This is a genomic window from Veillonella sp. oral taxon 158 (genome assembly GCF_018376515.1).
GTDB classification, from domain to species: Bacteria; Bacillota; Negativicutes; order Veillonellales; family Veillonellaceae; genus Veillonella; species Veillonella rogosae.
Window position 1 is genome coordinate 1 of the sequence record NZ_JAHABE010000001.1, and the last position, 230,686, is coordinate 230,686.

The following is a 230,686-nucleotide window of genomic DNA, read 5'->3' on the forward strand; positions in this document are numbered from 1 at the left end:
AAGCTGTTGAATTACAAAACGCCTCAAGAAGTCTTCATTGAAGAAGTTAATAAAGTTATGGATTTACAGAGTGTTCAATTTCATATTGCAATTTAAGAATAAATAAGAATGTTGAGTTAGATATAAATTTATGGCCATATATAATATATAGAAAAATATTATATATTGATTAGATTTATTTGTTACGCTAATATATAAGGTGGGATATAGTGAGTAAAGAAAAACATAAAAAGACTAACGCATTGCGTATCTTAGATACCCATAAGGTACCTTATAGCATTAGTGAGTATGAATGGTCTGAGGATCATGCCGCAGGACTTCATGTAGTAGAGGCACTAGGCCTCGAGGAAAAGGAAGTTTTTAAAACTCTAGTGGGTAAAGGTGATAAAACAGGTTACGTTGTATTCTGTATTCCAGTGGCCGCTGAACTAGATATGAAACAAGCTGCCCGAGTTAGTCATAATAAGTCGGTAGAGCTTGTTCCGGTTAAGGATTTGTTGGGAATTACAGGTTATTTGCGTGGTGGCTGTTCTCCTGTGGGTATGAAAAAAGCATTTCCTACGTACTTTGATGCTACTATGGAACCTCTAGAGTTTGTATATGTTAGTGCAGGCCTACGTGGTATGCAAATGAAAGTAAATCCAAAAGATTTAGCATCTGTTGTAAATGCTGAATTTATTGAACTTACAATGGATCATTAAGAGGTGTGTATGGCTAAAAAGTTTTATGCAGTTCGCAATGGTCGTGTGCCAGGTGTCTATATGACTTGGGCTGACTGTGAGAAGCAGGTAAAGGGCTTTGGTGGTGCTATCTACAAGTCTTTCCCTACGGAAGCAGAAGCTCTTGCTTTTGTGGAGGACTCAGGCTTATCCTTAAGCGATTTTATGAGTGCTAATAAGAGCGAACCTAAATCTTCTCAAGACGTGAAGCCTAAATCGATAAGCTCTAGACCGGTAAGTTTTAGCTCTAGGACTCAAAGTAAAGTAACAGCAAGTGTTGTGAATCCAGATTTTACTAAGCCAAACCATGTGGTTGCTTATATTGACGGTAGTTATAATAAAGGGGCAAATACCGTTGGAGCAGGTGGTGTTATCTTCTTGAATGGGAATAGGGAGACCTTTTCATTTCCATCTACTGATGAACGATATACATCATTTTGGAATGTAGCTGGTGAGTTATTAGCTGCTATGTATGTTATGAAATATGCTGTTGATCGCGGCGTTCCTGAATGTTCACTTTATTATGACTATATGGGCATTGAAATGTGGGCTACGAAGGGTTGGAAACGGAATAATGCGCTTACTCAACAGTACGCAGCATTTTATGACTCCATAAAAGACCGTGTGTGCGTACACTTTCACAAGGTAGCTGCTCATACGGGCGATACATATAATGAAATGGCCGATGCACTAGCTAAACAAGGTGCAGGTATTTAGAAATATAAGAAGGGAGGGTACTATGAATATATGTGTTACAGGTGGGGCCGGATTTATTGGCTCTCATCTTGTGGATCGATTAATTGAATTAGGGCACAATGTGCTTGTTATAGATAATTTATCTACTGGTATGCGTTCTTTTGTACATGAAGCAGCTCAATTTATTGAGATGGATGTACGAGATCCTAAACTAGTATCTATTTTTGAAGAGTTTAAGCCCTCTATCGTATTTCACGAGGCAGCGCAAACTATGGTTCAATCCTCTATGGAGAACCCTAGTTATGACTGTGATGTGAATCTATTGGGTCTTATTAATGTTTTAGATGCATGTCGGCAGGTGAAAGTTGAACAATTCTTAATGCCTTCGTCCGCCGCTGTTTATGGGGATTTAGCAGTATTGCCGTTAACTGAGGAATTAAGTGGCATGCCATCTTCCTTTTACGGACTAACAAAGCTTACTGCAGAAGGTTATTTGCGTATTTATCGTGAAGCCTTTGGATTAAATACAGTGTGCTTTAGATATGCCAATGTATATGGACCACGTCAAGGTGATGGTGGTGAAGGTGGCGTTATCAGTGTCTTTAACCGTTTAATCGTTGAAGGTCAGCCTTTAACCGTATACGGTGATGGCGAGCAAACTAGAGACTTCATTTATGTAGATGATGTGGTAGATGCTAATATTAAGGCTATGGGGAATAGTCAATGTACAGGTATTTATAATGTATCTACCAATAAGGGAACATCTGTTAATGAGTTGATTACGCGATTCCGTGCTATTAGTGGTGCTGACTTTATGGTGCACTATGAGGCTGAGCGGGTAGGGGATATCAAGCATTCTCGTTTGAGTAATACCAAGGCAGAACGCGATTTTGGCTTTGTTGCCACAACTACACTAGAGGACGGCTTACAAAAAACATTAGAATATTTTAAAGCTCATCATAAGTAAGGGATACAAGGTTTGGGGATATGAGTGATACACAATTTTGGGTAACTGTAGGTGTCTGGAATCTCATCGTATTTAGTATGTATGGATATGATAAATTATGTGCCATCAAGGGATATGGACGAATTTCAGAGTTTACTTTATTATTTTTAGCATTTGCCTTTGGTGGTGTAGGTGCTTTATTAGGCATGGTTCTGTGGCGCCATAAGACATTAAAGGTTAAATTTAAGCTGGCTATTCCTATTGCGTTGCTGTGGTCTGTCTATGCAGTAGGCTTCGGTTATGGTTTGTGGGTAAACTGATTGCATAAACTAATATTTTATTCATTCTTTTATGATATAATGGGTAAAATATTGTACATAAAATGTCAGTGAAGGAGATATTTGATGTTGCGATTACAATCGGGGTTCGAGTTAGATTACGCTAACATATATAATGAAAGTTGCATACAAGAGCGAGATGTAAATAATTTTGAACGAGCTATACAGAATGTGTGGCGTCATACAAATATTTTACGCTCTACAGGCTTCGAAGAAGGCCATGTTTCTAAAGATGGTTTACCTGAACCTGTATTGTTTTATCAGCTTCCATACATTTCGGAAGACGGTATCAATACACCAGATATGTTGAAACGTCTTTACGAGTTGCGTGACTATGCGCGTCACAATATTGATACAGTTGTGTCTGTAGGCATTGGCGGCTCCTACTTAGGGAGCAAGGTTATTTTTGATGTTCAATGTGGTGCATTTTGGAATAATTTAAGTACAGAAGAACGCAATGGATATCCACGGATGTACTTTGCTGGGTTTAATGTGGATGGCGACTATTTAGCAGGTCTTATTCGTACCTTAGAATATCAAGCTCAGAAAAAAGGTCCTGACTATAAGGTGATGCTCGTTATTACCTCCAAGTCTGGTTCTACAATCGAACCAATGGCTAACTTCATGATTTTGGAGAAGGCTTTACAAGATCGCAACATTAACTATGAAGTAGTAGCTGTTACAGATGTATCTGATGATGAACATCCTACAATTTTAAGGGCTATGGCGCTAGAAAATAATTGGAAGACATATAGTATTCCATATGGCGTTGGTGGCCGTTTCTCTGTATTTACAGAGGTAGGCTTTGTAACGGCTGCACTTGTGGGTTTTGATATTGAAGGCTTCTTAGCTGGTGCAGCGTCTATGGACGTAGCCTGCCAAGAAGAGGATATTTTCAAAAATCCTGCTTTATTAAGTGCTTTATTAAAATATATTGCATCTGAACGGTATGGTCGTATTATTGAAGTATTTATGCCATATAGTGACGCGCTTCACTCTTTATCCGACTGGTATGTGCAGCTTTTATCTGAATCGCTTGGTAAGATGAGTAATACATGTTTGCCATATGGTCGTACTCCAGTAGCTGCAGTAGGCACTATGGATATGCACGCTCAAGTGCAGGAACATCAAGAGGGGCGCCTTAATAAAGTCGTTCAATTTATTAAGGTTAAAGACTGGAAACATAATCTCATTGTGCCAGATACATATAGTGAATATGAACGTTTACACTCTCTATCTGATGTAGGGATTTGTGATATTTTAAATATTGCCTTAGATGCCAATAGAGAGGCCTTATCTAGTGACAATCGCTTTAACATGACTATAACTGTTCCAACGCTTAATGCATTCCATTTAGGGGAAATTATGTTTATGCATTGTTGGGCGGTTTATTTCGAGTCTATTTTTGCTGGTGTTGATGCCTTTGACCAACCAGGTGTTGAGGTCTATAAACGTCTCATCGGGCCTAAATTAGCTCGTGCAAAGGATACACATAATTCATAAGGGGGAACTATGAATATTTTAGTAACAGGTGGTGCTGGCTATATTGGGAGTCATACTGTACGTGCCTTACAACAAGCAGGTTATACACCAATCATTGTAGATAATTTATCTCGCGGACATGTAGAATCTATTCCTGAAGGGGTTACATTCTACAATATGGATATTGCAGATCCTAAGTTAGTCGATATTATGAAAGATAATAATATCATTGGTGTTATGCATTTTGCAGCCCACTCTCAAGTTGGGGAATCCATGGTAAATCCAGCTATTTATTATGAAAATAATGTGGTTGGTTCTTATCACCTTATTGAATCTGCTCGTGCAGCAGGTGTGAAGCATTTCGTATTCTCTAGTACGGCTGCAGTATATGGTGAGCCTGAGGTGGTACCAATTCGAGAGGATGCTCAATTGCAACCAACGAATGTATATGGTCGCACTAAATTGATGATTGAAGAAATGCTATCTGATTACAGTTCTATTTATGGTTCTACATACGTAGCATTGCGCTACTTTAATGCGGCAGGTGCCGATCCATCTGGTACGATTGGGGAAGACCATCATCCAGAGACTCATTTGATTCCACTCGTGCTCGATGCAGCTCGTGGTAAAAGAGAACATATAACTGTATTTGGTACTGATTACGATACAGCTGATGGTACATGTGTGCGCGACTATATTCATGTTAATGATTTAGCAGCTGCTCATGTATTAGCTATGGATTATTTACGTAAAGGTGGAGAATCCCAAGTATTTAATCTTGGTAGTGGTAATGGCTTCTCCGTAAAAGAAATCATCGAAACTGCAAAAGAGGTTACAGGCATCGATATTCCTGTTCAATATGGTGAACGTCGTGCTGGTGATCCAGGTACTTTGATTGCTTCTTCTGAAAAAATCAAAAACTTACTTGGTTGGGATCCTAAATTCAGCAATGTAGCTGATGTTATCAAAGATGCTTGGAAATGGCATACATCTCATCCAGATGGCTTTAACAGTAAATAAAATAAGAGCAAATCTTTTTGATTTGTCAATATAATGAATGACTCTATTAGTCACCTAGGTGACTGGTAGAGTCATTTTTTTGTAGGGATTTAGAAGGGGCTCCTAGAAATAGTTCGAAGGAGGTGAATTATGAACTTACAAGACTATATAGAACAGATCAAAGGCTGGATTGGTAGACAATGTTTTCTTGTACGACACTATCGAATTGCGATTTTTATATTCTTTATACTGGCTTTAGCAATGATAGTAGTTGGCATTTTTTACCCTCACGAAGAGGAACATATCAATATTATTTCAGCTCAATCAGAGGGGACTATTGATAATCAAAGGCAGGTAGATGACTCTATTGTTAAAGGACGCTTACTATATGATGTGAGTAGTGTAGAACGGCCTCATCCTTGGCGAGAGGTCTTTAAAGATATTTCTAGTACCGATTTATTAAGCCAAAGTGATAAGACGAAAGATATGGATAATGATTTAGATACTATTAGCGATGATGAAACATCACTTAGTGATAGCAAGAAAATAAGTAATAAAAGAACTTCACGGAAACATAGAAGTACGAAGAATCAAACTATAAAGACGGATAGAAAGAATAAAGATTGGAATAGCAATATGACCCATGATGATACCAATAACTATGGTAATGAAAGTGTTCACTCCAGAACAGGTATTAATTCTAACGCGTTGGCTCTAGAACAACGGATTGAACTTGTAGGAATTATTGAAGGAAATCAAAAGGTTGCTATTTTACGAAGAGGCTCAGAGGAGCAGATGGTTACAATTGGAAGTAGTTGGCAAGGGATATCAGTATCTGCTATTACTGAAAATAGCGTAGAAATCGTCGAAGGAGGTTCATCACGATGGCTAAAAATCGAGTGATCATAAAAATAGTTATACTAATAGCTATACTGACATATTTATTATTAGGAGGACCATTAGTTGTATTAGGAAATACTACAGAAGAAAAGGTAACAAATAATATAAGAAATAATATAACCAATAATATAACCAATAGTGTAACCAATAGCGTTGAGAGTAATAAAGATAAAGAACCAATTACAATATCTGTACGGAATGGATCATTAAAAGAGACTGTATTAGGCATTTGTCGAAGTTATGGTATATCAGTTATCGGTGTAGAGTCATTAAAGGGAAATATTACGGCAACCGTAAAAGGGGAGTCTCCAGAAGAGGTTATTAAAGAACTAGGGCGGATATATCATTTTTCTGTATCAAAGCAACATAATACATTACTTATTGAATCTGATGAGGCAACACTGGAGAACAGAGAACTCTATGTACTGTCCCCAGAACACTTACCAGCAGAATCTTTGAAAGCTGTAATGGGCACTGTAGTAAAGAATGATAAAATGGCCGTACTTTCAGAACAAAATGAGGTTATTATGCATTTAACGAGCGGAGAAAAAAGGCGGATAGAAACTTTAGTCCGTGCTATCGATAAGGAGCCTAAACAAGTACAATTAGAAGCTACGATTATTGCTATGGAGCAATCCTATGCAAAAGAACAAGGTTTTCGTTGGTCTTGGCTCAGTTTGACTGGTCATGGTGAAGATAAGACTAATTCGTATGGGGCTGTTACCTTTGGTAAAACACCAAGTGGAGAAGCTTATAAGTTTTTTGTGAAACCAGAACTAAGTCTTATGGAAAGTTCTGGAAAAGCTGTTCTAATAGCTAAACCATCTATTATGGCCCTCAATGGAGAGACTGCACACATATTAATAGGTGAACGTATCCCTGTTATAGAAGAGGCAGAGGTGAATGGAGAGCGCAAGCGATTTACCCGCTATGAAGAGGTGGGGATTAAGTTAAACTATACTCCTATTATTACTGCAGATGGCGGTGTAGACGCAAATATACATGCCGAGGTAAGTACACCGATTATGGTTTCGGAAATGAAAGCTTATAAAATTAGTACAAGGCAGGCTCATACTAGAGTGCGTCTACAACAAGGGGAAGTGCTTATCATAGGTGGACTCATGGATAATCGAGACCAGCAGCAAATACAAAAGGTACCCATATTAGGAGATATTCCGTTATTGGGCAAATTATTTCGTCATAGCAGAAAATCAAAAGATTCTGTAGAGATGTTGATGTTGGTCCGGGCAACTGTGGTATAATAAAGGGTAAATGATTAGGAGGTTGTGAATGGAACGCATTCGAATGATAGGCCTTGGAAAATCATTTGGGGTGCGCCAAGTATTTTCCAATGTTTCTTTTGAGATAAAAGAGGGCGATCGACTCGCCTTGGTAGGGCCCAATGGAGCCGGTAAATCTACCTTATTAAAATGCATATTAGGCTATGAGGAGCTTGATGAAGGCAATATAGTTAAGTCTCCTGTTGCAAGTATTGGCTACTTGCAACAAGATGTAAATCTTGGTGACGATAGTTTAGCTACTGAGATTGAAAAGGCCTGGGCTGATGTACATGCATTGGAAGATCAACTTAAAGAACTTACGAGTCGCTTAGAAACGGAAGAGGCTAGTGAAGCTGATTTACAACGCCTAGATTATTTACAAAATCGTCTAGAATGGCTTGGTGGGTATGACTATGAGCAAAAGACAAAGCGTATTGTTTATGGTTTAGGTTTTACTGATGAAGACCTAGACAAACCAGCTAATGCTTTTTCTGGTGGTCAAAAAACGCGTATTAACTTAGCAAAGGCTTTAGTTCGCCGTCCAGATTTTCTGTTCTTGGACGAACCGACAAACCATTTAGATATGGATATGCTCGAGTGGCTTGAGGGATACCTATCCGCCTATCCCGGTGGTATTCTTATCGTCAGTCATGACCGTTATTTCTTAGACCGCATCGTCACTGGCGTTGTGGAGCTAGATAATCATAAGGCTACAACGTATCGTGGTAACTATAGTCGCTATATCCAACAACGTGATGAACGTTTGAAGGCAGATATGGTGGCTTATGAGAAACAACAAGAGTATATCAAGAAAACCGAGGCTTATATAGATAAATACCGGGCAGGTATCAAGTCTAAAATGGCTCGTGGTCGTCAGTCCCAGCTCAACCGATTAGAACGTCTTGAGGCGCCTGTTACTTCACATCATTTACAATTTTCATTTCCTCCAGCGGCTATGAGTGCTGATAAGGTGCTAGTCTTAGATCACTTATCTGTTGGGTATGGTGAAAGTCGCATTATTGATGATATATCTCTCGTTGTTCGTCGCGGTGAGTCTGTAGCTCTTATCGGTCCTAATGGAGCAGGTAAATCGACTCTAGTAAAAACTATTGTAGGCGAACTATTCCCTGAATCTGGTCATGTAGATATTGGCAATCGCGTACAAGTGGGTTACTTCTCACAAGAGCACGAAGAGTTACATGATTCTTGGCAGGTAGTAGAAGAGATTATGAATCACTTTAACTACAGTGAAGATAAGGCTCGTAATGTACTTGGTGCATTTCTCTTTAAAGGGGATGATGTGTTTAAACTGGTCGGTGATTTATCCGGTGGTGAAAGAGCGCGTTTGGCATTGCTGAAATTATTCCTTCAAGGTGATAATTTCCTTATTTTAGACGAACCGACAAACCATTTAGATATTCCTACGCGAGAAATTGTGGAAGAAGCACTACAACAATTTGAAGGAACTTGTTTCATTATTTCTCACGATAGATATTTCTTGGATCAAGTTTCTACAAAAACAGTAGTACTAGATGATGGAAAAATCACTGAGTATCTCGGTAATTATTCATACTACAAGGAAAAGCTAAAGGAGCAAGAAGACTTATTAGCGATAGCTAATGAGCAGAACTTAGACGCTGATAAGGTTGAGAGCAAATCTGGTTCAGCTGATGAGCCAGCACTTTCAGCATCAGAATCTACAGAGGAAAATCAGAAGAAACCGAATGCCTATATGGTGGAAAAACAATTAGCAGAGGTGGAATCTGAAATCGCTCGCCTTGAGGCAACAATGAAGATGTACGAGGTGCAATTAGCAAATCCTGTAGTGCAACAAGATTTAGATGAAATGTCCAAAATCTCTATGCAAATTGAGGAAACTCAAAGTGAGTTAGATTCATTGTATGAGAAGTGGGAAAGATTATCTGAATAGCTTATTTAATGTATATATTATTGGGGAATTAAAATCATTATCTTTTAATTGACAAAGTATTTTAGATTCTCATAATATAGGAATAGATTTAAAGTTTTATGTTTTTAAGGAAGGGTGTAACATGAATAAATCCATGTTGAAAAAAGCAGCCATTTTTGGTCTTGCTGGTGTAATGGCAGTTGCTGCTGGTTGTGGTAGCAATAAAGATGCAGGAAATGCAAATAGCAATGAAGCTAAAATTGCATTATTGACAACAACAACTGGTGGTGCCGCAGCATATGGTGAATCCATTAAAGCTGGTGCAGAATTGGCTGTAAGCGAAATCAACGCTGATGCAAACGCTGTAAAAATTAATTTGTTAGTAGAAGATACTAAAGGTGATAAAAACGAAGCTATCAATGCGATGAACAAAGTAATTGCAAAAGATAAAGTTGTAGCAGTTATCGGTCCTATGCTATCTGGTGAAATGATGGCAGCTGGTCCTGTAGCAAATAAAAGCAAAGTAGTAGCGCTTGGTACATCTACAACTGCTGAAGGTATTACAGATATTGGGGATTATATCTTCCGTAATGCTGTACCAGAATCCTTGGCTGTAGACACAGCTATTAAAGAAGCTCATAAAACATTGGGCTTTAAAACAGCAGCTATTATGTATTCTAACAACAATGACCAAATGGTATCTGTAAACAATACAGCTCGTAAAGCATTGGAATCTGTAGGCGTACAAATCGTTGATACTGAAACATTTGCAGATAAAGATACTGACTTCTCTGCTCAATTGACTAAGATTCAACAAGCTAAACCAGATGTAATTATCGTTGCATCCCTTTACCAAGAAGGTGCCCTTATCATGAAAAAAATGCGTGAAATGGGTATGAATCAACCTGTAGTTGGATCCAATGGCTTCAACAGCCCACAATTCATTAAAATTGCTGGCGATGCGGCTAACGGCGTTATCGTTGGTACACCTTGGTTCCCTAATAAAGAAGACCAAAAGGTTAAAGACTTCCGTAAAGCTTATGTAGCTAAATATGGTAAAGAACCTGACCAATTCGCTGCACAAGCATACGATGCCGTATATCTTTATGAAGCAGCGTTGAAAAAAGCAGGCTCCACAACTGATCGCGAAAAATTCCGTGAAGCATTGAAAAACATTGCTGACTTCGTTGGTGTAACTGGTCAATTCAAGTTCAACGAAAAACGCGATCCTTCCATGGAAGTTCAAGTATTACAAATTAAAAACGGTCAATTTGACGCATTAACAAAATAAGTTGAGGTAGTATAGTGTTTTTACAACAATTAGTTAACGGGTTAACCCTCGGTAGCTTATATGCTGTACTCGCTATTGGCTTAACACTTGTGTTCGGTGTTTTGAATATTATCAACATGGCTCACGGAGGCATCTTCATGATAGGTGCCTTCGTTGGTCTTTTTATGGTAACAATTTTTAACGTTAACATTTTTGTAGCCCTTATCGTAGCTATGGCAGTAGGTGCTATCCTTGGTTATCTTCTAGAATTTGTGGCCCTTCGTCCACTACGCAAGAAAAAGGTGTCTCACTTGGCACCACTTATTAGTACCATTGGTGTTTCCATCTTTATTGAAAGCTTGGCATTATTGCTTTGGGGTCCTCAAACAAGATCTTTCCCACCAGATTATATTGGTGGTCTTATCGACTTTGGAGCTTTTAAAATTTCCATGGTACAAATCATTGGCTTAGGTGTTTCTATCGTTTTAATGCTCATTTTAAATATAGTTATTAAGAAAACTAAAATTGGTAAGGCTATTCGCGCCGTATCAATGAGTACTGAAACGGCTGCACTTCTAGGTATTAACCCTACGATGATTATTTCTGTTACAGTAATGATTGCCTCTGCACTAGGTGCAGCTGCAGGTGTATTAGTAGGCTTATCTTTCAATGCTATTGAACCTACTATGGGCGTTATCATCGGCTTTAAAGGTCTTGCCGTACTTATTTTAGGTGGTCTTGGCAATATTACAGGTGCTATGGTTGGGGGCTTCATTCTTGGTGTAGCAGAGGTATTCTCTGTTGCCTATGGTGCTTCTACATTCCGTGATGCCGTAGCCTTTGGTCTCATTATCCTATTATTGTTCTGGCGCCCACAAGGCTTGTTTGGTTCTAAAGATAAAGGGGGGAGACCATGATGGATTTATTAAACCCGTATTATCTACAGATCGTGATGTTCTTCATCATCAATGCCATCATGGGTATTTCTATTTACTTTACACTTGCCAGTGGTCAGCTCTCTCTTGGGGCAGCAGGCTTTATGAGTGTAGGTGCTTATGTAGGCGCTATGCTTTCTTTGAAAGCTGAATTGCCTATCGTTGTTGGCATTCTAGTAGGTGGCTTAGTTGCAAGTCTTGTAGCAGTTATCATTGGCTTACCAACAACAAGACTTAAAGGCTTGTATCTAGCTATTTCAACCCTTGGTTTTGGTGAAGTAGTACGCGTTATTTTCTTGAATTTAGATGTTACAAATGGTGCTTTAGGTTTATCTGGTATCCCTTCTATTCCTCAAGAATTGACAAACTATGCCTATGAATTTGATATGGATGGCCTAATGGGCCTTGATGCTGTGACATGGGGGAATTTGATAGCTATCATTATTTTGTTGGCTATTTTAGTTTTGATTATTGCTTTCTGTGTACGCATTAATAATAGTCGTGTTGGTCGAGCTTTTGCGGCAATCAAAGCGGATGATCATGCGGCAGAACTAATGGGGATTAACGTTGTATACTACAAAATGATGGCCTTTATTATTGGTGCATTTATTGCTGGCATCGGTGGCGGTTTGTATGCTCACATTACAAACTTTATCAATCCTACAGATTTCAGCTACCATAAAGTAGTACAAATCTTGTTATTCCCAGTATTTGGTGGCTCCAATGTGGTATGGGGTTCTGTACTCGGCTCCTTTATTCTTACATTATTGCCAGAAGTATTGCGTTTCTTGTCCGATTATCGAGATATCATTTATGGTGCTTTACTTGTTATCTTGATGGCTGTTCGTCCAGATGGTATTTTAACAGAATCTATGATGGACAAAATTAGCCGTAAGTTAGGCTTTAAAAAAGCTCCTTATATTCCAGAATCACAAGTATTAACAGAACGCTTTGAAGCGTACAAACGCAAACAACAAGAAGAAAAACAAGGATAGGAGGGAACTGAATGCTATTAGAATTAAATGAAGTAAGTAAAAGCTTTGGTGGCGTTGCAGCTCTCACTGGTGTATCCTTCGGTGTTAAACAAGGTGAAGTATTTGGTGTTATCGGTCCAAATGGTGCCGGCAAGACTACACTTTTTAACTTGATTACTGGTGTATTTCCAGCAAGCTCTGGTGAAATCGTTTTTGACGGCATGTCTGTAGTAGGTATTAAGCCACATAGAACTGTTGAAATGGGGATTGCTCGTACGTTCCAAAATATTCGTCTTTTTGGTAATATGACAGCTCTTGAAACTGTATTAACTGGTATGCATTGTCGTACTGGGTCTGGTTTCTTGTCTAGCTTCTTGAAAACAAAACGTCAACGCATCGAAGAAGAGCGTTGTCGTGGCATTGCTTACGAGTTCTTAAAGCTTGTAGGCCTAGAAGAAGATGCTGAAGAAGTTGCTACATCACTGCCATATGGTAAGCAACGTCGCCTTGAAATTGCTCGTGCTTTAGCAACACATCCACAATTGATCTTGCTCGATGAACCTGCAGCGGGTATGAATGATAGTGAAACTGAAGTTCTTCGCCAACTAATTGGTAAGATTCGTGACTTAGGTATTACTGTTGTAGTTATTGAACATGCCATGGAATTAATGATGAATATCTGTGATCGTATGGTAGTTCTTAATTTTGGTAAGAAAATTGCTGAAGGTACACCTCAAGAAATTCAAAATAACGAGGCTGTAATTGAAGCATACTTAGGTAAAGAGGAGGTGTAATATGTTAAAACTAGAAAATATTGTGGCTGGTTATGGACATATTACAGCCTTAAAAGATGTGAGTTTAGAAGTGCCACAAGGTTCTGTTGTATCTCTTATTGGTGCCAATGGTGCCGGTAAAACTACAACAATGAAAACAATTATGGGCCTTGTAAAACCAACTTCTGGTCGAGTGATCTTTGAAGGTCAGGATATTACTGGTCGTCAAACCCATCAGATTGTACATGCTGGTATTTCCTTAGTGCCTGAAGGGCGTCAAATTTTACAAGATATGAGCGTTTATGAAAACTTAGAAATGGGCGCTTATATTCGTAAAGATAAGGAAATCGAAGAGGATATCAAAAAGGTATTTAAACGATTCCCAATTCTTGACGAGCGTAGCTACCAATTAGGTGGTACGTTATCTGGTGGCCAACAACAAATGCTTGCCATTGGTCGTGCACTTATGGCTCGTCCAAAATTGTTATTGTTAGACGAACCATCTATGGGCCTTGCTCCATTGGTAGTTAATGAAATTTTTGAAACTATCAAAGAAATCAGTGCTGAAGGTACAACAGTTCTCTTAGTAGAACAAAATGTTCGTCAAGCATTAAAAATTGCTGATTACGCTTATGTATTAGAAACAGGTAAAATGGTCTTGTCTGGTCCAGCTGATGAAGTGCGTCATAATCCACGTGTTATGGAAGCTTACTTAGGTGGTCGAGTTGAGTAAATAATGACCATATTTATCTAAAATTTTAAATAAGGTGTATATACTAATTTTTTTAGTATATACACCTTATTTTTTTGTTTATCAATAAAAGTGATGAGTGAGCGGTGAAAATGTGAGCCAATAGTGAAATGACTTTACATATATTTAATTATTTTACTAAATTTTAAGAAAAAACGGAGTGAATTATCTATGAAATGAGTAAAAAATAACTCATGAAAATACCGTGAAAATACTATGTTTACTGCATTTGTTATTGAAGGTTTGATGAAGTTCACTCAGAATACCTTGGGTTTATAGAAGTACATTTAAAAAAATGATAAAATAGCTTAACCGATATTTTAGTATTAACAATACTAATAATCATGTGATGTATTGAACATGTTGAATGTAAAACAAAGAGGTAAAGTATGAATAAAAAACAGTATGTGATGATGGCTGCATTTTTATGTGCAACGACAACCACTATGGCAGCACCAGTAAGTGTAACTACTGAAGAGGGCTATAATACTAAAACTGTACAGTTGGAAGGTCATGCACCTTTGGAAACTAGTGCATCTGTAATTAGCTCTGACAAAGAATATCGCCTACGCCAAGGGGATGAATTAACGATTCAAGTCGTACAACAGGCCGATCTTGGAACTCGTAATGGTAATGACATTATGTATGCAGTTCGTCCAGATGGTTATGTATCTTTCCCTATGGTAGGTGCCGTAAAAGCAGACGGTTTAACTGTTGATGAGTTTACTGCTGCATTACAGCAAGGGTTATCTCGATACATTATTAATCCAGATATTACTGTAAATGTTACAAAACTTGGTGGTGTACGAGTATATGTATTTGGTGAAATTAATCGACCAGGTGCTTATACGCTAACGAAGTCTAGCACAGTTATTGATGCGATTGGCGCGGCAGGTAGCTTCAACTGGGATACAGCGAAGAAGAAAATTTATTTAATTCATCAAGATAATCCAGAAAAACCAATCCCAATTAATCTAAATCGTATCTTACAAACTGGGGATATGACTGAAAATTATATTATGAGAGAGGGCGATGTTCTTTACTTAACTAAAAACAGCCGTATTAACTTTGCTCGTGATATTGCTCCAATCTTAACTGGCGCTTATATGGTATCACGCATAGGTAAGGATTAAGGATAAGAATTATCTGTCATATAAGGGGGCGTTCTTTTGCGTTCATATTTATTACCAGCCATATTGTTTATTGCCGACATTGCAACTATTGTTATTGTTGCATTTGTCAGTTTATTTATTCGATTTGATGGCTATATAGAACCTCAATATATTAACCAAATGGTAGATGCTTTACCGCTACTACTAGTTTCCTATATGTTGATGTTCTTGCTTATGCATTTGTACACGCGTATTTGGCGTTATGCAGGGATGCGAGAGGTATTGGCAGTATCTGTCGCTACGACAGTAGGTACAGCAATCTTTTACTCCTCTATGTTTGTATTTGGTAAATCATTACCAAGATCAATCTATTTTATTACCTGGTTCCTTACAACTGGTGCAGTAGGTATGGGACGCATGTTGCTACATTATGTGGCGCTTCATTATAGCAGTGGGGATGATGGTGAAAGTGGTCAAGTGAATACGTTGATCATTGGTGCTGGCGATGCAGGGGCAACTATTGCTCGTGAAATAGAGCGATATCATAAGCGCTCTCGTCGAATCATTGGCTTTGTAGATGATGATATGTTCAAACATAACCGCCTTATGAATGGCTTTAGAATTTTAGGTAATCGTGAAGATATTCCTATGTTGGCAGCCAAATATAAGATTGAAGAAATCATCATTGCCATGCCGTCGGTTAAGCGCGATGTTATCCGCGAGATTATGGAAATTTGTTCTCCTCTTAAATGTAAGATTAATACCTTGCCAGGGGTGTACCAGTTACTTGATGACGAAGTCCTTGTATCTCATCTACATCCTGTTTCCATTGAAGACCTATTAGAACGTGATGAAATTCACCTCGATACTTCTAAGGTGGAACCATATCTTAAGGATAAAGTAGTTCTTGTTACAGGCGCTGGTGGCTCTATCGGCTCTGAAATTTGTCGCCAAGTACTACGTGTAAAACCTAAGAAATTATTATTACTTGGCCATGGTGAAAACAGTATTTATATTATTCACCAAGAATTGCGTAGTGTTGCACCAGAAGGTACTTTGGTACCTATCATTGCAGATATTCGAGATAAGAATCAATTAGAGCAAATCTTTAAAGCTTATAATCCTGAGGTAGTATTCCATGCTGCAGCTCATAAACATGTACCACTTATGGAAATTCAACCTATAGCAGCTGTGCTTAATAACATTTACGGTACCCGAAATGTAGCAGATGTGGCTGGTGCTCATGGGGTTGAGCGATTTGTTATGATTTCTACGGATAAAGCTGTTAACCCTACTAGCGTTATGGGGGCCACTAAACGGGTGGCAGAAAAGGTTGTACTAGGTATGAATCATAAATATGATACCAAGTTTATTACGGTCCGTTTTGGTAATGTACTTGGTAGCCGTGGTTCTGTTATTCCCTTATTCCGTAAACAAATTGAAGCAGGCGGTCCTGTAACTGTTACAGATCCAGAAATGACTCGTTATTTCATGACTATTCCAGAAGCAAGCCAACTAGTGCTACAAGCTGGTGCCATGGGTAAGGGCGGCGAAGTGTTCCTCTTAGATATGGGCGAACCAGTTAAGATTGTAGATTTAGCTAAAAATATGATTCGTCTTTCTGGTTTTGAACCAAATAAGGATATTCGTATTGAATTTACAGGTTTGCGCCCAGGGGAAAAATTATACGAAGAGTTATTAACTGCTGAAGAAGGCACGAATACAACTACGCATAAGAAAATCTTTGAAGCTGCGTTAGAAGATGTTAACCAAGAATGGTTAGGCCGTGAAATCGAGCGCTTTGAAACATGTAGAACTGATATGGATGTAATCAATGTGTTACAGGATATCGTTCCTACATACCATCCAAATCATAATATCTAAATTGTCACTATATTAGTTATTAATTCACGTATATTACTACATCGTTATATAGCTATTTTATATTTACTTACATTGTGCTTTGCTTGAGAGAGATAGACACAGTTCACAATCCTTAGAGGGAGAGACCCTGTTGTTTGTATACTTTCACAGAAAGGGGTATATGGGTGGAACAAATTATCGATTTAAAAGAGGTAGGTAAAGTCCTCGTTAAGAAGCGCCGTAAAATTATCAATATTACGGTAGCCTGCATGGTACTAGGTGGTGCCTATGGTTTTCTAGCGCCATCTACGTATCAATCTACATCTATGTTGCGCATTAAGCAGGCTCAAGGCTTAAGCAATTCTGTATTATCAAGTTCCAATGGCTATTCTGACGCTATGTCTCGTCAATTGATGAACACAGATGCAGAAATCTTAAAAAGCCGTAATGTAGTAGAACCAGTTATTGCTGCTATTGAAGATCCTGAAGGGACAGGAAATGCGCCGACATACGAAGAGTTTGTTAAAACGCGTATTGAAACAAAACCATACAAGGAAACTGAGTTGTTACAAGTGAGCGTAACAGGCAAAAGTCCTGAACAAGCTCAAGAAGCTAATAAATTGCTAATTGATAACTTCTTGAAGCGCCTTGCTGAAATTTCTCATGTTGAACAACGTGCTACTCGTGAATTTTTACAAAAACGTGTTGTAACTGCTAAAACTGAATTGGAACAAGCAGAAAAGAAATTACAACAATTCCAAGTTGACAACAAAGTTTACTCCACAGCCGATCAAATGAAAGGCTTAACAGATAAGATTACACTTATCGATCGTGAAAAAGCGCAAAATCAACTTGATTTAGAAACGGCACAAGCTGCATTAGGCAGTATCAATGAACAATTGGGTTCTGCTGGTAAAAGTATCGCTGATAGTGCTACAGTTCAAGCTTACAAAGGTCAATTAGCGGATCTTGAATCTCGTAAGGCTTCTTATGTTGGTAAATATACTGATGAACATCCTGCGATGAAAGAAATTAACCAACAAATTGAAGAAGCTAAGAGTGGTCTGAATGCAGAAATTAACGCTATTGCGTCTCAACAAGCACCTTCTAGCAACTCTGCACAACAAGGTTTGTTAGCTGATAAATTTAGAAATGAAGCCGCTCTTGCAGTAGCTCAAGGTAAACAATCTACATTAGCTGAACTTGATAAAGCAAACGAAGAAGCTATGAAAGGCTTGCCTGAAAAAGAACGTGGCTATATCCAAGCAAAACGCGATGTAGATGTGGCACAAGATATCTACCAAATGTTATCCACTCGCTTAGAAGAAGCAAAGGTAGCAGAGGTGATGGTGCCAAATGAAGTTCAAATCGTAGATGCTCCTACATTGCCAGAAAAAGCAATTGCTCCGCGTAAAGTTCTCATTCTATTAGGCTCTGCAATTTTAGGCCTCATCCTTGGTTGCCTCTACACATTGGGCCAATTCTTCTGCAATCGCAAAGTTCAATCTGTACAAGAAATCAATGATGTTCTTGGCATTGAAAACTTAGGTGTGATTCCAAATCACGAAGAGAAAGAATACGAAGAACCTAGTAATCGTATCGTAGCATTGTTGCGCAAAGTGAGAGGTTAATATGATCAGACTAATTTCTAATGAACGTGGTGATACAGCACTCGTAGAAGCATATCGTACATTGCGTAGCAATTTACAATATGTATGTAATCAACAAAAATGTAAGCTTATCTGTATTACAGCCGCTACTAGCGGTGAAGGCACTTCTGAAGTAGCCGCTAATACTGCATTAGCTTTGTCTAAAAACAATAATAAAGTATTACTGATTGACGGTAATTTACGCAATCCAGTACAACACTTAGCCTTTAATGTGCAAAATAAAGGTCTTACTAATGCAGTAATGATGGATGAAGACTTGACGATTCATCGTAATGTACAACCTCATTTAGATATATTGACAGCAGGTGAAGTGGTTCAGCATCCTTCTGAAGTAGTAGACTCAAGTAAATTGCCAACAATTTTAGATTATGTACGCGATGAATATGATGTGGTTATCATCGATACGCCACCAGTATTATCCGTTACTGATGCTATTGTATTAGCTGAAAAATCCGATGGTGTTATGCTCGTTGTTAGAAACGAAGTAGCAAGCCCAAAAGATTTGATAGAAGCAAAAAAACGCCTTACTCAAGTAGGCATTCCTCTATTAGGCTCTATCGTAATTGATGCTTAATAATCTTACTTAATTCGTACTCTAATCGATTCATCAAGCGTATCAATATGGTACAGAAAGCATTGAGGTGATGTATATGAAAATTAATTTTTCTCCTCCCGATATTACCGACTTAGAAATCAACGAAGTCATTGAAGCCTTAAAAAGTGGGTGGATTACAACTGGTCCTCGTACTAAAGAGCTAGAGAAAAAGATTGCCGAACAGTTAGGCACACCTAAATCTGTTTGCTTGAATTCTGCGACTGCAGCGCTTGAAATGTCTCTTCGTGTATTAGGTATTGGTCCTGGTGATGAAGTAATTACGAGTGCTTATTCCTATACAGCTAGTGCGAGTCCTGTAGTTCATGTAGGTGCTACCTTAGTGCTTGTAGATACACAAAAGGACTCTTATGAAATGGATTACGATGCAGTAGCTCGTGCCATTACTTCAAAGACAAAGGCTATTATTCCAGTAGATATTGCTGGTGTACCTTGTGATTATGAGCGCTTGCGCTCCATTGTAGAGGACAAGAAATCTCTCTTTACTCCAGCCAATGATATTCAAAAAGCATTAGGTCATATTCCTATCGTAGCGGACTGCGCTCATTCTTTTGGTGCAACCTATAAAGGTGTGCATACAGGCAATGTAGCGGACTTTAGTAGTTTCTCTTTCCATGCAGTAAAAAACTTTACTACTGCCGAAGGTGGCTGCGCTACATGGCGCCATATTGAGGGCTACGATGATGAAACTATTTATAAACAATTCCAATTGTTGTCTTTGCATGGGCAAGATAAGGATGCTCTTGCTAAAACTAAGGCTGGCGCATGGGAATACGATATTAAAGGCACATATTACAAATGTAATATGACGGATATTATGGCTGCTATTGGTTTGGCGCAATTTGAAAGATATCCAAAACTGTTAGCACGTCGTAAGGAAATTATCGAAGCTTATGATGCAGGTTTAAAAGATCTACCTGTTACAGTATTAAGTCACTATACTGATGATCATCAAAGTAGTGGTCACTTGTACTTAGTTCGCTTAGATGGACGTGATGCAGAATACCGTAACAAGGTAATTGAAGCTATGGCTGAAGCTGGAATTGCAACAAATGTACATTATAAACCAATTCCTATGCATACGGCTTACAAGAATTTAGGCTTTACTATTGATGATTATCCAAATGCTTATGATCAGTTTAAGAATGAGATTACATTGCCACTTCACACGTTGTTAACAGATGAAGAAGTGCAATATATCATTGAAACATTTAAAAGGATTATTACCGAATGCTAGTAAAAAACTTTCACGATCTACCCCAAGAGTTACAGTGTGAAGAGGTGCGTCCGTACTTTGAAATATTAAATCAAAGACGAACAAGTCTTTTATGTAAAAGCATTTTTGACCGTGTTATGGCGGCCGGCATGCTCATTACATTGAGTCCTGTATTTCTTGTATTAGCCATCATGATCAAACGAGATAGTGAAGGTGAGGTTTTCTTCCGCCAAACTCGGGTGACACAATATGGTCGCACCTTTGGTATCTATAAATTCCGTACTATGGTAAAAAATGCGGAATCTCTTGGTGCTCAAGTAACGTCACAAAATGATATGAGGGTTACTAAGGTGGGTAATATGCTGCGCAGTTGTCGTCTTGATGAACTGCCTCAGCTTATCAACATTCTCTTAGGAGATATGAGCTTTGTTGGCACAAGACCTGAGGTACCGCGATATGTGGCAGCCTATACGGATGAGATGAAAGCTACGCTGTTGTTACCTGCTGGTGTAACGAGTGTAGCCAGCATTGCCTATAAAGATGAAGATCAGCTTTTACAAAATGCTCAAAATGTAGATGAAGTTTACATCAATGAGGTGTTACCAGGCAAGATGGCTTGGAATTTGAAGAGTATTAAGGAATTTTCTTTTTTACAAGATATAAAAACGATGATAGATACAGTGTTAGCTGTATTACGTTAAGAGAGGTCCCTATGAGTACATCTATGACAAAGGAAATACAAGAGAAAGAGCTGACTATGTTGCTGTACTTTAAAGAATTCTGCGACAAACATAATTTGCGCTTTTATCTTTGTGGCGGTGGTCTCATTGGGGCTATACGTCATAATGGTTTTATCCCTTGGGATGATGACTTAGATCTCTTTATGCCTCGTCCTGACTATGAAAAACTAGCAGAGTTGTGGCCTAAATATGCTGATACAGAACGTTATACGTATTGTCGTACAGATCGTCATCATATTTATCACGATGCAGGCACTTCTATTCGAGATAACAACACGACTTTTATTAATCGTCACAGTATGCACGAAGATATTTGTCATGGTTTAGCCTTAGAGATTATGCCAATTGACGGCTGTGCACCTGGCAAAATCAGCCGTGCTTTGCAGTTGATGTGGGCTATGACATTTGCACTCTTTAACGCTCAACGATTACCGGATAATAAGGGGCCTATGTATCGTGCCTTAGCAGGCTGTATCTATAAGGTCTTTTCTAGTCAGTCCGTGCGCTATCATATTTGGCGTTTCGCAGAAAAGCAAATGACTAAATATGATTTCAATACAAGCAAGGAGTGTACTGAGTTAATCGGTAGTTTAAAAGGCATGAAGTTAAGACATCCGCAAGAGGATTTTGCTTCTGTCGTTTATAAAGACTTTGAAGGACATCAAATACCTGTTATGAAAGGGTATGAGAGATATTTACGTCTCATTTGGGGCGATTATATGCAATTACCACCTGTGGAGCAACGTGTAGCAAAACATGACGCCGCATTTGCTGATTTGCATACGCCTTACAAAGAATATAGAGGCATTTATTATGCCCAAAATAAAGCTCAACCATAAGGAGGGCCTATGAAACGAATAGCAGTAATCTTTGCGGGTGGCGTAGGCGCTCGTATGAAGAACAGCAAGACGCCGAAACAATTTTTAGAATGGAACGGTAGACCTATTTTAATTCAAACCTTGGATGTTTTTGAACAAACAGAGGCTATTGATGGTATTGTTCTAGCCTGCAAAGCAGAATGGATTGATCATACAAAGCAACTAATTGAAAAGGCGAAATTACAAAAGGTTTTGTCCATTGTACCCGGCGGTGAAAGTGCTCTCGGCTCCCAATATAATGGGCTAGTTGAGACTAAGCGTTTAATCCCGGATGAAGATGTGACTGTGTTGATTCATGATGGTGTTCGTCCACTTGTGGATAGTGCTACTATTGAACGAAACATTGAATCTGTTGAATCTAAGGGTTCTGCTATTACTGTTACTCCAGCTATCGAAACAATTATGGTTACTCAAGATGGTTCCATCAATCGAATTTTAAATCGTAATGAATGTCTTATGGCTAAGGCTCCACAGAGCTTTAGATTAGATGATATTTTATCTGTTCATGATCGAGCAAAAGACGATGGAATACATGATTTCATTGATTCTGCATCGATGATGATGCATTATGGTTACACTTTATACCCTGTACTAGGGGAAACTGAAAATATAAAAATTACAACACCATCCGATTATTATATGTTTACGGGGATTATTAAAAACCGTGAACTAGGAGGATTAGAAGATGAGTAATTCCGTTATCCAACGTGAGTTAACGGCTTTAGTACATGAAGAAAAGTACTTTGATTTCCTCCGTCATCAACGCGTTCTTGTAACGGGTGCAACAGGGCTTATTGGCTCTATGTTTATTAAACTACTCATACTTGCTAATGAAGCTTATGGCTTGGATTTAAAAGTGCTTGGTCATGTGCGAAGCCATGATAAAGCACAAACTATTTTTGGTGAGCATTTAGATAATGAATCATTTACTATTATTGATGGCTCATTAGAATCTATCGATACGCCATGTGACTATATCCTGCATGGTGCGGCACCAACACAATCTAAATTTTTTGTAGAACATCCTGTAGAGACAATTCGTACCTCTATCCATGGTACAGAGGCTATGCTTGAGCTAAGTCGTCATAAAAAGGTAAAAAAACTTGTTTACCTATCCAGCATGGAGCAATATGGCGTTCCCTATGAATCAGGTCAAGTGATGACTGAGGAACGCTTAGGTTATCTTGATCACCTAAATGTACGTAGTTCCTATTCTGAAAGTAAACGACTCTGCGAATGTTATTGTAAGTCTTATGCGGTCGAGTATGGCGTTCCCGTTGTTATCGCTCGACTAGCTCAAACCTTTGGACCAGGTGTTCCTGTATCTGATAATCGTGTATTCATGCAGTTCACTAAGAGTGCTCTCAAGCATGAAGATATTGTTCTTCACACAAAGGGCGACTCTATGTCTAATTACTGCTATATTACAGATGCTTTGACAGCTATCTTAACCCTTATGAAATCAGGGGAAGTAGGAGAAGCATACAATATATGTCATGATGAAGAGACTCGCTCTATTGCTAGCATTGCTCATTTAGTGGCAACACATGTAAGTGATGATAAGAGTAAAGTTATCTTTGATATTCCAGAAGATGTGCAAGGGCTCGGTTATGCTCCGACAGTTCACATGTTCTTAAGCTCTAAAAAGTTAAAATCTTTAGGCTGGCAGCCTAAGGTATCAATGGCACAAGCCTATGTAAGACTAGCAGAATATATCCAAGAGGAAGGCTTATGAAAAAGGAAATAATTATTGTCACCATCTCCCTTGGTAATGATGGGGCTGAACGAATTTTAACTGAGTTAGCTCGTCAATGGATACATGATGGTCACCATATTACGGTTATCCAAACAAGCCCTAATCGATATGGTAACGAATATGCTTTAGAGGAAGGTATTGAGCAAATCCAAATTCATACTACTAGCTCTAATAAAGTAATTCGTTTTATGCAAGAAATAAAAGAATTAATCAAGATCTTGAAGACTCGACCAAATGCTACATGTTTATCGTTCTTGTCTGCATCGAGTTTTATCTTGGCTATTAGTTCTTGGTTTGTAAATAATCGCATCGTTTTTTCTGAACGCAATAATCCGCGTAAGGTGCCTATCGGTTGGCATCAACAAGCGTTGCGTAATTTTGCATTCCGATTCGCCGATGCTCTAGTATTCCAAACAGAAGACGCTCGCTCTTATTTCCCTGAATCTGTCCAAAAGCGTGGTGTTATTATTCCAAATCCTATTAATGGTAAATTGCCACCACCTATTGAGGGAGAGCGTGAGAAGACAATCGTTACAGCCTGTCGATTACATCCTCAAAAAAACCTGCCTATGATGATCAATGCTTTTAGCATGTTAGCGGACGAGTTTCCAGAGTATAAACTTGTCATCTATGGTCAAGGTGTTTTAGAAGATGAATTACGAGGTCAAATTAAATCTCTTAATTTAGAGGATAGAATTTTATTACCAGGCTTTGCTAGTAATATTTTAGAAAAAGTAGCACCTTGTTCCATGTTTGTGTCCTCTTCTGACTTTGAAGGTATTTCAAACTCTATGCTAGAGGCCCTTGGCATGGGCTTGCCTGCAGTCGTTACAGACTGTCCTGTAGGCGGTGCTCGTATGGTAATTAAAAGTGGAGAGAATGGTATTCTTGTACCTGTAGGTGATACACAGGCTATGTATGAAGCTATGCGCAGTGTCTTGAAAGATCCTGAATTAGCCGCTAAGCTTTCACAAGAAGCCATCAAAGTACGCGATGAGTTCCCATTGTGGAAAATCGCAAAACGTTGGTTAGAAGTTTTATGAGTTGTAAGGAGGGGAACCATTGAAGTTAAATATAACGGCTCTTGCTGACCGCATGATATGGTTCATAACTCTAATCTTTTTAGTGTTGTCGTTGACCATTTCATTTGCCCTTGGCGAGGCGAACTATGGTGCCTATGTATTATTTGTATGCTTATTTGGGCTCATTATTTTTTATCTTATAAGAGAGCAGGGCGTTATTAAGCTACGGCTCAATTGGATGCATGGTTATATGCTGCTCTTTATAGGGGCTTGTTACCTTAGTACGATTAATGCCATAGATACGTCTGTAGCTATGAGTCGAAGTTTTGACATCGTCAAGATATTCTTTATGCTCATCATCTTGTACATGTGCTATCAAGATAAAAAATCGGTGGATACATTATTAAAGATTGGTATGTGGACAGGCTATATAGTTTGTTTTTACACTGTTTATTTCTATGGTTTAGATTATTTTATTACTGTCTTATCATCGTCGGCACGTATTGCCAATGATGCATTAAATGCGAATACAGTAGGTCTTTTGGGCGCTAATGCTATTGTAATGACCTTGTATTACATGTTATATGATCGCCCTCGATGGTGGCATATTATCGCATTACCTACATTAGGTATTCTTGCTGCTACAGGCAGTCGTAAGGCTCTTGTATTCGTTGTAGCAGGTACAGTATTACTTTTTGTTTTTAAAAGCTTACGCAGTGCCAATGTAGTCAATTCGATTGCTAAAATTATTGGTTCTTTACTAGGTCTCACTATCGTAGGTGTTGCTGTATTGCAATTACCGATGTTCGGTGAAGTATTAGATCGTATGTCTAGCATGGTAGAAGCTTTTGCCGGTACTGGCGGTGACTCATCTACTATCATTCGTATGGCTTTAGTGGATATTGGTTGGGATTTATTCTACCAATCTCCTATTACTGGGGTTGGTGTCAATAATCCATCTGTATATACATTCTTCCTATATGGTAAGGAGAATTACTACCTTCACAATAACTACATTGAGTTATTAGCCGGTACTGGTATTATCGGTTTATTGGCGTATTATTCTATGTATTTGTATGTGGCATATAACTTAATTCGCTATCGTGATTTCCACAGTAATGAATATGTAATGGTGCTCATTCTATTTCTTTCACAAATTGTAATGGATATGGGCATGGTGTCTTATGAAAGTAAGAGTACTTATTTTTATATGATGTTGTTTTATTTAGAGGTGCAAATGCTTCGGAAGGGACGTAAAAATGAAGCTCAGCAAATTGTGTAAAGTTGGCATGTCCTTTTTAACAAAACCTTACTATCGTACTCGAGTTCTGATTAAATCAGGCTATTATGATAACTTATCTGATGAAGATTTTCTAAAGAAGATATTTCCTAAATATATGGGGTATCCTTTAGATTTAGAGAATCCTAAAACTTTCAGTGAAAAATTACAATGGCTAAAAGTCAATTACCGGAATCCTATTCAAACTATTATGGTTGATAAGCATGAAGCAAAACAGTTTATTGCGGAACGTGTGGGAAATCAATATATTATTCCTACACTTGCTGTATGGGATTCCGTAGAGGATATCGATATCGATGTATTGCCAAATCAATTTGTGTTGAAGTCAACTCATGATAGTGGAGGCATCGTAATTTGTAAAGACAAATCATCTTTTGACTTCGAAGCAGCTAAAGCGAAGTTAAGTGCATCTCTAAAACGTGATTATTCTAAAATTGCTAGAGAATGGCCTTATCAGAATGTACCGCGTCGCATTATAGCAGAAGAATATATTTCAGAATTGGGCAGTGATGATTTATTGGACTATAAGATGTTTTCCTTCCATGGAGAACCAAAGCTAACTGTGGTATGTTCAGATCGCTTTTCAAAGACTGGAACGCGTATGAACTTCTATGATATCAATTGGGAGCCTATGGGGATTCATTTTGGTCATTATCCTCCATTACCTAATGAGTTTCCGAAGCCAGCTACTTATGAGGAGATGAAACGTCTCACAGCTGAGCTAAGTAAGGATTGTCCGTTCTTACGTGTTGATTTTTATGAAATAAAAGGGCGCCTATTTATTGGAGAGTTAACATTTTTCCCTGGTGCTGGATTAGAAACGTTTCGTCCTATGTCAAAAGATTATGAATTAGGGGAGTGGTTACATCTTGAAACTGTACATCGGAGCTGATTTCGTTCCTACGGATATCAATAAAAATTTGTTTGAAGAGGGCAAAGGGGAAGCATTAGTAGGTAAAGAGCTATATGAAATTCTTAAGCAATCTGATTTAAATGTTTTTAATTTAGAGGTGCCTTTAACAGATGCATCTACTCCGATTAATAAATTTGGTAATAATTTAAAGTCTCCTACAAAAACAATCTATGGTTATAAGGCTTTAGAACCTATATTTTTAACATTGGCGAATAATCACTCCTTAGATCATGGTGTAGAAGGATTAACTACTACACTGGAGTTATTAAAAAAGCATGCTATTAAAAATGCAGGTGCTGGTGCTAATGTAAAAGCAGCTAAAAAGCCATTTATCTTTGAAAAAGAAGGTATACGTATAGGCTTTTACCTATGTGCAGAACATGAGTTTACCGTTGCTTCTTGTCATACAATGGGGGCTAATCCATTTGATGTATTAGAGAGCTTTGATGATGTAGAAGCTTTAAAGAAAACTTGTGATTATGTTATCGTCCTATATCATGGGGGTAAGGAGTTTTATCGCTATCCATCGCCAATGTTACAAAGATATTGCAGAAAATTTGTTGATAAAGGGGCAGACCTTGTAATCTGTCAACATAGTCATTGTATAGGTTCTCGTGAGGACTATGGTAAGGGGACTATTATTTATGGCCAAGGTAACTTTATCTTTAATTCCGAATTCTATACACATCATAAGGAGTTTGTAAAAGATTCCTTATTAATCAGTGTAGAGGCTACAAAGGATACCTTTGTTGTATCTGAAGTGCCAATTCGTGGTACCGAAAGGGGCACCCGTTTGGCTACTGAATCAGAAGCCATTGAAACATTGACAGAATATAAAAAGCGAAGTGAAAACATTAGAGATGCTCATTTTGTTGCTCAAGCATATAAGGATTTTGCTGATACTCATGTAAAGCGATATTTGCGTGAATTTTTAGGTAGATCCTTTATTATCCGTGCAATAAATGGATTATTTGGACGAAAATTAATGCAACTTATTTTGGGGCCTACAAGTTATTTAGCAATACAAAACTATTTAGAGTGCGAAGCTCATCATGAATTATTCTTAAGAGGCATTAAGAATATTAATAAAAAATAATGGATACTAAAATTGTAGCTGCTGCTAAATGGTCTGTCATAACAGAGGTTTTAGCAAAGCTTATTACACCACTTACAAATATAATATTGGCCCATATGCTTGCACCGACGGCGTTTGGTATATTGGCAACAATTATGATGGTTATCTCTTTTGCAGAAATGCTTGCTGATGCGGGATTCCAAAAATTTCTTGTACAGCATGAGTTTGAAAGTGACCAAGAAAAGCAAGAGGCCACAGATGTGGCTTTTATTGCCAATCTAGTACTTTCTTTACTATTATGGGGCGCTATCATAATAGGCCGTGATGAATTGGCTGTACTAGTAGGTAATGATGGTTTAGGCATACCGTTGGCTGTGATGGGGGCAATGATACCTCTATCAGCCTTTAGCAGTGTGCAGATGGCCTTGTATAGACGGGACTTCAACTTTAAGTTTCTTCTAAATATTCGCCTTATAACTATTTTGACACCTATAGTGATATCTATTCCTATGGCGCTCATGGGGTACGATTACTGGTCTTTAATTGCTGGTATGTTAGGGGCTCAGCTATTTACAGCATTAGCCTTATTAAAGAGTAGACGAAATCAAATTCGCTTATTCTTTAGTGGTCGTGTTTTTATGAACATGTTTAGCTATAGTGCATGGTCATTGGCGGAAGCCTTTTCCATTTGGCTTACCGCATGGGTAGATACCTTTATTATCAGTCGATTTCTGGATGCGTACTATTTAGGTATTTATAAGATGCCGATGGCCATTGTAACAACTGTTATGGCTATGGCTACAGCATCATTAGCACCAGTGCTTTTTGCAGCCCTAAGTAGGGTACAACATGATCAACAGGCTTTTTCTAATACATTCTTTACATTCCAACGCTATATGGCCTTATTCTTAGTGCCTATAGGTGTAGGTTTATTTGTATTCCAAGACTTTGTTGTTCAGCTTTTACTTGGGCCTCAATGGAAATTGGCAGGTATCGTTTTAGGTTCTTGGGCATTGAGCTCAGCTATTATGACTGTTACAGCGAATCTAATTTCTGAGATATTTCGTGCTAAAGGCATGCCAAATCTATCGTTCTGGACTCAAGTGTTACATTTAGTTGTTTTAATACCAGTTATTTATATTTGTATTCAATATGATTTTACTACCTTTGTGTATGCTCGCTCTATAGTGCGAATGGAAATGCTCGCTGTAGCTATGTTGTTCTTGGCTCTATTCGTCAATATGAGTGCGTTCCGCATACTATCTAATATTAGTGTATATCTCATTACCGCATCGTTAGTTGGGGCGCTAGCGTATAGTATTTTACATCTATATGATACGGTGCTGTGGACGATAGCTTGTATGCTGTTATGCGTTCTATTGTATGTAGCTATTTTGTGTATCATTCCATCTGAGCGTACTATTATTACTTCTGGTATTAATAAAGTTTTAGGTAAAGTAAAACGCTCATAATTAACAGAACTATGAAAGGAGTACATATGCTTTCAAAAAATGTAGACTTAAACAACACGGTAATCCTTGTAACGGGAGCCGCTGGATTTGTAGGGGCTAATCTCGTTATGTCCCTCTTATCTGAAGCAGAAGGAACTCAAATTATCGGCATAGATTCTGTTAATGACTACTATGACGTAGCGTTAAAGGATTATCGATTACAACAAATCGATGCGATGAGCAAAGGCAATAAAAATACGTGGATTTTCAAAAAAGGCAATCTTGCTGATAAGGCTTTTATTGATGATATTTTTGCTACTTATAAACCACGCGTTGTTGTAAATTTAGCGGCTCAAGCCGGAGTTCGCTACTCTATTACAAACCCAGATGCTTATATCGAATCTAATATTATTGGTTTCTATAATATATTAGAGGCGTGTCGTCATTCTTATGACAATGGTGAAAGTGGCGTAGAACACTTAGTATATGCATCATCTTCTTCCGTATATGGGGCGAATAAACAAATCCCATACTCTACAGATCATAAGGTAGATAACCCAGTATCCTTATACGCAGCTACAAAAAAATCCAACGAATTGCTAGCTTATTCTTACGCTAAGCTTTATAACATTCCGAGCACTGGGCTTAGATTCTTTACAGTATACGGTCCGGCAGGTCGTCCAGATATGGCATACTTCGGATTCACCAATACTTTGCGCAATGGTGGCACTATTAAAATCTTTAACTACGGTAACTGCAAACGTGATTTTACCTATATCGATGATATTGTAGAAGGCGTTTCTAAGGTTATGTGTGCTGCACCAGAGCGTCGTAACGGGGCTGATGGATTGCCAGTACCACCATATGCTATTTATAACATTGGTAATAGCAATCCTGAAAATCTCCTCGATTTTGTACGCATTCTTTCAGAAGAATTAGTATCTGCTGGAGTACTACCAGAAGATTATAATTTTGAGGAACATAAAGAATTAGTCCCTATGCAACCAGGGGATGTACCTGTTACATATGCGGATACGAGCGCCTTAGAAGAAGATTTTGGCTTCAAACCAAATACAACGTTGCGAGAAGGTTTAAGACGTTTTGCTGTATGGTATAAAGATTTCTATATGACGGAGGGCAAATAAATGAAAATTGCAATTGCTGGTACAGGCTATGTAGGCCTTTCCAATGGTGTATTATTAGCACAACATAATGAAGTAGTAGCCCTCGATATTGTTCCTGAAAAAGTGGATATGTTAAATCGCAAGGAAGCACCTATTGTAGATGCGGAATTGCAGGAATATTTAGCCACTAAAGAATTAAACTTTAAAGCTACATTAGATCCTGTGGAAGCGTTTAAAGGTGCGGATTATGTAATTATTTCTACACCTACCAACTATGATCCACAAAAGAACTTCTTTGATACATCTTCTGTTGAGCAAGTCATTAAAACTGTTTTAGAAATTAATCCTGATGCGGTAATGATTATTAAATCAACTGTACCAGTAGGTTATACTGTACAAATGCGTGAAGAGTTTAAAACAGAGAATTTGATTTTCTCCCCAGAATTCTTGCGAGAAGGTAAAGCATTATACGATAACTTGTATCCATCTCGTATTGTTGTAGGTGAAGACTCTGATCGTGCTCGCCGCTTTGGTCAACTATTAGCTGATGGTGCTATTAAAGAAAATGTACCACAGTTATATACTGATTCCACAGAAGCAGAAGCTATTAAATTATTTGCTAATACGTATTTAGCATTGCGTGTGGCATACTTTAATGAGCTTGATTCCTATGCGGAGGTACGGGGCCTTAGCACAAGCCAAATCATTAATGGTGTATGTTTAGACCCTCGTATTGGGGACTTTTATAATAATCCATCCTTCGGCTATGGTGGGTATTGCTTGCCAAAGGATACAAAACAGTTATTAGCTAACTATAATGATGTACCACAAAATTTAATCTCTGCCATTGTTGATGCGAATAGAACACGTAAAGACCATGTGGCGGATGCTATTATTGCTAAAAATCCTAAAATTGTTGGTATCTATCGCTTGACGATGAAAATGAACTCTGATAACTTTAGAGCATCAGCCATTCAAGGTGTTATGAAGCGTATCAAGGCTAAAGGTATTGCTGTTGTAGTTTATGAACCAACTCTTGATGCCGAAGACTTCTTCAATTCACCAGTGATTCGTAACTTTGAAGATTTTAAACGCGTCAGCGATGTTATTGTAGCTAATCGTTGGGATCCATCTTTAGAAGATGTGAAAGAAAAGGTTTATACGAGAGATATTTTTGACCGCGATTAATTTAGCTATATGTATTGTGACGTTTAGGAGAGTACTATGAAACGTTGGATACTATATATCGTGTTGGGTTTAATTGTGTTTTTTATATGGGATAATTCATTACAAAACGGAGGCTCCTCTGATGGGTTTAGCCTTATTTTTGCTGAGAAGTTAGCTCCCATAGCACATAATCTAGGCTTTCACGGAAATATATGGGCTTTAAATAGGATTGTTCGGAAATTAGCACATCTCACGGAGTTTACAATCCTTGGTGGCGTTTTATATGCAATCTTACGTCGTTATATTGAGTATGGAACCGTATTTAAAACGATTGGTCTAGGGATGGCTATAGCTATTCTTGATGAATTTATACAAAGATTTTCACCAGGTCGGAGCTCTCAATTTTCCGATGTTGTCATTGATACAATAGGTGTTGTTATTGGTATACTCTTAGTAAAGTTAGTCTATAAAATAGGTCAGAAAAAAAGTATATATAAAAAATAAACTGTTGCTAATATACAGTATGAGTATAAAATACCTCATAATCACGAAGATTATGAGGCATTTTTAATGAAGTTTAGATGAAAATTTAAATAAAATATTAAATGAACATATCATAATTTATCTATTTTTATATAAAAACCACTATACAAGCGACTTTTACCCTGTTATAATCATGAATAGAAAATGAAAATTAAATGAGATAAAAATGAACTTTATAAAAGAGGACGATTTCTGTAAGGGGTTATCGTAAGTAGAAGGGAAAGATTATGAATCGCGTGGTTGATTTACATGGTTGCATTTTGCCAGCTGTGTTAGGTCCTCAAGGGCCACAAACAATGGCAGAATCAGTAAAAATGATTAAGTCCTTGTGTAATCAAGGCATTACAGATATTTTTAGTACTCCTGATGTGACAGTATCTATGGATAAGAAGACATGGAATACTATGGAGTCTTTAGTAAATGATGTGAAACTTGCTGTAGGAGAACAACAGGTAGATATAACTATTCATAGTGGTGCTCGTGTTTTGCTTTGTGACGAAATGGTTGAATATATTGCTGCTCATCACAATCAATATCTTTTGGGGAATAGCCATTTTATGTTAGTAGCATTACCTCAAAATAGCAAAGTTCATCATGTTAATGCATGGTTGTTAAGCTTACTTGATATGGGCATTGTGCCTATTATTAGTGAAGTAGAATCTTACAGACAATTATTCACTAAACCAGAACAACTATTAGAGTGGGTAGATAAAGGCATTTTGATTCAATGCAATATGGCATCTTTTAATCACAATAATGCTAATTACCAAAGAGCTATTGAATTGTATCGCAATGGTTTGATTCATTTCTTTGGTACTGGTTATAGTAGTGAACGTGATGTACAAGCACATCAAGGTTATGTAGAAGCAATTTCTAAATTGGATAGCACATATAAAAAAGATTTACTTCCAAATATTCATCTTAATGAGCGTGATCTTTTGGCTAATCGCACATTCTATCCAGCTGTTCCATCTAGTTGGGTAGGTCAAAGGTCCAATTTCTTGACACGTCTATTTGGCTTTGCATTATAAATTATATAGGTTCTTTTATCCATGCTATATTGGCATAGGTAAAAGAACCTATTTTTACTTTATATTGTATTTGGGGTTGAAAACAACCACCATATATAGTATACTGAGGGAGCAGTAGAAATAGAGAGTTTTCCAATAATTCTTTACATTTTTACATATAAATTTATAAAAAGTATGGTTTGCCATACTTTTTTCTATGTCTTAACATATTTTTCAGCGGTAACAAAATGGGGAGGTTGCCAATATGTTGCAGGTCATCAAACGGGATGGTACAAAGGTATCTTTCGACAAACACAAAATTGCTTTAGCTATTGAAAAGGCTGAGCATAGTAGTACAGGGTTGTACGAAGAGGGGTTAGCACAGCGTATTGCAGATGAAATAGAAGAATATGCTCAAAAGCTCCAAAAAGATATGACAATTTATGCTATTGAAGATCAAGTGTATTATAAGTTGATTGAGTATCATAATCCTGCAACGGCACGTGCCTATGAAGGTTACAAAGCTGTGCAAGCTTTTAAACGTCGTCAAAATACTACAGATGATGATGTAATTGGTTTGTTAGATCGCAGTAATGTTAGTGTTCTTGATGAAAATTCTAATAAGGACGCAGCGATTGTATCTACACAACGCGATTTAATTGCTGGTGAGGTATCTAAGGATATTGCGCGCCGTAAATTAATTCCTACGGATATTTTAGAGGCTCATGATAGTGGTGCCATTCATTTCCATGATATGGACTATATTATTCAGCCCATGTTTAACTGTTGCTTAATCAATTTGGAAGACATGCTTACAAATGGTACGGTAATCAATGGTAAGAAAATTGATACACCTAAATCGTTCCAAGTGGCATGTACAGTTACAACGCAAATCATTGCTCAAGTTGCATCTGGTCAATATGGTGGTCAAAGTATTAATGGCATTGACCGTATTTTGGCGCCATTTGTACGTAAGTCTTATGAGAAAATCCTTAACAATGTTATTGAAGAACAAGTTGAGATTTATGGCATGGAGCCTAATATGGAAAAGGCTCGTGAAATTGCTTGGAACCGTACGCGCAAAGAGGTTAAGGATGGGATTCAAACTATCCAGTATCAAATTAATACATTGATGACTACAAATGGTCAATCTCCATTTGTTACATTATTTATGTATTTCCAACCTGATTACGAATACGCTAAGGAAGCAGCTCTCATTACTGAAGAGATTTTACGTCAACGTATTAAAGGCGTAAAAAATGAAGCTGATATATATATTACACCAGCTTTCCCTAAGTTGATTTATGTTCTTGACGAACATAATGTAACACCAGATAGCCCATACTATTACTTAACTGAATTGGCTGCACAATGTACAGCTAAACGGATGTACCCAGATTATATTTCCGCTAAAAAAATGAAGGAAAACTATGAAGGTAATGTATTTAGTCCAATGGGTTGCCGTTCCTTCTTATCTCCTTGGAAGGATGAAAAAGGGAACTACAAATTTGATGGACGCTTTAATATGGGTGTTGTGAGCTTAAACTTGCCACAAATTGCTATTTTGGCTCGCGGTAGTGAAGAAAAATATTTTGAAATTTTAGATAAACGTCTTGAATTAGCAGAAAAAGCATTGTTATTACGCTACAATCTTTTGAAAGATGTAGTGAGTGATGTGTCTCCAATTCACTGGCAACATGGTGCCATTGCACGCCTTAAAAAAGGTGAAAAAATTGGTCGTTTCTTATCTGGCGGTTATGCAACGATTTCTCTTGGCTATATCGGTATCTATGAAGCTACTCGCTTGATTACAGGTGAGTCTAATACAGGCGAAAAAGGCCGTGTATTTGCAATGAAAATCATGGATCGTCTAAATGCCGCTATTGATTTATGGCATGATAAACATAACCTTGGTTTTGGCTTATATGGTACGCCTGCTGAAAGCTTAACAAATCGATTCTCTTCTTTAGACCGTGCCCGTTTTGGTATTATTGAAGATATTACAGATAAAGGGTATTACACTAATAGCTATCACGTAAATGTTCGAGAAGAAATTAATGTATTTGATAAATTTGCCTTTGAATCTGAGTTCCAAAAGAAATCTACAGGCGGCTGTATTTCCTATGCGGAAATTCCAAATATGACTAATAATATTCCAGCTATTTTGACCATGATTCAATATATTTACGATCACATTTCTTATGCTGAGTTTAATACGAAATCCGATTACTGTCATGAATGTGGTTTTGATGGAGAAATCAAGGTAAATGAACATAACGAATGGGAATGCCCGCGCTGTCACAATACGAATCGCGATAAATTAACTGTTATCCGTCGTACATGTGGCTACCTTGGGGAAAACTTCTGGAATGAAGGCCGTACTAAAGAAATCAAAGATCGTGTAATGCATATCTAATAATAGATAGCATCACTGTTTATTATTATAATTTTATACATGGTAAAAGCTGTGCCTTAGGCACAGCTTTTACTGTATTTGTGAGAAATAGAAATATATCTATATAGTGTTGATCATTTGATAGGCACTACTATGGAGGTTATGATGAGATATGGGCAAATAAGACAATATGATATTGCCAATGGAGAAGGAATTCGTACATCTATCTTTGTGACTGGATGTACGCATTGTTGTTATAATTGCTTTAACGAAGAATACCAAGATTTTAATGCCGGCAAAGTATGGACACAAGCTGAAACAGATCTAGTTGTGTCTTATGTTAAGAATCCTAACTGCTCAGGTTTAACTTTATTGGGTGGAGAGCCTTTCCAAAATGTACAAGGTTTATTACCTGTAGTAAGAGCTGTACGAGGGGCTGCACCGGAAAAGAAAATTTGGGCCTATTCAGGGTATGAAATAGATGATATTTTAGAGGATGAGTTGCGAAGTGCTTTATTACAGGAAATTGATATCCTCGTAGATGGTCGCTTTGTAGACGAACTTAGAGACCCGGCCTTACGTTTTAGAGGATCATGGAATCAACGCATTATAGATGTGAAAAAAACATTAGCGGCTGGAGAAATTGTATTAGCAATGGAGTAAGTATGGCTTTTGATAAACGAGTTATTGGGCTCATCATTATAGTTGGTTTTATAGCGGGGTTAATAGGTGCTTTTTATACGCATTTATTACATGGAATTCAACAGTTTGTATACAACTATTCTGCCGCTGACCACCTGAGTTTTGGTGCCGCTGTAGCGCGTGTTTCACCATTAGAGCGTTTGATTCCTTTAGTTATATGTGGTGTAGTAGGGGGTGTAGGTTGGTTCCTTATTCATCGCTATGGTAAAGGTGTTGTAGATATTAAGGCTGCTGTTTCGGGCAAAATGGATATGCATCCCATTACAACTTTACTTCATGCCACACTACAAATTATTACTGTTGGTATAGGCTCTCCATTAGGTCGAGAGGTTGCACCACGAGAGGCCAGCGCAGGGATTACGACTTTTTTAGTTGATCATTTTGATATAAAAAAAGAGGACCGTCAGCTCTTAATTGCCTGTGCCGCAGGAGCAGGTCTTGCCGCAGTCTATAATTCACCACTATCAGCGGCCATTTTCACCTTGGAAACATTGCTGCTTACTTGGAATGTTAGGGCTATGAGTGCTGCTTTAGTATGCTGTGGCTTAGCTACCTTTGTGACTCGACAAGCTGGTGTAGGGGATGTCATTCAATATACGATGGCTCAACCTAGCTTGGGCAGTCACTATGTAGAATTCTCAATCGCCTTGGGCGCTATTGTTGCTTTAGGTGTAGTTTTATTTAATATTACTCAAGGTAAGTTACCTTCTATTCATCGTAGCAGTCCTGTTATGATCCCTATATCAATCGTTGCATTTACGCTTGTCGGTGTAATGGCTATGTACTTTCCTGAAATTCTTGGGAATGGTAAAGCTGGTAATGAGTTGACCTTTACAAATGAAATTACATGGACGTATGCATTGGGATTATTTGGGGCTAAATGGGTTGCAGTATTACTCGCTTTGGCGGCAGGTGCTTACGGTGGTCGTATTACACCATCTATGATGTTAGGTAGTACATTAGCTATTGTATTTGGTACTATATGGTCCATTGCAGTTGCCCCTATATCTTTAGGGATGGCCGCATTCATAGGGGCTGTAGCGTTTTTAGGTCTCGCACAGAAGATGCCTATGACATCTTGTGTGTTTATGCTTGAGTTATCTCGCTTCTCCGTGGAAATGTTGTTCCCTATAGCGTTGACGATGGGTACAGCACTTATGGTAGAGCAGATCATTCAATCAAAATTAAAAAGCGATAAAAAACAATGAGCTATAAATAAAAATAAGTGGTAGGTACCAATTAATAGTAGTGAGGAACATTCATACTAAAAGCTATTTACATGCCTATAAACTAAAACATAAAGCGGATAGTTGTGTTAAGCAACTATCCGCTTTATGTTTGTGCATATTTTATTGTATATGTGATTATACGATTTTGGCGTTTTTATCGTACTCTTCGCCACCTGCATCAGGAAGCATACCGTATTCTACAGTCCACAAGTGTTTATATTTTAACGCTTGATTATGAATGCGTTCAATTTGAGTTTCGTCTGTACGAACAACACGAGCTGGAATGCCAACAACTAAGGAGTTAGGAGGGATTACAGTATTTTCTTTTAATACAGCACCAGCGGCGATGATGGAGCCAGAACCAATATGGCAACCACTTAATACGATAGCACCCATACCAACTAATACATTATCTTCAATTGTGCTAGCATGTACGATTGCGCCATGACCAATTGTAACGTAATCACCTAGGACACAAGCTTTATCATCATCTACGTGCAAAACAGAGTTGTCTTGTACATTAGAGTAACGACCTACAATAATTTTGTTTACATCCCCTCGAAGTGCGCAATTTTGCCAGATAGATGCGTATTCTTTTAATTCCACATCACCAGCAAGTTCTGCACCAGGCATGACACAACTTTTAGGATCTAATTTAGGATATTTTCCGTGAAATGATAACATGAGTACTCCTATTATATTAATTAAACGATTTCAATAAGGCGTTGAGCTTTACGAATAGACATAATAGCTTCATTCATTACAGATTGAACGATAGTATGAGCTGGCTCAAAAGCTGTAAGACGGTTTAAACCTTGGCCTACTTGCACAGCACCATTTACAACATCGCCATCAATAGCGGCACGTTTGTTAGTACCTTGAGACATTTTAGTACGTTCTTCCGGCGTAGTAACGCCATCAGTTTCAGCAGCTAGATAACGCGTAGTGAATTCATTTTTCAAGCTACGTACGCCACCGTGACCAGAGAGAAGACCTGTTACAACAGAGTCTGTATCTGTGGCGTTGATGATTGCTTCTTTCATATTTGGATGTGCTTGGCATTCTTCGGCTAACAAGAAACGAGAGCCCATTTGCACGCCTTCTGCACCCATCAATAATGCAGCTGCAAGGCCACGACCATCTACGATGGAACCAGCAACAACAACAGGGATAGAAATTTCAGGTAAAATATTTTCCATTAAAGACATTGTGGTTTGGCTACCGATATGACCGCCAGCTTCCATACCTTCAACTATCATTGCATCAGCACCAGCATCTTGGATGCGTTTTGCAAGTTTCAAAGATGGAACAACAGGAATAACTTTGATGCCTGCATCTTGAAATGGTTTAATATATGGAACAGGGTTGCCTGCTCCAAGTGTGACAAAAGCTGGCTTTTCTTCAATGATAATATCTACTAATTCATCTTTATTTGGAGCCATTAACATAAGGTTAACACCGAAAGGTTTATCGGTTAATTCTTTACAAGCACGAATCTCATTGCGAGTCCACTCTGCATCGCGGCCACCAAGGGCAATTACACCTGTAGCGCCAGCATTTGCAACAGCAGCGACTAATTTGTGTTCAGATACCCAAGCCATAGCGCCTTGGATAATAGGGTATTCGATTTGTAACAGTTGAGTTAAAGCTGTTCTCATACATCCTCCTATAATAACAATGTAATAAACGATTTCTTTATTAAGCTTTAGATAATGTGTTTAATTCTTATGTAAGAATTAGAGCTTTAATAAAGTAAAAGTATGTATAAGTATATACTTATACACTAATGTGATTAGGTGTATTTATTAGAAGCTATATAATGCTAAAATAATTTTATATAGGCATATAAGCTCTTCTTTATATAATAGTATAATATATAAATTATGTATACCTTAGATAGATTGATTACAGTTGTTAATTAAATAAAAAAGCTGTTACTTTTACTATTGAAATAATATAGCCTTAAACGTCAAAGAATATGAAAGAACATTAATGTTATATTTGAAAAATTTTAATTGATAATACATTTCAGTTCTCTGAGTAGGATAAATCCGCATAGTATATATGATTTTTAAATATTAGAAAAATTGAGAAAATAAGAAAATGAGTATTGAAAAGTTTCGATATCTTTGGTATACTACATTACAGATAGAGTATCTAATTTAATTAAAGATAAAATGTAAACAAAATTTTCAAGTGAAGGAGGAAATACACATGGAAAAATACGTATGCGTAGTATGTGGTTGGGTTTATGACGAAGCTGTTGAAGGCGTAAAATTCGAAGATCAACCAGCTGATTATGTTTGCCCACTTTGCGGTGTTGGTAAAGACCAATTCGAAAAAATGTAATTGACTTTCCAAAAAGGCTATCTTGAGTCCACTTAAGATAGTCTTTTTTATTTGACAAAGCACCATGTCATGTTTATAATATTATGAGTCGAGGTAAGATTATGAAACTGCAAGTAGAGCAAGCAAAAGAACATATAGGAAAGAAATTTCCTTATAGCTATACGATACCAACCTCTGAGCTTGGTGACGTAACTGCTTTTCCTTGGAGCCGTCATGATATAACCATTAATGGTGAGTTTTGGTTTGATGGTCAAAATTACATCGTTCAAGGTTCGATAGAGTCTAAAGGTGATTACGATTGTTCTCGTTGTTTAAATACAACAGAGCATAATCGTAAGGATTCCTTCGAGGAAATCTTTAGTGAACGTCGAGATGCTGCGGATGATGTGACTCCTTTCGATGGAGAGGAAATTGACTTAACCGAACTAATTAGGGATACATTAATCATCAATGAGCCCTCTCAAGTGTTATGTCAGGATGATTGCAAAGGATTGTGCGTTCATTGCGGAGCAAATTTAAATGTTTCACCTTGTTCTTGTGAATCCTTTGTGGTGGATCCTCGATTTGCAGAGTTACGTGCTTTGCTTGATGAGAAAGATGATAGATTGTCCTAATGATTGTACTAAGGAGGTGCAGATAATGGCAGTACCTAAACGTAGATTGTCTAAATGCCGTCGCGATCGCCGTCGTGCTAATTGGAAATTAGAAGCTCCTGGTTATGTAGCATGCCCACAATGCCACGAACCTAGGATGCCTCATCGTGTTTGCCCTACATGTGGTCACTATAAAGGTGAGCAAGTAGTAGCTAATGCTTAATATGTGAGCGGATGAAAAGACGCCTACTTCGGTAGGCGTCTTTTTTTTACACTTTTTTATTTTATATTTTTATATAGTTATAGTTTTTAGTTATATACTTATAACTTTATATGCCACTTAATTAGTAGTAAGTGTCACTATTTTATAGTAAGATTAATCTATAAGGTAGTGGCATTTTTTATACTTATATAAACTAAAAGATACTTAAATATAAAATTATAACTATATTTTGTATATGTCATCAAAATCTGTTACTATATGTATGAAAAGCCTTGCCAATAGGGGAATTATTGTATATACTTAGGATGTAATATTAATACTAGGTCATAAAAGGTGGTCCCATGAGTCGGTTAAAGAAGCAAGAGCGCCAAAAGCAGTTACAAGAAAAACTGAATATTACGCCATTTCTTACTGATGAAGAATTGGCAACGCACTTTGGTGTAAGTGTGCCAACAATTCGTCTCGATCGACTAGAATTGGGGATTCCTGAATTGCGTGAACGCATTCGCGTCATGGCTACAGGTCAATCACATGAAGCGGTAGAACATATACCGTATGAAGTGGTTGGGGAGCTAATCGATGTCACCGAAGGGCAACAAGCATTATCTATGCTACGCACTACGGCTGATATGGAAGATCGTTTCGGACATGTAGAGCCGCAGTATTTATATGCTCAAGCAAATTCCCTCGCAAAAGTAGTCATGGGTACTACTGTTTGTTCTGCGGAAGTTGGAAATATAAAATACAAGAACCCAGTAGGAGCTGGTACAAATTTGGTGGCAAAAGCAGAAATTGTTCGCCGCCGAGGTAATAAGTTCTTTATTTGGGTCATCATAAGAGATAAAATAAAAGAAGTATTTCGCGCAAAATTTATTATGGAATCCGTAGAGAATAGGGTGTAAATTATGAAAATTGCAATAGACGCCATGGGTGGCGACTTTGCTCCATTGGAGACTGTACTAGGATCCATTGAAGCCGTACGAGCAAATGAGCATATTAATGTGGTGCTCGTCGGCGATGAGCAGCAAATTTTTAACATATTAGAAGCTAATAATGAAGCTAAGAATCCACGCATTTCTGTACATCATGCTAGTGAAGTAATCGGCATGGATGAACATCCAGGTCAAGCGTTGCGCAAGAAAAAAGATGCATCTATCGTGGTGGCTACAGCGCTAGTTCGCGATAATCATTGTGATGCCGTTATTGCGCCTGGTAGTACGGGTGCTGCTGTTGCAGCAGCCTTGTTTGGTCTTGGTCGTATTAAAGGGGTAGATCGCCCAGTTATTGCAACACCAATGCCTACAGTTAGTGGTATTACTGTTATGCTAGATTCAGGTGCAAATTCAAACTGTAAACCAAAACATCTTGTACAAGGTGCATTGATGGGTTCTGAATATGCTAAGCTTTTATTAGGTAAAGAAAATCCTACTGTAGGATTACTAAATATCGGCGAAGAAGCCACAAAAGGGAACGATGTCGTTCTAGCCACGTATCCAATTTTGGAGCGTATGAAGATTATCAATTTTAAAGGCAATATTGAAGGTCGTGATATTCCAAAAGGGACTGTTGATGTCGTTGTATGTGATGGCTTTGTAGGTAATGTGGTATTGAAATTTGCGGAAGGCTTGGTAATAGGCCTAACACAATTAGTAAAGGATAGCATTATGGCGGGCAGTATTTTTGCCAAGATTGGTGCTATGTTAGTAAAGCCAGCTTTGAAAAAAATGGCAAAACGCTTAGATCACACTGAAAATGGTGGTGCTCCACTCTTAGGTGTTAATGGCTTATTTATGATTTCTCATGGCAGTTCTAAGGCCAAAGAGATTAAGAGTGCTATCGAAATTGCTGATGATCTAGTAGAGCGTAAAATTATTCAACACATTCGTGATACGATGGAAATTGAAGGAGCCTTAAAGTATGACTATGATGAATAAACCTGTAGGGATCATTGGTACTGGGAGCTTCCTTCCTGACAATGTAGTAACAAACTTTGATCTTGAAAAAATGGTTGACACTAACGACCAATGGATTAGAGAACGTACTGGTATAGAAGAACGACGCATTGCACCGGAAGGTATGAACACATCCTATATGGCAACAGAGGCAGCTAAGAAAGCATTGCAAATGGCTAAGGTCAATGCAGAAGACATCGATATGATTATCTTTGCTACCTTAACACCAGATATGATTATTCCTTCTGCAGCTTGTATTTTACAAGCTAACTTAGGAGCTAAAAAAGCAGCAGCTTACGATTTACAAGCGGCATGTTCTGGCTTTGTATATGGACTGATTACTGCAGCTAGTTATATTAGTTCTGGCATTTATAAGAAAGTACTCGTTGTAGGGGCAGAAATTCTTTCCCGTCGAGTAAATTGGAATGATCGTGGCACATGTATCCTCTTCGGTGATGGTGCAGGTGCTGCAGTAGTATCTGAAGTACCTGAAGGTTACGGTATTAAAGGTATTGATATGGGCGCCGACGGCACTGGTGGACCAGCACTTTGTATTCCAGCAGGTGGTACTGCTGTGGTTGCTAATGATCAACGCGTAGAAGAAGGTTTAACATTCATTCACATGGATGGCCCTGAAGTATATAAATTTGCTGTTAAAACGATGGGACGTACTGTTTTAAAATCTCTAGAACGTGCTGGTATGGAGCTCAATGAATTAGATTATTTCATCCCTCATCAAGCAAATATTCGGATTATTGATTCGGCTGCAAAACGATTACATCTGCCGATGGAAAAAGTTTTTGTTAATTTACATAAGTATGGTAATACATCTGCCGCGTCTGTAGCGATTGCTCTTGATGAAGCAAATCGTGAAGGACATTTCAAACGTGGAGATAATGTTGCGTTTGCAGGATTTGGTGCGGGCCTAACATGGGCAAGCCTAGTCTTGAAATGGTATTAAGGAGGACACATCAAGATGATTAAGACTGACATTTGTGATTTATTGCAGATTGAGTATCCAATTTTACAAGGTGGTATGGCTTGGCTCGGTACTGCAGAATTAGCAGCAGCCGTATCTGAAGCAGGTGGCCTTGGCCTTATTGGTGCTGGTCACATGCCTCCTGATATTTTCCGTAACGAAATCCATAAATTAAAAGAGCGTACTAACAAGCCTTTCGGCTGTAACATTATGCTTATGTCTCCATTCGTAAAAGAAGTTATGGAAGTAGTTGTGGAAGAACGCGTTCCTGTTATCACTACAGGTGCAGGTAACCCTGGCGTATATATTCCAGCTTTGAAAGAAATTGGCACTAAAGTTATTCCTGTTGTAGCATCCGTATTATTGGCAAAACGCTTATTGCGTGGTGGTATCGATGCGATTATTGCGGAAGGTACAGAATCTGGTGGTCACGTAGGTGACATTACAACTATGGCATTAATTCCACAAGTAGTTGATGCTGTAGATGTACCAGTAATTGCTGCTGGTGGTATTGCTGATGGTCGAGGTATGGCTGCGGCATTTGCATTAGGTGCTCAAGCAGTACAAATGGGTACGCGCTTCGTATTATCTGAAGAGTGTATTGCTCATGAAAATTATAAAAATGCTGTATTGAAAGCAAAAGATCGCGCTACAGTTATGACTGGTTTAACCACAGGTCACCCTGTACGTATTATCGATAATTCTTTAGCTCATAAATATAAAAACCTTGAATTTAGTGGTGGTTCTAAAGAAGAACTAGAAGCATTAGGTGCTGGTACACTTCGTAAAGCTGCTATTGACGGTGATGTAAAAGAAGGTTCTGTAATGATTGGTCAAATTTCTGGTATGTTAACAGATATTAAACCATGTGCAACTATCATTAACGATATTATGACTGAAACTGAAACTGTAATTAAGAATCTTCAAGGTCTGAATAAATAAGGAGGCCCTAATGAAAACGGCATTTGTTTTTCCTGGTCAAGGTTCCCAAAAAGTAGGCATGTTACAAGATTTGTACAATGCGTATCCTATTGTGAAACAACGTTTTGAAGAAGCTGACGAAGCTCTTGGTTACTCTATTACTAAGTTATGTTTCGAAGGTCCTGATACAGAGCTTGTTAAAACAGCTAATACACAACCTGCTATTTTGACTGCTTCCGTAGCTTGTTATGAAGTTCTTAAAGAGCAAGGCTTTACACCTGATATCGTAGGTGGTCATAGCCTTGGCGAGTATAGTGCTCTTGTAGCGGCTGGCGTATTGAACTTTAAAGATGCTGTATATGTAGTTCATAAACGTGGTCAATACATGCAAGAAGCTGTGCCATTGGGCAAAGGTGCTATGGCTGCTATCTTGGCATTACCTCGTGAGCAAGTTGTAGAAATTTGTGAAGAAGTAAGTGCATCTGTTGGCTCTGTACAAGCAGTTAACTTTAACTGCCCTGGTCAAATCGTTATTGCCGGTGAAACAGCAGCGGTGGAAGCAGCAGCTGAAAAAATGAAAGAAGCCGGTGCAAAACGTGCAGTTATGCTTCCTGTAAGTGCTCCATTCCACAGCCGTTTGATGGAACCAGCTGCTCTTCGTTTAAAAGAAGAGTTGGATAAAATCCAAGTAAACGATGCTCAAATTCCTGTAGTAGCAAACGTTACAGGTAAAATCTTAACTAATGCAAATGACATTAAAGAATCCTTAGTTACTCAAGCAGCTAACCCTGTATTATGGGAAGACTGCGTAGCTGAAATGGTAAACTTTGGTGTAACTAGCTTCGTTGAGGTAGGTCCTGGCAAAGTACTTACAGGCTTTACTAAGAAGATCAATAAAGATATGGAATTAGCTAATGTTGAAGACATTGCATCCTTAGAGAAAACGCTTGAATTTTTGAAAGGGGTTCGATAAAATGCATTTAGAGGGTAAAGTAGCCATTGTAACTGGTGCATCCCGTGGTATTGGTCGCGCTGTAGCTATCCATTTGGCAAAATCTGGTGCTGATGTTGTAGTTAACTATAGCGGTAGCGAAGGTGCAGCTCAAGAAACTGTTGAAGCTGTACAAGCATTAGGCCGTAAAGCCATTAAAATTAAAGCCAATGTAGCAAATGCTGATGAAGTTGCTGCTATGGTTGAAGAAGCTCATAAAGAGTTTGGTCACATTGACATTCTCGTAAATAATGCGGGTATTACGCGCGACGGTTTGTTAATGCGTATGAAAGATGAAGATTTTGATGCTGTTATCGATATCAACCTTAAAGGTGTATATTTGGTAACTAAAGCAGTATCTAAAATCATGATGAAACAACGTTCTGGTCATATTATCAACATGACATCTGTTGTAGGTGTTATGGGTAATGCTGGTCAAACTAACTACGCTGCTTCTAAAGCTGGCGTAATTGGTTTCACTAAGTCCTGTGCTAAAGAATTGGCTAGCCGTGGCATCACAGTTAATGCTATTGCACCAGGCTTTATCAACACAGATATGACTGATGTATTACCAGAAAAAGTTAAAGAAGCTATGGTTACTGAAATTCCATTGGGCCGCATGGCTGATGCTGAAGAAGTGGCAACTGTAGTAACATTCCTTGCTAGCGATTTTGCGAATTATATTACTGGCCAAGTTATCAATGTAGATGGCGGCATGGTAATGTAGTTGTAAAATTAGACTATATACAAATACACTTTGAAAGGAGGTGAACCACCAATGAACACTTTCGATAAAGTAAAAGCAATCGTTGTGGAACAATTAGGCGTTGATGAAGCTGAAGTTACCATTGATTCTACATTCATCGACGACTTAGGCGCTGACTCCTTAGATATCGTTGAATTGATCATGGCATTCGAAGAAGAATTCAATGTTGAAATCCCTGACGACGTTGCAGAAAAAATTAAAACCGTTAAGGATACAGTAGAATATATTGATTCTGCTAAATAAGCTGTAAAGCTGACAATTCAGCCGAACGGGAGGCCGGGTGGCCTCCCCACCGGTTTTATATACAGGAGGATTTGATAGTGAAGCTCCCTGAACTTCGCATTGGGAATCTAGTGGCCAAAGTACCTATCATTCAAGGTGGTATGGCGATTAGATTGTCTACAGCTCGCTTGGCAGCAGCCGTTGCAAATGAAGGTGGTATCGGCCTTATTGCGGCATCTGGTTTGCCTTTTGATGAATTACGATACGAAATACAATTAGCTAGAAAATTATCACCTACGGGTATTATTGGTATAAATGCGATGGTAGCGGCAACTCAATTTGCTGGTCTAGTAAAAACTGCCATCGAAGAGGGCATTGATCTTGTAGTAGCAGGTGCTGGTTTTTCAAGAGATATGTTCGCTATGGGCAAAGAGTCTGGTACTCCAATTGTACCAATCGTTTCGTCCGCAAAATTAGCTCGCATTTCTGAAGGTTTAGGTGCGGCAGCAGTTATCGTAGAAGGTTGCGAAGCTGGTGGTCACTTGGGTACGGATCGTTCCGCTCGAGACATAGTTCCAGAAGTTGTTGCAGCCGTTAAAAACATTCCAGTAATTGGTGCTGGTGGTGTTCTTGATGGCCGTGATATCGTAGAAATGTTGAAATTAGGTGCTAGTGGTGTTCAAATGGGTAGCCGTTTTGCGGCTTCTGATGAATGTAATGCATCTGATGAATTGAAAAAAATGTATGTACGGGCTACAAACCCCGAGGATATTGTATTAATTCAAAGTCCTGTAGGTTTGCCTGGTCAAGCAATTAAAAACAAATTTGCTGAATCTGTATTAGACGGTACTGTAGCACCTCCAACGGTGTGTGATAACTGTTTAAAACATTGTTCCCATAAATTCTGTATCATCCGTGCTCTTTCTCGTGCACAACAAGGTGATGTGGAAACTGGTTTGGTGTTCTCTGGCAATAATATGAGAAAAGTCGATAAGATTATGCCAGTTAAAGATATCTTTGCACAATTAAAACAGCAAGTAGCAGAGATAGATTAATTTAAAAGGGCTGTATAGCTATAAGAGGTGGAATAATTGGAAAAACGTGTAGTAATTACTGGCTTAGGGGCAGTGACTCCTGTAGGTATCGGTAAAGAGAACTTCTACAATGCGTTATTGGCAGGTCAATCTGGTATTGGGCCGATTACACGCTTTGACGCATCTGAGTATGCAACACGCATTGCAGGCGAAGTAAAAGATTTTGATATTACAAACTATGGCGTAGACAAAAAAGAAGCTCGTCGTATGGACCGATCTGTAGAATTTGCTATCGGTGCGGCTGTTCTTGCCTGTGAAGATGCTAATCTTGACTTGGACAAAGCAAATTTAGACCGTTGTGGTACTGTAGTTGGTACTGGTATCGGCGGTATTGACTCTATCCATGAAGTATATGAAACATTATTCGATAAAGGTCCTGGCCGTGTAAGTCCGTTTGCAGTACCTATGATGATTGCAAACATGACATCTGCTCGCGTATCCATTCGCCTTGGTCTTAAAGGTCCTGTTATTACAGACGTAACAGCTTGTACTTCTGGTACAAATGCTATTGGCGATGCATTCCGTATCATTCAACGTGGTGATGCTGATGTAATGTTCGCTGGTGGTACTGAAGCTGCTGTATCCCCAGCTGCTGTAGCTGGTTTCGCAGCTATGAAAGCTATGTCTACACGCAATGACGAACCAACAAAAGCATCCCGTCCATTTGACCGCGATCGCGATGGTTTCGTAATGGGTGAAGGCTCAGGTATCGTAGTTCTTGAAGAATTAGAACATGCTAAAGCTCGTGGTGCTCATATCTACGCTGAAGTAGTAGGTTATGGTACTAATGGTGATGCTTACCACATCACTGCACCAGCTCCAGGTGGTGTTCAAGCTCGTAAATGTATGGAATTAGCAATTAAAGATGCAGGTATCGATCCTACTGACGTTAACTACATCAATGCTCATGGTACATCTACTGGCCTTAATGACCAAAATGAAACATTGGCTATTAAAGAATTGTTCGGCGATCATGCTAAAAATATCGCTGTTAACTCTACAAAATCCATGACAGGTCACTTGTTAGGTGCTGCTGGTGCTATCGAAACTATCGTTATGGCGATGGCTATCGAAACTGGTAAAGTTCACCCTACTATTAACTGTGACAATCCTGATGAAGGTTTGGATCTAGACTATGTTCGTGAAGGCGCACGTGACCTAGAAGTTAAATGTGCACTTTCCAACTCTTTCGGTTTTGGTGGTCATAACGGTACACTTTGCATTCGCCGTTATGAAGCTTAATGGTTGCTATCGAAGCGCATAAGAGTAAGATGACACAAGCTCGTGAAGAATCCCTTCATGAGCTTGTTGCTCGTTTAGACATACCTGTGTCAGATATATCCATTATAGATTGTGCTTTTACACATACATCTTATGCGAATGAACATAAATCAAAGCATATCCATCACAATCAACGATTAGAGTTTTTAGGCGATGCTGTACTGGATCTCATCATTGGTGAGTACTTATTTAAGAATTATCCAGACATGGCTGAAGGTAATTTGACGAAGATTAAGGCTGCTACAGTATGTGAGGATTCCCTAGCATCCGTAAGTCGTTCTTTACAATTGGGGCAATATTTATTGCTTGGTCATGGTGAACGCGCTTCCGGTGGTAATGATCGTAACTCTATACTAGCTGATACCTTTGAGTCTCTCATTGGCGCTATTTATATTTCTACAGATTACCAAACAGCAATGACCTTCGTTTTAAAACATTTAACAACTTATATCAAGCAAGCCTTAGAAGGTAAGCGGGGCAAAGATTATAAGACATTATTACAAGAATACGTGCAACGAGATGGCGATAAACATATCGTCTATCGTTTGCTCAGTGAAAGTGGTCCCGACCATGCTAAGACCTTCCATATGGTAGTCGAAATCAATGGTGTTACTTACGAGGCAGGCTCTGGTAAAAGTAAAAAAATTGCAGAACAACATGCGGCTCAATTGACTTTAGAAAAGTTGATGGCTAACAAATAGAAAAGCGCCTAATGGCGCTTTTTTCTGTATAATAGTATATGAGTAATATTTTTATAAGAATGGGAGGTGTCTATGAAACCATTTGGTATGATTCCTTTTTTTATACCTCATGTAGGTTGTCCCTATGTGTGTACCTTTTGTAATCAGTCTCGTATAACAGGCCAATCTGGTATTAGTCACCTAACACCGGATTATATTAAAGAAACAATTACAGAGTATGTGGGAAATAAACGAAACGATAAGTTTTGGGAAGTCGCCTTTTATGGTGGATCGTTTACAGCTATCCATACAGATTTACAACATCAATTATTAGCTCCTGCTTCTGAGATGCTTAAGCGCGGCATAATTGATGGTATACGTTGTTCTACGCGGCCTGATGCTGTAGGTGATGAAGCAATTACCTTATTACAGTCTTACGGGGTAAAAACAGTAGAACTTGGTGTGCAGTCCATGAATGATGGTATTTTGGTTCATGCTAAGCGTGGTCACACCGCACAAGAGGTAGTAGAGGCTGTTGCGCGATTAAAACAGCGCGGTATGACTGTAGGTGTTCAACTTTTACCAGGACTAAAAGGTGAAACTTGGGAATCAATTTTAGAAACAGCTATTGCTGTAGTTAAGCTACAACCAGATTTTGTACGAATCTATCCTGTTCTTGTTATAGAAAATACGGAGTTAGCAGATCAATATAGAGCTGGTGAATATGAGCCATTGAGTACCGAGCAAGCTATCACATATTGTGCATTTTTAAAGGACTGGTTTGAACGGCATAACATTGAAGTTATACGTACAGGATTACAAAGCACGGAAGAGCTAGACTCTGGAAATAGTTTGGTGGCAGGTCCTTATGAGCCCGCTATGGGTGAGCTCGTCGTAAATGAACAGTATAAACAACGCATAGAACGCTGTATTAATGAACATATAGAATCCTTTATTGATAAGGAACTTTCACAGTGGAATATATGGGGACAAGTAAATACTTATATAGCTCTAAATATAAGTATTTTCTATCCCCGTAGTTTAACATCCAAGGTACGAGGCCTTAAAAATAGGAATATGTTATACTTTCAAGAAAAATATCCTCATATAAATATTAATTGGTATGAAGATAGTACGAGAAATACTGTTCGTTGCTGTATTGATGGCCTACAATATGTGTTATAATAAAAGATATGATTAATTGGGGTTGTTAGTAGAAAGGAGGCAGTCATGCAATTACTTCGGTTGGAATTAAAGGGCTTTAAATCGTTTGCAGATAAGACGGTTGTAAAATTCTCACCAGGAATGACTGCCGTTATTGGACCTAACGGAAGTGGTAAAAGTAATATTACGGATGCTATGAAATGGGTATTAGGGGAATCCAATGTCCGTAACTTACGTGGTCAAAAAGCAGAGGATATTATCTTCTCTGGTACGGAAAAGCGCAAGCCTATGAGTGCTGCTGAGGTTACTCTCGTATTTGATAATAGTGACCAACAATTAGATTTAGATATGGCAGAGGTGGCTATTACACGTCGTATTTATCGTACTGGTGAAAGTGAATTTCTTATCAATAAACGCTCTTGTCGTTTAAAGGATATTCACCTTTTATTAGCTGATACAGGTCTAGGTAGAGACTCCATGGCGATCATCGGTCAGAACCGCATTGATGCTATTTTAAACTCTAAGCCTGAAGAACGGCGTCTTATCTTTGAAGACGTAGCCGGTATTTCACGATTCAAGATCAACAAAGAAGATGCGTTGCGTCGTATTGCTAGTACAGACCGAAACATGGAACGTGTACGCGACGTAATGGCTACCATCGAAGAGCAACTAGGCCCTTTGTCCGAAAAAGCGGAAAAGACTAAAAAATATATGTCTTTAAGCCGTACTAAACGCGATTATGATGGGGCACTTGCCTTTCACAATTATAAGACCTCTGATCGTTTATTAACGCGTTTTGAAAATGATAATATTGCATTTAAGGATGAAGAGATTGAGCTTCAAACTGAATTGTCCAAATTGGAAGCTCGCCGTCATACCTTGCAATCTGTATCAACAAAAGAGCAAGAACAGCTTAAGTTGTGGGAAGCTCAATATTCGGAAAAGCAGCGTGATGAAGAGCGTTTAGCAGGTCATTTACGTCTGTTAGATGAGCAGCTGAAGACAGCTCGTCGTGAATTAGATGAAACATCTATGCGTATTAGCGAATTGGAAGCTACCCGAAAAGGCGAAGAACAACAATTGCGCATTTTAAATCAGTTGATTCAAGATGAAAGTGCGCAATTAGTAGAAAAAGAGTCTAAGCTAGAAGCGTTAGAAGCTAATTATAAAAAAGCTGTTGAAGATGTAAGTGCTGAGCAAGCGAAGTTTCAATCCTTGCAGTCTAATCGAGAAGCCTTTGAGCAACGTCAATTAGAGGTTGTGAGTGCCATTGAAACGGCAAAAGCTAGTATTCGTAGCTTAGAAGCTCGTAAGGAAGAGTCTATAAAACAATGTGAGGTTTTAAAGGCTGAAATAGGTCAAGTAGATAGTGAGTTACAAGACGCTCGCGGTGAATTTGATACATTAGGCCAACAGTTTAATGCTATTTCTGCCCAACGACAAGCCCTCGTTGATGGCGGCAAAGAAGCAGCCTTACAAGCTCGTGAAGAACGCAAAGAATTACAAAAATTGCGTACCCAAGAGCAACGTGTTAAAGGTCGTATCGAATTATTAGCCCAATGGGAAGAACAACATGAAGGCTATTTAGAAGGTACTAAGAATATCCTAAACGGTAAAGGCTCTTGGCGCGAACAAATTACAGGTGCTGTTGGTGATCTCTTTACGGTAGAAGATAAATATACTACGGCTATCGAAACGGCATTAGGTGGTAGTGTTAACCACGTTGTGACTACTACTGCTCGCGCTGCTGCGGAGGGTGTCAATTATTTGAAATCTATCCAAGGTGGTCGCGTAACCTTCTTGCCCATGGATTCTGTAAAAGGAAAACCCTATGATACACCGGCATTACATGAAAGCTGTGTAATCGGTACTGCTGTTGATTGTATTTCCTTTGATAATACATACGCTCATATTTTCCAATACTTATTGGGGCGCACCTTGGTAGTATCCTCCATGGATGATGCTATTGGTCTGCAAAAAAAATATAATCAACAATTGCGTATCGTTACGCTTACAGGGGAACAATTCCAACCTGGCGGCTCTTTAACTGGTGGTGCTACAAAGCGTAAGCGTGCCTCTGTATTGAGCCGTAAGGAAGAGGCGGCGAGCCTTGAACAAGAGCTCCTGCAAATTGAAGAACAAATTCGTTCCTTAACAGCTAGCTTGGAAAATCTTGAAAAACGGGTTGAGGAAGCTGAAAAAGAACGAGGTGCCCTTGATGAAAGCTACCAACATACGAACTTACTCTATGTGGCTAGCGAAACAAAGGTACAAAATATTCAAAATCAAATGGATCGTAAGAAGCGTGTTCTCCGTGAAGAAGAACAACGTTTATTACAAATTGATATTGATTTAGCTAGTACAACGGCTAACTTGAAAGACCAAGAAACAGCATTGGCTTCTTTGCAAGAAGACCACGGTGTAGATGGCAATCAAGGGGCCTTAATGGATCGGTTAACTGTATTACAAAAGGTACAGCAAGAGGCGTATGAAGCTTTCACAGAGGCTCGCCTCACCTGTGATACGTTGCGACAAACCATTAAGGAACGTGAAGTTCAGCGAGAACAACGTAATCAATCCATTGCTAACATTGTAGAGCGACTAACACCGTTACGTAATTTGTTAATTAGTACTACAGAGCGTTGTGAAGTGGAGCTACCAAAGGCTAAAGAATTGGCTGACCGGGAACTAGCTGTGACTACAGCGGAGGTTGAACGATTGCGAGCACTTCGCGATGAGGCCTATGAAAATACGTCTGCAGGTCGTGAGGAATTGGAAGCTATCTTGAGCGAACAAGACCGGTTAAACCAACGTTATAAAGTAGTTCAAGGTCGACTCGTCGATATGGAAGGTAAAATTACTCGTTATCGCATGGACTGTGAACGCTTTGTAGAAGAGCTACAAGGGTTAGGCTTTACCTTAGAAGATGCACAAGCCCTTCGCATTGAAGGTTCTGTAAACGATTGGAAGGATGAGCAGGCTCGCTTGATGGCAGAAATTGTCGAACTAGGACCAATCAATCCGAACGCTGTTGAGGAATACGAAGAAACTAAAGAGCGTTATGACTTCTTAACTACGCAGTTAGCAGATTTAGATACAGCGAAGGAGCAATTGCAAGCGGTTATTGCTGAAATGGATAAGGCTATGAGTACACAGCTATACGATGTATTAGATGTAGTAGGCCGTAGATTCCAAGAGGTATTTAGCCAACTGTTTGGCGGTGGTACGGCGCAAATCGTATTAACTGATCCAGATAATATCTTAACTGGTGGTATCGATTTCTACATTCAGCCGCCAGGGAAAAAACGACAACAATTGACCTTGTTATCCGGTGGTGAGCGTGCCCTTACGGTTATTGCATTATTGTTCTCGTTCCTAGACTATCGTCCAGCTCCATTCTGCGTGCTTGACGAAGTTGACGCAGCGCTTGATGAAGCCAATGTAGAACGATTTAGTTCTTACTTAAATCGGGTAAATAAAGAAACACAATTTATCGTAGTATCGCACCGTAAAAAGACGATGGAAGCTGCCGAAGTATTACAAGGGGTGACCATGGTTGAACGAGGCGTATCGCGATTATTAACAGTAGCATTTGAAGATGTGAAGGAGGATCTAGCATAATGGCATTTGGATTCTTTAATAGAATTAAAGACGGCTTGGAGAAAACTCGTAAGTCTTTTGTTAAAAACGTAGAAAGTATCGTTATCGGTTATGCTCAAATCGATGATGATTTCTTAGATGATTTAGAAGCAGTTATGCTCACTAGTGACCTTGGTCCTAAAACGACAGAATACTTGATGAGAGAAATTCGTCGTGGTGTAACGGAAGGTGTCATCAATAATACAGGTGATGTAATGCCGTTTATGGAAGACCGCATCACAGAAATGCTAGTTGACCAAGAGGATGAAATCACACTTCACCATCCAGAGGTTATCTTAGTAGTAGGTGTTAACGGCGTTGGTAAAACTACGACTATCGCTAAATTGGCTAACTATTATACCAAGGAAGGTAAAAAGGTTATTATCGCTGCAGGTGATACATTCCGTGCCGCTGCAGCTGACCAATTATCTATCTGGGCTGATCGAGTAGGTGTGCCTATCGTTAAACATAAAGAAGGGGCTGATCCTGCAGCCGTTGTATACGATGCAATGGAAGCGGCAAAAGCTCGTAATGCAGACCTTGTTATCGTCGATACAGCAGGTCGTCTACATACCAAAGTTAATCTTATGGAAGAACTTAAAAAGATGGGCCGCGTAGCGAATAACCACGTAGAAGGGGCTCCGCATCAAACATTGCTCGTTCTTGATGGTACTACAGGTCAAAATGCAGTAAGCCAAGCTAAATTATTTGGTCAAGCAGTACCAGTAAATGGTATTGTTGTTACTAAGCTAGATGGGACAGCAAAAGGTGGCGTAGTTATCTCTATTAAAGAGGAACTAGGCGTACCAGTACGCTGGATCGGCGTTGGCGAAGGCATGGATGATTTGCGTCCATTTAATGCGAAAGAATTTGCTAATGCACTATTTAATAAAGGAATGATTCAAGGTGACAAATAAATATAACCGGGAATTCTTACTTGAATATGTAGAATCTGAAAATAAGAAAAATGAATGTAATGTTAGCCTAGAAAATATGGAAAAGATTGTTAGCTTAATCGAGTATTTTGGCATTGAATTATATCGTCCTATTACAAGATTACTACTTTCAAACTGGGAAGAGATTACTGAACGTATTAATAACTATACTGAGTCAGATTGGATGATGGCTGATGAAATCCAAAAGACTACACCAACATTAGATCGCTTTTCTATTGCTATGCTCATCGAAGTCTTAGAGGGTGAGGATACGTTGAACCAAGCAGAAAATGCAGGTCGTCGTTTAACGGATGCAGAAATGAAGGCTATTCGTAAACATCAGGATGAACAGTAATGAAACATAATACATATAATTACGAAGGGGGTCAACCATTTAAAGTGGAGGCGCCCTTTACGCCTACAGGGGACCAACCAACTGCGATTCAGTCTTTAACAGAAGGCATTGAACGCGGTGAATGGGCCCAAGTTTTGCTCGGTGCCACTGGTACCGGTAAAACCTTTACAATGGCTAAGGTTATCGAGGCGGTACAAAAACCGACCTTGATTATTGCCCACAATAAAACATTGGCTGCTCAGCTATGTAGTGAGTTTAAAAGCTTCTTCCCAAATAATGCGGTAGAATACTTTGTTTCTTACTACGATTTCTATCAACCAGAAGCATATATTCCTTCTAGCGATACGTACATCGAGAAGGATGCGTCTATTAATGATGAAATCGATAAACTGCGACATAGCGCTACAATGAGCCTCTTTGAGCGCCGCGATGTGATCATCGTTGCCTCTGTTAGCTGTATTTACGGCTTAGGTGACCCTGAGGACTACTCTGAACTCGTGTTGTCCTTACGCTTAGGGCAGACGAAATCTCGTGATGAAATTCTATCTAAACTCGTAGATATTCAATATACGAGAAATGATATGAACTTTATCCGCGGTACCTTCCGTGTACAAGGGGATACTATCGAGATTTTCCCTGCTGCGTATAGTGAAAGAGCCATTCGAGTGGAACTCTTTGGCGATGAAATCGATCGCCTCGTTGAAGTAGATGCTTTGACTGGTGAAGTGATTGCTGAACGTAAGCACGTTGCAGTTTACCCAGCATCTCACTATGTAACAACGAAAGATAAGATGCGTATTGCTGTAGAGCGTATTGAAGCTGAGTTAGAAGAACAGTTAGCTAAGTTAAAGGCTGCTGATCGTTTACTTGAGGCGCAACGTCTTGAACAACGTACGCGTTATGATATAGAAATGATGCAGGAAATGGGCTATTGCTCGGGCATCGAAAATTATTCCCGCCATATGTCTGAACGTAAGGCTGGGGAAGCTCCATATACATTGATAGACTATTTCCCAGATGATTTCCTCATCATGGTGGACGAGTCTCATGTAACGATACCTCAAGTGCGTGCCATGTATAATGGTGACCGGGCGCGTAAAGAATCGCTCATCGAATATGGCTTCCGTCTGCCGTCTGCACTTGATAATAGACCACTTCAATTCGATGAATTCGTAGAGCGTATTAATCAAATCGTCTATGTATCAGCCACACCTGGTCCTTATGAAATGGAAGTACAAACGAATATTGCGGAGCAAATTATCCGTCCTACAGGCTTATTAGATCCATCCATTGAAATTCGTCCTATTAAGGGGCAAATGGATGACTTACTAGGAGAAATTCATAAGCGTGCAGCTAAGAATGAACGTGTTCTCGTTACGACCTTAACGAAGAAGATGGCCGAGGATTTAACGGAGTTCTTAAAGGAAATGGGCGTCCGCGTTCGTTATCTCCATTCTGATATCGTTACCATCGAGCGTGCTGAAATTATTCGTGATTTACGGGCTGGTGTTTTTGACGTACTGGTTGGTATTAACCTGCTCCGTGAAGGCCTAGATATGCCAGAGGTTTCTCTAGTAGCTATATTAGATGCAGATAAGGAAGGTTTCTTACGTTCTGATACGGCTATGATTCAAACTATTGGTCGGGCTGCTCGTAATGTGAATGGTCACGTTATTATGTACGCTGACCGCGTAACTGGCTCTATGCAACGAGCTATTGATGAAACCGATCGCCGTCGTGCTGTGCAAGAGGCTTATAATATTGAACATAATATTACGCCTAAGTCTGTCTCTAAAGATGTAAAAGAACTCATTGAGTTGACGAAAATTGAAGAAGATATGGTCACCGATGGGAAGGACTTTTCACCGAAGAAAGGGAAAAAGAAATCCTCTACAACAGGTATGGACCATGGACATGAACCATATGCTCAAGAGGCATCTACTCCTAAGGTGGCAGATATAACGCCAGAAGAGTTATTCAATAAGATTGAAGAGCTTGATCGTCAAATGAAGGCCGCTGCAAAGCAGCTTGAATTTGAAAAGGCTGCAAAACTTCGTGATCAATTAGGGGAACTACGTCAACAATGGTCCGATATGCATAGTGCAGGTGAAAGCAAGTTAAAAAAGCCGGCATCAACTAAAGGTAGAAAGCGGACTAGCTCAAAGAGTAATTAGATTGTAACAAAACACATAGATTATATAGACTATATGTGCGATAATATACATATATTATTTCATGTTAGTAAAAAGAGATGATGCCGATTGGTATCATCTCTTTAAATAGGAAACATAATGAAAGATCAATTGATAGTAAAAGGTGCGCGTCAGCATAATCTTAAAAATATAGATATATCCTTACCACGGGATCAGTTTATCGTTTTGACTGGCCTTAGTGGCTCTGGTAAATCGTCCTTGGCATTCGATACAATTTATGCAGAAGGGCAACGACGCTATGTAGAGTCTTTATCTGCTTATGCACGTCAATTCTTGGGACAAATGGATAAACCCGATGTAGACTATATTGAAGGTTTATCTCCAGCTATTTCTATCGACCAAAAGACTACAAGCCGTAACCCTCGTTCTACAGTTGGTACTGTAACGGAGATTTACGATTACTTGCGTCTATTATTTGCTCGCGTAGGTCATGCTCATTGTCCAGAATGTGGTAAGCCTATTACACAACAAACAATACAACAAATGACAGACGATGTAATGAACTTTCCAGAAGGTACTAAGATTTTAGTATTAGCTCCTATGATTCAAGGGAAAAAAGGAGGGCATAAATCCGTCTTTGATCAACTTCGTAAAGAAGGTTTTGTTCGTGCCCGTGTAGATGGCGCTGTACGTACATTAGATGAAGAGATTGTATTAGAAAAAAATAAAAAACACTCTATCGATATCGTAGTAGACCGTCTCGTTGTAAAAGAAGGTATTGAATCTCGCTTAGCAGACTCTATGGAGACCGCATCAAAATGGGCAGAAGGCATTGTAGTTATCCAAGAGGTAGATGGACCTGAACACATGTATAGCCAACACTTTGCATGTCCAGATTGCCATATTTCCTTACCTAAAATTGAGCCGCGTATGTTCTCTTTTAACAGTCCATTTGGTGCCTGCCCAGCTTGTTTGGGAATTGGCTCTACCATGGAAGTAGACGAAGAACGCGTTATTCCAGATGGATCTATTACTTTTGCCGATGGTTGTGTACAAGCGTTGAGCTCTAACCCTAATGCATGGTTTATGCGCCAAGTAGAAGGTCTATTAAAAGCTAATGGATACTCTTTAAATTCTACTTATGATGAATTGCCAAAAGCATTACAGAAAAAAGTAATGTACGGCACTACAGATAAGGTTGCTTTCACGTACGAAAATATGCGCGGTGAAGTGAAGGAATTCTTTACTGAGTACGAAGGTATTTTACCGATGGTAAAACGCCGTCATAGTGAAGCCTCTACAGATTCCATGCGTGAAGAGTTTGAAAAATTTATGTCCATTAAGCCTTGTACTACATGCCATGGTGCTCGTCTTAAACCTGAAGTGTTAGCTATAACCGTAGGGGATAAGAACATCAATGAAGTGACCCAATTGACCATTAAAGAAGCACTCGATTTCTTTGGTAAGTTACAGTTAACAGAGCGGGAACAAGTGATTGGTGCTCAAATTATGAAGGAAATCAATGCTCGTCTTGGGTTCCTCAATAATGTAGGCCTTGATTATCTTACTATGAACCGTAGTGCAGGTACTTTATCTGGTGGTGAAGCGCAACGTATTCGTCTAGCTACGCAAATCGGCTCTGGTTTGGTAGGTGTATTGTACATCTTAGACGAACCGTCCATAGGGCTACATCAACGAGATAATGATCGACTCATCGATACGCTGAAAGGCTTGCGTGATTTAGGTAATACCTTGCTCGTTGTAGAACATGACGAAGATACGATGCGTGCGGCTGACTATCTCGTGGACATTGGGCCCGGTGCAGGTGAGCATGGCGGTCAAATCATTGCCGCTGGTACGGTAGACGAAGTGATGAAGGTAGAAAACTCCATTACTGGTCAATATTTGAGTGGTCGTAAATTTATCGCTCTTCCGGAAGAACGCCGTAAACCAGGTAAGAACTGCATTGAAATTCGCGGTGCTAAGGAAAACAATTTACAAAATGTAAATGTAAAATTCCCTATTGGCTTATTCAATGTTGTTACTGGTGTCAGCGGTTCTGGTAAGTCTACCTTGATTAATGAAATTCTCTACAAAGGTTTAGCTAATCAATTATATCGCTCTAATCACAAAGTAGGGGCTCATAAAGAAATCCGTGGTCTTGAACATATCGATAAAATCATCAATATTGACCAAAGTCCTATCGGTCGTACGCCGCGCTCTAATCCAGCTACCTATACAGGTGTATTCGATGCTATACGCGAGCTCTATAGTCAAACACCGGAAGCAAAGATGCGCGGTTACAAACAAGGGCGCTTTAGCTTTAACGTAAAAGGTGGCCGCTGTGAAGCTTGTCGTGGTGACGGTATCATCAAAATTGAAATGCACTTCTTGCCAGATGTGTACGTACCTTGTGAGGTTTGTAAGGGAGCCCGTTATAACCGTGAAACCTTAGAGGTTAAATACAAAGGCAAATCTATTGCAGATGTACTAGATATGACGGTAGATGATGCGGTTGAGTTCTTCAGCGCTATTCCGAAGATCAATCGTAAAATGGTTACCTTGCAAGAGGTAGGTTTAGGCTATATTCGTTTAGGTCAAGCCGCAACAACCTTATCTGGTGGTGAAGCACAACGGGTTAAATTAGCTACTGAATTAGCTCGTCGCAGCACAGGTAAAACATTGTACATCCTAGATGAACCGACTACAGGTCTTCACGCCGAAGATATTCGCAAGTTATTACACGTATTGCAACAACTCGTAGAGGGTGGCGATACCGTTGTCGTTATCGAGCATAATTTAGATGTCATTAAGATGGCAGACCATATTATAGACCTCGGGCCTGAAGGGGGTAATCGTGGTGGTACTATCGTAGCTACAGGAACACCTGAGGAAATCGTTAAGGTGAAAGAAAGCTATACAGGCAAATTCTTAGGTCCTGTATTAGAACAGACTAAGAAATTTATGAAAGCAGCTCAAAAGAAGAAATAATAGTGCATACAAAGCTTAAAAATCTACGAGGAAAGGAGGACATATGCCATCTGAAGAATTACTAGAGAAGGTCAGTCATTTGCCGACCACACCAGGTGTGTATTTATGGCGCGATCAATATAACCGTATCATCTATGTAGGTAAAGCCATTAATTTGCGCAACCGCGTACGTTCCTATGTGCGTAATGATGCGAACCGAGCGCCGAAGGTTGCGGCCATGATGAAGCGAGCCGTCGATGTGGAGATTATCCAAACAAAGACGGAGATGGAAGCGCTTATTTTAGAGAATACGCTCATCAAGGAGCACGAGCCTAAATACAATATTAGGCTTCGTGATGATAAAACGTATCCGTACGTTAAAATCTCAGTACAAGAGGATTACCCACGTGTATATATGACGCGCCGACTAGAACGCGATGGAGCCAAGTACTTTGGTCCTTTCACAGATGTAACATCTGTACATGTAGTATTGAAATTAATATGCCAGTACTATCCACTCAGGACATGTAAGTCTATGAAGGTGGAGCGACCATGTTTGCAATATCATATGCATTACTGTGAAGCACCGTGCTTTAACAAGATTTCCGTATCGGATTATGGAAAGTATATCGATGAAATTATAGAACTCTTTGAAGGTAAGCCTATTCCTTTGCTGAAGGAAATTAAAGAGAAGATGGAGCTTGCTGCAGAAGACTTACGCTTTGAAGATGCAGCACGTTATCGAGATCAGCTAACTAGTATAGAAAAAATCCAAGAAAAACAGCGCATGGTTACACAGCGTGGCGACTTAGACGTGTTAGGTATTGCAGGGGATACCTCGATGGCTTGTGTACAGTTATTATTCATCCGTGGTGGCCGACTATTAGGCCGTGAGAACTACTTTGTACAACATGATGGTGATAGTGCTGAAACGATCATGACGGACTTTATCAAGCAATACTATGGAGATACAAACTTCATTCCAAAGGAATTATTATTACCTATGGATAGCACCGATAGAGACTTGTTAAAGGAATGGTTTACACAGCTTAAAGGCCAGAATGTAGACGTATCTGTGCCACAGCGTGGTTATAAGATGGACATGATTAAGATGGCTCATGAGAATGCAGAAACCTTCCTAGAAGAGCGTCGTCGTCAGTGGCAACACCAAATTGATAAGACCGGTGGGGCTGTTAAAAAATTAGCTGAAGTCCTAGACTTGCCGCGATTACCAGAGCGTATGGAATGTTTCGATATTTCCCATACACAAGGGGCCGAAACGGTGGCGTCTATGGTTGTCTTTGAAGGCGGTAAGCCTGTGAAGAAGGAGTATCGTCGTTTTAAATTGAAAACTACGCAAGGTAAACCTGATGACTTTAAGTCTATGGCTGAAATTATGGAACGACGCTATGGTAATGAAACAGGTTGGCCTATGCCAGACCTTATTATTATCGATGGTGGGAAAGGGCAGCTTAATGCAGCATTGCCGCTTATTCGTGGTGTAGGTGTTACAGATGTGCCTGTTATCTCTTTAGCTAAACGTATTGAAGAGGTCTTTGTAGAAGGACAATCTGAAAGTATTATCTTAAGTCACCGTTCACCAGAGCTTCAATTGCTTCAACAAATACGGGACGAAGCCCATCGTTTTGCTATTACGTACCATCGTAAGCTACGTGGAAAACGTAATTTAGAATCTATTCTAGATCATATTGAAGGTATTGGGCCTAAGCGTCGAAAGGCATTATGGGCTCACTTCAATAGTTTAGAAGCCATGAAAGAGGCATCTATTGATGAGCTTTCAAAGGTGGAATCTATGAACTATAAGACGGCAGAAGCATTATATAATTTCTTCCGCATGTCTAAGGTAGAAAAACAAGATATGTTGAAATAAAAGAGAGCATCTTATGTAAGATGCTCTTTTACTGTATAAATATATTATTTATTTTTGTTGACGCTGAATGTACCAAGTACGCCAAGTGAATAATATACCTGCTGCTAGTACGCTAGCGAGTAACCCAATCCATACGCCAAATGGTCCATAATTATGATTTTTAGCAAGGATATAAGCAGTAGGGAAACATACGCCCCAATATGATACGAGGGAGATGTATAGTACTACTTTTACATCCTTGTAAGCTCTTAGTATACCTTGTAGTGGAGTACCGATGGCATCGATAGCGGAAAAGAATACGCCATATCCAAGGAATTGATAAATAAGACCATATACTTCATCATCATTTGTGAATAGGTCCGCAATATCATCCATATGGGTGAACGTAAAAGCACAAATGAGTAACGCAATGATGATGGCCATTACGCGAGCGATGTAAGAATACTGAATGGCCTCCTTTTTACGCCCTGCACCAAGCTCGTAAGCAACGGCAATAGTAGAGGCCATAGCAATACTGAGTGGTAAGCAGTAAAATACATTAGTAAAGGAAATAACCGACTGATGGGCTGCTACTACGGCAGATCCAAAGTGAACCATCAAGAGGCCAGCGATACTAAAGATACTAGCTTCTAAGAAGATAGAACCACCAATAGGAATACCCACATGTAATTGCTCACGAATATAGTGGAAGCTTGGACCTTTAAAGTCTTTATAAATACGATAACCTTTAAGCTTCGGATGTAATAGAATAACCAAGCTAAAGAGGATAAAGTTGGTCCAACAAGCACCAGCTAAACCGTAACCCGCGCCAACACCACCGATTTCAGGGAAACCGTAGTGGCCAAAGATGAGTGCATAGTTTAAGAATACATTAATCACAAAGCTTGTAAAAACGATAGCCATAGAGTAATGTGTTAACCCATGGGAATCAACTGTATTACGCAAAGTATTTACCCAAAGTAGAGGGAATAAACCAAGGGCAAAAGCTTTCAGATAACTAACACAAACCTCAGCAGCAGCAGGTTCTAAATTTAACGTAGTCAGTAATGGGCGAAGACCCAATATACCGATTAGTAAAATGATAAATGCTAGGCCTGTACCAATGAAAAGACCTTGATGGAAAATCATGGAAATATCATCTGTTTTCTTAGCTCCCAATAGCTGAGAAATGATCGGTGTGATACCCATTAAAGTTCCTTGTGCAAAGATATAGAAGAGGAGCCATAAATTATACCCCGTAGCGACCCCAGCTAAATCTATCGTACTATATTGTCCCGTTAAAAAGATGGCTATAAAAGTACCACCTATAAGGGAAAATTGCGTTATACACATAGGAGTAAATAGCTTAATGAACAACCATAACTTTTGTAATATAGAATATGTTTGATACATACTTACCTCCCTTTTATTGATATACTATACAATATCATAAAATCGCTTAATTTAATAGATAAAACCTAGAATTAATAGGAATTAAATCTATTAATAAAAAGCGATTATATTGTTGATTTTGAGAATAAAAATAGTTATGAACTCCCACTCATTAAGGTGAAGAATGTATGAGAAAAATGTATATATATGTTAATAATTGAATTTTACACTACCTAACTATATCGATTATAATATATATACTATAGTTTAATTCTAAGGAGGATACATTGGACATCTTAACTGTACAAGGCTTATTAGCGATGCTTCAAATCATCGTTATCGATATTTTATTAGCTGGTGACAATGCCATCGTTATCGGTATGGCGGCCCGTAACTTGCCAGCTCATTTACAGAAAAAAGCAATATTCTGGGGCACTGCAGGTGCCATTATTCTACGCCTTGTTATGGCATTCTTATTCGTAGAAGCGTTAAACAACATTCCTGCTCTACGTTTAGTAGGTGGTATCCTTCTTTTATGGATCGGCTACAAGCTCGTTGCTGATGATGAAAGCGAGCATAATATTGAGGCTAAAGATAATTTACGTGCTGCCATCATGACAATTGTCATTGCGGACGGTATCATGGGCATCGATAATGTTATCGGCGTAGTAGGTGCTGCTGGTGGTGACATGACATTAGTTGCTATTGGCATGCTTATCACTGTACCTATCATCATTTATGGTAGTACTTTGTTTGTGAAAGTAATTGAACGCTTCCCAATTATCCTATACGTAGGTGGTGGTATCCTCGCTTGGGTAGGTGCTGCTATGAGCGTGGAAGATAAATTGATTTCTCACACTGTTGAACCATATGCTTTGTTCATCAAAATCGGAGCTGTGATCCTCGTAGTAGGCGCATCTCTATTAGCAAATAAACTAAAAAAATAATGAAACATATCTCTTCTTCTAGTAATAGGAGGAGAGATATTTTTTTGACAAAAATATTCTTAATAGAAATCATCATAAGGACTAAGCCTCATGTATAGATGAGAAAATACAATATTTATGGTATAGTTAAGGGATAGTTATAGAATTAGTAGACTGAATTGAGGTAAGTACAGAATGGAATTTTTAGAAGTTGCTACGTGGATAACCATTAGTAAAATCATTTTAATAGATATTTTATTAGCAGGAGATAACGCTGTTGTTATCGGTATGGCAGCAGGTAAGCTAGCTCCAGAACTACAAAAGAAAGCCGTAATTTGGGGTACAGTAGGTGCCATTGTAATGCGCCTTGTATTCGCTACTCTTTTAGTAGAGGCTCTTACTTTAATTCCTCTTATTCACTTAGGTGGTGGCCTTGTACTTGTATGGATTGCCATTCAATTATTAAAAGGTGGCGATGAAGATGCACATATCGAAGCTAAGAATTCATTAATGGGTGCCATTTGGACGATTATTGTAGCTGACGCTATGATGAGTATTGATAATGTCATCGGTGTAGTAGGAGCCGCTAAAGGTCATTTAGAGCTTGTTATTGCAGGTATGTTAATTACTGTTCCAATTATCGTATTTTGCTCTACATTATTTGCTCGAATTATTAATAAATTTCCTGCCATTCTTTGGGCTGGTGGTGCACTCCTTGGCTGGGTTGCAGGCGAAATGATTGTGGAAGATCCACTTCTTGTTCAATATATTCAAGGGGAAGAATTACTGGTGAAAGTAGGGACAGTATTCTTCGTACTCGTTGTGACAGGTATTATTAAAATTTGGAAGAAAAGAGACGCGTAATGAACGGTACAGGTCGTACATCTCGTAAACATAAATCGAAACAACAGAATAGAAGAGGGGCTCGTTCTAACCAAGGCCAGACCACTAGTGGTACAGTATCTAAAAAGCAACAAGCTATACTCAATGCACCTGTTAAAGTAGGTGATGAAGTGCTCGTCATAATTCACGGTATTGGTAGCAGCGGTGAAGGGGTAGGTCGTGTAGATGACTTTACTGTCTTTGTTCCTTTTGCCTTGCCTGGAGAAACTGTGAAAGTAGCTATTGATATGGTTAAAAAAACCTATGCTACAGGGCGCCTCTTAGAAATTGTTACGATGGCTCCCAATCGTATCGATGCAAGTTGTGATCTTTATGGATTCTGTGGAGGCTGCCAACTACAACACATTACCTATGAAGGACAGCTTTCACTAAAAACACAAAAGGTGAAGGACGTTATCGAACGCATTGGTCATCAAAATCCAGACCTTGTTAAGCCTACATTAGGACCCAAAGAACCATGGGCATATCGCAATAAAATGCAAATGCCTGTAGGCGGCACTAAAGGCGATATTCAAATGGGATTCTATGCGATGGGATCTCACGATATCGTACAAGGTACAAACTGTCCTATTCAAGATGAAGGGAATAATATCATTGCTCAAGCGTGTTACCAAATCGCTAAAGAATTTGATATTGAACCGTATAATGAACATACAGGCAAAGGTATACTACGCCATGTAATCGGGCGCATTGGACAATCTGGATGGATGATTATCCTTGTAACTGCTACAGATTACTTACCACACCAAGAAAAGTGGGTAGAAAAATTAACAGAACGAATTCCTCAAATAGAAACTATCGTTCATAACGTAAATGGTAAGCGAACTAATGTTATACTAGGCCCTAAAAATAATATCCTCTATGGGGATGGGACGATTACAGATCATATTAAAGATTTACGGTTTACCTTATCTCCACACTCCTTTTTCCAAGTGAATCCAGAACAAACTACAGTGCTTTACGACCAAGCATTAACTTATGCGGATCTAAAAGGGGATGAAACAGTTATTGATGCGTACTGCGGTACGGGGACCATTTCATTGTTTTTGGCGCATAAAGCTAAACATGTAATAGGTATTGAAATCGTAGAACCAGCCATTATTAATGCTCGTGAAAATGCGAAACGCAATGGCTATGATAATACAGAATTCATCGTCGCTGATGCAGCCGTAGAAATGCCAAAACTTTACAAGGCCGGCGTACGACCAGACGTAATTGTATTTGACCCAATTCGAGCAGGCTGTAAAGAAGAAGTACTAACCTCTGCAGCTGGCATGGAACCAAAACGCATTGTCTATGTATCATGTAACCCAGCTACCATGGCACGAGACATTGAAATCCTTACACACTATGGCTATGAACTACAAGAAGTACAACCTGTAGACATGTTTCCAATGACAGCGCATGTCGAAGCGGTGGCTTTGCTTACTAGGAAAGAAATAACGCAGTAAGCATTAGCACTGGGCAGGGATGTCCAAGAATTCGAGCGAAGTGAAGAATGATTGGCTGCGTGCTACTGCAAACTGAAGTCCCAATATATAGATCTAATATAATTATTAAAATAGTGTAGACGAATTAAAATTTTTTGAGGTACAGGTTATGGCTTCAAGTAAAGAATATTTAGATTTTATTTTAGAACAACTATCCGAGTTGGAAGAAATAACATATAGATCAATGATGGGTGAATACATTGTTTATTATCGCGGAAAAATTGTTGGTGGAATTTATGATGATAGGTTTTTAGTGAAACCTGTTAAATCCGCAATAGCATATATGCCAAATGCAAAGTATGAGTTACCATATGATGGAGCAAAGGAAATGCTATTGGTAGATGATGTTGACAACAAAGAATTTTTAAATGGCTTATTTAATTCAATGTATGATGATTTACCTGTACCAAAACTAAAGAAATAATCAAATTTGAATTTGAGGGGGTATTTTTATGTCTACAATTAAAATTGAAAACCTCAATTTCTCATATTATGGTTATGTAAAACCTGTATTTGAAAATGTATCATTTTCATTTGATACAAACTGGAAAATAGGGCTAATAGGAAGAAATGGAATTGGAAAATCAACACTATTTAAGCTACTGCTAAACCAAGAAGTTTATAAGGGGAAAATCAGCAAAAGTGTTGATTTTATTAAATTTCCACCTAATTTAAGTGATACTTCAAAATTGGTAATTGAGTTATATAAAGAACTAATTTCAGATGAGGAAGAATGGAAATTATATAGAGAACTTAATTTGCTAAATGTAGATGAGAGTCTTGTTTATAGAAAGTTTGAAACACTTTCCAAAGGAGAACAAACAAAAATTCTCTTAGCTATTTTGTTTACAAGAGAAGATGGTTTTTTACTTATAGATGAACCAACAAACCATTTAGATATGGACGGGAGAAAAATTGTAAGTGAATATCTGAAAAATAAAAAAGGTTTTTTACTTATATCTCATGATAGAGACTTTTTAGATGGCTGTATCAATCATGTTATTTCGATTAATAGAAACTCTATTGATGTTCAATCAGGAAATTTTACATCATGGCATGAAAACAAATTGATGAAAGATCAATTTGAAATTAGTGAAAACGAGAAATTAAGAAAAGATATTAAACGATTAAAAGAAGCTGCAAGACAAAGTAAAAACTGGTCTTATAAAATTGAAAATACCAAAAACGGTGTAAAAGTATCAGGTGTAAAGCCGGATAAGGGACATATAGGTCATCAGTCAGCCAAGATGATGAAAAAATCTAAGAATTTGGAGAATAGACAAAATAAGACAATAGAAGAAAAACAGAATTTACTAAAAGATATTGAAACAAAAGAAAGTCTATTATTGCGTCCGTTACATCACCACAAAAATCCTCTAATATCGGTTAGAAATTTATCTTCATATTATGGAAAAAGGCAGATATTAAGTGATGTAAGTTTTGATATAAAGCAAGGAGATATAGTGGCTATATATGGGGGTAATGGTAGCGGAAAATCAACCTTGATTAAAATTGTATTAGGTCTAAATCACGAGTACGTAGGTGATGTAAAATTAGCAAGTAATTTAAAAATATCATATATTCCCCAAGATACATCCAATTTAACAGGCCACCTAAATGAGTATATTCATAAGCAAGGTGTTGATGAAACATTGTGCAAAATAATTCTTAGGAAATTAGATTTTGCAAGAGAATTGTTTGAAATGGATATGAAGAACTATAGCGATGGACAAAAAAAGAAAGTTTTAATTGCTGTAAGTTTATCAAAGCCGGCTCATATATTTGTTTGGGACGAACCATTAAATTATATAGATGTAATATCAAGGATACAGATTGAGGAAATTATAAAAGAAGCAAAACCTACACTTATATTTGTGGAACACGATAAGAGGTTTGTAGAAGATATAGCTAATAAAATAATACGATTATAAACTAAATAACAACTCTCAGTTTGTCGAGGTAATACCTTTTAACGATAACCTTATGCTATCGTTAAAAAGTATGTGGATATATTCCCACATACAAACGCAACTACCTGATATACTTGGTGTTCACTCAATCCACGTTGAGGCGGTGGTTTTGATCCCTAGAAACGAAGTGACGCAGTAAGCATTAGCACTGCCCATGTGATAGGCGTCCAAGAACATGAGACGTAGACGAAGTATGATGAACTATAATTCTAGATTTTGGTTTATGAGGAATAATATGGAGTTTATACATGATAGAAAGAGTAACATCCTTTTCAGTCTTTATGGTAGTAAAGTAAATGGAATCAGAATTCATAATAAAACATTAACATTAACAGTTGACGAAATGTATCAATTGGTTGACGGTGAGGAAAGAGCATTTTCCGGTGAAATATCTTTTAAAGACTGTGATGTGGACTTGTGTAAGGTACTAATATTTAACAAAACGTTAGGCGAAGGTAGATTTTATGGCAAGTCCATTTGTTTACGTGATTTTATGAATGAGTATGTAGACTCAGAATTTGAAATAATTACGGAAGGCTATTTTGCCAATACAACTACATATACAGGTTGGCTTTGGATTGATGAAAAACCTCCAGTATCTGTCATTATGTATATTTGGAATAGCGGGGATATGGTGTATCGTGTAAAAAAATAACTCTATTTTTTACAGATAAAATTATGCTAGATATAGGGAAGAGAAAGATTGATATAATATTTTATAGGTATTGAGAGCGTAGAGAAATCCAGTATTAACTCTCATGATAACGCACGATATAATGGATTTGCACACTAGGAATAAAGAGATAAAATAATACCTTGTATTATAAGTTTATGGAGTTAACTATATATGGTCTGGCTAAAACCAATGGATTATAAAAAACAAGAGTATATGGAGTTAAGGCTTAATGCACCATTAGGTGAGCACATACGATTAGATTTTAATCCTCTAAAAATTACTGATATGGCTGACTCTTCATCAAGTTGGAAGGATTGGCACTGTTATAGAAAGCCATTACGGGTTTATAGTCCAGATTTTGATATCTTAGTTTCTTATTTTAATCAAGTGTATCCTATTATAGATGCATCAGATAATACTGAAAGAGATAGATTTGATGTATGCTTTGATAATTGGATTAAGAAAGATTACTGGATTAAAATAATTCATAATATTGAAGTTGATCTTATAAACTTTAGTAAAGAAGAGAAAGAGTTTTTAAACACATTTATTGCTTGGATAACGGACGCACTTCAACATACATCTGTTATAGTAGTTGAAGGAAATCTATAAAATAATTAACCGTATAATATTGGAGGAGTACTTTTATAATCATGAAACCTAGAGAATTATGTGAAAAAGCTTGGCAAGAGATTGCAAGTAAATTCCCTGATTTTAAGGTAGTTAGTAAAGGTCAGAAGTTAAAGAAATCATCTAAAAATAAAGACCTTACTTTTGAGATATACTTTCAGGCTAACAGAAATAATTATGCGTGTAGTGTAGAATTTGTTCCACATGTTTTTATCTATTCAAAAGATATGAAGAAGGCTAATTATCATAATGGATTTGTTTATGGCGGAGAACTTGGAAGCTTATTAAATAGAAAAGCTTGGCACTGGTGGCAATTAGCAGGAGCAAGCTATCAGTATACTGTAGATGAAGTTAGCAAATTACTTAAGGAACATATCATACCAGTATTTGATGATTTTGAAGATACAGAAAGTAATATTGAAAAGTTTATAGATGGAGATATAATTGATCATAACTTACTGTATTATATTTATCACTTTGGTGGGAAAGATAAAGCTCAGCAATATTTTAATAAAATAATAGAAAAAGATAAGTTAAGAAGTAAATATATTGGCTTTTATAATCATTTGAAAGACTTGCCGAAGGAAAGTATCTTATTAGATGAAGGAGAGTTTTATGGAGCTGATATGATTAAGTTTGCATATCTTAATGGAATTGAAATAGAAAAATAATAATTAAGCCCTTCGCTTATGATATGTACCCCCTTTACTGGACAACCAGTAAAGGGGGTACATATCATAAGCGAAGGGCTTTTACTATACACTCATACTTATAAATGTAATATAATGTAATTAGTGATAATCATTTTAAATATATAGTTCATGGGAGAGTGACATGATACAGTTAAAAGATTTAGGTACATTTGAATCTGTGCCTCATATCGTAACAGATATTGTAACAGGAAATATTAGCGCTTTAGAAAATGCATTAGCCAATGGTTGGGATATTAATATACCTATAGAAATTGGTGAGTATAGTGAGCATACACCTTTAGAATTAGCTCTTGTTATGTGTTGCTTGCCAAGTATTCAATGGTTAGTGGAGAATGGCGCTAATCTTAATGATGAAGAAAATCCAAGTTTCTTATTAGCTGTACGGTATGGTAATAAAGAGATTATCGACTATGTTGTGACTCATGGTGCTAATTTTCACGCCTTGAACCGTGTAAAAGTAGATGCCTTTCGAGCTGCCTTATATGGCAAGAAATATAATCATTTACAGATTATTCATGACTTAGGCCATACGGTACAGAAGTATGGCGGTAAAGCTTTCAGAAATGCCATTACAGATAGAAATTATGAGGTTCTAGATTTCTTTATTCATAATGGTGTAGATATTAACTACAATAAGCCTGATTCTGTATATCCCTTTAAGCCAACGCCATTGTGCGTAGCAGCACGGTATGTAGATTTAAAGATGTGTAAATACTTGGTAGAACATGGCGCTGACGTGACCATCACGGAAAAGGATGGTATGCGCGCCTATAGCATTGCTATTGAAAAAGGCGATATGGAAATGGCAGAGTATTTTAAATCCTTAGAGCCTGCTGAGTTTCATGATATACAAAATAAAATGGATCAGTTAAAGCCATTTAAATTACCAAAAGCATTAGTGAATTTTTTAGCGGGCGAACAACTTTACTTTGAATTGCCAGACTCCGATTTTATATCTATAGAGTTCTTCCCACTTATTGATACGATTCCATTTAAATTAGGTCGTCGTAATCTATTGCGTTTATCTAAAGAACTGGGCGAGTATAACGAGTGGCAAATTGTATGGGACCCTAAAACTAAAAAGATTTCTTGTTATGATGTAGAACATCAAGAACTACGAGAGCTTTGTAAATTTGATGAGTTTATGTCCGATATGGCAGGTCAATTAGAAACCTTGTTTTAGGGTATATCGTAAAGGAGAGGCAATACATATGACAGATACATTTGAGAAAACATATACGGATTGGTCCATTGATGTAGGTACCTATAAATATGAATGTATTACACTGAATGAAGTTGAACAAAATCTGTATGCTATTGAGGACCAAGAGCAAGACTTTGTAGTTATTTCTCCATCAAAGCCAATCGCCATAGATAATAAACTATATAACTTTGTACAGGTTTGTAGTGATCAAGATACCGATTTATTACATATAGAGCTTAGTGTAACTAATGATGGTGACCGAGGCGCCATCATATATGGTAAGAATGAGCTGGGCCATCAAGAGGTATTACAGATAATAGAAGATTTTATTGCTCATCATAAGGTGCCATCATTAGATGATTGGGAAATCGTGTTAGATTTAAGACCTGAGATAGAAAGCCTGTAAAGGATACTGTGGAGCTTATTATGCTATATACACCGAATAACCTTTTGTATAAGTATATTCGCTATCGATTTAGACGGATTCAGATTGAATGTAATATGGTATACGATGTAACACTAGAGGAAGAAGATGAGATTTGCCGTGATCTGTTAAAAAAGAGAGCGAAGATATTGATTCCAGTTGGCATATTATATTGTTTGATTTTTGCTGTAATTTTTGTTTGGCTATTAGGAACAAGTGAAGAATTAAACCCGCTAATGCAATGGGAGATAAAAGTCTTTGACTATGTCACACCCATTTTAAATACCATCGATTTTAAGTGGTATGCATATTCACTTGACCTATTGCGAGTAGCACTTATTTTAGCGCCTATAGGGATTATAAATGTATCTCCTTATATCATTTTTTCCTATATGGTTGATACCATTTTGATACGACGCAGGGTAAAAGCTTTAATTAAAGAATATTCCACTGATGTGAAACTATTTGATTAAGATAATTTATGCAACTAGGAGAGCGTATTATGAGTAATCTAAAAAACTTTGATTGGAATGGGTTTTGGAACGATGTTGATTATGCATTTGAATCCTATATAGGTAAACCTGTTACGGATAAGGATATTAAGGATGCTGAATCTGAGCTAGGCTATACATTGCCTGTAGCATATATTGAATTACTTAACAATCATAATGGCGGTGTATTGAATAAGAACTGCTTTATAAATAATAATGGCGACTGTGTATATGTAACCGGCATATATGGCATTGATAGAGATAAAAAGAATTCTATCTTTGGACAGTTTGGCAACGAGTTTTGGATTTCTAAATGGGAGTATCCTCCTATCGGTATCGTTGTAGCCGATACGATTTCTGGTGGTCATGATATGATTTTCCTCGATTATCGTGAGTGTGGTCCTACTGGTGAACCTAAGGTAGTACGTGTTGACCAAGAAGGTGATTACTCAATCACTCTGTTAGCAAATAACTTTGGTGACTTTATTAAGAACTTATATATCAGTATAGAAGAGATTACGGATGAAGAATTTCAATCTTTAAGTGATGCGGAAAAGGTTAAGCTCATTAACGAACAAGAGGACCTAGATGTTGATCGTGCTATGGAGCTAGTAACTAACATGGGCATTGATAATTTGTCGCCTATATTGTTAAGCACCTTAGGACGTATGTATAACAATAATGGTCGACCAGAAGAGGCTATCGAGTTATTTAATCGTATAGATGAGGCACATCGTGATTGGTCTTGGTATTATCGGTGTGGCTATGCTCATGCGTCTTTAGCATGTGGTGAAAGCTACGAATCTGAACATGTACAGAAAGCTTTACAGTTAATAGAGACGGCCATGAAAATGACAAAAGATGACCATTTAGATAAACAACTTGGTTGGTGTTGTGAAGTTGTAAAATATCTATTAACTCAAATTAAGCCAAAAGAGTACAAGGCGGATTATCCTGTGATATTTGAAACCATTGAAAATTTCTACGATAAGAAAAATAGTAAAGATACTACAGAACGTAAAGATATTGAAGATGTTAATGAATATGAAGAAGTTAACTATCCTACATATGATGAAGTCCATTGGGTATTTAATAAACATACGTATAGTAGAGAAGAGTTTTCAAAAGAATACAATAAAGTAGTAGAGAAATATGTAGATGAGTATCAAGCAGATAGCGATGATATATTAGATGAACCTGAAATTCTAGTAACCTATGAAGCTTGGATTGAAAGTGTAGACCAACTCTTTGATAATGAACGTGTAACCGACGAAGAACTACTTGAAGACGATAAAGAAGATGGTATGTGGCAAGTAGAAATCATGGCTCATCTCGTAGCGGATAATGGTACATATTTTACAAGAGAAGAGTTGCTCTTTAAATTGCATAATCTAATGGCCAATAAAGAACTGGGTGATCACGTATTCTTTGAAGGTATTGAATACGAAGGCCATGAATGTGAAGGCTACGGGCTTATAGATAACGAAGATGGTATACCTGTATTCTATACATGCTGTGGTAGCTAACTAATAGAGATATAATAGATTAGCCCTTCGCTTATGCGAAGGGCACTTACTATACACGCAAACTTATAACAGTAATAAAATACATTAAATTATTGTACTTTTGTGCTTTTGGCTACGTTATTTTATATAGCCTTCGTGTAAAATATTGAGAAAGTATTTTAGTGATTTTGAAATCAAAGCATTGTGATGAGCGAGAGGCTGCCTATGAGTGAAAATGAACTCGTATATAATGAGAGATATTGTGATTATAGACTTCTTTATGAAGGCTTAGAATTCTGTTGGGATGAGAAACCATCAGGTGATTATTTAGATACTGTAAAAGTTCTTGCCAAAAATTACCATAAAAATATTGATAAGATTGCTGCTTTTATGCTTGAAGACATTCGAGAAATGTATGATGAATCTATTACTATAGATGATGTGAAAGAACGGATCGGTATCCCTCAAATTGATCCAGAGCTAGGTACTGTAACATATTGTGAACAAACCTTTGATTATACGCATATATTTTGCTTTGAATTTTGGGACGATGAGTTTGAAGATTTAAATTACTTTGCTATTGATGGCTGATATATTGCCATAAAAATGGCAAAACAGCTACTTTAGATACATAGATTAGTTTGGTGTTGTGAAGTAGTAGAGTACTATTAACCTCTATTAGTTCAAAGGATGACAAGGAGGATTATCCTATGATTTTTGATACGATTAAAAAGCTGTTTAACAAGGATGAGAATACTGAGCAGATTGAATATCTCGGTACTGATAAAGATGGTAATAAAATATATGAAGGTTACTATCATGAGTTTAAGGGAATTCCTTGGGTTTTCAATAAAACTACTTATACTAGAGAAGAGTTTCTTAAGGCGTTTTATGAATGCTTAGAAGAGCATAATGTTAATCGTGATAATTTACCGCCATTAGTAGAGCCTGAAATTCTTGTAAGCTATGAAGCATGGATTGAAAGTAAAAGTCAGCTTCATCCTAATGAATACTTGTACGAAGACGATGAATTAGAAGAATACGATAAAGAAGATGGTATGTGGCAAGTTGAAATCTATGCTCGCCTAAAAGCAGATAATGGCCAGTACTTTACTACTGAAGAGCTTCTTTTCAAGCTACATAACTTAATGGCCAATAAAGAACTCGGTGATCATGTATTCTTTGAAAATCTAGCCTATGATGACCATGAATTCGATGCTGACGATGCCGACGATGTTTCTGATGATGATGAAGGTACTCCTGTATTTGTCGTATGGCTTGGTAGCTAGTAAATAGCTGTTTTGTTATAAACTATTATTTTAAAATTAGTCAGTTATTGTTTTGTGATTATTATTTTGTGTTGTTTGTTATTATTATGATAAGATGAGTTCATATACATATTAATGATATGAGGGGAAGTGTATTGTATGTCTATGAGTGTTGAGCAATTTTTATCTTTGTCTGATGCTGAACAGTTACAAACTATTAAAGATCTTAATGATATCGGTCAAGAGGAAATCATTATCGATGTATTGACGGGGGTTGGCATCGATAACTTATCTGTACCTTTATTAGGCGAGCTTGGTAGAGCCTATAACAATAACGATAAACCAGAAGAAGCTATTAAAGTATTTAAGACCATCGATACAGAACATAGAGATGCAGTGTGGCATTATCGCTGTGCGTACTCCCATGGATCTATTGCTTCTACTAATCATGAGGCTTATACATCAGAGAATATGCAACAGATGTTAGCTTTAGTAGATAATGGTGTACGATTAGCGACTAAAGAAGGTCGCAATGATATAAAGGAATACTGCTTTGAAGTCATGGATATGTGCCGTTTACAAATGGATTTTGAAAAATGTGAAGTTGACTATCCTGATTTATGCTTAAACTATAGCAAGTATATAGCAGAGAAAAAGAAGAAAAGAGAAGGTGTACCTCGTCAACGAACTATCACTGTAGAAGAAATTTTAGCTACAGATGATATGTGGACTATAAATGAGCCTGCCTATTGGACTATCAATATTTATGGTTCGTATGATAACTATTTAGAATCTGCAAAAGGGTTCACCGTAGAGCAAAGATATCTTAACGCTATATGCTGGTATTTCGCTGAGGTTAATAATGGTGGGCATCATCAGTTCTTCTATAACTCTACAGGCATTGTATGGGAAGATGCTCTTGCAGGGTTACGCCTCTTCAAGATGGATATACTAGCAGATAATTTACAATCCGTAATCGATTACTTTGGCGGTTCTGTTCCATTTAATAGAGAAGAACGATGGACCATTTTAAAAGAATGGGACGATGAGGTATTTGATTTTCTAGATGGAAAAGATGATGTAGTCTATGAATATGAAGGAATCTTTGAAGATGTATTTGTACATGAACATCCAGAGTTATTTGTATTTGATGGAACCTATACAGTCTCAGAATAAGATTGGTGTATAATTAACACATATATAGTTGCTTTCACTATGATGTTTACTTTCACCAAATTATATTAGAGGTACTACATGTTAGATAAACAAGGCGTATATGATTGCCTACGTGACCATCATATCGATTTTGAAATTACGGATCACGCACCGCTATTTAGTATGGATGATAAGCCCAATGTAGAGTTGCCATATCCTGAGTGGGATGCAAAGAATTTATTCATTCGAGACCATAAACGTGAACATTATTATTTGATTACCGTTCGTGGTTCCAAGCGTGTGGATCTAAAACAGTTCCGTAAGGATCATAAGCTTAAAAAGATTTCCTTTGGTTCTGAAGAAGAGCTATGGGATATTTTGAAGATTAAACCAGGTCACGTGTCTCCATTTTGTTTGCTCCACGATGAAGACCGTAAGGTAAATTACTACATTGATGCGGATTATAAAGATAATCTAATTGGTATACATCCTAATCAAAATGATGCTACCGTATGGCTACAGGGAAAAGACTTAGTTAAACTTATTGAAGAACATGGTACAATAGTAGAATATATTACATTGTAATTTAGTCGAACTGGAGCATGTATGAATAGAAAATTATTAAAACGTATTCTTGTAACCTCTGCGATTGCTGTATTAGGTGTTAGTACATCCTTTGCGGCACTTGTTATGGAACGTGATGAAGGTTTAGACACAGCACCTAGTGTAGGCATGTATCACTATCAAGTTCCTACAGAGTTACAGGGCACATATAACAGTGCAGGTGTTGCCAATCTAACATCATCTATGGAGAAAGAACCTAATACATTATCTATGAATGTAGCGCATGTAAAAGGTAATCCATCTGAGTCTTATGTAGTAGAGATTTATAAAGATTTAGCTGCTATTGAAACACATCGCAAATCCGAACATTATCAAGCCTTTGTTAATGAAGTAGGTTCTAAATTAACAAATCGTAAAATGTATGATGTACAATCTGTATTATTGCTTGAGAAAAAAGATGCTTTATCCATCGTCAATGATGATAAAGCAGTAGTGACATTAACAGAGTTTACTGTTAATAGCAATGATATCGACACAGTACAACGTCAATACCAACTCGATATTGAACGGGCCGTACGCGATGATGCGGGTTATAAGGCTGGCTATGTGCTTCGTGAAAGAAATGTAAAAAATCGTTGGTATGTCATTCAAATCTATAGCGACCAAGCAGCCCTCACTAAACATGTAAATAGTCCAGGCTATCGCTTCATGATGAGCCAAATCCAAGGTAGCTTACAAAACGTTACCACAAAGGTATTAGATGGGGATGTCCTTGTCAACCATGGGGGGCAAGCGTTTGTAAGACCTTAAAACTGAATATAATATAGTATAATATAATCACAGTAAAGTTACTGCTAGCATATACATATGTGCTAGCAGTTTTTTGTTATATAATAGGTGAACGTATAGTCAATACAAAAAGGAGTTACATATGATACAGCAAGAACGGTTACGCTATTTAGTTGAAGGCTTAGTTGCAGAATACAAAGAGAGGCATAAGGAACATATAGATATCCCTGTAAATGAAGAAGAGCAATTTACTCTCTTTAAATCTTTATGTAATATTCGCCCTGCTGGTGGAATGTCTCTTGAATGGATGAAGATAGAGTCTGAATATTTAAATATATTGGCCCATGAAAAGGGGCTCGTAACGATTAGTGATATGGAAGAGCGAGAGCCTCAGATTTATTTGTGGCAAGGAGATATTACTCGATTATCTGTAGACGCTATTGTAAATGCAGCTAATAATAAATTGCTCGGATGTTTTGCTCCAAATCATAAGTGTGTCGATAATGAAATCCATACCTTTGCTGGTATAGAGCTTCGCATGGAATGTGCTAGAATGACTGAGTATATGGAAATGCCTGAAAAAACGGGTGTGGCTCGTATGACATATGGGTATAATTTACCGGCAAAGCATGTAATTCACACGGTGGGACCTATTATTTATGAAGAGGTAACAGATAAGGAGAAAGATGAACTAGCTTCGTGTTATCGGTCCTGTTTACAACTAGCCAATGCTTATAACTTACACTCCATTGCATTCTGTTGTATTTCTACTGGTGAGTTTAGATTCCCTAATGAAGAAGCAGCACAGATTGCTATAGATACGGTACGAACCTATTTAAAAGAAACGAATAGTAAAATACAAGTAGTATTTAATGTATTTAAGGATATAGATTATGATATCTACAACAAATTATTATCATAATATAGATACTTTATATGTACCCATTAATAGGGAATAGGAACCTACACCTTTTGAAATTCATAAAAATACTGTATCATTTAATATGACTTACAATAAGTTATGTATGATTGGTTAGTTTTAGAAGGAGTTAATGTACTATGAATTATAAATACACCTATGAAAGTCCATTAGGAACTATGATTATGCTTGGTACATTAACCTACTTAACAGACTTATTCTTTGTAGATGAAGCACATGCACCGAGTTATGATGATGCGGAATATATCGAACAACTAACAGGCCCTTTTGAAGTGACTAAAATGTGGCTAGACCAATACTTTAATGGTAAAAAGCCTTTTATTACACCACCGACTCAGTTAGAGGGGACAGAGTTTCGTAAGTCTGTATGGTCTATATTACAAACCATACCTTATGGGGGAACTACAACCTATGGAGATATTGGCAAACAAATAGCTGAAAAGCAAGGTAAAGATAAAATGTCTGCTCAAGCTGTGGGCGGTGCCGTAGGACATAATCCTATATCTATTATCATTCCATGTCATCGTGTGATTGGTAGTAATGGAAAATTAACTGGCTATGCAGGGGGCATGGAACGAAAGAGATATATGCTAGACTTAGAGGCAAAGCATAAATAAAGCATTAATTAATATAAAATATTGATAATAACAAAAGAAATAATAACAAAGTTAAAATAATAAAAGAGATTACTATTATGTGTAGTTAGATATACATAAAGGTAATCTCTTTATTAATTATCCATATTAAATGAATTGGTTTTCTAAGGTACCAATACCGCTAATTGTAATAGCAACAGTATCACCAGGCTTAAGCCAAGAGTATTTACTTTCATTTTTACCGAGTATAACACCACTAGGAGTACCAGTAAAGATAATGTCACCTTCCTGTAGTGTAATATATTGAGATACAAATTCTATAATCGCGTCCGGTTTAAACATCATTTGTTGTAATTTGGCTTGTTGACGTATTTCACCATTTACTGTTGTAGTAATAGTGGCATTGTCAAAATCAAAATCATCTGGAGAAACAATAGTAGGACCAATAGGGGCAAAATTATCTAAAGATTTACCGAGAATCCATTGAGAGCCTCTAAATTGTAAGGCTCGAGCTGAAACATCATTTCCAATGGTATAGCCTAATATATGGTCTCTGGCCTGTTCACGAGATATATTTTTACCAGCCTTACCAATGATGATAACCAGTTCTCCTTCGTAATCATAATGAAGGTTTTTATCTTGAATTGGAACTATATCTTGATGTGACGCCAATGCATTAGATGTTTTCATAAAGATTTCTGGAAAATCATGTGTAGCAAGACTAGTTTCCTCTATATGGTCTGCATAGTTTAAACCGATACAGATAATGTTTTTGGGATTAGTAATTAGGGTACGGTTAGTAGATTCTTTCATGAGAGATAGCTCCTTAAGAGATGAGATACATATATTGTAAGTTAATTATAATATAAATCGGTATGTAAAGAATATTTTTGACGAAATAATTATATAGAGACATTTTTGTCACATCCTTTTTATTATACTTAAACAAAGTAATAAAAGGAGGAGTTCCTATGTATATGCATAGAAATGTGACAGATAAATTTATAGGTACCGTAGTATCTTGTGACATCATAAGTACGGGTAGTTGGTATGGTGATTTACCAGATAGCGTTCCAAAGGAAGTGAAATTAAATCGTAAAGATTACTATATTGAAGAGATACAACATATTTCTATTAAGGAATCCATTAGTGTTACCTATGGCATTAAATGGGAGCATATCTCGAAACCTGTAGAGGGTAAAATAGAATCCTTAACTACTAAGGAGTACTCAATTGACGAATCTAAAAAACAATATCTATTAGAGCTTATGGGGCGTAGATTTTCCGATGATATTGACCTATATGATGAGGATGAGTGTGCTGTCCAAGTACAGCTCATCAACACTGAGGATCAGGAATTTATATATGAATTTCCTTTTGATAATACCCTGAGGGCCATGTCTATACTATTCAGACAAATTCTAGGTATGTTTACATTACTTTTATTTGATGGAAATCGAGAAAAAGATAGAATTCAAGAGATTCATATTGAAGTGCAAAAAAATATGTACCAAGACTATGGTGACGTAAATACATTGAATTTTAATTGGAATGAGCCGTCTATTTCCATTGATTGTAATAGTAAGCAATTTGGTCACTCTAGTCATAGTCATAGCGAGTATGTAGATAATCAAATGATTCATCAATTGAAGCAAGATATTGACTTTCACATTGGCGAAACGCTATATAGTCTAGATTCTTTTAGTCTTAGTGAAAGTCATGACCTTGATAGAGACCCTGCCCGTGGTGGTATAGTAACAGTACGTATTAAATGGGCGCATAAAGAGGATACATTGTTTATAGGGAATGTAACTAATCAGTATGTGCCCACTTGGTATAAAAATCTAATTAATTTTATACATGCTCATACAAGAGATAAATCTTTACAAGAGTTTTTACAATCAAATCATACATCTGATAGAAGAATTTATACGTATTGTTCTGTATATATTTTTAAGATAAACCAGGAATTTTATTATCGTACTGATAGAAATGATATATATGAAGGGGATATTGTAAAAGTTCCGTTTGGATCCGATAATGCGGTTCGTACTGGTCGTGTAGAATCTATTTCATATCATACGCGTTACGACGTACCTTATGATTTGAAACGAACTAAATTTATTATAGATAAAGACATAGAGATTATTTATGATATCAATCGTTATAGATATGATGATCCATATGATTTATAAGGCATCAAAATAAGTGATATTCTATATTTTGTACTTAAGTATACTCAACTTATTACATGTCTAATCTCTGTCCTCTATAGAATATGTTGAAATAACTTGCTCATAGTGTTAAGATTATAAGTATATTAATAAGCATGGAGGTTATTGTTATGAGCAAGAATATCGATTGGGATAATCTCGGTTTTGGTTATGTAGAAACCGACTACCGTTATTTATCTACATATAAAGATGGTAAATGGGATGAAGGTGGTTTAATCACTGATTCTAATGTTGTATTAAACGAATGTGCTGGCGTATTCCAATACGCTCAAACTATTTTCGAAGGTTTGAAAGCTTATTATACTAAAGATGGTCATATCGTATGTTTCCGTCCAGATCTTAATGCTATTCGTTTAGATGAATCTGCAGAACGTCTTGTAATGCCTAAGTTACCTGAAGGTCGCTTTATTGAGGCTGTAAAAGAAGTGGTAAAAGCAAACAAAGACTTTGTTCCTCCTTATGGTCACGGTGCAAGCCTTTACGTTCGTCCTTATATGATGGGTACAAATGCTGTTATCGGCGTAAAACCAGCAGATGAATACCAATTCCGTATCTTAACAACACCAGTAGGCCCTTACTTCAAAGGTGGCGCTAAACCGATTAAAATTCGCACTACTGATTTTGACCGTGCTGCTCCACATGGTACTGGTCATATTAAAGCTGGCTTAAACTATGCTATGAGCTTGTACGCTATTACAGATGCTCATAACGAAGGTTACGCAGAGAACATGTATCTTGATGCGGCTACTCGTACACATGTTGAAGAAACTGGTGGTGCTAACTTTATCTTTATCACTAAAGATGGCACATTAGTAACACCTAAATCTGATAGTATTTTGCCATCTATTACACGTCGTTCCTTGATGTATGTAGCAGAGCATTACCTTGGTATGAAGGTAGAACATCGTCCTGTACACGTAGATGAATTGAAAGACTTTGCGGAAATTGGTCTTTGTGGTACAGCAGCAGTTATCTCTCCTGTAGGTTTGATTCACACTAAAGATGGTGATATCCACGTACCTGCTGGTATGGATGATATGGGTCCTATCACTAAAAAATTATATGACACATTACTCGGCATTCAACACTGTGAAATCGAAGCTCCAGAAGGTTGGATCGTTGAAATTTGCTAATTCTTTTATGGATTATGTAAATGTGAAAGTAATAAAAACGGCATCTATCGTCTGATAGATGCCGTTTTTATTCCACTAGAGATAGTATTAAACTAGTGATTTTATTGATATATATTCTAGTGATTTTGATTGATAGATATTTTAGTTCTATTTAGTTAGATTTTGCTCGGCTTGCTACTTTTGCCATAAATTTTTCGTTGTTAATAACGAAGCGTTCATGTGTGCCGTGACCAATGATACCAACGCCATCAGAGGCTTCAATATCAAAGGTGATTTTACGACCTTCTACAGCACTTACCGTTGCTTTAGCAGTTACTATTGCACCAAGGGGAGTAGGGGCCTCATGAGTGATCGATAGGGAGATACCTACAGTGCCTTCACCTTCTTCTAAGTGTGGTTGTACTGCCGCTTGTGCTGCCTCTTCCATGAGAGCACACATAGCTGGTGTAGCAAAGACCTCTAAAGAACCAGATTTCATAGTTTTGGCAATATTAGATTCTGTTACTGTAACAGTTGCTGTAGCTGTTTGACCTGCTGATACCATAATATACCTTCTTTCAGTTAAGAATATTCTTGTTATAATAATATTATACATCTTTCAATTATTTTTATGCTAATGTAATTATAAATATTTTATACTATTCTAAACTTCTAGTAGTTATCACAAAGTATAAAAAGATTGCTAATTAGATTGGAATCAAAGGCGGGTAACTATATATAACGTGTCTATAGAATACGTGATATAATTAAGCTAGTCTTTTTAATACGAGGTATATATGAGTAAAAGAAATTTAAAGCCTTCTGGTGAGGGGTGGGTACAGTTAATAGCAGGACTAGGTTTTATTGTCCTATTAATTGTCATAAATATAATAGATCCTACATTCTATCCAACCATGTGGCACTTGGCGACAAGTGGTTCTATGGAGGAAATAGCAGAATATATTCAAAGCTTTGGTCCTATGGCTATGGTTGTGAGTATGGTCCTCGATATTTTCGTTAATGCTGTAGGATTCTTACCATCCATTTTTATTTCTACTGCGAATGGTTTAGTATTTGGCATGTGGCCAGGGATTATCATTTCTTGGCTAGCTGAAACAATTGGGGTAGTCATTAGCTTTTATATTATGCGTTACTTCTTGCGTGATACAGCGGACAAGCTCATTGAAAAGAGTACTGTTTTGATGAAAGTAGATGATTTCTCCGGTAAGAATGGTTTTGTGGTCATGTTATTTGCCCGGTCTTTACCATATTTTCCGTCTGGTGTCATCACTGCATTAGGCGCTATTAGTAAGATTAAACCAAGAGATTATATCTTAGCGAATTTAATCGGTAAGTTTCCATCTACCGCTCTTGAAGTGGCTATTGGTACAGATATAGTTAACTTCCAAGAGAATATGGGGCGCTTAGGAATTATTGTAGTTGTTGCTGGCGTAGTATACTTTATACTATGGAAAGTATACAAGAATTACATGGATAAGAAGAACGCTGAACAAGAGCACGATCCTAAGGCATAACAATTTCTAATCTTAGTTAAAATTTTGAACTTATTATATATGAAAGAGGCGATAGTATGAGCTTTTCTCTTCCTGAACGAGTTACCTTAAAAGGTCCTAATTTTATTCGTGAAGTATTTGAACGTGGTGTAGGGGTAGAAGGTTTTATCAGCTTTGGTATTGGTAATCCTGCACCTGAAGCCATTCCTGTTGAAATTATTGAACAGGCTTTTGATGAAGTGGTTCACTCTAATCCTATGAGTCTTTTACAATATGGGCCTATGCAAGGCGATGCACGACTAGCTGAACTAACATTGGAACGTCTAGTAAAAACACATAAGATGAACCCAGAAGGTCAAGGGCTCATTATCTCTAATGGGGCTGGTCAATTATTAGGTCTTGTACCAATCACTGTATTAGAACCAGGCGACGAAGTATACATGGATGAGTTTACTTTCACCAGTGCTATTAATTCCGTACGAAACATGGGTGGTAAAGCATTAGGTATTAAAACAGATGAGCACGGCATGATTCCAAGTGAATTAGAGAAAGCTGCTCAATCTGGCAAGGGAAAATATATTTATCTCATTCCTAACTTCCAAAATCCAACAGGCATTACGATGCCGTTGGAACGCCGTAAAGAAATTTACGCCATTGCATCTAAATATGATTTGTTTATCTATGAAGATGATCCATATGGTGAAATTCGATTTGCTGGAGAATACATCCCGACCTTTAAATCTTTTGATACAGAAGATCGCGTTCTTTATGCAGGTTCTTATTCTAAGACATTATCTGCAGGCTTGCGTGTAGGTTTCTTATTTGGCCCAGCGAAGGTAATAGAAGCTATCCAAGCATTAAAAAATAATACAGCAGGTCAAATGCCATTAGTCACTCAAAAAGTTGTGGCTAAAGTGCTAGATACGATTGATTATGATGAGCATTTAGATAATGTACGTAAAGTCTATAAAACTAAATGTGATGCTTTACTTAAGGCCTTTGATAAGTATGCAAGTTCTAAGGTTCATTTAACTCAACCTACAGGCGGCATGTTTGCATGGATGACTATGCCAGCTGAAGTTAACTGTGATGACTTCTTTGAAGCATGTATGGACCGCAATGTAGGGATTATTAAATGTGGTGCCTTTGCAGCAGATGGTGCAGGGGAAGGCCATGCGTTCCGCTTGAGCTATACGGTGCCAACTGTAGAAGAAATTACAAAGGGCATGGAAATTCTAGGTGCTTTAACTAAAGAATTCTGTGGTGAGTAATATATTGATAATTTTTGATATGACGTGATACAATGTAACAGTAGATACATTGTATTTACCATATAAACAAAAGGTTTTACATATAGATGTGAGGTAGTTCCTCCAAGAAAGTAGGTGTATACTATGGGTTGCGGTAGCAGCAGTGATTGTGGCGGATGCCCATCTCAATCTTCTGGTTGCGGTGGCGGCGCTCCTCAACAACCTCAAGATCTTACAGCTCAATTACACGAGCTTAGTTCTGTTAAACATGTAATTGGCGTAGTATCTGGTAAAGGCGGCGTAGGTAAATCCTCCGTTACAAGCTTGATGGCCATTACTATGGCGCGTAAAGGTTACAAAGTAGGTATCCTCGATGCGGATATTACAGGTCCTTCCATTCCTAAGATGTTCGGCATCAAGGAAAAAGCATATGCTGACGAAATTGGCATGTATCCTGTAAAATCTAAAGGCGGTATTGACGTTATGTCTGTTAACCTCCTTTTGGAAAACGATACAGATCCTGTTTTATGGCGTGGTCCTATTCTAGGCAATGTTGTAAAACAATTCTATACAGATGTAATTTGGAAAGACATCGATTATTTATTCGTTGATATGCCACCAGGAACAGGTGACGTAGCGATTACAGTTTACCAATCCTTGAAATTGGATGGTATTATCATCGTTACTTCTCCTCAAGACTTGGTATCCATGATTGTTGAAAAAGCAGTAAAAATGGCTGATTTAATGCAAGTGCCTATTATTGGTGTAGTGGAAAACTACTCTTACTTCCATTGCCCAGATAACGGTAAGGATTACCAAATCTTTGGTGAAAGCCACATTGAAGAAATCCTTCAAAAATACGGTCTATTATTGTTGAACCGTTTACCAATTGATCCAACTATTGCAAATCTTTGCGATCAAGGTGATATTGAGTCTATCGAAAAAACAAACTTAGAGGACGTATCTCTACCTGAATAGGATTTATATGATGATGAAAGCTGTGCATACCTAGTGATGTACAGCTTTTTCTCACATCTTTTTGTCTTGAAATATATTATATTTAGATAAGAAGATATAAATATCTTTTTGTTTTTTCCTATGTAGGAGGTATGTGTATGAAAAAACTATTAAACTGGATTATTCCAGCGGCCTTCGGGTTAGGCCTTTGGTTTATTCCTACACCAGAGGGGTTAACTCCTCAGTCTTGGCATTTATTCGCCATCTTTGTAGCTACTATCGTAGGCTTTATTACTCAGCCATTACCGATTGGTGGCGTATCCATCATTGTTATTACTGTAGCGGCATTAACTGGTACATTAAAGATTGGCGAAGCTATTTCTGGTTTTGCTAATTCTGCTATTTGGTTAATCGTAGGCGCGTTCTTATTCTCTCGTGGCTTTATTAAAACTGGTTTGGGGAAACGTATTGCGTATAATTTAATTGCTGCTTTTGGTAGCAGTTCATTACGTTTAGCATATGCATTGGCTTTATCTGATTTGATTTTGGCTCCAGCAACACCATCTAACACAGCTCGTGTGGGTGGCGTTATCATGCCAATTACTACAAGTTTGGCAAAAGCTTTTGGTTCTGAGCCTCAAGATGGTCCTCGTAAAATTGGTTCCTTCTTGATGCAATCTATTTACCAAGTAAATACGATTACATCTGCTATGTTCCAAACATCCATGGCTGGTAATACCTTGGTTGCTGCTTTAGCACTTCAATCCTTTGGTATTGGCATTACTTGGGGCGATTGGGCTCTGGCTGCAATCGTACCTGGTATCATTGCATTGCTTATTATGCCGTACTTCATTTACAAAGTATATCCACCTGAAATTAGAGATGCTCGCGAAGCACAACAAATGATTCGTGAAGAGTTAAAAGGTCTTGGTAAAATGAGCTTCCAAGAGTGGGTTATGCTTGGCGTATTTATCTTAGCATTAGCATTGTGGGCTACATCTCAATTCACAAAAATTGATGCTACAACAGTTGCATTCTTAGGCATTTCTATTTTGCTTACTACAGGCGTTCTTATTTGGGACGATGTTAAAAGTGAAAAAGGTGCTTGGGATACATTAGTTTGGATGGGTACATTGATGGGCTTTGCCGGCTTCTTATCCAAATTAGGCTTCATCAAATGGGCAACAGTACTGGTAGGTGGTTATATTCCAGAAGGATCATGGATTATTGCCTTTGTTATAGCTGTACTTATTAATACATATTCCCACTATGTATTTGCTTCTTTGACTGCACATATTTCTGCCATGTTCGTAGCATTCTCTGCAATTGCTATTTCTGCAGGTGCACCACCAATGTTGACATTATTGATGATCGCATTCACATCTAACTTGTGTATGTCCTTAACTCACTATGCAGCAGGTCCTTCTCCAGTAATCTTCAATACTGGTTATGTTCCTCAAAATACATGGTGGAAACTTGGTTTCTTTGCATCTGTAATCAACTTAATCATCTTCATGGGCATTGGTTCTGTCTGGATGAAATTGATTGGTATGTGGTAAAAAGTAATACTGATAAGTTTATATGGTCGTAGTATATATAACTGTCAATTTTATTGATTTAGAGTTGTATGTATTTACAATGTATGTTGAAAGCCGCTCCGAAAGGGGCGGCTTTTTTGTGATAAAATAGTAGTAATTAATATATTATTAATGTATATATTGTAAAATTATATAAGTAAATGCTCTATAAATTGAACAAATTTAAAACTATTCATGATATTGTACAAATTGTATTTGTGCATAGGAGGGAATTATGAAGTTTGATAATGAACAGTTATTAAAATATATTGGTGCTTGTACTTCACCGTACCATACGGTAGATACAAGTTTACAAATGTTGTTAGACTCTGGGTTTACTGAACTCAGTTTAGACGATGAGTGGCAACTAGATTCTGGTTCTTATGTAGTGAATGTATTTGGTACTACATTGTTTGCCTTTCATATAGGTAAGAAACCAGAGGATATATTGCGTATTGCTTCGGCTCATACTGATTTCCCTGCTATTCGTGTTAAACCTAATCCTATTACAACTGTAAAAGGCTATACCAAGTTAAATGTGGAAATGTATGGTGGTCTCATTGAAAACACCTGGCTAGATCGTCCATTAGGTGCTGCAGGTACCGTCGTATTAAAAGGTGATAATGCCTTTGATGTTGATTCTGTACTAGTTGATACAAAACGGCCGATTGCGATTATTCCGAACTTGGCGATTCACATGAATCGTTCTGTCAATGATGGGGTTAAGCTAAATCGTCAAAAAGAAATGCTTCCCATTATGATGATGGAGTGCAAAAAAGATGATAAAGGTGAAAGGGGTTTTGTAGATAATAGAACTCCAAGTTTATTCCCTGACACCTCTGCGCAATATGATGAGTGGAGTACTTTTTTAGCTGATGAAGTAGATTGTGACCCTTCTGAAATATTGTCTTATGAAATGACTTTATATCCTACGGAGCAAGGCTGTGTACTTGGTATAGAAGGTGATTTCATTAGTGCTCCGCGGTTAGATAATTTAACATCTTGCTTTGGCGTATTATCTGGAATTATTCAAGCTCGTAAACATAATGCTAATGGTGTACGTTGTGCTATTCTCTTTGATAATGAAGAAGTAGGGAGTCGTACGAAGCAAGGTGGAGCAGGAATGCTTTTACCTAACCTTATTAAACGTGTGTATGATGCATTAGGATATTCTAATCAAGAGAGGGATAGTTTTATCTCTAAAGGCTTTATGATTTCTTCTGATGTAGCACATGGATTACATCCTAATTATCCTGAGAAAAACGATATCACTAATATTCCGGTCCTTAATAAAGGCCTTGCCCTTAAAATTGCATGTAGTCAATCTTATGCAGGAGATGCGAGAGCTATTGCTATAGTTAAGGGGCTTTGTGAAGAAGCAGGTGCAGAGTATCAAATTTATGTAAATCGTTCAGATATTCCTGGCGGTTCAACGGTAGGTTCTATTTCTTCAGCTATGTTGCCAATGCGTACCATCGATGTAGGCTTACCTCTACTAGCTATGCATTCTGCCCGTGAGTTAATGGGGGCTAATGATCAAGAGCAACTAAATCGATTGATGAATTATTTTTTAGGTGGTAAATAATATAGAAATAGAATTAATTCGATGTGTATCGATAAAAGACATATGACTTTTTGTAATGTACAATGAAAATTATATTTTATACTTTCATAATTGGTATAATCCTTTAATTATATAGAAAATAATGTATAATAGTTATATGTTATTATGAATATAAAACTTATCATAAATTTTGATGAGTTATCCAATAATATTATTTTATCTATAAGTATAGGAAATATTCATATATCAATAAAATTGAAAGCTGATAGTTCACAATTGTGGAAGCTAGTAGGAGGCAATACATGAGAAAAATTAAATCCGTATTGGTTGCCAACCGTGGTGAGATTGCGATCCGCGTGTTCCGTGCATGTAATGAAATGGGTATTAAAACTGTAGCCATTTATTCTAAAGAGGATACATTATCCTTGCATCGCAACCAAGCTGACGAAGCCTATCTCGTAGGGGAAGGTAAAAAACCAGTTGACGCATATCTCGACATTGAAGATATCATTCGTATTGCAAAAGAACATGACATCGATGCTATCCATCCTGGTTATGGTTTCTTATCTGAAAATGAAGGCTTTGCTCGTCGATGCGAAGAAGAAGGTATTATCTTCATCGGTCCTAAAATTAAACATTTGAATATGTTTGGTGATAAAGTTAATGCTCGTGAGCAAGCTAAATTAGCACAAATTCCAATGATTCCAGGTTCTGATGGGGCATTAAAAGATTATGCTCAATTAGAGGAGTTTGCTGATACACATGGCTTCCCATTGATGATTAAAGCCGTTAATGGCGGTGGTGGCCGTGGTATGCGTGAAGTTCATCGTAAAGAGGACCTTCGTGATGCATATGATCGCGCTAAATCTGAAGCAAAAGCAGCATTTGGTGACGATGATGTATATGTAGAAAAACTCATCGTAGAACCGAAACATATTGAAGTTCAAATCTTAGGTGACGAACATGGCAATGTAGTTCATTTACATGAACGTGACTGCTCTGTTCAACGTCGTCATCAAAAAGTAGTTGAAATGGCACCAGCATTTGCGTTGTCTTTAGAAACACGTAAAGCTGTATGTGATGCTGCAGTTAAAATTATGAAAAATGTTGAATACGTTAATGCTGGTACAGTAGAATTCTTGGTAACAGCTGATGGTAACTTCTACTTCATCGAAGTTAACCCTCGTATTCAAGTAGAACATACTGTAACAGAAATGATTACAGATATTGATATTGTTCACGCTCAAATTAGAATTGCTGAAGGCTATAATTTACATAGCCCAGAGGTAGGTATTCCAGAGCAAGATCAAGTTCCTTGTAAAGGTACTGCTATTCAATGTCGTATTACTACAGAAAATCCTAAGAATAACTTTATGCCTGATACAGGTAAAATCTTGGCTTATCGTAGTTCCGGGGGCTTTGGTATTCGTCTTGACTCCGGTAATGCTTTTACAGGCGCTGTAGTAACACCTTACTATGATTCTTTGCTTGTAAAAGCAACTGCATTCGGCCCTAACATCGAAGAAACAATTCGCAAAATGCTTCGTTGCTTGAAAGAGTTCCGTATTCGTGGCGTAAAAACAAATATTCACTTCTTAATCAATGTATTGGAACATCCTGAATTCCAAAGCGGTAAATACAACGTAAACTTCATTGAAGAACATCCTGAGTTATTTGAATTAAAACCAGCACGTGACCGTGGTACTAGATTGTTACGCTACATCGCTGACGTTACAATCAATGGTTATTCTGGTGCAGGCCCTCAAGTAGTTCCTGACTTTGAACCAATTCAAATGCCATCTACTCTAGATGTAAGTCCAGCGGCTGGTACTAAACAAAAATTCGATGAACTTGGCCCAGATAAATTCAGTAAATGGTTATCTGAACAAAAACAAGTATTCTTCACAGATACTACATGGCGTGATGCTCATCAATCCTTGTTTGCTACACGTCTTCGTACAATCGATATGGCTCGCGTAGCTGGTCATGCTGCAAAAGGTGTGCCTAACTTATTCTCCCTAGAATGTTGGGGCGGTGCTACATTTGACGTATCTTATCGTTTCTTACATGAAAATCCATGGGAACGCTTGCGTATGTTCCGTCGCGAAGTACCTAACACATTGCTTCAAATGCTTCTTCGTGGTGCCAATGCAGTAGGCTACACATCTTATCCTGATAATGTTGTTCGTCATTTCATTCAACGTGCTGCAGCCAATGGTGTTGACGTATTCCGCGTATTTGATAGCCTGAACAGTCTCGATAATATGCATGTAGCAATCGATGAAGTACGTGCACAAAATAAATTAGCTGAAGTTGCATTGTGTTACACTGGTGATATCCTTGATGGTTCTCGTACAAAATACAACTTGGACTATTATGTAAGCATGGCGAAAGAGCTTGAAAAAGCAGGTGCTAATATCATTGCTATTAAAGATATGGCTGGTCTTTTGAAACCTCAAGCAGCTTATAATCTTGTTTCTGCATTAAAAGATGCGGTTACTGTGCCAATTCATTTACATACTCATGAAGGTTCTGGTAATGCCATCTATACTTATGGTCGTGCAGTAGATGCTGGCGTAGATGTTATCGACTTAGCATACTCTGCATTTGCTAATGGTACATCTCAACCTAGCATGAACTCCATGTACTATGCATTGAGTGGACATGACCGTCAACCTGAAATGAACATTGATTACATGGAAGAAATGTCTCACTACTTCGGTAGTATTCGTCCATACTACAAAGGTGTAGATAAAGCAGAAGCATATCCTAACACCGAAGTATATCAACACGAAATGCCAGGTGGTCAATATTCCAACTTGCAACAACAAGCTAAGATGGTAGGCCTTGGCGATCGTTGGGCTGATATCAAGAAAATGTACCACCAAGTAAATATGATGTTTGGTGATATCATCAAAGTAACGCCATCCTCTAAAGTTGTAGGCGATATGACATTGTACATGGTACAAAATAACTTGACTGAAAAAGATATTTACGAAAAGGGCGATGTATTAGACTTCCCTCAATCAGTAGTTGAATTCTTTGAAGGTCGTCTTGGCACTCCGTACCAAGGATTCCCTGAAGAGTTACAAAAAATAATCTTGAAAGGTGCAAAACCAATTACAGTTCGTCCAGGTGCAGTGTTGCCTCCAACAGACTTTGAACATATTCGCCATGAATTGAGTGAAATGGGTGCTCAAACAACTGACGAAGATATCAGTGCATACTGCTTGTACCCTAAGGTTTACCAAGATTACAACAAATTTGTAAAAGACTTTGGTGATGTATCTGTACTTGATACTCCGACATTCTTCTTTGGTATGAAACGGGGCGAAGAAATCCAAGTAACTATTGAAAAAGGTAAAACCCTTATCATCAAAATGAATGGTTTCTCTGAACCAGATGAAGATGGTAACCGTATCGTATTGTTCGAGTTCAATGGTCAACCTCGTAGCATTAAAGTTCATGATAAACATGCTAAGACTACTGGCGTTGTTCGTCGTAAAGCTGATGAATCTAACCCTGGTGAAATCGGTGCTACATTGTCTGGTTCCGTTGTTAAGATTCTCGTTAAAAATGGCCAATCTGTAGCTAAAGGTGAGCCATTGATCGTTACAGAAGCAATGAAGATGGAAACAACAATTACAGCTCCAATGGATGGTATCGTAGAAGAAATTCTTGTACGTGAAGGTAGCCGTATCGAATCTGGCGACTGCTTGCTTCGCATTGAAGATACATTGAAACGATAAGCTTAAAAGCAATTAAAATTAAAAATAGTATTTCAAAAGTATTTCATAAAATGAAAAACTGAAGAATAATAGAAGAATCCTTAGGAAATCCTAGGGATTCTTTGTATTTTAAGGGGTTTCATGGTACTATATATAGTAGAGAAAATGGGCGTATTCTGCGCTGTTTTAGAGTGATTAGTAGAAAAGGAGTAGTAACAGATGAGATGTCCTTATTGCCAGCACACAGACACGAAGGTGACAGACTCTAGAACGACTGATGAAGGTAATAGTATTCGCCGTCGCCGAGAATGTATCAATTGTGGCCGTCGCTTTACTACCTATGAAATTATAGAAGAAGTACCACTTATGGTAATGAAGAAAAACGGACGCCGCGAATTATTTGATCGCGGTAAATTATTGAATGGTCTATTGCGCTCTTGTGATAAACGCACAGTGCCTATGTCCGTTATGGAACAAGTAGTTAATGATGTAGAGCGCGATATTCGTAACGAAATCAATCAAGAGGTTACAACCGACCGCATTGGGGAACTTGTATTGCAACAATTGAAAGATATTGATCAAGTTGCGTACGTTCGATTCGCCAGTGTATATCGTAAGTTCGATAATATCGATAGCTTCATGGAAGAGCTTAAAGCGCTTAAAAAATTAGATGCTAAAAAACCCAAACGTAGTTAGTTGATGTTACTACATAGTGAGGCTTTATGATAGATTTACATTGCGATACGATAATGCAATTACTCGATCATCCCGATAGTGGTGATTTATATCGTAATACTTGGAAAATCGATATTGAGAAATTACAAAAGGCTCACAGTAAGGTACAAGATTTTGCACTCTTTATCAATCTTGGTGAGACGAATGATCCTTATGGTCGTTATGAAGAGATGCGAAACTTATGTACCACACAAATTCATCTCTATGGAGAGCACATACAGCATGTGCTCTCTTATCAAGATGTAGAGTCTGTGTACGATTCTGGTAAGATTGGTGCCCTTATGTCCATCGAGGAAGGTGGCGTACTAGGCGGTGACTTAGATAAACTTAAACAAGCTTATCAAGATGGGGTTAGACTGATAACGCTTACTTGGAACTATCCAAATGGTTTGGGAGAACCTCACTGTGGTGAGCAACATAAAAAATTAACACCTAAAGGTATTGAGTTTGTAGAAGCTATGCAAGATTTAGGGATAGTCGTGGACTGCTCTCATCTTAACGATGCTGGTACAGAGCAATTAGGTGACATATTAGATGTACCCTTTGTAGCATCTCATTCTAATGCGCGCGAAGTTACTGCTCATACTAGAAACTTGCCTGACAACTTAATTAAACTCATAGCCAATAAAGGTGGTGTCATTGGACTTAATTTTGCTCAATCCTTCTTGGGGTCATCGCCCGTTAGTCGCATAGATGATATTGTAAAGCACGGCTTATACCTTATCAATAAAGGCGGAGAGGATGTAGTTGCATTAGGAACCGACTTTGATGGTATTAAGCCAAATACAGAAATTAAAGATGCTTCTGAAATGTATCGTCTCTATGATGCATTTAAAGAGGCTGGTTTATCTGTGGAGCAATGTGAAAAATTGTTCTGGAAGAATGCAGATAGACTGTTAAAGGAGATTTTATAATGACTGATTTAAATCCAATCATTGCAGATCGTTTCACCGAGCATCTTGAAGTGTTTGGTAAGACGATGGAGCATATGGATACCATTCAAGAGATTGCCTATCGCTGTAAGGCGGCTCTCGATAATGGTAATAAAATTTTATTCTGTGGTAACGGTGGTTCTGCAGCAGATTCTCAACATTTAGCAGCAGAATTAATTGGTCGCTTTAAAAAGGAACGTCGTTCTTTTGCTGCGGTGGCTTTAACTACAGACACATCTGCATTGACAGCGATCGCTAATGATTATGATTTTGATGCTGTCTTTGCTCGCCAAGTAGAGGGGTTAGGCCGTACAGGTGATGTACTCATCGGTATTTCTACTTCTGGTAATTCTAAGAATGTTGTGAAAGCAGCTGAAATGGCTCGTTCTATTGGTATGCATACCATTGCTTTTACCGGTGAAGGCGGCGGTAAATTAGCCGAATTATGTGACATTACATTAGCAATTCCTAGTAATGTAACAGCTCGCATTCAAGAAATGCATATTTTGGCTGGGCACATTATGTGCGAACTTATTGAAGAGGATTATTAACCTTTAGGTTATACGTGATACATACATGTGGTGCCGATTTAATTCTCATTTTAATCAAGCACACATGTCATTGGGGTAAGGAATAGGTGGACTATGATAAATACTACCATTAATCAGTTTTTAACAAAGCAACTGCCAAACTTGAAGATTGCCGTTGTTGGCGATGTGATGGTAGATCGTTATGTTTTTGGTGATGTAAGTCGTATTTCTCCAGAAGCACCGGTTCCTGTTAACCGAGTGTCAAAAATGAAAGAGGTTCTTGGTGGGGCTGGAAACGTTGCATCTAACTTGTCTAATTTAGATTGTAAGGTATACCTCGGTGCACTTGCTGGTAATGATGACCATGGTCGCCTATTGCAACATTTACTTGATGCCGACAAAATCGATACAACTGGTTTAATTACAAGTGATGACCGTTCTACCATTACAAAGATGCGCATCTTGGGTGATCGTCAGCAAATGATGCGCCTTGATTTTGAAACGATTACAGATTTAACAAGCGACGAAGAGGCACAACTATCTTCTTGGCTTGAGAATCTATGTAAGTCTGGTATCGACGGTATTGTCGTATCTGACTATGGTAAAGGTGTTTGTACGCCTACCTTATTGAAGAAAATCTTTAGCTTAGCTAAGGAATATGGTGTGCAAACTATCGTTGATCCAAAAGGGGCCGATTGGTCGAAATATAATGGTGCGACCTGCATAACACCAAATGTAAAAGAGCTTGGTGAATGTGTGGGCCGTAAATTAGAAAATGATGATGCTACAATCGTTGAGGCTGCTAAGTCTGTTCTGGGTAATGTAGATTTGGACTATATTGTGGCTACACGGTCTGCTAAGGGGATTACAGTTATCGCAAAGGATGGCCGCACATGGCATAATCCGGCTACTCAACAAGAGGTCTTCGATGTGAGTGGTGCAGGGGATACCGTTGTATCTATGATGATGACTTGTCTTGCTAGTGGCTTATCTATGCGATTAGCCTTGCATATCGCCAATGGTGCTGCTGGCATCGTAGTGTCTAAGGTTGGGACCTATCCAATTCACCGCTCTGAACTATTAGACTTATGGCACTCTTTCAAACATAGCATTCAGTCTAAGCCTCTATATACGAAGGAAGAGATGAAAGAGCTTGTTACACAGTGGCAAAGTAAGGGTGAAACTGTAGTATTTACTAATGGTTGTTTTGACATTCTTCATCGTGGCCATATTACGTACTTACAAGAGGCCGCGCAACTTGGTGACCATCTCATCATTGGTTTGAATTCAGATGCATCTGTTAAACGCCTTAAAGGTGAAACTCGTCCTATCGTTAATGAAGAGGATCGAGCCGCTTTATTGAGTGCATTGCAGTGTATTGATGGAGTTGTATTATTTGAAGAAGATACTCCCGCTGAGTTATTAGCGTACTTACGTCCTAATACGCTTGTTAAGGGCGGCGATTATAAGATTGAAGATATTATCGGACGCGAGTCCGTTGACAATGTAGAGGTGCTTTCATTTAAAGAAGGTTATTCTACATCTGATATTGTAGGGAAAATAGCCACTATGGCTAAGGAGGGCAAATTATGATTATCGTAACAGGTGGTGCTGGTTTTATCGGCAGTAATATTGTGAAAGCACTAAATGACCGTGGTCGTACAGATATTCTTATCGTAGATGATCTTACAGATGGTCGCAAAATTCGCAATATTCAAAATCTAGAATTCTTAGATTACATCGATTGTGATGATTTTGATTGTGCTATCGCTGACGGTACATTCGATGTGGGCCCTATTGAAGTCGTATTCCACGAAGGCGCTTGTGCAGACACAATGGAATATAATGGCAAATACATGATGAAGAACAACTATGAAGGTTCTAAAAATCTATTCCATTATTGCCAAGACCGTCGTATTCCATTTATCTATGCATCCTCTGCATCTACTTATGGCAATGGTACTAATGGTTTCGTAGAAAAACCAGAAGCCGAAGAAGCCCTCAATCCATATGCGTACTCTAAATTGTTATTCGATCGTTATGTGCGTAAATATGAAGGTGAGTATACAGCACAAGTTGTAGGCTTACGTTACTTTAATGTATATGGGCCTAATGAAGCTCATAAAGATAAAATGGCTTCCTTAGTTCGCCAAATGTTCTACAAAAATAAAGAAACTGGTATTATCAACCTCTTTGAAGGTACAGATGGCTACGAAGACGGTGGTCAAACTCGTGACTTTATTTATGTAAAAGACGTAGTTAATGTAAACTTCTACTTCTGGGAGCATCCAGAAATTTCTGGTACTTTTAACTGCGGTACTGGTAATGCTCATAGCTTTAATCAATTCATGCAAGCTGTTATCGATTATAACGGCCACGGCAAGATTGAATACGTGCCATTCCCAGAGGTGTTAAAAGGCAAATATCAAAGCTTTACAGAGGCTGATACGACTAAATTATTGGCTGCTGGCTATGATAAAGGATTCCACAAAATGGAAGATGCCGTTAAAGAATATTGTGAGCTATTAGATAATAACGAAGGATATTTACGTTAATGCGCAAGGTGTTATTTTTAGATCGTGATGGCGTTATTAATAAAGACGTTAGTTATTTATATAAAATTAGCGATTTAGAGTGGGTAGACGGTGCAAAAGAGGCCTTAGCTTATGCCTACAGTAAAGGATATGATCTCATTGTGGTGACGAATCAAAGCGGAGTGGCCCGTGGTTATTACAAAGAGTCTGATGTACAGATTCTTCATGACCATATGGCTCATGAACTAGATCGCAGTGGGGCACCTATTTTGCACTTCTATTACTGCCCTCATCATAAAGAAGGGGCTATACCTCTTTATGCTGTAGACTGTGAATGTAGAAAGCCTAAGCCTGGTATGATTAAGCAAGCTATTAAGGATTATGATGTCGACCCTAAAAGTAGTTTTCTTATTGGCGATAGTCAGCGCGATGTTGATGCAGCAGAAGCGGCTGGTGTAAAAGGCTATCTATTTACAGGTACTAATCTTTTAGATTTTATGAAGACTATCATTTAATCAATTATTTAATCAATTATTTAATCTACTAATCTGGTATTGCGTTTGTATTCGCTTTATTTTTAAATCTAATGTAAAGCTATTATAAGGTTCTTTACTGTTGTGTTGTATTTGGGAGGCTATATGAAAGACTACAAGAATATACTCATCATAAAGATGAGCTCATTAGGCGATGTAATTCATGCATTGCCTACCTTGTATGCTGTGCGTAAGAATTGGCCTGATGCTCGTATTACATGGGCCATTCATGAACAATTCGCTAGCCTCTTACCAGGTACACCTTGGGTTGATGATGTGATTATCATCGACAAGAAACAACTTAAAAAGCCTTCTTACTTATATCAATTGCGTAAGGATTTACATAGTCGTCATTTTGATATGACCTTGGACCTTCAATGTATTGCTAAAAGTGCCATTGTATCTTTATTATCTGGAGCTCCAGAAAAATATGGATATTGGGAACTTCGTGAAGGCAGCAATTTAGTCAATAAAGCACTCGTTGGTGAACATAAATACGATCATGTCATCGAACGATACCTCGATACCGTACGTGTCCTTGGGGGCGATGTAGAAGGCGTAGAGTTTCCTATGCCTGCTTATGTTGAGGCGGAGAAGTCCGTTAAGCATAAGTTACAATCTCATGGTGTAGAAGATGAATATGTAGTAGTTGTACCAGGTGCTCGTTGGATTGTTAAGGAGTGGCCGCTCCTTAATTTTGGAGAACTTTGTATTCGGTTATGTGAATCGGGTAAAAAGGTTGTTATTGCCGGTGCTCCTGATGATGCAGAAAAGGGGTTTTTCATAGCAAACTATGTAAAGCATAAGAATCTCATTAATTTAGTGGGTTCTACATCCATGCCAGAGCTAATTGAGTTGATTCGCCATTGTCAAATATTTATTAGTGCCGATACGGGACCATTACATATTGCAAATGCTCTGAAGCGACCTTTGATTGCATTATTTGGAACAACATCTCCAAAACGAACTGGTCCATATGGTGGTAGTCATGTACATCTTATTATTTCCCCGACTTCGAAGGCTACACCTGAGCAACCTCTCGTAGATGATCCCGATTGTATGGCTCAAATCCCTGTAGATGCAGTATGGTCTGTGTATGAACAAGTACTTGGAAAGGAACTATAATGGAACTAGATTATAAGCGCATTGTGGTCACCTTTCTCATGCACTTAGGTGATGTTATTTTAACGACTCCATTCCTAGAGGTGCTACGTAAAGCTGCTCCACATAGCCATATTACGTATGTAATAGATGAAAAATTACAACAAGTGATGCAATATAATCCAAATATTGATGAACTTATCGTTGTAGATAAAAAAGGGCGCCATAATAGTATTTCTGGGCTTAATGAGGTAGCTCGTGAGATTAATGCAAAGGGTAAACCTGATATCGTTATCAATTTGCATCCCAATGAACGTACTTCCTATTTAGCCTGGAAGATTCATGCGCCCATTACGACTGGTATGAGTCATTTTTTGTTTAGACCATTTATGACAAAGTATACCCGTCTAGACCGTAAAACTCGCCACGCTGCAGATATGTACATCAATGTACTTGAGCAATTGGGGGTAACCGATACTTCTAACTCTGGCTTACACATTGAAACCTGTGAAGCATGGCGCCGTGAGGCTCAAGATTTCTATGCTAGTCATGGATTAACCGATAGTGATACGCTCATCGGTTTTAATATTGGTAGTGCTGTTCCTGAGAAGCGCTGGCCTGCTGAACGATTTGCCCATGTAGCTGATCATTTCGGTCGTTTAGGGTATAAGACGGTATTCTTTGGCGGCCCTATGGATCTTGAAATGGTGCAACCTGTAGTAGAGCAAATGGAAACGAAACCGATTGTGGCTACTGGAAAATTCCAGTTAGGATCATTGGCGGCGGCTATGAGCCGCTGTAATCTATTGATTACAAATGACTCTGGTCCTATGCATGTAGGAATCAGCCAAAAGGTGCCAATTGTGGCACTCTATGGGCCATCAAACCCATTCTTTTATGGTCCGTACCAAGCTCATGCTATCGTTCTTGAAACGATGGACTCCTATGAGGTTGGTAAAAGCATGAAGAAGATTATTAAAGAAGGAAATTACAAAGGGTTATCTGTAATTTCTGAAGAACAGGTTATTAAAGCGGCGGAAATGTTGCTTTTAGAATCGAAATAAAAGCCTATGAATTATATAGTATTTGATTTGGAGTGGAATCAACCGTATAGCAATGACATTAGCTTTATGAAGCGTACTAAAATGCCGTTGACTGGTGAAATCATTCAAATCGGAGCGGTAAAACTGAATGACGAGATGGACATTGTAGATCATTTTACGATGTTCATTAAACCTCAATACTTGCCACGGATGCATAAGCATGTACGAGAGCTGACGGGGATAACCTCTAGAGAACTCGATCATGGAGTGCCCTTTAAGACGGCTATGCAGCACTTTCAAAATTGGTGTGGTGATGAATATATGTTACTGTCTTGGGGGTCTGATGATATTCTTATTTTAAGAGAAAATCTTATGCTCCATAAGATGAAAGCCTTATCTTATGATCAATGGGTAGATGCACAAATGATTTATGCCTATCAGCGATATGGTACAAATCAGCAGTATTCTGTGGCGCATGCTATGGAGGATCTCAATATATCGACGGAGCATTTGTCTGCTCATAACGCATTGCATGATGCTGTATTTACGGCTCGTATATGTCAGAAGCTAGATATTCCACAAGGAATTTTGCATTATGACCAAATTCGCAAGGAAAGTAGCAATCCTTTCCTATATCCACCGATTTTGACATTTTTTATGTATGAAAACTTCCCTGAGAAGAAGCGTATCGTTCACGATAGACGTGTACGTTTATCTTTCTGCCCGTATTGTCAGACTCGTTTAGAAATGACTAGGCCAGAACGATTACAAGGGGACAAGCATCTCGCCATAGGCTTTTGCCCGAAACATGGCGATTTTGCAGTGCAACTTAAAGTTGGAAAATATACGATTAAGTCCGGTAGTACTAAATTCTACGTTACAAAGGTATTAACGCATTGTACGGACGAAATTCGTTCTCTATATACTCAGAAGTCTGAAATTAATCGAGAGAAAGAGCGAAAGTATTTGGAATTTCGCCAGGCGGAACTTGAAAAGGACCGCCACAAATAATTTTTTAATTACTGTTCACACCTACAGTTTCATAAGTGTTAGATTGTGAGCTTTTAGAAAGGATAGATTATGGAACGCAAATATGCATGGCATAATTACGACGATGCCACTATGGAAAAGGTATATGCCCTAAGTGATATGTATCGTCAATTTTTAGATAATGGTAAAACAGAACGGGAATGTGTAGTGCAGGCCGTAGAATTTGCAGAGGCAAAGGGCTATGTAAATCTAAAAGATATCATTAAAAATAATACGCCAATTAAGGCGGGGGATAAGATTTATTATACCTATATGGATAAATCTATTGCTCTCTTTAATATCGGTACAGATGATATCGAATTAGGTATGAACATTTTAGGTGCTCATATTGACTCTCCTCGTATTGACGTAAAACAAAACCCTCAATACGAAGATAGCAACCTTTTATTCTGGGATACTCACTACTACGGCGGTATTAAAAAATATCACTGGGTAGCTATGCCACTTGCCATTCATGGTGTTGTGGTAAAAACAGATGGCACACGCATCAATATTAATATTGGCGATAAAGAAACTGATCCTGTATTCTGTATTACAGACTTGTTGCCTCATTTAGGCCAAGAGCAAATGCAAAAGAATGCAGCTAAAGTAATTGAAGGGGAAGCCCTTGATTTACTCATAGGCAGCCGTCCGGTAAAAGATGAGGAAAAAGAAGGGGTTTCTAAATTTATTAATAACCTTCTTGAAAAAGAGTATGGCTTTGTTGAACGTGACTTGTTATCTGCAGAGCTCGAAATTGTACCAGCAGGTAAGGCGCGTGATATGGGCTTTGACCGCTCTATGGTAATGGCATATGGCCAAGATGACCGCGTATGTGCCTATACATCCTTAGTGGCTATGCTTGAAGTAGACAATGTTAAACGTACTACTTGTTGCTTACTCGTCGATAAAGAGGAAATCGGTTCTGTAGGTGCTACGGGCATGCAATCTCGTTTCTTTGAAAATGCTGTAGCTGAAATTCTAACACTCATGGGTAAACTAAATTCTGTTAGTGTTCGTCGTACATTGGAAAAATCTCGTATGTTATCTTCCGATGTTAGCGCTGGCTACGATCCACTCTATGCATCTGCGTATGAAAAGAAAAATGCTTCTTACCTTGGTATGGGCGTAGTATTTAATAAATTTACAGGCTCTCGTGGTAAAGCTGGCTCTAATGATGCCAATGCTGAGTACATGGGCTTTATCCGTCGTGTTATGGAGTCCAATAATGTAACGTATCAAACGGCAGAGCTTGGTAAGGTAGACCTCGGTGGTGGTGGTACGATTGCGTACATCATGGCACTTTACGGTATGAATGTTATCGACTGTGGTGTAGCAGTTCTTAGCATGCATGCTCCGTGGGAGGTTACTTCTAAAGCCGATATTTACGAGGCTAAACAATGCTACGTGGCATTCTTAAACGCAGCTGATGAAACAATCTAGTATAATAGGGCTTTCACCAATGGTGAAAGTCCATTCTATGTGAGGTATATATGAATCAAACGGAATTAGGTGCAGCTATTGAGGCTGCGAAGGGAGAGGCAACCGAGGTTAAGACTGTAAAGGTCGACATCTTTGATATTCCTGAAACACAAGCTGAAGAATATATTGCAAATCGTGAAGAGGTAGCTGAGGCGGCTGCTGCAGTTATGAAACCATACTGCGTAACAGTAAAGCGAGAAACCTTAGATGAAGACGAAGGGGAAGCTGTAGTAGGTTATTATGTAACGGGTGAAATCTTGATGTGCGTTATTCTCGACCCATTTGAAGTACCTGTTATGAAGGTAGCACTCGATAAAGGTACTCTTAAAGAATATATTCTTGCAGCAAATGATTTGACAGAAGATATGCTATCATCTTTAGAAAAATAGTTGGATTTCTTGTCTTTATTGTGTTTTACACATAATAAAAATGTAAAATACTTTACTCTGCTACATTGATGTAGTGAATAAATTTGTTTATAATAGAAGTATTATAGTCATTGCAGATAGGAAGGAAATCCCCATGAACTTGAAAAAAGGTATTGCCCTAGCACTCACGGCGGCAGCTTTATTAGCTTTTACAGGCTGTGGCTCAAATGGAACAACATCGAATGGTGAATACAAAGTTGGCGTAGTACAACTCGTTGAACATCCTGCACTAGATGCGGCAAATAAAGGTTTTGTTGATGCTCTTAAAGAAAAGGGACTAGCTGAAAAAATTGCTTTTGACCAACAAAACGCACAAGCTGATCAGTCTAACTTGAATAGTATTGCTCAGCGATTCGTATCTGATCGTAAAAACTTGATTTTAGCAATTGCTACTCCAGCAGCGCAATCTATGGCGAATGCTACTCATGATATTCCAATCTTGGGTACTGCGATTACAGATTACGAAGCAGCTAAACTTGTTAAATCTAATCAAAAACCTGGTGGTAATGTGTCTGGTACATCCGACATGAACCCAGTAGAGCAACAAGTTGACTTAATTTTACAAGTAATACCGAATGCAAAAACAATCGGTACTATTTATAGCTCTAGCGAAGTAAACTCTCAAATTCAAGTAGAGAAAATGAAAGCTTACGCAGCTACAAAAGGCATTAAAGTTGAAGAAGTTACAGTTTCTAACGTAAACGATATTCAACAAGCGGCTCAAAACCTCGTATCTCAACGTGTAGATGCCGTATATGTACCGACAGATAATGTTGTAGCTTCTGCAATGAGTAATCTTGTAGCTATTACCGACCCAGCAAAAATTCCTGTATTTGGCGGTGAAGACAACCACGTAAAAGGTGGTGCACTCATGTCCTTGTCTGTAGATTACTACAAACTGGGCTACCAAACAGGTTTGATGGCAGCAAAAATCTTAACTGGCGAAGCTAAAGTTGAAGATATGCCTATCGAAATGCAAAAAGAATTTAAATTAGTTGTGGGTAAAGAAAAATTAGAAAAATTGGGCATCACCTTACCAGAGGATTTGATGAACAAAGCGACTATGATTTAAAACATAACTGGTAAGGAGTTACATATGAATTGGAAAAAAAGTATTGCAGTGGCACTTAGTGCCGTCACTATTATGGCAATGGTAGCTGGTTGTGGTTCTAATACTGCAACTAATGATCAAAAGAAAATCGGCGTTATTCAATTAGTAGAACATCCATCCCTTGATGCTGCTAATAAGGGCTTTGTTGATGGTCTTGCTTCTAAAGGCTACAAAGATGGTCAAAATATTAAGTTGGATCAACAAAATGCTCAAGCTGACCAATCTAACTTGAACAGTATTGCCCAACGCTTCGTATCTGATAAAAAAGATTTAGTATTAGCGATTGCAACGCCAGCAGCGCAAACGATGGCAAATGCATCTCATGATATGCCGATCATGGGTACAGCTATTACAGATTACGTAACAGCTAAACTCGTTCAATCTAATGAACGCCCAGGTGGTAACGTATCTGGTACATCTGATATGACACCTGTTGAAAAAGAGGTTGATCTCATTATCGCATTAGTACCAAATGTAAAACGCATTGGTGCTATTTATACATCCTCTGAAATCAACTCCCAATTACAAGTTGAAAAAATGAAAGCTTATGCAGCTACTAAAGGTATCACTGTTGTAGAAGCAACTGTTTCCAACGTAAATGATATCCAACAAGCAGCTACAAATCTAGTTAACCAAGATGTACAAGCAATCTATACACCAACAGATAATGTATTGGCATCTGCTATGGCTAACTTAGCACAAATCACAGATGCTGCAAAAATTCCAGTATTTGCTGCTGATGAAGGTATGACAATGACTGGTGGTGTAGCAACATATTCTGTTGACTATTATCAATTAGGTTACCAAACTGGCTTAATGGCTGCTAAAGTGCTTGCTGGTGAAGCAAAAATTGCAGATTTAGCTATTGAAACGCAAAAAGAGATTAAGTTAACTGTTAACGAAGAACGTGCTAAAAAATTAGGTATTACAATTCCTGACGCACTTCGTAAAGATATGAAACAATAGAGGAGATTTTGATGTTAGATTTAATGGTAGGCACCATAACCACAGGCCTTTTATGGTCCTTGTTAGCGGTCGGTGTATTCATTACATTCCGTGTACTAGATGTGGCTGACTTAACTGTGGAAGGTACGTTCCCAATGGGGGCGGCTATTTCCGCTGTTTTAATTACAAGTGGCATGAATCCAATCCTTTCCATTTTACTTGCCGGTGTGGGCGGTATGATGGCAGGTGCTGTAACAGGCTGGATTCACACAAAACTAAAAATTCCTGCATTATTGGCTGGTATTTTGACAATGATTGCTTTGTACTCTGTGAACCTTCACATTATGGGTAAAGCTAACGTATCCTTGCTTCGTATGGATACAATTTATTCTATCCTCGGCGGTGTATTCCACACTCCTAATATGTGGTCTGCTGCTATCGTAGGTGTATTGGTTGCTGTTGCTGTATGCTTGTTCTTGTTCTGGTTTTTCGGTACTGAAATTGGTACAGCTTTACGTGCAACAGGTGTTAACCCTCAAATGATTCGCGCTCAAGGCGTAAATACTGATAACATGATTGTTCTAGGTCTTTTGATTTCTAATGGTTTTGTTGGTATGTCTGGCGCTCTTATTGGTCAATTCCAAGGCTTTGCCGACGTAGGTATGGGTATCGGTACCATCGTTATCGGCTTGGCATCTGTAATCATCGGTGAAGTAGTATTCGGTACGAAATCCTTCGTACGTAGTCTTATCGCCGTAGTACTTGGTTCCATCGTATATCGTATCGTTATCGCTGCTGTACTCTACATGGGTATGCCGCCAAACGATTTGAAATTATTCACTGCAATTCTCGTTGCCATCGCGCTTTCCTTGCCTACATTGAAAGCAAAATGGTTGGCTCGCTAAGGAGGACACTATGTTAGAAGTAAAAAATATGGTAAAAACCTTCTTTAAGGGCACAATCAATGAAAAAACTGCACTTCAAGGTATTGATCTTCGTTTAGAAGAAGGAGATTTCTGTACTGTTATCGGTGGTAATGGTGCTGGTAAAAGTACATTACTAAACTCCATCGCTGGTGTATTCCCAGTAGATGAAGGATCCATTACAATCAATGATATTGATGTAACGAAAATGCCTGAATACAAACGTGCTAAATACATTGGCCGCGTATTCCAAGATCCTATGGTAGGTACTGCAGGTAACATGCAAATCGAGGAAAACTTAATCCTTGCTATGCGCCGTGGTAAAAGCTTAGGGCTTAAATGGGCTTTCAAAGATAGCGAACAAGCATTCTTCAAAGAACGCCTTGCACTATTAGGTTTAGGTCTTGAAGATCGTTTATCTGCTCGTATGGGTCTATTATCTGGTGGTCAACGTCAATCCATCACATTATTGATGGCTACTATGCTTCGTCCTGAACTTTTATTGTTGGACGAACATACGGCAGCTCTTGATCCTAAGACTGCAGAAAATGTTTTGCAATTAACAGATAAACTTGTAGCAGAGCATAACTTAACAACTCTTATGATTACTCACAATATGCGCGATGCATTGCGCTTTGGTAATCGCCTCATCATGATGGACTCCGGTCGCATTATCTATGATGTAAAAGGGGAAGAAAAGAAAAAATTAACAGTTGCTGACTTACTTCAAAAGTTCGAAGTAGCTGGGGAAAATGCATTGAGTGACCGCATGGTACTTGGTGCGAAATAATAGAAGAGGGCATAAGCCCTCTTTTGTTTATTTACTGTAATTTTCCTTTACAAGATAAGGTAGATACTGTATACTAAATAAGGTCGTAAGACATATCGTAAGCGAAGTATTCGAATCTCCAACGGTTACTTAAGCTTATCGGGATTATTTATTTTTTAGGAGGTAACATTAATGTTAACTACAGAAGCTAAATTAGCAGTAATTAAAGAATACGCTACTCATGAAGGTGACACTGGTTCTCCAGAAGTACAAGTTGCGATTTTGACAAGCCGCATCGTTTACTTAACTGAGCACTTGAAAGAGCACAAAAAAGACCATCATTCCCGTCGTGGTTTGTTGAAATTGGTTGGTCAACGCCGTAACATGCTTGACTACCTTCGTCGTAAAGATATTGAACGTTACCGTTCCCTTATCGAACGTCTTGGTCTTCGTAAATAATAAAATTAGCCGTCCTTTTGGACGGCTTTTTTATTTTATTTCCTTGTGTTATAATAACATTAGGCAAAGGGAAACGAATGCCGATAATCTATTGTGGAAACTGGAAAAAAGGACAGAGCGGCTACTCTGTCCTTTTTATTGTGCTAGTTGCTATAAATGAAGTGAAAAAATAGCTTATTTTTTACTGATGATATATAATAAGAAGGTATACATATAAGAAGATTTTTAGGAGGAATAGGAATGGAACAATTCCAAATGGACCTAGCTGGTCGTACGCTTACGATTGAGACTGGGGAACTTGCAAAACAAGCTGGCGGTGCCGTAATGGTTGGCTATGGCGATACTCGTGTACTCGTTACCGCTACAGGTTCTAAAGAGGCGAAGGATATCGACTTCTTCCCACTTACAGTAGACTATGAAGAAAAAATGTACGCTGTTGGTCGTTTACCAGGTGGCTTTATTAAACGTGAAGCACGTCCACCTGAATCTGCGATTTTGAATAGCCGTTTGATCGACCGTCCTATTCGTCCATTATTTGATAAAGGTGTACGTAATGAAGTACACGTAGTAGCAACAGTTATGTCCGTAGATCAAGACTGCGATCCAGCAGTATGTGGCATGATTGGTGCTTCTGCAGCATTATCTATTTCTGATGTGCCTTGGAATGGTCCTATTGCAGGCGTTCGCATGGGTCGTATCAATGGTGAGTTCGTTGTAAACCCAACTAAAGCTCAATTAGAAGAAACAGACCTTAATATTGTTGTAGCTGGTACTAAAGATGCTATCCTCATGGTTGAAGGTGGCGCTGAAGAAGTTCCAGAAGATATCATTCTTGAAGTTATTATGACAGCTCACGAAGAAATCAAAAAAATCGTAGCGTTCCAAGAAGATATGACTGCAAAAGTAGGCAAGGAAAAACGCGTATTTGAAAGTAAAGACGTTCCTGCTGAAATCGCTGATGCAGTTCGCGCTTATGGTCATGATAAACTTGACGCAGCAGTTCGTTGTGCAGATAAACAACAACGTGATGCTCAAGAAAGTGAAGTACGTGCAGATGTATTAGCACACTTTGAAGAAATTTACCCTGACAATATGGGTGACGTAAATAAAGCATTTGACGCTATGATTAAAGAAATCGTTCGTCACATGATTACTGTTGAAAAAATTCGTCCAGATGGTCGTAAACTTGATGAAGTTCGTCCAATCTCTTGCCGTATAGGTGTATTGCCTCGTACACATGGCTCTGGTTTATTTACACGTGGTCAAACTCAAGTATTGAACGTAGCTACTGTAGCTCCATTGTCCGAAACACAAACAATTGATGGCATTGGTATTGAAACAGAAAAACGCTATATTCATCACTATAATTTCCCATCCTTCTCCGTAGGCGAAACTCGTTCTTCCCGCGGTCCTGGTCGTCGTGAAATTGGTCATGGTGCTTTGGCTGAACGCGCATTAGTACCTGTTATTCCTAGTGAAGAAGACTTCCCATATGCATTGCGCTTAGTATCTGAAGTATTAGAATCCAATGGTTCTAGCTCTATGGCTTCCGTATGTGGTTCCACATTGTCCTTGATGGACGCTGGCGTACCAATTAAAGCTCCTGTAGCTGGTATTGCTATGGGTCTTGTAACACAAGGTGAACACTACACAATCTTAACAGATATTCAAGGAATGGAAGATGCTCTTGGCGATATGGACTTCAAAGTTGCTGGTACTGCAAAAGGTGTAACAGCAATTCAAATGGATATTAAAATCTCCGGTTTATCCCGTGAAATCCTTCAAGAAGCATTAGAACAAGCTCACAAAGGCCGTATGCACATTATGGGCATTATGCTTGATACAATTGCTGAACCACGTCAACAAATGTCTGAATATGCTCCACGCATCATTACAATGAAAATCGATCCAGATAAGATTCGTGACGTAATCGGTTCTGGCGGTAAAGTGATTCGTGGTATTATAGAAGAAACTGGCGCTAAAATCGACATCGAAGATGATGGTACAGTATTCATTGCTTCTGTAGAACAAGAAGGTGCTGCAAAAGCTCAACAAATTATTGAAAACCTTACTAAAGAAGTTGAAGTAGGTGAAGTATACCTTGGTAAAGTAACTCGTTTGATGGCATTCGGTGCTTTCGTAGAGGTATTACCAGGTAAAGAAGGTCTTGTACACATTTCTAAACTTGCAAAAGAACGCGTTGAAAATGTAGAAGACGTAGTAAATGTAGGTGATGAGATCATGGTAAAAGTTATCGAAATCGATAAACAAGGCCGTGTCAACTTGTCCCGTAAAGATTGTTTAAAATAAGAGGTGTTACATGGATATTCGTGGCTTTGAAGTAGTTTCTGCTTTTGAAGAACAAGATATCAATTTACCGACACGTAAAACAACAGAAAGCGCGGGCTATGATATTGAATGCGCTGAAGCTGTGACTTTAGAACCAGGTCAAGTAGTATTAGTGCCAACAGGTATTAAAGCTTTTATGGCATATGATGAATACCTTGCCATTCATATTCGCTCTAGCATGGCTATTAAACGCCATCTAGCACTCGTAAATAGCACAGGCATCATCGATAGCGATTACTATAATAATGAGGAAAACGAAGGTCATATCATGATCGCTCTACTTAATTATGGTAAAGAAACCGTTTCCCTTGAAAAAGGCGAACGCGTTGCCCAAGGCATTTTCTCTAAATACCTTATCACTAACGATGACGATGCTACAGGCATTCGTACAGGTGGTATTGGTAGCACTGGGACTATGTAAACTAAATACGATTCTGAATAGAATGGTGAAAGCCGCTCAACTGACGTTGGGCGGCTTTTGATAAAAGATTGGAGATTAAATTTTATATGACTAAAATATTTTTAAATGGTTCTTCAAGTAAACCAGTAAATGCTTATGCATTTTTAAATTGGTATTTTGAAGATCAGAAAAATGCTAATTCAATATTACAAAATAAACAAGTTGACTCATTTCAATTCTTTATAATGGGGAATTCATACATTGCTTCATCATTATACCTGTTAAAAAATATATTAGATAAATATAATAAATATAATGTAGCTGATCATTTAATATTTCCGATATTTTTTAATTTAACACATGGTCTTGAATGTTGGCTTAAAGCAAGTATTTCCTCTATCACATACTTATATAATGATATAGAGGAATTTAAGTTCACACATGCATTGAAAGAGTTAACATCAGATTTGAAAAAATTATTAGAGCGGTATAATATCCTGTATATATTTGATGATTTATCTTCATTTGCTTTGATTGATTCTTTAGTTGATGAGCTTGATCAGTATAATGTACGATTTGATTTTGCAAGATATTCATCATATAGAAATAATAGTCAATTTTATTGTGGTAATAATAATGTTTGTGTAGATTTATATGAATTGTTTCAATTTATAATAACATTAGTATATTCTTTTAGATTGTCTTTATCATATTTAATCCTTTGTATTGACAGTGCTGTTCAACCAAATCAAGAAGATTTTATATTATTTTGTGAGGATAAAGCAAATTATAAAGATAATGAAGATGATGAAGACGCTTTTGAAAACTTTATTTTTAAAGATGTAACTGGATTTTATTAATTATTTATTGTAGAATAATTATTTTAATTATTTTATCTAATTCTCTTTATGATATCATAATAGATATAGACGATGAGGAGGCTATTATGGCAATTAGCAAAGAAATACAAAAATCTAGCGAAATGAAATTCGATGGTAAACTAATTAAAGTTACTTATGATATTGCAGATGTAAATGGTAATGAAGCGTGGCGAGAGGTAGTTCATCATCCTGGTGCTACAGCGATTGTAGTTGTTACGGAAGATAATAAAATTGTAATGGAGCGCCAATTCCGTTATGCTCTGCAACAGCCTTTGCTTGAAATCCCAGCAGGTAAATTGGATCCTAATGAGGAGCCTCTAACTTGTGCTAAACGTGAGTTAGCAGAGGAGACAGGATATCGTGCTAACGAGTGGATTCCATTAGGTACTATTGCAACAAGTCCTGGTTTCTGTAATGAAGTATTACATTTATATTTAGCGAAAGATCTCACTATGGGTGAAACTAATTGGGATCCCGACGAATATGTAGAGCTTGAGTATTTTACTTTGCCTGAATTATTAGAGGCTATTAAGGGTGAGCAAATTAAGGATAGTAAGTCCTTAGCAGCTCTAATGTTAGCTATGCCTTATCTTAAGTAGTACTTTATTTTCATAATTACATATAGTATAATTAACACATAAAGAGAGCCAAATAACGTGCTGCTAGCGTTAGGCTCATCTAAAATAGGGAAATTTGATGATGCCTAACGTGTTGAGGTGGTAGGATACCTCATACGTTAGGCGTTTTCATTATGATTTACGGCTATTAAAAAATATCGTAATCATAATAGTAATGATTGCTACTATAGCATGGATTATTCTGCTTGAGTATTACAATAGGAGTACTTATGTATAAAAGAATTATTTTATTAGTTATGGACTCTGTTGGTATCGGTCACGCTGCTGATGCTGCAAAATTTGGTGATGAAGGTTCTAATACTTTGGGCCATATTGAATCGGCGGCTGGTCAGATTTATTGTCCTAATTTAAAATCTATTGGCTTAGGTCGCGTTGCTGATATTTCTGATACTGGTGAAAGTATCAAAGGGGCTTTTGGCCGCATGGCTGAGCTTAGTACTGGTAAAGATACGACTAGTGGTCATTGGGAGATGATGGGGCATCCCGTTACCGTTCCATTCCCAACCTTTTACGAAGGCTTCCCAAAAGAATTGATGGATACTTTCACAAAAGAGACAGGCTATGGTTATCTTGGCAATGAAGTAGCATCTGGTACAGAAATTATTGAGCGTCTAGGGGCAGAGCACATCAAAACAGGTAAGCCTATTGTATATACCTCGGCAGATTCTGTATTCCAAATTGCCGCTCATGAAGATGTGATTCCTATCGATGAATTATACCGTATTTGCCAAATAACCCGTGATAAGGTATGCATCGGTGATTACTATGTAGGCCGTATTATTGCACGTCCTTTCGTAGGTGAACTAGGTAGTTTTGTTCGCACCTCTAATCGTCATGATTATAGTCGTATGCCAGAGAAAAAGATGGTACAACAAGAGTTACAAGATGCTGGTGTGCCAACAGTAGCTATTGGTAAAATTGGAGATATTTATGCTCATGTAGGATGGGATGAAAGCTATCCAACAAAGACTAATTCCCATAGCATGAATATGGTTCCATACTTACTTGGTTCCTCCTTTGAGCGTGGTTTAATGATGGTTAACCTCGTTGAATTTGATAGCTTATATGGTCATCGCAGAAATGTAGAAGGATACAAACGAGCTATTGAAGATTTTGATTATCAACTTGGTGGGCTATTACCAATTCTTAATGATGATGATTTATTACTCATCACTGCTGACCATGGTAACGATCCAACTTGGGAGGGAACCGATCATACTCGTGAGCTCGTTCCAATTCTTGGATATAGTCCGCGAATGAATGGACCTATAGACCTTGGCGATAGAAAAAGCTTTGCTGATATTGGGGAAACCATATTGGAAAACTTTGGCTTAAAACAATGGGGTATTGGAACATCGTTTTTGGAGAAACTTAGTAAATAATTTCTAAATAACAAATATTATATGCTATATATGAGATACTACCAGTTAAAAATAAATAGTTTTAACTGGTAGTATCTTTAAAATAGACCGTTAAATCATAATGAAGGACCAATTTATGTATATCATAAGTTGGTCTTTTTATTTGTACTAACATTTTAATCTATACATACAATCTATATTCACATTCATATCTAAATCTATATCTAAATCTATATTTGTATATATACCTTTACCTATACCTATATCTATATCTATATTCTATTTTATGTCTAATATTTGGTACATCAACAGGAGATTTATACATTTATGTGGAAATATATTAGTAAGGAGAGATTATTCACATAAGTATGAGAGGAGGATTTTTTATGTCAGCACAAGTGCAACGTAGTACATTAGACAAGTTATTTAAAATTACTGAACGTGGATCATCTGTATCGAGAGAATTATTTGCTGGGGCTACTACATTTTTATGTGTATCCTATGTATTAGCCGTTAATCCAGCTATTTTAGGTGCTGCTGGAATGGACGTAGGTGCTGTATTTACGGCAACTGCTGTGAGCGCCATTATCATGACATTATTATTAGCGATCTATAGTAATATGCCTTTTGCAGGTTTATCTGGGATGGGTATTAATGCATTCTTTGCGTACACCATTGTAGTTCAAATGGGGCATAGTTTTGCTTTTGCTTTGACAGCGCAGCTTGTAGCGGGATTAGTATTTCTGCTCATTGCAGTGACTCCACTAAAAGAATATTTATTTAATGCTATACCGCATACCATTAAACTAGCCGTAACAGCAGGTATTGGTCTATTTATTGCTCTTATTGGCTTAAGTAGTGCAGGTCTAGTGGTAAGTAATCCTGCAACGCTTATAAACATAGGGGATTTACAATCACCATCTAGCTTAGTAGCTATTTTAGGAGTGATTTTAATAGCTGTTTTTACAGGTCGAAATGTTAAAGGTGGTATCTTCCTCGCCGTTATTATCGCCGCTGTAGTAGGCTTCTTCTGTGGTATCACTAAATTACCAGCTACAGTATTTTCCATGCCACCATCTTTAGAGCCAATTTGGTTCCACTATGATATGAGTGAAATACTATCGGTGGACATGTTGTTCGTTGTATTTACATTTTTATTTGTAAATCTATTTAATGTAGTAGGTGTATTGATTGGTTTAACAAATCAAGCGGAGGTACCACAAGATCAACAAATGGCCGTTCAAAGTTCTTGTATGAAAGTGGCCGCTATAGGTACGATTGTGGGCAGTGCAGTTGGAACATCTCCACACATTGTGGCTGTTGAGTCAGCAGCAGGCATAGCAGAAGGTGGTCGTACAGGTTTAACGGCACTTACTATTGCCGCTTTATTTATTGCATCTTTATTCTTGGCACCATTGCTTATGGTCATTCCCGTGGCTGCTACAGCTCCCGTATTGATTGTAGTGGGCTTATTTATGATGTCCTCCGTGAAGGATATTAATTTTGGAGACATTTCGGAAGGGCTGCCAGCATTTTTGACAATCATTATGATGCCATTTGCTTACTCTATTGGTGTTGGTATTGAATGGGGACTTGTTAGTTACGTGTTAATTAAAGTCCTTATTGGTAAATATCGTGATATTTCTGTTGTTATGTATTTCTTAGCACTTATTTTTATTTTGAAAGAAATCTTAATGTAGGAGGTCCCTTATATGATAACGTTCAATACAAAAGTATCTAGAGAGGCTCAAGGTCTTGAGAAAGCTCCTGTTGTATTAAAAGGGGCCTCTGTTTTAAATGTCTTTACCGAAGAGTGGGATGTGGCCGATATTGCCATTCACGATGATACGATTATCGGTGTAGGTACTTATAGCGGTGAAACTGAATATGACTATAGCGGTAAATATATTGTGCCCGGTTTTATCGATAGTCATCTCCATTTAGAGTCTACGTTGGTAAATCCTAAGGAATTGGTGTTTGAAGCATCTCAAGTTGGTACCTTAGGCTTTATAGTAGATCCACATGAAGCTGGCAATGTAGCAGGTATTGCAGGCATTGAATACATGATCAATGAGACAGCTTCCGCTCAAGGTGATGTATATGTTATGGCTCCATCCTGTGTGCCTGCTGTACCTGGTGAGGACAACGGTGCTATTTTAGACGGAGATATGTTACATAAGTTACAAAGTAATTCTCGCATTTTAGGCTTAGGTGAGGTTATGGACTCTTTTGGTGTTATTGATAGAGATCCATACATGGTAAAAAAATTAGATTACTTTAAAGATATGATTATGGATGGTCATATTATTGGGCTTTCACCAGAGCAGTTGGCAAGTTATCGTCTAGCAGGCATTACTACAAACCACGAATGTATTTCCTACGAAGAGGCTAAAGAACAAGTTAAAAATGGTATCTATGTATGGATTCGTGAAGGAAGTGCGGCTCATAATTTAGAGGCTATTGTACAAGGTATTGTTCATAATAAAGCTAATACAGAATACTATGGTTTCTGTACAGATGATAAACACATTGAGGATATCCGCTCTGAAGGTCATATCAGTTATAATATTCGCAGATCTATTGAACTTGGCTTAGATCCTGTGAAAGCTTATAAAATGGCTTCTACTAATACGGCGCTTTGTTATCACTTGAAAGACTTAGGTGCTATTGCCCCAAGCTATAAGGCAAATCTTGTAGTTCTCGATGATGCTAATAGCGTAGCAATACATGAAGTGTTCTATAAGGGAAAACCTATTGAACGAGTTCTTGTTAGAAAAGAGAAAGAAGTTCCTAAGGAATTATTACATACTATTAATATAGGGACTTTCACAAAAGAGAAACTGGACATTAATGTAGACGGTCCTCAAGCTATTATTAATATTGTGCCAGGCCAAATCGTTACACAAAAAACGGTTGAAGATGTTCCTGTAGAAAACGGTCTATTTAAACCGAATGCAGAGTATAATAAAATTACTTGCATTGAGCGATATAAAGCATCAGGCAGAAATGGTGTAGGTATTCTGAAAGGTTTTAATCTTAAAAACGGTGCCATTGCAACATCCTTTGCACATGATTCCCATAATTTAATCGTTGTAGGCGATAATGATGCAGATATGATGGTAGCCATTGAACGTATTCGTGAAATTGGTGGGGGCTATGTCATTACAAGTGAAGGTAAAGTCGTAGAAGAATTAGCCCTTGAAGTAATGGGGTTAATTACAAATCGACCACACGAGGAAGTAGATGCTAAGGTTGCTAAGATGAAAGACATTGCCTACGGTATGGGTGTGCCTAAGGGACTAGATCCATTTATTAATTTGAGCTTCCTTGCACTAACAGTAATTCCAGAAATTAGAATTACTACCACTGGTGTAATGGAGTTTTAGTATTTAGTGTAAGAAAAATATAATAGAAAAAGAGGTTGTAACTAGAATGCGATTAAATCACATTCTGTTGCAACCTCTTTTGGCCTTATTACAGGATATTTCTACAAAAGATATGATTATTTTATTATAGTAAGCCCTTATTTTCCATCATTTCTTTTATATTTAGTAAGGTGGATTTACAAACTACATCATATTCTAGTGTACTCAAGAAATCTGCAAATTTTCTATCATCTTCGTTTTTACAGTTTTCATAAGGAATTTTACCATTTTGTTGATATGGTTCTAGAATCCGATTTCGCCGGTGCTTCCAAGTATTATAATAAGGCCCTTTAAATTTTGTCATAAAGCCATTGCTATCGACTAATACAAAGCCTTCAGATTCATGATGTGAGTTGAGTTCTTTATTTATAATGTTTGTCAGTTCGTCCATAGTATTAACTTGTTGAATTGTTTTTACAATAGATATCAACTGTGTATCATATTTCTTAAGGATGGAGTCTAGTTCTGCTAGCCTCTCCCTAGAGAAAGATACATCAATATGTTTACCATTTACATCTAACGTATTTTGAATCATATCAAGTACATAAAGATGATCTTGGTCATATTTTATAATATGTGTATCTTCTTGGCTGATGACTTCAAACATCATAGAACAGCAATTACGTTTTAATAATTCTTTGATTTCTTCTTGTATGCTTGTAGGTAATTTTTGGAATAAATTTTTAAATAAATCTACGTGCATACCTTCTGTAGTAGATTTAGAAGCAAATACTAATTCATCATTAATGACACCAAGAATAGCGAGGTATCCATTTTCTTTAGTTCGAATTTCTACAGGGAAGGAGAGAGTGTTAGCTAAATTATTTAACTCAGTTTCTGGTCGTTCGTTGAGATTAAAGAATTTATTATAACTACGTAATTTTACATCTCCTGTCATACGATCCACAAATAATCCTCGAGCTTGTACTGTAATTTCATTCCATAATCGTTTGTGAAATACACGTGAGGTGAAGTTCAAGGAATATAGGTTAGGAGAGCATTTTTTCACTTTTACTAATTTAGAATTACCTAAAATATTAATATCTTCATTTTGCGTGAAGATGACATGTTGTGTCATGTTTTGGTATTCATGGCGCATGTAATCTTTATCATACACATCATTTTTTATTCCATTTTTGGTAAAAGAATCTTTTGTGATGTCGATATATTTAAGCTCTCCACCAAATTCAACTTCACCTTCTAAACAGTATGAGTAGTTGCCGTCTGGAACGCCTCTATGACCGTGAATCTGAATGAAGTTTTGACACATTCCTTGCTCATAGTTGGTGTCATATATCTTTGCGATATCTGTTTCATATGCTCCATAACCATTGATAAAGGTAGAAGTACTAATAAATGTCATATTAGGTACATAGGAAAGACCAGCATGGGATACTATATATTTTTTGCCATGAAAGCTGAAAGGATAGCATTGACGAAGTGATTTATAAAAGAGGCGTAATTCTCGTTGTAGTGATTCTACATCTTTTTTCGTCATATCTTTTACGATAGGTGCCACTACTTCTTTCATAAATCGTTTGGAATGATCTAAGTTTGTATTGAATGCAAAGTTTGCAATATGTCGTTCGTGATTGCCTTCTAACATAATCGTATTAGGTAATGTGCTGAGGCGCATCATTTCGTACATCATTTCCTTATTTTCGATGCCGCGTTCCAAATAGTCTCCGCAAAAGATATAAAGTGTTTTTTCATCCCATGGAGTGATAGCTTGTTGTAATGCCGTGTAACAGCCGTGAATATCACCGATGATACGCACTCGTTCATATCGATTCGTTAAATTTACAGTAAAGTAATTGTTGATTTCATCGATAGAATTTATTTTCCTACAAAACTTTGGTAATGTAGTTGTTTTAATCATCTTGTGCATGCGGTGTATAACTTGCTCAGGTACTCGTTTGTAATCTGTTCGTGTAGCATTACGTGCTAAACATTCCTCTAATGATGTATCTAGTTCGTAGTAATATACAGTATATTTATATTTGTTAAGCAATTCTTTATATGCATTAACAGCTTTAGATGTAGTGTGGGTAGCATCTAAAACGACAAAGTCGCCGTTGCTCATTCGTTTCTCTAAGCAATCTAATAGGAGTTCCCAGGCCGGACCATTATCCTCTTGTGAAATATACCAGCCGCTTTCACCAAGGGAAGGGCTGCGTAATAGCATACGGAAATGATCGGCTTCTAAGGTGTAAGCCTCAAGATTGTTGTCACGAATCCACTGAGACTTACCACTAGCAGGAGCACCACGCATTAATAATAGTGTTCTCATAGTAATAGTCCTCTAATCTGCCCATAGGGCGTAATATAATATAACTGTATAAAAAACGAAACAATCATTATATAAAAAATGAAAAAGGGCATAAAAAAACAGCCTCAACGGAAATCCGAGAGACTGTCTTACTTGCTTTTAAAATTATAAAGCGTTTACTTTAGCTGCAAGGTTGGATTTTTTGCGAGCTGCAGTGTTTTTATGAAGTACACCTTTGGAGGCTGCTTTATCAATTACGCTAGTAGCATGAACAAGTGCTTGTTTTGCTTCTTCTACTGCGCCTGCTTGAACAGCTTCTACGGTTTTACGACTTGCTGTACGGATTTGAGATTTTACAGCGGCGTTTTTCGCACGACGTTCAGCATCCGTTTTTACGCTTCTAATACTGGATTTAATGTTTGGCAATTGAGTCACCTCCTTAAAAATCGTTTCTTATACCTGAATGATTATATCATACCACATATTGATACGCAAGGACTTTTCAGCCCAATATTTTCCTTGTTAGTATGAAGTATAAAACATTTTCTACTGTTCTTTAACTATAGCATATAAGTCTGTTTTATGAAATCAAGATTATTAATATATTTGCTAGCGTTGTAATTAGTTATTTATTTTGATTTTAAAAGTTAGTTAGCTCCATTATGTTATAATAAAGGATAGAATTAAGCGAGGTGTATTATGAAAAAATTAATGATTATAGATGGCAGTAGTTTATTATTCCGTGCATTTTTTGCGTTACCACCGTTGAAGTCTGCTTTGGGGACTCCAACGAATGCGGTGTATGGTTTTTTAACTATGCTCATCAAATTGTATGAAGAAATTAATCCTGATTATATTGCTGTAGCTTTTGATAAAGGTCGTCAGACGTTCCGTACTGAAATGTACAGCGAATATAAAGGTAATCGTCCAGATGCACCAGAGGATTTACGCCCTCAATTTAGTCTTATTCAAGATGTATTAAAAGCCTTAGGTATTTGTGTTATTGAAGAAGAAGGCTTTGAAGGGGACGATATCCTAGGATCTTTAAGTAAGAAATTTGGTACATCAGAGATGGCTGTTCAAATCATTACTGGTGACCGCGATAATCTGCAGCTCGTTACAGAGCATAGTCACGTGTTCTTAACTAAAAAAGGTATTTCTGACATGTTAGAGGTTACTCTTGATAACATGGAAGAACTTTATGGCTATGGTCCTGATAAGGTTATCGAAATGAAAGCCCTTATGGGTGATTCCTCTGATAATATTCCAGGTGTACCAGGTGTAGGTGAAAAAACGGCCCTTAAATTAATTACAGAATACGGTAATCTTGAATCTGTATATGATCATATTGAAGATATTTCTGGTAAAAAATTAAAAGAGCGTTTACTAGAGAATAAAGAATTAGCTTTCTTATCCCGTGAGTTGGCTACTATTAAAACAGATATGGATTTATCTTATAAAGTAGAAGACTTTTTACAAAATTTCCATGCCTCTGAAGTACAGCCTTTATTCGAAACCTTGGGATTTACTAAATTAACGCCTCGTATCGTACAAGTAATGGGCGGAGAGGAAGCCGCTTTTGGTGATCCTGGTTCTTTATTTGCTCCACAAGAGGAAATTTCTCTAAATGATTTAACAGATGCTAAGGCTTTAACCTCTGAGTTCTATACAGATAAAACGGTGGCAGTACATGTTGTATTAGATGGTAAAACTCCATTTAGAACAGTTACGAATGCGTATTTATCTAATGGTGATACTATTGTAAAAACAGATGATACTAAAGCTGTATTAGCGGTTTTACAAGGTGCAAATTCCATCGTTACTACTCAAACTAAAGAGATTATTGAAGCCTTTGGTGAAGATGCACCAGCTGAGATTTCTCTATTTAATGATGATAAAACCGCTCGTGTCCATGATATGTCTCTTCTTGCGTACTTGTTAGATCCTACGCGTACCAACTATGGTTATCTATATTTAACGGAACGTTTCTCCGTGCCAAGCATTGCTAGTGGTAGTGTAGATGTAGAATGCGTATCCATGGTGAAAGCTTTACTCGCTATGAACGAAGTAGCTTGTGAATCTGCACGCCGTGAAGAGCTTTGGTCTCTATATGAAACAATTGAGTTGCCATTGATTCATACTTTAGTAGTAATGGAGAAAAATGGTATTTATATTGATACAGAAAAATTAGCTGAAACTACGGCTCGTTTTAAAGAGGAACTAGCGCAAGTACAGCAAGAGATTTACGATATCGCAGGGGAAACTTTCAACATTAACTCGCCTAAACAATTGGGTGTTATCTTGTTTGAAAAGATGAACTTGCCAATCATTAAGAAAACTAAGACTGGCTATTCTACAGATGCAGAAGTACTTGATATGCTTCGTCATGAAAGTCCGATTGTAGAGAAAATCTTGGCATACCGTTCTGTAGCTAAGCTAGTATCTACGTATTGTGAAGGCTTGGCCGTTCTTATTAATGATAAGACTAAACGCATTCACACTACCTTCAATCAAATGGTTACGGCTACAGGACGTCTCAGCTCCTCTGATCCAAACTTACAAAATATTCCTGTCCGTACTGAAAAGGGTAGAGAAATTCGTGCTTTATTCTACCCAGGTACAGGTTACGATACCTTGGTGAGTGCCGATTACTCTCAAATTGAGTTGCGCATCTTAGCTCACTTATCTGGCGATGAAGCATTAATTAAAGCCTTCGTAGAAGGCAAGGATATTCACCGTTTTACTGCGGCAGAGGTACTAGGAAAATCTCAAGAGGACGTTACGAGTGAAGAGCGTTCCCATGCGAAGGCGATTAACTTTGGTATCATTTACGGTATTTCTGACTTTGGCTTGTCTCGTGACCTCGGTATTACACGGGGTGAAGCTAAAAACTATATTGAGCTATACTTTAGCCGTTATCCGAAGGTTAAAGAGTATATGGATCGCATGGTTCAAGAGGCTCATGAAACTGGTAAGGTTCGTACTATGTTCGGTCGTCAACGTGAATTGCCTGATATTAACAGCCGTAACTTTAACCGTCGCTCTTTTGCAGAACGTACGGCAATGAACACACCAATTCAAGGTACTGCGGCAGATATTATTAAGTTGGCTATGAACCAAGTCGAGAAAAAGCTTGAAGAAGGAAACTTTACATCTCGTCTTTTATTACAGGTACATGACGAACTTGTATTAGAAGTAGTGAACTCTGAATTAGAAGCAGTAGAAGAATTATTACGTACTACTATGCAATCTGTTGTGGAGTTACAAGTACCTCTTATTGTAGATGTACATCATGCGGAAAATTGGGCGTTAGTTAAATAATAGTTTTTTAATATTAGTTTATTAAAAATAGAAGGTATATATGTTTAAAATAGGATTAACTGGTGGTATTGCATCGGGCAAGAGTACAGTCCTTACCTATTTTAAGGACAAAGGAATACCTTATATCGATGCAGATATCGTCGCTCGTGAGGTAGTAGAGCCTGGTACTGAAGGTTTAGAAGCAATTGTAGATGCCTTTGGTTCTAATGTATTGCATGATGATGGTACATTAAATCGTGAAGCACTGGGAGCTATTGTCTTTCATAATGAAGAAAAGCGCCGACAACTAAATGACTGTTTGAAAGAACACATTAGAAATCGGATTATGGAACTTACAGCTTATTATGAGTCGAATCGTACAGCTGTTTTAATCTATGACATTCCCTTACTCATAGAAGGTGAATGGTATACCATGATGGATGAGGTGTGGCTCGTTTATGTAAACGAATCAACTCAAATAGAACGTTTGATGAGTCGTAATGGCTTTTCTAAAGAGGATGCTCTAGCTCGCATCAATAGTCAAATGCGACTCGACGATAAACGATCTTTTGCAGATCTAATCATTGATAATAATGGTACGCCTCAGGCTTTGACCGCACAACTAGATACAATTTGGAGTGAGCGTTTAGAGCCGCTTTTACAAAAATCTCAATAATAACAGTAGATGTGTCAAAATTGGTATATAAAAAATAGTATTAAATGGTATAATAAGCCCATGTAATTTAGTATCATATTGTCTATCATTTTCTTATATGCTAGATAATGGTAAATATTATAGTAATTATATGTAGAAAGGGGGATATATGAAACGTGCAACGGCAACGGCGCTGTCTTGCGTCGTACTTGGATGGTTTTATTTTACACATCTAGATGATCCTTTGGCGCGTCAAACCGCGTATCCCTTTAACTATAGAGATGTAGTCATGGCTGCCGCTGAGAAAGAGCAAGTGCCTCCGTCCTTGGTGGCTAGTGTAATCTTGGCTGAAAGTAAATACAAGAACACTGCTGAGTCTGAAACAGGTGCTCTTGGGTTAATGCAACTCATGCCTGATACGGCTCGTTGGGTAGCACAACAAGTTGGCCATGGCAATTATACAGATCGCCAATTAAAAGAACCTACCACTAATATTGAGTTAGGCACTTGGTACTTAGGTTATTTATTAAAGGAATTTAATGGTGACGAAGTACAAGCGTTAGCTGCTTATAATGCAGGTCGTGGCCATGTAGAATCTTGGCTTCAGGAGAATAAGTGGAATGGTATGGCTGATACAATTCCGTTTCCTGAGACGCGTAGCTATGTAAAGGCTGTTTTACAGTATCAAGAAAGATATGAGGCATTGTATGGAAACGATCATTGAAGCTTGTAAAGGCTTAGACTATTCATGGTTGCCTCAAAGTGTTGAAGGTTTTACTTTAGTTACATCTAGTGATAGTGACTATACAGAGTTAGCTAATCGTATTGAAAGTGGAGAAGAGGTTTTACGAGTACCTATTTTCCATTATCAAAACGACTTAGGTTGGCGTTGGTGTGCCTTATATGATAAAGAGGTAGAGGATTATACGGTACATATTGAGATGCCTTTGTTTTCCTTTGTGGATATTTCCTTTGTAAGAGCTGATTTAGAATCCTTTTGGAACTGTCTTAAGGAACGATGTGTGAAGGGCTTAACAAATATGTTAATCGAACCATCTAATAATTTTACCTTTACTTATCGTCGCAGAGGAATTCCTACATGGGACTTCTCCGAAGTTATGCCTGAAGAGTTAGAAGGCTTTGTTCGAGATATTGATCCTGCTCACGGAATTCGCATGATTAATGGTTCTTTTATCATTGGTGAATACCGTAAAATGGATGAATGTACAGGTTTATTATTGTATTATAATGAGTTGCGCGATGAATATTTTGCAGAACTCCGCTATAAAAGCTATCCAGAAATCGATCATCATTTAGACGCTAAAAATCTAGATGGTTTAGCTGACGTATTGTGTGAACATTTAGGCCCTATATTAAAAGGCTTAAATGACCGTGTTGATTAATTAGGATAGATTTGACTATGCTGTTATTGTAGTCATTTTAGGGTTTTATAAAATGACTTATGTGGTATTGGTTTCTTAAATGCCCATCAGAAAGCGTAGAATTTGTATATACACTGTAAATGTGATATACTATATATGACTTTTATATAAATCTTTTAAAAGAGTGGGCTTATGTCCACTCTTTCATTTATGATTAGCCTAATTTTAAGGTGAATGAATCAAGAGATATATACAAGATGTTGTAATGAAGGAGGCGATGGCTATGAAGAGAGAAGCAGTGGAGGAATTTGTATCCTCTGTAGTTGAAGGTATAATAGCCGGCACCGATATGGAACTCGTTGATGTAGACTATGTGCGCGAACGCGATTGGTATTTGCGCGTCTATCTCGACAAACCAGGTGGTGTAGATTTGGATGATTGTCAGTTGGTGAGCGAAAAATTAAGTGCTGTCCTCGACGAAAAAGATCCAATTACGGAAAACTATTTATTGGAAGTATCTTCTCCAGGCTTAGATCGAGTTCTTAAGAAGGATAAGGATTTGATTCGCTATAATGGCCGAGACGTAGATATTCAGTTATTTAAACCTGTTAATGGCAGTAAGCAATTTACTGGTGCCTTACAAGGTTTTACGGATACAACTATCGACTTTACTATTAATGGTGAAAGCATGACATTTGAACGTTCTGCTATTGCACAAATTCGATTACATCTTGATTTTTAATATATGGAGGCATACGAGTGAGTCAAGAATTAATTCAAGCGGTAATGGTACTTACAAAGCAAAAAGGTTTTGCTCCTGAGGTTATCTTTGAATCCTTAGAGGCTGCATTATTGCAAGCATATCGCAAAGAACCAACATCTAACCCAGATGCGTACGTTGTGATTGACCGCGAAACAGGCGTTTATAAAGTAATGGCAAAAAAACAAGTAGTAGAAACTGTGGAATTACCTGAAACAGAAATCAGCTTGCTTGATGCTCGCAAAAAAGATAAACGTTTTGAGATTGGTGACGTAGTAGAAGTAGATGTAACTCCTGCCAACTTTGGTCGTAGCGCTGCCCATACTGCAAAACAAATGCTCATTCAACGTTTGAAAGAGGCTGAGCGCAGCGTAGTATACGAAGAATACTATAGCCGCGAAGGTGATATCATCACTGGCGTCATTACTCGCGTAGAAGGTAAAAACGTATTTATTGATCTTGGTAAAACAGAAGCAATCTTACCACCAACAGAGCAAATTGCTACTGAAACATATCGTGAAGGGGATCGCATTAAGTGCTATATCGTAGAGGTTAAGAAAACTACGAAAGGCCCTCAAATCATGATTTCCCGTACACATCCAGGCTTATTAAAACGTCTCTTTGAATTAGAAGTGCCAGAAATCTTTGAAGGCGTTGTGGAGCTTAAATCTGTAGCTCGTGAGCCAGGTATGCGCTCTAAAATCGCCGTATATAGCCGTGATGAAAATGTTGATCCTGTAGGTGCTTGCGTAGGTCCTAAAGGTCAACGTGTACAACATATCGTTGATGAATTACACGATGAAAAAATTGACATTGTTAAATGGGATGAAGATCCAGCAATTTACATTGCTAACTCCTTAAGCCCTGCGAAGGTTATATCTGTAGATGTAAGCGAAGAAGAAAAATCTTCTTACGTAGTAGTACCTGACTACCAATTATCTTTAGCAATTGGTAAAGCTGGTCAAAATGCTCGTTTAGCGGCGAAGTTAACAAACTGGAAAATCGATATTAAAAGCGAAACTCAAGCTGCTGAAGAACCTTTCACAGGTTTTGGCAACGCTGAGGAAGGTGAATAGTCATGAAACCGAAATCCCAACCTATGCGAACTTGTGTAGGATGTGGTGAGCCTAAGGCTAAACGTGAATTGATTCGCGTAGCTTTGAGCCCAGATGGTAACATCAGTATTGATCGCACTGGTAAAGCACCAGGACGTGGAGCCTATCTATGTGAATCCATGTCGTGCTTTGAGCAAGCCTATAAGGCAAAACGATTAGAACGGTCATTAAAGCATGGTGTATCGAAAGAGATATACGAAGCATTACAACGTGATTTACAAGAGAATGAGTAATCACTGATATACATGAATGAAGATAAAATTTTGAATCTCTTAGGGTTAGCACAACGAGCAGGTAAAGTTATTTCCGGTGATTTCATCGTAGAAAAGGCTATAAAGAGAAAGGAACCGAAATTGGTACTTCTCGCTGGTGACTGTGCAGCCAACAATGAAAAGAAATATACTCAATTAGCAGAGACACATCAGATTCCACTTCATAGTATTGCCAATAAAGAGGCGTTAGGAACGGCCATTGGTAAAGAAGTTAGGGTAGTAGTTGCCGTACTAGATGATGGATTTGCAAAGGCAATATTAAAAGAGATTGATCGATAATAAGGGGGTATGTAGATGTCCAAAAAGCGCGTCCATGAAATCGCCAAAGAGTTCGGCGTAGAAAGTAAGCAGGTTATTTCTATTTTGCAACAACATAATGTAAATGTTACGAAAGCAGTTAATTCTGTAGATGATTCCGGTTATGAAATTGTAAAAAAACAATTGAGTAAGAAATCTGAAGCACCTAAAGTAGCACAAAAAACAGAACAAAAAGTAGAACAAAAATCTGCTCCAACTGCAGCTCATAAACAAGAAGCTGCGCCACATAAACAACAACATCCAAATCGTTCTAAGGAACAGAAAAAGGATAATCGTAAACAAGGTGGTCAAAAACAAGACGATCAATCTAAACAAAACGACCACAAAAAAGGCAATGTACGTCACGTACAAATTTCTGAGCCTACACGTAAATCCGATGGTAACCAACATGGTGGTGACCGCGCTAATAACCGCCCTAATAACAATAATAACCGCAATAATGACAACCGCAATAATAACGGTCGTCCTAATGATGCGCGTAATAACGACAATCGCAATAACGATAACCGTAATAGCGACAACCGCAACAACGATAATCGCAATTCTAATAACAATGATCGCCGTAACAAGAAAAATAAAAAAGGTGGCAACAATCGCCCTCAATCCTTGTTATCTACATCTATGCAAAAGAAAAAGAATCGCGTAAAACATCGTAATGAACAGTACTTACAACAAAAAGCTGAGGCTGAACGTAAGGCTGAAGCAGCGATTGCCACAGAAATTGAATTGTCTGGTTCTTTAACTGTTAAAGAACTAGCTGAAAAAATGGGCCGAGAAGTATCTGAAATTATCAAAAAATTGATGCTTTTAGGTGTAATGGCAAGTATTAACCAAGAGGTTGATGTTGATACAGCTACAATCGTAGCAGAAGAATTTGGTGTAACTGTAACTGAAGTAGAACCTGAAGAGGATCCTACTGATATTATCGAAATTGAAGATGCACCAGAAACATTAAAACCTCGTCCACCAGTAGTTACTATCATGGGTCACGTTGACCATGGTAAAACATCCTTATTGGACGTAATTCGTCAAACTAACGTAACGGCTGGCGAAGCTGGCGGTATCACTCAACATATCGGTGCATACCAAGTTCGTTATAATGATAATAAAATTACATTCCTTGATACTCCTGGCCATGAAGCGTTTACTGCTATGCGTCTACGCGGTGCGAAATCCACGGATATTGCAGTTCTTGTAGTAGCTGCTGACGACGGTGTAATGCCACAAACTATCGAGGCTATTAACCATGCTAAATCTGCAGATGTACCTATTATCGTAGCCATTAATAAAATGGATAAACCAGGTGCTAACCCAGATCATGTTAAACAACAATTGTCTGAACATGGCCTTTTACCAGAAGAATGGGGCGGCGATGTAATCATGGTTCCTGTATCTGCTAAACAAAAACAAGGTATCGACGACTTGCTCGAAAATATCTTGCTCGTAGCAGAAGTTATGGAATTGAAAGCTAACCCTAACCGTAAAGCTTATGGCGTAGTTATCGAGGCTCAACTTGATAAAGGCCGTGGTGCTGTATGTACCGTATTAGTACAAAAAGGTTCCCTTCGTGTAGGTGACACAGTTCTTGCTGGTACTGCATACGGTAAAGTTCGCGCTATGACAAATGAACGTGGCGAAAAAGTAAAAGTAGCTCGTCCATCTATGCCAGTAGAAATCTTGGGCTTCTCCGAAGTTCCACAAGCTGGTGAAATCATCAATGGTATGGATGATAACGAAGCACGTGCAATCGCTGAAAAGCGTATTGCAAAACAACGCGTTCAAGAATTACAAGCAACTCACAAAGTTACATTGGATGATATTTTTAACCAAATTCAACAAGGTGAGTTAAAAGACCTTAACATCATCATCAAAGCTGACGTTCAAGGTTCTGTAGAAGCATTGCGTCAATCTTTAGAAGGTATTAAAAACCCTGAAGTTCGTATTGTTATCGTCCATGCTGCAGTAGGTGCTATCAACGAATCCGATATCATGTTGGCTTCTGCATCTAATGCAATCGTAATGGGCTTCAACGTACGTCCTGATGCTAATGTTCGCCGCGCTGCGGAAAATGAAAAAGTTGACCTTCGTACATATCGCGTAATCTATGATGCTATCAACGATGTTGAGTCTGCTATGCGTGGTATGTTAGCACCTCAATTCAAAGAGGTTATCGTTGGTCGTGCTGAAGTACGTCAAGTAATCTCTACACCTAAAGCAATTGTTGCTGGTTCTTATGTAACTGAAGGTCGTATTACTAACGACTCTGAAGTACGTTTGATCCGTGATGGCATCGTCGTATTTGAAGGTAAGGTTGACTCCTTACGCCGCTTCAAAGACGAAGTGAAAGAGGTTAAAACATCCTTCGAATGTGGTATTTCCTTGGAAGGTTACCGCGATGTGAAGGAAGGCGACGTTATCGAAGCATACTTAATGGAAGAAATTGCACCTCAATTCTAGGAGGTTTATATGAGTGACGTTCGTGTCAGAAAATTACAAGAATTTATCAAACAAGAGGTAAGTCAAATGTTGATGCGCGGGTTGAAGGACCCTCGCATCGGCTTTACTACGATCACTGATGTTCATGTAACAGGTGATTTACGAGAAGCTACGATTTATGTTTCCTTGTTTGGTTCTGATAAGGAAAAACAAGATACCCTTATCGCATTAAAGCATGCAGCTGGTCATATTCGTACTGAGCTTGGCAAAGTACTTAAATTGCGCCATATTCCTTCTATCACTTTTGATAAGGATACGTCTTTAGACTATAGCATGCATATCGAATCCCTATTGAATGAAATCAAAAAGGACGAAGAAACAAATTAACACAAAGGATACAGAACATGAGTAAGATTACTATTAATCAATTACATATGGCTCTGTGTGAAGCTAATTCTATTATGCTAACCGTCCATGTTAGACCTGATGGCGATGCTATCGGGTCCATGGTGGCCTTTTACGAAGCCCTTATAGGACAAGGTAAAACTGTATATATGGTAGTGGATGATGTAGTTCCTGAGAAATACTCATTCTTACGATATACGGACCACATCCATGATGTAGCGTACTTTGAAACTAATCCAGTTGACATTGATATGCTTATGGTTTTGGATGCTAGCACGTATGAGCGAATTGGCAAAGTAGGTGCACTCTGGAGTGCACCTATTTTTAATATAGACCACCATATTTCCAATACGGAATTTGCTGATCATCTATATTTGAAGCCAGAATTTGCTGCTACAGGTGAAATTGTTACGGACTTATGTACGAAATGGAATTGGCCTATCACCGAGTCGATGGGCACCGCATTATATATGGCGATTGCTACAGATTGTGGGTTCTTTAAATTTAGTAACACCACAGCGAATACCCTTGAAATGGCTGCTAAATGTGTAGCCGCAGGGGCTAGACCAAATGTTATTTCTGAAACGATTGAGGCCGTATCTGCTAGTCGTCTTGAATTAACTAAACAAGTTATGCAAACTATTGAGTTCCACAAGAATAATACAGTAGCGACCATTGATTTGAATCGAGAAGCTATGAATATTCTTGGAGATGATACAGATGGTTTTGTAGATATTATTAGAAACGTCGATACTGTTGATGTAGCCATTTTATTAAAAGCTGAAGCCGATGATAGAACTCGTGTTAGTTTACGTTCTAAAGGCATTGATGTAAACGCAGTAGCCAGTCACTTTGGTGGAGGCGGTCATATTCGTGCTTCTGGTTGCACTATTAATCTACCGTTAGAAAAGGCAAAACAAGCTCTTATTGAGGTAATTAAGTAATGGATGGCATTTTACCATTTTTAAAACCGCCTGGTATTACAAGTCATGATGCTGTAGCCATTTGTCGTCGTATTTTAAAAGAAAAGCGCATTGGTCATAGCGGTACACTTGATCCGATGGCTTATGGTGTATTACCTATATTTCTTGGTAAGGCTACACGCCTTATAGAGTATACTGAAGGTTTTGATAAAACCTATGTAGCTGAATGTAAATTTGGAACTTTTACAGATACTGAAGATAGCTCTGGACAACCTGTATTACCTGATACAGATATGGTGTTGCGTGACGGTGTTGTATTGAATGAATCTATTCAGTTTTCTGAGCTCTCCGGATCTATGCTTAAGCCAACATTTGATGAATTGGTTAATACCTTGAATACCTTTGTAGGCGTTCAAGATCAGAGGCCATCTAAGTATTCTGCGATTAAAGTAAATGGTATTCGAGCTTATGAATATGCACGAAAAGGGATCCCTGTAGAGTTGCCATTACGTCAAATTCATATTAAACACATTGAATTAATAGCCTATGGATTCCCATACTTTACGGTTCGCGTTACTTGCTCAGGCGGGACTTATATTCGTTCGTTATTACGCGATATTTGTATTTCTCTAGGCATACCAGGAACTATGACATCTTTAGCACGTACTCAAGTGGGACCTTTTGCTATCGATTCCGCAAAAATAGCGGAAGAGTTAATGTTACATGGTGAAAGCCTTTTACTACCAACAGAAGCGGCGGTATCTCATCTTTCACAAGTGACTGTAAATAGTGTACAATTAAAGATGATGGTGCAAGGCAAGGAGTTGCCTATTAATAGTGAATTTTCTTTCACTGAGCCAGATAATTTGTATAGAGCCTATGGACCGCATGGTTTTATTGGTATTATGAAACGAACAAACCACTCCTTAAAGGTGGAAAAAAATATTTTTATTGAAGGATAAGTATGAAGCAAATACATTCGTTTGATGAACTACGTCAAATCAAAGATACAAAAGTATATGCCCTTGGTACCTTTGATGGCATTCATCGAGGTCATCAACGAGTTATACGTAAGGCTGTTGAGGAGGCTGCATCAGTTAATGGTGTTAGTATCATCATAACCTTTGAACATCATCCGTTGACGATACTACATCCAGAACGGGTACCTAAACGGTTGATACAAGAAGACGTTTTGAATACAGTCATTGAAAGCCTCCAGGTGGATTATATTTTGCGATTACCGATGACTGAAGCATTGCTTAACATGTGTGCTGATGAGTTTTTAGATGCCCTTTGTAAAGATACTAATGTGGAAGCTATCGTCGTTGGTGAGAATTTCACATTCGGTGCTAAAGGGCTAGGTAATCCTGAATATATGAAACAAGTATTGGCAGATAAGGCGATACAAGTTTTAGTTCAGCCTTTATTGCCTTGTGATGGACTTAGTACTCCTATTTCGAGTACTGAAATTAGAAAAGCTATTCGAGAAGGCCGTCTAGAAGATGCCACTCATTGGCTTGGTCGACCATTCCAGTTTAAAGGTACTGTAATAAAAGGTGATCAACGGGGACGTACATTAGGATTCCCTACATTAAATTTATTGCTTCCTAATGAAATGGCTACACCTCCAGATGGAGTATATGCTAATCGTGTATGCATTGATGGCATTTGGTATGATGGGGTAGGTAATGTTGGAGACAATCCTACATTTAAAAACCAGTACCATAGATGTGAAGTACACGTGTTTGACTTTGATCAAGATATATATGGAAAAGAAGTAATCGTACAATTTATTTCCTATCTTAGAGGAGAAGTTAAATTTAATAACTTACAAGATCTTATCGATCAAATGAAGGTAGATGAAGAACAGGCGTTAGCTATTTTAGCTAAAGCATAATAAGGGGGTTCTCATGGATATTAAAGAAGCTCGCAAACAAATTGACAGTATTGATACTGTTTTAGTCAGTGAATTTGAAAAAAGACTATCCTTAATTAAAGAAATTGGCAAATATAAAGATGAACATCATTTGCCACTCGTCGATGAAGAACGGGATGCAAGTATCATTGCTATGCATCGTTCTAACTGCAAAGATGAGTCTTTAGCGAACTATGTAGAAAATTATATGAAAACTGTTGTTTCCATGAGTAACGATTTCTTAAAAGAAAATATGCATAAACATATTTTCCTCATTGGGATGCCTGGTGCAGGTAAGACTACAGTAGGTAAGGTTCTTGCTAAAGAATTAGGTAGAGACTTCTTCGATTTAGATCAAACAATCCAAAATAAGGTTGGTAAATCTGTACAAAATATTTATATTCACGATGGTAAAGATGCTTTCACTGAATACGAATATACTACAATCAAAGAATTGATTCACAATAAACCATCTGTTATTGCTACAGGTGGTGGTACAGTTACTTATGATAAAACTGTAAACTTAATGCGCAATAACGGTCTTGTTGTATTCGTTAATCGCGATGTAAATCATATTCTAGATGATTTGGATCTTGAAATTCGCCCACTTGTAAAAGAAAGTATTGAGTATATATTTAATGTATACGAAGAACGATACCCATTATACGAAGAAGTGGCGCATATCAAAATTGGTAACGAAGGTAGCATTACCGATGCGGTGCAAGAAATTATTGAAGCCTTGCCTAATACGGAGAAATAATGGACGCCATACGAGGATTTGTATACCGAACTATATATGAGAATACACAGCGTACATATTGCGTTTTTATCCTCAAAGATTATAATGAGGAATACATTACTTGTACCGGCAAATTCGAGTCTCCTAAAGAAGGGGAAGATATTGAAGTACGAGGCCGCTATGTAGAGCATGAAAAGTATGGTCGCCAATTTGATGCGAGCAGTGTGGAAAAGTTAAAGCCCGATAATATGGGCGCTGCTAAAACGTATTTACTAAACCTAGGTATAAAAGGATTTGGTGAGAAATCTGTAGAGAAGGTTCTCGACTATTTTGGCATTCGTATTTTAGAAATTTTACGACAGGAACGTCCTGAAGAAATTAAGGATGTTCCTGGTCTTCGAAAAAGTGTTAAGGATGAACTATTTAATACATTACTTGGTGAAGGGATTTTATCCGATTTAAATCACTTTTTTGAAAGTCACCATATTTCTTCTAAATGGAGTCGAACTGTATATACTTATTACGGTGTTCAGTCGGTAGCTGTTATAGAGGATAACCCTTATACTTTGTTGCGTGTTGCACCAGATATGCTCTTTGGTACGGCTGATACACTGGCGGAACATTTAGGTATTACTGGCAGTGATTCTCGCCGTTTAGAGGCTGGTTTAGAATGGATTTTACGCAGTTTAGATAATCAAGGTCATACATGCTTGCCTGTAGATCAACTTATAGGTCGGTTAGATGATCTTTTACAAACTGATGTAGATGATATTGCTAACTTTATTGAAAGTCTTTTAGAGCAAGGTGCACTGTATAGCACGTATTACGAAGATATTTTATATATCTATCCTCCAGAAATGTATGTTTCTGAAGTGGAAGGTGTGCACTATACTCGGGAATTTTTATTAGAAGCAGATCCAATTGCTTTAGATATTCTAAGCTTTATAGAAAAGTTTGAGCAAGATAACCAAATTACCTTTGGCGATGCTCAAAAAGAGGCTATTCAGCTTTCTTTCTTTGAGAAGTTTTCCCTCATAACTGGTGGTCCTGGTACGGGCAAAACAACGATTATTAAGGCTTTAGTAAAAGGGTTCCAACTTGGTGGATTAGGTCGTATTATCTTATGTGCTCCTACGGGGCGTGCTGCGAAACGACTTACAGAGGCAACGGAGTTTGAAGCTACTACGATACATAGATTATTAGTACCTGTTCAAGGTAGTGATTCCTATGATTTTACTAAGAACGAGGATGATCCATTAGATATAGATGTTATTATTATCGATGAAGCATCTATGCTCAATGTTCGTCTATTCTATTCATTAATGGCCGCGATTCCTAAAGAGGCCCATGTTATTATTGTAGGCGACGTGGATCAATTGCCACCTATTGGGGCTGGTTTTGTATTAAAAGATTTGCTTGATAGTGATTGCGTACCTTATACGCGACTCAATCAGATTTATCGTCAAAGTTCGGGTAATACTATCGTTGAAAGCGCTTATGCTATCAATCGTGGGGAAATGCCGAACCTAGATGGTGTGAGTGAAGAGTTTTCTTTTATTCCCGTTAAATCCTATGACATGATGATGAAAGCCATCATCGATGTATATAAACGAGAACAGGAATATGTAGAGGATGAATTAGATATTCAGATCATTTCTCCTATGCGTCGTGGTGAAGCCGGTAGTACCTTGATATCTCAATATGTACAACAAGCTGTTAATCCACCGGATAGCTATAAAGGGGAAGCACGTGTAAATGGTATTACTTATCGCGTTGGTGATAAGGTTATTCAAATCCTAAATGACTATGAGTTAGAGGTTTTCAATGGTGAAATTGGTGTAATTTACGCCATTACACGAACGGACATTTGTATCCGATTTATCCATAAAGAGGTTCGTCTACCTATCGATGAAGCACATATGATTATGCCAGCCTATGCTATTACGGTTCATAAAAGCCAAGGTAGTGAGTATGGCGTAGTTATTATTCCATTTGTCCCTAGATATGGTGGTATGTTACAACGCAACTTGTTGTATACTGCTGTTACCCGAGCAAAACGAAAAGTTATTATCGTTGGTACTACTAGTGCTGTTGAACGTGCCGTACGTACCGTTAATGGTGATGAACGATATACATTGTTTAAAGAACGACTACAAGGGAGATGTGATTCTTAAATGAGTCTTTTGGATTTCCTATTTCCACCTGTTTGTCCTCACTGTGGGGCTCCTGTAGCAACACAAGGTGATTGGTGTAAAACTTGTTTTACAGATCTATTACATATTCGTCATGTGCCACATAAATTTTTACATCATGTAGATGATGTATGTGTGCTAGCTGAATATCGTGGTGGTCTAAAGTCTATGATTTACGATGTAAAATTTAATGAAAAAAAGGAGCAGTCCAAAGGGGCTGCTCCTTTTTTAGCGTCGTACAACTTTTACATGAAATATAATACATTTAATATACTTAGTCATAATTGTAAAACCGTATATGACTATATTGTACCTGTACCGTCTAGTGTGAAAAAAATAAATAAGAGGGGATATAATCAAGTTGATTTATTTTTCAGTCATTGGGCCAAGTCCTTACAAAACATCGATAATAAGCATTTTATTTGGTTAGATTGTATATATAAATTTGATACTTCAAACGATATGTGGGCTTTAACAAATAAGGAGAGACATCAAAATATTGATGATGCCTTTGTCGTAAAAGCTGAGTATAAGCATATGGAATTGGCTAATAAAAATATTTTAATTGTTGATGATATTTATACGACAGGCGCAACAATTGAGGCTGTAACTAAGGTGTTGAGGTCGTATAAACCTCTTAAAATTGATGCCTTAACATTAGCTAGTGGTAGTTTTTAAATTTCCACCAAAAAAGCGTCCACCTTATGGTGAACGCTTAGTAAGTCTATTAGCCAAGAACATCAATAAAAGCTTTTACTACATCTGGATCGAAAAGGGAACCGGATGCACTGAAGAGTTCTTCTTTTGCTTTAGCTTTAGTTTTTGCCCAAAACTCGGTAGAAGGATTCACTGTTGTATCATAGTAATCGGCAACAGCAATAATTCGAGCTCCTAATGGAATGTTAGCACCTCGTAGATGTTTTGGATAACCAGAGCCATCCCATTTTTCGTGGTGGTAACGAATATAAGGCAAGATTTGTTGGCAGCAAGGGTAGTTTTCGATCATATTGGCGCCACTTGCAGCATGTTGCTTATACTTGGACATTTCTTGCTTATTTAGATATGGAGATTTTTGAATTAATGCATTAGGTACCATTAATAGCCCTACATCATGAAGTAAAGCTGCGTGACGAATTTGTTCAATTTCATTTAATGGTAAGCCCATTTTAGCAGCAATACTAACTGCATAGTTTGAAACTTGGATAGAATGAGTATAGAGATGATAGCTTTTCATTTGTATCATCTGCAAAAGCTGAGCGCTTATTGCTTCTAAACTGTCCTTTTCCAGTTCATACAACCCAGATGGTTGCATCAATGATAACATAAACATAATAAACCCCTCTAACTAACGTACAGAACATTTGGTACAACCCCTCGTACTTATGTTCATATCGTACAACTTTAGGCCGTTCTAATTTAACAGTATACAAATTATACACCATAAATTATGTTTTGTGTATGACACGTATGTTCTTGCATACATGTTGTATTCATATTTGGCATACTAAAATGAATTGACTTTTTGAGAATACACTAGATATAGTACCTTGAAAAAATAATTTTAGAATTATTAAAATAATATGAAGAATTTTTTAGGTTTTCTATTCCAATTTTCTATACATCAAGAAATAGGGGTTGCAAAAAATATTCTCATTGGTCTGAGAACTCATCGTTATTATGTTTGGCTTTTGATTTATACCATCTATTTTCATTACTAGATTTGTTATTATACTATTGTAGGTTTATATATTATATACTATATGCTACCTATATAATTATCTTTTACCTAGACATGAATACTCTTATTCTTTATAATACGTCTATACGGGTCTGTGGTTGAAAGTCGATGCCAGTCGCAGGCAAAACGATCCACATAAGCAGTCTAAGCGACTGTGAGCATGGTGCGGCTTAGGTGTAAGTCCTGCCGGTTAAACCGAGAGGGGTAGTAGTGGGGAGTCTCAGACTTATGAGCGAACCCTCCAGCAGGCGAGTGTGGGGGCAAAGACCAGGTCAGCCGTATACGGGCACATGAGGCTTTTCTCATGTGCTTTTTTCTTTTTATACATTTGTATATTCAAGAATCTATAGAAATCCACTACCTATGGGAAAGTTTCTATACATGGCTGTAATATTTATACATTACATGTATAAAATAAAAATATAGATATAGGAATTTTGCGATATTTTGGAATTTTTTATACAAATTTATTGACATAATTATACTAACTATATATACTGTTATAAAGTAGTAGTAAGTTAGAATGATGAGGTTCATAATATGATAAATAGCAAGTTGAAAAAATTAATTGTTGGCAGTTGTATGTTAGTTATGGCAGGTTCTTTAGTTGGTGGTTGTGGTTCTTCTAGTCAAACAACATCTAATAAACTTGTAGTAGGTACTAATGCAACATTTGTTCCATTTGAATTTAAGGATGAAAAAACTCAAGACTATACAGGTTTTGACATTGAATTAATCCGCGCTATTGGTAAACGTATTAATAAAGATGTAGAGCTTAAAAATATAGCTTTTGATGCTTTGATTCCAGCTTTGAATACTCGTGATATCGATGTTGCTGCATCTGGTATGACTATTACAAAAGCTAGAAGTGAAAAGGTATTATTCTCTTCTCCTTATTATGAAAATGCATTAGCAGTAGTTTATAAAGATGGTACAGCTGTGAACTCTCTAGATGATTTGAAAGGTAAAAAAATTGCCGCTCAATTGGGGACTACTGGAGCAGATCTTGCACATAAAATTGAAGGTACTGCAGTAAAAGAATTTGACCATAGTAATGAAGCTTTGTTAGAATTACAAAATGGTGGTGTTGATGCAACTGTAATTGATTTACCTGTTGCACAGTATTACAGCACTAAGCATCCTGACCAACACATCAAATTTATGGCATATCCAAATACAAAAGAATATTTGGGCTTAGCAATGAATAAAGATAATAAAGCGTTGCAAGAACAAATTAATAAAGCAATTGCCGATATGAAGGCAGACGGTGAATTTAATACATTATATAAAAAATGGTTCAATGTAGATGCACCTGCTGATATGCCAGTGGTTTTAGAATTTAAATAATAGGAGAGATTATGAGTTTTAATTGGGGGTTAATTGCGGATAATTTGCCGCTTTTATTACAAGGTGCACTTGTGACCGTAGAAATTACAGCTATGTCTGTAGGCTGTGGTTTCTTTATCGGTTTGTTAGTATCTTTAGCTAATTTATCTAAATTTAGTTTAGTTAGATTACTAGCCAAATGTTATGTAGATATCATTCGTGGTACACCACTTTTGGTACAAATTTTCTTGATTTATTTTGCTTTACCAATGATTACAGGTCAACGTATCGATCCGTTTATTGCAGCTGTTACGGCATGTAGTATTAACTCTGGTGCATATGTGTCTGAAATTTTCCGTGCTGGTATTCAGTCTATTGATAAAGGTCAAATGGAGGCTGGTAGATCTCTTGGTTTAACTTGGGGTCAAACAATGCGTTATATTATTATGCCTCAAGCTTTCAAAGCAATTATTCCACCATTAGGTAATGAATTTATTGCCATGTTGAAAGATTCCTCTTTGGTTTCTGTTATCGGCTTCGAAGAGTTGACACGTCGTGGTCAATTAATTATTGCTAAAACCTATGCATCCTTTGAAATCTGGGGTACAGTTGCCGTTATTTATCTTATTATGACGGTGACAATCTCACAATTAGTTGGATATCTTGAAAGGAAATATAGCATTAAATGATTAAATTAGAAAATGTACATAAATCCTTTGGTAAAAATGAAGTACTAAAAGGTATCAACCTACATATTAAACAAGGTCAAGTAGTTGTAATTATTGGGCCATCTGGTTCTGGTAAAAGTACTGTACTACGTACTATGAATTATTTAGAAGAACCTACATCTGGTAAGGTTATCGTTGATGGCATGGATCTATCTGATAAGAAAAAATTAAATGAAGTACGTGCTGAAGTGGGTATGGTTTTCCAAAACTTTAATTTATTTCCACATATGACCGTGATGGACAACTTAACATTGGCACAAACTAAGGTTCGTAAAACATCTACTGATGAGGCTAAAAAAATTGGTCAAGCTTTACTTGATCGAGTTGGATTAGGTGATAAAGCTAATGCATATCCTGATTCTTTATCTGGCGGTCAAAAGCAGCGTGTTGCTATTGCTCGTGCTTTGGCTATGAAACCTAAAGTAATGCTATTTGATGAACCAACATCTGCTCTTGATCCTGAAATGGTTAGTGAAGTTCTGGATGTAATGAAGTCTCTTGCAGAAGATGGCATGACGATGGTTATTGTTACTCATGAAATGGGCTTTGCCAAAAAAGTAGCGGATAGAGTGTTATTTGTTGATGGTGGTTTGATCTTAGAAGATGATACACCAGAACGTGTATTTGACTCACCAACAAATGAAAGAACAAAATCTTTCTTGGATAAAATTCTATTAGATTAATTTATAAAATTATAGGAAGTAAACTCTAGAAATAGAGCTTGCTTCCTATTTTTTTATATTTTTAAAGTGAACTTTTTTTGTTCATATTAAATTTCATAATATATGTATTGCTATATATCTATTAATATATTTTATAGCACGGTGTGAAATGAATTGACTATTAAGAATATGTATAAGGTTTTCGCACAAATATTAATCTAAAAAATGCGATTATGGCTATAAATATTTGTGATATAACAATAATTTATACAGCCTTTTTGTGAAGTGATAATTTTTAATTCATATATTATTATGATTATAAAATTATGTTATAAATTTATAGGTTGTTCGTAATTATTTATAATACTGATAAATAAAGGGTTTTTTGATGGTTAGGAGAGACGTATTCTCAAGTATTAATATTTGTATATTCATTAAAAATGTTGATATTATTGTTTGATATTTTATACATGCTGTGTTATGATACAGATATAGAGCAAGACAGTAAGACAATAAATATATTTTTAGGAGGAAATTACCATGTTAGGTAAAGTAAAATGGTTCAGCGCAGAAAAAGGTTATGGTTTTATCGAACGTGAAGACGGTAGCGATGTATTCGTACACTACTCTGCGATCCAAGACGAAGGCTTCAAATCTTTGACAGAAGGTCAAAATGTTGAATTTGATATCGTTGATGGTAACCGTGGACCTCAAGCTGCTAACGTTGTTAAAGCGTAATCACATACAAAATTATTCATAATAACAACATATAACAAAACCTCGACATAGTATTATGTCGGGGTTTTTGATTTTTTGTGGTAAAAAAATATACATATTTCTATAAAAAAATATAAAATTTTTATAGAAAAAAGAGGAGTTTTATAGGTAGATGTAGAAATACTAAATATAACACGAGAGATAAGGTTACATGATACCACACACTCGTATCTCGTGGATGATTTTTAGAAAGGGTGTTGACTTATGAAAGTAGCAATCAGAGGAAAAAACATTGAAGTGACAGATGCTTTAAGAGCATACATCGAGAAAAGATTGAGCAAATTAACTCGTTACTTCGATGATGAGTTAGATGCACAAGCGGTTCTATCCGTTGTTAAAGATAAGTCCACAATTGAGCTTACATGCTTCGTTGATAAAATTGTTCTTCGTGGTGTAGAAACTAACGATGATATGTATGCTGCTATTGATTTAGTAATAGATAAAATCGTTCGCCAAATTCATAAACATAAAACTCGTTTAGCTAAACGTTTCAAAAAACAAGAAGCGTTCCATCCAGAAGTGTTGGCAGCTCCTGTGGAAGAAGAAACTATCGAAGTTGTAAAACGCAAACACTTTGCAGTACGCCCAATGGATGTAGAAGAAGCAATCTTGCAAATGAATCTTATTGGTCATGACTTCTTTATGTTCTTCAATGCTGAAACTGAAGCAATGAACGTTGTATATCGTAGACATGATGGTTTCTATGGTTTAATTGAACCAGAACTTCAATAACCTATAATGTCGGCTGAACTTAATCCTAACTCCTTTCTACTTTTAATCAGCCGATTATTATACTAAGGTGGATGACCGTTTTGAGTCATCCACCTTTTTTGTAAAAAATACTATAAATAATCGTGAAATGCCTTGAATTCTTTGACTATTCAAGGCTTTTTCGTTATAATAAATTAGATAAAATAATGTAAGATGTCCTGTAGAGGAGTGATTTGTTTGTTAGGCTTTTTACAAAGGCTATTAGGCAATAACAACGCTAAAGAAATCAAAAAAATGCGTGCTATTGCTGATCATATTAATGAAATTGAACCAAACTATGTTAAATTAAGTGATGCTAACTTAGTGGCTAAAACCGATGAGTTTAAACGTCGTTTGCAAAAAGGGGAAACGTTGGACGACCTATTGCCAGAAGCATTTGCTGTAGTTCGTGAAGCATCTAAACGCGTATTGGGTATGCGTCATTTTGACGTACAGTTAATGGGTGGTATTTGCCTGCATAATGGTAATATTGCTGAAATGCGTACTGGTGAAGGTAAAACATTAGTTGCTACATTGCCAGTATATCTTAATGCGTTGACAGGTAAGGGCGTGCACGTAGTTACAGTAAATGATTATTTGGCTACTCGTGACAGCGAGCAAATGGGTCGTTTATATAATTTCTTAGGTCTTTCCACAGGTCTTATTGTAGCTAATCTCGACTTTAACCAACGTAGAGAAGCATATGCATGTGATATTACATATGGTACAAATAACGAGTTTGGCTTTGACTATTTGCGCGATAACATGGTTACTGATGTACTTCAAATGGTACAACGTCCACTAAATTATGCTATTGTCGATGAAGTTGACTCTATCTTGATCGATGAAGCAAGAACTCCGTTAATTATTTCTGGTCCTGGTCAACGTTCCACAGATAATTATTATAAACTTGCTAAAATTGTTCCTCATCTTGTAAGAGATGAAGACTATATCATCGATGAGAAACAAAAAACTATTGCGCCTACAGATTCTGGTATCGAAAAGGTAGAGAAAATGCTTGGCGTTGAAAACTTATATGATGCTGAAAATATCGAGTTGAATCATTTGCTTGGTGCTTCTTTACGTGCCTATGCAATGATGCACCGCGATACTGATTACGTAGTTAAAGACGGTGAAGTTGTTATCGTCGATGAATTTACAGGTCGTTTAATGTTTGGTCGTCGTTATTCTGATGGCTTACATCAAGCTATTGAGGCTAAAGAAGGCTTGAAAGTTGAACGTGAAAGCCAAACTTTGGCATCTGTTACATTCCAAAACTACTTCCGTATGTATGAAAAATTAGCTGGTATGACTGGTACAGCTAAAACAGAGGAAAAAGAGTTTATCGACATCTATGGTTTAGAAGTAATTCCAATTCCTCCAAATAAACCATTAATTCGTACAGATTTACCGGATCAAATTTTCAAAACTAAAGCTGCTAAATATCGTGCAGTAGTTCGTAATGCTGTAGAACGCCATAAAGTAGGTCAGCCGCTTTTAATCGGTACTACATCTATCACACAATCTGAAGAACTTTCAGACATGTTGTTACGTGCCGGAGTTCCTCATAGTGTATTGAATGCTAAACACCATGAAAAAGAGGCTGAAATCGTTGCTAATGCTGGCCAAATGGGCATGGTAACTATTGCTACAAACATGGCTGGTCGTGGTACAGATATTACCCTTGGTGAAGGTGTGCCTGAATTAGGTGGTTTAGCTATTTTGGGTACGGAACGTCATGAAAGCCGTCGTATTGATAATCAGTTACGCGGTCGTTCTGGGCGTCAAGGTGACCCTGGTTCTTCTCAATTCTTCTTATCCTTAGAAGACGATTTAATGCGTATCTTTGGTGCTGATAATATTACAGGCATTATGGATAAACTTGGTATGGAAGAGGATGAGCCTATTGAGCATTCTTTGATTACAAAATCTATTGAACGAGCTCAAAAGAAAGTTGAAGATCATAACTACAATATTCGTAAATATGTCCTCGAATATGATGATGTTATGAATCAACAACGTGAAGTGTTATATGAACAACGTCGTCGCATTTTGCGCAACGAATCTTTGCGTGAAACGATTAATGAAATGATTGATAAGCTTGTTACTGATTCTGTAGATGCTTATGCTGATGAAAAGCTCTATCCAGAAGAATGGGATTACGAAGGTCTCTACAAGCACTTGAGTCAATATTTCTTAACCGAAGAGATTATGACTCCTCAAGATATGGAGGAATATACTCGTCAAGAATTATTAGAACGATTATTGGAAATTGCTCATGAAGAGTACCAAGACCGCGTTAACATGCTTGGTGAGGCTATGTTTAGTCAACTTGAGAAGGCTATTATGTTGCGCGTTGTCGATAACAAATGGATGGAACATTTGGATAATATGGACATGTTGCGTGAAGGTATTGGCCTTCGTGCATATGGTCAAAAAAATCCATTGGTGGAATATAAATTTGAAGCCTTTGAGATGTTCCAAAACATGGTTGCAGCAATTCAAGATGAAACAATCATGGCGTTATACAAAATTCGTGCACAATTGATTCAAGAACTAGAAGAACCAGTTGATCACTTAGAAGGTGCACAATCCCATCATGAAGATGTGTTGGAGCCACAAAACGAAGACTAAGATTTGTGAATGGCACGTTGCTCAATGGGACTTCCAGTGGGCAACGGCCATTTTTCTATTTTATTAAGGTAATAGTTTATCAATATAATAGGCTAATAAGTTAAAGGTGGTGAGCATAAATTGTTAGAAGATTTAAAACCAATAATTTCTAATCTGGAAGAACGTATTTATGGAATGAGGGATTCACTTTAACATCGCTCAGAAAGAAGATCGAATTTTTACACTCGATGTACAGATGAGTGATCCTACATTTTGGGATAATCCAGATAAGGCTCGTGAGATTTCTCAAGAGGCTACACAACTTAAAAATGCTGTGGAAAGCTATAAGCAACTTGTTAGTGATATTGAAGATGCCAATGTAATGCTTGAAATGGCTATCGAAGAAGATGATAGTTCTATGGAGAGTGAAATTAAAGAATATGTAAAAGCCATAGAAGAAACTGTAGAAAAACAAGAGGTTCTCTTGTTATTAAGCGGTGAATATGATGCTAATAATGCAATTTTAACCTTCCATGCTGGTGCAGGTGGTACGGAAGCACAAGATTGGTGCTCCATGTTAATTCGTATGTACTTGCGTTGGGCTGAAAAATCTGGTTTTTCTATTGAACTCATGGATGAACAACCAGGTGATGAGGCTGGTACTAAATCTTCTACGTTCCTTATTAAGGGCGAAAATGCTTTTGGTTATTTAAAATCTGAAAAAGGTGTTCATCGTTTAGTTCGTATTTCTCCATTTGACGCTGCTGCACGTCGACATACTTCTTTTGCTGCTGTCGATGTAATGCCAGAAATTGATGATACTGTTGAAATCAATATCGATATGAAGGATGTACAGGTAGATACTTATCGTGCCAGTGGTGCCGGTGGTCAGCACATCAATAAAACTGATTCTGCCGTACGTATGACACATAAACCGACAGGCATTGTTGTACAATGTCAAACACAACGATCTCAAATGCAAAATAGAGAACAAGCATTGCGCTTATTACGTGCTAAATTATTTGAATTAGAGCTTGAAAAACAAGCTGAGATTAAAGAACAAATTGGTGGTACATACCAGGCCATAGAGTGGGGCAGTCAAATTCGTTCTTATGTATTCCATCCTTATAATCTTGTTAAAGATCATCGTACTAATGTTGAAACAGGTAATGTTCAAGCTGTCATGGATGGTAATCTTGATCAATTTATTGAAGGTTTCTTGAAGAAAGAAGCGAACTTAACAATTTAGGAGATAATTATGAAAAAATTTTTGCTATTCCTATTAGTGTTGATTATTGCATTAGCTGCAGCAACACAATTCTTATTACCTTCTTATATTAGTTCCCGTATTGAAAAGCAATTAAATGATTCTTTAAAACCATCAGCACAAAGTGTTAATGTTGAGTCTCAACCTGGATTCAAACTATTGTATGGTGAAGCTGACCATGTGTATGGCTCTTTAGATAATGTTAAGCTTGGTAAACTTAATTTTGCAACTTTCCAATATGATGCAAAACAGATTCTTGTTAATCCAATCTCCCTGTTAGCGAGTCAAGAAATTGATGTTGTTAGTGTAGGTAATGCTAGTATCGATGGTACTGTTACAAATTCTGATTTAGCTGCATTCTTGAGTACTCAAGCGGGCAGTGAAATTAAAGATGTTAATGTAACTATTGATAAAGACAATATTAGTTTAACAGGTCAAATGAATGTGGGAATGGTATTTAAAGGTGCCGTTAAATTGGATGGTAACTTAGAGTTGAATAATAATAAACTATTATTTTCACCTAAAAAATTCACCATTAATGGTGCTACAATTCCTGGTTTGACATCTAATGTGTTAGAAGATACAGAGATTTACGATTTCAATAATTTCCCTATTCCTGTAAAAGCAGATACTTTAACTACTGATAATGGCCAAATTCGCATTAAAGTTAAACCTATACTCAACTAGAAAGGATTTGCTGTGAATCATCGGAACACACATAAAAGTAAGTACTCATGGATTCTCATACTTTGTATTATTGTAGGGCTTTTATCTTCTTTATACTTGGTATTTGAACGCCATCAAATTGAAAAATCTCAAAATCATATTGAAAACATCGTTGATTATGACGCTGTTTTACGAGCAAATGCCTTTGAAAAGCGCACCCAACAAGAAGCGTTTGATGCACTTCGCAATGCAGGTGTAACAGCATTTGCTATTTATGACCGTACATTAGAAAAAGCTAAAGATGCAGGACAAGTTAAAGTCTTAACGTCTGAAGAGATGGATTCTGTTCGCGTTAATGGCGCATCTATTAAACATGGTGCCACATACGTAGGGCTTATCTCTGGTAAAGAAGGTTATTACAAAGAAATTCGTGAAGATTTATATCATCGCATTGGCAAGGATAAGGTTAAAGAACTTAATACAAGTATCGGCCCTGTTCTAGAGTTGTATGGTGCTACAGCAGATAGCTATGCAAAGATGAATCTTGGTATTTCTAAATTACAAGCTCAAGAAGTAGCTGATCGTGGCTTTAATGTTATTGTTCGACCTACAAACTATAGAAATGTTACATCTGAAGATCTTCAATATGTATTTAAACGTCTTGAAGGTATACCACATGTAACAGGTATGATTTTTGCAGGTAAAGAAGCTCTTGGTGCGCCAAACTTAACTGATGAAACATTAGAGTTACTTCACAAAAATCATATTCCATTAGTAGGTATCGAAGCAGTTAACCAACTACAATATGAGCCTCAACAAGGTTTCTTAGAAATGGCTGCTAAGGATGAATATAGTGTAGGGCGTGTCTATACAATCGCTAAAGATGAATTAAAGAAAATTACACCTGAAGAAGCAGCTCAACGTTTTTATATTAGTGATATTGAACGTAATATTCGTTTCAACTTGTTCCCTATGTATGAAACAGGCGTCAACAATGAAACTGTATTACAAACAACCATAAACTATATTGGTATGGCTACGGAAAAACTTGCTGCTAAAGGCTATGAATTTGGTCCTGCAGATATTTATCCACCGTATACGCCAAATCCATTGTTAGTAGTTCTTACCATGACTGGTGCTATTGCACTCTTTGTATATGTTGTTCAAATGCTAATTCCAATGCCTAAACATACACAATTGGTTGCATTCTTTGGTATTTCCTTAGTGTCTATCGTTGTATTTATCGTTACAAGTGGTACTTTAATCACTCAAATTTGGGCTTTATCTAGTGCTGTTATGGCTCCAGTGGGGGCTATGATACGCCTGATGGAAGAGTGGCGTCGTTATGACAGTGCACGTCCTTTAGGCGCTACTAAGTCTACAGTGCTTGCTTTATTCTATCTCGTAATTGCAGCTTTATTTGCTGCAATTGGAGGCATGTATATTGCATCCTTACTTGGTAATACGAAATTCTTTATGGAATTTGCTATCTTTAGAGGTGTTAAATTAACATTTGTATTACCAGTTATTCTCGTTATGATTGCCTATTTACAACGATTCCCATTGTGGAAGGGGCGCATGATTAACTCTAAAGAAGAAGCGAAGAAGTTCGTAGTAGAATTCCTAACAATGGATGTTAAATTCTATGTATTCTTCGTAGTAGCTGCTCTTGGTGCAGTAGCATGGGTATTTGTTGGTCGCAGTGGTCATACTGCAGGTGTTCCAGTGCCTACTTCTGAACTTATGCTTCGTCGTTTCCTTGAGAATACGATGTATGCAAGACCTCGCGAAAAAGAATTTATTATTGGTCATCCTGCATTAATGCTTGCTACTTTTGCATTCTTACGCAAATGGCCTTCAGTGATTCATTTCTTATTAACTCTAGCTGGTGTTATCGGTATTGCTTCTATGGTAGAAACGTTCTGCCATCTTAGAACGCCTGTATTCATGTCTATCATGCGTGGTTATGATGGATTATTGATTGGTGCTCTTTTAGGCTTGCTTCTTATCATTGCAGTACGTTTTATGATGTATGCAACACAATGGTTCCAAGCTAGGGAGGTAGACCATGAGTAATATCGTGATCTCTGGTTATTATGGCTTTGGTAATGCTGGTGATGAGGCTATGCTTTGCGCCATTATCGATGCTATTCGTAAAGAAGAGGCCGACGCTCATATTACTGTAATTTCTGGTAATCCTAAAGAGACTAGTAAAAAACACAATATCAATGCAGTTGGTACATTTTCTGCATTCGGTATTTTAAAGGCTATTGCTAATTCTGATCTTGTCATCAGTGGTGGTGGTAGCCTATTACAAGATGCTACTAGTATTCGAAATACTTACTATTATTTAAGTATTATGTCGTTAGCTAAAATGATGGGGAAAAAGGTTATGCTTTATTCCCAAGGGATTGGACCTTTGAATCGACCATCTACTCGCCGAGCTGTAGGTTTTGTATTGCGCTTTGTAGATACAATTACAGTGCGAGACTCTATTTCTAAAGAGGAATTAGAATCTTTAGGCATTGAGGATGTAGAGGTTACTGCAGATGCTGTACTGGCAATGCAACCAGCTGATTTATCTATTGGGGCTCATATTCTTGAAGGGTATACTTCTAAGCTTTCAGAATCAATTGAACAACCTAAGAAGATAGGTGTTGCTGTTCGTAGTTGGAAAGAGGATACCGAATACCGTGAGGCCTTAGCCAATGTATTGAGTCGCTTACAAGAACAAGATAATGTGGAAATTGTCTTTATTCCTATGTCTCATCCTGAGGATACAAAAGAAGCTAAGATTATTGCTAGTTATATGCCGAAGGGTGCTATTGTATTGGAGGGACCATTCTCTACGGAGGAACAAGTATCCCTATCCGGTAATGTAGACTTAATGATCGGTATAAGACTACATGCCTTAGTCTTTAGTTCCTTAATGGGGAAACCTGTTATTGGCATTTCTTACGATCCTAAAATCACAAGTTTCTTACACATGATTGGGCAAGAACCTATTGGCACAATGACTCATTTACGTGAAGAAGCTTTATATCAACGGTGTCATAAACTATTGAGTTCTCGCGAAGAATATCAATCCTCTTATGACCGCATTGAAACATTGCGCGTAGATTCTCAACGCAATGCAGAAATTGCTATTTCATTACTTAAGAATTATTAATATATTGGATCCTATCCAGAAAGAGAGGTCTCTATGGCTACATTAACACAAGATGTTAAACAATTAGTTCAAGAGAAGGCAAAAGCTATTCGCGTTAGTATTGTACAGTCTGTGACGGCTGCGAAATCCGGTCACCCAGGTGGTTCACTATCTATCGCCGATGTGATGGCCTTGTTGTACTATGTAGAAATGAATGTAGATCCAGCAAATCCAAAGGATCCTAATAGAGATCGTTTCGTTCTTTCTAAAGGTCATGCAGCACCTGCATTATATGCTACATTGGCAGAAAAAGGTTATTTCTCTAAAGAAGAACTTTTAAACTTGCGTAAAATTAACCAAATGTTACAAGGTCATCCTGATATGAAACATACACCAGGTGTAGATATGTCTACTGGTTCTTTGGGTCAAGGTATCTCTGCGGCTTGCGGTATGGCCTTGGCTGGTAAAATTGATAATGCTGACTATCGTGTATATTCCATTCTTGGTGATGGCGAGCTTGAAGAAGGTCAAGTTTGGGAAGCAGCTATGTTTGCTGGCCATTACAAACTCAATAATTTAACTGCTTTTGTTGATTTCAACGGTTTGCAAATTGATGGGGATATTACAAAAGTACTTTCTCCATTGCCAATCCCAGAAAAGTTTAAAGCTTTTAATTGGAATGTTATTGAAGTAAATGGTCACGATCTTGATGAACTTCATAATGCTATTGAATCTGCAAAAGCTTTCACAGAAGGCCCAACATGTATTGTAATGCATACTGTAAAAGGTAAAGGCGTTGAAGAAATGGAAGGTCAAGCTGGTTGGCATGGTAAAGCACCAAGCGAAGAACAAGGTGTAGCCTTTGTTAATGAGATTATGGGGGTACAATAATGGGTAAAGCAACACGTGAAGCATATGGTAATGCGCTAGCTCGCATTGGTAAAGAAAATACAAATATTATTGTTTTAGATGCAGATTTATCTAAATCTACTAAAACAGATACTTTTAAAGGTGCATGCCCAGAGCGCTTCTTTAACGTAGGTATTGCAGAGCAAAATTTAATTTCTGTTGGTGCCGGTCTTGCAGCAGCAGGTAAGATTCCATTTGTTTCTTCCTTCTCTATGTTTGCTACAGGTCGTGCTTTTGAACAAATTCGCAATGCTGTATGTTATCCAAAATTAAATGTAAAAGTATGTGCTACACATGCGGGTATTACAGTAGGTGAAGATGGTGCTACACATCAAAGTTTGGAAGATATTTCCTGTATGCGTACATTGCCTAATATGACAGTCGTAGTTCCTGCAGATGAGCGCGAAACAGAGGCTGTTATTGACTGGGCTGCATCTTATGAAGGCCCTGTATATGTACGTCTTGGTCGTGCAGGTGTAGATGATGTTACTGCAGAAGGTTATACATTTGTACCAGGCAAATCTACCACATTAGTAGAGGGCTCTGATGTTACAATCATCGCTTGTGGTGCGTTGGTTGGACCTGCTGTAGAAGCAGCAAAATTGTTAGGTGAGTCTAATGTATCTGCTCGTGTTATCAATATGGCATCTATTAAGCCTATCGATGCAGATGCAATTATTAAAGCAGCTGTTGAAACAGGTGCTATCGTTACCGCAGAAGAACATAATATCATTGGTGGTCTTGGTTCTGCTGTGTCTGAAGTTGTTGTGGCTAATAAGCCAGTTCCTATGGAGTTCGTTGGTGTCCGAGATACATTTGGGGAGAGTGGTACACCAAAAGAATTAATGGCTAAATATGGCTTAACAGCAAAAGACATTGTAGAAGCAGTAAAACGTGTAATCACTCGTAAATAATTTAAGGGGCCCCCATGATTGAATTTAAGAATGTTAGTAAAGTCTATGATAATGGTTCTGTTGCATTAGACGATGTGTGTTTAACCATTAACGATGGTGAATTTGTCCTCGTTTGTGGTCACAGTGGTGCAGGGAAATCAACTCTATTTAAGTTGTTGACACATGAAGTTGTGCCAGAGACTGGTACAGTTATCGTTGATGACTTTGATGTTACGCGCATGAAGCGTAGCAAAATTCCTAAATTACGTAGAAAGCTAGGTGTTGTATTCCAAGATTTCCGTTTATTACCAAATAAAACGGTAGCTGAAAATATCGCCTTTGCTCTCGAAGTAATTGAAGAAAAACCAAAAATCATTAAAGAAAAGGTGAGTCATGTATTAGAGCTTGTTGGTTTAAGTGATAAGGCTAATGATTTACCAGAGGATCTATCTGGTGGTGAACAGCAGCGTGTGGCTATTGCTCGTGCTATTGTTAATCGCCCATCCGTACTCATTGCTGATGAGCCTACAGGCAACCTAGATCCTGATACAAGTAAGGATATTGTAGATTTGTTCAAGCATATCAACAATTTTGGCACTACCGTTATTATGGTTACCCATAATATGGATCTTGTTTCGTATTTAAATAAACGCGTTATTCGTTTAAAAGACGGCCGCGTTCAAAGTGACAATATGAGAGGTGCAGAAATTAATGAAGCCTAGAACGATAAAATACTATTTTAAAGAAGCTCTAAAATCTATGAAGCGTAATGGGCTTATGACCTTGGCGTCCATTTCTACAGTAGCTTTATCCTTATTTATGCTTGGTGTATTCCTTTGTGGTGTTATCAATTTGAATAATATGGCATCTAGCTTGGAAAACCAAGTACAGTTGAGCATTTACTTAAAAGACGGCTTAACAACAGAACAAATTATGTCTGTAGGTAAGCAAATTAAGGCTATACCTAATCTTAAAAAGCTTGAGTTTGTTAATAAAGAACAAGCTATGAAAGAGTTTAAAGAGCGTCTTGGTGATCAACAACAATTAGTTAATGCTTTAGGTGGTGTAAACCCATTACCTAATTCTTATGTATTAACTTTTGATAATCCTAGTGATGTAAAGGCAACTGCAAAGCTAGCTACGACCTTCCAAGGTGTAGAAAGTACGCATTATGGTCAAGATATTGTAGAAGAGCTCTTCCGCATTACTCAAGTTATTCGTATTGGTGGTATTGTATTGATTGCCTTTTTAGCAGCTGCTACATTATTTATTATTTCTAATACGATTCGGTTGACTGTATTTGCACGACGTAAAGAAATTGCAATCATGAAATATGTAGGTGCTACTAATGGCTTTATCCGTTGGCCGTTCTTGATTGAAGGCATGTTGTTAGGCTTAATTGGTGCTATCATTGCCGTTCTTTGCGTTGGTGAATTCTATCACTTTATTACTATGGAAGTATCTGAATCTTTAGCATTCTTCCCATTAGTACCAATGTTCCCATTCTTCTATGATGTGGCTATCTATATTTTAGGTGGTGGCATAGTAGTAGGTGCTATTGGTAGTACTATTTCTTTAAAACAATACATGAAGGTGTAATGTTTATGAAATATAAAACATTAAAATCCCGTCTTGTAGCAACCATTTTAACGGGTATAGTCGTACTGGGAACACCTCTATACATCGTTGCAGAAGACGAAGATTTAACGAATCAACTCGATTCGATTCAACAACAAGTAAATCAGCAAAATGCTATTAAAGCAGATGCTGAAACCGTCATTGTTAGCGTGTCTGAGCAATTACGTCAAATTGAAGAACAATTGCGTCAAGCTCAACAACAATTAGAAGTAATTCAACAGCAACGTATAGCAGTAGAAAATGATATTACTGTTAATGAAAAGTTACTTGCTGAAGCACAAAAGCGTTTAGAAGGACGTGAAGCTGTTTTCTATAAACGTGTACGTGATATTTATATCAATGGTCGTTTAAGTTATTTAGATGTAGTTATTGGTTCTAAAGACTTTAAAGACTTTGCAAATCGTTTAGAAATCTTAAAGCGTATCATTGATTCAGATATTAAGTTAATTGATGAAATTAAAAAAGAGCGAGCTGAAATAGCTGCTCGTAAGCAAGCCCTTGAACAATCTCGTGCTAAATTAGTAGAGCTTGAAAAAGCGGCAGTGGCTAAACAAGCTGAAATTGAACAGAAGAAACAAGAGCGTGAAGTAGTTCTACAAAAAGCACAAAATGATCGTGCTGTAGCAATGCAAGCTGTAGAAGAACTAAATGCATCATCTGCTCAAATTACAGCTCTCTTAAAAGCTCGCCAAGCAGAACGTGCAGCAGCACGTGCAGCTGCAGAAGCAGCAGCGGCAGCGGCGGCTCAACAAGCTGCACCAAGTTATTCTTGGGTACAAGGGTCTGGTCAACTTGGCTGGCCTGTTAGTGGTGAAATTACTTCACCATATGGCTATCGTACACATCCAATTTGGGGCACTACAATTTACCATTCAGGCATCGATATTGGTGTTGATGAAGGTACACCTGTTCATGCTGCTGATGGAGGTACTGTTGTTTGGTCTGGCTGGATGGGTGGTTATGGTTATGCCGTAGTTATCGATCATGGTAACGGTATGTCTACATTATATGCGCATAACTCTGAGCTAGCTGTTTCTGAAGGTCAAGATGTTGGTAAAGGCCAAGTTGTAGCCTATGCTGGTAGTACTGGTAACAGTACAGGACCGCACGTACATTTTGAAGTTCGTATAAGTGGGGATCCAGTGGATCCTATGGGATATTTATAATATGAAATTTGACACACGTACGGTGTTATGGAGTCTATTGAAATATATAGGCTCTGGCATCGTCATTATGTGGCTTACATTTTGGTATCTTTCCGGTTCATTCTGGGGATTGCCAAGATTATTTGTAGCCTACTATGCTGCGAGTCAAGTCTTTATGACACCGACGGCTAAATCCACTCTTTATGATGGTATGCTTAAAGGTTTAATTGACTCTTTGGGAGAACCGCATAGTGTTTACTTAGATGCAGAAGAATATAAGTCCATGAAAATGCAAACATCTGCAACTTATGCAGGTGTAGGCATGGTTCTTGGAACTGATGATAAAGGTTTACATGCTGTTAGTGTTATGGAAGATCAACCAGCTTTTAAAGCAGGTATTAAGCCTGGAGATCATATCATTGCTATTGATGGACAATCTACTAGTGATATCACAGTTGAGGAAGCATCTTCTAAAATTCGTGGTGAAGCAGGTACTGTTGTAGCCCTTGATATTGAACGGAATGGTGAAAAGTTGCATTTCGATATCACTCGAGAATCCATTGTTCTTCCTACTGTTAAAAGTAAAATGCTAACTAGTACAGTTGGTTATATTCGCATTAGTCAATTCGCTGAGAATACGGCAGATGATTTTGCTACTCAGTTTAAAGAGCTTCAAGCTCAAGGTATGAAGGCACTTGTATTAGATTTGCGAGATAATCCAGGTGGCTTACTTTCAACAACTGAAAAAATATCCAACTACATCATGCCTCCAGGTACATTAGTAACAGTACAAAATCGGGCTGGTAAAAAGGATGTTTATAAGTCTGATGGTCCTGAAGTAGCTATTCCTTTAGTCGTTTTAGTAAACAAAGGCTCTGCTAGTGCATCTGAAATCATAGCAGGGGCCGTTCAAGATCGTAAATTAGGTACTATTGTAGGTACTAATACATATGGCAAAGGTACAGTTCAAACTATATATCCAAGTTTAGATAATGAGGGTATTAAAGTTACCATTGCCAAATACCACACACCAAGTGACCGCATTATTGACGGAACTGGTATTAAACCTGATGTGGAAATAGAGTTACCGAAAGGTGTAAATCCATCTAGCAAATTAGATGATATTCAAATTAAAAAAGCATTAGAGATATTACAACAATAATGCATAGGAGTTAAATTATGTTTATAGATAGAGCGCGCGTCTTTGTTAAGGCTGGTGACGGTGGGGACGGCATGTCTAGCTTCCGTCGTGAGAAATACGTGCCAAATGGCGGTCCTAGTGGCGGCGATGGTGGTAAAGGGGCGGACGTTATTTTTAAAGCGGACAAGAATATTAATACTCTTGTAGACTTTAGATATAAACGTCAATTCAAGGCACCTGCTGGTGGTAATGGTGAAAGTTCCAACAAACATGGCCGTGGTTCTGAACCACTTATCATTCCTGTTCCTTTGGGGACAGTCATTAAAGAGGAAGAAACGGGCAAAGTTTTCTGCGACCTCGTTAATGATGGCGATACATTTGTTATTGCTAAAGGCGGCCGTGGCGGTCGCGGTAATGCTCGTTTCCAAACGAGTGCTAATCGTGCGCCAACATTTGCAGAAAAAGGTGAACCAGGTGAAGAATTCTGGTTACAATTAGAGCTAAAAGTATTAGCTGACGTGGGTTTATTAGGATATCCATCTGTTGGTAAATCTAGTATTTTGCGTAAAGTATCTAAAGCTCAACCTGAGGTAGCAGCGTACCACTTTACTACATTGACACCAGTTCTAGGTGTTGTAACTATTTCCGGTGACCGCAGCTTTGTATTAGCCGATATTCCTGGTCTTATTGAAGGGGCGAGTGAAGGTGTTGGCTTAGGTCATAACTTCTTGCGTCATGTTGAACGTACGAATATTTTAATTCATGTTCTTGATGTATCTGGTATGGAAGGCCGTGACCCTAAGGTTGACTTTGATGCTATCAATGAAGAGTTACGTAAATATTCTGAAAAATTAGCTAATAAAAAGCAAATCGTTGCTCTTAATAAGATCGATATGGTCTTTGATGACACCACAATTCCAGATAATAAAAAATACTTTGAAGATAAGGGCTATGAAGTATTCCTTATCAATGCATTGAGCGGTGAAGGTTTACCAGAGCTTATGGAACGAGCTTACTACTATGTAGAAAACTACGAACCAGAGCCTGAAGCGACTGATGATACAGTTGTTTATGAAGCGAAACAAGATGTAGAGTTTGTTATCACTCGTGGTGATGATGCTGCCTTCTACATTACTGGTAAACGTATTGAACGATTAGTTGCTATGACAAATCTTAGCGACGATCAATCTCTTCGTAGATTCCAACGTATTTGGCGTTTTATGGAGCTCGATGCTAAGTTGAAAGAAAAAGGTTGTAAAGACGGTGATGAAGTTGTAATTGGGGATCAACGCTTTACATTCCAAGAGTAGGAGATATAATGACAGGAAAACAAAAACGGTATTTACGTTCTTTAGCTGCTACTATGCCACCAGTTGTACAAATTGGTAAAAATGGCTTAGAAGATAGTGTTATTGATAGCGCTCGTGCAGCGTTGATGGCTCGTGAGTTAATTAAAGTGAAATTACACAATAACAGCCCTGAAGATAAAACTATTTTCGAAGAACTAGCGGATATGCTAGGTGCTGAGCTAGTGCAAGTTATTGGCTTTAATGGCGTTTTGTATAAAGCTAAAAAAGAACCAAAAATTATTTTACCTAAATAGTTTTGAAATCATTTCTATTAATATGTTGTAGTTAAGAAACTGTTAACCTTAGGAGGTTAGTCTATGCGCAGCGCTATCGTAAACGCTAAACGAATTGTAGTCAAAGTTGGTAGCAGTACGCTTTGTTACGCTAATGGTCATTTAAATTTAGAGCGTATTGAAAGATTAGTACGACAATTATCAGATTTGGCTAACCAAGGTAAAGAGGTAATCCTTGTTTCTTCTGGTGCTACAGGAGCTGGACTTGCTCCATTAGGTTTTAAAGAGAAGCCTAGAGATCTTGTACTTAAGCAAGCAGCAGCAGCGGTCGGCCAAGGCATTCTTATCCATATGTACGAGCGCATGTTTCGTGAATATGGACGTACTGTAGGGCAAATTCTTTTAACAAAAGAGGATAGCACTGGACGTCATAGTTATCTTAACTTACGTAATACATTACATACTTTGTTGCAACTTAATGTTATTCCCATAATCAACGAGAATGACGTGGTTGCTATTGAAGAGTTTAAAATAGGCGATAATGATACTTTATCTGCTACTGTGGCAGGTATTGTAGATGCTGATTTACTTATCATTTTATCTGACATTGAAGGTTTATATACGGCTAATCCAGCAACTCATCCAGATGCTACCTTAATAGAAACAGTTTCTGAAATTACAGATGAAACGTATGCTATTGCAGGTGGTGCTGGTTCTAACATGGGCACTGGTGGTATGTATACTAAAATAAAAGCGGCTCACATGGCGACAAACTCTGGTGTACCTATGGTTATTACCTCTGGTGAAGTAGAGGACTCTGTTCGTCGCGTATGTAAGGGTGAACAAATCGGTACTCTCTTTGAAGCACATGATGCTGGTCTATCAGGGAAACATCATTGGCTAGCCTTTGGTAAGCGGTTGAAGGGTTCCATTACTATTGATGATGGTTGTGCTCGTGCTGTTTTAGATAAAGGGGCTAGTATATTACCTGCTGGTATTGTTGATGTGGAAGGTACATTTGGACCTGGTGATACAATTTCTATTTATCATAATGGGAAAGAAATTGGACGTGGTCTTATCAACTATAGCGTTGATGATATGAAAGCTATTAAAGGTCATAATACTAATGATATAGCTCAGCTTTTAGGTATTAATACGACGTATGATGAAGCTATACATCGTAATAATCTAGTTTTATTACACTGAGGATACAATATGAACCAGTACGAAGAAATCTGTAAAGATATGGGCCTAAGAGCTAAAGCAGCTGCTTTTGAATTAGCTCAACTTGATCAAGGTACGTTAGATGCTGCATTATTAGCAATCGCTGATGCTGTGGAAGCACAAACTGATGAAATCATGGCCGCTAATAAGCAAGACTTAGATAAATCTGGGGACTATAATGTACCTCAAACTATGATTGATCGATTAACGTTGACCCCTAATCGAATTGCTCAAATGGCTGAAGGGGTTCGTCAAGTCGCGGCTCTTGAAAGCCCTGTGGGATCTGTTATGGAAACGATTACACGTCCTAATGGTTTAACTATAGAAAAAAGAGCAGTACCTTTTGGTGTGATTGGTATTATTTTTGAAGCGCGCCCCAATGTGACTATCGATGCTGGTGTACTTTGTTTAAAAACTGCAAATGCTACGATTTTACGGGGTGGTAAAGAAGCATTCCATACGAATCAAATCATCGTGTCTATCATGCGTAATACTTTAGAATCTTTGGGCATTAATGGTGATACTATCCAATTGGTTGAGGTTCTTGATCGAGATATGGTTGGCGTACTATTGCAACAACGCGAATACATAGATGTTGTTATTCCTCGTGGCGGGGCTGGACTCATTCGCCGTGTCGTAGAGGAAAGTAGTATTCCTGTTATTGAAACTGGTAGTGGTGTATGTCATACTTTCGTAGATGAATATGCTAATCTCGATATGGCGTTAGATATTGCTATTAATGCTAAAGTGCAACGTCCATCGGTATGTAACGCTATGGAAACTTTGTTAGTTCACCAAGCAGTGGCTGCTGAATTTTTACCTCGCCTTGATACAGCATTACAAGAATATGGCGTTCGCATTCACGGTGATGAAACCGTAGCTCAATATATAGAACATACAATTCCTTTAGAAGATAATTCCTTTAGTACGGAATATAATGATATGGATTTAAATGTTCGTATCGTTCAAAATCTTGAGGAAGCTATTGATCACATAAATTGCTATACGACACATCACTCTGAAGCTATTATTACTGATGAGCCTATGCGTGCTACAGTATTTATGAATTTAGTAGACTGTTCTACTGTGTATCATAATGCGTCTACACGCTTTACAGATGGCTTTGAGTTTGGCTTTGGCGCAGAAATTGGTATTAGTACACAAAAACTTCACGCTCGAGGTCCTATGGGCTTACAAGCTTTAACATCTTATAAATACTTCGTATTTGGAGAAGGCCAAGTGCGGACGTGAAGAATATATATTACTTTATAAGGGCATACTACAGATATATTCAAACACCAAAAGGACGATATGAATGGATATCCTATGGAAAGGCATTGCTCTTATTCATCATTATTTGTGTCATTGTCATTAAGGGAGTGACCGCATTATGGTAGAGAAACGTCGTATAGGTATCATTGGTGGAACTTTCAACCCCATTCATCTAGGTCATCTAATGATTGCAGAGGTTGCTTGTGAAAGCTTTAATCTAGAAAAGGTTATATTTGTACCTGCCCGTATTCCACCGCATAAGCAGCATGATGTGATAGATAGTCGTCATCGCTATGCTATGGCAGCTGCTGCTGTATCAGATAATCCAAATTTTGAAATTTCTGATATAGAGATGAGAAGAGAAGGTCCATCGTACACTGTAGATACAATTCAACATTTTAAAATTATATATGGTCCAAATGTAGAATTTTATTTTATTGCTGGAACGGATACAATTCGGGCATTGCCGACTTGGAAATTTATAGAAGAATTATTAGATGAAGTTCATTTTATTGGTGCTACTAGACCAGATGGATCGAGTGTTATTGATGCTACATTAGATGAACTAGGACCAAAGGCACATGAAAAGATTCATGTTATGGAAGTGCCTGAAATGAAATTATCTGCTACTTATTTACGGGACCGTTTACGATCTGGTAAAACCGTTCGCTATATGTTGCCTAAATGTGTAGTAGATTATATAGCAGAAAACCATATTTATGGGAAGGAATAAAGGATGTTATCTTTTGATGAAATACAACATAGAGTAAGCCAATGGATGGGTAAAAAACGCTTTAAGCATACTCTAGGTGTTGTTGAATCAGCCACTCAATTAGCTAAACTGTATAACGTTGATGTAGAGAAAGCGCGTTTAGCGGCATTACTACATGACTGTGCAAAGGAAATGCCACTCAAGGATATGCAAGCTTTGGTAGAGGCCAGTAAATACGAAGCTGATGATGAATTATTAGCTAATGGTAATTTGTTGCATGGCTTAGCAGGTATGATTCGGGCTGAAAAGGAGTTTTCTATAACGGATTTAGAAGTTTTAGAAGCGATCCGTGTTCATACTATTGGAAAGGTTCATATGTCAAAGCTAGATAAGGTTATATTTTTAGCCGATTATATTGAACCTAATAGAGATTTCCCAGGTGTGGATGAATTGCGTAGATTAGCACAACAAGACCTAGATAAGGCTGTATTATTGGGATTTGATAACACTATTAATCATCTTATTGAGCAACATCTTTCTATTTATCCTTTGACCATTCTTGGTCGTAATGACGTATTACAATCTTGTAAGTAATGGAGTTTTTATATGGAAGAACGTGAACGAGCAAGAGCTCGCCGGCGTAGGAGAAGACGTCAACAAAAGTCATCGGTAAAATGGCCTAGAGTCATTTTAGCCATCGTTGTTGTTCTCGCTTTGCTCGGTGGGATAGGATATGGCATATATAGTGGCGTATCTTATGCATATAGAGCGATTGTAGGAACTACAGAAGTTACTGAAACAGTGGCCGATAATGGAAATAAACAAGATGCTAACACTGTATCAGTTGAGCAAAAAGGGTTAGATAAACCTCTTTATATTTTGGTTGTTGGTACTGATGACAATAATCCAAGCCAAGGGGATAGTTTATTTTTATTATCTGTAAATCTTGATCAAAAAACGATGGATGTTATTGGTATTCCAAGTAATAGTAAGATCGATAATCGTGATCAAACTGATGCGACTATGTTGAATGGTATCTATGAAAAAGGCGGCATCGAGCTTACTAAAGCCGTTATTGAGGATATGTTCCACATTTCAATACCATACTATGTAGTGGTTGATCAAAATGCTTTCAAAAAAACAAATGATGTCCTAGGTGATCAACAAATTTATGTAGAACAACCTATGGAACATATTGATGCAGAAGGTAATAAAGATATTGATTTACGTCGTGGATATCAAACGTTAGATAGTAATAATGCGTTAGCATACTTACGATACTCAGATCCTAAACATGACACGTTTACTCGTGTTCAACGACAAGAACGATTTTTAAAATTGTGGCTGGAACAAGAGCATAATGCATTTTTCTTAACAAATGCATGGCATATTTGGCGTATTTGGGATCATTTTGATAGTAATATCTCTACCTTAGATGCGATTAAGCTCGTATACAACGCGAGCAAAATTAATAAGGAAGAAATTCATTTTTACATTCTTCCTGGCGAAAAAGAGTTAGTAGGAGATATGACTTACTGGAAGGTAAATCCAACAGAAGCACAACGTTTAGTGGGCATTACAATGGGCAATTTACCGGCTAATGAAATGACACAATTTGTATCTGCTCCTACAAACAGTACAGCTAAAGTTGCACCTGAATCAGAACATAATGGCGGTACAATTACTAAGCCTACTGAACCTGGTGATGAAAGCAGTAGTAAACGTTAAGATAAGAGGAAAACTATGAAAAATAAGGAAGATATTAAACAATTTGTATTAGCATTAGCACAAGCTGCATTTGATAAAAAAGGTAGAGACATTGAAATCCTCGATTTAGAAGGTATTTCTATGTTAGGTGATTACTTCTTAATCGCTAGTGCAAATAATCTTAAGCAATCTCAAAGTATTGCTGATGAAATGGAAGATAAAGCTGCTGAATTAGGCATGACAGTTCGTCATAGAGAAGGTTACCGTGAAGGTGAATGGATTTTATTAGATTTTGGCGATGTAATTTGCCATGTCTTTGGTAGCGATGAATTGCGTGAATTCTACGGTTTAGAAGAGTTGTGGAATGACGCAGGTCGAGTTCCATTCGAAGGAGTATAATATGGCTACAGAATTGTTGGAAAATACAATTGCCACATTGAAAGTATTGCGTACTAGTGACCAAGGTGCTTTCCTAGATGGTCAAACTGGCAATACGAATGATGATATTTTGCTTCATAAAGATCAACAAACGTCTCCCGTTGCCATTGGTGATGAAGTAGAAGTATTCTTATATCGCGATCCAAAAGGTCGTTTAACTGCTTCTATGCGCTTACCAGCGATGAAGGTAGGGCAAATTGGGTATGTTGAGGTAATCAATACGACAAACTTTGGCTGTTTCGTAGAGGTTGGTACTGAGCGCGGTATCTTCATGCCACATGCAGAGATGCGTGGTCGTCCTCAAGTGGGCGAAAAAGTCTGGGTTCGACTCTATACAGATAAATCTGGTCGTTTTGCTGTATCTATGGATGTTGATGACGAAATGCGTCGCGCATCTAAGGCTGCTACAGATGCTACAGTAGGACAACTTGTAAAAGGTGCTATCTACAACTTGACTAGTGATGGGGCATTTTTCATCACTCCTGAACGATGGATTGCCTTTTTACATCGTTCTGAGATGACTAGAAAATTAAAAGTAGGAGAAATGGTTGAAGGTCGCATTACTTTTAAACGTGATGATGGTCGTGTTAATGTATCGATGCGCCCTACAAAGGAAAAAGCTCTTGTATCCGATGGCGATATTATTATGGAATATCTTTTGAATCGCGGCGGCAAGATGCCGTATAGTGATGAATCTTCTGCTATGTTGATTAAAGATAAGTTCAACATTAGTAAAGCTGCTTTCAAACGTGCTTTAGGGCATTTAATGAAAGAGAAAAAAATTGTTCAAGAGGATGGTTGGACATTGCTTACTGACATTGGTCGCCAGTGGACACCTCCTGTTAGTGAAGAGTCCCAAGATGAGGAATAAAGACGATGAAAATTGTCATTGTAGGCGCTGGTAAGGTTGGTTATTCATTAGCCCAACGCCTTAATCAAGATGATCATGATGTATATATCATTGATCGTTCACCAGAACGAATTCACAATCTTGAAAGTACATTAGATGTAAGTCTTGTTCAAGGCAATGGTAGTGATATGCAATTGCTAAATGAGATTGGTATGTCTGACGTAGGCATGTTTATTGCCGTTACAGATTCAGATGAAGTTAATATGTTATCATGTGCAGTAGCAAAAATTACAGGTGTTCCAACAACTATTGCTCGTGTACGTGATACTAGTGTTGCAGATCATATGGATGATGACACCAGAGCTAAACTTGGAGTGGACATTTTTATTAATCCTGAAATGGTTACAGCCTATGAGTTATTACAAATACTTGAAACTCCATCTGCCATTGATGTTGAAGACTTTGGTCAAGGTACGGTGCGCCTTATGGAGTTTAAACTTACTGAGGAGTTCCCTCTGTTAGGCCAGCCATTAAAAGAAATTCGCTTCCCTGAAGGTGTTCTTCTCGTGGGAATTTTACGTTATGGTGAAATGATTATTCCTCATGGTGAAAGTATTCTCCAAGCTGATGACAGCGTATTCTTCTTGGGGTTAAAAGAGTCTGTAGAGGAAGTAGAAAATCTTTGGTTCCATAATTATAATGCTTTTTATAAACGGGCTGTTATCATTGGTGCTGGACTACTTGGTCGTAACCTGACTGTTTTATTAGAACGTGCTGGTTTCTCTGTGAAAGTCATTGAAAAAAACTTAGATCGATGTGAGACATTAGCGAATCTTGTAGATAAAGCTATGGTTATCAATGGCGATGGTACAGACTTTGATTTGTTAGAAGCTGAAGAAATCGCTGATAGTGACGTTATTATAGCTTTAACAGATGATGACAAACTAAATCTATTAGTAGCTCTTGTAGGTAAGCATATGGGGATTCCTAAGACTGTAGTACGAGTGGGCCGTCCAGAATATATAATGCTTATGGAACAAGTAGGTGTAGATGTTGTATTTTCACCTCGACTTTTAACTGCAAGCCAAATTTTACGATTTGTACGTAAAGGTGAAGGGGTTGTATCATTCTCTGCATTTGAAGGGGGGAAGGCGGAATCCATAGAGATTGAAATCAATAGTGATTCTCCTGTAGCGGGTAAACAATTAAAAGATATTCGTTTACCAGGTAAAGCTTTAGTAGGTGTTATTTTACGAGGTGATGAAGCTATTGTGCCTCGTGGTAATACTGAAATTTTAGATGGGGATCACATCGTTCTCTTTACATTACCTGAATCGGTAAGTAAATTACTTAAATATCTTACTTAGTATGGAGGGGCTATGCGCATTCAAATCGTTATGTCCTTAGTGGGGCGACTCCTTTATATATTTGGGGCTTTTACTTTGATTCCCTTTATATATAGTGTCGTATTTGAAACTGCATATTGGTCATTTCTTATAACCACAAGCCTTTCTTTAGGTCTGGGGAGACTTTTATCCTACTATGGTAGTGAAAGTCAAAGCTTTAGCCTTCGAGATGGTTTTCTCGTAGTATCATCTACATGGATATTAACCGTTATTTTGGGGGCCTTACCTTTCGTGGGTAGTGGTATATTAACAAATGTTTTTGATGCTCTATTTGAAGCTACATCGGGGGTTACCGCAACGGGTGCTACCATCATTTATAGTGTAGATGATATACCAAAAACCTTTATCTTATGGCGTGGGCTTATGCACTGGATTGGCGGTATGGGTATTATCGTACTCATTCTATCTTTCTTAAAAAACTTAGGCGCTGACGCAGCGCACTTCTTTAATGCTGAAGCATCTGTACCAAAACCGGGTGTTGTAATGCCCCGTATTCAATCAATGGCATCAAAACTATGGTGTTTATACATTGCTTTTACGGCTCTTTGTTTCCTCATGCTTTGGGCTGGTGGTATTGAGCCGTTTGATGCGTTAAACTATGCCTTTTCCATTATTGCAACGGGTGGATTTGCACCAACATCAGCAGGGGCATTTATATATGAACAGAGTAACTATATTTGCTTTGTATTTGTTTTCTTTATGATCCTTGCAGGTGGTAATTTTTCAGTGTATTACAACGCACTTCAAAAAGGCTTTCGCGTTTTGATTGATGATTTTGAAACACGTATGTATTGGCTAGTTATTTTTATTGGAATTGCTATAATATCAATTTCGTTGGCAGTACAATCAAATATTAATAACCCAATTCAAATCTTCAGAGATGTTTCCTTTAATCTTGTATCTATTCAAACTGGTAGTGGATTTGCTGTAAGCGATTATGATTTATGGCCAGCTGCTGCACAGATGATGTTATTTATTTCATCATTTTTTGGTGGTTGTAGTGGTTCTACAACAGGGGGCGTAAAAATTATTCGCCTCATTATTCTAATTAAGAGCAGTATTATTTATTTAAGAAAATCCATTCATCCAGATATGGTGCAAGTAGTGCGTATTAATGGTAAGCCAATGCCTACTAAATGGATTCAGATGACACAACAATTTTTATTTTTATACTTAATGATTTACGTTATATCTGTTTTCCTTATGACTTGTACTGGTCTAAATCCATATGATTCTATGCAAGTAGTAACAGCATTTTTAAGTAATGTAGGTCTTGGTTTTGGTGGTTTTGGACCAACTGATTCCTTCACCGTTATGCCTGATGCAGCTAAATGTATCGCTATTGTAGATATGCTATTAGGCCGTTTGGAATTGTTTACTATTCTCGTTATGCTTCATCCTCAATTCTGGGAAGGGTATTTCATCAAAAAAGATGTTCCTAAGCGTTATCGTATTTTATAGGAGGGCGTATGTATATGGAAATTATAAAACGCCCTCTAGGGCTATATAAAGCAAATTGTTATGTATTAATAAAAGAGGGGAAGTCCCTTATTATTGACCCAGGCTTTCATTGCAACCATATTATTGAAATGGTACAAGATTCTGAGCCTATAGCAGTTTTATTGACACATGGTCATTGTGACCATGTATCAGCCCTCGATGAGGTTTGTGCTCATTATGGCATTCCTGCCTACTTACACCCTTTGGATCATGAGTTGTTACAATTAATTCGTCGTAGACCTAGTGTTTACAAGAAGAAAATGTATACTAATTGTGAAGATTTAGTAACAGGAAAACTACAATTAGGTCCTTTTGAAATTATTGTCCATCACACACCTGGTCATAGTGCGGGTTCTGTTTGTCTAGAAATTGAGGGGCACTTATTTACTGGTGATACTGTGTTTAAGCAAAATGTGGGAAATACAGATAATTATAAAAGTAATCCTCATGATTTAATTACAAGTTTGAAGTATATTTTATCTTTATCTAAGGAGTTAATTATTGAGCCAGGACATAAAGAATCTACAATATTAAAAGATGAAGAAGAATTCATCAAAAATAATGTAGTATAGTGTTGACAAAAGTTCTGATAACCGATATACTAAGCAAGTACTTTGGATACGGCCCCGTGGTGTAGCGGTTAACATGTCGCCCTGTCACGGCGAAGATCGTCAGTTCAAATCTGATCGGGGTCGCCATTCATGCCTCGGTAGCTCAGTTGGTAGAGCAACGGACTGAAAATCCGTGTGTCGACAGTTCGATTCTGTCCTGAGGCACCATGTACATGCGGGAATAGCTCAGCGGTAGAGCACCGCCTTGCCAAGGCGGGGGTCGCGAGTTCGAATCTCGTTTCCCGCTCCAACTTTATATGGCGGCATAGCCAAGCGGTAAGGCAGAGGTCTGCAAAACCTTTATTCCCCAGTTCGATTCTGGGTGCCGCCTCCACAAATCGTTACCCATGCCGGGGTGGCGGAACAGGCAGACGCAACGGACTTAAAATCCGTCGGTTGGAGACAACCGTACCGGTTCGATTCCGGTCCTCGGCACCAATTAAGACTAACTTCGGTTAGTCTTTTTTTCTTATCTGAATTAATAAAAAGTATTGCTATGAATAATAAACCTAAACTATTGATTAGTGAATGCTTATGTGGTGTTCCTTGTCGCTATGATGGAAAAGATAATTATATAGAAGCACTTGATCTTCTGAATGAGTATTATGAATTAGTACCTGTATGTCCAGAGGTGTTGGGTGGGTTATGCACACCGAGAGATCCTGCTGAGCGTCAAGGAAATCGTATATGTACTGCTGATGGTACAGATGTGACAACACAGTTTATTAGAGGTGCAGAGCTTACAGTTCGCATAGCTATTGAATATAAATGTGAACAAGCTCTATTGAAGGCGAAAAGCCCTAGTTGTGGTTATAAACGCATTTATGATGGTTCCTTTACGAGAACCTTAACGGATGGTCATGGATGTACTGTAGAGGCTTTATTAAAGAAAAATATTAGAATTTATACGGAACATGATATAGATCTTTTGTTGGCACAAAAAAAGAGATGAGTTTAACTCATCTCTTTTTCTTTTATTAAGTTAACCTTTATTGTTAATACATAGTATGTTATAGGGCATTATTTTTGAAACATTAACTATAGGTATGTACTTCTGTTATTTACCAGCATTAACAGGATCATTAATTAGTGGCTGTTCACCAAGTAATGTAGTTAAGTTATGTAAATTGAATCGATATTGAGCATTACTGAAGTCTCGCGTAGCATCGTAACGATGGCTCGGTGCCTGCATGAGACCAGCTAATGTGTCATATAGCAGATCATTCGTAAAGAATTGATGCTCATGTTTAGTTAGTACATCTGCCGTTTGCGGATAGGCCGTACGATATTGTGGAGATAAGTATACCCAGAATGGAATATGTGTCATAACAAAGTCGAATGTATCAGGATTGTGAGACTTATCTAAACTTTCACCGTGATCGGAGAAGTATACCATAGCTTGTAAATTCAATTTATCTTTACCATAGGTGTAAATTTGTTGTAATAACCAGTCTGTATATAACTGACTATTTGCATATGCTTCTTGGCCGTCAGGATATGGACCTTGTTTCCATTTACTAAATTCATGAGGGTAACGGTCATTGTAATAAATATGACTACCCATAATATGAATAACAATAAAGTTATTTTTGGTAGGGTCTACAGTTTCTAATAATGGCAATAGTGCTTCATCATAGCGATCGGAGAACGCATAAGACTCATGAGACCATTTTGTAGTGTCTGCAGTTTTAGCCATCAACGAAATAGCTGTATCATATTCACCGAATACACCTTGGTTGCTAAACCAAGAAGTTGTGTAACCAGCTTTTTTGGCTACGTCTAAGATGTTTGCTGAATCAAGGAATGGTCTATCGTCGTACTGGTTTCGTTCAGATAGAGCACGCTCTAAAGTTGGTACTGTTTGTACATAAGAGGAATAGGCGTTGTCAAAGAATATAAAATCTTTATTGTCTGCACGCATATTTCCTTGCCATGGTGTATCATCATAAGGGAAGTTCGGATTATATACTTTCATATAATCACGAGAGCTAGATTCACCGATGACGAGAATAACAGTTCCCGGTGCTTTCTGGGCAGCTGTTTCTTTAGTATCTAAGTTAAAGGAATCAAATACTATATGATGGTTATCATTATATTGCTGCATTTGTTTTACATAATCACCAGCAGCAATCCAGTTGGCTACGATACATGTTTGAGGGAATAAGAAGAACGGCACATATACTAGGAAGGCTACAATAGAAGCGATGAGCATAGCAGATCGCATAGGGCGTGTAGTATTTAAATTAACTACCGCTTTCATGCCTAAATTAGACCAGTATAATAAATATGTCCATAATACAAGACCGATGCCTACTGCAATTAGACCAGGAATACCAGCTGCATTTTTTAGGAAACCAAATGCTTCTTCTGGATTAGTCATATAGACTGCTAATAGACTAGCTGGTGTTAAACAGTGCCATGTAGTCATGTAATAGCCAATTTGTAAGAATGGGATGAGGCTAAGAATCATGGAAATAATGGCCATGATTAAGGAGGTTGTTTTATGGAAGCGATTCGTTTGATTGAGTAAAAACTGAATGCCCGATAAACCCATAAAAATCAATAAACCAAATAAGAAATCATTGGCAAATTCATAGAAGTACAATGGTTTTACATAAGACCAGTGAAATAGAAGTGGGAAGGTAAGAGCCCATAAGATACCTACCAATCCATATCCTAAAAATGGTCTATGGAAAACGGTGCAGCCCATAAAATATTGAAACAAGAATGTACCAACAATGGTGGGCACCGCTAAAATTGTAATATCCTCTACATCTAAGCCTAGTGTAATGGGTTCGTAAATTAAAAATAGAATGATATATAAAACAATACCTATAATACCAAAGCGAAAAATGGGGTTACGCCCAATTTGCTTTAAACTAGATGACATAATAAAGCCTCTCTTAAAGGAACACACAATAATATATCTTTATAATATATAATAATTATATTATTAAAGATAGCAGATGAGTGTAAAAAAAACAATTATTTGAAAGTACTACTATAAATGCTTTATAATTATATAGTTAAAGTATATCTTTCTAAGGATTGGGGTTTATGGGAGATTATAATTACAAGTTGGACGTCTTTGAAGGTCCCCTTGATTTGCTGCTGCATCTCATTGAAAAACATAAAATAGAAATCACCGATATTCCTATCGTTGAGATAACGAGTCAATACTTGGAGTATCTAGATAACTGGAACCATTTTGATATTCACTATAGTAGTGAATTTCTTGTTATGGCTTCCACATTATTACAAATCAAATCGCGTATGTTATTGCCTAAGGCTGAACCTGAGCCAGAGGATGCTGAAGATCCACGGGATGAGTTAGTAGCTAAATTAGTTGAGTTTAAAAAGATTAAAGATTTTACATCTCTATTGATGGAGCGAACAGCCGTATCAGCAAATATTTTTAGTCGTCCTGAAGAAACTAGTGTTCTCGGTTTAGATAATGTATATAATCTAAAACTTTCACAGTTATATCAAATCTTTTACCAAACATTACAACGGGCTAAAGAAATACCTGAAGAGGAGCCTATTCGAGAGGTTAAGGTAGAAAAAGATACGTATAGTTTAGAGGATATGATTCTATCGTTGTCGAGTCGTATACGTCGTGGTGAAAGTTTACACTTTAGGGAATTATTAGTAGCTATAGAAACTAAAAGTGGTATGGTAACAATCTTTATGGCTGTTCTTGAATTGTTAAAGCAGCAAGTAATGGAAATGCGCTACGAAGATGATGATATTATATTCACTGCTGCTTTAGATGGAGCCGTGTAGAAAGGGGACTATATGAGCTTACCAACAATGCATTTAGAGGCTGTTTTGTTTGCAGCGGCAAAACCTATATCAATCGATATGTTAGAAGAGGTATTCGGTCTTTCACGAGACGACATACAAGCCTATATAAATGAATTAAAACGGGAGTTAGAAGATCAACATCGAGGTATTCGACTTCGTATATCTGGGGCTGGTGTCGAATTAGTTAGTGCTATTGAAAGTGCTGAGTATGTGGGACATATCCGCAAGCGAGAAGATAAACTGTCTAATGCGGCTATGGAAACACTGGCAGTTATTGCTTATAAGCAACCAATTACTAAAGCTGAAATTGAAGAAGTACGCGGTGTTAATAGTGATAAAATTATAAAACAATTGCTTACTAGATCTCTTATAGCCGAGTTAGGCCATAAAGATACTGTAGGCAGACCTATTCTATATGGTACGACTGATGAATTTTTAAGAAGTGCTGGTGTAGAATCGATAGAAGCTTTACATCAAGAAGTTTCGGAAGCAGAAGGATAATATGGAACGATTACAAAAATATATTGCTAGTTGTGGTGTTGCATCACGACGTAAAGCAGAAGAACTAATTACAGAGGGTAAGGTACAGGTAAATGGCCGAAAGGTTACAGAGCTTGGCGTTAAAATAAATCCTCAAAAAGATAAGGTTAAGGTTAATGGCCAATTATTGGCTCAGGAAAAGCCTGTATATTATTTATTAAATAAACCAAAAGGTGTCATTACATCTGTATCTGACCCTCAAGGTCGAGAAACTGTTTTAGATTATATTAAAAATGAATCTAAACGCATTTATCCTGTGGGACGTCTCGACTTATATACAGAAGGTTTATTACTACTTACTAATGATGGTGAGTTAGCACAAAACTTAACACATCCCTCTAAAGGTGTGGAAAAAACTTATGAAGTGCGCATCAAAGGTCGCGTTCGCGATGAAGACTTACAAGTTATAGCTAATGGTGTTGAACTTGAAGATGGTATGACTGCACCTGCTACAATTGTAGATTTAGGTTTTGATGACCATAACGGTGTACATGAAGTAGAGATTACTATCCATGAAGGTCGTAATCGACAAGTTCGCCGTATGTTTGAACACTTTGGGTACCGCATTCATAATTTAAAACGTATTGCCTATGCAGGTCTCACCTTGGGCGGTGTTAAACGCGGTGCTTCTCGTCAGCTTACAATTCGTGAAGTGAAAGCTCTAAAAGCGTTAGAAACAGGTAAGAAATGAAACAAATCATAGTCATTGGTGGTGGTGCAGCAGGCTTAATGGCAGCTGTTATAGCTGGCCGTGAAGGAGCTCGTGTCATCTTATTAGAAAAAATGAATATGGTTGGTAAGAAGATGGGCATTACCGGTAAAGGCCGCTGTAATATTACTAATAGTGCTGATATGGCTGAGTTTATTAAAAATACACCTGGTAATGGCAAGTTCTTATATGGTGCCTATGAACGTTTCAGCAATGAGGACCTTTTAGATTTACTGCATAGTTGGGGATTAAAAACCAAGGTTGAACGAGGGGGCCGTGTGTTCCCAGAATCCGACTCAGCTTTAGAGGTACGCAATACGTTCATGAAAATCCTTAAAAAGTATAATGTTCAAGTTCATTTGAATGAACCTGTTACATCTATTACGGTAAAGGATAATCGCGTAGTAGGCGTTACAACAGATAAGGAACAATATGCTTGTGATGCTGCCATCATTTGTACAGGCGGTGCATCATATCCATTAACAGGTTCAACTGGTGATGGTTATGCTTTAGCTGAAAAAGTGGGACATACGATTACTGATATTCGTCCATCTTTGGTACCTATCGTTACAAACGAAGCATGGGTAAAAGACATTATGGGGCTTAGTCTTCGTAATGTTGAAGTGTCTGTAGTTTCTAAGAATAAAGTACAGGCTAAACAATTTGGGGAAATGATGTTTACTCATTTTGGCATTACGGGCCCTACGATTTTGTCGTTAAGTCATACGGTAGGTAAGTTGCTACGTAAGAAGAACCCTCAAATTACAATTGAAATCAATCTTAAGCCTGCTTTGACTGCTGAGGTATTGGATAAACGCTTACAAAAGGACTTTGATTTATATTCTAAAAAACAATTAGCTAATGGTATGAAAGACTTACTTCCGGTAAATCTCATTCCCATAGCTATTAAGCTTGCTGAATTAGATCCAGCTAAACCGATTAATCAGATTACGAAGGAAGAGCGTTTACGTTTGTGTCATGTGTTACAACATATGACGTTAACTGTTAAGGAATTGCGACCTGTAGCAGAAGCCATCGTTACAGCAGGTGGTATTTCTTTAAAAGAATTTAATCCTAAAACTATGGAGTCTAAATTGATTAGTGGTTTATATGGCGCTGGTGAAGTATTAGATATCGATGCTTTCACAGGAGGCTATAATCTACAAGCTGCCTTTTCCACAGGCTATGTGGCGGCTATGCATGCCGTACACGGTGATGAAGAATAGAGGTTATTATGAGCACTAAAAAAATTGCCATTGCTATCGATGGTCCTGCAGGGGCTGGTAAAAGTAGTATTTCTAAAGTAGTGGCTAATGAATTAGGGTATTTATATATTGATACAGGTGCCATGTACCGTGGTGTAACATGGGCTGTTCTAGATAGTAATATCGATGTTAATGACCAAGAAGCTGTAGAAGCTTTATTGCCATCATTAAATTTAACATTAGAGCCTACTGCAACAGCATGTAAAGTTTTTGTTAAAGGTAAAGATGTAACATCATTAATACGACAACAACAAATCAATGAAAATGTATCTAAGATTGCTTCTTATAAAGGGGTTCGACAATATTTGGTAGAACGTCAACAAGCAATGGCCGCTATTGGTGGTGTTATTTTGGATGGTCGAGATATCGGCTCTGTTGTATTGCCTGATGCAGAGTTAAAAATATATTTAACTGCTTCTGTGGATGCTCGTGCTAAACGAAGATGGCTTGAAGTACAAGGCACACCAAATGAGCAGACTTTAGATGAAATTAAAAAGAATGTTGAAAGTCGCGATGAAATGGATAAGAATCGCGAGGAATCTCCTCTAGTATGTGTCGATGATGCAGTAGTTGTAGATTCTAGCGATATGAATTTCGATGAAACTGTGGCATATATGTTGAAATTGATACAGGAGACAATCAATCATGAATAAATTTTCTACCTGGTTATGGCGCACCGCTTTCTGGTTACGCTATAAGGTAGGTTATGGATTGAAAATATACGGACGCGATAATTTTCCTATGGAAGGTCCTGTTATCGTAGTACCAAATCACTTAAGTAATAATGATCCACCTATCTGTGGCTATGCCTTACCTAGACATGTACATTTCATGGCAAAACAAGAATTGTTTGTGAATCCTATTTCTCGTTTTATTTGTACTTGGCTTGGTGCATTCCCATTAAATCGAGGCGCTATCGATAAAGTTGCTATCCGTCATGCTATGGGACTGCTCAAAGATAATAAGGTATTAGGTATCTTTGCGGAAGGTAACCGTCAAAAAAGTGGTAAACTTGGTAAATTCCACGATGGAGCAGCATCAATTGCGCTAAGGACAGGGGTTAGCATCGTGCCTGTAGCTATCATTGGCTCTTATAATATGGAGCGAGATAAGGTAGCTTGTATTATTGGAAAACCAATACCTGTAGAAAAGGAAAAGGCTACCCCAGAAGCAATCAAAAAAGTAAATGATCAAGTTAAAGGTGAAATCCAACGAATGATTGATTCTTATCATGAAAATCGTGTAGAGGAGACTTTATGGAAATAATTTTGGCTGAAAACCATGGTTTTTGCTATGGTGTAAAAAGAGCCGTTGAAATGGCGAATGAAGCCGCGAACAGTGATGGCAAAAGTTATACATTGGGTCCTATTATTCATAACCCTCAAGTTGTAGGTCGTCTTGAAGATAAAGGGGTTAGTCCTGTTCAAGAAGTATCTGACATCGAAGAGGGGACAATGATTATACGATCACATGGTGTTGGCCCTGCTATTTATGAAGAGGCTGAAGAAAAGGGGTTAAACATTGTAGATGCTACATGCCCCCATGTTAAAAAGGCACAACAAGATGCGAAGTCTGTCATTGAAGATGGGATGACTTTGGTGATTTTGGGAGAAAAAAACCATCCTGAGGTCAAAAGCATTAATTTATGGGCGAATAACGAAGGCATAATCATTGAAGATGAAGAATCCGCCGAAAAACTACAAATTGTGGAAAAAATGGGTGTTGTTGTACAAACAACCTTTTCACAATTCAAATTTAACAGTATAATAGACATATTAGAGAAAAAATCTAAGAATCTTAAGGTTTTCAAAACGATATGCAATGCAACGCAAGAACGACAGAACTCTGCCGTTGAATTAGCACGTAATGTAGATCTTATGATTGTGGTAGGCGGTAAGAACAGCGGCAATACAAACCGATTGGCAGAGGTTTGTCGTGACGTTGGATGTACAACATATCACATTGAAACTTCTACTGAATTACAACTGGAATGGTTTAACCGAGTACAGACGGTAGGAGTAACAGCAGGAGCATCGACTCCCGACTGGATTATTAAGGAGGTCATTGAGACAATGAAAGATTTTGCAGAATTATTAGCAGCCGAAGGTCAAGAAGAATTTAAGAAAGGGAACGTTGTAGAAGGTACAGTAGTTCAAGTTGAAGATGAACGCGCTTATGTATCTTTTGGCTACAAAACTGAAGCCATTTTGAACAGAACTGAAATTTCTTATCCAGCACCAGAATCTGCCAAAGATGTGTTAAAAAATGGTGATGAAATTAAAGCAGTTATCATGAATCACATCAAAGAAGATAATCCTATTTATCTTTCCATGACTCGCTTGGCTAAAGATGAAGATTGGCAATATGTTATCGAAGCACAAGAAAAAGATGAAGCTATCGTATGTAAAGGTATTGATGCTATCCCAGCAGGTTTGGTAGTAACAGTTAAATCCCTTCGTGGTTTCATTCCATTGTCCCAAGGTGATGTTCACTTCGTGAAATCCTTGGACAACTTGGTTGGTACAGAATTCGAAGCTAAAGTACTTGAAATCGATGAAAAGAAAAACCGTTTGGTTCTTTCCCGTCGTGCAGTATTAGAAGTTGAACGTCAAGCTAAATTAGCTGAAGCATTGAAAAACATCAACGTTGGCGAAAACTATAAAGGTATCGTTCGTAAAATCATGCCTTATGGTGCTTTCGTAGATATCGGCGGTATTGAAGGTTTACTTCACATTTCCGACATTTCTTGGCAAAAAATCAAAAAAGTGGAAGATGTTCTTTCCGTTGGTCAAGAAATCGAAGTTAAATTACAATCCTTCGACGCTGAAAGCAACAAATTATCCTTGTCCTTGAAAGCTTTGTCTAAGAGCCCATGGGACGTAGCTGAAGAAACATTGCATGTTGGCGATGTTATCAACGGTAAAGTTGTTCGTTTGGTAGCTTACGGTGCATTCGTAGCTGTTAACGACGACATTCAAGGCTTACTTCACATTTCCCAAATTACAAAACAACGTAATGCGAAAGTTGAAGATTACTTGAACCGCGGTCAAGAAGTTGAAGTTAAAATCATTTCTCTTAACAAAGATGAAAAGAAATTGGGTTTGGCTTTAACTGAAATGATGGAATCCAAAGAAACTGCAGAAGACGCTGAATAATTCATTGTCTAATATAAAGGCTAACCAAGGTTTACTTGGTTAGCCTTTTTGCGTACTATACGTAGAATATGATAAAATATAGTAATGTATTAGATTAGATAATGAGGTGAAACTATGGCAAAACCATTAGTGGCCGTTGTAGGCCGTCCAAATGTAGGTAAATCTACACTTTTTAATGCCATTGTTAATAAACGTATCTCTATAGTCGAAGATATTCCCGGTGTTACAAGGGACCGTATTTACTTCGATGCAGAGTGGTTAAATCGTGAATTTACAATGATCGATACAGGTGGTATCGAATTCATCACGGAAAATAGCCATGTTATTCCAAAAATGATGCGATTACAAGCTGAATTGGCTATCGAAGAAGCGGATGTAATCTTATTTGTCGTTGATGGTAAACAAGGTATTGTACCAGCTGATGAAGAGGTTGCAAATATTTTGCGCGCTAGTGGTAAACCTGTAGTTCTTGTAGTTAACAAGATTGATAGCGTAAATCAAGAGCCTAATATTTATGAATTTTACAATCTTGGCTTAGGTGATCCTATTGGTATTTCTGCAAAAAATCTAATGAACTTAGGTGATTTGCTTGATGACACCGTGAAACATTTCCCTCCTGTAGGTACTAATGTGGATGATGAAGATACAATTCATGTTGCTATTATTGGTCGTCCAAATGTTGGTAAATCTTCTTTGACGAATGCATTATTGGGTCAAGATCGTGTTATCGTATCTGATGTAGCAGGTACTACTCGTGATTCCATCGATACATATTGGACTCATGGGGATCAAAAATTTGTATTGATCGATACAGCTGGTATGCGTCGCAAATCTAAAATTGATGAAGCTGTAGAACGATATAGTATTGTACGCTCTTTGCGATCCGTAGACCGTTCTGATATTGTTGTTCTTGTGCTAGATGCACAGGATGGTGTTACCGAACAAGACAAGAAGATTGCAGGTTATGCTTATGAAGCAGGTAAGGGTGTAGTCATTGTTGTTAATAAATGGGATCTTGTTGAAAAAGACGATAAAACAACATTGCGCTTTACTGAAGATATTTATGAAGAATTAGGTTTCTTGCAATTTGCACCGATTCTTTTTGCATCTGCTTTAACTAAGCAACGTATACATCGATTAGCAGATATGTTGAAATTCGTCTCCGAACAACAATATCGTCGTGTATCTACCGGTACGTTGAATCAATTGTTACAAGATGCGCAAACAGTAAATCCTGTACCATCTCGCAATGGTAGAATTCCTAAGATTTACTATATGACACAAGCAAGTGTCAAGCCACCGACCTTTATTTTGTTTGTAAATGAACCTGAGTTAATTCACTTCTCTTATATGCGTTTCTTAGAGAATCGATTGCGTGAATCCTTCGGTTTCGAAGGTACTCCAATTCGCTTAGTATTACGTGGCAAGAAACGGGATGATGAGGACTAATGGATATTATGATTATCGTTTATGCTGTATTAGCGTATTTTATTGGTTCAATTCCTAGTGGCTTAATCATTGGCAAAACATTCTTTAATACAGACGTACGCCAATATGGATCGAAGAATATAGGGGCTACCAATACATATCGTGTTATCGGTCTCAAAGCTGCATTACCAGTATTTTTATGTGATGCTCTAAAAGGTGCTGCTGGGGTAGTATTATTATCCTCTTATGGACCTATGTATATGATTTTAGGTGGTATCCTTGCTATGATGGGCCATAACTGGTCTATATTCTTAGGGTTCAAAGGTGGTCGTGGCGTTGCTACCGGATTAGGTGTTCTCATTGCTCTTTCTCCTTTAGTAGCATTGCTTTGCTTCCTTGTGTGGGGCATCATCGTATATTTCACCAAGCTTGTATCCTTAGGTTCTATTGTAGCTGCTGCATTAGTACCTGTATTGATGTACGTTACAGGTGAATCTTATTGGTTTGTTGGCTTTGGTGGATTGGCTGCGTTATTTGTTATAGTTCGTCACTGGGATAATATTAAACGTCTACTTGCAGGTAATGAGTTGAAAGTAGAACGTATTAAAAAGGATTAATGTATGAATGTTGTTGTTATAGGCTCTGGTAGTTGGGGCACAGCCCTTGCTATTAAATCCGTTTTAGCTGGAAATACTACAACTTTATATTGTCGTCGCCCAGAATTTGCTGACCAATTGGCTAAAGATTTAGAAAATAAAGATTACTTGCCGGGTGTAGAGCTACCTAAAGAGTTACTATATAGCTCTGATTTAGAGACTTCTATTAGAAATGCAGAAGTTGTTTTAATGGTTACACCTTCTGTACATGTTCGTACTAGCTTGGAGTCTATAAAGCCTTATGCGCATAAAAATCAATCTTATATTCTTTGTTCAAAAGGGGTTGAACGAACAACAGGTAAATTATTAACCACTGTTATGAAAGAGGTTCTAGGTCCAGTTGGTTGTCACTTGGCTGTTCTTTCTGGTCCAAATCACGCAGAAGAGATTGGGCGTAATTTACCGGCTGCTTCTGTATTAAGTACAGAGGATTTAGAGGTGGCTACTACACTTCAAAAAGCATTATGTAGCCAAAGTTTTAGAATTTATGCCAATACTGATATCATAGGTGTTGAACTTGCTGGTGCTACAAAGAATATTATCGCTTTAGCTGCTGGTATCGTTGATGGCCTTAAACTTGGCGACAATTGTAAGGCCTTATTATTAACGAGAGGCCTACATGAGATGACTCGCTTTGGGGTTGCCTTAGGTGCCCAGAAAGAAACTTACGCTGGTCTAGCCGGTATGGGCGATTTAATTGCTACTTGTATGAGTCCTCATGGTCGTAACCGTGCGGCTGGTCAAAAGCTTGCAGATGGTAAGACGATGGACTATATTATTAATCATACAAATATGGTGGTGGAAGGTTTTTTTGCCACCGATATTATATATAAAATGGCTTGTGAACATCAAATTGAAATGCCTATAACTAAAGCGTTGTATGAAATTTTATATGAGGAGAAATCGCCTGCTTTAGCCTTGGCTGAGTTAATGGGGCGCGATATTAAAATTGAAGTATCATAAATAAAAGATACTTTTAATTTGGTTATTTATATACTATAATTAATGAGTATAATCTTGTGAGGGTTGTATGCGAATTATTGGCGGAACTGCGAAGGGACATGCTATAAAAGCACCTAAAGGGGTTGATACTAGACCTACACTTGATCGTGTTCGGGAAAGTGTATTCAATGTATTAGCTAATAGAGGCATATTTGGTACAGACGTATTAGATATATTTTCTGGCACTGGTGCAGTAGCAATTGAAGCCTTAAGTCGCGGTGCAGCACATGCAGTAGCGGTAGACTTTAAAACGGGAAAATTAATTTTAGAGAATGCTAAACATTGTCGTGTGGATGATCGGTTAGAAATTATTCCGAGGAAACTTTCACAATTAAAAAATTATATAGTGGGACGACAGTTCGATTATATTTTTTCTGATCCGCCATATGAGAATGGATTTATACAAGATACCATAGATTTGGTTGTGACCTATGATTTATTAAAACCTGAAGGTGTTTTATTACTAGAACATCATAAGGATGAGGTTTTTAGTTTACCTGAATCATGGGAGTGTATAAAAGAACAGAAATTTGGTTATACGATAGTTTCCTATTTTGTAAACATAGCTGAAAGGAGCTAATCCTGTGCGTATAGGTGTATGTCCGGGTAGTTTTGACCCAGTTACTAATGGACATGTTGATATTTTTGAACGGGGCAGTCGATTAGTTGATAAATTAATCATTGCTGTTAGCTCGAATCCGAATAAAAATTCCTTATTTACCATGGAAGAACGGGTTGCGATGATTCAAAATTCTGTCAAACATATTCCTAATGTTGAAATTGATTGTACAGGTGGTTTGCTTAACGAGTATGTTAAATCAAAGAATGCTACTATTATCATTCGTGGTTTACGTGCATTGAGCGACTTTGAATATGAATTTCAGCGTGCTTTGTTTGCGAAATATTTGGATGATGACATCGAAACAGTATTTATTATGACAAATAACAAATACTCTTTTGTCAGCTCCACAGGTATTCGAGAACTAGCTAAATTTGGTGGTAAACTAGATGGCCTTGTTCCGGATGATGTTAAGGAAAAACTTGAAGAACGATTTAATACGGTCCATAATAAATAGGGGTGAATTGTATGAAAACAGAAAAATTATTAGAAGATTTAGAGGTTCTTATTGAATCTAGCAGCCGTATTCCTATGACTACAAAACGTATGGTTGAGGAAGACGAAATTATGCGTATTATCGATTCTATTCAAGAGTCCTTACCATTGGAACTTGAAGAGTCTCGTCGTATTGTAGCTGATAAGGATAAAGTATTAGCTGATGCTCAACGTCAAGCTGAAACTTTGATTGATCAAGCTAAAGACTACATTGCTAAATTAACAGCAGAAAGTGAACTTGTTAAACAAGCTCAAGAACAAGCTAATCAAATTATCAATGCTGCGAATCAATCCTCTGAAGAATTGAAATCCAGCTCCATTCAATATGCTGGCGACGTTCTTAAATACGTAGAAAATAACTTAGAGAAAACATTGGAAAGCTTACGTCAAAATCGTGAAAGTTTAAAACAGACTGAACAACGTACAGAAGAAAACCAATAATATAAATTAACGGCTAGATACATTGTATCTAGCCGTTTTTCTTTTATTCGTTATAATTGTCAGGTTTTTTAGGCTCTACAATCATAGTTTGATGTGTATTAAAAATAACAAAACCTAAAGGCGATCCAGGCGGTTTTTTGATATTTTTAATGTATGTATAGTCTACAGGAACTTTACTAGTTTCTCGTGCCTTACTAAAGTAGGCTGCATATTGTGCTACTTTAGATAAGATCATATCATCTGGTTTAACATTAAGTCTAAGAATAAGGTGAGAGCCTTGAATGTCTTGCGTGTGGAACCAAATGTCCGTTGGTTTAGCAAAACGATGCGTTAAATATTCATTTTGCTGATTGTTACGACCGATAAACATTTCACCTTCGTCAATTGTTAAGTGAATGTAGTTAGATTTACCTAACTTGTAGGATAGGGGCTTTTTCGATTTTTTTATAATGCCCGCATCCATACATTCTTTGCGGATTTCCTCTAAACTTTCACGAGTAGTTGCAAGCGATATACTATACAAAATTGACTTTAAGTATTCAAGTTTTGTAGTACTTGCGTTAAGTTGGTACTCACCGCTGACCATACGATTCTTCAGTTTAGTGTAAAGTTTGTAGTACCATTGTGCATTTTCTACAATCGTTAGATTTGGCTTTAATGGTATTGTTAGCATTTCTCCTTCATCAGAAAGAAGATTTTGTAATTCAATAGAAGGTTCGTATTGCACTTGAAGATGTGCATTAATCATTAATAGATCACCATATAATTTATAGGTATCCATTTTATTCGTGTCTTCTAATTCCTCTTTAATTTTTTTGTGACGACCTTCTTCTTTTTTGATGGCCGCCGTCAAAATCTTTTCTAGCTCTTTATCCGCTGTGTGGATTGCTTTTGTACTGTGAATTGTTTCTTCTAAAGCTTCAGAAATAGTTTCGTATGTTTTCACAACATTATAGTTGTGTAAGATAAAGGTAGAATATGCTTTTTTATGGTTATCATTTACTAAGGAGAGTAATCCATTGCCGTTTTGAAGCATCATTTTTAAATCGTACAAAGCATTTGCTAACTTGTCGACTTGTGATGCCTCTAAATCAGTTATAATTTCATCACCATTTAAATTAGCGTTATATAAAACCTCATCAAGTAAAGGTTTACCAAAGCCGTTAAAAATAGCGCGAATAGATTGTTGAACGCTGCCATTACCAAAGGAGACTAGTAGATTTCTAATCTCATTATAATCAAAGTCCATTAGACTAACGCGATTAGCATTTGGTGGTAACTCGTATTGAAGTTTAGGGCTAATAGAACGCTCACGGTTCATCAGTGGAGAAACATGAATTAAAGATTCTAAGATAACTCCATCTTGAACAAAGATACAGTTAGAATATTTGCCCATTAACTCAACATAAATAAGTGTACTTGTAATGGAACCATCCATTTCTAGTTTATCCGTTTGGATACACATAATACGGTCCCCATTGATTTGCTCAACTTTTACAATGCGGCTACCTTCGATATGTTTACGTAAGAACATACAAAGTGAGCTAGGCTCTTTTGGTAAATCTTGCAGTGGCTTGCTAAGATACATGGCTGGGGTAGCACCTACGGTGATGATCAAGTTTTGATCTTCATTAAGGGCTCGAATTTTAAATAATAGTGTAGTTTTATCTATTTGATATAGTTTTTGTATTTGGCCAGTTTGTAATCGCTCATTTAGCTCTTTAGCGAGTACAGACATGGTAAGACCGTCTAAATTCATAGTACTCCTTTCAAATTTATTTAGAAGTATAGTTTAGTATACCATAGTGTACATATAATTCTTAGTATTTAAACACGGATTGTGTAATTCGTGGTACAATAATAAAAACTACTAAGGAGGATATCTTATGAAAAGTATGACCGGTTTTGGTTCTGGTACAGCAACCAAAGATGGCATTACCTGTACGATAGAAATTAAGTCCGTCAATGCACGTTTCTTGGATTTATTTATACGTTGTCCAAAACAAATGAATCCTTTTGAAAGTATCATTCGTGGGATGGTACAAGATCGTATAAATCGCGGTAAGGTAGAGGTATCGGTTTCTATTCAAGATGCAGGTGAGAGACCTAAAACTTTTACTATAAATAGTGTATTAAGAAAACAAATTCAAGAATTGCTCGTTCAAGAAGAATTTTATGATGATCCTAAAAAGGTACCATTACAAGCTGTAAATTCAATTTCTAATGATTGGATTCAACAACAAGATACTCCCATTGCAGAAGAGGTACTTTCTGATATAGTGAAAGAATCTACAGGTTTTGCATTAGATGCTTTGATTGCTATGCGAACTGTGGAAGGTGAACATATTCAACAAGATTTAGTGAGCCGTATCGCCACACTAGAAAATATTATTTCTCATATTGATACTAATAAATCTGGTGCTGTAGAAGCGTATCGTGAACATATTAGAAGTAAAATTCAAGAGTATTTAGTTTCTTTAGAATCAAGTATCAGCGAAGAGCGTTTTCTACAGGAAATTGCTATATTAGCTGATAAGACTGATATTACTGAAGAGATTGTCCGATTCAGCTCACATGTGGTACAATTAAAAAACACACTTACAGATGAAAATCCAATCGGTCGAAAGGTCGATTTTATTTTGCAAGAAATGAATCGTGAAGTAAATACAATTGGATCCAAGGCTATGGATTCCAATATTACAGAGTTTGTGGTTCAACTTAAATGTGAGTTAGAGAAAATTAGAGAACAAGTACAGAATGTAGAGTAATAGGAGGTCCATGAATGAGTATTCAATTGCTGAATATAGGCTTTGGTAATATGGTATCTGCGAACCGTGTTATGGCTATCATTAGTCCTGAATCTGCACCGATTAAGCGAATGGTTCAAGATGCTAGAGATAAGGGCCTGCTCATTGATGCTACATATGGTCGTAAGACTCGTGCTGTATTAGTTATGGATAGTGGTCAAATTGTATTATCTGCAATTCAACCGGAAACCGTAGCACATCGACTTGTGCAACATGATGTAGATGTAGATACAGTGGAATCATAGGAGTACATATGTCAGACAGAGGATTATTAATCGTTATATCCGGGCCATCTGGCGCAGGTAAAGGTACGATTTGTGCGAATATTCGTAAAGAAATGCCTAATTTAGTTTATTCCGTTTCTATGACCACACGTGCACCGCGTGTTGGTGAAGAGGAAGGGGTTAACTATTTCTTCCGCTCCAAGGAGGAATTTGAGACTTTACTCAGTGAAGATGCATTCTTGGAGTATGCAAAGGTATATGATAATTACTATGGTACGCCTAAACAACATGTAATGGATTTATTAGATGATGGTAAAAGTGTACTATTAGAAATTGATATTCAAGGTGCTATGCAAGTTAAGGAACGCTTTAGTGATGCCGTATTTATTTATATTGTACCGCCATCCTTAACTGAATTATCTGAACGATTACATAATCGTGGTACTGATGCAAAAGAGGTTATTGATAAACGATTGTCATTAGCTTGTTCTGAATTGGCATTAGCTCATCGCTATGACTATATAGTTGTAAATGATGATCTTGCAGATGCGTCAGAGAAGGTTGCATCTATTTTACGGGCTGAATCATGTAAGATTAGTCGCAATAAAGAGCAAATTCAATTTATTTATAAACAATATAAAGAGTCTAAGGAGAAGTGATAGTATGATGGTAAAACCTCCATTGAAAAAATTGGAAAGTCAAGTAGATAGCAAATACACTTTGGTAACATTGGCAGCTAAACGAGCTCGTGAACTAACAGATGGTGAACCATGCTTAGCTGAATCTACACATGCAACTGACAAGCCTGTTTCCTTGGCATTCTATGAAATTGCCGAAGGTGAAGTGACGTATAAACGTACTAAAGAAGGCATTAAATAAGATAAATCAATTCCTTGTATCCTTGATACAAGGAATTTTTAAAAGGAGAAGAACATGCGCGGAAAACATATCATTGTCGCAGTCTCTGCTGGTATTGCAGCATATAAGGCAATTGAAGTGGTTAGTCGTCTTCGTAAAAAAGGGGCAGAGGTCAAGGTTGTGATGACTCGTAATGCTACGAATATTGCATCACCATTGACCTTTGGTGAGATTAGTGGTCACCCTGTAGCATTAGACATGTTTGAACAAGTGCATCAATGGGATGTGGAGCATATTGCATTGGCTACATGGGCTGATGCGTATGTAGTAGTACCAGCTACGGCTAATGTAATTGGTAAAATCTATGCTGGTATTGCAGATGATATGTTGACTACTACTATTTTGGCAACTACAGCACCTAAATATATTTGCCCTGCTATGAATACAGAAATGTATAACAATCCAATTACGCAACGTAACCTAGAAGGTCTACGTTCCTTGGGTTATCATATTATGGAACCAGCTGAAGGTTGGCTTGCTTGTGGCGTTACAGGTGTTGGTCGCTTACCAGAGCCTGTAGCTATTGTAGAATGGCTTGAAGCTCAACTGTGTAAAACTTCTGAACTTGAAGGTACTACAGTGCTTGTCACTGCTGGTGGTACTCAGGAGAACATAGATCCAGTTCGTTATATTGGAAATCGTTCAAGCGGTAAAATGGGATATGCTATTGCTGAACAAGCTGTACGAATGGGTGCGAATGTTATTTTAGTGAGTGCCCCTACATCTTTATCAGTACCAAGTGGTGTTGAATTTGTTCCAGTAGATTCTGCACTTTCCATGCAAGAAGCTGTTGAATCTAGATATAAAAATGTAGATGTTGTGGTTATGGCGGCAGCGGTTTCCGATTTTAGAGTGCTTCATAAAGCGGAGCAAAAGATTAAGAAAATGGAGTCTATGACGCTAGAGCTTGTAAAAAATCCAGATATTTTACAAGGCTTAGGCTCTCAAAAAGAACATCAAATCCTTGTTGGCTTTGCGGCAGAAACAGAGCATGTAATCAAGTATGGTCAAGATAAAGTTGCTAGAAAAAATCTTGATATGCTTGTAGCAAACGATGTAAGTAAATCTAATGCTGGATTTAACGTAGATACAAACGAAGGTTATTTCTTATATCCTGATAAAGATCCTAAAGAAATGGCTAATATGAAGAAATCTGAATTAGCTCAATATATTATGAAGGAAGTAGTTGAGTTAGTAGCAAATAAACACCCCTAATATCAAATTTTTTGTGTGTAGTTTGAGAAAGGTGTGTTGTTTATATGTTTGCTATTCAAAAAGCATATTTAAATGGGTCCTTAAGTAAAGATAAATGGAGTAATAATATTACTGCTGGCTTAGTGGTAGGAGTAGTAGCATTACCTTTAGCTATGGCCTTTGCTATCGCTAGTGGTGTTACACCTCAAGCTGGTATTTATACGGCTATTATTGCCGGTATCTTTGTATCTTTGTTTGGCGGCTCACCCGTGCAAATAGCAGGGCCTACAGGAGCCTTTATTGTCTTATTGAGCAGTATCGTTGTTAATTATGGTTTTGATGGCTTGCAAATTGCAACCATGATGGCTGGCGTTATGCTTATTTTAATGAGTATAGCCAAATTAGGTACTGTTATTAGATTTATACCAACGCCGGTTATTATGGGCTTTACTGCGGGTATCGGTGTTACTATTTGGGTAGGCCAATGGCCATACTTCTTTGGATTCCCTCAGTTACCGTATATACCTCATTTCCATGAAAAATTATGGGCTATGATTCAATCATTGCCGTATTCTGATATACCAACCTTAGGGATTGCTTTACTGAGTTTAATCATTTTATTAGTTTTGCCGAAAATTCCTTATATTAATAAAGTTCCAGCTCCTATTGTAGCCATGATGGTCGCTACAGTCATACAAGCTGTTTATCAGTTTCCTACCGTTTTGACTATAGGTAGTGCTTTTGGTGGTATTCCACAAGGCTTACCTGCATTTTCCGTGCCACACTTTGATGTTGATAAAATCTTGACATTAATTGGTCCAGCTTTTACAATTGCCATGCTAGGTGCTATTGAGTCCTTATTGTCTGCAGTAGTGGCAGATGGTATGAGTGGTACTAAGCATGAGTCTAATACGGAGCTATTTGGACAAGGGTTAGCCAATATTTTTGCACCTTTGTTCGGCGGTATTGCATCCACAGGTGCAATTGCTCGAACGGCTACCAATATTCGGCAAGGCGGTAATTCTCCAATAGCAGGTATTGTTCACGCTATTACATTAGGGGCTATTTTATTATTTTTAGCTCCTTATGCTGTCTACATTCCATTAGCATCTATGGCAGCAATATTGTTTGTAGTATCTTATAATATGAGTGATGCACCGCGTTTTATACGAATGCTCATCTTAGCACCAAGACCAGATCAGATAATCTTATTGCTCACCTTTTTCTTAACGATTTTTACCGATTTGGTAGTTGCTGTAAACGTTGGTGTGGTCCTTGCAGTCTTACAGTTTATGCGTAAAATGGTTAATACTATCGATGTCCATGAAGCGAGTTGTGCTGAATTATCTGAACAAATTAAGCACGAAATAACACTTCATCCTGACATTATGGTATATACCGTGGAAGGACCTTTATTCTTTGGTGCCATCAGCGCTTTTGATAGAGCCTTAAGTTCTATACATAAAGATCCAAAATATTTAATTATTCGTTTTGTAAAGGTGCCGTTTGTAGATTTGACGGGATTACGTATTCTGCGAGGCATCATAGAAGAACTTCAAAAGAGAGGCATTGAAGTTTTACTTAGCGATGTGAGTTATGATATTCGTAGAGAAATGTATAAATCTGACTTTTTAGATGTTCTAGGACGTCATCATATGTATCGACTGTTTGAAAGTGCTCTTCATAAAGCTGAACATGATTTAGCCTTAAAAGATGGTAAAGAAGTATAATAATGACTTGCTTTCTCACTGTAAATACACTATAATATTTCTGTAACTCATCAAGAGTAGCGGAGGGATAGGCCCTGTGAAGCTACAGCAACCATTCCAAGGGGAAAAGGTGCTAATTCCTATGACAAATGTCGTTAGATGGGAGGGTCTCTCATGAGTACATGAGAGGCTTTTTTTCGTATTAGGAGGATAAAATGGCTGAAAAACATATGTTTTTTACTTCTGAATCTGTTACTGAAGGCCATCCAGATAAAATAGCTGACCAAATTTCTGATGCTGTTTTGGATGCGATTATTGAAAAGGATCCAACTGCTCGTGTAGCTTGTGAAACTTTAGTTACTACTGGTCTAGTTCATGTAGTAGGTGAAATTTCTACTCACACTTATGTAGATATTCCTCGCATCGTACGTGATACAGTTCGTGAAATTGGTTATACACGTGCAAAATTCGGTTTTGACTGTGATACTTGTGGTGTCCTTGTATCCATTGATGAACAGTCTGCTGATATCGCTATGGGCGTTGATGAAGCACTTGAATCTAAAGAAGGTAATGGTGAAGCACTTGATAAAATTGGTGCTGGTGACCAAGGTATGATGTTTGGTTATGCATCTAATGAAACACCTGAACTCATGCCTTTACCAATTTCTTTGGCACACCGCTTGTCCCGTCGTTTGGCGGAAGTTCGTAAAGATGGCACTTTAACATATCTTCGTCCAGATGGTAAAACTCAAGTTACTGTTGAATATGTTGATGGTAAACCTAAACGTATTGATACAATTGTTATCTCCACACAACATAGCCCTGAAGTAACTCAAGAACAAATTAAAACTGATTTGAAACGCTATGTTATCGATGCGGCTTTACCTGCAGAATTTGTTGATGAAAATACTAAATACTTCATCAATCCAACTGGTCGTTTCGTAATCGGTGGCCCTCATGGTGATGCTGGTTTAACTGGCCGTAAAATCATTGTAGATACTTACGGTGGTATGGCTCGTCATGGTGGTGGTGCTTTCTCTGGTAAAGATCCATCTAAAGTAGACCGTTCTGCAGCATATGCAGCTCGTTATGTAGCTAAAAACGTTGTAGCAGCAGGTCTTGCTGATAAATGTGAAGTACAAGTTGCTTACGCTATTGGCGTTGCACATCCTGTATCTGTATTGGTGGATACGTTTGGTACAGCTCGCATTGAGGAAACCAAAATTCAAGAACTCGTTAAGAAACATTTCGACCTTCGTCCAGCAGGTATTATTGAAATGCTTGATTTGTTAAAACCTCATTATCGCAAAACTGCAGCATATGGTCACTTTGGTAGAACTGATGTAGATTTACCTTGGGAGCGTACTGACAAAGCAGCAATTTTAAAAGCTGAAGCTGGCTTATAATACAAAAGGTCTTAGTAGAATTTCTACTGAGACCTTTTATAGTAAATGAAAGGATATGAGTCTATGCGTGTAGCACAAGTTATTATTAACAGACCTGCCAAACAACTTCATAAACCATTGAGCTATCTAATGCCTGAAAAGTTTGGTAACGTACTACCTGGTACTCGCGTACTCATTCCTTTAGGTCATAGTCGTGAAGAAGGAATCCTCATTGGTTATGAAGAATTAGTTGAGCCACCTGAGTTCACGTTGCGAAATATAGTGCAAGTATTAGATAGTGAGCCTTGGTTTACACCAGAAATGATGGATACGGCACGACGTTTAAATGAGTATTATCTTTTTTCTTATGGTGATGCACTACGATTATTTACAGTAAATAAAACATTGAAATCCTATGAGGCACCAAAAGAAGAATGGCTTGTAGTTATGCCTGATTTTTCAATAGATCAATTTAGTGAACGAAAAAAGAAACAACGTGAATTAGCGCAATACTTACTTGAAGTCGGTGGTGCGTCCAAGGCACTATTATTAGCTAAAGGCTTTTCTCGCATGGTCATAAAACAAGTAAGTGAAGCTAAAGGGATTACTATTGAATCACGTTTTAAAGCCACAAAAACGACCTTTACGGAGCTTTTAACGGAAGAGGTGAATATTCCTCTTACTCAAGCTCAACAATCCGTATATGAGCCTATACAAGAGGCTATGAATAGTCATGAGCATAAAACCTTCTTACTTCATGGTGTAACCGGTAGCGGTAAAACTCAATTATATTTACGAGCTACAGCAAAATGTATTAGTCAAGATAAGACTGCTATTATCTTGGTGCCTGAAATTATATTGACCGATCAAATTGTGCGACGATTTGTGGAAACCTTTGGCGATGAAGTTGTCGTATTCCATAGTAAATTGACGGTACAACAACGCAATAATAATTGGGAACGGTTGCGTCGTAAGGATAGTCATATTATTATTGGTGCCCGTTCGGCTGTGTTTGCTCCTGCTGAGGATATCGGTCTTATTGTTGTGGATGAAGAACATGATACATCTTATAAACAAGAAGATATGGTTCGATACCATGCCCGTAATGTTGCCTTATGGCGTGGTGAAGCACATAATTGTCCTGTGATTTTAGGTTCTGCTACACCAGCTATTACTTCTTACTATAAAGCTAAGCAAGGCGAGTATCATTTGCTTGAGCTACCTCATCGTATTTTTGAACAACCTATGCCAAAGGTAACTATTGTTGATATGAAGGAAGAAATTCTTCATGGCAATTACTCTGTTTTTTCTGACGCTATGAATAGGTTGGTTGAGAAAACATTACATGAACATAATCAAATGATTATTCTGTTGAATAGACGTGGTTATAGTACCTTTGTAATGTGTCGCGATTGCGGGGAAACTATTATGTGTCCTCATTGTGATGTAGCGATGGTCTATCATCAATCAGGTGAGGAATTGCGCTGTCACTATTGTGAACATCACGAACCGATTCCTACGGTTTGTCCAAAGTGTAATAGTAAACGCATTAAATTCTTTGGCTCAGGTACACAAAAGGTAGAGGAAGAGTTGCGACGTCATTTTAAATCGGCCCGCATTGCCCGCCTTGATCAAGACGTAACTAAAAACAAACAAATGGCAGAAGATATCTTACATGACTTTGGAGCTCATAAATACGATATTTTATTGGGAACCCAAATGGTATCTAAAGGTCATGACTTTAAAGATGTAACAGCGGTTGGTATTTTAACAGCTGATTCGGTTTTAAATATTCCTGTATATACTGCTTCTGAAAGAACTTTTGATTTGCTTACCCAAACCTCTGGGCGTGCTGGTCGAGGGGATAAAACAGGCAGTGTTGTAATACAAACATATAATCCGTTAAATTATGCTATAATAAAGAGTAAGGCTCATGATTATGTAGGCTTTTACCATGAAGAAATTCAAAATAGAAAAGCTTTAGGATATCCTCCATTTAGAGAAATGATTCACATGGTAGTGCGTCATCAAGATATGGAAACCTTAGAGTCTATTGCAAATCGAATAGTAGATGATTTGGAGGCTCATAAAGGGGATGAAGATATTCTTATTAATGGTCCTTACGAAGCAACTATAAAAAAGGTACGGGACATGTATCGCTTAGCGATTATGATCCGTGGTACTGATTTAACGAATTTGAAAGAATATATATATAACTCATGGGTTTTCACGCAAGAAGGGCTTCTGATTGACGTGGATCCTGTGTAGTATAGGAGTGTCAATGGCAGTATTAGATGTTGTAAAAGCAGGTCATCCCGTTTTGAAACAAGTAGCGGAACCTGTAGAACATGTTAATAAAAAACTTAGAGCCCTTATCGATGATATGGCTGAAACTATGTATAAAACGGAAGGTGTAGGTCTTGCTGCACCTCAAGTAGCTGTTTCTAAACGAATTATCGTAGTAGACGATCAAGTTGGTAGTGGCCTTATTGCATTAATTAATCCTGAAATTACACATGCTGAAGGCTCTCAAGTAGGACCTGAAGGGTGTTTAAGTGTACCTGGTTATTATGGAGATGTAGAACGTTTTAATAAGATCACCGTTAAAGGTATTGATCCACATAACAAAAAGGTTACTATTAAAGCGGAAGGCTTCTTAGCTCGTATTTTCCAGCATGAAATCGATCATTTAGAGGGTCATTTATTTATAGAAAAAGCGACAAACTTACGATTGATTGCAGATCATCCAGAGGAGAAAGAAATTGTCTAATCATAATCCTTTACGTATTGTCTTTATGGGAACGCCAGACTTTTCTGTTCCCACTTTAGAAGCGCTAATTCAAGCAGGACATACTATTGTTGGTGTGTACTGTCAGCCAGATAAACAAAAGGGTCGTGGCAAACAAGTTCAAATGCCACCGGTAAAGGTAGCTGCTTTAAAACATAACTTACCTGTTTATCAACCTGTTACTTTACGGGATGAGCAAGTGCAAGCAGAATTAGAAGCATTAAAACCTGATGTAGTAGTAGTTATTGCATATGGTAAAATCTTACCGCCATGGCTAATTCGATTGCCTCAATATGGGTGTATCAATGTACATGCTTCTATTTTGCCTAACTATAGAGGGGCTGCGCCGATTCACTATGCCATTCTAAATGGGGATACTAAAACAGGTGTTACCATTATGCACATGGATGACGGACTTGATACCGGTGATATTATCGATATCGTGGAGACTGATATTTTACCTGGTGAAACGACAGGACAGTTATTTGAACGTATAGCGGAGCTTGGTGGTGAAACAATTGTTCCCGTATTAACTCGTTGGGTTAATGGGGAAATTGTGGCGACGCCACAAGATGATACAATGGCTACATATACTGCTAAGATTACAAAAGAAATGGGGCAAATAGACTGGTCTAAGCCTGCAAATGAAATTGTAAATCTTATTAGAGGACTTAATCCAGCACCTGGATGTTATACTTACCTCGATGGAAAACGTTTAAAAATATGGTCTGGAGAAGTGGTTCCAAGTGATACGACTCACTGTTTGATAGATATCCGTGGTAAACATGTACCAATTGCTATATCAGCCACAACTGTGCCTGGTACAATCGTATCTAAAATAGACGGTTTAGGTGTATTTTGTGGTGATGGAAATATAATTCTATTAACAGAAGTCCAACCAGAAAATAAAAAGCGCATTTCTGCTACAGATTTTATTAATGGACATCAGATAAAGGAAGGTATCGTTTTTGGGGACTCAAATTAAACAGTACGAAACGTATCCGTTATACCTAATATTATCAACTATTACATGTGCTTTGCTCACTGCAGTACTTGGTTTTCTAATGTATGTATTAGAACCTGGGTTATTACAATTACATCCTATTGCACCTGTTATGAGTAGTATAGTTCTTTCTATTCTGATAGGTATTATATGGTTATTGTGTTTATCTCTTATTGTTGCAACTTTAGGTATTATACGGTTACATCCTATTGTTTTAAGATTAGCCAATCAGTTTATATATGGACTATTTCCATTAACCTTGGCTATCGGTAAGGTGAGAGGGGTTACTAAGGATCAACTTCGTCAGTCTATGATTGATTTAATTAATCATCTTGTGATGCTTGATATGTATACGGTTGATCCAGAACGTATATTATTATTGACGCCACATTGTCTACAAGAAAGCTCGTGTGTTCATAAGGTTACACATGACGTATACAACTGTAAGCAGTGTGGGCGATGTCAAGTTGGTAGCTTATTACAAGTGGCTAAAGACTACGGGTGTCAATTTATAGTTGTCACTGGAGGTACTTTAGCGCGAATGAAGGTAAAGGAAGCGCGGCCAAAAGCTATTGTAGCAATAGCTTGCGAACGAGATTTAGCAAGCGGTATGGCTGATGTATTTCCCATCCCAGTTATTGGCGTATTAAATGAACGTCCTAATGGGCCGTGTTGTAATACAACCGTAGATCCTGAACGTGTTCGTGCAGTAGTAGAACAATTGATTGGTAGGAATAGTGATGTTAGAAGTAAAGAATAACCAACAACAGAATATTCGGTTGCTTGCTGTGAAAGCATTGAGCGATATTAATCGTAATGGTGCTTATGCAAATATTAAGTTGCAAGAGTATTTACAAAAATATCATTTATCCGATTTGGATCGACGGTTTTTTACAGAACTTGTATATGGTGTTATTCGTAGAAAAAATTATTTAGATGCCATAATTGTTCACTTTGCAAAACGACCTTTGAAGAAACTTTCTTCTATGGTTGTGGAAATCCTTAGACTTGGGATTTACCAAATTATCTACATGGATAAGGTTCCTGAAAGTGCGGCGGTCAATGAATCTGTTAAACTTGCTAAGAAGTTAACACGAGGATTATCTGGTTTTGTAAACGCTGTATTGCGATCCGTTTTGCGTGAATGCGATAGTATTTCTATTGGTGAACTTGCTAAGTCTGAAGCCGAAGAGATTTCTTTCATCTACAATCAACCGTTATGGCTTGTCAATTTGTGGATGAATGAAATGGGCAAAGATAAGACCGTAGACCTATGTGCTTGGTTTAATGAACAACCTCGTTTAACAGCACGTATTAATACGGTGAAAGTATCAATCGAGGATTGTATAAAAGAGCTACAAAATCTAGGATGGACTATTGAACAAGATAAAGATATTCCTGAAGTAGTGTATATTGATAGTCACCAAGGGCACTTAGAAAAAGCAAAACCAGTTATAGAAGGTCATATTACCTTTATGGATAAAGCGTCTATGCTCGTTGCCCATGTAGTTGATCCTCAACCAGGGGAACGTATCTTAGATTGCTGTGCCGCACCAGGTGGTAAGTCTATGCATATGGCTAGCCTTATGAATAATACGGGCGCTATTATGAGTTGTGACATTTATGACCATAAGTTAGATCTTATGAATCAGAATGCAGAACGATTAGGCGTATCTATTGTTTCTACTAAATTACAAGATGGTCGATCTTTACCTGATAATTGGAAGGAACAATTTGATCGTGTCTTAGTTGATGCCCCTTGTTCTGGCCTTGGCATATTACAAAAGAAATTAGATATGCGATGGCGTAAAACAGAGGACTTACTAAATGAATTACCTCCATTACAGCTTGAAATATTAGAAAAAGCGTCTGAAATGGTTAAGGTTAATGGCTATTTAGTATATTCCACATGTACTATCAATAGAGGGGAAAATGAGGATGTATTGGAAAAATTTCTAGCAACTCATAAGAACTTTGTTATCGACCCTGTATCCTATGAAGGGTTACCACCGGCTATAGATGGTATGATTTTGACATATCCTCCGCGAGATCATATGGATGGATTCTTTATGGCTCGTATGAAACGCCTATCATAATATAAGAAATGGAGTACCATGATAGAATTATTGGGTAAGTCTTTAGAAGAATTACAATCTATCTTTAAGACCCATAATATACAAAAGTTTCGAGCGAAACAGTTAATCGACTATATCTATCATAGATATGTGTTCGATTTTCAAGAAATGACACAATTCCCAAAAGAATTGCGTCAATGGTTAAGTGATAATTGTATTATCTCTTTGCCTACATTAATTACAGAATCTATATCTCCAGATGGAAAGACTAGAAAAATCCTATTGGAGATGACAGATCAAAGCCGAGTAGAAGCTGTTTTGATGGAGCAACACTATGGTTACTCAGTATGTGTTTCGTCACAAGTAGGCTGTGCTATGGGCTGTGTATTCTGTGCCTCTACACAAGGTGGCTTATACCGCGACTTAACAGTGGCTGAAATCCTTGGTCAAGTCGTTATTTTTGGAGCTCTTACTAAAGAACAAATACATTCTGTTGTTGTTATGGGTGCAGGGGAGCCATTACAAAATTATGATAATGTGTTACAAGCTTTGCAATTGTTACACGAGCCGGTAATTTGTAATATTAGTTATCGTAAGATGACTATTTCCACTTGTGGTTGGGTTCCTAATATTTATAAATTAGCTGATGAAGGTTTGCCTATAACGTTGGCCCTTTCATTACATGCTACAAATAATGAAGTACGTCGTAGTATCATGCCCGTTGGTGCCCGTTATGAATTGACGGAAGTCTTAGATGCGGTAAAATATTATTATGATACAACACAACGTCGTATCACCTTTGAGTATATCCTCATAGATTCTGTAAATGCATCTATGGAGGAGGCTCATGCATTGGGACAAATCTGTAAGGATTTTCCAAATTGTCATGTTAACTTAATTCCTGTTAACGGCAATGAACATATTGAATTATATAAACCATCTATTACGAATATGAATACATTTAAAGACATCGTTGGTTCCTATGGAGTATCTGTAACGGTACGAAAGGAAATGGGCGATGCAATCCAAGCCGCATGTGGGCAATTAAAAGCTGCTCATGGTCGGAAAAAGGAGAATCATGAATAATTTTGTTGGTTTAAGTAAAATTGGACTTGTGCGGCAGCGCAATGAAGACCGTTTCTTTATTGATGGTAACGTTTGCGCTGTCACTGATGGCATGGGTGGTTATAGCGGTGGTGAAATCGCTAGTACGTATGCTGTAGATGAAATAAGAGAATATTTGGCCTCCCTTGAAACGGTGGGTCAACAAGATTTATGCGACGCTATCATTCACGCTAATCAACGCATTGTTAATCGCGTGGCTAGTGAAGAACGCCTTGCTGGTATGGGGACTACCGCTGTAGTTACAGCAATAAAAGATAATCAGTTATATTGGGCAAGTGTTGGTGATAGTCGTTTGTATATATATAGGGATGGTCTTTTAAGACAAATTACTACGGATCATTCTATGGTACAAGAATTATTAACTGCTGGAGAGATTACAAAGGATGAAATGCTAAGTCACCCTCAACGTAATTTATTGACACGCGCTGTCGGTGTCGATGAAGTATTAGAGGTTGATAGTGGCATTGAGTCGATTCTTCCCGGTGATCGTATTTTACTCTGTACTGATGGATTAAGTGGCTATGTAACAGATGATGTAATTGCCTCTGCATTGCAATCGTCTGATGATAACATGATGGTTGTTGAATCATTGATGGATACTGTTTATGAAGTCGGAGCAGGAGATAATGTGACCATTGTAGTGGGAACAATCTAATCTAGAAATGGAGAAATAATGAGTACTATGAATATAAAAGGTATACTTCTAGATAACCGCTACCGAATTGTTGATAAAATTGGCGTTGGTGGAATGGCTGACGTATACCTAGGAGAAGATACCTTATTAGGTAGACAAGTAGCAATTAAAGTATTGCATGCAAACTTTGCTAATGATGATGAATTCGTAACTCGCTTTAAGCGAGAAGCGCAAGCTGCAGGTAAATTAAATCATCCAAATATTGTAAATATGTATGATGTAGGATTTGATCAAGATTTACACTACATCATCATGGAATATGTAAACGGTGAAACGCTAAAAGAATATATTACTCGTCATGGCAGACTATCCATAGATGAGGCTGTTAAGTTTACTATTGCCATAGCTGAAGGTCTTGAACACGCTCATACAATGGGCATTGTTCACTGTGATATAAAACCGCATAATGTAATTATTACTCAGACTGGTCGTGTGAAAGTAACTGACTTTGGTATTGCTCGTGCTATGAATGCTACTAATACAGTTATGTATACGAATTCAATTTTAGGCTCTGCTCACTATTTATCACCTGAACAAGCGAGTGGAAAACCTGTAGATGGTAATACAGATATCTATTCACTTGGTGTCGTATTGTATGAAATGCTCACAGGTCGCGTGCCATTTGAAGGGGAAACACCTATCGCAGTTGCCTTAAAGCATGTTCGTGAGAAGGTGGCACCGCCAACACGTTATAATCCATCTATTCCACCGCTTTTAGAAGCTGTAGTTTTAAAGGCCTTATCTAAGAACCCTGCTGATCGTTTTGATTCTATTTCAGATATGATTAGTGATTTACGATTATCTCAAGGCTTTACGATGGGGAAAACACAGCGTCATGAGCCATATGACTTTGCTACGCAAATGATTCCTGCTGTTGATCCTGAAGCACTTAAGGATTTCAGCACTATTCAAGAAGAACGTAAAGACGAGGGTCAAAAGAAGAGTATGTTAAGTAAAATTGCATCGATTCCACAAAAATACATCGTTCTAGGTGCTGCTGTCATTTTCTTGGTAGCATTTTTAGGAGCTTTCTTAAGCTATGGTAACTTCTGGAGTAATACAACGGTAGATGTACCTAATGTTGTAGGTAAACAAGTATCTGTGGCCAAAAATATCTTAGAAGATAAACATTTACGTGTATCTACAAGTGAGGTTACAAACCCTGATGTTCCAGCAGGTCAAGTCATTTCACAAACTCCAGGAGCTGGAGAAAAGGTTAAGGAGCAACGTACGATTCACCTTGTTGTTTCTAAAGGTGTTGGTGATATTACAGTACCAGATTTATCTGACTTAACTGTAGATCAAGCCCGCCAAAGACTTAAAGATGTTGGCTTAGTTGTAGGTAAGATAACACAACAATCTGTAGATGGTAAAAAAGATGGTGTAGTTATTGCTCAAAGTCCTTCTGGGGATTCTAAAGTTTCTAAAGGTACTACAATTGATCTTGTTGTAAATAAGGCAAAAGCTAAAAAAGTAAAAGTACCTAATCTTGTAGGTATGACATTAAAAGATGCTCGCAATACTTTGAGCAATGCTCATTTAGGTGTAAATCAAGTAGCGGGCTCTGTGGAGGAAAAATCTGTAGTCATTGAGCAAAGTATTAAAGCTGGTGATGAGATTGATGAAGGCTCCACATTAAACCTTACTACTGAATTCAAAGAAGATAAAAAGAAATCTGAGAAAAAAGAAGAAAGCAGTAGCAATAAAACAACTGGTACTGTAGATGTTACTGTACCATCTGGTTCTAAAAATCAAGAACTTAAAATCGTTGTGAAAGACGATGAAGGTTCCGCTGTAATTTATGATGATACCAATAAACCTGGTGATCGTATCGTTCGTAAAGTATCTGGCGTAGGTAATGTGCGTATTGAGGTATATCTCAATGGTGCATTAGTACAAGAGACTGCATTATAAGAGGTACTATGATTACAGGTATTGTTGTCAAAAATATGAATGGTTACTTTTATGTTCAAGATGATACGAGTACCATTCATGAATGCAAAGTTCGAGGTAGACTCAAGCAAGGTCGCTACAGTCTCCTTGTTGGTGACCGCGTTACGATTTCGGCGGATGGGTTCGTTGAATCTATCCACGAACGTCATAATGCAATGGTTCGTCCTGCGGTAGCTAATATTGATCAAGTTGTATTAGTTGTAGCCGCTCATGAGCCAGATATTAATGAGCTTTTACTAAATAAAATGCTCGTTATGATTGAACATGCAGATATTCCTATCGTGCTATGTATCAATAAATGTGATTTGATGGATTCCGATACGGAAGCGATGGTTGAGCTTTATAAATCAATCGGCTACGACGTATTGATGACATCCACCTATGATATGACAGGCATTGAAGATTTACGTCATGTACTGCAACATAAGGTAACGGCCTTTGCAGGCCCATCTGGGGTTGGTAAAAGCAGCCTATTAAATGCGGTAGATCCTAAGTTTGCCTTTCAAACTGGTGAGGTAAGTGACAAAATAAAACGTGGTAAACATACTACCCGTCATGCTTCCCTATATAGTTTAGATGCAGATTCCTTCATTATGGATACACCAGGATTTAGTGCTATTGAGTTCAATGATGTATCTCTTGAGCGATTGCCTACATTATTCCCAGAATTTAGTCAATATGTGGATGTTTGTAAATTTAACCCATGTTATCATGAACATGAGCCCATTTGTGGCATTAAAGATGCTCTCGAAGCAGGGCATATTCATCAAGGACGATATGACGCTTATATGTCTATACGTAATGATATAGAAAGTCAACGAAAGAGGTTTTAATATGATTAAAATTGCACCATCAATGCTTTCCGCAAATTTTGCGACCTTAAGCGAAGAGTTACAATCTATTGAATCAGCGGGGGCTGACTTATTACATATCGACATTATGGATGGACATTTTGTGCCAAACTTAACCTTTGGTGCTCCTATTGTGAAAGCGATTCGTCCATATACAAAATTGCCTTTTGATGTACATTTAATGGTTACAAACCCTGGTGACTATGTAGAAGAATATGCAAAAATCGGTGTAGAATATTTTACGTTCCATCAAGAAACAGTACCGCATATGCATCGTTTAATCCAACATATTAAGCAATGTGGTATGAAAGCTGGTGTTGCTTTAAATCCAAGCACACCAGTATCCGTGTTAGAAGATGTGGCTGCTGATTTAGATATGATTTTAATTATGTCTGTAAATCCGGGCTTTGGGGGACAATCTTTTATTAAAAATGCCATTAAAAAGGTTAAACAAGCTAAGATATTGTTAGAGGAAGTAGATAATACTACGGCTGTAATTGAAGTAGATGGTGGTATCAACGATATTACATGTGTACCAATCAAAAGAGCAGGTGCTACTGTATTAGTAGCTGGCTCTGCTGTGTTTGGTGCTGAAGATCGTGCTCATATGATTGAAGCCATTCGCAATAACTAAATCTATATTAGTATTGGAGTTATCTATTATAGGCTTAAAAATAATAGAGTGATGATCTAAACTACGAATTAAGATAAGGAGTTAGGAATTCTTTAAGAAATCCTAACTCCTTGCTTGCTTTTACAATAATTATTTGTTAAAATTATTGGGTATGAAAAATATGCACGTCGGTGGACTTCGGTACTGTGCCTAATTTTGGGTGACCCGAAGGATGAAGCGGCGGAGGTTAATTAACAGGAGGTGCCACAATGGCAGTAGTATCAATGAAACAATTATTAGAGGCTGGTGTACACTTTGGTCATCAGACTAGAAGATGGAACCCTAAAATGGCGAAATTCATCTTCACTGAGCGCAATGGTATTTATATCATTGACTTGTCTAAAACAGTAAAAAAAGTAGAAGAAGCTTACTCTTTCTTGCGTGAAGTTGCTTCCCAAGGCGAAGTAATCTTGTTCGTAGGTACTAAAAAACAAGCTCAAGAAGCTATTAAAGAAGAAGCTATCCGTGCTAACATGTTCTTCGTTAACGAACGTTGGTTGGGCGGCATGTTGACAAACTTCAAAACAATTGAAACTCGTATTAAACGTTTAAAACAATTGGAAGCTATGGCAGAAGATGGTACTTTCGAAGTATTGCCTAAAAAAGAAGTTATCGGTCTTCGTCATGAAATGGAAAAATTGGAAAAATACCTTGGCGGTATCAAAGATATGCCTAAAATGCCAGGTGCTCTTTTCGTAGTTGATCCTAAAAAAGAAAAAATCGCTATTGCAGAAGCTAAAAAATTGGGTATTCCTGTAGTTGCAACAGTTGACACTAACTGCGACCCAGATGAAGTTGATTTCCCAATCCCAGCAAATGATGACGCTATCCGCGCTGTTAAATTGTTGGCTGGTAAAATGGCTGACGCTGTTCTTGAAGGTCGTCAAGGCGAATCCTTTGAAGAAGGCAATGCTGAAGCTGCAGAATAATTCTGCAAAGCTACTTAATCATTTCTGATTAGCATTTGAAAGATAAATCTATAACATATATAATTAGGGTAAGGACTATATCCTTACCTTAATTAGTACTAGGAGGAACAAAATAATGGCAATTACTGCTGCTTTGGTAAAAGAATTGCGCGACATGACTGGCGCAGGTATGATGGACGCTAAAAAAGCATTGGTTGAAACTGACGGTAATATCGATAAAGCGGTTGACCTTCTTCGTGAAAAAGGTTTAGCTGCAGCAGCTAAAAAAGCTGGTCGTATTGCAGCTGAAGGTGTAGTACAATCCTACATCCACGCTGGTGGCCGTATCGGCGTTTTAGTTGAAGTTAACTGCGAAACTGACTTCGTTGCTAAAACTGACGACTTCCAAAACTTAGCACGCGATATCGCTATGCAAATCGCTGCTGTTAACCCTACATACTTGAACCGTGAAGAAGTTCCTGCTGAAGTAATCGAACACGAAAAACAAGTATTGTTGGAACAAGCTAAAGTAGAAGCTGAAGAAGACGTAAAAGCTGGCCGTAAACCAAAACCTGAAGCTGTTTTGGAAAAAATGGTTGCTGGTCGTATTGAAAAATTCTATAAAGAAAACTGCCTATTAGAACAAGTATTCATTAAAGATGGTGACAAAACTGTTACTGATGTAATTAATGAAAGTATTGCAAAAATCGGTGAAAACATCAACGTACGTCGTTTTGTTCGCTACGGTTTAGGTGAAGGCATTGAAAAACGCCAAGATGACTTCGTAGCTGAAGTAATGGCATCTGTTGGTAAATAATTAAGAAACAATAAGAGAACACCGTACAGTGTTCTCTTATTTTGCAATAGAGGAGTAAAAACATGGCAAAGAGAAACTTTCAACGTATTGTTTTGAAGTTGAGTGGTGAAGCATTAGCAGGTGACCAAGGATTTGGTATTAACCCTGATGTTGTTGAAGAATTCGCGCAAGAGATTGCGGCTTTAGCAAAATCCACTGATTTAGAAATCGCAATTGTTGTTGGTGGCGGTAACCTATGGAGAGGGTTGGCTGGTAGTAACCAAGGTATGGATCGTGCTACTGCTGACTATATGGGTATGCTAGCAACAGTAATGAACTCCTTAGCATTGCAAGATGCATTAGAGCAAGCTGGCGTAGATACTCGTGTACAAACAGCTATCGAAATGCAAGAAATTGCAGAACCTTATATTCGTCGTCGCGCTATTCGTCACTTAGAGAAAAAACGTATCGTAATTTTCGGTGCTGGTCTAGGTAAACCTTACTTCTCTACCGATACAACAGCTGCATTACGGGCTGCTGAAATCGAAGCTGATGCGATTTTGATGGCGAAGAAATTTGCTGATGGCGTATATGATTCCGATCCTAAGACGAATCCTAATGCCATTAAGTTTGATGAGTTAACATATAACGATATCATCACAAAAGAATTAAAAGTTATGGATGCTACATCTACAACTTTATGTAAAGATAACAATATTCCTATTATTGTATTTAGCATGGACATTCCTGGTAACATTACAAAAGCCGCTAAGGGCGAAGAGATTGGTACCATTGTTCGAGGAGAATAATTCAAATGGAAATTAAAGAATTGTTACAACAAGCAGAAGAACGCATGAATAAGTCTATTGAGGCTTTAAAACATGAATTTGCATCTATTCGTACTGGTCGTGCTAGTGTAGCATTGCTTGATAAGGTAATGGTTGATTACTATGGCAGTCCATCTCCAATTAATCAAGTTGCGAATATCTCCGTGCCTGAGCCTCGTATGATCGTGATTGCTCCTTGGGATAAAACTATGATCGGTGCAATTGAAAAAGCGATTTTACAATCTGACCTTGGTTTAAATCCTGGTAATGATGGTGCTCAAATTCGCTTAACTATTCCTCAATTAACTGAGGAACGCCGTAAAGAAATCGTTAAAGTAGTTCATAAAAAAGCTGAAGATGCTAAAGTTGCAGTGCGTAACATTCGTCGTGACGTAAATGATGCATTGAAAAAAGAAGAAAAAGCTAAAACAATTACTGAAGATGATGCTAAAGACGGTTTAGATGAAATCCAAAAACTTACAGATGCTAAAGTTAAGCATATTGATGAGTTAAAAGCAGTAAAAGAAAAGGACGTATTAGAAGTATAATGTTAGATTCTAATAGCCTTATTGGAATGCCATGGCAGCTTGCAAAGTCTCGTTTGCAGGCTGCCCATATTCCTTTTAAGGTAATGATTGGGGCATCCTTTAATCGCTTTTTTGAGATTGCAGACGAAGGATTTTATGTAGCACGTATTACTAAGGTAGATGAGTGTTTACATATACTAGTATATAGACCAATGATTGCCAGCGACTTCGGACATTCTATCGAGGTAGACTATGCTAAAGAAATTATTTAACCGTAAACAATCGGATACGCCTGCTATTGATAGCAATGCTATTCCTAAACATGTTGCTATTATTATGGATGGTAATGGACGTTGGGCTAAACGTAGAGGAATGCCACGTTCCATGGGTCACCGTGCAGGGGCAGACGTATTAAAGCAGATCGTTATCGCTGCTGACGATATTGGAATTAGAGCTCTTACGGTATATGGTTTCTCCACAGAGAACTGGAAACGACCTGAACAGGAAGTTTCTTTACTTATGGCTCTCATCAAAGAATACTTAAACAATAATGTTAAGTATATGCATGAACATAATGTTCGCATTCGATTTATTGGATATATTGGCGCTCTTTCAGAGGAGTTACAACAAATCATTCGGGATGCAGAACTGTTAACTCAGAATAATACAGGTCTTACTTTACAGTTAGCTATTAACTATGGTGGACGTGATGAGATAGTAAGAACTATCCGCGATATTGCAAGTTCTGTAAAAGCGGGTACTATTACAACGGACGATATTACTGAAGACTATGTAAGCTCTCAATTATTTACTAAAGAGTTTAGCGATGTAGACTTATTGATTCGTCCGAGTAGTGATTTTAGAATTAGTAACTTTTTGTTATGGCAATTAGCTTATGCTGAATTCTGGTTTACTGATTTACATTGGCCAGATTTCACAAAGGAAACTTTGTTAGAAGCTATTGCGGCATATCAGAAACGAGAACGCCGATTTGGTGGCTTACGTGATGAGGAATAAAGAATGTTAAAAACACGTGTTATTACCGCTGTTATAGGTTTTATTATTGCCTTAGGGGCCATTACGTTAGGCGGACCAGTGTATGATGTTCTTATTACGCTGTTGGCCCTATTAGGGTGGCGTGAATTTGTTTTGCTCGGCAAGGCTAAACATGTACGCATGTCCATTATATGGGGTTACATCAGTATGTTATTATTGATGATTGCTTTCGCATGTTATCAATATATTCTTGCTATAGCTATTTTAGTATTAAGTTTATTTGCTAATTACATGTTATGTACGTTTGGCGAAAATAAATACTCTATGGCTAGCGTCTCCTTTAGCGTATTTGGTTTGCTATACGTTGGTATTGGTATGATTTCTTTGCTCATGATTCGTCATGACTCTATATACATGTCTTTAACAATGCCTTTTGAACTACATAACTGGGGAACAATTACACTTTGGTTATTATTGTTTACTACGTGGGCTAGTGATACCTTTGCTTACTTTGCAGGTCGTGCATTTGGTAAACGTAAGATTGTACCATCAATTAGTCCTAATAAAACATTAGAAGGTTTTATTGGTGGTTTTGTAGGTTGTATCATTACAGGCGCAGTATTTTCGTATATCGTTGGTATTCCTTGGTGGATGGGTATCCATGTAGGGATGATCAGTGGTATATTAGCACCATTAGGTGATTTATTTGAATCAAAGATTAAGCGATTATGTAATGTAAAAGATTCTGGTACTTTATTACCAGGTCATGGTGGTGTATTGGATCGCTTCGATAGCTTACTATTTGCGGCACCTATCACATTAGTCTATATATTGCTATTCGCGTACTAATCGAATAGAGGGAAACTTATGAAATACCTAAGTATTATTGGCAGTACTGGCTCAATCGGTACACAGACACTTGATGTAGTGTCTCAACATCCAGATCAATTCAAGGTGGTTGCCTTAGTGGCACATCATAATATTGACCTCTTAGAAAAACAAATTAAAGAATATCAGCCATTAGTAGCTGGTCTAGTTGATGAAAGTGCTTTTAAAGAGCTACAAGGACGTTATACAGGTCCTACAAAACTTGTAGGCGGTAAGGAAGCCCTCATAGCAGCTGCAACGATTCAAGAAGCTACTATGGTTGTCACTGCTATTGTTGGTGCTGCAGGTATTGAGCCAACGGTGGAGGCTATTAAAAAGGGTAAAACAATTGGCCTTGCTAATAAGGAAACCCTTGTTGCTGGTGGTCCGTTGATTACATCTTTAGCTAAGGAGTATAGCGTACAAATTTTACCTATTGATAGTGAACATAGTGCTATATTCCAATGCTTAGAAGGTCAAGATCGCAAGAATGTTGATTCCTTGATCGTTACAGCTTCTGGTGGTCCTTTACGCACCTGGGATTCCGATAAAATTAAAACTGCTACAGCTGCAGACTGCTTACGACATCCAACTTGGAATATGGGTAATAAGATTACTATTGATTCTGCCTCTTTATTTAATAAAGGCTTAGAGGTAATTGAAGCTCATTGGCTATTTGGTTTTGATTTTGATCATATTGATGTAGTAGTTCATCCACAAAGTATTGTTCATTCTATGATCCGTATGAAGGATGGTGCTATTTTAGCGCAAATGGGTAATCCAGATATGCGCGAGCCTATTCAATATGCTTTGACATATCCCAAACGTGAAGTTTTAAGTATGAATCATCTTGATTTTACGAAATCCTTACAATTGGAATTTTTACCACCACGGTACGATGATTTTCCTGCACTTCGTTTAGCTTATGAAGTCGGTCGTGCCAGTGGTTTTAAGCCTGCTGTATTTAACGCAGCTAATGAAACTGCAGTTTATGCATTTTTAGAAGATAAAATCGCTTTTGGCGATATTTATAAAGTTGTAACTTCTGTTCTTGAATCTATGGGACCAGAAGATGACTTTACGTTAGATAATTTATTATCCATCGATAGATGGGCCCGTGAAAAGGCTACATCATTGATGTTATAGGAGAATATATGACAACGGCATTAGCCACAATATTTGTATTTGGTTTAATCGTGTTTATTCATGAATTAGGCCATTTTATTACAGCTAAGATGTCAGGTATGCAAGTTGACGAATTTGCTATAGGTTTTGGTCCTGCCATATTTAAGGTACAAAAAGGGGAGACATTATACTCTATTCGTATTATTCCTCTTGGTGGCTTCAATCGTATTGCAGGTATGAGTCCTGATGAGCCTCTTAATGAGCGCTCCTTTTATAATAAACCTGCGTGGAAGAAATTTATTGTTATTTCTGCAGGTGCTGTATTTAACTTTTTATTGGCCATTGTTATTTTCTTTGGCCTTAATGTGACTGTAGGTAACCTTACCTACACAAATGAACCTGTTATTGGCAATATCATTTCTGGTAGTGCTGCGGAACAGGCTCATTTAAAAGCTAATGATAGAATTATTACTATTGATGGCAAAAAAATTACTACTTGGGATGAAATTCGTCCTAGCTTACAAGGTACAGCCAATCATGGTGTAACTGTCGTTGTAGAACGAGATGGACAATCTGTTGAAACTACAGTAATACCTAAGTATGAACAAGATAGCGTTAAAATTGGTATTTATCCTAGTTTTACTCGTGAAACTTATAGTATTGGTGAATCATTAAGCCTTGCTGTTAGCCGTACAGGTCAAACTATTGTTGCGATGGTCAGTGGCCTATATGATATGCTTCGTGGTACTCAAGCCGCTGAATTGTCTGGACCAGTTGGGATTTCTCAAATGGCTGGCACCATTGCTCAATCTGGCTTTGCACCATTATTAAGCTTTGCTGCATTCCTTAGTATTAATTTAGGGGTTATTAATCTATTACCATTACCTGTATTAGATGGTGGTCATTTGATTATTATTTTAGCTGAAGCTATAACAGGCCGTAGATTACCTGCTAAAGCTCTCATGTATATTCAAATGGTTGGTGTTGCCTTAATGGTAGCATTGTTCTTATATGTAACGACTCAGGATATTTTCCGATTACTATAAGACAGATGGGAGATTACAATGATTGTACGTAAACCAACAAATGGTATCTATGTAGGTACAGTTAAAATTGGTGATTATGCACCGGTAAGTATTCAATCAATGATTACAACAGATCCGGTACATACGGAAAAGGCGATTGCTGAAATTAACCATTTAGCAGAGGCTGGTTGTGAACTAGTTCGTGTCGCTGTTCCAACAATGGAGTCTGCAAAGGCTTTAAAAGCCGTTAGAGCTGGTATTTCTATTCCACTGATTGCGGACATACATTTTGATTATAGATTAGCATTAGAGGCTATTGAAAATAATGTAGATGGCTTGCGCATTAATCCTGGTAATATTGGGGGCGAAGATAAGGTATTAGCTGTTATTGAAAAGGCTAAACCTAAACAAATCCCAATTCGTATAGGTGTTAATGCAGGTTCTTTACCAAAGCATATTCTCGATGCTCATGGAGGTCATCCTACAGCTGACGGAATGGTTGAAACCGCTTTAGAACACGTAAGAATTCTAGAAAAATTAGACTATCGTCAAATGAAATTATCTATCAAGGCTACTGAAGTACCTTTAATGGTTGAAGCTTATCGTAAATTATCCGATAAAATTCCTTATCCATTGCATTTAGGTGTTACCGAAGCAGGTACTATTAAACAAGGTACTATTAAATCTGCTATGGGTATTGGTTCTTTACTGCTTGATGGTATTGGCGATACGTTACGGGTATCTTTAACAGGAGATCCAATTCATGAAATCGAAGTAGGTCGTAGTATTCTAAGTAGCTTAGGATTACGAAACTTTGGTGCCACTATGATATCTTGTCCTACCTGTGGTCGTTGCCAAGTAAATTTATTTGATATGGCTGGCATTGTAGAAGAGCGATTAGCATCCATTAAAGCTCCAATAAAGGTTGCTGTAATGGGCTGTGTTGTAAATGGACCAGGGGAAGCTCGCGAAGCTGACTTTGGTATCGCTGGTGGCGATGGACAAGGTATCGTATTCCGTAAAGGAGAAGTTATTAAGACTGTGCCAGAAGCCGAATTAGTAGATACATTATTTAGAGAAATTGATCAATATTTAGAAAGTTTAGATGAGGAGTCTTTATGTTAGCCACTAAATTATATGCACCTACATTGCGTGAGGTTCCATCTGACGCTGATGTAGTAAGCCAACAGCTCATGCTTCGCGCTGGTTTTATGCGTAAAACTGCAAATGGTTTATATAGCTTTTTACCATTAGGTTGGAGAAGTATTAAAAAAATTGAAGCTATCGTACGTGAAGAAATGGATCGTGCTAGTGCTCAAGAAATTATGATGCCTATTTTACAACCTGCAGAGATTTGGAAAGAGTCTGGCCGTTGGAATGCATATGGCGCAGAAATGATGCGTATTAATGATCGTCATGACAATGAGTTCTGCTTAGGACCAACTCATGAAGAAATGATTACGACCCTCGTAAAAAATGAAATTAATTCCTACCGTCAATTGCCGGTAAATTTATATCAAATTCAAAGTAAATTCCGTGATGAACGTCGCCCTCGTTATGGCTTGATGCGTAGCCGCGAATTTATCATGAAAGATGCTTACTCCTTTGATGTTGATGAAGCAGGCTTAGAAGAATCTTACAAATCTATGTATGATGCTTATACGCGTATCTTTAATCGTTGTGGTCTTACATTCCGTCCCGTAGAGGCTGATAGTGGTGCTATCGGTGGTAGCGGTACTCATGAGTTTATGGCTATCGCTGAAGCCGGTGAAGCTGATATCGTATATTGCACTAAATGCGACTACGCTGCCAATATCGAAATCGGAAAGCCTGGCATCATGAAACAAGCAGAAGAAGCTCTTCAAGAGTTATCCGTTGTAGATACGCCTAATGCTAGCTCTATTGAAGCTGTCGGGGAAATGTTAAACTTACCACTACATAAAACTATTAAAGCTGTAGTGTTCTCTATCGATGGTAAAGTAGTATTAGCTATCGTTCGTGGCGATCATGAAGTTAATGAGGTTGCTGTACAACATGCCGTACTTGGTTCTGTAGAACCAGAAATGGCTACACCTGAAGAATTGGAAAAAGTAGGTTTAACAGCTGGATTTATCAGTCCTGTAGGCTTAGAACAAACAGAAGAATTTGCTATTGTTGTAGATGAATCTGTTATGGAAACATACAATGTTTGTGGTGGGGCTAACAAAAAAGATGCTCACTACATAAACATTAATCCTAAACGTGACTTTAATGTAGAAGATATTATTGTTGCTCCCATACGCTTGATCACGAAGGATGATGTGTGTCCTACATGTGGTGGTTCTTTAGAACATGCTAAAGGTATTGAAGTAGGTCAAGTATTTAAATTGGGTACTAAATATTCTGAAGCATTACAAGCTACATTCTTAGATCAAAATGGTCGTCCTAATCCAATGATTATGGGGTGCTATGGTATCGGTGTATCTCGTACATTAGCTGCTGCTATTGAGCAATATCATGATGAAAATGGTATCATCTGGCCACGTTCTATAGCTCCATTTGAAGCCGTTATCGTACCGATTAATGCAAAAGATGAAGCTTTGATGTCTACAAGTGAAACTATCTACACTGCATTACAAGAGGCTGGTGTAGATGTATTGCTCGATGATCGTAAAGATCGTGCAGGCGTTAAGTTTAAGGATGCTGATTTAATTGGCTATCCTCTTCGCATTACAGTAAGTAAAAATACGCTTGAAAATAATGAAGTAGAAATTCAAATCCGTAAGACTGGAGAGGCACTTTCCTGTGCTATTGATTCTGTAGCTACAAAAGTAACAGAATTACTTCAAAACTTATAATAAAATTGCGATTCTAGTGAATGCTCATTAGGGTCGCAATTTTTTTTCCAAACTTGAATTAATAGACTAAATCAGTCATAATTAAAGGATAGGATATTTGTAATGGGAGGTACTATATGCTTGTAGATTTTCATATGCATTCCGTTTATTCCGATGGTATTGAAACACCAAAGGAATTATTGCGTCATGCCTTAGATTGTAATGTATCTATGATGGCTTTAACTGACCATGATGAAATTGATGGAATTAAAGCATTGCGTACCGCTCAGAAAGAATTTGATCCTAATGAAACGATTAAAATTATAAACGGCTGTGAATTTAGTGCTGATTATAAAGATAAGTCTATCCATATTTTAGGATATTGTTTTGATGAAAATAATAAAGAGTTAAATGAATTTATTACGTTCTTTAAAAGAAAACGTGAAGAACGCGTCGATGAAATGATAAGACGCTGTAATATCGAAGGTTATCATATTACAAAAGAAGATTTACTCAAACAATTTCCTGATACTAAAGCTTATGGACGTCCACATATTGGTAAGCTTTTAATTGATGGTGGATATGCTAATGATGTTAATGAAGTCTTTAGAGGGATTCTTCGCAAGGACAGCCCTTGCTATGTGCCTAAGGTAAAAGTTGAGGTTCAACATATTATTGACATTATTCATAAAGCTGGTGGTTTTGCTGTTATGGCACATCCTAAATTAGTATCTAGTGATGAATATGTATTAGAAATGTTAGATTTTGATTTTGATGGTATAGAGGTATATCATTCCAAACATAATGATATAGATGTGGAGAGATATAAAGCATTAGCTAAAAAACATAAATTGTTTATTACTGGTGGTTCTGATTATCATGGAATTCCAGGAAAGGAACCAGATAATTTTGGTGATTACTTAGTAGCTGGTAATGATGTATCAGAATTTATTAGTTTGTTATAAATAATGAGGTAGACTATGGAAGTCATTGCATTTGTTGGTAGTAGTGGCACTGGTAAAAGTCATCGTGCGCTCGTACTGGCTCACGAAAATAAAATTGAATGTATCATCGATGATGGCATTTTAATCCATGATAATAAAATTGTAGCTGGTTTTTCTGCTAAAAAAGAGTCTAGTCGCTTAAAAGCTGTTCGCCGAGCTATTTTCCAAGATGAAGTACAAGTAAAATCAGTACGAGAACAACTTGATAAAATTAATCCTAATAAACTCATGATTATTGGTACTTCCGATAACATGGTTAAGAAAATTACAAAAGCCTTAGGCCTACAAAATCCAGATCGATATATACGTATTGAGGATGTTGCTACGCCTAAAGAAATTGAAAGGGCGCAGCATGCTCGTCTTAAAGAAGGCAAGCATATTATTCCGGTCCCAACTATGGAATTAAAGCCTCATTTTAGAGGTTATTTGATTGATCCTATTAAAACAATGTGGCGTCGTACCTTGAAAAAACAAGATCAAGATACATTGGGACAAATAGGTTCTGAAGGCTTTGAACGCTCTGTAGTACGCCCTGCTTTCAGTTATTATGGACGTCTTACCTTTGATGATGATGTAATCATCAAATTAATTCGTAATGGCCTAAAAAAAGTAGCTGGTGTTGATGAATCTAGTGTTATTTCCTTTAAAAAAGGTGATAAAGGTCAAAATGGTCTCGTTGTAGATATGGCTGTTGTTATTGAACATGGTTATCCTGTAAAAACATTAATGCAACAAGTACAAAAATCTGTACGCAATGAGATTGAATACATTACAGGTATGTCTATTGAACGCATGTCTATTAAAGTTAAAAATATTATTGAAACTAAACGTAAGATTGTTAAAGTGTAGGAGTTAGAATGAAGTCTTATTATATTTACACCTATGGTTGTCAAATGAATACTGCCGATTCTGAGCGCTTATCGCATCAGCTAGAATCTGTTGGGTATACGCCAACAGAGGACGTGGAAACTGCAGATTTAATTTTATTAAATACTTGTGCAGTGCGTGAGAATGCAGAAACTAAAGTCTATGGCCGCATAGGTGAGCTAATGAGACTTAAGCGTAAAAATAAAAACTTGATTCTTGCTGTTACGGGATGTATGGCACAAAAGAATCAAGCCGAAATGTTTAAGCGCGCTCCCCATATCGATATTGTCTTAGGTACTCATAATATTCAACATATTAATGAAATGATTGAAGAAGTACAACGGGGACATACACATCAAATTAGTGTAGATATGGATAACACGGTACTTCCTGAACTAGAAGCCAAGCCAAATGGTACATTCTATGCTTGGGTACCTATTATGAATGGTTGTAACAAGTTTTGTACGTATTGTATCGTTCCGCACGTTCGTGGTAGAGAAATCAGCCGTCCTGTAGAGGCCATCGTAAAAGAGGTGACTGACCTAGGTGCAAAAGGGTTTAAAGAAATTACCTTATTAGGCCAAAATGTAAACTCTTATGGATTAGATTTTAAAGATGGCACTGATTTTGGTACACTCATAGATGCTTTGGATGGCATTCCTGGCATAGAGCGTATCCGTTATATGACAAGTCATCCTCAAGATATGACTAAATCTATGATTGATGCTCTTGGCCGTTCTTCCAACATTGTTACACATTTACATTTACCAATTCAATCAGGATCAGATCGTATTCTTAAAAAGATGAATCGACACTATACAGTAGAGCATTATAAAGAATTACTGTCGTACTGTCGTGAGAAAATTAAAGATGTAGTGGTTACTACAGATATTATTGTAGGCTTCCCAGGGGAAACAGAGGAAGATTTCCAAGCTACATTACAATTATTAAAAGACGTACGTTATGATATGGCGTATACTTTCATCTACTCTAAACGCTCTGGTACGCCAGCAGCGACTATGGATGATCAAATTCCAGAAGAGGTTAAGCGTGTGCGATTGCAAACATTGATGGATGTACAAAACGAAATCTCTTATGAATTGAACAAACCTATGGAAGGACAAGTGTTTGATATTATTGTTGAGGGGCCAAGTCCTCGCGATGAAGATATGTGGTTTGGTCGTACTTCTGGAAATAAAATGGTGTTATTCCCGAAAGACGATTCCTTATCAATTGGTGAAACAGTACCAGCCTATATTGATAAAGCACAAACTTGGGTTTGCTACGGTACAATACAAAAGGGGTAAGTATGGCAAAAAAGCAAACACCTATGATGGAGCAGTATTTAGATATTAAATCTAGATATCCTGATGAATTACTGTTCTTTCGTTTAGGTGACTTTTATGAATTATTTAATGATGATGCTTTGGTTGCATCTCGTGAACTAAATATTACCTTAACAGGACGCCCTACAGGAGATGAGGAACGCACACCGATGTGTGGCGTTCCTTTTCATGCTGCTGAAAGTTATATTGAAACGCTTGTTAAAAAGGGCTATAAGGTTGCTATTTGTGAGCAATTAGAAGATCCTAAAGCTGTTAAGGGCATCGTTAAACGCGATGTTGTAAAGGTCATAACACCTGGGACGGTAATGACTGAAAATGGTAATGATGCAAGGTCTAATAACTTTTTATCATTATTTTATATGGTAAAAGACGCATGGATACTCGTATTTTCTGATGTATCTACAGGGGAGGTTATTTGGCATCGTATTACTAACTGTGAAAAACGAAGTGATATGTACGATGCACTCAGTATGTATAGACCAAGTGAAATCATATTGCCTGAAGGGACAACTTTACCGCAAGATATTAAGGATTTCATTGAAAATCAATTTAGTAATGTTGTTTTATCACCATTCTCAACGTACTATACACAGCGTGAGGTAGCTGAGAAGGCTGTGAATCACTTTGGTGATTTAGGCCTTATGGAAGAGGATGTATGGGAAGCATTAGGATATATGCTTCTATATTTAGAAGAAATTATTAAGTCTGAAATTTCCCATATTAACTATGTACATCAATTGAGTGTAGGTAATCGTCTAATCTTAGATACATCTTCCTTACGTCATCTTGAAATTATCCATAATCTACGTGATGGCGGTCAAAAAGGAACATTACTCGATGTGCTAGATCGTACATTGACACCTATGGGAGCGCGCCTATTAAAACAATGGCTTGAAAGTCCGTTGACTGATGTAAATCAAATTCAACGTCGTCAAGCGGCCGTGGCAGAACTTATTACACGTGGTGCTGAACGCTCTCATATGCGTAGCTTATTAGATTGTATTTATGATTTTGAGCGCATCGTAGGTCGTGTAGAAACAGGTTCTGTATCGCCTAGAGATTTAACGGCTCTTCGTGAATCTCTAGCAGTATTGCCAGATATTAAAGATGTATTAGGTACATGTTCAAGTTTAGCATTAACATCCATTAATGACCGCATCCAAGACCATAAAGATATTTATGATTTATTATGCCGTGCTATTGCTGACCAACCAGCATTGACATTAAAAGAAGGCCGCGTTATTAAAGATGGTTTCAATCCAGATTTAGATGAACTGCGTTCTTTAGCGACTAATAGTGAGCAATGGCTGGCTAAGATGGAAGCTGATATTAGAGAGGCTACAGGTTTATCTAAAATTAAAACTGGTTATAATAAGGTATTTGGATATTACTTTGAAGTATCCCATAGTAAATCTGAACAAGTACCTGATTATTTCATTCGTAAACAAACATTAGCTAATGCAGAGCGATATATTACGCCTGAGTTAAAGGAATTTGAAATTAAAATTCTCAGTGCTAAGGATAAAATCATCGCCTTAGAGCATGAGTTATATCAACAGTTACGAAATGATATTAAACTCGTCATTAAAGAGGTGCAAGAAACGGCTCGTGCCCTTGCGGACCTTGATGTATTATGTTCACTTGCTTTAGTAGGTTATGAAGAAAATTATATTTGCCCTACCATTGTAATGAATGGTCAAATCAATATTCGAGATGGTCGTCATCCTGTTATTGAAAAATTCTTGAAGCGTGAAGTTTTTGTACCAAATGATATCGTTCTAAATCATGATGATGAGGAATTCTTGCTTATTACAGGTCCTAATATGGCCGGCAAATCAACATATATGCGTCAAGCTGCTATTTTGATGATTATGGCTCAAATTGGTTCCTTTATTCCTGCTCGTGAAGCATCTATTTCTCCAGTAGATCGCATCTTTACACGTGTAGGTGCTAGTGATGATATTTCTACTGGTCAAAGTACGTTCATGGTAGAAATGAAAGAGGTAGCCTATATTTTAGAGAATGCTACACATAACAGCTTAATTATCTTAGATGAAATTGGTCGCGGTACGAGCACCTTTGATGGTTTAAGCATTGCCCAAGCTGTAGTTGAGCATATTTGTAAGCATATTCACGGCAAGACATTATTTGCTACCCATTACCATGAGTTAATTAGTTTAGAAGAAAGCTATAGTAAATTAAAGAATTACACTGTAGCTGTAAAAGAAAAAGGTAAGGATGTTGCATTCTTGCGCCGCATCATTAGAGGTGGTGCAGACCGTAGCTATGGTATTCATGTTGCTAGATTGGCAGGCTTACCGAACTCTGTATTAAAACGGGCAGAAGTAATTTTGGAATCTTTGGAAGACCAAAGTCATGATACTAGTGATTTAAATAATCGTGTTATGGGAGCTCAACCTAATAATGTAGTGAAGCCAGTTACTAAACAAGTGAGTGATTCTTCACTAGGTAACTTATTTACTCATTCAGTAGTCGATAGCTTACTAGAAGTAGATGTAATGAGTATGACACCGATTGAAGCATTAAATAAATTATATGAACTACAAGAGGAGGCTCGTAAAGGAGGCGGGAAATAATGGCAACCATTCATGTATTGGATGAAACCACAATCAATAAAATAGCTGCTGGCGAAGTTGTGGAACGTCCCGCATCAGTTATTAAAGAGCTCATTGAAAACTCCATTGATGCGTCCGCCACTAATATTGAGGTTGAAATCGGCGATGGCGGTGTAGCTTATATGCGGATTACCGATAATGGTATCGGTATGACAGAAGAAGATGCACGCCTGGCAATTTTGCGTCATGCCACCTCTAAAATACAACGGGTAGAAGATTTATTTGATATTGCTTCTCTAGGCTTTCGTGGGGAGGCTTTGGCTAGTATTGCCTCTGTATCTCATTTCTCTTTAACTACACGAAAAGCAGACTCCGATTTAGGAACTCGCATTACTGTTGACGGTGGTACATTTACCGATTGTATTCCTTATGGTGCTGCACCGGGTACGACTATTGAAATAAGAGATTTGTTCTACAATACGCCAGCCCGTCGCAAATTCTTGAAATCAGAGCGTACAGAATCTTCTAAAATTCAAGATATTGTAGGCAAACTTGCGCTAAGTAATCCACATATTTCTTTTAAACTCATCGTAGATGATCGGGTAGCTATAATTACACCTGGCAATGGTAATATTGGTGATACGGTAGCTGCATTATATGGATATAAAACGAAAGATGACATTTTCACTGTTGCTTATGAAAGTGATTCTATTTATATCGATGGTGTAGTGAGTAAACCTACCCTTCTTAAAAGTACTAGAATTTGGCAAACTATTATCGTTAATAACCGCGTTATTTCTGATAAAACCATCATGAAGGCTATTGATAATGCATACCATGCACTATTACCGAAAAATGGTCATCCTTTAGTGGTGCTAAATATTACAGTGCCTGCTGGAATGGTTGATATTAACGTACATCCTCGTAAGAGTGAAGTTAAATTCTCTGATGATAAGATTATATTTAAAGCAGTTTACCACGGTATTTTAAATGCTCTAAATAATCCACTTCATGAGCGATATGAACGGGAGTCATCTGTTTATATGGGCATAAGTGAATCATTGTCAAAAGATAGTAGTAATACTCCAAATACAGCTATCAACCAAGGAGATGACAATACTAATATCTCTCATGGCAATAGTACGTATGATTCTTATAGAACACCTCCTGTTGTTCACGACGATATGCAATCTGCAGAACATATAGCTACAGCAGTAGATTATGATAAAGTCTTTGGTGGTCGCCGTACAAAAGGGTACGAAGTTATGCGTGGTGAAACTACACAGTTTGTGGAGAGCCTTAAAGCTAAGGGATATACACCTCCTGCACCAAAGGCTACTTATGAACAATCATCCTTTATTGACGAAAGTTTTGACGCTGTTCCTAAGGAATTCACTAGTTATACTAAAGAGGATATAGATCGTTTTAAATCTTTATCTCAGGATATACGTGAACAAGATAGTGAAGAACGAACTATACAAAACTCTGGATTCTTACCTATGGGGCAAGTAGCTTCTTGTTATATTTTGGCTAAAAAAGGTGATGATCTCTATATTATAGATCAACATGCAGCACATGAACGTGTACGTTATGATAAGCTTTGTAAGTCTTCTGAATCCATTCCTATGCAATCTATCCTTGTGCCTCAATATAGTGAGGCTACTGACGATGAAATGAATTTGGTAGAGGAAGAGCGAGAAACCTTACTAGATCTTGGATTTGATGTAGAGTTAGGTGGTCCTACGAAAATAAAATTAGTAGGGGCGCCTGTAGATTTAGTAGAGTCAAAGGCTTTTGAAATTCTCCAATATGTATTCTCTTACTTACACGAACATCAACAGCCTACTAAGGCTCAGTTACGTCATGAAATGCTAGCGTATGCATCTTGTAGAGGGGCCATTAAGGCAGGTCATAATTTAAATATGTATCAAATGACTACCTTAATTGAGGATTTATTTAGTACTGAAAAACCGTACGTTTGTCCACATGGTCGTCCAACGATTATAAAATTTACGCCTGATGAATTAGGTAAGTTATTCTTACGGTCTTAACATGAATATTTTAACTACAGCTCAAAAATCTAATGAGGCCATTCAAGAGGAAGCCAAAGTATTGGCTTCCTCTATGCATATGACCTATATACAACGAGGCAAAACATCGATACCAGCCTTATTCGGTAAGTATCAATGCGAATATATTGCGGTTCTTGCTAGTTCTGGATTAACTATTCATTTCCCAGAAAATCAACAACATACCTTTCATTTGTCTATGGCTCAATTGCGTATATTGCGTTTACAACGCGGTGAAGGCGATCATCTAGTTAATGCGGTACAAGTCATATTAGATAAAAAAGGATTATCTAATAGAGCTAGATTTACGTTTTTAGACTGTACAATTGGCCTTGGTAGTGACAGTATGGTAGTGAGTTATGGTTACCCACAAGCTCAAATAACTGGCCTAGAAGGGTCTTTGCCTATATGGCTTGCTACTAGTCATGGATTAGCTCATTATATTCATAGTGAGGATAGTGTAACGAATGCATTGCGACGTATTAAAGTAAATCATGATACCTTTGAACACTATTTACCAAATCTACCTGACAATAGTATTGATATTATTTATTTTGATCCTATGTTTGAAGTTCCTGTAGAGAAAAGTCCTCAATTCAAACCTCTTCGGGGACATACTGTGGAAAGTCATATTGATGATAAAATCATGTCACAGGCTATGCGTGTTGCCACGTATGGTGTTATTATTAAAGAACGACCATTTAGTTCGGTCTTTCAAAACTATCCACCGCATCAATGGGTGGGCGGAAAATATAGTCGTATAGGCTATGGTGTATATATGAAGGAGTTAATGTGAATCCCTTAATTACCATCGTTGGACCAACGGCGGTAGGCAAAACAGATCTTACCTTGGACTTAGCAGAACAGCTACATGCTGAGGTTATTTCTGGTGATGCTTACCAAGTATATAAACAACTCAATATTGGTACCGCTAAACCATCGGCGGATGAACTTAAGCGTGTGAAACATCATCTTATCGATATATTAGAACCAAATGATTCATATTCAGTGTCTATTTTCCAAAATCAAGCTAAAGAGATAATTGGTAGACTAAATGACAGGAATATTCTACCTATTCTCTCTGGTGGCACAGGGTTATATGTTCAATCGTTATTAGAAAACTATAACTTTAATGACGTTAAGCCTGATGAAAATTTACGATTAGAACTAGATGAGCTATTTAATACTAAAGGTATTGATGGTTTACGAGAATATGCTTTCACATTAGGAACAAAACACAATATAGAAATTCAATATAATGATAAGCATCGTTTATATCGAGCTATTGAAATATTGCATCATGGCGATGTAGATTCGTTACGTAATCAGACTAAAGATGGTATATCTTATAAAGGGCCTGTTATTGGTCTTATGAGAAATCGTGATCAGTTATATGAACGCATTAATTTACGCGTCGATATGATGTTTGCTGCAGGCTTAATTGAAGAGGTTGAGCAACTTGTTAAGTCCGGTGTAAATCCTGATTGCCAAGCCTTTAAGGGGATTGGTTATAAAGAGGTTGTAGACCATATAAATGGTACTATTAACCTTGATGAATGTAGAGATTTAATCAAGAAAAATACTCGTCATTTTGCCAAGCGACAAATCACTTGGTATAAGCGCATGCCATATATTGAATGGATTCATATTGATAATAATACATCTAAAGATTTTATATTTAATAAAGCTATGGAATTAATTCGTAGAGAAGGATTAGCATGACATTAGAAGAAATACGTAGTAAAGCCCTTGAGATGGCTGAACCTGAATTTAAAAAGTTTGAACCTATTGCATTAGCCAATACAAAAAAGGTATTAGAAGCCTTTAAAGAGTGCCAAGTATCTGACTATCATTTTACAGGTACTACGGGTTATGGCTATAATGATGTAGGCCGAGAAAAACTAGATGAAGTATTTGCCTATGTATTTAAAGGTGAAAAGGCTATTGTTCGTCCTCATTTTGTATCTGGTACTCATGCATTAGCAACAACTCTTATTGCATTAATGGGGAATGGTTCAAAAGGGACTGAATTTATCTATGCAGTTGGGGCTCCTTACGATACGATGCAGTCTGTTATCGGTGCATCTCGTGAGGTGCGTGGATCTCTCGTAGAAAAGGGGTTTACCTATACTGAGGTACCGTTAAAGAATAATACGTATGATGTAGAAGCCATCGCTAATGCTGTTAATGACAATACGCGAGTAGTAGTGATTCAACGCTCTCGTGGTTATAGTACGCGTGAACCATTATCTATTGCAGATATTAAAATAATTGTAGATGCTGTAAAAGCTAAAAACTCGAATACTATTTGTTTTGTAGATAATTGTTATGGTGAGTTTACAGAGCTGCAAGAACCTTTAGAAGCTGGTGCAGATATTATGGCTGGTTCTCTCATTAAGAATGCAGGGGGCGGCTTAGCACCAACAGGTGGATATATCGTAGGTCGTGAAGACTTAGTAGAAGATGCAGCGTACCAACTCACTGCTCCAGGACTTGGTGATCATATGGGCTCTTATGCGCCTGGTTACCGTTTATTCTTCCAAGGCTTGTTTATGGCTCCTCACGTAGTATTACAAGCTCTTAAAGGAGCTGTATATACGGCTGCAGTAGGTGAATTGTTAGGGTATGATGTCTTCCCTAAGGTAAATGCTGATCGCTATGATTTAATTCAAGCTATTAATCTAAAAAATGGAGAAGAAATGGAGTACTTCTGTGTAGGTATGCAAGCATATTCTCCTGTAGATGCTCACGTACATCCAATCCCTGGTGATATGCCTGGGTACGAAGATAAAATCATCATGGCCGGTGGTACCTTTGTACAAGGATCTTCTATTGAATTGAGTGCAGATGGTCCTGTTCGTCCTCCGTATACAATTTTCATGCAAGGTGGCTTAGTATTTGAGCATTCTATGCTCGGTATTCTAGGAGCCGCTGAAGAGCTTTTAAAACATAGATAATTTTTTGAATCCCTTTTGTTATGAGAAAGGGATTCTTTTTATTTCAAATCTTTTCAATGTACCTAATTCTAGGCTATAATATAAGTTGCTATAATTTTATAGCAATACTACTCGGACTTTTACACCGAACTAGTGTTTTACACGTCAGGCTTTCACCCTGATTAGTTTTATGATCAAGAGATCATTAAAAGGAGAAAGTATGGAAAAAGTTATCGCTGTAGCTATGAGTGGCGGCGTAGACAGTTCTTTAACTGCTGCAATGCTACTAAAACAAGGCTATAAAGTATTTGGTATTACCCTATGGCTGTGGGTGAGTGGTACACCTTATGATGAGGTTCCTCTTGCTGTAACAGATGCTAAGAAGATGTGTGATTTTCTTGGTATTGAGCATCATGTTATTGATGCTCGCGATGTATTCTACGAGAATGTAGTAGATTACTTTGTAAAAGAATATGCCTATGGTCGTACACCAAATCCTTGTGTATTCTGTAATAAAAATATCAAATTTGATTTGATGCTCAATCGAGCACTTGAACTTGGAGCCACTCATATGGTTACAGGTCATTATGCACAAGTTAATTTCAATGAAGAAACAGGTTTATATGAATTACATAAAGGCGTTGATCCTACCAAAGACCAAAGCTATGTCATGTACAATATGAACCAACGCATTTTGAGTCACCTCATGTTCCCACTAGGTGGACAATGTAAGACTGAAACACGTAAACTAGCTGCTGAATATGATTTACCAGTAGCGAAGAAACCAGATAGCGTTGATATTTGTTTCTTGCCTCATGGTAACTATCAAAAGCTGGTAGTAGAAGAAATGAAGGCAAAACCAAAAACTGGTAATATTGTTACTGAAGATGGTGAGGTATTAGGTAAGCATAATGGCTTATTTAATTACACTATTGGTCAACGTAAAGGTCTTGGTATTGCATATAAGCACCCATTATACGTTATTGGCTTTAACGGTGATCGCAACGAGGTTATCGTAGGTCCTAATGAACGACTCTTTACAAATCGTATGATTTGTAAGTTCTATAATTTCCTGGATGATACAATTCATAAAGAATTAAAAGCAGAAGGTAAAATTCGCTATGCAGCAAATCCTTCACCTTGTACTGCACGTATCTTAGATGATGATACGATGGAGGTTATCTTCGAAGAACCACAACGGGCTATAACCCCAGGTCAGTCCGTAGCCTTTTATAATGGCACTCAACTATTAGGAGGTGCTGTTATCGATCGCGTATGTTAGAAAGGAGAATACAAGTTCCTTGAACTTGTTTACATAGTATGTCAACGAAAAAGATTCGAAACTTCTGTATTATAGCTCATATTGACCATGGTAAATCTACCATAGCCGATAGATTAATTGAATATACTGGCACATTACAAAAGCGTGAAATGGAGGCTCAAGTTTTGGACTCCATGGATTTAGAACGAGAACGTGGTATTACTATTAAAGCGCAATCTGTTCGAATTTTGTATAAAGCACAAGATGGAGAAGAGTATACTTTGAATCTCATCGATACTCCGGGCCATGTGGATTTCAGCTATGAAGTTTCTCGTTCTCTTGCAGCTTGTGAAGGTGCATTACTAGTAGTAGATGCTGCACAAGGTGTAGAGGCTCAAACGTTGGCAAATGTGTATCTCGCTTTAGAACATGATCTTGAAATTATTCCTGTTATCAACAAAATTGACTTGCCTTCTGCAGATCCTGATCGAGTAAAACATGAAATTGAAGATATCATTGGTTTAGACGCATCTGATGCTGTATTATGTTCTGCTAAATCTGGTATCGGTATCCCTGATATTTTAGAAGCTATTGTAAATAAGGTTCCTGCGCCACCAGATAAATCCGATCAACCTACGAGAGCTTTGATTTTTGATAGCCGCTTTGATTCCTATAAAGGTGCTATTGCGTATGTACGGGTAAAAGAAGGCACTATCAAGGCAAAAGATACAATTCGTATGATGCATGATAATAAGGATTTTGATGTAACTGAGCTCGGTATCTTTACACCAAATCTTGTGCCTGTTCAGGAATTACCATGTGGCTCTGTAGGTTGTATTGCGGCTAGTATTAAGAATGTAGCAGACTGTCACGTAGGTGATACGGTAACATTGGCAAACAATCCTGCAGCAGAGCCATTGCCAGGTTATCGTAAGGCTGTATCTATGGTATATTGTGGTCTCTATCCGACAGAATCTAAAGATTACGAAAATCTTCGTGATGCATTAGAAAAATTACAGCTTAATGATGCTGCCTTAGAATATGAAGCTGAAACATCCTTGGCGTTAGGTTTTGGATTCCGTTGTGGCTTCCTTGGACTTTTACATATGGACGTTATTCAAGAACGGTTAGAGCGAGAATATAATTTAACGCTCATTACGACCGCTCCATCTGTAAACTATAAGGTATATAAAACAAATGGAGAAATGCTAGAAGTAGATAATCCTGCTAAATTGCCACCTCCTACAGAAATCGACTACATTGAAGAACCTTATGTAAAAGCCACTACAATCGTACCTAAAGATTTCGTAGGTACTATTATGGAATTATCTCAAGATAAACGTGGTGAATACCAATCCATGGAATACTTAGATGAAACTCGAGTATCCGTTGTGTACCACTTGCCTTTGAGTGAAATTATTTACGACTACTTTGATAAATTGAAATCTGCTACAAAAGGTTATGCATCTCTTGACTATGAGTTGATTGGCTATAAACAGTCTCCAATGGTTAAGATGGATATTCTGTTAAATGGTGATCCAGTAGATGCGTTGTCCATTATCGTACATAAGGACCGTGCTGCTACACGAGGTCGTGCATTAGCAGAAAAATTAAAAGAATTGATTCCTCGTCAAATGTTTGAAATTCCAATTCAAGCTGCGGTGGGCACGAAAATTGTGGCTCGTGAAACCGTAAAGGCTTGGCGTAAAGACGTTTTGGCTAAATGTTACGGCGGTGATATTTCTCGTAAACGTAAACTCTTAGAAAAACAAAAAGCTGGTAAGAAACGTATGAAGTCTGTGGGCTCTGTAGAGATTCCACAAGAAGCATTTATGGCTATTCTCAAGGTTGAGGACTAATATAATGAAAACAGATTTTAACATCCTGAATCTGTCTACACTTGGGGATATGGGCTTGTATGTCCATATCCCTTTTTGTAAACAGAAATGTATGTATTGTGATTTTCCAGCCTATCAAAATTTACAAGATTATTACGAAACCTATGTTTATGCATTAGTACAAGAAATGGATTTGTGGGTTTCGGAACACCCAGAGTCTAAATCTAAACCTATTGATACTATTTATTTGGGTGGTGGTACACCTACTGAATTATCTATTCAACAGTTACAGATGATTGTAGATAAAATCAAACGTACTTTTACTATTACTGACGATTGTCATATGACTATAGAGTCTAATCCTGGTGAAGTAGATCCACAGTATCTAACTAAGTTAGTTAAACTAGGTTTTAATCGTATTAGTTTTGGTGTTCAAACCTTTGATGATAAGGCGCTTACCATGCTGCATCGCAGTCATAATGGGGAAAAGGCTAAACAAGCTGTTTATGAAGCTAAAGAGGCAGGCTTTACAGATATCAATATAGATTTGATTTATGGTTTGCCACGACAAACATTAGAAGATATTCAACATAATTTACATATCCTGAAAGATTTACCAATTAATCATATTTCTACGTATGGCTTACAAGTAGAGGTAGGAACATATTTATATCATTTAGTTCAAAAGAATCTTATTTCTATTCCTAGTGAAAGCATTGATGAATTGATGTATGACACAATGATGGAAGGATTAAAAGAGTTAGGTTTTGAACGATATGAAATTTCCAATTTCGCTAAGGATAATTCCTATAGTCGTCATAATTTAAAATATTGGCACTATGTAGACTATCTGGGCTTTGGTGCTGGTGCTCATTCCTTCTATGAGGGTATTCGCCGTAGCAACAACCGAAATGTGATGCCTTATATACAAGCTGTTGATCGATATACTATGCCTACTATCGAGACAGAGACTATTACTGTAGAGCGAGCGCAAGAGGACTTTTGCTTTTTAGCGCTTCGCACTAAGTGGGGCCTTGATGAGCAAAAATTTGACGATAGATTTGGCGCATCTGTTCATAATTTATTTGGTAATATATTAGAAGATTTAGTTACTAAAGGCTTGTTAGAGTATCAAAATGGTAGTTATCATTTAAGTTCTGAAGGGGCTAAGCATGGTAACTATGTATTTAGTCAATTTATTCGAGAGTAATTTCTCACAGTTTCTCAAAATCTAATATGTTAGTATAAATAGGATGATGATGAATAAGCATGCTAGATTTGAGGAGGAACGATGAAGACATCTGTCATAATACACGGTTTACATAATGAATTTACTTTAGATCAAATGAAGGCATGCATAGAATTAGCTGAAAAATATGGTGGATCTTTCCGCCATGTAGTAACTGGTTTACAAATTACAGGTATTGAAAAAGACGATAAGGAAAAACTTATCTCTGAATTACCAGAGGGCGTAACTACAGTTGTTCATAGAGGTGTAAATTCTTTAATTGCTTGCGTAGGTAAAGGCTATTGTAAAAATGGCCAAATGGAAACTAAAGAATTGGCTGATTATGTAGAGAGAAAACATTATGGACGAAAAACATCACACAAATGCAAAATTGGCATCAGTGGATGTGGTCGTAATTGCCCAGATGCAATGGTAAAAGATATTGCCTTTATTGGAACCTCTAAAGGTTATATGCTTGCAGTTGGTGGTAATACAGGTATTAAGCCTGAAGCAGGGACTATTTTAGCTAGAAATCTAACGGTAGAACAAGCTAAAAAAGCTGTCGATATTTTAGTTGATTGGTACGCTGAACACGGTGAACCTCGTGAGCGTATGGGTAAATTATTAGCTAGATTAGGCAATCCACTGGAAGGTATAGAGCTATAATTATTTAGTTGTATTAGTAATAAAACATCATAATCGAATAGTCCCAAAGTTCTCAGTAAAGATATCAATTTAATAAAATACATAAAAACACTTATACTATTTTATAGGTTTACTAAATTTATTAATTAGATTAAATCAATTTAATTAATAAATTTAGAAGATGACATAAAGTGAGATAGTATAAGTGTTTTCTTATTGCTATACTTTGATTTTTTGACTAATTAACCGAAAATATCCAATTGTCTTTTTGACTAAATAGATATTATTTGACTTTTTCGGTATTTTTTCGCTTGACAATTTTTGACAATGTGATAATATTATACATGCGATTAGCACTCAAAGTTTATGAGTGCTAACAAGAGGTGTCATTATGGATGAAAGAAAACAGCGCATCTTGCGAGCCATAATTGAAGACTACGTTAAATCCGCAGAACCTGTAGGGTCTCGAACGATTGCTAAGAACTATAATCTTGGCATTAGTCCTGCTACAGTACGGAACGAAATGTCCGATTTAGAGGAATTAGGCTATTTAGAGCAACCTCATACATCGGCTGGACGTATTCCTTCAGCTAAGGGCTATCGCTTATATGTTGACTCCATGTTGAGTCAACAACCTGTTCCATTACAGGATGCTGAAAAAATTGAAATGTTATGGAAACATTCCAATGGATCGACGAGTGAGCTCTTCTTAAATATGGCTAAACTACTTTCACAAGTGAGCCATAGCATGAGTTTATTCTTGGCACCAGCCCATGATAGAGCATTAATTAAATACATTCATATATTACCGCTAGATAGTCACCAAGCCATTATGGTAGTTATCACCGAAACAGGTGCACTTGATAATGAGCTGATGTACTTTGGTGAAAGTATTTCACCAGAACTTTTACAAAGTCTAGCTATGCAATTTAGCAATGCATTACAGAATGTAAGTATTGGTCATGTAACGGCTGAAGCACTTGGAAACTTATTGATTCATATGGAAGGTCCGCAGGGGATTTTATTAATCCTTTCGGAAACATTATTACGAGCTATTAATAAACGTAAGTTGTTCTATTCGGTAGGTACCACAGAGTTGTTAAATCAACCAGAGTTTAAGTCTGTTGAAAAGGTACAACCCTTGCTTTCATTAGTGGAAGAACAAAATCAATTGGGACAGTTATTAAAAGATGATTCACCAACACCAGTTAAGGTTAAGATTGGTATAGAGAATGAAACAGAAGCACTACAATCGATGAGTGTGGTACAAGCTGATTTTACTAATCAAGATCAGCCTATAGGAACTCTTGCTATTCTAGGACCAACGCGAATGGAATACGGCCGAATTATCGGTATGCTATCTCATATGAAACATATAATGGAAACTATGGTAAAAGAACAAAATAGAAAGGGCATATAATGGCTGAAGAACAAGACATTAAACAAGAAACAGTTGATGAAACAGTTGATGCTACAAATGTAGAGGAAACAACTGTGGAAGCAACTGAAGAATTTGTGGCTGATGCTGCTCAAGTATTAGAAGAACTTAAAGCCGACTTTGATAATCGCTATAAGCGTTTACAAGCGGACTTTGAAAACTTCAAGCGGCGTACTAACCAAGAAAAAGAGCAACTTGCTGGATATGTTAAAGGGGATGTATTAACAGACCTTCTTCCTGTATTGGATAACTTTGAACGGGCTGTTCAAAGTCCAGCAGAAGGGGAAGCAAAATTATTCCTCGATGGATTTATTATGATTCATCAAAACTTGATGGCAATGTTATCTAAACATGGTTTAGCTGTTATTGAAGCAGTAGGTCAACCATTTGATCCAAACTTCCATCAAGCAATCATGCGAGTACCTTCAGATGAATTTGAATCTGATACGGTATGTGAAGTATTACAAACTGGCTACACTGTTGATGGTCGTTGTATACGTCCAGCAATGGTAAAAGTTGTTGAATAGATTATAAAGTTTTAGGAGGCATATATTATGGCAAAGGTAATTGGTATTGACTTAGGTACTACAAACTCTTGTGTTGCGGTTATGGAAGGCGGCGAGCCTACGGTTATTACTAACCAAGAAGGCGCTCGTACAACTCCTTCCGTTGTTGGTTTCGCTAAAAATGGCGAACGTTTAGTTGGTCAATTGGCTAAACGTCAAGCTGTATCTAACCCTGAAAACACAATCATTTCTATTAAACGTCACATGGGTACAGACTACAAAGTAACTGTAGAAGATAAGTCTTATACTCCTCAAGAAATTTCTGCAATGATTCTTCAAAAAATCAAAGCTGATGCAGAAGCATATTTGGGTGAACCTGTTAAACAAGCAGTTATCACAGTTCCTGCATACTTTACAGACTCCCAACGTCAAGCTACTAAAGACGCTGGTGCTATTGCGGGCCTTGAAGTACTTCGTATCATCAACGAACCTACAGCAGCAGCTCTTGCATATGGCGTAGATAAAGATGAAGATGGTAAAGTTCTCGTATTCGACCTTGGTGGTGGTACATTCGACGTATCTATCCTTGAACTTGGCGATGGCGTATTCGAAGTATTAGCAACATCTGGTAACAACCATCTTGGTGGCGATGACTTCGACCAACGCATTATGAACTACTTAATCGAAGAATTCAAAAAAGAATCTGGTATCGATTTATCCAATGATAAATTAGCTGATCAACGTTTAAAAGAAGCGGCTGAAAAAGCAAAAATTGAATTGTCTGGCGTAGCTAGCACAAACATCAACTTGCCATTCATCACAGCTGATGCTACAGGTCCTAAACACTTAGACGTAACATTAACTCGTGCTAAATTTGAAGAATTGACTGCTGACTTGGTACAAGCAACAATCGAGCCTACTCGTAAAGCTATGCAAGACGCTGGTCTTTCCGCTTCTGATATCGATAAAGTATTGTTAGTTGGTGGTTCTAGCCGTATTCCAGCTGTACAAGATGCTATTAAAAAAGTATTGGGTAAAGAGCCAACTAAAAACGTTAATCCTGATGAATGTGTTGCTATCGGTGCAGCAATTCAAGGTGGTGTATTAGTAGGTGAAGTTAAAGACGTATTGTTGCTTGACGTAACTCCATTATCCCTTGGTATCGAAACAATGGGTGGTGTATTCACACGTATTATCGATCGCAACACTACAATTCCTACATCTAAATCCCAAGTATTCTCCACTGCTGCAGATAATCAACCATCTGTAGATATCCATGTATTACAAGGTGAACGTGAGTTCGCAGCAGATAATAAAACATTGGGTCGCTTTAACTTGGATGGTATTCCAGCAGCCCCTCGTGGGGTTCCTCAAATCGAAGTAACATTCGACATCGATGCTAACGGTATTGTACATGTAAAAGCAAAAGACTTGGGTACTCAAAAAGAACAAAAAATTACAATCACTTCTTCTAGCGGATTAAAAGAAGACGAAATCGATCGCATGGTTAAAGAAGCTGAAGCACATGCAGCAGAAGACAAAGCTAGAAAAGAAGAATTAGATATTAAAAATAATGCAGACTCCTTGGTATACCAAGCTGAAAAAGCATTGAAAGAACTTGATGGTAAAGGCGACACAACTTTGTTGAAAGAAGTTGAAGAAGCAAAAAATAAATTGAAAAAATCTATCGAAGCAGGCAACATCGAAGATATCAAAAAAGACAGTGAAGCTTTGGAACAACCATTACATAAATTAGCTGAGCAAATGTATGCAGCAGCACAACAAGCTCAACAAGCAGCTGGTGGTGCAGAGCAAGGTCAACAACAAACAAAATCTGATGACAATGTAGTTGATGCTGATTACACAGTAGTGGATGACGATAAGAAATAAGAAGGGTTGGTAACTAATGGCACGTGATTATTATGACATCTTAGGGGTCAGTAAAAATGCCTCTCAAGATGAAATCAAAAAGGCCTTCCGTAAAAAGGCACGCCAATACCATCCAGATGTAAATAAAGATAATCCAAAGGAAGCGGAAGCAAAATTTAAAGAAGCGAACGAAGCTTACGAAGTATTGTCTGATGAAACTAAAAAAGCTCAATATGACCAATTCGGCCACG

217 protein-coding genes, 5 tRNA genes and 1 riboswitch (1 of these 223 cut by a window edge) are annotated in these 230,686 nt (G+C 37.7%); of the genes, 212 read left to right on the forward strand and 10 right to left on the reverse strand.

Going from position 1 to position 230,686, the window contains the following annotated elements; all coding sequences use genetic code 11:
• Positions 1-209 precede the first annotated feature (209 nt).
• The 35 genes from ybaK (at position 210) to KH364_RS00175 (ending at position 37,730) form a co-directional block, all read left to right on the forward strand.
• Positions 210-701 (forward strand): Cys-tRNA(Pro) deacylase, encoded by a 492-nt coding sequence (gene ybaK / locus KH364_RS00005; protein WP_273297808.1) that lies wholly within the window; start codon positions 210-212, stop codon positions 699-701.
• A 9-nt stretch (positions 702-710) separates the two neighbouring features.
• The gene (locus KH364_RS00010; RefSeq protein ID WP_273297809.1) at positions 711-1,436 is read left to right on the forward strand and encodes a ribonuclease H family protein; all 726 of its coding nucleotides are present in this window, start codon (positions 711-713) and stop codon (positions 1,434-1,436) included.
• Positions 1,437-1,458: 22 nt separating this feature from the next.
• On the forward strand, positions 1,459-2,382 hold the full coding sequence (locus tag KH364_RS00015) for an NAD-dependent epimerase/dehydratase family protein (protein WP_273297810.1): 924 nt from the start codon (positions 1,459-1,461) through the stop codon (positions 2,380-2,382).
• A 20-nt stretch (positions 2,383-2,402) separates the two neighbouring features.
• Positions 2,403-2,681: a DUF1294 domain-containing protein gene (locus KH364_RS00020; RefSeq protein WP_273297811.1), complete on the forward strand. Its 279-nt coding sequence runs from the start codon at positions 2,403-2,405 to the stop codon at positions 2,679-2,681.
• Between the two features lie 84 nt (positions 2,682-2,765).
• Positions 2,766-4,202 carry a glucose-6-phosphate isomerase gene (locus KH364_RS00025; RefSeq protein ID WP_273297812.1) on the forward strand — a complete coding sequence of 479 codons (1,437 nt, stop codon included), beginning with the start codon at positions 2,766-2,768 and terminating at the stop codon, positions 4,200-4,202.
• Between the two features lie 9 nt (positions 4,203-4,211).
• Complete coding sequence (galE, locus tag KH364_RS00030) at positions 4,212-5,201, forward strand: UDP-glucose 4-epimerase GalE (protein WP_273297813.1); 990 nt, start codon at positions 4,212-4,214, stop codon at positions 5,199-5,201.
• Between the two features lie 129 nt (positions 5,202-5,330).
• Positions 5,331-6,083, forward strand: coding sequence for a hypothetical protein (locus tag KH364_RS00035; protein ID WP_273297814.1), 753 nt, complete (start codon positions 5,331-5,333; stop codon positions 6,081-6,083).
• Positions 6,065-7,342 carry a secretion protein gene (locus KH364_RS00040; RefSeq protein WP_273297815.1) on the forward strand — a complete coding sequence of 426 codons (1,278 nt, stop codon included), beginning with the start codon at positions 6,065-6,067 and terminating at the stop codon, positions 7,340-7,342. The genes KH364_RS00035 and KH364_RS00040 overlap by 19 nt, the downstream gene beginning before the upstream one ends.
• Positions 7,343-7,370: 28 nt before the next feature.
• Positions 7,371-9,290 carry an ABC-F family ATP-binding cassette domain-containing protein gene (locus KH364_RS00045; protein ID WP_273297816.1) on the forward strand — a complete coding sequence of 640 codons (1,920 nt, stop codon included), beginning with the start codon at positions 7,371-7,373 and terminating at the stop codon, positions 9,288-9,290.
• A 121-nt stretch (positions 9,291-9,411) separates the two neighbouring features.
• Positions 9,412-10,560, forward strand: coding sequence for an ABC transporter substrate-binding protein (locus KH364_RS00050; RefSeq protein WP_105081371.1), 1,149 nt, complete (start codon positions 9,412-9,414; stop codon positions 10,558-10,560).
• Between the two features lie 14 nt (positions 10,561-10,574).
• A complete protein-coding gene (locus KH364_RS00055) occupies positions 10,575-11,456 on the forward strand; it encodes a branched-chain amino acid ABC transporter permease (protein WP_009350906.1) in 882 nt (293 codons plus the stop codon).
• Positions 11,456-12,469 carry a branched-chain amino acid ABC transporter permease gene (locus KH364_RS00060; RefSeq protein ID WP_273298056.1) on the forward strand — a complete coding sequence of 338 codons (1,014 nt, stop codon included), beginning with the start codon at positions 11,456-11,458 and terminating at the stop codon, positions 12,467-12,469. The genes KH364_RS00055 and KH364_RS00060 overlap by 1 nt, the downstream gene beginning before the upstream one ends.
• Before the next feature lie 11 nt (positions 12,470-12,480).
• A complete protein-coding gene (locus KH364_RS00065; RefSeq protein WP_054747712.1) occupies positions 12,481-13,242 on the forward strand; it encodes an ABC transporter ATP-binding protein in 762 nt (253 codons plus the stop codon).
• Between the two features lies 1 nt (position 13,243).
• A complete protein-coding gene (locus KH364_RS00070; RefSeq protein ID WP_273297818.1) occupies positions 13,244-13,954 on the forward strand; it encodes an ABC transporter ATP-binding protein in 711 nt (236 codons plus the stop codon).
• A 407-nt stretch (positions 13,955-14,361) separates the two neighbouring features.
• Positions 14,362-15,105: a polysaccharide biosynthesis/export family protein gene (locus tag KH364_RS00075; protein ID WP_273297819.1), complete on the forward strand. Its 744-nt coding sequence runs from the start codon at positions 14,362-14,364 to the stop codon at positions 15,103-15,105.
• 36 nt (positions 15,106-15,141) lie between these two features.
• Positions 15,142-16,968, forward strand: a complete 1,827-nt coding sequence (locus KH364_RS00080) for a nucleoside-diphosphate sugar epimerase/dehydratase (RefSeq protein ID WP_273297820.1) — start codon at positions 15,142-15,144, stop codon at positions 16,966-16,968.
• 164 nt (positions 16,969-17,132) lie between these two features.
• Complete coding sequence (locus KH364_RS00085) at positions 17,133-18,578, forward strand: GumC family protein (RefSeq protein WP_105097832.1); 1,446 nt, start codon at positions 17,133-17,135, stop codon at positions 18,576-18,578.
• Between the two features lies 1 nt (position 18,579).
• Positions 18,580-19,191: a CpsD/CapB family tyrosine-protein kinase gene (locus KH364_RS00090; protein WP_273297823.1), complete on the forward strand. Its 612-nt coding sequence runs from the start codon at positions 18,580-18,582 to the stop codon at positions 19,189-19,191.
• Positions 19,192-19,267: 76 nt separating this feature from the next.
• Positions 19,268-20,467: a DegT/DnrJ/EryC1/StrS family aminotransferase gene (locus tag KH364_RS00095; protein WP_273297824.1), complete on the forward strand. Its 1,200-nt coding sequence runs from the start codon at positions 19,268-19,270 to the stop codon at positions 20,465-20,467.
• Positions 20,461-21,147, forward strand: a complete 687-nt coding sequence (locus tag KH364_RS00100; RefSeq protein ID WP_265137467.1) for a sugar transferase — start codon at positions 20,461-20,463, stop codon at positions 21,145-21,147. Before KH364_RS00095 ends, KH364_RS00100 begins: the two co-directional genes overlap by 7 nt.
• Before the next feature lie 11 nt (positions 21,148-21,158).
• Positions 21,159-22,025: a LicD family protein gene (locus KH364_RS00105; RefSeq protein ID WP_273297827.1), complete on the forward strand. Its 867-nt coding sequence runs from the start codon at positions 21,159-21,161 to the stop codon at positions 22,023-22,025.
• Between the two features lie 9 nt (positions 22,026-22,034).
• Complete coding sequence (locus KH364_RS00110) at positions 22,035-22,757, forward strand: IspD/TarI family cytidylyltransferase (RefSeq protein WP_265137465.1); 723 nt, start codon at positions 22,035-22,037, stop codon at positions 22,755-22,757.
• On the forward strand, positions 22,750-23,799 hold the full coding sequence (locus tag KH364_RS00115) for an NAD-dependent epimerase/dehydratase family protein (protein ID WP_273297828.1): 1,050 nt from the start codon (positions 22,750-22,752) through the stop codon (positions 23,797-23,799). The genes KH364_RS00110 and KH364_RS00115 overlap by 8 nt, the downstream gene beginning before the upstream one ends.
• Entirely contained in the window at positions 23,796-24,863 is a 1,068-nt protein-coding gene (locus tag KH364_RS00120; protein WP_273297829.1) for a glycosyltransferase, read from the forward strand. The genes KH364_RS00115 and KH364_RS00120 overlap by 4 nt, the downstream gene beginning before the upstream one ends.
• A 19-nt stretch (positions 24,864-24,882) precedes the next feature.
• On the forward strand, positions 24,883-26,124 hold the full coding sequence (locus tag KH364_RS00125; protein ID WP_273297830.1) for an O-antigen ligase family protein: 1,242 nt from the start codon (positions 24,883-24,885) through the stop codon (positions 26,122-26,124).
• Positions 26,102-27,034: an ATP-grasp fold amidoligase family protein gene (locus KH364_RS00130; protein WP_273297831.1), complete on the forward strand. Its 933-nt coding sequence runs from the start codon at positions 26,102-26,104 to the stop codon at positions 27,032-27,034. The genes KH364_RS00125 and KH364_RS00130 overlap by 23 nt, the downstream gene beginning before the upstream one ends.
• Entirely contained in the window at positions 27,012-28,151 is a 1,140-nt protein-coding gene (locus KH364_RS00135) for a CapA family protein (RefSeq protein WP_009372137.1), read from the forward strand. The genes KH364_RS00130 and KH364_RS00135 overlap by 23 nt, the downstream gene beginning before the upstream one ends.
• Positions 28,151-29,602 carry a lipopolysaccharide biosynthesis protein gene (locus KH364_RS00140; RefSeq protein WP_273297833.1) on the forward strand — a complete coding sequence of 484 codons (1,452 nt, stop codon included), beginning with the start codon at positions 28,151-28,153 and terminating at the stop codon, positions 29,600-29,602. The genes KH364_RS00135 and KH364_RS00140 overlap by 1 nt, the downstream gene beginning before the upstream one ends.
• A 26-nt stretch (positions 29,603-29,628) precedes the next feature.
• The gene (locus KH364_RS00145; protein WP_273297834.1) at positions 29,629-30,726 is read left to right on the forward strand and encodes an NAD-dependent epimerase/dehydratase family protein; all 1,098 of its coding nucleotides are present in this window, start codon (positions 29,629-29,631) and stop codon (positions 30,724-30,726) included.
• The gene (locus tag KH364_RS00150) at positions 30,727-31,893 is read left to right on the forward strand and encodes a nucleotide sugar dehydrogenase (RefSeq protein ID WP_273297835.1); all 1,167 of its coding nucleotides are present in this window, start codon (positions 30,727-30,729) and stop codon (positions 31,891-31,893) included.
• Positions 31,894-31,929: 36 nt separating this feature from the next.
• The gene (locus tag KH364_RS00155; protein WP_009372125.1) at positions 31,930-32,376 is read left to right on the forward strand and encodes a VanZ family protein; all 447 of its coding nucleotides are present in this window, start codon (positions 31,930-31,932) and stop codon (positions 32,374-32,376) included.
• A 266-nt stretch (positions 32,377-32,642) separates the two neighbouring features.
• A complete protein-coding gene (locus tag KH364_RS00160) occupies positions 32,643-33,446 on the forward strand; it encodes a CpsB/CapC family capsule biosynthesis tyrosine phosphatase (RefSeq protein ID WP_273297836.1) in 804 nt (267 codons plus the stop codon).
• Positions 33,447-33,690: 244 nt separating this feature from the next.
• The gene (gene nrdD, locus KH364_RS00165; RefSeq protein ID WP_273297837.1) at positions 33,691-35,841 is read left to right on the forward strand and encodes an anaerobic ribonucleoside-triphosphate reductase; all 2,151 of its coding nucleotides are present in this window, start codon (positions 33,691-33,693) and stop codon (positions 35,839-35,841) included.
• A gap of 144 nt (positions 35,842-35,985) precedes the next feature.
• On the forward strand, positions 35,986-36,483 hold the full coding sequence (gene nrdG / locus KH364_RS00170; RefSeq protein ID WP_273298058.1) for an anaerobic ribonucleoside-triphosphate reductase activating protein: 498 nt from the start codon (positions 35,986-35,988) through the stop codon (positions 36,481-36,483).
• A 2-nt stretch (positions 36,484-36,485) separates the two neighbouring features.
• Positions 36,486-37,730 (forward strand): chloride channel protein, encoded by a 1,245-nt coding sequence (locus KH364_RS00175; protein WP_273297838.1) that lies wholly within the window; start codon positions 36,486-36,488, stop codon positions 37,728-37,730.
• Between the two features lie 156 nt (positions 37,731-37,886).
• On the opposite strand, the gene KH364_RS00180 is transcribed toward KH364_RS00175, so the two are convergent.
• Both KH364_RS00180 and KH364_RS00185 read right to left on the reverse strand, forming a co-directional pair.
• The gene (locus KH364_RS00180; RefSeq protein WP_273297839.1) at positions 37,887-38,435 is read right to left on the reverse strand and encodes a gamma carbonic anhydrase family protein; all 549 of its coding nucleotides are present in this window, start codon (positions 38,433-38,435) and stop codon (positions 37,887-37,889) included.
• Positions 38,436-38,455: 20 nt separating this feature from the next.
• Positions 38,456-39,409, reverse strand: coding sequence for a nitronate monooxygenase (locus tag KH364_RS00185; RefSeq protein WP_273297840.1), 954 nt, complete (start codon positions 39,407-39,409; stop codon positions 38,456-38,458).
• A gap of 556 nt (positions 39,410-39,965) precedes the next feature.
• Between KH364_RS00185 and KH364_RS00190 the strand changes: the two genes are divergently transcribed.
• The 20 genes from KH364_RS00190 (at position 39,966) to uvrC (ending at position 62,909) form a co-directional block, all read left to right on the forward strand.
• Positions 39,966-40,100 (forward strand): rubredoxin, encoded by a 135-nt coding sequence (locus KH364_RS00190; RefSeq protein WP_009372088.1) that lies wholly within the window; start codon positions 39,966-39,968, stop codon positions 40,098-40,100.
• A 101-nt stretch (positions 40,101-40,201) separates the two neighbouring features.
• Positions 40,202-40,714, forward strand: coding sequence for a DUF177 domain-containing protein (locus tag KH364_RS00195; protein ID WP_009350905.1), 513 nt, complete (start codon positions 40,202-40,204; stop codon positions 40,712-40,714).
• 25 nt (positions 40,715-40,739) lie between these two features.
• Positions 40,740-40,916 carry a 50S ribosomal protein L32 gene (gene rpmF / locus KH364_RS00200; protein ID WP_273297842.1) on the forward strand — a complete coding sequence of 59 codons (177 nt, stop codon included), beginning with the start codon at positions 40,740-40,742 and terminating at the stop codon, positions 40,914-40,916.
• Positions 40,917-41,257: 341 nt separating this feature from the next.
• Positions 41,258-41,818, forward strand: a complete 561-nt coding sequence (fapR, locus tag KH364_RS00205; RefSeq protein ID WP_105081052.1) for a transcription factor FapR — start codon at positions 41,258-41,260, stop codon at positions 41,816-41,818.
• 3 nt (positions 41,819-41,821) lie between these two features.
• Positions 41,822-42,850: a phosphate acyltransferase PlsX gene (gene plsX / locus KH364_RS00210; RefSeq protein ID WP_273297844.1), complete on the forward strand. Its 1,029-nt coding sequence runs from the start codon at positions 41,822-41,824 to the stop codon at positions 42,848-42,850.
• A complete protein-coding gene (locus KH364_RS00215; RefSeq protein ID WP_273297845.1) occupies positions 42,834-43,829 on the forward strand; it encodes a beta-ketoacyl-ACP synthase III in 996 nt (331 codons plus the stop codon). Before plsX ends, KH364_RS00215 begins: the two co-directional genes overlap by 17 nt.
• A 15-nt stretch (positions 43,830-43,844) precedes the next feature.
• Complete coding sequence (gene fabK, locus KH364_RS00220) at positions 43,845-44,789, forward strand: enoyl-[acyl-carrier-protein] reductase FabK (protein ID WP_273297846.1); 945 nt, start codon at positions 43,845-43,847, stop codon at positions 44,787-44,789.
• Positions 44,790-44,799: 10 nt separating this feature from the next.
• Complete coding sequence (gene fabD / locus KH364_RS00225) at positions 44,800-45,741, forward strand: ACP S-malonyltransferase (protein ID WP_273297847.1); 942 nt, start codon at positions 44,800-44,802, stop codon at positions 45,739-45,741.
• 1 nt (position 45,742) lies between these two features.
• Complete coding sequence (gene fabG / locus KH364_RS00230) at positions 45,743-46,486, forward strand: 3-oxoacyl-[acyl-carrier-protein] reductase (RefSeq protein ID WP_265137445.1); 744 nt, start codon at positions 45,743-45,745, stop codon at positions 46,484-46,486.
• A gap of 51 nt (positions 46,487-46,537) precedes the next feature.
• Complete coding sequence (locus KH364_RS00235; RefSeq protein ID WP_004693441.1) at positions 46,538-46,768, forward strand: acyl carrier protein; 231 nt, start codon at positions 46,538-46,540, stop codon at positions 46,766-46,768.
• Between the two features lie 77 nt (positions 46,769-46,845).
• Positions 46,846-47,802, forward strand: coding sequence for a nitronate monooxygenase (locus KH364_RS00240; protein WP_009372047.1), 957 nt, complete (start codon positions 46,846-46,848; stop codon positions 47,800-47,802).
• Between the two features lie 36 nt (positions 47,803-47,838).
• Positions 47,839-49,083: a beta-ketoacyl-ACP synthase II gene (gene fabF / locus KH364_RS00245; RefSeq protein ID WP_273297854.1), complete on the forward strand. Its 1,245-nt coding sequence runs from the start codon at positions 47,839-47,841 to the stop codon at positions 49,081-49,083.
• Positions 49,083-49,823: a ribonuclease III gene (rnc, locus tag KH364_RS00250; RefSeq protein ID WP_273297855.1), complete on the forward strand. Its 741-nt coding sequence runs from the start codon at positions 49,083-49,085 to the stop codon at positions 49,821-49,823. Before fabF ends, rnc begins: the two co-directional genes overlap by 1 nt.
• A 72-nt stretch (positions 49,824-49,895) precedes the next feature.
• Positions 49,896-50,987, forward strand: a complete 1,092-nt coding sequence (locus KH364_RS00255) for a radical SAM protein (RefSeq protein WP_273297856.1) — start codon at positions 49,896-49,898, stop codon at positions 50,985-50,987.
• A gap of 45 nt (positions 50,988-51,032) precedes the next feature.
• A complete protein-coding gene (gene smc, locus KH364_RS00260; RefSeq protein ID WP_273297857.1) occupies positions 51,033-54,587 on the forward strand; it encodes a chromosome segregation protein SMC in 3,555 nt (1,184 codons plus the stop codon).
• The gene (ftsY, locus tag KH364_RS00265; protein WP_273297859.1) at positions 54,587-55,522 is read left to right on the forward strand and encodes a signal recognition particle-docking protein FtsY; all 936 of its coding nucleotides are present in this window, start codon (positions 54,587-54,589) and stop codon (positions 55,520-55,522) included. The genes smc and ftsY overlap by 1 nt, the downstream gene beginning before the upstream one ends.
• On the forward strand, positions 55,512-55,895 hold the full coding sequence (locus KH364_RS00270) for a hypothetical protein (protein WP_273297860.1): 384 nt from the start codon (positions 55,512-55,514) through the stop codon (positions 55,893-55,895). Before ftsY ends, KH364_RS00270 begins: the two co-directional genes overlap by 11 nt.
• Positions 55,895-58,069 (forward strand): excinuclease ABC subunit UvrB, encoded by a 2,175-nt coding sequence (gene uvrB, locus KH364_RS00275; protein WP_273297862.1) that lies wholly within the window; start codon positions 55,895-55,897, stop codon positions 58,067-58,069. Before KH364_RS00270 ends, uvrB begins: the two co-directional genes overlap by 1 nt.
• 117 nt (positions 58,070-58,186) lie before the next feature.
• A complete protein-coding gene (gene uvrA / locus KH364_RS00280; protein ID WP_273297864.1) occupies positions 58,187-61,039 on the forward strand; it encodes an excinuclease ABC subunit UvrA in 2,853 nt (950 codons plus the stop codon).
• A 43-nt stretch (positions 61,040-61,082) separates the two neighbouring features.
• Positions 61,083-62,909, forward strand: a complete 1,827-nt coding sequence (gene uvrC, locus KH364_RS00285) for an excinuclease ABC subunit UvrC (RefSeq protein ID WP_273297865.1) — start codon at positions 61,083-61,085, stop codon at positions 62,907-62,909.
• A gap of 48 nt (positions 62,910-62,957) precedes the next feature.
• Here the strand turns inward: uvrC and KH364_RS00290 are convergent, their stop codons facing one another.
• Positions 62,958-64,301: an MATE family efflux transporter gene (locus KH364_RS00290; protein WP_273297866.1), complete on the reverse strand. Its 1,344-nt coding sequence runs from the start codon at positions 64,299-64,301 to the stop codon at positions 62,958-62,960.
• A gap of 266 nt (positions 64,302-64,567) precedes the next feature.
• Here KH364_RS00290 and KH364_RS00295 point away from each other — a divergent pair, with 266 nt between their 5' ends.
• The 19 genes from KH364_RS00295 (at position 64,568) to KH364_RS00385 (ending at position 80,545) form a co-directional block, all read left to right on the forward strand.
• Positions 64,568-65,227: a TerC family protein gene (locus tag KH364_RS00295; protein WP_273297868.1), complete on the forward strand. Its 660-nt coding sequence runs from the start codon at positions 64,568-64,570 to the stop codon at positions 65,225-65,227.
• A 174-nt stretch (positions 65,228-65,401) separates the two neighbouring features.
• Positions 65,402-66,070 carry a TerC family protein gene (locus KH364_RS00300; protein WP_273297869.1) on the forward strand — a complete coding sequence of 223 codons (669 nt, stop codon included), beginning with the start codon at positions 65,402-65,404 and terminating at the stop codon, positions 66,068-66,070.
• The gene (gene rlmD / locus KH364_RS00305; protein ID WP_273297871.1) at positions 66,070-67,560 is read left to right on the forward strand and encodes a 23S rRNA (uracil(1939)-C(5))-methyltransferase RlmD; all 1,491 of its coding nucleotides are present in this window, start codon (positions 66,070-66,072) and stop codon (positions 67,558-67,560) included. The genes KH364_RS00300 and rlmD overlap by 1 nt, the downstream gene beginning before the upstream one ends.
• A 148-nt stretch (positions 67,561-67,708) precedes the next feature.
• The gene (locus KH364_RS00310) at positions 67,709-68,023 is read left to right on the forward strand and encodes a TfoX/Sxy family protein (protein ID WP_024066714.1); all 315 of its coding nucleotides are present in this window, start codon (positions 67,709-67,711) and stop codon (positions 68,021-68,023) included.
• A 28-nt stretch (positions 68,024-68,051) separates the two neighbouring features.
• Complete coding sequence (gene lsa(C) / locus KH364_RS00315) at positions 68,052-69,530, forward strand: ABC-F type ribosomal protection protein Lsa(C) (protein WP_273297873.1); 1,479 nt, start codon at positions 68,052-68,054, stop codon at positions 69,528-69,530.
• Between the two features lie 274 nt (positions 69,531-69,804).
• A complete protein-coding gene (locus tag KH364_RS00320; protein WP_273297874.1) occupies positions 69,805-70,224 on the forward strand; it encodes a hypothetical protein in 420 nt (139 codons plus the stop codon).
• A 192-nt stretch (positions 70,225-70,416) separates the two neighbouring features.
• Positions 70,417-70,857 carry a BdrN protein gene (locus KH364_RS00325; RefSeq protein WP_273297876.1) on the forward strand — a complete coding sequence of 147 codons (441 nt, stop codon included), beginning with the start codon at positions 70,417-70,419 and terminating at the stop codon, positions 70,855-70,857.
• A 41-nt stretch (positions 70,858-70,898) separates the two neighbouring features.
• Complete coding sequence (locus tag KH364_RS00330; protein ID WP_273297877.1) at positions 70,899-71,546, forward strand: DUF4304 domain-containing protein; 648 nt, start codon at positions 70,899-70,901, stop codon at positions 71,544-71,546.
• Positions 71,547-71,709: 163 nt separating this feature from the next.
• Positions 71,710-72,771: an ankyrin repeat domain-containing protein gene (locus KH364_RS00335; protein WP_005386941.1), complete on the forward strand. Its 1,062-nt coding sequence runs from the start codon at positions 71,710-71,712 to the stop codon at positions 72,769-72,771.
• Between the two features lie 28 nt (positions 72,772-72,799).
• Entirely contained in the window at positions 72,800-73,198 is a 399-nt protein-coding gene (locus KH364_RS00340) for a bacteriocin (RefSeq protein WP_273297879.1), read from the forward strand.
• Between the two features lie 20 nt (positions 73,199-73,218).
• Positions 73,219-73,689 (forward strand): glycosyl transferase family 4, encoded by a 471-nt coding sequence (locus KH364_RS00345; RefSeq protein WP_273297881.1) that lies wholly within the window; start codon positions 73,219-73,221, stop codon positions 73,687-73,689.
• 29 nt (positions 73,690-73,718) lie between these two features.
• A complete protein-coding gene (locus KH364_RS00350; RefSeq protein WP_273297882.1) occupies positions 73,719-75,233 on the forward strand; it encodes an SMI1/KNR4 family protein in 1,515 nt (504 codons plus the stop codon).
• A 204-nt stretch (positions 75,234-75,437) separates the two neighbouring features.
• The gene (locus tag KH364_RS00355) at positions 75,438-75,803 is read left to right on the forward strand and encodes a hypothetical protein (protein WP_195186011.1); all 366 of its coding nucleotides are present in this window, start codon (positions 75,438-75,440) and stop codon (positions 75,801-75,803) included.
• A 119-nt stretch (positions 75,804-75,922) separates the two neighbouring features.
• On the forward strand, positions 75,923-76,501 hold the full coding sequence (locus KH364_RS00360) for a hypothetical protein (RefSeq protein ID WP_273297885.1): 579 nt from the start codon (positions 75,923-75,925) through the stop codon (positions 76,499-76,501).
• Positions 76,502-76,639: 138 nt separating this feature from the next.
• Positions 76,640-77,656: a DMP19 family protein gene (locus tag KH364_RS00365; RefSeq protein WP_129822931.1), complete on the forward strand. Its 1,017-nt coding sequence runs from the start codon at positions 76,640-76,642 to the stop codon at positions 77,654-77,656.
• A 78-nt stretch (positions 77,657-77,734) separates the two neighbouring features.
• On the forward strand, positions 77,735-78,220 hold the full coding sequence (locus KH364_RS00370) for a YbaK/EbsC family protein (RefSeq protein WP_273297887.1): 486 nt from the start codon (positions 77,735-77,737) through the stop codon (positions 78,218-78,220).
• A 21-nt stretch (positions 78,221-78,241) separates the two neighbouring features.
• A complete protein-coding gene (locus tag KH364_RS00375) occupies positions 78,242-79,009 on the forward strand; it encodes an antibiotic biosynthesis monooxygenase (RefSeq protein ID WP_273297888.1) in 768 nt (255 codons plus the stop codon).
• 121 nt (positions 79,010-79,130) lie between these two features.
• The gene (locus KH364_RS00380; RefSeq protein ID WP_273297889.1) at positions 79,131-79,910 is read left to right on the forward strand and encodes a protein-ADP-ribose hydrolase; all 780 of its coding nucleotides are present in this window, start codon (positions 79,131-79,133) and stop codon (positions 79,908-79,910) included.
• A gap of 137 nt (positions 79,911-80,047) precedes the next feature.
• The gene (locus tag KH364_RS00385; protein WP_273297890.1) at positions 80,048-80,545 is read left to right on the forward strand and encodes a methylated-DNA--[protein]-cysteine S-methyltransferase; all 498 of its coding nucleotides are present in this window, start codon (positions 80,048-80,050) and stop codon (positions 80,543-80,545) included.
• 126 nt (positions 80,546-80,671) lie between these two features.
• On the opposite strand, the gene KH364_RS00390 is transcribed toward KH364_RS00385, so the two are convergent.
• Positions 80,672-81,337, reverse strand: a complete 666-nt coding sequence (locus KH364_RS00390) for a fumarylacetoacetate hydrolase family protein (protein ID WP_273297891.1) — start codon at positions 81,335-81,337, stop codon at positions 80,672-80,674.
• Between the two features lie 158 nt (positions 81,338-81,495).
• Between KH364_RS00390 and KH364_RS00395 the strand changes: the two genes are divergently transcribed.
• Together KH364_RS00395 and KH364_RS00400 are read left to right on the forward strand one after the other, a co-directional pair.
• A complete protein-coding gene (locus tag KH364_RS00395) occupies positions 81,496-82,719 on the forward strand; it encodes a hypothetical protein (RefSeq protein WP_273297893.1) in 1,224 nt (407 codons plus the stop codon).
• A gap of 149 nt (positions 82,720-82,868) precedes the next feature.
• Positions 82,869-83,891 carry a branched-chain amino acid aminotransferase gene (locus KH364_RS00400; RefSeq protein ID WP_273297894.1) on the forward strand — a complete coding sequence of 341 codons (1,023 nt, stop codon included), beginning with the start codon at positions 82,869-82,871 and terminating at the stop codon, positions 83,889-83,891.
• Positions 83,892-84,042: 151 nt separating this feature from the next.
• Here the strand turns inward: KH364_RS00400 and KH364_RS00405 are convergent, their stop codons facing one another.
• Positions 84,043-84,435 (reverse strand): thioesterase family protein, encoded by a 393-nt coding sequence (locus KH364_RS00405; protein ID WP_009372134.1) that lies wholly within the window; start codon positions 84,433-84,435, stop codon positions 84,043-84,045.
• 232 nt (positions 84,436-84,667) lie between these two features.
• On the opposite strand from KH364_RS00405, the gene KH364_RS00410 reads away from it, so the two are divergent.
• The 29 genes from KH364_RS00410 to ade all read left to right on the forward strand — a co-directional run bounded on the left by KH364_RS00410 (position 84,668) and on the right by ade (position 118,029).
• Positions 84,668-85,405: a TVP38/TMEM64 family protein gene (locus KH364_RS00410; protein ID WP_009372062.1), complete on the forward strand. Its 738-nt coding sequence runs from the start codon at positions 84,668-84,670 to the stop codon at positions 85,403-85,405.
• Between the two features lie 56 nt (positions 85,406-85,461).
• Positions 85,462-86,655: a PLP-dependent aminotransferase family protein gene (locus KH364_RS00415; RefSeq protein ID WP_273297896.1), complete on the forward strand. Its 1,194-nt coding sequence runs from the start codon at positions 85,462-85,464 to the stop codon at positions 86,653-86,655.
• A gap of 123 nt (positions 86,656-86,778) precedes the next feature.
• On the forward strand, positions 86,779-87,612 hold the full coding sequence (locus tag KH364_RS00420) for an Mrp/NBP35 family ATP-binding protein (protein ID WP_105085483.1): 834 nt from the start codon (positions 86,779-86,781) through the stop codon (positions 87,610-87,612).
• 137 nt (positions 87,613-87,749) lie between these two features.
• Positions 87,750-89,150: an anion permease gene (locus tag KH364_RS00425; protein ID WP_273297898.1), complete on the forward strand. Its 1,401-nt coding sequence runs from the start codon at positions 87,750-87,752 to the stop codon at positions 89,148-89,150.
• 253 nt (positions 89,151-89,403) lie between these two features.
• Positions 89,404-90,753 (forward strand): M18 family aminopeptidase, encoded by a 1,350-nt coding sequence (locus tag KH364_RS00430; RefSeq protein WP_273297900.1) that lies wholly within the window; start codon positions 89,404-89,406, stop codon positions 90,751-90,753.
• Between the two features lie 281 nt (positions 90,754-91,034).
• A complete protein-coding gene (locus tag KH364_RS00435; RefSeq protein ID WP_273297901.1) occupies positions 91,035-94,481 on the forward strand; it encodes a pyruvate carboxylase in 3,447 nt (1,148 codons plus the stop codon).
• A gap of 198 nt (positions 94,482-94,679) precedes the next feature.
• A complete protein-coding gene (gene nrdR, locus KH364_RS00440; RefSeq protein WP_009372078.1) occupies positions 94,680-95,156 on the forward strand; it encodes a transcriptional regulator NrdR in 477 nt (158 codons plus the stop codon).
• A 26-nt stretch (positions 95,157-95,182) separates the two neighbouring features.
• Positions 95,183-96,109 carry a membrane dipeptidase gene (locus tag KH364_RS00445; RefSeq protein WP_273297903.1) on the forward strand — a complete coding sequence of 309 codons (927 nt, stop codon included), beginning with the start codon at positions 95,183-95,185 and terminating at the stop codon, positions 96,107-96,109.
• A complete protein-coding gene (gene gmhA, locus KH364_RS00450; RefSeq protein ID WP_054747248.1) occupies positions 96,109-96,678 on the forward strand; it encodes a D-sedoheptulose 7-phosphate isomerase in 570 nt (189 codons plus the stop codon). The genes KH364_RS00445 and gmhA overlap by 1 nt, the downstream gene beginning before the upstream one ends.
• A 93-nt stretch (positions 96,679-96,771) precedes the next feature.
• Positions 96,772-98,250, forward strand: coding sequence for a D-glycero-beta-D-manno-heptose-7-phosphate kinase (gene rfaE1, locus KH364_RS00455; RefSeq protein WP_273297904.1), 1,479 nt, complete (start codon positions 96,772-96,774; stop codon positions 98,248-98,250).
• Positions 98,247-99,212, forward strand: coding sequence for an ADP-glyceromanno-heptose 6-epimerase (rfaD, locus tag KH364_RS00460; protein ID WP_273297906.1), 966 nt, complete (start codon positions 98,247-98,249; stop codon positions 99,210-99,212). Before rfaE1 ends, rfaD begins: the two co-directional genes overlap by 4 nt.
• Positions 99,212-99,706: an HAD family hydrolase gene (locus KH364_RS00465; protein WP_273297908.1), complete on the forward strand. Its 495-nt coding sequence runs from the start codon at positions 99,212-99,214 to the stop codon at positions 99,704-99,706. The genes rfaD and KH364_RS00465 overlap by 1 nt, the downstream gene beginning before the upstream one ends.
• Before the next feature lie 123 nt (positions 99,707-99,829).
• Complete coding sequence (locus tag KH364_RS00470) at positions 99,830-100,849, forward strand: glycosyltransferase family 9 protein (RefSeq protein WP_273297909.1); 1,020 nt, start codon at positions 99,830-99,832, stop codon at positions 100,847-100,849.
• Positions 100,849-101,889, forward strand: a complete 1,041-nt coding sequence (locus KH364_RS00475; RefSeq protein ID WP_273297910.1) for a glycosyltransferase family 9 protein — start codon at positions 100,849-100,851, stop codon at positions 101,887-101,889. The genes KH364_RS00470 and KH364_RS00475 overlap by 1 nt, the downstream gene beginning before the upstream one ends.
• A 6-nt stretch (positions 101,890-101,895) precedes the next feature.
• Positions 101,896-102,879 (forward strand): 3'-5' exonuclease, encoded by a 984-nt coding sequence (locus KH364_RS00480; RefSeq protein WP_308691336.1) that lies wholly within the window; start codon positions 101,896-101,898, stop codon positions 102,877-102,879.
• A gap of 69 nt (positions 102,880-102,948) precedes the next feature.
• Positions 102,949-104,340 (forward strand): aminopeptidase, encoded by a 1,392-nt coding sequence (locus KH364_RS00485; RefSeq protein ID WP_273297912.1) that lies wholly within the window; start codon positions 102,949-102,951, stop codon positions 104,338-104,340.
• A gap of 50 nt (positions 104,341-104,390) precedes the next feature.
• A complete protein-coding gene (locus tag KH364_RS00490) occupies positions 104,391-104,768 on the forward strand; it encodes a hypothetical protein (RefSeq protein ID WP_273297914.1) in 378 nt (125 codons plus the stop codon).
• Between the two features lie 133 nt (positions 104,769-104,901).
• Entirely contained in the window at positions 104,902-105,879 is a 978-nt protein-coding gene (locus tag KH364_RS00495; protein WP_273297915.1) for an ABC transporter substrate-binding protein, read from the forward strand.
• A 24-nt stretch (positions 105,880-105,903) separates the two neighbouring features.
• A complete protein-coding gene (locus tag KH364_RS00500) occupies positions 105,904-106,884 on the forward strand; it encodes an ABC transporter substrate-binding protein (RefSeq protein WP_273297917.1) in 981 nt (326 codons plus the stop codon).
• A gap of 11 nt (positions 106,885-106,895) precedes the next feature.
• Positions 106,896-107,768 carry an ABC transporter permease gene (locus tag KH364_RS00505; RefSeq protein WP_105081092.1) on the forward strand — a complete coding sequence of 291 codons (873 nt, stop codon included), beginning with the start codon at positions 106,896-106,898 and terminating at the stop codon, positions 107,766-107,768.
• A gap of 10 nt (positions 107,769-107,778) precedes the next feature.
• Positions 107,779-108,576 (forward strand): ABC transporter ATP-binding protein, encoded by a 798-nt coding sequence (locus KH364_RS00510; RefSeq protein WP_054747234.1) that lies wholly within the window; start codon positions 107,779-107,781, stop codon positions 108,574-108,576.
• A gap of 171 nt (positions 108,577-108,747) precedes the next feature.
• Positions 108,748-109,014 carry a 30S ribosomal protein S15 gene (rpsO, locus tag KH364_RS00515; protein WP_009372127.1) on the forward strand — a complete coding sequence of 89 codons (267 nt, stop codon included), beginning with the start codon at positions 108,748-108,750 and terminating at the stop codon, positions 109,012-109,014.
• Positions 109,015-109,254: 240 nt separating this feature from the next.
• A complete protein-coding gene (locus KH364_RS00520) occupies positions 109,255-111,324 on the forward strand; it encodes a polyribonucleotide nucleotidyltransferase (RefSeq protein WP_273297922.1) in 2,070 nt (689 codons plus the stop codon).
• A gap of 10 nt (positions 111,325-111,334) precedes the next feature.
• Positions 111,335-111,784 (forward strand): dUTP diphosphatase, encoded by a 450-nt coding sequence (gene dut / locus KH364_RS00525; RefSeq protein ID WP_054747232.1) that lies wholly within the window; start codon positions 111,335-111,337, stop codon positions 111,782-111,784.
• Between the two features lie 86 nt (positions 111,785-111,870).
• Positions 111,871-112,623 (forward strand): hypothetical protein, encoded by a 753-nt coding sequence (locus tag KH364_RS00530; protein WP_273297925.1) that lies wholly within the window; start codon positions 111,871-111,873, stop codon positions 112,621-112,623.
• An 86-nt stretch (positions 112,624-112,709) separates the two neighbouring features.
• Positions 112,710-113,243: an NUDIX hydrolase gene (locus KH364_RS00535; RefSeq protein ID WP_105085501.1), complete on the forward strand. Its 534-nt coding sequence runs from the start codon at positions 112,710-112,712 to the stop codon at positions 113,241-113,243.
• Positions 113,244-113,491: 248 nt separating this feature from the next.
• Positions 113,492-114,664, forward strand: a complete 1,173-nt coding sequence (locus KH364_RS00540) for a phosphopentomutase (protein WP_273297927.1) — start codon at positions 113,492-113,494, stop codon at positions 114,662-114,664.
• Between the two features lie 365 nt (positions 114,665-115,029).
• Positions 115,030-116,343 (forward strand): NCS2 family permease, encoded by a 1,314-nt coding sequence (locus tag KH364_RS00545; protein WP_273297930.1) that lies wholly within the window; start codon positions 115,030-115,032, stop codon positions 116,341-116,343.
• Positions 116,344-116,355: 12 nt separating this feature from the next.
• Positions 116,356-118,029 (forward strand): adenine deaminase, encoded by a 1,674-nt coding sequence (ade, locus tag KH364_RS00550; RefSeq protein ID WP_273297932.1) that lies wholly within the window; start codon positions 116,356-116,358, stop codon positions 118,027-118,029.
• Between the two features lie 124 nt (positions 118,030-118,153).
• Here ade and KH364_RS00555 read toward each other — a convergent pair whose 3' ends face one another.
• Both KH364_RS00555 and rpsT read right to left on the reverse strand, forming a co-directional pair.
• Complete coding sequence (locus KH364_RS00555; protein ID WP_273297934.1) at positions 118,154-120,358, reverse strand: RNA ligase; 2,205 nt, start codon at positions 120,356-120,358, stop codon at positions 118,154-118,156.
• 144 nt (positions 120,359-120,502) lie between these two features.
• Entirely contained in the window at positions 120,503-120,763 is a 261-nt protein-coding gene (gene rpsT / locus KH364_RS00560; RefSeq protein WP_009351773.1) for a 30S ribosomal protein S20, read from the reverse strand.
• Positions 120,764-121,036: 273 nt separating this feature from the next.
• Here rpsT and polA point away from each other — a divergent pair, with 273 nt between their 5' ends.
• The 16 genes from polA to KH364_RS00640 all read left to right on the forward strand — a co-directional run bounded on the left by polA (position 121,037) and on the right by KH364_RS00640 (position 137,427).
• Positions 121,037-123,658: a DNA polymerase I gene (gene polA / locus KH364_RS00565; RefSeq protein WP_273297940.1), complete on the forward strand. Its 2,622-nt coding sequence runs from the start codon at positions 121,037-121,039 to the stop codon at positions 123,656-123,658.
• Between the two features lie 40 nt (positions 123,659-123,698).
• Positions 123,699-124,313, forward strand: a complete 615-nt coding sequence (gene coaE, locus KH364_RS00570) for a dephospho-CoA kinase (protein WP_273297942.1) — start codon at positions 123,699-123,701, stop codon at positions 124,311-124,313.
• A gap of 148 nt (positions 124,314-124,461) precedes the next feature.
• Positions 124,462-125,016, forward strand: a complete 555-nt coding sequence (locus tag KH364_RS00575) for a lytic transglycosylase domain-containing protein (protein ID WP_265137368.1) — start codon at positions 124,462-124,464, stop codon at positions 125,014-125,016.
• A complete protein-coding gene (locus KH364_RS00580; RefSeq protein ID WP_273297944.1) occupies positions 125,000-125,695 on the forward strand; it encodes a hypothetical protein in 696 nt (231 codons plus the stop codon). The genes KH364_RS00575 and KH364_RS00580 overlap by 17 nt, the downstream gene beginning before the upstream one ends.
• A 262-nt stretch (positions 125,696-125,957) precedes the next feature.
• Complete coding sequence (gene rimP, locus KH364_RS00585; RefSeq protein ID WP_009351782.1) at positions 125,958-126,416, forward strand: ribosome maturation factor RimP; 459 nt, start codon at positions 125,958-125,960, stop codon at positions 126,414-126,416.
• A 17-nt stretch (positions 126,417-126,433) separates the two neighbouring features.
• Entirely contained in the window at positions 126,434-127,510 is a 1,077-nt protein-coding gene (gene nusA, locus KH364_RS00590; RefSeq protein WP_054747221.1) for a transcription termination factor NusA, read from the forward strand.
• A 2-nt stretch (positions 127,511-127,512) separates the two neighbouring features.
• The gene (locus tag KH364_RS00595; RefSeq protein ID WP_009351781.1) at positions 127,513-127,782 is read left to right on the forward strand and encodes a YlxR family protein; all 270 of its coding nucleotides are present in this window, start codon (positions 127,513-127,515) and stop codon (positions 127,780-127,782) included.
• A 12-nt stretch (positions 127,783-127,794) separates the two neighbouring features.
• On the forward strand, positions 127,795-128,100 hold the full coding sequence (locus KH364_RS00600) for a ribosomal L7Ae/L30e/S12e/Gadd45 family protein (protein WP_009351819.1): 306 nt from the start codon (positions 127,795-127,797) through the stop codon (positions 128,098-128,100).
• Between the two features lie 15 nt (positions 128,101-128,115).
• Positions 128,116-130,596, forward strand: a complete 2,481-nt coding sequence (infB, locus tag KH364_RS00605) for a translation initiation factor IF-2 (RefSeq protein ID WP_273297947.1) — start codon at positions 128,116-128,118, stop codon at positions 130,594-130,596.
• A 9-nt stretch (positions 130,597-130,605) separates the two neighbouring features.
• Positions 130,606-130,962, forward strand: a complete 357-nt coding sequence (gene rbfA, locus KH364_RS00610; protein WP_012864260.1) for a 30S ribosome-binding factor RbfA — start codon at positions 130,606-130,608, stop codon at positions 130,960-130,962.
• A gap of 17 nt (positions 130,963-130,979) precedes the next feature.
• Positions 130,980-131,924 carry a bifunctional oligoribonuclease/PAP phosphatase NrnA gene (locus KH364_RS00615; protein ID WP_273297948.1) on the forward strand — a complete coding sequence of 315 codons (945 nt, stop codon included), beginning with the start codon at positions 130,980-130,982 and terminating at the stop codon, positions 131,922-131,924.
• Positions 131,924-132,865 carry a tRNA pseudouridine(55) synthase TruB gene (truB, locus tag KH364_RS00620; protein ID WP_273297949.1) on the forward strand — a complete coding sequence of 314 codons (942 nt, stop codon included), beginning with the start codon at positions 131,924-131,926 and terminating at the stop codon, positions 132,863-132,865. Before KH364_RS00615 ends, truB begins: the two co-directional genes overlap by 1 nt.
• Positions 132,866-132,867: 2 nt before the next feature.
• Entirely contained in the window at positions 132,868-133,800 is a 933-nt protein-coding gene (ribF, locus tag KH364_RS00625; protein WP_273297950.1) for a riboflavin biosynthesis protein RibF, read from the forward strand.
• 13 nt (positions 133,801-133,813) lie between these two features.
• Positions 133,814-134,578 carry a shikimate kinase gene (locus KH364_RS00630; RefSeq protein ID WP_273297951.1) on the forward strand — a complete coding sequence of 255 codons (765 nt, stop codon included), beginning with the start codon at positions 133,814-133,816 and terminating at the stop codon, positions 134,576-134,578.
• Positions 134,578-136,731 (forward strand): ATP-dependent RecD-like DNA helicase, encoded by a 2,154-nt coding sequence (locus tag KH364_RS00635; protein ID WP_273297952.1) that lies wholly within the window; start codon positions 134,578-134,580, stop codon positions 136,729-136,731. The genes KH364_RS00630 and KH364_RS00635 overlap by 1 nt, the downstream gene beginning before the upstream one ends.
• A complete protein-coding gene (locus KH364_RS00640; RefSeq protein ID WP_273297953.1) occupies positions 136,732-137,427 on the forward strand; it encodes a double zinc ribbon domain-containing protein in 696 nt (231 codons plus the stop codon).
• Between the two features lie 49 nt (positions 137,428-137,476).
• On the opposite strand, the gene KH364_RS00645 is transcribed toward KH364_RS00640, so the two are convergent.
• Positions 137,477-138,079 carry an HD domain-containing phosphohydrolase gene (locus KH364_RS00645; RefSeq protein ID WP_004693025.1) on the reverse strand — a complete coding sequence of 201 codons (603 nt, stop codon included), beginning with the start codon at positions 138,077-138,079 and terminating at the stop codon, positions 137,477-137,479.
• Positions 138,080-139,027: 948 nt separating this feature from the next.
• Between KH364_RS00645 and KH364_RS00650 the strand changes: the two genes are divergently transcribed.
• From KH364_RS00650 to KH364_RS00815, 34 genes are all read left to right on the forward strand, one after another.
• A complete protein-coding gene (locus KH364_RS00650) occupies positions 139,028-139,834 on the forward strand; it encodes a basic amino acid ABC transporter substrate-binding protein (RefSeq protein WP_273297954.1) in 807 nt (268 codons plus the stop codon).
• 11 nt (positions 139,835-139,845) lie between these two features.
• Positions 139,846-140,502, forward strand: a complete 657-nt coding sequence (locus KH364_RS00655) for an amino acid ABC transporter permease (RefSeq protein WP_009351786.1) — start codon at positions 139,846-139,848, stop codon at positions 140,500-140,502.
• Complete coding sequence (locus tag KH364_RS00660) at positions 140,499-141,224, forward strand: amino acid ABC transporter ATP-binding protein (RefSeq protein ID WP_009351795.1); 726 nt, start codon at positions 140,499-140,501, stop codon at positions 141,222-141,224. The genes KH364_RS00655 and KH364_RS00660 overlap by 4 nt, the downstream gene beginning before the upstream one ends.
• A 519-nt stretch (positions 141,225-141,743) precedes the next feature.
• A complete protein-coding gene (locus KH364_RS00665; RefSeq protein ID WP_005386847.1) occupies positions 141,744-141,941 on the forward strand; it encodes a cold shock domain-containing protein in 198 nt (65 codons plus the stop codon).
• 243 nt (positions 141,942-142,184) lie between these two features.
• Entirely contained in the window at positions 142,185-142,712 is a 528-nt protein-coding gene (gene raiA / locus KH364_RS00670; RefSeq protein ID WP_009351802.1) for a ribosome-associated translation inhibitor RaiA, read from the forward strand.
• A gap of 216 nt (positions 142,713-142,928) precedes the next feature.
• Complete coding sequence (gene secA, locus KH364_RS00675) at positions 142,929-145,364, forward strand: preprotein translocase subunit SecA (protein ID WP_273297955.1); 2,436 nt, start codon at positions 142,929-142,931, stop codon at positions 145,362-145,364.
• A gap of 120 nt (positions 145,365-145,484) precedes the next feature.
• Positions 145,485-146,592, forward strand: a protein-coding gene (gene prfB, locus KH364_RS00680) for a peptide chain release factor 2 (RefSeq protein WP_233187879.1) whose coding sequence is annotated in 2 segments (ribosomal slippage) — positions 145,485-145,541 and positions 145,543-146,592 — 1,107 coding nt in all. Because the reading frame shifts where the segments join, the coding sequence is not laid out codon by codon here.
• 9 nt (positions 146,593-146,601) lie between these two features.
• On the forward strand, positions 146,602-147,297 hold the full coding sequence (locus KH364_RS00685) for a DUF2993 domain-containing protein (protein ID WP_009351794.1): 696 nt from the start codon (positions 146,602-146,604) through the stop codon (positions 147,295-147,297).
• A 12-nt stretch (positions 147,298-147,309) separates the two neighbouring features.
• Positions 147,310-149,352 (forward strand): DUF5693 family protein, encoded by a 2,043-nt coding sequence (locus KH364_RS00690; protein WP_273297956.1) that lies wholly within the window; start codon positions 147,310-147,312, stop codon positions 149,350-149,352.
• Complete coding sequence (csaB, locus tag KH364_RS00695) at positions 149,345-150,445, forward strand: polysaccharide pyruvyl transferase CsaB (protein WP_273297957.1); 1,101 nt, start codon at positions 149,345-149,347, stop codon at positions 150,443-150,445. Before KH364_RS00690 ends, csaB begins: the two co-directional genes overlap by 8 nt.
• Positions 150,446-150,478: 33 nt before the next feature.
• Entirely contained in the window at positions 150,479-151,315 is an 837-nt protein-coding gene (locus KH364_RS00700; RefSeq protein ID WP_273297958.1) for a transketolase, read from the forward strand.
• Entirely contained in the window at positions 151,315-152,247 is a 933-nt protein-coding gene (locus tag KH364_RS00705; RefSeq protein ID WP_273297959.1) for a transketolase family protein, read from the forward strand. Before KH364_RS00700 ends, KH364_RS00705 begins: the two co-directional genes overlap by 1 nt.
• 14 nt (positions 152,248-152,261) lie before the next feature.
• Entirely contained in the window at positions 152,262-152,948 is a 687-nt protein-coding gene (ftsE, locus tag KH364_RS00710) for a cell division ATP-binding protein FtsE (RefSeq protein ID WP_273297960.1), read from the forward strand.
• On the forward strand, positions 152,938-153,825 hold the full coding sequence (gene ftsX / locus KH364_RS00715; RefSeq protein ID WP_009351799.1) for a permease-like cell division protein FtsX: 888 nt from the start codon (positions 152,938-152,940) through the stop codon (positions 153,823-153,825). Before ftsE ends, ftsX begins: the two co-directional genes overlap by 11 nt.
• 5 nt (positions 153,826-153,830) lie before the next feature.
• Complete coding sequence (locus tag KH364_RS00720) at positions 153,831-155,030, forward strand: M23 family metallopeptidase (protein ID WP_043005993.1); 1,200 nt, start codon at positions 153,831-153,833, stop codon at positions 155,028-155,030.
• A gap of 1 nt (position 155,031) precedes the next feature.
• Positions 155,032-156,171, forward strand: coding sequence for a S41 family peptidase (locus KH364_RS00725; RefSeq protein WP_043005991.1), 1,140 nt, complete (start codon positions 155,032-155,034; stop codon positions 156,169-156,171).
• Between the two features lie 17 nt (positions 156,172-156,188).
• Positions 156,189-157,460: a GTPase ObgE gene (gene obgE, locus KH364_RS00730; protein ID WP_105081105.1), complete on the forward strand. Its 1,272-nt coding sequence runs from the start codon at positions 156,189-156,191 to the stop codon at positions 157,458-157,460.
• Between the two features lie 8 nt (positions 157,461-157,468).
• Entirely contained in the window at positions 157,469-157,753 is a 285-nt protein-coding gene (gene yhbY / locus KH364_RS00735; protein ID WP_054747195.1) for a ribosome assembly RNA-binding protein YhbY, read from the forward strand.
• 63 nt (positions 157,754-157,816) lie between these two features.
• Positions 157,817-158,938, forward strand: coding sequence for a glutamate 5-kinase (gene proB, locus KH364_RS00740; protein ID WP_273297961.1), 1,122 nt, complete (start codon positions 157,817-157,819; stop codon positions 158,936-158,938).
• 9 nt (positions 158,939-158,947) lie between these two features.
• Entirely contained in the window at positions 158,948-160,207 is a 1,260-nt protein-coding gene (locus KH364_RS00745) for a glutamate-5-semialdehyde dehydrogenase (RefSeq protein WP_273297962.1), read from the forward strand.
• 139 nt (positions 160,208-160,346) lie between these two features.
• The gene (nadD, locus tag KH364_RS00750) at positions 160,347-160,961 is read left to right on the forward strand and encodes a nicotinate-nucleotide adenylyltransferase (RefSeq protein WP_273297963.1); all 615 of its coding nucleotides are present in this window, start codon (positions 160,347-160,349) and stop codon (positions 160,959-160,961) included.
• 3 nt (positions 160,962-160,964) lie between these two features.
• On the forward strand, positions 160,965-161,534 hold the full coding sequence (gene yqeK, locus KH364_RS00755) for a bis(5'-nucleosyl)-tetraphosphatase (symmetrical) YqeK (RefSeq protein ID WP_273297965.1): 570 nt from the start codon (positions 160,965-160,967) through the stop codon (positions 161,532-161,534).
• Positions 161,535-161,546: 12 nt separating this feature from the next.
• Positions 161,547-162,668: an LCP family protein gene (locus KH364_RS00760; RefSeq protein ID WP_273297966.1), complete on the forward strand. Its 1,122-nt coding sequence runs from the start codon at positions 161,547-161,549 to the stop codon at positions 162,666-162,668.
• Positions 162,669-162,683: 15 nt separating this feature from the next.
• Entirely contained in the window at positions 162,684-163,046 is a 363-nt protein-coding gene (rsfS, locus tag KH364_RS00765; protein ID WP_273297967.1) for a ribosome silencing factor, read from the forward strand.
• A 1-nt stretch (position 163,047) separates the two neighbouring features.
• The gene (locus tag KH364_RS00770; RefSeq protein WP_265137330.1) at positions 163,048-163,956 is read left to right on the forward strand and encodes a S1-like domain-containing RNA-binding protein; all 909 of its coding nucleotides are present in this window, start codon (positions 163,048-163,050) and stop codon (positions 163,954-163,956) included.
• Between the two features lie 5 nt (positions 163,957-163,961).
• Positions 163,962-165,302 carry a Trk system potassium transporter TrkA gene (trkA, locus tag KH364_RS00775; protein WP_273297968.1) on the forward strand — a complete coding sequence of 447 codons (1,341 nt, stop codon included), beginning with the start codon at positions 163,962-163,964 and terminating at the stop codon, positions 165,300-165,302.
• Positions 165,303-165,314: 12 nt separating this feature from the next.
• Entirely contained in the window at positions 165,315-166,802 is a 1,488-nt protein-coding gene (locus tag KH364_RS00780; protein ID WP_273297969.1) for a TrkH family potassium uptake protein, read from the forward strand.
• 14 nt (positions 166,803-166,816) lie between these two features.
• Positions 166,817-167,413: an MBL fold metallo-hydrolase gene (locus tag KH364_RS00785; protein ID WP_273297971.1), complete on the forward strand. Its 597-nt coding sequence runs from the start codon at positions 166,817-166,819 to the stop codon at positions 167,411-167,413.
• Between the two features lie 50 nt (positions 167,414-167,463).
• Positions 167,464-167,539, forward strand: a tRNA-Asp gene (locus KH364_RS00790).
• A gap of 5 nt (positions 167,540-167,544) precedes the next feature.
• A tRNA-Phe gene (locus tag KH364_RS00795) sits at positions 167,545-167,620 on the forward strand.
• Positions 167,621-167,627: 7 nt separating this feature from the next.
• Positions 167,628-167,702, forward strand: a tRNA-Gly gene (locus tag KH364_RS00800).
• Positions 167,703-167,711: 9 nt separating this feature from the next.
• Positions 167,712-167,786, forward strand: a tRNA-Cys gene (locus KH364_RS00805).
• A 15-nt stretch (positions 167,787-167,801) separates the two neighbouring features.
• Positions 167,802-167,890 (forward strand) — tRNA-Leu (locus tag KH364_RS00810).
• A gap of 58 nt (positions 167,891-167,948) precedes the next feature.
• Positions 167,949-168,404 (forward strand): DUF523 domain-containing protein, encoded by a 456-nt coding sequence (locus KH364_RS00815; protein WP_273297972.1) that lies wholly within the window; start codon positions 167,949-167,951, stop codon positions 168,402-168,404.
• Positions 168,405-168,509: 105 nt separating this feature from the next.
• On the opposite strand, the gene KH364_RS00820 is transcribed toward KH364_RS00815, so the two are convergent.
• Entirely contained in the window at positions 168,510-170,342 is a 1,833-nt protein-coding gene (locus KH364_RS00820; RefSeq protein ID WP_273297974.1) for a phosphoethanolamine transferase, read from the reverse strand.
• 167 nt (positions 170,343-170,509) lie between these two features.
• Here KH364_RS00820 and KH364_RS00825 point away from each other — a divergent pair, with 167 nt between their 5' ends.
• From KH364_RS00825 to KH364_RS00885, 13 genes are all read left to right on the forward strand, one after another.
• Complete coding sequence (locus KH364_RS00825) at positions 170,510-171,235, forward strand: segregation/condensation protein A (protein WP_009351451.1); 726 nt, start codon at positions 170,510-170,512, stop codon at positions 171,233-171,235.
• Positions 171,236-171,247: 12 nt separating this feature from the next.
• Complete coding sequence (gene scpB, locus KH364_RS00830) at positions 171,248-171,757, forward strand: SMC-Scp complex subunit ScpB (RefSeq protein WP_273297976.1); 510 nt, start codon at positions 171,248-171,250, stop codon at positions 171,755-171,757.
• Between the two features lies 1 nt (position 171,758).
• Entirely contained in the window at positions 171,759-172,487 is a 729-nt protein-coding gene (locus KH364_RS00835; protein ID WP_273297978.1) for a pseudouridine synthase, read from the forward strand.
• The gene (locus KH364_RS00840; RefSeq protein WP_273297980.1) at positions 172,484-173,731 is read left to right on the forward strand and encodes an NAD(P)/FAD-dependent oxidoreductase; all 1,248 of its coding nucleotides are present in this window, start codon (positions 172,484-172,486) and stop codon (positions 173,729-173,731) included. The genes KH364_RS00835 and KH364_RS00840 overlap by 4 nt, the downstream gene beginning before the upstream one ends.
• An 8-nt stretch (positions 173,732-173,739) precedes the next feature.
• Complete coding sequence (gene cmk, locus KH364_RS00845) at positions 173,740-174,423, forward strand: (d)CMP kinase (RefSeq protein WP_273297982.1); 684 nt, start codon at positions 173,740-173,742, stop codon at positions 174,421-174,423.
• A complete protein-coding gene (locus KH364_RS00850) occupies positions 174,416-175,036 on the forward strand; it encodes a lysophospholipid acyltransferase family protein (RefSeq protein WP_273297984.1) in 621 nt (206 codons plus the stop codon). The genes cmk and KH364_RS00850 overlap by 8 nt, the downstream gene beginning before the upstream one ends.
• A complete protein-coding gene (locus KH364_RS00855; RefSeq protein ID WP_105081117.1) occupies positions 175,027-176,925 on the forward strand; it encodes a bifunctional 4-hydroxy-3-methylbut-2-enyl diphosphate reductase/30S ribosomal protein S1 in 1,899 nt (632 codons plus the stop codon). The genes KH364_RS00850 and KH364_RS00855 overlap by 10 nt, the downstream gene beginning before the upstream one ends.
• Positions 176,926-177,039: 114 nt before the next feature.
• Positions 177,040-178,374, forward strand: coding sequence for a ribosome biogenesis GTPase Der (gene der / locus KH364_RS00860; RefSeq protein WP_105097945.1), 1,335 nt, complete (start codon positions 177,040-177,042; stop codon positions 178,372-178,374).
• Positions 178,374-178,970 carry a glycerol-3-phosphate 1-O-acyltransferase PlsY gene (plsY, locus tag KH364_RS00865; protein ID WP_009351484.1) on the forward strand — a complete coding sequence of 199 codons (597 nt, stop codon included), beginning with the start codon at positions 178,374-178,376 and terminating at the stop codon, positions 178,968-178,970. The genes der and plsY overlap by 1 nt, the downstream gene beginning before the upstream one ends.
• 3 nt (positions 178,971-178,973) lie before the next feature.
• Positions 178,974-179,972 carry an NAD(P)H-dependent glycerol-3-phosphate dehydrogenase gene (locus KH364_RS00870; RefSeq protein ID WP_105097947.1) on the forward strand — a complete coding sequence of 333 codons (999 nt, stop codon included), beginning with the start codon at positions 178,974-178,976 and terminating at the stop codon, positions 179,970-179,972.
• A 67-nt stretch (positions 179,973-180,039) separates the two neighbouring features.
• On the forward strand, positions 180,040-180,591 hold the full coding sequence (gene rsmD / locus KH364_RS00875; RefSeq protein ID WP_105097948.1) for a 16S rRNA (guanine(966)-N(2))-methyltransferase RsmD: 552 nt from the start codon (positions 180,040-180,042) through the stop codon (positions 180,589-180,591).
• Between the two features lie 4 nt (positions 180,592-180,595).
• Positions 180,596-181,087 carry a pantetheine-phosphate adenylyltransferase gene (coaD, locus tag KH364_RS00880; protein ID WP_105097949.1) on the forward strand — a complete coding sequence of 164 codons (492 nt, stop codon included), beginning with the start codon at positions 180,596-180,598 and terminating at the stop codon, positions 181,085-181,087.
• Between the two features lie 11 nt (positions 181,088-181,098).
• Positions 181,099-181,566 (forward strand): hypothetical protein, encoded by a 468-nt coding sequence (locus tag KH364_RS00885; RefSeq protein ID WP_005386756.1) that lies wholly within the window; start codon positions 181,099-181,101, stop codon positions 181,564-181,566.
• A gap of 43 nt (positions 181,567-181,609) precedes the next feature.
• Here the strand turns inward: KH364_RS00885 and KH364_RS00890 are convergent, their stop codons facing one another.
• Positions 181,610-183,325: an NFACT RNA binding domain-containing protein gene (locus KH364_RS00890; protein ID WP_273297989.1), complete on the reverse strand. Its 1,716-nt coding sequence runs from the start codon at positions 183,323-183,325 to the stop codon at positions 181,610-181,612.
• Between the two features lie 127 nt (positions 183,326-183,452).
• Here KH364_RS00890 and KH364_RS00895 point away from each other — a divergent pair, with 127 nt between their 5' ends.
• The 44 genes from KH364_RS00895 to dnaJ form a co-directional block, all read left to right on the forward strand.
• Positions 183,453-184,334, forward strand: a complete 882-nt coding sequence (locus KH364_RS00895; protein ID WP_105097951.1) for a YicC/YloC family endoribonuclease — start codon at positions 183,453-183,455, stop codon at positions 184,332-184,334.
• Positions 184,335-184,348: 14 nt separating this feature from the next.
• Positions 184,349-184,618: a DUF370 domain-containing protein gene (locus KH364_RS00900; protein WP_004695657.1), complete on the forward strand. Its 270-nt coding sequence runs from the start codon at positions 184,349-184,351 to the stop codon at positions 184,616-184,618.
• An 8-nt stretch (positions 184,619-184,626) separates the two neighbouring features.
• On the forward strand, positions 184,627-185,256 hold the full coding sequence (gene gmk / locus KH364_RS00905) for a guanylate kinase (RefSeq protein WP_265137292.1): 630 nt from the start codon (positions 184,627-184,629) through the stop codon (positions 185,254-185,256).
• 4 nt (positions 185,257-185,260) lie between these two features.
• Complete coding sequence (gene rpoZ / locus KH364_RS00910; RefSeq protein WP_004695660.1) at positions 185,261-185,476, forward strand: DNA-directed RNA polymerase subunit omega; 216 nt, start codon at positions 185,261-185,263, stop codon at positions 185,474-185,476.
• Between the two features lie 54 nt (positions 185,477-185,530).
• The gene (coaBC, locus tag KH364_RS00915) at positions 185,531-186,730 is read left to right on the forward strand and encodes a bifunctional phosphopantothenoylcysteine decarboxylase/phosphopantothenate--cysteine ligase CoaBC (RefSeq protein ID WP_273297992.1); all 1,200 of its coding nucleotides are present in this window, start codon (positions 185,531-185,533) and stop codon (positions 186,728-186,730) included.
• Positions 186,731-186,774: 44 nt separating this feature from the next.
• Entirely contained in the window at positions 186,775-188,439 is a 1,665-nt protein-coding gene (locus tag KH364_RS00920; protein WP_273297993.1) for a SulP family inorganic anion transporter, read from the forward strand.
• Between the two features lie 44 nt (positions 188,440-188,483).
• Positions 188,484-188,584: riboswitch (SAM riboswitch) on the forward strand.
• Between the two features lie 49 nt (positions 188,585-188,633).
• A complete protein-coding gene (gene metK, locus KH364_RS00925; RefSeq protein WP_009351502.1) occupies positions 188,634-189,824 on the forward strand; it encodes a methionine adenosyltransferase in 1,191 nt (396 codons plus the stop codon).
• A gap of 63 nt (positions 189,825-189,887) precedes the next feature.
• The gene (gene priA, locus KH364_RS00930) at positions 189,888-192,071 is read left to right on the forward strand and encodes a primosomal protein N' (protein ID WP_273297995.1); all 2,184 of its coding nucleotides are present in this window, start codon (positions 189,888-189,890) and stop codon (positions 192,069-192,071) included.
• 13 nt (positions 192,072-192,084) lie between these two features.
• Complete coding sequence (gene def, locus KH364_RS00935; RefSeq protein WP_009351474.1) at positions 192,085-192,573, forward strand: peptide deformylase; 489 nt, start codon at positions 192,085-192,087, stop codon at positions 192,571-192,573.
• Positions 192,566-193,576, forward strand: a complete 1,011-nt coding sequence (gene fmt / locus KH364_RS00940) for a methionyl-tRNA formyltransferase (RefSeq protein ID WP_273297997.1) — start codon at positions 192,566-192,568, stop codon at positions 193,574-193,576. Before def ends, fmt begins: the two co-directional genes overlap by 8 nt.
• Complete coding sequence (locus KH364_RS00945) at positions 193,560-194,354, forward strand: DUF116 domain-containing protein (RefSeq protein WP_105097958.1); 795 nt, start codon at positions 193,560-193,562, stop codon at positions 194,352-194,354. The genes fmt and KH364_RS00945 overlap by 17 nt, the downstream gene beginning before the upstream one ends.
• Positions 194,335-195,690, forward strand: coding sequence for a 16S rRNA (cytosine(967)-C(5))-methyltransferase RsmB (rsmB, locus tag KH364_RS00950; protein WP_273297999.1), 1,356 nt, complete (start codon positions 194,335-194,337; stop codon positions 195,688-195,690). Before KH364_RS00945 ends, rsmB begins: the two co-directional genes overlap by 20 nt.
• An 18-nt stretch (positions 195,691-195,708) precedes the next feature.
• On the forward strand, positions 195,709-196,755 hold the full coding sequence (rlmN, locus tag KH364_RS00955) for a 23S rRNA (adenine(2503)-C(2))-methyltransferase RlmN (RefSeq protein ID WP_273298000.1): 1,047 nt from the start codon (positions 195,709-195,711) through the stop codon (positions 196,753-196,755).
• Positions 196,748-197,449 (forward strand): Stp1/IreP family PP2C-type Ser/Thr phosphatase, encoded by a 702-nt coding sequence (locus tag KH364_RS00960; protein ID WP_273298001.1) that lies wholly within the window; start codon positions 196,748-196,750, stop codon positions 197,447-197,449. Before rlmN ends, KH364_RS00960 begins: the two co-directional genes overlap by 8 nt.
• Positions 197,450-197,476: 27 nt before the next feature.
• Positions 197,477-199,402: a Stk1 family PASTA domain-containing Ser/Thr kinase gene (gene pknB, locus KH364_RS00965; RefSeq protein WP_273298059.1), complete on the forward strand. Its 1,926-nt coding sequence runs from the start codon at positions 197,477-197,479 to the stop codon at positions 199,400-199,402.
• Positions 199,403-199,410: 8 nt separating this feature from the next.
• A complete protein-coding gene (gene rsgA, locus KH364_RS00970; protein ID WP_273298003.1) occupies positions 199,411-200,274 on the forward strand; it encodes a ribosome small subunit-dependent GTPase A in 864 nt (287 codons plus the stop codon).
• A gap of 1 nt (position 200,275) precedes the next feature.
• A complete protein-coding gene (gene rpe, locus KH364_RS00975; RefSeq protein ID WP_009351452.1) occupies positions 200,276-200,926 on the forward strand; it encodes a ribulose-phosphate 3-epimerase in 651 nt (216 codons plus the stop codon).
• A gap of 248 nt (positions 200,927-201,174) precedes the next feature.
• On the forward strand, positions 201,175-201,894 hold the full coding sequence (gene rpsB / locus KH364_RS00980; RefSeq protein WP_009351446.1) for a 30S ribosomal protein S2: 720 nt from the start codon (positions 201,175-201,177) through the stop codon (positions 201,892-201,894).
• A 115-nt stretch (positions 201,895-202,009) separates the two neighbouring features.
• On the forward strand, positions 202,010-202,690 hold the full coding sequence (gene tsf / locus KH364_RS00985; protein ID WP_009351493.1) for a translation elongation factor Ts: 681 nt from the start codon (positions 202,010-202,012) through the stop codon (positions 202,688-202,690).
• 62 nt (positions 202,691-202,752) lie between these two features.
• Positions 202,753-203,478 (forward strand): UMP kinase, encoded by a 726-nt coding sequence (pyrH, locus tag KH364_RS00990; protein WP_009351482.1) that lies wholly within the window; start codon positions 202,753-202,755, stop codon positions 203,476-203,478.
• A 5-nt stretch (positions 203,479-203,483) separates the two neighbouring features.
• A complete protein-coding gene (gene frr / locus KH364_RS00995; RefSeq protein WP_009351464.1) occupies positions 203,484-204,044 on the forward strand; it encodes a ribosome recycling factor in 561 nt (186 codons plus the stop codon).
• Positions 204,044-204,295 (forward strand): hypothetical protein, encoded by a 252-nt coding sequence (locus KH364_RS01000; protein ID WP_009351441.1) that lies wholly within the window; start codon positions 204,044-204,046, stop codon positions 204,293-204,295. Before frr ends, KH364_RS01000 begins: the two co-directional genes overlap by 1 nt.
• The gene (locus tag KH364_RS01005) at positions 204,276-205,040 is read left to right on the forward strand and encodes an isoprenyl transferase (RefSeq protein WP_105097965.1); all 765 of its coding nucleotides are present in this window, start codon (positions 204,276-204,278) and stop codon (positions 205,038-205,040) included. Before KH364_RS01000 ends, KH364_RS01005 begins: the two co-directional genes overlap by 20 nt.
• 3 nt (positions 205,041-205,043) lie before the next feature.
• On the forward strand, positions 205,044-205,868 hold the full coding sequence (locus KH364_RS01010) for a phosphatidate cytidylyltransferase (RefSeq protein WP_105097966.1): 825 nt from the start codon (positions 205,044-205,046) through the stop codon (positions 205,866-205,868).
• An 18-nt stretch (positions 205,869-205,886) separates the two neighbouring features.
• Positions 205,887-207,032 (forward strand): 1-deoxy-D-xylulose-5-phosphate reductoisomerase, encoded by a 1,146-nt coding sequence (locus tag KH364_RS01015; protein ID WP_105097967.1) that lies wholly within the window; start codon positions 205,887-205,889, stop codon positions 207,030-207,032.
• 8 nt (positions 207,033-207,040) lie between these two features.
• Entirely contained in the window at positions 207,041-208,057 is a 1,017-nt protein-coding gene (rseP, locus tag KH364_RS01020) for an RIP metalloprotease RseP (protein WP_009351488.1), read from the forward strand.
• 18 nt (positions 208,058-208,075) lie between these two features.
• Positions 208,076-209,161 carry a flavodoxin-dependent (E)-4-hydroxy-3-methylbut-2-enyl-diphosphate synthase gene (ispG, locus tag KH364_RS01025; RefSeq protein WP_273298010.1) on the forward strand — a complete coding sequence of 362 codons (1,086 nt, stop codon included), beginning with the start codon at positions 208,076-208,078 and terminating at the stop codon, positions 209,159-209,161.
• Positions 209,155-210,873 carry a proline--tRNA ligase gene (locus KH364_RS01030; RefSeq protein WP_273298011.1) on the forward strand — a complete coding sequence of 573 codons (1,719 nt, stop codon included), beginning with the start codon at positions 209,155-209,157 and terminating at the stop codon, positions 210,871-210,873. Before ispG ends, KH364_RS01030 begins: the two co-directional genes overlap by 7 nt.
• 116 nt (positions 210,874-210,989) lie before the next feature.
• Positions 210,990-211,817, forward strand: a complete 828-nt coding sequence (locus KH364_RS01035; protein WP_273298013.1) for a PHP domain-containing protein — start codon at positions 210,990-210,992, stop codon at positions 211,815-211,817.
• 15 nt (positions 211,818-211,832) lie between these two features.
• On the forward strand, positions 211,833-212,705 hold the full coding sequence (locus tag KH364_RS01040) for an Asp23/Gls24 family envelope stress response protein (protein WP_273298014.1): 873 nt from the start codon (positions 211,833-211,835) through the stop codon (positions 212,703-212,705).
• A gap of 8 nt (positions 212,706-212,713) precedes the next feature.
• Positions 212,714-214,030, forward strand: coding sequence for a tRNA (N6-isopentenyl adenosine(37)-C2)-methylthiotransferase MiaB (gene miaB, locus KH364_RS01045; RefSeq protein ID WP_273298016.1), 1,317 nt, complete (start codon positions 212,714-212,716; stop codon positions 214,028-214,030).
• Positions 214,031-214,032: 2 nt separating this feature from the next.
• The gene (gene mutS, locus KH364_RS01050; protein ID WP_273298018.1) at positions 214,033-216,666 is read left to right on the forward strand and encodes a DNA mismatch repair protein MutS; all 2,634 of its coding nucleotides are present in this window, start codon (positions 214,033-214,035) and stop codon (positions 216,664-216,666) included.
• Positions 216,666-218,696 (forward strand): DNA mismatch repair endonuclease MutL, encoded by a 2,031-nt coding sequence (mutL, locus tag KH364_RS01055; RefSeq protein WP_273298019.1) that lies wholly within the window; start codon positions 216,666-216,668, stop codon positions 218,694-218,696. The genes mutS and mutL overlap by 1 nt, the downstream gene beginning before the upstream one ends.
• Position 218,697: 1 nt before the next feature.
• A complete protein-coding gene (locus tag KH364_RS01060) occupies positions 218,698-219,510 on the forward strand; it encodes a class I SAM-dependent methyltransferase (protein ID WP_273298021.1) in 813 nt (270 codons plus the stop codon).
• Positions 219,507-220,436 (forward strand): tRNA (adenosine(37)-N6)-dimethylallyltransferase MiaA, encoded by a 930-nt coding sequence (miaA, locus tag KH364_RS01065; protein WP_273298023.1) that lies wholly within the window; start codon positions 219,507-219,509, stop codon positions 220,434-220,436. The genes KH364_RS01060 and miaA overlap by 4 nt, the downstream gene beginning before the upstream one ends.
• The gene (locus KH364_RS01070; RefSeq protein ID WP_273298024.1) at positions 220,433-221,671 is read left to right on the forward strand and encodes a methionine gamma-lyase family protein; all 1,239 of its coding nucleotides are present in this window, start codon (positions 220,433-220,435) and stop codon (positions 221,669-221,671) included. Before miaA ends, KH364_RS01070 begins: the two co-directional genes overlap by 4 nt.
• A gap of 199 nt (positions 221,672-221,870) precedes the next feature.
• The gene (mnmA, locus tag KH364_RS01075; RefSeq protein WP_009351487.1) at positions 221,871-222,932 is read left to right on the forward strand and encodes a tRNA 2-thiouridine(34) synthase MnmA; all 1,062 of its coding nucleotides are present in this window, start codon (positions 221,871-221,873) and stop codon (positions 222,930-222,932) included.
• Between the two features lie 38 nt (positions 222,933-222,970).
• Positions 222,971-224,770, forward strand: coding sequence for a translation elongation factor 4 (gene lepA, locus KH364_RS01080; protein ID WP_273298026.1), 1,800 nt, complete (start codon positions 222,971-222,973; stop codon positions 224,768-224,770).
• Between the two features lie 4 nt (positions 224,771-224,774).
• Positions 224,775-225,959, forward strand: coding sequence for a radical SAM family heme chaperone HemW (gene hemW, locus KH364_RS01085; protein WP_273298028.1), 1,185 nt, complete (start codon positions 224,775-224,777; stop codon positions 225,957-225,959).
• Positions 225,960-226,040: 81 nt separating this feature from the next.
• Positions 226,041-226,643 carry a nitrite and sulphite reductase 4Fe-4S domain protein gene (locus KH364_RS01090; protein ID WP_009351445.1) on the forward strand — a complete coding sequence of 201 codons (603 nt, stop codon included), beginning with the start codon at positions 226,041-226,043 and terminating at the stop codon, positions 226,641-226,643.
• Positions 226,644-227,013: 370 nt separating this feature from the next.
• Complete coding sequence (gene hrcA, locus KH364_RS01095; protein ID WP_273298030.1) at positions 227,014-228,042, forward strand: heat-inducible transcriptional repressor HrcA; 1,029 nt, start codon at positions 227,014-227,016, stop codon at positions 228,040-228,042.
• A complete protein-coding gene (gene grpE, locus KH364_RS01100; protein WP_273298032.1) occupies positions 228,042-228,587 on the forward strand; it encodes a nucleotide exchange factor GrpE in 546 nt (181 codons plus the stop codon). Before hrcA ends, grpE begins: the two co-directional genes overlap by 1 nt.
• A gap of 27 nt (positions 228,588-228,614) precedes the next feature.
• Positions 228,615-230,456, forward strand: coding sequence for a molecular chaperone DnaK (gene dnaK, locus KH364_RS01105; RefSeq protein WP_273298034.1), 1,842 nt, complete (start codon positions 228,615-228,617; stop codon positions 230,454-230,456).
• 16 nt (positions 230,457-230,472) lie between these two features.
• Positions 230,473-230,686: the 5' end (the start) of a molecular chaperone DnaJ gene (gene dnaJ / locus KH364_RS01110; protein ID WP_273298036.1), read on the forward strand. The gene runs 944 nt beyond the window's last position; only the first 214 of its 1,158 coding nucleotides appear in the window; it begins with the start codon at positions 230,473-230,475; the stop codon falls past the right edge of the window.

Coding starts and splice junctions, on each gene's coding strand:
- KH364_RS00010 (WP_273297809.1), top strand. CDS start 711: ATGGCTAAAAAGTTTTATGCAGTTCGCAATGGTCGTGTGCCAGGTGTC.
- KH364_RS00015 (WP_273297810.1), top strand. CDS start 1,459: ATGAATATATGTGTTACAGGTGGGGCCGGATTTATTGGCTCTCATCTT.
- KH364_RS00020 (WP_273297811.1), top strand. CDS start 2,403: ATGAGTGATACACAATTTTGGGTAACTGTAGGTGTCTGGAATCTCATC.
- KH364_RS00025 (WP_273297812.1), top strand. CDS start 2,766: ATGTTGCGATTACAATCGGGGTTCGAGTTAGATTACGCTAACATATAT.
- galE (WP_273297813.1), top strand. CDS start 4,212: ATGAATATTTTAGTAACAGGTGGTGCTGGCTATATTGGGAGTCATACT.
- KH364_RS00035 (WP_273297814.1), top strand. CDS start 5,331: ATGAACTTACAAGACTATATAGAACAGATCAAAGGCTGGATTGGTAGA.
- KH364_RS00040 (WP_273297815.1), top strand. CDS start 6,065: ATGGCTAAAAATCGAGTGATCATAAAAATAGTTATACTAATAGCTATA.
- KH364_RS00045 (WP_273297816.1), top strand. CDS start 7,371: ATGGAACGCATTCGAATGATAGGCCTTGGAAAATCATTTGGGGTGCGC.
- KH364_RS00050 (WP_105081371.1), top strand. CDS start 9,412: ATGAATAAATCCATGTTGAAAAAAGCAGCCATTTTTGGTCTTGCTGGT.
- KH364_RS00060 (WP_273298056.1), top strand. CDS start 11,456: ATGGATTTATTAAACCCGTATTATCTACAGATCGTGATGTTCTTCATC.
- KH364_RS00065 (WP_054747712.1), top strand. CDS start 12,481: ATGCTATTAGAATTAAATGAAGTAAGTAAAAGCTTTGGTGGCGTTGCA.
- KH364_RS00070 (WP_273297818.1), top strand. CDS start 13,244: ATGTTAAAACTAGAAAATATTGTGGCTGGTTATGGACATATTACAGCC.
- KH364_RS00075 (WP_273297819.1), top strand. CDS start 14,362: ATGAATAAAAAACAGTATGTGATGATGGCTGCATTTTTATGTGCAACG.
- KH364_RS00090 (WP_273297823.1), top strand. CDS start 18,580: ATGATCAGACTAATTTCTAATGAACGTGGTGATACAGCACTCGTAGAA.
- KH364_RS00095 (WP_273297824.1), top strand. CDS start 19,268: ATGAAAATTAATTTTTCTCCTCCCGATATTACCGACTTAGAAATCAAC.
- KH364_RS00100 (WP_265137467.1), top strand. CDS start 20,461: ATGCTAGTAAAAAACTTTCACGATCTACCCCAAGAGTTACAGTGTGAA.
- KH364_RS00105 (WP_273297827.1), top strand. CDS start 21,159: ATGAGTACATCTATGACAAAGGAAATACAAGAGAAAGAGCTGACTATG.
- KH364_RS00110 (WP_265137465.1), top strand. CDS start 22,035: ATGAAACGAATAGCAGTAATCTTTGCGGGTGGCGTAGGCGCTCGTATG.
- KH364_RS00115 (WP_273297828.1), top strand. CDS start 22,750: ATGAGTAATTCCGTTATCCAACGTGAGTTAACGGCTTTAGTACATGAA.
- KH364_RS00120 (WP_273297829.1), top strand. CDS start 23,796: ATGAAAAAGGAAATAATTATTGTCACCATCTCCCTTGGTAATGATGGG.
- KH364_RS00130 (WP_273297831.1), top strand. CDS start 26,102: ATGAAGCTCAGCAAATTGTGTAAAGTTGGCATGTCCTTTTTAACAAAA.
- KH364_RS00140 (WP_273297833.1), top strand. CDS start 28,151: ATGGATACTAAAATTGTAGCTGCTGCTAAATGGTCTGTCATAACAGAG.
- KH364_RS00145 (WP_273297834.1), top strand. CDS start 29,629: ATGCTTTCAAAAAATGTAGACTTAAACAACACGGTAATCCTTGTAACG.
- KH364_RS00150 (WP_273297835.1), top strand. CDS start 30,727: ATGAAAATTGCAATTGCTGGTACAGGCTATGTAGGCCTTTCCAATGGT.
- KH364_RS00155 (WP_009372125.1), top strand. CDS start 31,930: ATGAAACGTTGGATACTATATATCGTGTTGGGTTTAATTGTGTTTTTT.
- KH364_RS00160 (WP_273297836.1), top strand. CDS start 32,643: ATGAATCGCGTGGTTGATTTACATGGTTGCATTTTGCCAGCTGTGTTA.
- nrdD (WP_273297837.1), top strand. CDS start 33,691: ATGTTGCAGGTCATCAAACGGGATGGTACAAAGGTATCTTTCGACAAA.
- nrdG (WP_273298058.1), top strand. CDS start 35,986: ATGAGATATGGGCAAATAAGACAATATGATATTGCCAATGGAGAAGGA.
- KH364_RS00175 (WP_273297838.1), top strand. CDS start 36,486: ATGGCTTTTGATAAACGAGTTATTGGGCTCATCATTATAGTTGGTTTT.
- KH364_RS00180 (WP_273297839.1), bottom strand. CDS start 38,435: ATGTTATCATTTCACGGAAAATATCCTAAATTAGATCCTAAAAGTTGT.
- KH364_RS00185 (WP_273297840.1), bottom strand. CDS start 39,409: ATGAGAACAGCTTTAACTCAACTGTTACAAATCGAATACCCTATTATC.
- KH364_RS00190 (WP_009372088.1), top strand. CDS start 39,966: ATGGAAAAATACGTATGCGTAGTATGTGGTTGGGTTTATGACGAAGCT.
- KH364_RS00195 (WP_009350905.1), top strand. CDS start 40,202: ATGAAACTGCAAGTAGAGCAAGCAAAAGAACATATAGGAAAGAAATTT.
- rpmF (WP_273297842.1), top strand. CDS start 40,740: ATGGCAGTACCTAAACGTAGATTGTCTAAATGCCGTCGCGATCGCCGT.
- fapR (WP_105081052.1), top strand. CDS start 41,258: ATGAGTCGGTTAAAGAAGCAAGAGCGCCAAAAGCAGTTACAAGAAAAA.
- plsX (WP_273297844.1), top strand. CDS start 41,822: ATGAAAATTGCAATAGACGCCATGGGTGGCGACTTTGCTCCATTGGAG.
- KH364_RS00215 (WP_273297845.1), top strand. CDS start 42,834: ATGACTATGATGAATAAACCTGTAGGGATCATTGGTACTGGGAGCTTC.
- fabK (WP_273297846.1), top strand. CDS start 43,845: ATGATTAAGACTGACATTTGTGATTTATTGCAGATTGAGTATCCAATT.
- fabD (WP_273297847.1), top strand. CDS start 44,800: ATGAAAACGGCATTTGTTTTTCCTGGTCAAGGTTCCCAAAAAGTAGGC.
- fabG (WP_265137445.1), top strand. CDS start 45,743: ATGCATTTAGAGGGTAAAGTAGCCATTGTAACTGGTGCATCCCGTGGT.
- KH364_RS00235 (WP_004693441.1), top strand. CDS start 46,538: ATGAACACTTTCGATAAAGTAAAAGCAATCGTTGTGGAACAATTAGGC.
- rnc (WP_273297855.1), top strand. CDS start 49,083: ATGGTTGCTATCGAAGCGCATAAGAGTAAGATGACACAAGCTCGTGAA.
- KH364_RS00255 (WP_273297856.1), top strand. CDS start 49,896: ATGAAACCATTTGGTATGATTCCTTTTTTTATACCTCATGTAGGTTGT.
- smc (WP_273297857.1), top strand. CDS start 51,033: ATGCAATTACTTCGGTTGGAATTAAAGGGCTTTAAATCGTTTGCAGAT.
- ftsY (WP_273297859.1), top strand. CDS start 54,587: ATGGCATTTGGATTCTTTAATAGAATTAAAGACGGCTTGGAGAAAACT.
- uvrB (WP_273297862.1), top strand. CDS start 55,895: ATGAAACATAATACATATAATTACGAAGGGGGTCAACCATTTAAAGTG.
- uvrA (WP_273297864.1), top strand. CDS start 58,187: ATGAAAGATCAATTGATAGTAAAAGGTGCGCGTCAGCATAATCTTAAA.
- uvrC (WP_273297865.1), top strand. CDS start 61,083: ATGCCATCTGAAGAATTACTAGAGAAGGTCAGTCATTTGCCGACCACA.
- KH364_RS00290 (WP_273297866.1), bottom strand. CDS start 64,301: ATGTATCAAACATATTCTATATTACAAAAGTTATGGTTGTTCATTAAG.
- KH364_RS00300 (WP_273297869.1), top strand. CDS start 65,402: ATGGAATTTTTAGAAGTTGCTACGTGGATAACCATTAGTAAAATCATT.
- rlmD (WP_273297871.1), top strand. CDS start 66,070: ATGAACGGTACAGGTCGTACATCTCGTAAACATAAATCGAAACAACAG.
- KH364_RS00310 (WP_024066714.1), top strand. CDS start 67,709: ATGGCTTCAAGTAAAGAATATTTAGATTTTATTTTAGAACAACTATCC.
- KH364_RS00320 (WP_273297874.1), top strand. CDS start 69,805: ATGGAGTTTATACATGATAGAAAGAGTAACATCCTTTTCAGTCTTTAT.
- KH364_RS00325 (WP_273297876.1), top strand. CDS start 70,417: ATGGTCTGGCTAAAACCAATGGATTATAAAAAACAAGAGTATATGGAG.
- KH364_RS00330 (WP_273297877.1), top strand. CDS start 70,899: ATGAAACCTAGAGAATTATGTGAAAAAGCTTGGCAAGAGATTGCAAGT.
- KH364_RS00335 (WP_005386941.1), top strand. CDS start 71,710: ATGATACAGTTAAAAGATTTAGGTACATTTGAATCTGTGCCTCATATC.
- KH364_RS00340 (WP_273297879.1), top strand. CDS start 72,800: ATGACAGATACATTTGAGAAAACATATACGGATTGGTCCATTGATGTA.
- KH364_RS00345 (WP_273297881.1), top strand. CDS start 73,219: ATGCTATATACACCGAATAACCTTTTGTATAAGTATATTCGCTATCGA.
- KH364_RS00350 (WP_273297882.1), top strand. CDS start 73,719: ATGAGTAATCTAAAAAACTTTGATTGGAATGGGTTTTGGAACGATGTT.
- KH364_RS00355 (WP_195186011.1), top strand. CDS start 75,438: ATGAGTGAAAATGAACTCGTATATAATGAGAGATATTGTGATTATAGA.
- KH364_RS00360 (WP_273297885.1), top strand. CDS start 75,923: ATGATTTTTGATACGATTAAAAAGCTGTTTAACAAGGATGAGAATACT.
- KH364_RS00365 (WP_129822931.1), top strand. CDS start 76,640: ATGTCTATGAGTGTTGAGCAATTTTTATCTTTGTCTGATGCTGAACAG.
- KH364_RS00370 (WP_273297887.1), top strand. CDS start 77,735: ATGTTAGATAAACAAGGCGTATATGATTGCCTACGTGACCATCATATC.
- KH364_RS00375 (WP_273297888.1), top strand. CDS start 78,242: ATGAATAGAAAATTATTAAAACGTATTCTTGTAACCTCTGCGATTGCT.
- KH364_RS00380 (WP_273297889.1), top strand. CDS start 79,131: ATGATACAGCAAGAACGGTTACGCTATTTAGTTGAAGGCTTAGTTGCA.
- KH364_RS00385 (WP_273297890.1), top strand. CDS start 80,048: ATGAATTATAAATACACCTATGAAAGTCCATTAGGAACTATGATTATG.
- KH364_RS00390 (WP_273297891.1), bottom strand. CDS start 81,337: ATGAAAGAATCTACTAACCGTACCCTAATTACTAATCCCAAAAACATT.
- KH364_RS00395 (WP_273297893.1), top strand. CDS start 81,496: ATGTATATGCATAGAAATGTGACAGATAAATTTATAGGTACCGTAGTA.
- KH364_RS00400 (WP_273297894.1), top strand. CDS start 82,869: ATGAGCAAGAATATCGATTGGGATAATCTCGGTTTTGGTTATGTAGAA.
- KH364_RS00405 (WP_009372134.1), bottom strand. CDS start 84,435: ATGGTATCAGCAGGTCAAACAGCTACAGCAACTGTTACAGTAACAGAA.
- KH364_RS00410 (WP_009372062.1), top strand. CDS start 84,668: ATGAGTAAAAGAAATTTAAAGCCTTCTGGTGAGGGGTGGGTACAGTTA.
- KH364_RS00415 (WP_273297896.1), top strand. CDS start 85,462: ATGAGCTTTTCTCTTCCTGAACGAGTTACCTTAAAAGGTCCTAATTTT.
- KH364_RS00420 (WP_105085483.1), top strand. CDS start 86,779: ATGGGTTGCGGTAGCAGCAGTGATTGTGGCGGATGCCCATCTCAATCT.
- KH364_RS00425 (WP_273297898.1), top strand. CDS start 87,750: ATGAAAAAACTATTAAACTGGATTATTCCAGCGGCCTTCGGGTTAGGC.
- KH364_RS00430 (WP_273297900.1), top strand. CDS start 89,404: ATGAAGTTTGATAATGAACAGTTATTAAAATATATTGGTGCTTGTACT.
- KH364_RS00435 (WP_273297901.1), top strand. CDS start 91,035: ATGAGAAAAATTAAATCCGTATTGGTTGCCAACCGTGGTGAGATTGCG.
- nrdR (WP_009372078.1), top strand. CDS start 94,680: ATGAGATGTCCTTATTGCCAGCACACAGACACGAAGGTGACAGACTCT.
- KH364_RS00445 (WP_273297903.1), top strand. CDS start 95,183: ATGATAGATTTACATTGCGATACGATAATGCAATTACTCGATCATCCC.
- gmhA (WP_054747248.1), top strand. CDS start 96,109: ATGACTGATTTAAATCCAATCATTGCAGATCGTTTCACCGAGCATCTT.
- rfaE1 (WP_273297904.1), top strand. CDS start 96,772: ATGATAAATACTACCATTAATCAGTTTTTAACAAAGCAACTGCCAAAC.
- rfaD (WP_273297906.1), top strand. CDS start 98,247: ATGATTATCGTAACAGGTGGTGCTGGTTTTATCGGCAGTAATATTGTG.
- KH364_RS00465 (WP_273297908.1), top strand. CDS start 99,212: ATGCGCAAGGTGTTATTTTTAGATCGTGATGGCGTTATTAATAAAGAC.
- KH364_RS00470 (WP_273297909.1), top strand. CDS start 99,830: ATGAAAGACTACAAGAATATACTCATCATAAAGATGAGCTCATTAGGC.
- KH364_RS00475 (WP_273297910.1), top strand. CDS start 100,849: ATGGAACTAGATTATAAGCGCATTGTGGTCACCTTTCTCATGCACTTA.
- KH364_RS00480 (WP_308691336.1), top strand. CDS start 101,896: ATGAATTATATAGTATTTGATTTGGAGTGGAATCAACCGTATAGCAAT.
- KH364_RS00485 (WP_273297912.1), top strand. CDS start 102,949: ATGGAACGCAAATATGCATGGCATAATTACGACGATGCCACTATGGAA.
- KH364_RS00490 (WP_273297914.1), top strand. CDS start 104,391: ATGAATCAAACGGAATTAGGTGCAGCTATTGAGGCTGCGAAGGGAGAG.
- KH364_RS00495 (WP_273297915.1), top strand. CDS start 104,902: ATGAACTTGAAAAAAGGTATTGCCCTAGCACTCACGGCGGCAGCTTTA.
- KH364_RS00500 (WP_273297917.1), top strand. CDS start 105,904: ATGAATTGGAAAAAAAGTATTGCAGTGGCACTTAGTGCCGTCACTATT.
- KH364_RS00505 (WP_105081092.1), top strand. CDS start 106,896: ATGTTAGATTTAATGGTAGGCACCATAACCACAGGCCTTTTATGGTCC.
- KH364_RS00510 (WP_054747234.1), top strand. CDS start 107,779: ATGTTAGAAGTAAAAAATATGGTAAAAACCTTCTTTAAGGGCACAATC.
- rpsO (WP_009372127.1), top strand. CDS start 108,748: ATGTTAACTACAGAAGCTAAATTAGCAGTAATTAAAGAATACGCTACT.
- KH364_RS00520 (WP_273297922.1), top strand. CDS start 109,255: ATGGAACAATTCCAAATGGACCTAGCTGGTCGTACGCTTACGATTGAG.
- dut (WP_054747232.1), top strand. CDS start 111,335: ATGGATATTCGTGGCTTTGAAGTAGTTTCTGCTTTTGAAGAACAAGAT.
- KH364_RS00530 (WP_273297925.1), top strand. CDS start 111,871: ATGACTAAAATATTTTTAAATGGTTCTTCAAGTAAACCAGTAAATGCT.
- KH364_RS00535 (WP_105085501.1), top strand. CDS start 112,710: ATGGCAATTAGCAAAGAAATACAAAAATCTAGCGAAATGAAATTCGAT.
- KH364_RS00540 (WP_273297927.1), top strand. CDS start 113,492: ATGTATAAAAGAATTATTTTATTAGTTATGGACTCTGTTGGTATCGGT.
- KH364_RS00545 (WP_273297930.1), top strand. CDS start 115,030: ATGTCAGCACAAGTGCAACGTAGTACATTAGACAAGTTATTTAAAATT.
- ade (WP_273297932.1), top strand. CDS start 116,356: ATGATAACGTTCAATACAAAAGTATCTAGAGAGGCTCAAGGTCTTGAG.
- KH364_RS00555 (WP_273297934.1), bottom strand. CDS start 120,358: ATGAGAACACTATTATTAATGCGTGGTGCTCCTGCTAGTGGTAAGTCT.
- polA (WP_273297940.1), top strand. CDS start 121,037: ATGAAAAAATTAATGATTATAGATGGCAGTAGTTTATTATTCCGTGCA.
- coaE (WP_273297942.1), top strand. CDS start 123,699: ATGTTTAAAATAGGATTAACTGGTGGTATTGCATCGGGCAAGAGTACA.
- KH364_RS00575 (WP_265137368.1), top strand. CDS start 124,462: ATGAAACGTGCAACGGCAACGGCGCTGTCTTGCGTCGTACTTGGATGG.
- KH364_RS00580 (WP_273297944.1), top strand. CDS start 125,000: ATGGAAACGATCATTGAAGCTTGTAAAGGCTTAGACTATTCATGGTTG.
- rimP (WP_009351782.1), top strand. CDS start 125,958: ATGAAGAGAGAAGCAGTGGAGGAATTTGTATCCTCTGTAGTTGAAGGT.
- KH364_RS00595 (WP_009351781.1), top strand. CDS start 127,513: ATGAAACCGAAATCCCAACCTATGCGAACTTGTGTAGGATGTGGTGAG.
- KH364_RS00600 (WP_009351819.1), top strand. CDS start 127,795: ATGAATGAAGATAAAATTTTGAATCTCTTAGGGTTAGCACAACGAGCA.
- infB (WP_273297947.1), top strand. CDS start 128,116: ATGTCCAAAAAGCGCGTCCATGAAATCGCCAAAGAGTTCGGCGTAGAA.
- rbfA (WP_012864260.1), top strand. CDS start 130,606: ATGAGTGACGTTCGTGTCAGAAAATTACAAGAATTTATCAAACAAGAG.
- KH364_RS00615 (WP_273297948.1), top strand. CDS start 130,980: ATGAGTAAGATTACTATTAATCAATTACATATGGCTCTGTGTGAAGCT.
- truB (WP_273297949.1), top strand. CDS start 131,924: ATGGATGGCATTTTACCATTTTTAAAACCGCCTGGTATTACAAGTCAT.
- ribF (WP_273297950.1), top strand. CDS start 132,868: ATGAAGCAAATACATTCGTTTGATGAACTACGTCAAATCAAAGATACA.
- KH364_RS00630 (WP_273297951.1), top strand. CDS start 133,814: ATGGATATTAAAGAAGCTCGCAAACAAATTGACAGTATTGATACTGTT.
- KH364_RS00635 (WP_273297952.1), top strand. CDS start 134,578: ATGGACGCCATACGAGGATTTGTATACCGAACTATATATGAGAATACA.
- KH364_RS00640 (WP_273297953.1), top strand. CDS start 136,732: ATGAGTCTTTTGGATTTCCTATTTCCACCTGTTTGTCCTCACTGTGGG.
- KH364_RS00645 (WP_004693025.1), bottom strand. CDS start 138,079: ATGTTTATGTTATCATTGATGCAACCATCTGGGTTGTATGAACTGGAA.
- KH364_RS00650 (WP_273297954.1), top strand. CDS start 139,028: ATGATAAATAGCAAGTTGAAAAAATTAATTGTTGGCAGTTGTATGTTA.
- KH364_RS00655 (WP_009351786.1), top strand. CDS start 139,846: ATGAGTTTTAATTGGGGGTTAATTGCGGATAATTTGCCGCTTTTATTA.
- KH364_RS00660 (WP_009351795.1), top strand. CDS start 140,499: ATGATTAAATTAGAAAATGTACATAAATCCTTTGGTAAAAATGAAGTA.
- KH364_RS00665 (WP_005386847.1), top strand. CDS start 141,744: ATGTTAGGTAAAGTAAAATGGTTCAGCGCAGAAAAAGGTTATGGTTTT.
- raiA (WP_009351802.1), top strand. CDS start 142,185: ATGAAAGTAGCAATCAGAGGAAAAAACATTGAAGTGACAGATGCTTTA.
- KH364_RS00685 (WP_009351794.1), top strand. CDS start 146,602: ATGAAAAAATTTTTGCTATTCCTATTAGTGTTGATTATTGCATTAGCT.
- csaB (WP_273297957.1), top strand. CDS start 149,345: ATGAGTAATATCGTGATCTCTGGTTATTATGGCTTTGGTAATGCTGGT.
- KH364_RS00700 (WP_273297958.1), top strand. CDS start 150,479: ATGGCTACATTAACACAAGATGTTAAACAATTAGTTCAAGAGAAGGCA.
- KH364_RS00705 (WP_273297959.1), top strand. CDS start 151,315: ATGGGTAAAGCAACACGTGAAGCATATGGTAATGCGCTAGCTCGCATT.
- ftsE (WP_273297960.1), top strand. CDS start 152,262: ATGATTGAATTTAAGAATGTTAGTAAAGTCTATGATAATGGTTCTGTT.
- ftsX (WP_009351799.1), top strand. CDS start 152,938: ATGAAGCCTAGAACGATAAAATACTATTTTAAAGAAGCTCTAAAATCT.
- KH364_RS00720 (WP_043005993.1), top strand. CDS start 153,831: ATGAAATATAAAACATTAAAATCCCGTCTTGTAGCAACCATTTTAACG.
- KH364_RS00725 (WP_043005991.1), top strand. CDS start 155,032: ATGAAATTTGACACACGTACGGTGTTATGGAGTCTATTGAAATATATA.
- obgE (WP_105081105.1), top strand. CDS start 156,189: ATGTTTATAGATAGAGCGCGCGTCTTTGTTAAGGCTGGTGACGGTGGG.
- yhbY (WP_054747195.1), top strand. CDS start 157,469: ATGACAGGAAAACAAAAACGGTATTTACGTTCTTTAGCTGCTACTATG.
- proB (WP_273297961.1), top strand. CDS start 157,817: ATGCGCAGCGCTATCGTAAACGCTAAACGAATTGTAGTCAAAGTTGGT.
- KH364_RS00745 (WP_273297962.1), top strand. CDS start 158,948: ATGAACCAGTACGAAGAAATCTGTAAAGATATGGGCCTAAGAGCTAAA.
- nadD (WP_273297963.1), top strand. CDS start 160,347: ATGGTAGAGAAACGTCGTATAGGTATCATTGGTGGAACTTTCAACCCC.
- yqeK (WP_273297965.1), top strand. CDS start 160,965: ATGTTATCTTTTGATGAAATACAACATAGAGTAAGCCAATGGATGGGT.
- KH364_RS00760 (WP_273297966.1), top strand. CDS start 161,547: ATGGAAGAACGTGAACGAGCAAGAGCTCGCCGGCGTAGGAGAAGACGT.
- rsfS (WP_273297967.1), top strand. CDS start 162,684: ATGAAAAATAAGGAAGATATTAAACAATTTGTATTAGCATTAGCACAA.
- KH364_RS00770 (WP_265137330.1), top strand. CDS start 163,048: ATGGCTACAGAATTGTTGGAAAATACAATTGCCACATTGAAAGTATTG.
- trkA (WP_273297968.1), top strand. CDS start 163,962: ATGAAAATTGTCATTGTAGGCGCTGGTAAGGTTGGTTATTCATTAGCC.
- KH364_RS00780 (WP_273297969.1), top strand. CDS start 165,315: ATGCGCATTCAAATCGTTATGTCCTTAGTGGGGCGACTCCTTTATATA.
- KH364_RS00785 (WP_273297971.1), top strand. CDS start 166,817: ATGGAAATTATAAAACGCCCTCTAGGGCTATATAAAGCAAATTGTTAT.
- KH364_RS00815 (WP_273297972.1), top strand. CDS start 167,949: ATGAATAATAAACCTAAACTATTGATTAGTGAATGCTTATGTGGTGTT.
- KH364_RS00820 (WP_273297974.1), bottom strand. CDS start 170,342: ATGTCATCTAGTTTAAAGCAAATTGGGCGTAACCCCATTTTTCGCTTT.
- KH364_RS00825 (WP_009351451.1), top strand. CDS start 170,510: ATGGGAGATTATAATTACAAGTTGGACGTCTTTGAAGGTCCCCTTGAT.
- scpB (WP_273297976.1), top strand. CDS start 171,248: ATGAGCTTACCAACAATGCATTTAGAGGCTGTTTTGTTTGCAGCGGCA.
- KH364_RS00835 (WP_273297978.1), top strand. CDS start 171,759: ATGGAACGATTACAAAAATATATTGCTAGTTGTGGTGTTGCATCACGA.
- KH364_RS00840 (WP_273297980.1), top strand. CDS start 172,484: ATGAAACAAATCATAGTCATTGGTGGTGGTGCAGCAGGCTTAATGGCA.
- cmk (WP_273297982.1), top strand. CDS start 173,740: ATGAGCACTAAAAAAATTGCCATTGCTATCGATGGTCCTGCAGGGGCT.
- KH364_RS00850 (WP_273297984.1), top strand. CDS start 174,416: ATGAATAAATTTTCTACCTGGTTATGGCGCACCGCTTTCTGGTTACGC.
- KH364_RS00855 (WP_105081117.1), top strand. CDS start 175,027: ATGGAAATAATTTTGGCTGAAAACCATGGTTTTTGCTATGGTGTAAAA.
- der (WP_105097945.1), top strand. CDS start 177,040: ATGGCAAAACCATTAGTGGCCGTTGTAGGCCGTCCAAATGTAGGTAAA.
- plsY (WP_009351484.1), top strand. CDS start 178,374: ATGGATATTATGATTATCGTTTATGCTGTATTAGCGTATTTTATTGGT.
- KH364_RS00870 (WP_105097947.1), top strand. CDS start 178,974: ATGAATGTTGTTGTTATAGGCTCTGGTAGTTGGGGCACAGCCCTTGCT.
- rsmD (WP_105097948.1), top strand. CDS start 180,040: ATGCGAATTATTGGCGGAACTGCGAAGGGACATGCTATAAAAGCACCT.
- KH364_RS00885 (WP_005386756.1), top strand. CDS start 181,099: ATGAAAACAGAAAAATTATTAGAAGATTTAGAGGTTCTTATTGAATCT.
- KH364_RS00890 (WP_273297989.1), bottom strand. CDS start 183,325: ATGAATTTAGACGGTCTTACCATGTCTGTACTCGCTAAAGAGCTAAAT.
- KH364_RS00895 (WP_105097951.1), top strand. CDS start 183,453: ATGAAAAGTATGACCGGTTTTGGTTCTGGTACAGCAACCAAAGATGGC.
- KH364_RS00900 (WP_004695657.1), top strand. CDS start 184,349: ATGAGTATTCAATTGCTGAATATAGGCTTTGGTAATATGGTATCTGCG.
- gmk (WP_265137292.1), top strand. CDS start 184,627: ATGTCAGACAGAGGATTATTAATCGTTATATCCGGGCCATCTGGCGCA.
- rpoZ (WP_004695660.1), top strand. CDS start 185,261: ATGATGGTAAAACCTCCATTGAAAAAATTGGAAAGTCAAGTAGATAGC.
- coaBC (WP_273297992.1), top strand. CDS start 185,531: ATGCGCGGAAAACATATCATTGTCGCAGTCTCTGCTGGTATTGCAGCA.
- KH364_RS00920 (WP_273297993.1), top strand. CDS start 186,775: ATGTTTGCTATTCAAAAAGCATATTTAAATGGGTCCTTAAGTAAAGAT.
- metK (WP_009351502.1), top strand. CDS start 188,634: ATGGCTGAAAAACATATGTTTTTTACTTCTGAATCTGTTACTGAAGGC.
- priA (WP_273297995.1), top strand. CDS start 189,888: ATGCGTGTAGCACAAGTTATTATTAACAGACCTGCCAAACAACTTCAT.
- def (WP_009351474.1), top strand. CDS start 192,085: ATGGCAGTATTAGATGTTGTAAAAGCAGGTCATCCCGTTTTGAAACAA.
- rsmB (WP_273297999.1), top strand. CDS start 194,335: ATGTTAGAAGTAAAGAATAACCAACAACAGAATATTCGGTTGCTTGCT.
- rlmN (WP_273298000.1), top strand. CDS start 195,709: ATGATAGAATTATTGGGTAAGTCTTTAGAAGAATTACAATCTATCTTT.
- KH364_RS00960 (WP_273298001.1), top strand. CDS start 196,748: ATGAATAATTTTGTTGGTTTAAGTAAAATTGGACTTGTGCGGCAGCGC.
- pknB (WP_273298059.1), top strand. CDS start 197,477: ATGAATATAAAAGGTATACTTCTAGATAACCGCTACCGAATTGTTGAT.
- rsgA (WP_273298003.1), top strand. CDS start 199,411: ATGATTACAGGTATTGTTGTCAAAAATATGAATGGTTACTTTTATGTT.
- rpe (WP_009351452.1), top strand. CDS start 200,276: ATGATTAAAATTGCACCATCAATGCTTTCCGCAAATTTTGCGACCTTA.
- rpsB (WP_009351446.1), top strand. CDS start 201,175: ATGGCAGTAGTATCAATGAAACAATTATTAGAGGCTGGTGTACACTTT.
- tsf (WP_009351493.1), top strand. CDS start 202,010: ATGGCAATTACTGCTGCTTTGGTAAAAGAATTGCGCGACATGACTGGC.
- pyrH (WP_009351482.1), top strand. CDS start 202,753: ATGGCAAAGAGAAACTTTCAACGTATTGTTTTGAAGTTGAGTGGTGAA.
- frr (WP_009351464.1), top strand. CDS start 203,484: ATGGAAATTAAAGAATTGTTACAACAAGCAGAAGAACGCATGAATAAG.
- KH364_RS01000 (WP_009351441.1), top strand. CDS start 204,044: ATGTTAGATTCTAATAGCCTTATTGGAATGCCATGGCAGCTTGCAAAG.
- KH364_RS01005 (WP_105097965.1), top strand. CDS start 204,276: ATGCTAAAGAAATTATTTAACCGTAAACAATCGGATACGCCTGCTATT.
- KH364_RS01010 (WP_105097966.1), top strand. CDS start 205,044: ATGTTAAAAACACGTGTTATTACCGCTGTTATAGGTTTTATTATTGCC.
- KH364_RS01015 (WP_105097967.1), top strand. CDS start 205,887: ATGAAATACCTAAGTATTATTGGCAGTACTGGCTCAATCGGTACACAG.
- rseP (WP_009351488.1), top strand. CDS start 207,041: ATGACAACGGCATTAGCCACAATATTTGTATTTGGTTTAATCGTGTTT.
- ispG (WP_273298010.1), top strand. CDS start 208,076: ATGATTGTACGTAAACCAACAAATGGTATCTATGTAGGTACAGTTAAA.
- KH364_RS01030 (WP_273298011.1), top strand. CDS start 209,155: ATGTTAGCCACTAAATTATATGCACCTACATTGCGTGAGGTTCCATCT.
- KH364_RS01035 (WP_273298013.1), top strand. CDS start 210,990: ATGCTTGTAGATTTTCATATGCATTCCGTTTATTCCGATGGTATTGAA.
- KH364_RS01040 (WP_273298014.1), top strand. CDS start 211,833: ATGGAAGTCATTGCATTTGTTGGTAGTAGTGGCACTGGTAAAAGTCAT.
- miaB (WP_273298016.1), top strand. CDS start 212,714: ATGAAGTCTTATTATATTTACACCTATGGTTGTCAAATGAATACTGCC.
- mutS (WP_273298018.1), top strand. CDS start 214,033: ATGGCAAAAAAGCAAACACCTATGATGGAGCAGTATTTAGATATTAAA.
- mutL (WP_273298019.1), top strand. CDS start 216,666: ATGGCAACCATTCATGTATTGGATGAAACCACAATCAATAAAATAGCT.
- KH364_RS01060 (WP_273298021.1), top strand. CDS start 218,698: ATGAATATTTTAACTACAGCTCAAAAATCTAATGAGGCCATTCAAGAG.
- KH364_RS01070 (WP_273298024.1), top strand. CDS start 220,433: ATGACATTAGAAGAAATACGTAGTAAAGCCCTTGAGATGGCTGAACCT.
- mnmA (WP_009351487.1), top strand. CDS start 221,871: ATGGAAAAAGTTATCGCTGTAGCTATGAGTGGCGGCGTAGACAGTTCT.
- lepA (WP_273298026.1), top strand. CDS start 222,971: ATGTCAACGAAAAAGATTCGAAACTTCTGTATTATAGCTCATATTGAC.
- hemW (WP_273298028.1), top strand. CDS start 224,775: ATGAAAACAGATTTTAACATCCTGAATCTGTCTACACTTGGGGATATG.
- KH364_RS01090 (WP_009351445.1), top strand. CDS start 226,041: ATGAAGACATCTGTCATAATACACGGTTTACATAATGAATTTACTTTA.
- hrcA (WP_273298030.1), top strand. CDS start 227,014: ATGGATGAAAGAAAACAGCGCATCTTGCGAGCCATAATTGAAGACTAC.
- grpE (WP_273298032.1), top strand. CDS start 228,042: ATGGCTGAAGAACAAGACATTAAACAAGAAACAGTTGATGAAACAGTT.
- dnaK (WP_273298034.1), top strand. CDS start 228,615: ATGGCAAAGGTAATTGGTATTGACTTAGGTACTACAAACTCTTGTGTT.